Source organism: Enterobacter sp. MF024 (genome assembly GCF_005843915.1).
Lineage (GTDB): Bacteria > Pseudomonadota > Gammaproteobacteria > Enterobacterales > Enterobacteriaceae > Enterobacter > Enterobacter barmai.
On sequence record NZ_VCBB01000011.1, the window covers coordinates 55,427 to 278,219 of the forward strand.

General features: G+C 57.2%; 198 protein-coding genes, 12 tRNA genes and 1 pseudogene (1 of these 211 only partly in view). 114 read left to right on the plus strand and 97 right to left on the minus strand.

Annotated features, from left to right (window positions below; translation table 11 throughout):
- Window positions 1-428, minus strand: the 5' portion of a protein-coding gene (gene ygfZ, locus FFB58_RS17030) for a tRNA-modifying protein YgfZ (protein WP_039029833.1). The gene continues 553 nt to the left of window position 1, outside the view; only the first 428 of its 981 coding nucleotides appear in the window; the start codon lies at window positions 426-428; the stop codon falls past the left edge of the window.
- Between the two features lie 303 nt (window positions 429-731).
- On the opposite strand from ygfZ, the gene sdhE reads away from it, so the two are divergent.
- Together sdhE and FFB58_RS17040 are read left to right on the plus strand one after the other, a co-directional pair.
- Complete coding sequence (gene sdhE / locus FFB58_RS17035; RefSeq protein ID WP_039029834.1) at window positions 732-998, plus strand: FAD assembly factor SdhE; 267 nt, start codon at window positions 732-734, stop codon at window positions 996-998.
- Complete coding sequence (locus tag FFB58_RS17040) at window positions 979-1,392, plus strand: protein YgfX (protein ID WP_138370507.1); 414 nt, start codon at window positions 979-981, stop codon at window positions 1,390-1,392. The genes sdhE and FFB58_RS17040 overlap by 20 nt, the downstream gene beginning before the upstream one ends.
- Window positions 1,393-1,396: 4 nt before the next feature.
- On the opposite strand, the gene fldB is transcribed toward FFB58_RS17040, so the two are convergent.
- Window positions 1,397-1,918 (minus strand): flavodoxin FldB, encoded by a 522-nt coding sequence (gene fldB, locus FFB58_RS17045; protein ID WP_039029836.1) that lies wholly within the window; start codon window positions 1,916-1,918, stop codon window positions 1,397-1,399.
- 100 nt (window positions 1,919-2,018) lie between these two features.
- On the opposite strand from fldB, the gene xerD reads away from it, so the two are divergent.
- The 5 genes from xerD to lysS all read left to right on the plus strand — a co-directional run bounded on the left by xerD (window position 2,019) and on the right by lysS (window position 8,109).
- Entirely contained in the window at window positions 2,019-2,915 is an 897-nt protein-coding gene (gene xerD, locus FFB58_RS17050) for a site-specific tyrosine recombinase XerD (protein WP_138370508.1), read from the plus strand.
- A gap of 25 nt (window positions 2,916-2,940) precedes the next feature.
- On the plus strand, window positions 2,941-3,654 hold the full coding sequence (gene dsbC, locus FFB58_RS17055) for a bifunctional protein-disulfide isomerase/oxidoreductase DsbC (RefSeq protein ID WP_039029838.1): 714 nt from the start codon (window positions 2,941-2,943) through the stop codon (window positions 3,652-3,654).
- A 5-nt stretch (window positions 3,655-3,659) separates the two neighbouring features.
- Window positions 3,660-5,393 carry a single-stranded-DNA-specific exonuclease RecJ gene (recJ, locus tag FFB58_RS17060; protein ID WP_039029839.1) on the plus strand — a complete coding sequence of 578 codons (1,734 nt, stop codon included), beginning with the start codon at window positions 3,660-3,662 and terminating at the stop codon, window positions 5,391-5,393.
- Window positions 5,394-5,483: 90 nt separating this feature from the next.
- Window positions 5,484-6,582 (plus strand): peptide chain release factor 2 gene (prfB, locus tag FFB58_RS17065; RefSeq protein WP_138370509.1). Its coding sequence is split into 2 segments (ribosomal slippage): window positions 5,484-5,558 and window positions 5,560-6,582, totalling 1,098 coding nucleotides; the frame shifts between segments, so codons are not numbered across the junction.
- A gap of 9 nt (window positions 6,583-6,591) precedes the next feature.
- Window positions 6,592-8,109, plus strand: coding sequence for a lysine--tRNA ligase (gene lysS, locus FFB58_RS17070; RefSeq protein WP_039029841.1), 1,518 nt, complete (start codon window positions 6,592-6,594; stop codon window positions 8,107-8,109).
- Between the two features lie 46 nt (window positions 8,110-8,155).
- Here lysS and idi read toward each other — a convergent pair whose 3' ends face one another.
- On the minus strand, window positions 8,156-8,707 hold the full coding sequence (gene idi / locus FFB58_RS17075; RefSeq protein WP_039029842.1) for an isopentenyl-diphosphate Delta-isomerase: 552 nt from the start codon (window positions 8,705-8,707) through the stop codon (window positions 8,156-8,158).
- A gap of 181 nt (window positions 8,708-8,888) precedes the next feature.
- Between idi and actS the strand changes: the two genes are divergently transcribed.
- Entirely contained in the window at window positions 8,889-9,623 is a 735-nt protein-coding gene (gene actS, locus FFB58_RS17080; RefSeq protein ID WP_039029843.1) for an amidase activator ActS, read from the plus strand.
- An 80-nt stretch (window positions 9,624-9,703) separates the two neighbouring features.
- Window positions 9,704-9,777, plus strand: a tRNA-Gly gene (locus FFB58_RS17085).
- A 43-nt stretch (window positions 9,778-9,820) separates the two neighbouring features.
- Here the strand turns inward: FFB58_RS17085 and FFB58_RS17090 are convergent.
- The 5 genes from FFB58_RS17090 to FFB58_RS17110 form a co-directional block, all read right to left on the minus strand.
- The gene (locus FFB58_RS17090; RefSeq protein ID WP_138370510.1) at window positions 9,821-10,546 is read right to left on the minus strand and encodes a molecular chaperone; all 726 of its coding nucleotides are present in this window, start codon (window positions 10,544-10,546) and stop codon (window positions 9,821-9,823) included.
- Window positions 10,543-11,823 carry a fimbrial protein gene (locus FFB58_RS17095; RefSeq protein WP_231568131.1) on the minus strand — a complete coding sequence of 427 codons (1,281 nt, stop codon included), beginning with the start codon at window positions 11,821-11,823 and terminating at the stop codon, window positions 10,543-10,545. Before FFB58_RS17095 ends, FFB58_RS17090 begins: the two co-directional genes overlap by 4 nt.
- Before the next feature lie 79 nt (window positions 11,824-11,902).
- Window positions 11,903-14,416: a fimbria/pilus outer membrane usher protein gene (locus FFB58_RS17100; protein ID WP_039029859.1), complete on the minus strand. Its 2,514-nt coding sequence runs from the start codon at window positions 14,414-14,416 to the stop codon at window positions 11,903-11,905.
- Between the two features lie 43 nt (window positions 14,417-14,459).
- A complete protein-coding gene (locus FFB58_RS17105) occupies window positions 14,460-15,164 on the minus strand; it encodes a molecular chaperone (protein ID WP_138370511.1) in 705 nt (234 codons plus the stop codon).
- A gap of 77 nt (window positions 15,165-15,241) precedes the next feature.
- A complete protein-coding gene (locus tag FFB58_RS17110) occupies window positions 15,242-15,799 on the minus strand; it encodes a fimbrial protein (RefSeq protein ID WP_039029861.1) in 558 nt (185 codons plus the stop codon).
- 593 nt (window positions 15,800-16,392) lie between these two features.
- Between FFB58_RS17110 and FFB58_RS17115 the strand changes: the two genes are divergently transcribed.
- Together FFB58_RS17115 and FFB58_RS17120 are read left to right on the plus strand one after the other, a co-directional pair.
- Window positions 16,393-17,022 carry a helix-turn-helix domain-containing protein gene (locus FFB58_RS17115; protein ID WP_138370512.1) on the plus strand — a complete coding sequence of 210 codons (630 nt, stop codon included), beginning with the start codon at window positions 16,393-16,395 and terminating at the stop codon, window positions 17,020-17,022.
- Window positions 17,023-17,137: 115 nt separating this feature from the next.
- A complete protein-coding gene (locus tag FFB58_RS17120; protein WP_039029863.1) occupies window positions 17,138-17,755 on the plus strand; it encodes an outer membrane beta-barrel protein in 618 nt (205 codons plus the stop codon).
- A gap of 67 nt (window positions 17,756-17,822) precedes the next feature.
- Here FFB58_RS17120 and FFB58_RS17125 read toward each other — a convergent pair whose 3' ends face one another.
- On the minus strand, window positions 17,823-18,185 hold the full coding sequence (locus FFB58_RS17125) for a hypothetical protein (protein WP_286172798.1): 363 nt from the start codon (window positions 18,183-18,185) through the stop codon (window positions 17,823-17,825).
- Window positions 18,186-18,444: 259 nt separating this feature from the next.
- Here FFB58_RS17125 and yjdI point away from each other — a divergent pair, with 259 nt between their 5' ends.
- Window positions 18,445-18,675 (plus strand): 4Fe-4S mono-cluster protein YjdI, encoded by a 231-nt coding sequence (yjdI, locus tag FFB58_RS17130; protein ID WP_138370514.1) that lies wholly within the window; start codon window positions 18,445-18,447, stop codon window positions 18,673-18,675.
- Window positions 18,676-18,685: 10 nt separating this feature from the next.
- On the plus strand, window positions 18,686-18,958 hold the full coding sequence (locus FFB58_RS17135) for a GNAT family N-acetyltransferase (RefSeq protein WP_039029866.1): 273 nt from the start codon (window positions 18,686-18,688) through the stop codon (window positions 18,956-18,958).
- 32 nt (window positions 18,959-18,990) lie between these two features.
- On the opposite strand, the gene FFB58_RS17140 is transcribed toward FFB58_RS17135, so the two are convergent.
- A complete protein-coding gene (locus tag FFB58_RS17140) occupies window positions 18,991-20,220 on the minus strand; it encodes an amino acid permease (protein WP_138370515.1) in 1,230 nt (409 codons plus the stop codon).
- A gap of 118 nt (window positions 20,221-20,338) precedes the next feature.
- Entirely contained in the window at window positions 20,339-20,800 is a 462-nt protein-coding gene (locus FFB58_RS17145) for a multidrug/biocide efflux PACE transporter (protein WP_039029868.1), read from the minus strand.
- 104 nt (window positions 20,801-20,904) lie between these two features.
- Between FFB58_RS17145 and FFB58_RS17150 the strand changes: the two genes are divergently transcribed.
- Both FFB58_RS17150 and FFB58_RS17155 read left to right on the plus strand, forming a co-directional pair.
- Window positions 20,905-21,780 carry a LysR family transcriptional regulator gene (locus tag FFB58_RS17150; protein ID WP_039029869.1) on the plus strand — a complete coding sequence of 292 codons (876 nt, stop codon included), beginning with the start codon at window positions 20,905-20,907 and terminating at the stop codon, window positions 21,778-21,780.
- Window positions 21,781-21,852: 72 nt separating this feature from the next.
- Window positions 21,853-22,380 (plus strand): cupin domain-containing protein, encoded by a 528-nt coding sequence (locus FFB58_RS17155; protein ID WP_138370516.1) that lies wholly within the window; start codon window positions 21,853-21,855, stop codon window positions 22,378-22,380.
- A gap of 14 nt (window positions 22,381-22,394) precedes the next feature.
- Here FFB58_RS17155 and FFB58_RS17160 read toward each other — a convergent pair whose 3' ends face one another.
- Both FFB58_RS17160 and FFB58_RS17165 read right to left on the minus strand, forming a co-directional pair.
- Window positions 22,395-23,171, minus strand: a complete 777-nt coding sequence (locus tag FFB58_RS17160; protein ID WP_138370517.1) for a lysine/arginine/ornithine ABC transporter substrate-binding protein — start codon at window positions 23,169-23,171, stop codon at window positions 22,395-22,397.
- Window positions 23,172-23,186: 15 nt separating this feature from the next.
- Window positions 23,187-24,365: a M20 aminoacylase family protein gene (locus tag FFB58_RS17165; protein WP_138370518.1), complete on the minus strand. Its 1,179-nt coding sequence runs from the start codon at window positions 24,363-24,365 to the stop codon at window positions 23,187-23,189.
- A 235-nt stretch (window positions 24,366-24,600) separates the two neighbouring features.
- On the opposite strand from FFB58_RS17165, the gene FFB58_RS17170 reads away from it, so the two are divergent.
- Both FFB58_RS17170 and FFB58_RS17180 read left to right on the plus strand, forming a co-directional pair.
- Window positions 24,601-25,779: an acetyl-CoA C-acetyltransferase gene (locus FFB58_RS17170; RefSeq protein ID WP_138370519.1), complete on the plus strand. Its 1,179-nt coding sequence runs from the start codon at window positions 24,601-24,603 to the stop codon at window positions 25,777-25,779.
- 327 nt (window positions 25,780-26,106) lie between these two features.
- Window positions 26,107-26,790: an oligogalacturonate-specific porin KdgM family protein gene (locus tag FFB58_RS17180; RefSeq protein ID WP_039029874.1), complete on the plus strand. Its 684-nt coding sequence runs from the start codon at window positions 26,107-26,109 to the stop codon at window positions 26,788-26,790.
- Between the two features lie 146 nt (window positions 26,791-26,936).
- Here the strand turns inward: FFB58_RS17180 and FFB58_RS17185 are convergent, their stop codons facing one another.
- On the minus strand, window positions 26,937-28,112 hold the full coding sequence (locus FFB58_RS17185; protein ID WP_039029875.1) for an oligogalacturonate lyase family protein: 1,176 nt from the start codon (window positions 28,110-28,112) through the stop codon (window positions 26,937-26,939).
- Between the two features lie 455 nt (window positions 28,113-28,567).
- Between FFB58_RS17185 and kduI the strand changes: the two genes are divergently transcribed.
- Both kduI and kduD read left to right on the plus strand, forming a co-directional pair.
- A complete protein-coding gene (kduI, locus tag FFB58_RS17190; protein WP_039029876.1) occupies window positions 28,568-29,404 on the plus strand; it encodes a 5-dehydro-4-deoxy-D-glucuronate isomerase in 837 nt (278 codons plus the stop codon).
- Between the two features lie 61 nt (window positions 29,405-29,465).
- Window positions 29,466-30,227, plus strand: coding sequence for a 2-dehydro-3-deoxy-D-gluconate 5-dehydrogenase KduD (gene kduD, locus FFB58_RS17195; RefSeq protein ID WP_039029877.1), 762 nt, complete (start codon window positions 29,466-29,468; stop codon window positions 30,225-30,227).
- Between the two features lie 105 nt (window positions 30,228-30,332).
- On the opposite strand, the gene FFB58_RS17200 is transcribed toward kduD, so the two are convergent.
- The 6 genes from FFB58_RS17200 to FFB58_RS17225 all read right to left on the minus strand — a co-directional run bounded on the left by FFB58_RS17200 (window position 30,333) and on the right by FFB58_RS17225 (window position 36,531).
- Window positions 30,333-31,460 (minus strand): oligogalacturonate lyase family protein, encoded by a 1,128-nt coding sequence (locus FFB58_RS17200; RefSeq protein ID WP_138370520.1) that lies wholly within the window; start codon window positions 31,458-31,460, stop codon window positions 30,333-30,335.
- Window positions 31,461-31,527: 67 nt separating this feature from the next.
- A complete protein-coding gene (locus tag FFB58_RS17205) occupies window positions 31,528-32,817 on the minus strand; it encodes an ABC transporter substrate-binding protein (protein ID WP_039029879.1) in 1,290 nt (429 codons plus the stop codon).
- A gap of 13 nt (window positions 32,818-32,830) precedes the next feature.
- Entirely contained in the window at window positions 32,831-33,958 is a 1,128-nt protein-coding gene (locus tag FFB58_RS17210) for an ABC transporter ATP-binding protein (protein WP_039029880.1), read from the minus strand.
- A gap of 12 nt (window positions 33,959-33,970) precedes the next feature.
- A complete protein-coding gene (locus FFB58_RS17215; RefSeq protein ID WP_039029881.1) occupies window positions 33,971-34,873 on the minus strand; it encodes a carbohydrate ABC transporter permease in 903 nt (300 codons plus the stop codon).
- Window positions 34,866-35,756 (minus strand): sugar ABC transporter permease, encoded by an 891-nt coding sequence (locus FFB58_RS17220; protein ID WP_039029882.1) that lies wholly within the window; start codon window positions 35,754-35,756, stop codon window positions 34,866-34,868. The genes FFB58_RS17215 and FFB58_RS17220 overlap by 8 nt, the downstream gene beginning before the upstream one ends.
- A 451-nt stretch (window positions 35,757-36,207) precedes the next feature.
- Entirely contained in the window at window positions 36,208-36,531 is a 324-nt protein-coding gene (locus FFB58_RS17225; RefSeq protein WP_114385821.1) for a cupin domain-containing protein, read from the minus strand.
- A gap of 137 nt (window positions 36,532-36,668) precedes the next feature.
- Between FFB58_RS17225 and FFB58_RS17230 the strand changes: the two genes are divergently transcribed.
- Entirely contained in the window at window positions 36,669-37,361 is a 693-nt protein-coding gene (locus tag FFB58_RS17230; RefSeq protein WP_039029884.1) for an aspartate/glutamate racemase, read from the plus strand.
- On the opposite strand, the gene FFB58_RS17235 is transcribed toward FFB58_RS17230, so the two are convergent.
- Window positions 37,348-38,286: a LysR family transcriptional regulator gene (locus FFB58_RS17235; protein WP_138370521.1), complete on the minus strand. Its 939-nt coding sequence runs from the start codon at window positions 38,284-38,286 to the stop codon at window positions 37,348-37,350. The genes FFB58_RS17230 and FFB58_RS17235 overlap by 14 nt on opposite strands.
- A gap of 119 nt (window positions 38,287-38,405) precedes the next feature.
- Here FFB58_RS17235 and lysA point away from each other — a divergent pair, with 119 nt between their 5' ends.
- The gene (gene lysA, locus FFB58_RS17240) at window positions 38,406-39,668 is read left to right on the plus strand and encodes a diaminopimelate decarboxylase (protein WP_138370522.1); all 1,263 of its coding nucleotides are present in this window, start codon (window positions 38,406-38,408) and stop codon (window positions 39,666-39,668) included.
- Here lysA and FFB58_RS17245 read toward each other — a convergent pair.
- Window positions 39,638-40,675, minus strand: a complete 1,038-nt coding sequence (locus tag FFB58_RS17245; RefSeq protein ID WP_039029887.1) for a LacI family DNA-binding transcriptional regulator — start codon at window positions 40,673-40,675, stop codon at window positions 39,638-39,640. The genes lysA and FFB58_RS17245 overlap by 31 nt on opposite strands.
- 291 nt (window positions 40,676-40,966) lie before the next feature.
- On the opposite strand from FFB58_RS17245, the gene FFB58_RS17250 reads away from it, so the two are divergent.
- From FFB58_RS17250 to FFB58_RS17265, 4 genes are all read left to right on the plus strand, one after another.
- Window positions 40,967-42,304 carry a PTS transporter subunit EIIC gene (locus FFB58_RS17250; RefSeq protein WP_039029888.1) on the plus strand — a complete coding sequence of 446 codons (1,338 nt, stop codon included), beginning with the start codon at window positions 40,967-40,969 and terminating at the stop codon, window positions 42,302-42,304.
- The gene (locus tag FFB58_RS17255; RefSeq protein WP_138370523.1) at window positions 42,301-43,728 is read left to right on the plus strand and encodes a glycoside hydrolase family 1 protein; all 1,428 of its coding nucleotides are present in this window, start codon (window positions 42,301-42,303) and stop codon (window positions 43,726-43,728) included. Before FFB58_RS17250 ends, FFB58_RS17255 begins: the two co-directional genes overlap by 4 nt.
- A gap of 90 nt (window positions 43,729-43,818) precedes the next feature.
- Window positions 43,819-44,592, plus strand: a complete 774-nt coding sequence (locus tag FFB58_RS17260; RefSeq protein ID WP_039029890.1) for a GntR family transcriptional regulator — start codon at window positions 43,819-43,821, stop codon at window positions 44,590-44,592.
- Window positions 44,589-45,065 (plus strand): GNAT family N-acetyltransferase, encoded by a 477-nt coding sequence (locus tag FFB58_RS17265; protein WP_039029891.1) that lies wholly within the window; start codon window positions 44,589-44,591, stop codon window positions 45,063-45,065. Before FFB58_RS17260 ends, FFB58_RS17265 begins: the two co-directional genes overlap by 4 nt.
- On the opposite strand, the gene galR is transcribed toward FFB58_RS17265, so the two are convergent.
- Window positions 45,026-46,042, minus strand: a complete 1,017-nt coding sequence (gene galR / locus FFB58_RS17270; protein ID WP_138370524.1) for an HTH-type transcriptional regulator GalR — start codon at window positions 46,040-46,042, stop codon at window positions 45,026-45,028. The two genes, FFB58_RS17265 and galR, sit on opposite strands and share 40 nt — an antisense overlap.
- A 423-nt stretch (window positions 46,043-46,465) precedes the next feature.
- On the opposite strand from galR, the gene aas reads away from it, so the two are divergent.
- Window positions 46,466-48,625, plus strand: coding sequence for a bifunctional acyl-ACP--phospholipid O-acyltransferase/long-chain-fatty-acid--ACP ligase (gene aas, locus FFB58_RS17275; protein WP_138370525.1), 2,160 nt, complete (start codon window positions 46,466-46,468; stop codon window positions 48,623-48,625).
- Window positions 48,618-49,811 (plus strand): lysophospholipid transporter LplT, encoded by a 1,194-nt coding sequence (lplT, locus tag FFB58_RS17280; RefSeq protein WP_039029894.1) that lies wholly within the window; start codon window positions 48,618-48,620, stop codon window positions 49,809-49,811. The genes aas and lplT overlap by 8 nt, the downstream gene beginning before the upstream one ends.
- Window positions 49,812-49,965: 154 nt before the next feature.
- Here lplT and FFB58_RS17285 read toward each other — a convergent pair whose 3' ends face one another.
- The 4 genes and pseudogenes from FFB58_RS17285 to FFB58_RS23095 form a co-directional block, all read right to left on the minus strand.
- Window positions 49,966-51,006 carry an NADP(H)-dependent aldo-keto reductase gene (locus tag FFB58_RS17285; protein WP_039029895.1) on the minus strand — a complete coding sequence of 347 codons (1,041 nt, stop codon included), beginning with the start codon at window positions 51,004-51,006 and terminating at the stop codon, window positions 49,966-49,968.
- A 116-nt stretch (window positions 51,007-51,122) separates the two neighbouring features.
- The gene (locus FFB58_RS17290) at window positions 51,123-51,341 is read right to left on the minus strand and encodes a YgdI/YgdR family lipoprotein (RefSeq protein ID WP_039029896.1); all 219 of its coding nucleotides are present in this window, start codon (window positions 51,339-51,341) and stop codon (window positions 51,123-51,125) included.
- Between the two features lie 129 nt (window positions 51,342-51,470).
- Window positions 51,471-52,163, minus strand: a complete 693-nt coding sequence (gene mutH, locus FFB58_RS17295; RefSeq protein ID WP_138370526.1) for a DNA mismatch repair endonuclease MutH — start codon at window positions 52,161-52,163, stop codon at window positions 51,471-51,473.
- Window positions 52,164-52,300: 137 nt separating this feature from the next.
- Window positions 52,301-52,405 (minus strand): annotated as a pseudogene (locus FFB58_RS23095) (hypothetical protein); the annotation flags it as partial.
- 443 nt (window positions 52,406-52,848) lie between these two features.
- On the opposite strand from FFB58_RS23095, the gene rppH reads away from it, so the two are divergent.
- The 12 genes from rppH (at window position 52,849) to recD (ending at window position 71,178) form a co-directional block, all read left to right on the plus strand.
- On the plus strand, window positions 52,849-53,379 hold the full coding sequence (gene rppH, locus FFB58_RS17300) for an RNA pyrophosphohydrolase (RefSeq protein WP_032613763.1): 531 nt from the start codon (window positions 52,849-52,851) through the stop codon (window positions 53,377-53,379).
- 12 nt (window positions 53,380-53,391) lie between these two features.
- Window positions 53,392-55,638, plus strand: a complete 2,247-nt coding sequence (gene ptsP / locus FFB58_RS17305; RefSeq protein WP_039029898.1) for a phosphoenolpyruvate--protein phosphotransferase — start codon at window positions 53,392-53,394, stop codon at window positions 55,636-55,638.
- A gap of 185 nt (window positions 55,639-55,823) precedes the next feature.
- Window positions 55,824-56,696 carry a prolipoprotein diacylglyceryl transferase gene (gene lgt / locus FFB58_RS17310; protein WP_138370527.1) on the plus strand — a complete coding sequence of 291 codons (873 nt, stop codon included), beginning with the start codon at window positions 55,824-55,826 and terminating at the stop codon, window positions 56,694-56,696.
- A 6-nt stretch (window positions 56,697-56,702) separates the two neighbouring features.
- On the plus strand, window positions 56,703-57,497 hold the full coding sequence (gene thyA / locus FFB58_RS17315) for a thymidylate synthase (RefSeq protein WP_138370528.1): 795 nt from the start codon (window positions 56,703-56,705) through the stop codon (window positions 57,495-57,497).
- A gap of 183 nt (window positions 57,498-57,680) precedes the next feature.
- Window positions 57,681-58,145, plus strand: coding sequence for a prepilin peptidase-dependent protein (locus FFB58_RS17320; protein ID WP_138370529.1), 465 nt, complete (start codon window positions 57,681-57,683; stop codon window positions 58,143-58,145).
- The gene (locus tag FFB58_RS17325) at window positions 58,136-58,699 is read left to right on the plus strand and encodes a prepilin peptidase-dependent protein (protein ID WP_138370530.1); all 564 of its coding nucleotides are present in this window, start codon (window positions 58,136-58,138) and stop codon (window positions 58,697-58,699) included. Before FFB58_RS17320 ends, FFB58_RS17325 begins: the two co-directional genes overlap by 10 nt.
- The gene (locus tag FFB58_RS17330) at window positions 58,696-59,100 is read left to right on the plus strand and encodes a DUF2509 family protein (protein WP_039029903.1); all 405 of its coding nucleotides are present in this window, start codon (window positions 58,696-58,698) and stop codon (window positions 59,098-59,100) included. The genes FFB58_RS17325 and FFB58_RS17330 overlap by 4 nt, the downstream gene beginning before the upstream one ends.
- Entirely contained in the window at window positions 59,085-59,408 is a 324-nt protein-coding gene (locus FFB58_RS17335) for a prepilin-type N-terminal cleavage/methylation domain-containing protein (RefSeq protein ID WP_138370531.1), read from the plus strand. Before FFB58_RS17330 ends, FFB58_RS17335 begins: the two co-directional genes overlap by 16 nt.
- A 12-nt stretch (window positions 59,409-59,420) precedes the next feature.
- Window positions 59,421-62,795, plus strand: a complete 3,375-nt coding sequence (gene recC / locus FFB58_RS17340; protein WP_138370532.1) for an exodeoxyribonuclease V subunit gamma — start codon at window positions 59,421-59,423, stop codon at window positions 62,793-62,795.
- Window positions 62,796-62,936: 141 nt separating this feature from the next.
- A complete protein-coding gene (gene ptrA, locus FFB58_RS17345; protein WP_138370533.1) occupies window positions 62,937-65,819 on the plus strand; it encodes a pitrilysin in 2,883 nt (960 codons plus the stop codon).
- Window positions 65,816-69,361, plus strand: coding sequence for an exodeoxyribonuclease V subunit beta (recB, locus tag FFB58_RS17350; protein WP_138370534.1), 3,546 nt, complete (start codon window positions 65,816-65,818; stop codon window positions 69,359-69,361). The genes ptrA and recB overlap by 4 nt, the downstream gene beginning before the upstream one ends.
- Window positions 69,358-71,178 (plus strand): exodeoxyribonuclease V subunit alpha, encoded by a 1,821-nt coding sequence (recD, locus tag FFB58_RS17355; protein ID WP_138370535.1) that lies wholly within the window; start codon window positions 69,358-69,360, stop codon window positions 71,176-71,178. Before recB ends, recD begins: the two co-directional genes overlap by 4 nt.
- A 469-nt stretch (window positions 71,179-71,647) precedes the next feature.
- Here recD and argA read toward each other — a convergent pair whose 3' ends face one another.
- A complete protein-coding gene (gene argA / locus FFB58_RS17365) occupies window positions 71,648-72,979 on the minus strand; it encodes an amino-acid N-acetyltransferase (protein ID WP_039029909.1) in 1,332 nt (443 codons plus the stop codon).
- 229 nt (window positions 72,980-73,208) lie between these two features.
- Here argA and amiC point away from each other — a divergent pair, with 229 nt between their 5' ends.
- Entirely contained in the window at window positions 73,209-74,462 is a 1,254-nt protein-coding gene (gene amiC, locus FFB58_RS17370; protein WP_138370536.1) for an N-acetylmuramoyl-L-alanine amidase AmiC, read from the plus strand.
- Between the two features lie 103 nt (window positions 74,463-74,565).
- On the opposite strand, the gene FFB58_RS17375 is transcribed toward amiC, so the two are convergent.
- The 3 genes from FFB58_RS17375 to FFB58_RS17385 all read right to left on the minus strand — a co-directional run bounded on the left by FFB58_RS17375 (window position 74,566) and on the right by FFB58_RS17385 (window position 74,872).
- A tRNA-Met gene (locus FFB58_RS17375) sits at window positions 74,566-74,642 on the minus strand.
- 33 nt (window positions 74,643-74,675) lie between these two features.
- Window positions 74,676-74,752, minus strand: a tRNA-Met gene (locus tag FFB58_RS17380).
- Window positions 74,753-74,795: 43 nt separating this feature from the next.
- A tRNA-Met gene (locus tag FFB58_RS17385) sits at window positions 74,796-74,872 on the minus strand.
- Window positions 74,873-75,079: 207 nt separating this feature from the next.
- Between FFB58_RS17385 and mltA the strand changes: the two genes are divergently transcribed.
- A complete protein-coding gene (mltA, locus tag FFB58_RS17390; protein ID WP_138370537.1) occupies window positions 75,080-76,177 on the plus strand; it encodes a murein transglycosylase A in 1,098 nt (365 codons plus the stop codon).
- Between the two features lie 70 nt (window positions 76,178-76,247).
- Entirely contained in the window at window positions 76,248-77,054 is an 807-nt protein-coding gene (gene tcdA / locus FFB58_RS17395; RefSeq protein WP_138370538.1) for a tRNA cyclic N6-threonylcarbamoyladenosine(37) synthase TcdA, read from the plus strand.
- On the opposite strand, the gene csdE is transcribed toward tcdA, so the two are convergent.
- Both csdE and csdA read right to left on the minus strand, forming a co-directional pair.
- Window positions 77,045-77,485, minus strand: a complete 441-nt coding sequence (csdE, locus tag FFB58_RS17400; protein WP_138370539.1) for a cysteine desulfurase sulfur acceptor subunit CsdE — start codon at window positions 77,483-77,485, stop codon at window positions 77,045-77,047. The genes tcdA and csdE overlap by 10 nt on opposite strands.
- The gene (csdA, locus tag FFB58_RS17405) at window positions 77,485-78,690 is read right to left on the minus strand and encodes a cysteine desulfurase CsdA (protein WP_039029914.1); all 1,206 of its coding nucleotides are present in this window, start codon (window positions 78,688-78,690) and stop codon (window positions 77,485-77,487) included. The genes csdE and csdA overlap by 1 nt, the downstream gene beginning before the upstream one ends.
- A gap of 192 nt (window positions 78,691-78,882) precedes the next feature.
- On the opposite strand from csdA, the gene FFB58_RS17410 reads away from it, so the two are divergent.
- The 4 genes from FFB58_RS17410 (at window position 78,883) to rlmM (ending at window position 81,905) form a co-directional block, all read left to right on the plus strand.
- Window positions 78,883-79,110 carry a YgdI/YgdR family lipoprotein gene (locus FFB58_RS17410; RefSeq protein WP_039029916.1) on the plus strand — a complete coding sequence of 76 codons (228 nt, stop codon included), beginning with the start codon at window positions 78,883-78,885 and terminating at the stop codon, window positions 79,108-79,110.
- A 349-nt stretch (window positions 79,111-79,459) separates the two neighbouring features.
- On the plus strand, window positions 79,460-80,374 hold the full coding sequence (gene gcvA, locus FFB58_RS17415; protein ID WP_039029917.1) for a glycine cleavage system transcriptional regulator GcvA: 915 nt from the start codon (window positions 79,460-79,462) through the stop codon (window positions 80,372-80,374).
- 42 nt (window positions 80,375-80,416) lie between these two features.
- On the plus strand, window positions 80,417-80,812 hold the full coding sequence (locus FFB58_RS17420) for a DUF423 domain-containing protein (protein ID WP_039029918.1): 396 nt from the start codon (window positions 80,417-80,419) through the stop codon (window positions 80,810-80,812).
- The gene (gene rlmM, locus FFB58_RS17425; RefSeq protein ID WP_039029919.1) at window positions 80,805-81,905 is read left to right on the plus strand and encodes a 23S rRNA (cytidine(2498)-2'-O)-methyltransferase RlmM; all 1,101 of its coding nucleotides are present in this window, start codon (window positions 80,805-80,807) and stop codon (window positions 81,903-81,905) included. The genes FFB58_RS17420 and rlmM overlap by 8 nt, the downstream gene beginning before the upstream one ends.
- A 92-nt stretch (window positions 81,906-81,997) precedes the next feature.
- Here the strand turns inward: rlmM and xni are convergent, their stop codons facing one another.
- From xni to queF, 5 genes are all read right to left on the minus strand, one after another.
- Window positions 81,998-82,756, minus strand: coding sequence for a flap endonuclease Xni (gene xni, locus FFB58_RS17430; RefSeq protein WP_138370540.1), 759 nt, complete (start codon window positions 82,754-82,756; stop codon window positions 81,998-82,000).
- 113 nt (window positions 82,757-82,869) lie between these two features.
- Window positions 82,870-84,237 (minus strand): L-serine ammonia-lyase, encoded by a 1,368-nt coding sequence (locus FFB58_RS17435; protein ID WP_039029921.1) that lies wholly within the window; start codon window positions 84,235-84,237, stop codon window positions 82,870-82,872.
- Between the two features lie 63 nt (window positions 84,238-84,300).
- The gene (locus FFB58_RS17440; protein ID WP_039029922.1) at window positions 84,301-85,590 is read right to left on the minus strand and encodes an HAAAP family serine/threonine permease; all 1,290 of its coding nucleotides are present in this window, start codon (window positions 85,588-85,590) and stop codon (window positions 84,301-84,303) included.
- 550 nt (window positions 85,591-86,140) lie between these two features.
- Window positions 86,141-87,505 carry a nucleotide 5'-monophosphate nucleosidase PpnN gene (gene ppnN / locus FFB58_RS17445; RefSeq protein ID WP_039029923.1) on the minus strand — a complete coding sequence of 455 codons (1,365 nt, stop codon included), beginning with the start codon at window positions 87,503-87,505 and terminating at the stop codon, window positions 86,141-86,143.
- Between the two features lie 116 nt (window positions 87,506-87,621).
- Window positions 87,622-88,464: an NADPH-dependent 7-cyano-7-deazaguanine reductase QueF gene (gene queF, locus FFB58_RS17450; RefSeq protein WP_138370541.1), complete on the minus strand. Its 843-nt coding sequence runs from the start codon at window positions 88,462-88,464 to the stop codon at window positions 87,622-87,624.
- Between the two features lie 69 nt (window positions 88,465-88,533).
- Here queF and syd point away from each other — a divergent pair, with 69 nt between their 5' ends.
- The 8 genes from syd to FFB58_RS17495 all read left to right on the plus strand — a co-directional run bounded on the left by syd (window position 88,534) and on the right by FFB58_RS17495 (window position 96,923).
- Complete coding sequence (syd, locus tag FFB58_RS17455; RefSeq protein WP_138370542.1) at window positions 88,534-89,079, plus strand: SecY-interacting protein; 546 nt, start codon at window positions 88,534-88,536, stop codon at window positions 89,077-89,079.
- Window positions 89,080-89,711: 632 nt separating this feature from the next.
- Window positions 89,712-90,038 (plus strand): YqcC family protein, encoded by a 327-nt coding sequence (locus FFB58_RS17460; protein ID WP_039029926.1) that lies wholly within the window; start codon window positions 89,712-89,714, stop codon window positions 90,036-90,038.
- A complete protein-coding gene (truC, locus tag FFB58_RS17465; RefSeq protein ID WP_138370543.1) occupies window positions 90,035-90,808 on the plus strand; it encodes a tRNA pseudouridine(65) synthase TruC in 774 nt (257 codons plus the stop codon). Before FFB58_RS17460 ends, truC begins: the two co-directional genes overlap by 4 nt.
- Before the next feature lie 24 nt (window positions 90,809-90,832).
- Entirely contained in the window at window positions 90,833-91,282 is a 450-nt protein-coding gene (locus FFB58_RS17470) for a flavodoxin (protein WP_039029928.1), read from the plus strand.
- Between the two features lie 359 nt (window positions 91,283-91,641).
- Window positions 91,642-92,997: an MFS transporter gene (locus tag FFB58_RS17480; protein WP_138370544.1), complete on the plus strand. Its 1,356-nt coding sequence runs from the start codon at window positions 91,642-91,644 to the stop codon at window positions 92,995-92,997.
- Window positions 92,997-94,337, plus strand: coding sequence for an enolase C-terminal domain-like protein (locus FFB58_RS17485; RefSeq protein ID WP_039030113.1), 1,341 nt, complete (start codon window positions 92,997-92,999; stop codon window positions 94,335-94,337). The genes FFB58_RS17480 and FFB58_RS17485 overlap by 1 nt, the downstream gene beginning before the upstream one ends.
- A 12-nt stretch (window positions 94,338-94,349) precedes the next feature.
- The gene (gene gudD / locus FFB58_RS17490; RefSeq protein WP_171029973.1) at window positions 94,350-95,690 is read left to right on the plus strand and encodes a glucarate dehydratase; all 1,341 of its coding nucleotides are present in this window, start codon (window positions 94,350-94,352) and stop codon (window positions 95,688-95,690) included.
- Between the two features lie 87 nt (window positions 95,691-95,777).
- Window positions 95,778-96,923: a glycerate kinase gene (locus FFB58_RS17495; protein ID WP_138370546.1), complete on the plus strand. Its 1,146-nt coding sequence runs from the start codon at window positions 95,778-95,780 to the stop codon at window positions 96,921-96,923.
- Window positions 96,924-96,973: 50 nt separating this feature from the next.
- Here the strand turns inward: FFB58_RS17495 and barA are convergent, their stop codons facing one another.
- Entirely contained in the window at window positions 96,974-99,730 is a 2,757-nt protein-coding gene (gene barA, locus FFB58_RS17500) for a two-component sensor histidine kinase BarA (RefSeq protein ID WP_138370547.1), read from the minus strand.
- 57 nt (window positions 99,731-99,787) lie between these two features.
- Here barA and rlmD point away from each other — a divergent pair, with 57 nt between their 5' ends.
- The 5 genes from rlmD (at window position 99,788) to eno (ending at window position 107,511) form a co-directional block, all read left to right on the plus strand.
- Window positions 99,788-101,086 (plus strand): 23S rRNA (uracil(1939)-C(5))-methyltransferase RlmD, encoded by a 1,299-nt coding sequence (gene rlmD, locus FFB58_RS17505; protein ID WP_138370548.1) that lies wholly within the window; start codon window positions 99,788-99,790, stop codon window positions 101,084-101,086.
- A gap of 52 nt (window positions 101,087-101,138) precedes the next feature.
- Window positions 101,139-103,376, plus strand: coding sequence for a GTP diphosphokinase (gene relA, locus FFB58_RS17510; protein WP_039029934.1), 2,238 nt, complete (start codon window positions 101,139-101,141; stop codon window positions 103,374-103,376).
- 103 nt (window positions 103,377-103,479) lie between these two features.
- Window positions 103,480-104,271 (plus strand): nucleoside triphosphate pyrophosphohydrolase, encoded by a 792-nt coding sequence (mazG, locus tag FFB58_RS17515; RefSeq protein WP_138370549.1) that lies wholly within the window; start codon window positions 103,480-103,482, stop codon window positions 104,269-104,271.
- Between the two features lie 224 nt (window positions 104,272-104,495).
- Complete coding sequence (pyrG, locus tag FFB58_RS17520) at window positions 104,496-106,133, plus strand: glutamine hydrolyzing CTP synthase (RefSeq protein WP_039029936.1); 1,638 nt, start codon at window positions 104,496-104,498, stop codon at window positions 106,131-106,133.
- Between the two features lie 82 nt (window positions 106,134-106,215).
- Window positions 106,216-107,511: a phosphopyruvate hydratase gene (eno, locus tag FFB58_RS17525; protein ID WP_039029937.1), complete on the plus strand. Its 1,296-nt coding sequence runs from the start codon at window positions 106,216-106,218 to the stop codon at window positions 107,509-107,511.
- A gap of 57 nt (window positions 107,512-107,568) precedes the next feature.
- Here the strand turns inward: eno and FFB58_RS17530 are convergent, their stop codons facing one another.
- Window positions 107,569-108,783 carry a glycosyltransferase gene (locus FFB58_RS17530; RefSeq protein ID WP_138370550.1) on the minus strand — a complete coding sequence of 405 codons (1,215 nt, stop codon included), beginning with the start codon at window positions 108,781-108,783 and terminating at the stop codon, window positions 107,569-107,571.
- A gap of 254 nt (window positions 108,784-109,037) precedes the next feature.
- Here FFB58_RS17530 and queE point away from each other — a divergent pair, with 254 nt between their 5' ends.
- On the plus strand, window positions 109,038-109,709 hold the full coding sequence (gene queE, locus FFB58_RS17535; RefSeq protein WP_138370551.1) for a 7-carboxy-7-deazaguanine synthase QueE: 672 nt from the start codon (window positions 109,038-109,040) through the stop codon (window positions 109,707-109,709).
- 20 nt (window positions 109,710-109,729) lie between these two features.
- Here the strand turns inward: queE and FFB58_RS17540 are convergent, their stop codons facing one another.
- Together FFB58_RS17540 and FFB58_RS17545 are read right to left on the minus strand one after the other, a co-directional pair.
- Entirely contained in the window at window positions 109,730-111,124 is a 1,395-nt protein-coding gene (locus FFB58_RS17540) for an MFS transporter (RefSeq protein WP_138370552.1), read from the minus strand.
- Window positions 111,125-111,150: 26 nt separating this feature from the next.
- Window positions 111,151-112,320, minus strand: coding sequence for a M20 aminoacylase family protein (locus FFB58_RS17545; RefSeq protein WP_138370553.1), 1,170 nt, complete (start codon window positions 112,318-112,320; stop codon window positions 111,151-111,153).
- 171 nt (window positions 112,321-112,491) lie between these two features.
- Between FFB58_RS17545 and FFB58_RS17550 the strand changes: the two genes are divergently transcribed.
- Window positions 112,492-114,831 carry a helix-turn-helix domain-containing protein gene (locus FFB58_RS17550; protein ID WP_138370554.1) on the plus strand — a complete coding sequence of 780 codons (2,340 nt, stop codon included), beginning with the start codon at window positions 112,492-112,494 and terminating at the stop codon, window positions 114,829-114,831.
- On the opposite strand, the gene queD is transcribed toward FFB58_RS17550, so the two are convergent.
- Window positions 114,816-115,178 (minus strand): 6-carboxytetrahydropterin synthase QueD, encoded by a 363-nt coding sequence (queD, locus tag FFB58_RS17555; RefSeq protein ID WP_039029943.1) that lies wholly within the window; start codon window positions 115,176-115,178, stop codon window positions 114,816-114,818. The two genes, FFB58_RS17550 and queD, sit on opposite strands and share 16 nt — an antisense overlap.
- A gap of 307 nt (window positions 115,179-115,485) precedes the next feature.
- On the opposite strand from queD, the gene cysJ reads away from it, so the two are divergent.
- The 3 genes from cysJ (at window position 115,486) to cysH (ending at window position 119,805) form a co-directional block, all read left to right on the plus strand.
- Window positions 115,486-117,291 carry an NADPH-dependent assimilatory sulfite reductase flavoprotein subunit gene (cysJ, locus tag FFB58_RS17560; protein WP_138370555.1) on the plus strand — a complete coding sequence of 602 codons (1,806 nt, stop codon included), beginning with the start codon at window positions 115,486-115,488 and terminating at the stop codon, window positions 117,289-117,291.
- Complete coding sequence (gene cysI / locus FFB58_RS17565) at window positions 117,291-119,003, plus strand: assimilatory sulfite reductase (NADPH) hemoprotein subunit (RefSeq protein WP_138370556.1); 1,713 nt, start codon at window positions 117,291-117,293, stop codon at window positions 119,001-119,003. Before cysJ ends, cysI begins: the two co-directional genes overlap by 1 nt.
- 67 nt (window positions 119,004-119,070) lie before the next feature.
- A complete protein-coding gene (cysH, locus tag FFB58_RS17570) occupies window positions 119,071-119,805 on the plus strand; it encodes a phosphoadenosine phosphosulfate reductase (RefSeq protein WP_138370557.1) in 735 nt (244 codons plus the stop codon).
- 113 nt (window positions 119,806-119,918) lie between these two features.
- On the opposite strand, the gene FFB58_RS17575 is transcribed toward cysH, so the two are convergent.
- On the minus strand, window positions 119,919-120,962 hold the full coding sequence (locus tag FFB58_RS17575) for an aminopeptidase (protein WP_039029947.1): 1,044 nt from the start codon (window positions 120,960-120,962) through the stop codon (window positions 119,919-119,921).
- Between the two features lie 240 nt (window positions 120,963-121,202).
- On the opposite strand from FFB58_RS17575, the gene cysG reads away from it, so the two are divergent.
- The 11 genes from cysG (at window position 121,203) to FFB58_RS17630 (ending at window position 129,999) form a co-directional block, all read left to right on the plus strand.
- Window positions 121,203-122,561: a siroheme synthase CysG gene (gene cysG, locus FFB58_RS17580; protein ID WP_039029948.1), complete on the plus strand. Its 1,359-nt coding sequence runs from the start codon at window positions 121,203-121,205 to the stop codon at window positions 122,559-122,561.
- Between the two features lie 9 nt (window positions 122,562-122,570).
- Window positions 122,571-123,479: a sulfate adenylyltransferase subunit CysD gene (gene cysD, locus FFB58_RS17585; RefSeq protein WP_039029949.1), complete on the plus strand. Its 909-nt coding sequence runs from the start codon at window positions 122,571-122,573 to the stop codon at window positions 123,477-123,479.
- 9 nt (window positions 123,480-123,488) lie between these two features.
- Window positions 123,489-124,916 carry a sulfate adenylyltransferase subunit CysN gene (gene cysN / locus FFB58_RS17590; protein WP_039029950.1) on the plus strand — a complete coding sequence of 476 codons (1,428 nt, stop codon included), beginning with the start codon at window positions 123,489-123,491 and terminating at the stop codon, window positions 124,914-124,916.
- Window positions 124,916-125,521: an adenylyl-sulfate kinase gene (gene cysC / locus FFB58_RS17595; protein WP_138370558.1), complete on the plus strand. Its 606-nt coding sequence runs from the start codon at window positions 124,916-124,918 to the stop codon at window positions 125,519-125,521. Before cysN ends, cysC begins: the two co-directional genes overlap by 1 nt.
- A gap of 58 nt (window positions 125,522-125,579) precedes the next feature.
- Window positions 125,580-125,903: a DUF3561 family protein gene (locus tag FFB58_RS17600; protein WP_039029952.1), complete on the plus strand. Its 324-nt coding sequence runs from the start codon at window positions 125,580-125,582 to the stop codon at window positions 125,901-125,903.
- A gap of 167 nt (window positions 125,904-126,070) precedes the next feature.
- Window positions 126,071-126,382, plus strand: coding sequence for a cell division protein FtsB (gene ftsB / locus FFB58_RS17605; RefSeq protein WP_039029953.1), 312 nt, complete (start codon window positions 126,071-126,073; stop codon window positions 126,380-126,382).
- A gap of 19 nt (window positions 126,383-126,401) precedes the next feature.
- Window positions 126,402-127,112: a 2-C-methyl-D-erythritol 4-phosphate cytidylyltransferase gene (gene ispD / locus FFB58_RS17610; protein ID WP_138370559.1), complete on the plus strand. Its 711-nt coding sequence runs from the start codon at window positions 126,402-126,404 to the stop codon at window positions 127,110-127,112.
- Window positions 127,112-127,591, plus strand: a complete 480-nt coding sequence (ispF, locus tag FFB58_RS17615; RefSeq protein WP_006811766.1) for a 2-C-methyl-D-erythritol 2,4-cyclodiphosphate synthase — start codon at window positions 127,112-127,114, stop codon at window positions 127,589-127,591. Before ispD ends, ispF begins: the two co-directional genes overlap by 1 nt.
- Complete coding sequence (gene truD / locus FFB58_RS17620) at window positions 127,588-128,637, plus strand: tRNA pseudouridine(13) synthase TruD (RefSeq protein WP_138370560.1); 1,050 nt, start codon at window positions 127,588-127,590, stop codon at window positions 128,635-128,637. The genes ispF and truD overlap by 4 nt, the downstream gene beginning before the upstream one ends.
- Window positions 128,618-129,379, plus strand: a complete 762-nt coding sequence (gene surE / locus FFB58_RS17625) for a 5'/3'-nucleotidase SurE (protein WP_039029956.1) — start codon at window positions 128,618-128,620, stop codon at window positions 129,377-129,379. Before truD ends, surE begins: the two co-directional genes overlap by 20 nt.
- Window positions 129,373-129,999, plus strand: a complete 627-nt coding sequence (locus tag FFB58_RS17630) for a protein-L-isoaspartate(D-aspartate) O-methyltransferase (RefSeq protein WP_138370561.1) — start codon at window positions 129,373-129,375, stop codon at window positions 129,997-129,999. Before surE ends, FFB58_RS17630 begins: the two co-directional genes overlap by 7 nt.
- A gap of 66 nt (window positions 130,000-130,065) precedes the next feature.
- Here FFB58_RS17630 and FFB58_RS23100 read toward each other — a convergent pair whose 3' ends face one another.
- Window positions 130,066-130,272 carry a hypothetical protein gene (locus tag FFB58_RS23100; protein ID WP_231568129.1) on the minus strand — a complete coding sequence of 69 codons (207 nt, stop codon included), beginning with the start codon at window positions 130,270-130,272 and terminating at the stop codon, window positions 130,066-130,068.
- On the opposite strand from FFB58_RS23100, the gene nlpD reads away from it, so the two are divergent.
- Window positions 130,175-131,242, plus strand: coding sequence for a murein hydrolase activator NlpD (nlpD, locus tag FFB58_RS17635; RefSeq protein ID WP_231568132.1), 1,068 nt, complete (start codon window positions 130,175-130,177; stop codon window positions 131,240-131,242). The two genes, FFB58_RS23100 and nlpD, sit on opposite strands and share 98 nt — an antisense overlap.
- A 60-nt stretch (window positions 131,243-131,302) precedes the next feature.
- The gene (gene rpoS, locus FFB58_RS17640) at window positions 131,303-132,295 is read left to right on the plus strand and encodes an RNA polymerase sigma factor RpoS (RefSeq protein WP_039029959.1); all 993 of its coding nucleotides are present in this window, start codon (window positions 131,303-131,305) and stop codon (window positions 132,293-132,295) included.
- A gap of 52 nt (window positions 132,296-132,347) precedes the next feature.
- Here the strand turns inward: rpoS and FFB58_RS17645 are convergent, their stop codons facing one another.
- From FFB58_RS17645 to FFB58_RS17655, 3 genes are all read right to left on the minus strand, one after another.
- Window positions 132,348-132,725: a DUF4440 domain-containing protein gene (locus FFB58_RS17645; protein ID WP_138370562.1), complete on the minus strand. Its 378-nt coding sequence runs from the start codon at window positions 132,723-132,725 to the stop codon at window positions 132,348-132,350.
- 185 nt (window positions 132,726-132,910) lie between these two features.
- Window positions 132,911-135,472: a DNA mismatch repair protein MutS gene (gene mutS / locus FFB58_RS17650; protein WP_039029961.1), complete on the minus strand. Its 2,562-nt coding sequence runs from the start codon at window positions 135,470-135,472 to the stop codon at window positions 132,911-132,913.
- A gap of 113 nt (window positions 135,473-135,585) precedes the next feature.
- Entirely contained in the window at window positions 135,586-135,816 is a 231-nt protein-coding gene (locus tag FFB58_RS17655) for a SymE family type I addiction module toxin (RefSeq protein WP_138370563.1), read from the minus strand.
- Window positions 135,817-136,004: 188 nt separating this feature from the next.
- Between FFB58_RS17655 and FFB58_RS17660 the strand changes: the two genes are divergently transcribed.
- Window positions 136,005-136,349 carry a nitrous oxide-stimulated promoter family protein gene (locus tag FFB58_RS17660; RefSeq protein ID WP_039029963.1) on the plus strand — a complete coding sequence of 115 codons (345 nt, stop codon included), beginning with the start codon at window positions 136,005-136,007 and terminating at the stop codon, window positions 136,347-136,349.
- A gap of 4 nt (window positions 136,350-136,353) precedes the next feature.
- On the opposite strand, the gene FFB58_RS17665 is transcribed toward FFB58_RS17660, so the two are convergent.
- The 6 genes from FFB58_RS17665 to ascF all read right to left on the minus strand — a co-directional run bounded on the left by FFB58_RS17665 (window position 136,354) and on the right by ascF (window position 143,484).
- Entirely contained in the window at window positions 136,354-137,586 is a 1,233-nt protein-coding gene (locus tag FFB58_RS17665) for an MFS transporter (protein WP_138370564.1), read from the minus strand.
- Window positions 137,587-137,599: 13 nt separating this feature from the next.
- Window positions 137,600-138,361 carry an ABC transporter ATP-binding protein gene (locus tag FFB58_RS17670; RefSeq protein ID WP_138370565.1) on the minus strand — a complete coding sequence of 254 codons (762 nt, stop codon included), beginning with the start codon at window positions 138,359-138,361 and terminating at the stop codon, window positions 137,600-137,602.
- Window positions 138,361-139,398, minus strand: a complete 1,038-nt coding sequence (locus FFB58_RS17675; RefSeq protein WP_138370566.1) for an iron chelate uptake ABC transporter family permease subunit — start codon at window positions 139,396-139,398, stop codon at window positions 138,361-138,363. Before FFB58_RS17675 ends, FFB58_RS17670 begins: the two co-directional genes overlap by 1 nt.
- The gene (locus FFB58_RS17680) at window positions 139,398-140,396 is read right to left on the minus strand and encodes an ABC transporter substrate-binding protein (RefSeq protein WP_039029967.1); all 999 of its coding nucleotides are present in this window, start codon (window positions 140,394-140,396) and stop codon (window positions 139,398-139,400) included. The genes FFB58_RS17675 and FFB58_RS17680 overlap by 1 nt, the downstream gene beginning before the upstream one ends.
- A gap of 193 nt (window positions 140,397-140,589) precedes the next feature.
- Window positions 140,590-142,014 carry a 6-phospho-beta-glucosidase gene (locus FFB58_RS17685; RefSeq protein WP_138370567.1) on the minus strand — a complete coding sequence of 475 codons (1,425 nt, stop codon included), beginning with the start codon at window positions 142,012-142,014 and terminating at the stop codon, window positions 140,590-140,592.
- A gap of 18 nt (window positions 142,015-142,032) precedes the next feature.
- The gene (ascF, locus tag FFB58_RS17690) at window positions 142,033-143,484 is read right to left on the minus strand and encodes a PTS cellobiose/arbutin/salicin transporter subunit IIBC (protein ID WP_039029969.1); all 1,452 of its coding nucleotides are present in this window, start codon (window positions 143,482-143,484) and stop codon (window positions 142,033-142,035) included.
- Window positions 143,485-143,728: 244 nt separating this feature from the next.
- Here ascF and FFB58_RS17695 point away from each other — a divergent pair, with 244 nt between their 5' ends.
- On the plus strand, window positions 143,729-144,742 hold the full coding sequence (locus tag FFB58_RS17695; RefSeq protein ID WP_286172799.1) for a LacI family DNA-binding transcriptional regulator: 1,014 nt from the start codon (window positions 143,729-143,731) through the stop codon (window positions 144,740-144,742).
- Between the two features lies 1 nt (window position 144,743).
- Here the strand turns inward: FFB58_RS17695 and FFB58_RS17700 are convergent, their stop codons facing one another.
- From FFB58_RS17700 to norV, 4 genes are all read right to left on the minus strand, one after another.
- Window positions 144,744-146,393, minus strand: a complete 1,650-nt coding sequence (locus FFB58_RS17700) for an SgrR family transcriptional regulator (RefSeq protein ID WP_138370569.1) — start codon at window positions 146,391-146,393, stop codon at window positions 144,744-144,746.
- A gap of 131 nt (window positions 146,394-146,524) precedes the next feature.
- Window positions 146,525-146,677, minus strand: a complete 153-nt coding sequence (locus FFB58_RS22900) for a hypothetical protein (protein WP_171029969.1) — start codon at window positions 146,675-146,677, stop codon at window positions 146,525-146,527.
- A 166-nt stretch (window positions 146,678-146,843) separates the two neighbouring features.
- On the minus strand, window positions 146,844-147,977 hold the full coding sequence (norW, locus tag FFB58_RS17705) for an NADH:flavorubredoxin reductase NorW (protein WP_138370570.1): 1,134 nt from the start codon (window positions 147,975-147,977) through the stop codon (window positions 146,844-146,846).
- A complete protein-coding gene (norV, locus tag FFB58_RS17710) occupies window positions 147,974-149,416 on the minus strand; it encodes an anaerobic nitric oxide reductase flavorubredoxin (RefSeq protein ID WP_138370571.1) in 1,443 nt (480 codons plus the stop codon). Before norV ends, norW begins: the two co-directional genes overlap by 4 nt.
- Before the next feature lie 189 nt (window positions 149,417-149,605).
- Between norV and norR the strand changes: the two genes are divergently transcribed.
- A complete protein-coding gene (gene norR / locus FFB58_RS17715) occupies window positions 149,606-151,120 on the plus strand; it encodes a nitric oxide reductase transcriptional regulator NorR (RefSeq protein WP_138370572.1) in 1,515 nt (504 codons plus the stop codon).
- Here norR and gutQ read toward each other — a convergent pair.
- The 7 genes from gutQ to srlA form a co-directional block, all read right to left on the minus strand.
- Window positions 151,117-152,082, minus strand: a complete 966-nt coding sequence (gene gutQ, locus FFB58_RS17720; RefSeq protein WP_138370573.1) for an arabinose-5-phosphate isomerase GutQ — start codon at window positions 152,080-152,082, stop codon at window positions 151,117-151,119. The genes norR and gutQ overlap by 4 nt on opposite strands.
- The gene (locus FFB58_RS17725; RefSeq protein WP_039029976.1) at window positions 152,075-152,848 is read right to left on the minus strand and encodes a DNA-binding transcriptional repressor; all 774 of its coding nucleotides are present in this window, start codon (window positions 152,846-152,848) and stop codon (window positions 152,075-152,077) included. Before FFB58_RS17725 ends, gutQ begins: the two co-directional genes overlap by 8 nt.
- 63 nt (window positions 152,849-152,911) lie before the next feature.
- Complete coding sequence (gene gutM / locus FFB58_RS17730) at window positions 152,912-153,271, minus strand: transcriptional regulator GutM (RefSeq protein WP_138370574.1); 360 nt, start codon at window positions 153,269-153,271, stop codon at window positions 152,912-152,914.
- Window positions 153,272-153,375: 104 nt separating this feature from the next.
- Window positions 153,376-154,155, minus strand: coding sequence for a sorbitol-6-phosphate dehydrogenase (gene srlD, locus FFB58_RS17735; protein ID WP_039029978.1), 780 nt, complete (start codon window positions 154,153-154,155; stop codon window positions 153,376-153,378).
- A gap of 14 nt (window positions 154,156-154,169) precedes the next feature.
- Window positions 154,170-154,532, minus strand: coding sequence for a PTS glucitol/sorbitol transporter subunit IIA (gene srlB, locus FFB58_RS17740; protein ID WP_039029979.1), 363 nt, complete (start codon window positions 154,530-154,532; stop codon window positions 154,170-154,172).
- Window positions 154,533-154,544: 12 nt separating this feature from the next.
- Window positions 154,545-155,504: a PTS glucitol/sorbitol transporter subunit IIB gene (locus FFB58_RS17745; RefSeq protein ID WP_138370575.1), complete on the minus strand. Its 960-nt coding sequence runs from the start codon at window positions 155,502-155,504 to the stop codon at window positions 154,545-154,547.
- Entirely contained in the window at window positions 155,501-156,064 is a 564-nt protein-coding gene (srlA, locus tag FFB58_RS17750) for a PTS glucitol/sorbitol transporter subunit IIC (RefSeq protein WP_039029981.1), read from the minus strand. Before srlA ends, FFB58_RS17745 begins: the two co-directional genes overlap by 4 nt.
- A 267-nt stretch (window positions 156,065-156,331) precedes the next feature.
- Between srlA and mltB the strand changes: the two genes are divergently transcribed.
- From mltB to FFB58_RS17850, 20 genes are all read left to right on the plus strand, one after another.
- A complete protein-coding gene (gene mltB / locus FFB58_RS17755; RefSeq protein ID WP_171029970.1) occupies window positions 156,332-157,423 on the plus strand; it encodes a lytic murein transglycosylase B in 1,092 nt (363 codons plus the stop codon).
- Between the two features lie 159 nt (window positions 157,424-157,582).
- Entirely contained in the window at window positions 157,583-158,080 is a 498-nt protein-coding gene (gene pncC, locus FFB58_RS17760; RefSeq protein ID WP_138370577.1) for a nicotinamide-nucleotide amidase, read from the plus strand.
- An 87-nt stretch (window positions 158,081-158,167) separates the two neighbouring features.
- On the plus strand, window positions 158,168-159,226 hold the full coding sequence (gene recA, locus FFB58_RS17765; RefSeq protein WP_039029984.1) for a recombinase RecA: 1,059 nt from the start codon (window positions 158,168-158,170) through the stop codon (window positions 159,224-159,226).
- A gap of 67 nt (window positions 159,227-159,293) precedes the next feature.
- Window positions 159,294-159,794: a recombination regulator RecX gene (recX, locus tag FFB58_RS17770; protein ID WP_138370578.1), complete on the plus strand. Its 501-nt coding sequence runs from the start codon at window positions 159,294-159,296 to the stop codon at window positions 159,792-159,794.
- Window positions 159,795-159,925: 131 nt separating this feature from the next.
- Entirely contained in the window at window positions 159,926-162,553 is a 2,628-nt protein-coding gene (alaS, locus tag FFB58_RS17775; protein ID WP_138370579.1) for an alanine--tRNA ligase, read from the plus strand.
- Between the two features lie 241 nt (window positions 162,554-162,794).
- Window positions 162,795-162,980, plus strand: a complete 186-nt coding sequence (csrA, locus tag FFB58_RS17780; RefSeq protein WP_000906486.1) for a carbon storage regulator CsrA — start codon at window positions 162,795-162,797, stop codon at window positions 162,978-162,980.
- Between the two features lie 341 nt (window positions 162,981-163,321).
- Window positions 163,322-163,414, plus strand: a tRNA-Ser gene (locus FFB58_RS17785).
- A 4-nt stretch (window positions 163,415-163,418) separates the two neighbouring features.
- Window positions 163,419-163,495 (plus strand) — tRNA-Arg (locus tag FFB58_RS17790).
- Window positions 163,496-163,524: 29 nt separating this feature from the next.
- Window positions 163,525-163,601 (plus strand) — tRNA-Arg (locus FFB58_RS17795).
- A gap of 29 nt (window positions 163,602-163,630) precedes the next feature.
- Window positions 163,631-163,707: transfer RNA gene (locus FFB58_RS17800), tRNA-Arg, on the plus strand.
- Between the two features lie 64 nt (window positions 163,708-163,771).
- Window positions 163,772-163,848: transfer RNA gene (locus tag FFB58_RS17805), tRNA-Arg, on the plus strand.
- A 64-nt stretch (window positions 163,849-163,912) separates the two neighbouring features.
- A tRNA-Arg gene (locus tag FFB58_RS17810) sits at window positions 163,913-163,989 on the plus strand.
- Between the two features lie 64 nt (window positions 163,990-164,053).
- A tRNA-Arg gene (locus FFB58_RS17815) sits at window positions 164,054-164,130 on the plus strand.
- A 196-nt stretch (window positions 164,131-164,326) separates the two neighbouring features.
- Window positions 164,327-164,403, plus strand: a tRNA-Arg gene (locus tag FFB58_RS17820).
- A 256-nt stretch (window positions 164,404-164,659) separates the two neighbouring features.
- Window positions 164,660-165,226: a fructose-1-phosphate/6-phosphogluconate phosphatase gene (yqaB, locus tag FFB58_RS17825; protein WP_138370580.1), complete on the plus strand. Its 567-nt coding sequence runs from the start codon at window positions 164,660-164,662 to the stop codon at window positions 165,224-165,226.
- Window positions 165,223-165,651 (plus strand): YqaA family protein, encoded by a 429-nt coding sequence (locus FFB58_RS17830; protein WP_138370581.1) that lies wholly within the window; start codon window positions 165,223-165,225, stop codon window positions 165,649-165,651. The genes yqaB and FFB58_RS17830 overlap by 4 nt, the downstream gene beginning before the upstream one ends.
- Before the next feature lie 71 nt (window positions 165,652-165,722).
- Window positions 165,723-167,267: a glutamate--cysteine ligase gene (gshA, locus tag FFB58_RS17835; protein ID WP_039029989.1), complete on the plus strand. Its 1,545-nt coding sequence runs from the start codon at window positions 165,723-165,725 to the stop codon at window positions 167,265-167,267.
- A 151-nt stretch (window positions 167,268-167,418) separates the two neighbouring features.
- Window positions 167,419-167,934 carry an S-ribosylhomocysteine lyase gene (luxS, locus tag FFB58_RS17840; protein WP_039029990.1) on the plus strand — a complete coding sequence of 172 codons (516 nt, stop codon included), beginning with the start codon at window positions 167,419-167,421 and terminating at the stop codon, window positions 167,932-167,934.
- A 247-nt stretch (window positions 167,935-168,181) separates the two neighbouring features.
- A complete protein-coding gene (locus FFB58_RS17845; protein WP_138370582.1) occupies window positions 168,182-168,556 on the plus strand; it encodes a hypothetical protein in 375 nt (124 codons plus the stop codon).
- Window positions 168,557-168,762: 206 nt separating this feature from the next.
- A complete protein-coding gene (locus FFB58_RS17850; protein WP_138370583.1) occupies window positions 168,763-171,279 on the plus strand; it encodes an FKBP-type peptidyl-prolyl cis-trans isomerase N-terminal domain-containing protein in 2,517 nt (838 codons plus the stop codon).
- Between the two features lie 65 nt (window positions 171,280-171,344).
- On the opposite strand, the gene emrB is transcribed toward FFB58_RS17850, so the two are convergent.
- The 12 genes from emrB to FFB58_RS17910 form a co-directional block, all read right to left on the minus strand.
- Entirely contained in the window at window positions 171,345-172,892 is a 1,548-nt protein-coding gene (gene emrB, locus FFB58_RS17855; RefSeq protein WP_039029992.1) for a multidrug efflux MFS transporter permease subunit EmrB, read from the minus strand.
- A 16-nt stretch (window positions 172,893-172,908) separates the two neighbouring features.
- Window positions 172,909-174,081, minus strand: coding sequence for a multidrug efflux MFS transporter periplasmic adaptor subunit EmrA (emrA, locus tag FFB58_RS17860; RefSeq protein ID WP_138370584.1), 1,173 nt, complete (start codon window positions 174,079-174,081; stop codon window positions 172,909-172,911).
- 125 nt (window positions 174,082-174,206) lie between these two features.
- Window positions 174,207-174,737, minus strand: a complete 531-nt coding sequence (gene mprA / locus FFB58_RS17865; RefSeq protein WP_039029994.1) for a transcriptional repressor MprA — start codon at window positions 174,735-174,737, stop codon at window positions 174,207-174,209.
- 309 nt (window positions 174,738-175,046) lie between these two features.
- Complete coding sequence (locus FFB58_RS17875; protein ID WP_138370586.1) at window positions 175,047-176,231, minus strand: MFS transporter; 1,185 nt, start codon at window positions 176,229-176,231, stop codon at window positions 175,047-175,049.
- Between the two features lie 200 nt (window positions 176,232-176,431).
- Window positions 176,432-177,427, minus strand: coding sequence for a glycine betaine/L-proline ABC transporter substrate-binding protein ProX (proX, locus tag FFB58_RS22905; protein WP_039029996.1), 996 nt, complete (start codon window positions 177,425-177,427; stop codon window positions 176,432-176,434).
- A gap of 9 nt (window positions 177,428-177,436) precedes the next feature.
- Complete coding sequence (proW, locus tag FFB58_RS22910; RefSeq protein WP_039029997.1) at window positions 177,437-178,501, minus strand: glycine betaine/L-proline ABC transporter permease ProW; 1,065 nt, start codon at window positions 178,499-178,501, stop codon at window positions 177,437-177,439.
- Window positions 178,494-179,696 carry a glycine betaine/L-proline ABC transporter ATP-binding protein ProV gene (gene proV, locus FFB58_RS17885; protein ID WP_039029998.1) on the minus strand — a complete coding sequence of 401 codons (1,203 nt, stop codon included), beginning with the start codon at window positions 179,694-179,696 and terminating at the stop codon, window positions 178,494-178,496. Before proV ends, proW begins: the two co-directional genes overlap by 8 nt.
- Window positions 179,697-180,038: 342 nt before the next feature.
- Window positions 180,039-180,998 carry a class 1b ribonucleoside-diphosphate reductase subunit beta gene (gene nrdF, locus FFB58_RS17890; protein WP_138370587.1) on the minus strand — a complete coding sequence of 320 codons (960 nt, stop codon included), beginning with the start codon at window positions 180,996-180,998 and terminating at the stop codon, window positions 180,039-180,041.
- 9 nt (window positions 180,999-181,007) lie between these two features.
- Window positions 181,008-183,152 carry a class 1b ribonucleoside-diphosphate reductase subunit alpha gene (gene nrdE, locus FFB58_RS17895; protein ID WP_138370588.1) on the minus strand — a complete coding sequence of 715 codons (2,145 nt, stop codon included), beginning with the start codon at window positions 183,150-183,152 and terminating at the stop codon, window positions 181,008-181,010.
- On the minus strand, window positions 183,125-183,535 hold the full coding sequence (nrdI, locus tag FFB58_RS17900) for a class Ib ribonucleoside-diphosphate reductase assembly flavoprotein NrdI (RefSeq protein WP_039030001.1): 411 nt from the start codon (window positions 183,533-183,535) through the stop codon (window positions 183,125-183,127). Before nrdI ends, nrdE begins: the two co-directional genes overlap by 28 nt.
- The gene (gene nrdH / locus FFB58_RS17905; protein ID WP_138370589.1) at window positions 183,532-183,792 is read right to left on the minus strand and encodes a glutaredoxin-like protein NrdH; all 261 of its coding nucleotides are present in this window, start codon (window positions 183,790-183,792) and stop codon (window positions 183,532-183,534) included. The genes nrdI and nrdH overlap by 4 nt, the downstream gene beginning before the upstream one ends.
- Before the next feature lie 227 nt (window positions 183,793-184,019).
- Entirely contained in the window at window positions 184,020-184,346 is a 327-nt protein-coding gene (locus tag FFB58_RS17910) for a DUF883 family protein (protein WP_039030003.1), read from the minus strand.
- Window positions 184,347-184,507: 161 nt separating this feature from the next.
- Here FFB58_RS17910 and FFB58_RS17915 point away from each other — a divergent pair, with 161 nt between their 5' ends.
- Entirely contained in the window at window positions 184,508-184,852 is a 345-nt protein-coding gene (locus FFB58_RS17915) for a DUF2002 family protein (protein WP_039030004.1), read from the plus strand.
- Window positions 184,853-184,884: 32 nt separating this feature from the next.
- Here FFB58_RS17915 and alaE read toward each other — a convergent pair whose 3' ends face one another.
- Window positions 184,885-185,334, minus strand: a complete 450-nt coding sequence (alaE, locus tag FFB58_RS17920) for an L-alanine exporter AlaE (protein WP_039030005.1) — start codon at window positions 185,332-185,334, stop codon at window positions 184,885-184,887.
- Between the two features lie 629 nt (window positions 185,335-185,963).
- Between alaE and stpA the strand changes: the two genes are divergently transcribed.
- A complete protein-coding gene (gene stpA, locus FFB58_RS17925) occupies window positions 185,964-186,368 on the plus strand; it encodes a DNA-binding protein StpA (protein ID WP_039030006.1) in 405 nt (134 codons plus the stop codon).
- A gap of 45 nt (window positions 186,369-186,413) precedes the next feature.
- On the opposite strand, the gene FFB58_RS17930 is transcribed toward stpA, so the two are convergent.
- Window positions 186,414-186,593 carry a hypothetical protein gene (locus tag FFB58_RS17930; RefSeq protein ID WP_039030007.1) on the minus strand — a complete coding sequence of 60 codons (180 nt, stop codon included), beginning with the start codon at window positions 186,591-186,593 and terminating at the stop codon, window positions 186,414-186,416.
- Between the two features lie 221 nt (window positions 186,594-186,814).
- Here FFB58_RS17930 and FFB58_RS17935 point away from each other — a divergent pair, with 221 nt between their 5' ends.
- Window positions 186,815-186,973, plus strand: a complete 159-nt coding sequence (locus FFB58_RS17935) for a YqaE/Pmp3 family membrane protein (protein ID WP_039030008.1) — start codon at window positions 186,815-186,817, stop codon at window positions 186,971-186,973.
- Here FFB58_RS17935 and FFB58_RS17940 read toward each other — a convergent pair.
- Entirely contained in the window at window positions 186,970-187,899 is a 930-nt protein-coding gene (locus FFB58_RS17940) for a LysR substrate-binding domain-containing protein (RefSeq protein WP_138370590.1), read from the minus strand. The two genes, FFB58_RS17935 and FFB58_RS17940, sit on opposite strands and share 4 nt — an antisense overlap.
- Window positions 187,900-188,218: 319 nt before the next feature.
- Between FFB58_RS17940 and FFB58_RS17945 the strand changes: the two genes are divergently transcribed.
- From FFB58_RS17945 to FFB58_RS17970, 6 genes are all read left to right on the plus strand, one after another.
- A complete protein-coding gene (locus FFB58_RS17945; protein WP_138370591.1) occupies window positions 188,219-188,824 on the plus strand; it encodes an ankyrin repeat domain-containing protein in 606 nt (201 codons plus the stop codon).
- A gap of 106 nt (window positions 188,825-188,930) precedes the next feature.
- Window positions 188,931-190,472, plus strand: a complete 1,542-nt coding sequence (gene fdrA, locus FFB58_RS17950) for an acyl-CoA synthetase FdrA (RefSeq protein WP_138370592.1) — start codon at window positions 188,931-188,933, stop codon at window positions 190,470-190,472.
- On the plus strand, window positions 190,472-191,887 hold the full coding sequence (locus FFB58_RS17955) for a DUF1116 domain-containing protein (RefSeq protein ID WP_171029971.1): 1,416 nt from the start codon (window positions 190,472-190,474) through the stop codon (window positions 191,885-191,887). The genes fdrA and FFB58_RS17955 overlap by 1 nt, the downstream gene beginning before the upstream one ends.
- A gap of 11 nt (window positions 191,888-191,898) precedes the next feature.
- On the plus strand, window positions 191,899-193,443 hold the full coding sequence (locus tag FFB58_RS17960; RefSeq protein ID WP_138370594.1) for a xanthine permease: 1,545 nt from the start codon (window positions 191,899-191,901) through the stop codon (window positions 193,441-193,443).
- Between the two features lie 91 nt (window positions 193,444-193,534).
- Window positions 193,535-194,482 (plus strand): carbamate kinase family protein, encoded by a 948-nt coding sequence (locus tag FFB58_RS17965; RefSeq protein WP_039030014.1) that lies wholly within the window; start codon window positions 193,535-193,537, stop codon window positions 194,480-194,482.
- 55 nt (window positions 194,483-194,537) lie between these two features.
- Complete coding sequence (locus FFB58_RS17970; RefSeq protein WP_138370595.1) at window positions 194,538-195,926, plus strand: amidohydrolase family protein; 1,389 nt, start codon at window positions 194,538-194,540, stop codon at window positions 195,924-195,926.
- Between the two features lie 414 nt (window positions 195,927-196,340).
- Here the strand turns inward: FFB58_RS17970 and FFB58_RS17975 are convergent, their stop codons facing one another.
- Entirely contained in the window at window positions 196,341-196,943 is a 603-nt protein-coding gene (locus tag FFB58_RS17975) for a short chain dehydrogenase (protein WP_138370596.1), read from the minus strand.
- Window positions 196,944-197,041: 98 nt separating this feature from the next.
- On the opposite strand from FFB58_RS17975, the gene FFB58_RS17980 reads away from it, so the two are divergent.
- Window positions 197,042-197,953 carry a LysR family transcriptional regulator gene (locus FFB58_RS17980; protein WP_138370597.1) on the plus strand — a complete coding sequence of 304 codons (912 nt, stop codon included), beginning with the start codon at window positions 197,042-197,044 and terminating at the stop codon, window positions 197,951-197,953.
- 8 nt (window positions 197,954-197,961) lie between these two features.
- Here FFB58_RS17980 and FFB58_RS17985 read toward each other — a convergent pair whose 3' ends face one another.
- The 6 genes from FFB58_RS17985 to FFB58_RS18010 form a co-directional block, all read right to left on the minus strand.
- Complete coding sequence (locus FFB58_RS17985) at window positions 197,962-198,522, minus strand: Ail/Lom family outer membrane beta-barrel protein (RefSeq protein WP_138370598.1); 561 nt, start codon at window positions 198,520-198,522, stop codon at window positions 197,962-197,964.
- 189 nt (window positions 198,523-198,711) lie between these two features.
- Window positions 198,712-199,089 (minus strand): hypothetical protein, encoded by a 378-nt coding sequence (locus FFB58_RS17990; protein WP_286172800.1) that lies wholly within the window; start codon window positions 199,087-199,089, stop codon window positions 198,712-198,714.
- Window positions 199,090-199,455: 366 nt separating this feature from the next.
- The gene (locus FFB58_RS17995) at window positions 199,456-208,068 is read right to left on the minus strand and encodes a hemagglutinin repeat-containing protein (protein ID WP_138370599.1); all 8,613 of its coding nucleotides are present in this window, start codon (window positions 208,066-208,068) and stop codon (window positions 199,456-199,458) included.
- Window positions 208,061-208,609 carry a toxin-activating lysine-acyltransferase gene (locus FFB58_RS18000; protein WP_039030020.1) on the minus strand — a complete coding sequence of 183 codons (549 nt, stop codon included), beginning with the start codon at window positions 208,607-208,609 and terminating at the stop codon, window positions 208,061-208,063. The genes FFB58_RS17995 and FFB58_RS18000 overlap by 8 nt, the downstream gene beginning before the upstream one ends.
- The gene (locus FFB58_RS18005) at window positions 208,609-210,288 is read right to left on the minus strand and encodes a ShlB/FhaC/HecB family hemolysin secretion/activation protein (protein ID WP_138370600.1); all 1,680 of its coding nucleotides are present in this window, start codon (window positions 210,286-210,288) and stop codon (window positions 208,609-208,611) included. Before FFB58_RS18005 ends, FFB58_RS18000 begins: the two co-directional genes overlap by 1 nt.
- A 220-nt stretch (window positions 210,289-210,508) precedes the next feature.
- Entirely contained in the window at window positions 210,509-210,901 is a 393-nt protein-coding gene (locus tag FFB58_RS18010; RefSeq protein ID WP_039030022.1) for a YdeI family stress tolerance OB fold protein, read from the minus strand.
- Between the two features lie 142 nt (window positions 210,902-211,043).
- Here FFB58_RS18010 and FFB58_RS18015 point away from each other — a divergent pair, with 142 nt between their 5' ends.
- The 4 genes from FFB58_RS18015 to FFB58_RS18030 are packed head-to-tail and all read left to right on the plus strand — an operon-like array spanning window position 211,044 to window position 213,530.
- A complete protein-coding gene (locus tag FFB58_RS18015; RefSeq protein WP_138370601.1) occupies window positions 211,044-211,550 on the plus strand; it encodes a hypothetical protein in 507 nt (168 codons plus the stop codon).
- Window positions 211,551-211,559: 9 nt separating this feature from the next.
- Window positions 211,560-212,012, plus strand: coding sequence for a YetF domain-containing protein (locus FFB58_RS18020; RefSeq protein ID WP_138370602.1), 453 nt, complete (start codon window positions 211,560-211,562; stop codon window positions 212,010-212,012).
- Window positions 212,009-212,533, plus strand: coding sequence for a 2-oxo-tetronate isomerase (locus FFB58_RS18025; protein ID WP_039030025.1), 525 nt, complete (start codon window positions 212,009-212,011; stop codon window positions 212,531-212,533). The genes FFB58_RS18020 and FFB58_RS18025 overlap by 4 nt, the downstream gene beginning before the upstream one ends.
- Before the next feature lie 10 nt (window positions 212,534-212,543).
- Window positions 212,544-213,530 carry an SDR family oxidoreductase gene (locus tag FFB58_RS18030; protein ID WP_039030026.1) on the plus strand — a complete coding sequence of 329 codons (987 nt, stop codon included), beginning with the start codon at window positions 212,544-212,546 and terminating at the stop codon, window positions 213,528-213,530.
- A gap of 303 nt (window positions 213,531-213,833) precedes the next feature.
- Here the strand turns inward: FFB58_RS18030 and cydB are convergent, their stop codons facing one another.
- From cydB to FFB58_RS18080, 10 genes are all read right to left on the minus strand, one after another.
- Window positions 213,834-214,844, minus strand: a complete 1,011-nt coding sequence (cydB, locus tag FFB58_RS18035) for a cytochrome d ubiquinol oxidase subunit II (protein WP_039030027.1) — start codon at window positions 214,842-214,844, stop codon at window positions 213,834-213,836.
- Window positions 214,844-216,247, minus strand: coding sequence for a cytochrome ubiquinol oxidase subunit I (locus tag FFB58_RS18040; RefSeq protein WP_039030028.1), 1,404 nt, complete (start codon window positions 216,245-216,247; stop codon window positions 214,844-214,846). The genes cydB and FFB58_RS18040 overlap by 1 nt, the downstream gene beginning before the upstream one ends.
- Before the next feature lie 67 nt (window positions 216,248-216,314).
- A complete protein-coding gene (locus tag FFB58_RS18045; protein ID WP_138370603.1) occupies window positions 216,315-217,187 on the minus strand; it encodes a manganese catalase family protein in 873 nt (290 codons plus the stop codon).
- 15 nt (window positions 217,188-217,202) lie between these two features.
- Window positions 217,203-217,709 (minus strand): ferritin-like domain-containing protein, encoded by a 507-nt coding sequence (locus tag FFB58_RS18050; RefSeq protein ID WP_039030030.1) that lies wholly within the window; start codon window positions 217,707-217,709, stop codon window positions 217,203-217,205.
- Between the two features lie 31 nt (window positions 217,710-217,740).
- Complete coding sequence (locus FFB58_RS18055) at window positions 217,741-218,235, minus strand: ferritin-like domain-containing protein (protein ID WP_039030031.1); 495 nt, start codon at window positions 218,233-218,235, stop codon at window positions 217,741-217,743.
- A 91-nt stretch (window positions 218,236-218,326) separates the two neighbouring features.
- Complete coding sequence (locus FFB58_RS18060; protein ID WP_039030032.1) at window positions 218,327-218,509, minus strand: general stress protein; 183 nt, start codon at window positions 218,507-218,509, stop codon at window positions 218,327-218,329.
- A 663-nt stretch (window positions 218,510-219,172) separates the two neighbouring features.
- Window positions 219,173-220,054, minus strand: coding sequence for a PhzF family phenazine biosynthesis protein (locus FFB58_RS18065; protein ID WP_039030033.1), 882 nt, complete (start codon window positions 220,052-220,054; stop codon window positions 219,173-219,175).
- 9 nt (window positions 220,055-220,063) lie between these two features.
- Window positions 220,064-220,687: an NUDIX hydrolase gene (locus tag FFB58_RS18070; protein WP_052246184.1), complete on the minus strand. Its 624-nt coding sequence runs from the start codon at window positions 220,685-220,687 to the stop codon at window positions 220,064-220,066.
- A gap of 71 nt (window positions 220,688-220,758) precedes the next feature.
- Window positions 220,759-221,445, minus strand: coding sequence for an RluA family pseudouridine synthase (locus tag FFB58_RS18075; protein ID WP_138370604.1), 687 nt, complete (start codon window positions 221,443-221,445; stop codon window positions 220,759-220,761).
- Window positions 221,446-221,827: 382 nt separating this feature from the next.
- A partial coding sequence (locus FFB58_RS18080; RefSeq protein ID WP_205735745.1) for a YadA-like family protein occupies window positions 221,828-222,793 on the minus strand: 966 nt, incomplete at its 5' end.

Sequence of the window (222,793 nt, forward strand, 5' to 3'; positions counted from 1 at the left end):
ACCTGTTTTTCTGCATCAGGCAGTTCGCTGAACAGATTTTTCAGCGCAGCGCGCGCCTGGAAGCCCGCCACACCCAGCAGCACCAGTTCGTCATCGGCGGCAATGGTGACTTTGGAGAACACCGCATACTTTTTCAGTTCGGCGAGCTGTGCGTCGCGCAGGCTGCGGCGTTCGATAAGGGCGAAACCGTCCTGACGGCGGAACAGACGCAGGTTGCTCCACATCTTGCCTTTCGGATCGCAGTGCGCCGCCAGCAGGTGCTGGTGTTCGGTCAGCTGACTGACATCAGCGGTCACCTGGCCTTGCAGGTACTTTTCGCTGTCTGCGCCGACGAGGGTCGCCAGCGCCCAGTCATCAAGGGTCATAAGCGTCAGCGGCAGACGCGCAGAGGCGACAGGCTGGCGCGGAGAAAACGGTGTAAATGCCATATTGATGTCCTGAATTGCTTAACGCTTTGATAATGCCTAATGGTAAAAGAGACTGTCGCCATTGCAAGCGGTTTCAACAGGCTATTCGTGCCCTCAGGCTATTCTGCGTAACGCCACGCAAAACAGATGAACACGCTTATTTATTGTGGTTTTTTGTGGAAGCCTGCTCCAGGAACGTAATATTCCAGTAATGAAACAGCAAAAAACACGTTACACTAGAGGCCGTTTCATCCCGGTAGAGCGCCTTTCGCAGCCGGTACGAACGGAACACTGCCTGAACTCAACGTTATGCAGGAACCAGACATGGACATTAATAACAAAGCCCGCATTCACTGGGCATGCCGTCGCGGCATGCGCGAACTCGATATCTCCATCATGCCGTTCTTCGAATACGAATATGACAGCCTGAGCGATGAGGATAAGCAGCTCTTTATCCGCCTGCTGGAGAACGACGATCCTGACTTATTCAACTGGTTGATGAATCACGGCGAACCCGCCGACACCGAACTGCAACGGATGGTGCTTTTAATTCAGACACGGAATCGGGAACGTGGTCCTGTGGCAATCTGATCTACGCGTCTCGTGGCGCTCCCAGTGGATGTCTCTTCTGCTCCACGGCCTGGTCGCGGCCTTCATTCTGCTGATGCCGTGGCCGCTGAGCTACACCCCGTTATGGCTGATACTGCTGTCGCTGGTGGTGTTTGATAGCGTACGCAGCCAGCGGCGCATTAACGCCCGCCAGGGTGAAATCAAACTGTTCATGGATTCCCGGCTGCACTGGCTGGGCAACGAATGGGAGATTGTCGGCACGCCGTGGATGCTCAATTCCGGCATGATGCTGCGCTTGCGCAAAGGCGCAGGACAACGCTGCCATCATTTATGGCTGGCGGCAGACAGTATGGAAGAAGGGGAGTGGCGGGATCTGCGTCGGATGATTTCACAGCAGCCGACGCAGGGGCGATAGCGGTTTAACTGAACTGCTCCGCCATTTCACCGAGGATCTGCTCGCACCAGTTCTGCAGGCGCTCTTCACTGAGGTCGTACTGGTTGGTTTCATCGAGAGCCAGTCCGACAAACAGCTGGCCGTCGGCGATGATCGGTTTCTTACTGGTAAATTCATAGCCTTCTGTCGGCCAGTAACCGATGAACGTCACCCCTTTCGGTGCCAGCTTGTCATGCAGCATACCCAGCGCGTCGAGGAACCATTCGCCGTAGCCCAGCTGATCGCCCATGCCGTACAGCGCGATGATTTTGCCTTCAAGCTGCAGGGAATCGAGCCGATCCCAGATGGCTTCCCAGTCTTCCTGCAGTTCGCCGAAATCCCAGGTCGGGATGCCCAGAATGAGCACGTCATACTGCTCCATCATCGATGGGGCATCGTCTTTAAGGTTATGCAGGGTGACCAGTTCCGGGCCGATAATGTCGCGAATTTTCTCTGCGGCCATCTCGGTGTAGCAGGTGCTGGAACCATAAAACAGACCAATATTCATCGCTAAAATGTCTCAATACTTGCTATGACTTTGCGAGTAGTGTACCAGAAACAACACCCATTCAGGCATAATGCCCTATTGCAGAACGAAAGAGGCGGACGTGGAAAAGGATCTCTCACTCATCGAACAGTTTCTCGATGCGCTCTGGCTGGAGAAGAATCTTGCCGAGAATACCCTTAGCGCCTACCGACGCGATCTGGCTATGCTGGTGGCATGGTTACACCATCGCGGCCTCTCTCTTGCCACGGCGCAAAGCGACGATTTGCAGGCCCTGCTTGCCGAGCGAATGGAAGGGGGATATAAAGCCACCAGCTCCGCACGGCTGTTAAGCGCCATGCGGCGTCTGTTTCAGCACCTGTATCGCGAGAAATTACGCTCCGACGATCCCAGCGCGGCGCTGGCGTCGCCAAAATTGCCTCAGCGTCTGCCAAAAGATCTCAGCGAAGCACAAGTTGAGAGATTATTACAGTCGCCGGTGGTTGACCAACCGCTGGAGTTACGCGATAAAGCGATGCTTGAAGTGCTATACGCCACAGGATTGCGCGTGTCTGAACTGGTGGGGCTGACGATGAGCGATATCAGCCTGCGCCAGGGCGTGGTGCGGGTGATCGGTAAAGGCAATAAAGAACGTCTGGTGCCGCTGGGCGAAGAGGCGGTTTACTGGCTGGAGAACTATCTTCAGCATGGCCGTCCGTGGTTGCTGAACGGTGTCTCCATTGACGTGCTGTTTCCCAGCCAGCGTGCGCAGCAAATGACGCGTCAAACCTTCTGGCATCGCATCAAACATTACGCCACACTGGCAGGTATCGACAGTGAAAAACTTTCGCCGCACGTTCTGCGTCACGCTTTTGCGACCCATCTTCTGAACCATGGCGCCGATCTGCGCGTGGTCCAGATGCTGCTTGGTCACAGTGACCTCTCAACGACGCAAATCTACACGCATGTCGCGACGGAACGCCTGCGGCAGCTACACCAACAGCATCACCCACGCGCGTGAGTGATGACTTGTAACAGGAACCCATATGAAAAAGTCTTTAGTGCTGTTCTCTCTGCTGGCAGCATCTTTAACCGGTCTGGCGCATGCTGACGATGCGGCCATCAAACAGTCTCTGGCGAAGCTCGGCGTCACCAGTAGTGAAATTCAACCTGCGCCCGTAGCCGGTATGAAAACGGTGCTGACCAACAGCGGCGTGCTGTATGTAACCGAAGACGGTAAGCACTTTATCCAGGGGCCGCTGTACGACGTGAGCGGCGCGCAGCCGGTTAACGTGACTAACCAGATGCTGATGAAAAACCTGAACGCGCTGGAAAAAGAGATGATCGTCTACAAAGCGGCGCAGGAAAAACATGTCATTACCGTGTTTACCGACATCACCTGCGGCTACTGCCACAAGCTGCATGAAGAGATGAAAGATTACAACGCGCTGGGGATCACCGTGCGTTATCTCGCCTTCCCGCGTGCGGGCGTGCAGAGCCAGCCTGAGCAGGATATGAAGGCCATCTGGTGTGCGAAAGATCGCAACAAAGCCTTTGATGACGCCATGAGCGGCAAAGGCGTTCAGCCTGCCTCCTGTGATATCGACATTGCTAATCACTACGCGCTGGGCGTGCAGTTTGGCGTGACCGGTACGCCGGCAATCGTGCTGAGCAACGGCTACGTCGTGCCGGGCTACCAGGGGCCGAAAGAGATGAAAGAGTTCCTCGACGCGCACCAGAAACAGTTTGGCGGTAAATAATTCGCGTGAAATCTTCGACACAACTTCGTCGTCGTGAAGTGGACGAGAGCGCTGCGCTACCCGCAGAACTCTCGCCGCTGTTGCGTCGGCTATACGCCAGCCGTGGCGTGCGAAATGCAGACGACCTTGAGCGCAGCGTAAAGGGCATGCTCTCCTGGCAGCAGCTGAGCGGCGTCGAGCGCGCCACGGAGCTGCTGTACAACGCCTTGCGGGAAGGGACGCGCATTATCGTGGTAGGGGACTTTGACGCCGATGGCGCCACCAGTACCGCGCTGAGCGTGCTCAGCCTGCGGGCGATGGGGTGCGATAACGTCTCGTACCTGGTGCCGAACCGCTTCGAGGATGGCTACGGCCTGAGCCCGGAAGTGGTCGATCAGGCCCATGCCCGCGGCGCACAAATGATCCTCACCGTGGACAATGGGATCTCATCCCATGCTGGTGTCGATCGGGCGCATGCGCTCGGGATCCCGGTGCTGGTCACCGATCACCATCTGCCCGGCGATACATTGCCGGCGGCGGAAGCAATCATTAACCCTAACCTGCGCGACTGCGACTTTCCGTCGAAATCGCTGGCGGGGGTGGGGGTCGCGTTCTACCTGATGCTGGCCCTGCGTACACGGCTGCGTGATGAAGGCTGGTTTGAGGCGAAGGGCATTGCGGCGCCTAATCTGGCTGAATTCCTCGATCTGGTGGCGCTGGGCACCGTGGCGGACGTGGTACCGCTGGATGCCAACAACCGTATTCTGACCTGGCAGGGCTTAAACCGCATTCGTGCGGGGAAATGCCGTCCGGGCATTAAGGCGCTGCTGGAGATCTCCAACCGGGATCAGCAGCGGCTGGCGGCCAGCGACCTGGGTTTTGCCCTGGGACCGCGTCTGAACGCCGCAGGGCGGCTGGATGATATGTCGGTGGGCGTGGCGCTGCTGCTGTGCGACAACATCGGCGAAGCGCGCGTGCTGGCCAACGAGCTGGATGCCCTGAACCAGACCCGCAAAGAGATCGAGCAGGGGATGCAGGCCGAAGCCCTGACCCTGTGCGAAAAGCTGGAGCGCAGCGGCGATACGCTGCCCGGCGGGCTGGCGATGTATCATCCCGAGTGGCATCAGGGCGTGGTGGGGATTCTGGCCTCGCGCATCAAAGAGCGTTTCCACCGTCCAGTGATCGCCTTTGCTCCGGCCGGAGACGGCACGCTGAAAGGATCTGGTCGATCCATTCAGGGGCTGCACATGCGCGATGCGCTGGAGCGTCTTGATACGCTGCATCCAGGGCTGATGCTCAAATTTGGCGGCCATGCTATGGCGGCGGGACTGTCGCTGGAGGAGGCGAAATTCGACCAGTTCCAGCGTCTGTTCAGCGAACTGGTTACCGACTGGCTGGATCCTGCCCTGTTACAGGGTGAAGTGGTTACCGATGGCCCGTTAGCCCCGGCTGAAATGTCCATGGAGGTGGCGCAGATGCTGCGCGATGCCGGTCCGTGGGGACAGATGTTCCCTGAGCCGCTGTTTGACGGGCGTTTCCGCCTGCTGCAGCAGCGTCTGGTGGGGGAACGTCATCTGAAGGTGATGGTAGAACCGGTGGGCGGTGGCCCGCTGCTGGACGGCATCGCCTTTAACGTCGATACCGCTATCTGGCCGGACAACGGCGTACGTGAAGTCGAACTGGCCTATAAACTCGATATCAACGAGTTTCGCGGCAACCGCACCCTGCAAATCATCATCGACCATATCTGGCCACTTTAGCATCACTATTCCGCTATAAAACAGGGCGTGAATCCGGTACAATTCCGCCCTTACACCGCATTTTGACTCGTCCATAAAAGAAAACAGACCATGTTTGAAATTAATCCGGTAAAAAACCGCATTCAGGACCTCACAGAGCGCTCTGACGTTCTTAGGGGGTATCTTTGACTACGATGCCAAGAAAGAGCGTCTTGAAGAAGTAAACGCCGAGCTGGAACAGCCGGACGTCTGGAACGAACCTGAACGCGCACAGGCGCTGGGTAAAGAGCGTTCCTCTCTCGAAGCTATCGTAGATACGCTGGATCAAATGGCGCAGGGTCTGGATGACGTTTCCGGGCTGCTGGAGCTGGCCGTTGAGGCCGACGACGAAGAGACCTTCAACGAAGCCGTCGCAGAGCTCGACGTGCTGGAAGAGAAGCTGGCGCAGCTGGAATTCCGTCGTATGTTCTCCGGCGAGTACGACAGCGCCGACTGCTACCTGGATATCCAGGCCGGTTCCGGCGGTACAGAAGCACAGGACTGGGCCAGCATGCTGACCCGTATGTATCTGCGCTGGGCTGAAGCCCGCGGCTTCAAGACTGAGATCATCGAAGAGTCTGAAGGCGAAGTGGCAGGCCTGAAATCTGTCACCATCAAGATTATTGGCGATTACGCTTACGGCTGGCTGCGTACTGAAACCGGCGTTCACCGCCTGGTGCGTAAGAGCCCGTTTGACTCCGGCGGTCGCCGTCATACCTCGTTCAGTTCCGCGTTTGTCTATCCGGAAGTGGACGACGATATCGACATCGAAATCAACCCGGCAGATCTGCGTATCGACGTTTACCGCGCTTCCGGTGCGGGTGGTCAGCACGTTAACCGTACGGAATCTGCGGTGCGTATTACCCACATTCCTACCGGGCTGGTAACACAGTGCCAGAACGACCGTTCGCAGCATAAAAACAAAGACCAGGCCATGAAGCAGATGAAAGCGAAGCTTTATGAGCTGGAGATGCAAAAGAAAAATGCTGAGAAACAGGCGATGGAAGATAACAAATCTGACATCGGCTGGGGCAGCCAGATCCGTTCTTACGTCCTTGATGACTCCCGCATCAAAGACCTGCGTACCGGTGTCGAAACCCGTAACACGCAGGCGGTGCTGGACGGCAGCCTGGACCAATTTATCGAAGCAAGTTTGAAAGCAGGGTTATGAGGAACCAACATGTCTGAACAAAACGCACAGGGCGCTGACGCGGTAGCCGATCTTAACAATGAACTGAAAACCCGCCGCGAGAAGCTGGCTGCACTGCGCGAGCAGGGCGTGCCGTTCCCGAACGATTTTCGTCGCGATCGCACCTCAGACCAACTGCACGCTGACTTCGACGATAAAGAGAACGAAGAGCTGGAAGCGCTGAACGTTGAAGTCGCCGTTGCAGGCCGCATGATGACCCGCCGTATTATGGGTAAAGCGTCCTTCATTACGCTACAGGACGTTGGCGGCCGCATTCAGCTGTATGTTTCTCGCGACGATCTGCCAGAAGGCATCTACAACGAGCAGTTCAAAAAGTGGGACCTGGGCGATATCCTGGGCGCGAAAGGCAAGCTGTTCAAAACCAAAACCGGCGAGCTGTCCATTCACTGCACCGAGCTGCGTCTGCTGACCAAAGCCCTGCGCCCGCTGCCGGACAAATTCCACGGTCTGCAGGATCAGGAAGCGCGCTATCGTCAGCGTTACCTGGATCTCATCTCAAACGATGAATCCCGCAACACCTTTAAAATTCGCTCCCAGATCATGGCCGGTATCCGCCAGTTCATGGTTGGCCGCGACTTTATGGAAGTCGAAACTCCGATGATGCAGGTGATCCCGGGCGGTGCGTCCGCGCGTCCATTCATCACCCATCACAATGCCCTGGACCTTGACATGTACCTGCGTATCGCGCCGGAACTGTACCTGAAGCGTCTGGTGGTCGGTGGTTTCGATCGCGTATTCGAGATCAACCGTAACTTCCGTAACGAAGGTATCTCCGTACGCCATAACCCAGAGTTCACCATGATGGAACTCTATATGGCCTACGCGGATTACAAAGATCTGATCGAGCTGACCGAATCCCTGTTCCGTACCCTGGCGCAGAATATTCTGGGTAAAACCGAAGTGCCATACGGTGACGAGGTGTTCGACTTCGGTAAGCCGTTCGTTAAGCTGACCATGCGCGAAGCAATCAAGAAATACCGTCCGGAAACCGAGATGGCGGATCTGGATAACTTCGACTCCGCGAAAGCGATCGCTGAGAGCATCGGTATCAAGGTTGAGAAGAGCTGGGGTCTGGGCCGTATCGTGACCGAGATCTTCGAAGAAGTGGCCGAAGCGCACCTGATTCAGCCTACCTTCATCACCGAATACCCGGCTGAAGTTTCTCCGCTGGCGCGTCGTAACGACGAGAACCCGGAAATCACTGACCGCTTTGAATTCTTCATCGGTGGCCGCGAAATCGGCAACGGCTTTAGCGAGCTGAACGATGCAGAAGACCAGGCGCAGCGCTTCCAGGATCAGGTTGATGCGAAAGCGGCGGGCGACGACGAAGCGATGTTCTTCGACGAAGACTACGTGACCGCGCTGGAACACGGCCTGCCGCCAACTGCAGGTCTTGGTATTGGTATCGACCGTATGGTGATGCTGTTTACCAACAGCCACACCATCCGCGACGTGATCCTGTTCCCGGCGATGCGTCCGGTAAAATAAGCCACTGTTGCTAAAAAGCCCCGACGTGTTACGCGTCGGGGCTTTTTTATTGCTTCGCGTTGGCCGCGAAGTGAAGTAATGCTTCTCTCGCAGCCCGGGCTTCCATAACCATCCACGGGCTGAACGCCCAGGGTGTGGCTTCCAGCGCGCCGAGCAGTGCCTCCAGTTTTACCCACTGATGTTCCATCACCTCGTCGCGATTAATCACCAGATCGCTGACGGCACGCGCCGCAAAAACCGGGCAGATCTCATTTTCGACAATCCCGGAAGGATCGGTTTCGCGGTAGCGAAATGCCGGGGCGACCGGTGCGATCCCGGCGATTTCTGTGCCGACTTCATAGCGACAGCGGCGGATCATCGCCTGCTCCAGGGTTTCACCCTGCTGCGGATGACCGCAAACCGAGTTGGTCCAGACGCCGGCCCAGGCTTTCTTACTCATGGCGCGACGCGTGACCAGCGTTTCCCCTTTGTCGTTGAATAGCCAACAGGAGAAAGCCAGATGAAGAGGGGTGTGCGAGGTGTGTACGGCGTATTTTTCCGCTGTTCCGATAGCCGTTCCGTGGTCGTTAACCAAAATGACGTGTTCGTGTGTACCCATTATCACTCCCGTGCTGAAATCGCCGGGCGATACTGACTTGTTATCCGCTAAGTTCAGCACGGCCAGGCCGCGGCGATTATAGCGTAATCGTCACAAAACTGTTTGTCGCATAGGGTGCTCTTGGGCATCCGGGGTGAGGCTGCTATGATAGCGCGGCCATTCACGTTGACGAGGAACTGTTTTGTTTGCAGGAAGCCCGACGAAAAACCCTGTTTCTGCTCTGTTTTGCCTGATCCTGGCCCTGTTGCTGGCGGGATGTGCGGGCAGTAACTCATCGGATTCTGGTGTGTATACCGTTAAACGCGGCGATACGCTGTACCGCATCTCGCGTGCGACCGGCACCAGCGTGAAGGATCTGGCACGCCTGAACAATATTTCTCCGCCTTACACCATCGAAGTGGGGCAAAAGCTGAAGGTTAACGGCACCAGCACCACGGCCAAAAAATCCTCCTCAAAGAGCCGCGGGAAAACCGCCGCCGTCACGCCTTCTTACGTCGTGCCTAAATCCTCCTGGCCGCCTGTCGGCCAGCGCTGCTGGGTCTGGCCTGCCAGCGGTAAAGTGGTGCTTCCTTACTCCACCGCGGAAGGGGGAAACAAAGGCATTGATATCGCGGGCACCCGTGGCGCACCGGTTTATGCCTCCGATGCGGGGAAGGTGGTTTACGTCGGCAATCAGCTGCGCGGTTATGGCAACCTGATCATGATTAAGCATGGCGAGGATTACATCACCGCCTATGCCCATAACGACACCATGCTGGTGAATAACGGGCAAAACGTGAAGGCCGGACAGAAGATCGCCACTATGGGCAGTACCGGATCCAATACCGTGGCGCTGCATTTCCAGATCCGCTATCGGGCGACGGCTATCGATCCGGTACGCTATCTACCCGCGCCGGGCGGTAAACCGAAGTGCTAAGTGGTTATTTTATCGCCGGTTAGCGCGCGGGAGTCTTGTCAGAAGGGGCGTAAGGTCTATAATGCTTTACGCACCTCAAAGCGGGCGTAGTTCAATGGTAGAACGAGAGCTTCCCAAGCTCTATACGAGGGTTCGATTCCCTTCGCCCGCTCCAGAACCTCTTTCTATGCAAGAACTTATCCCGCAGCTAACCCACTCTATTGCTGCAGCGAAACCATTTTTTCTACCGATACCCCGCTGTCATTTAAATATCGAACACGCAGTCGCGATCCGTCCGGCATGCCCTTAACCGCATCCAGCGGATAACGCCGCGTGCTGAATGTTCTGATCATCATATCGGGTTGCTGGGTGACCTTCTGTTCATGCGTACCCTTTAACAGAGCAAGCGAGGTAAACGAGATATTCAGCGGTGTAGGGTTATTGCACTCAACCGCCCAGCCTTTGCCATCGGGTACCAGACGAAAAGCCAGCTTTTTCACCGCCTCTTCCAGCGTCATGGTGAGACCTTTTGGGCGCCAGAACAGCTTCATTTGCGTATTCATCGCCACCGTCAGGCGTGCAGATTCAGCCTTTTTTGCCGACAGGGGAGGGATCTCATAAAGATTGATCCAAAAAACGGACTCACGATCGTGGGGCAAAGGATCCTGATTGTAGATAAGCCGTAACCCCTGACGCTCTCCCGGTTTCAGACGAAACACCGCAGGCAGCGCGACAAAAGGCGCGGCGGCAGATTCCGGATCGCCTGTGCCGTCATCCACCCAGCTCTGCACGACCACCGGATACTTATTGGTATTCACCAGCATCAGCGATTGCTCCCGCTTGCCCGCCGGATAAATTACCCGCGTGCCGGCAGCCATAATCCCTGCATGCAGCGGGGATGAGAACAGCAGGCACAGAAGCCAGAGAACAGACCTTTTCATCATTGCATTTTCACCAGCACATACGCCGTCGCATGCACCTTACCTGGCGTTATCTCCTTGCCGCTCAGTTTTTTTAGCGTGGCGATAAAGGAGTAGGTGTAATAGGTATAGCCGCTCGTGACGCTGCCCATCGCTTTAGCGCCCTGCAACACCGGGTACCAGCCCGCGCTGTTTCCGCCCGGCTTAAGCGTTGCTATACCAGGCTGGCCGACAAAGTTAAGGGTTTGTCCCGGATTAGCACTGTTTGCCAGCGTAATACCTACCCCTTTCGCCATATCCGGGGCGTTATAGTTATCCGACACCAGTGCGCTCACGCCGCCGCTACTGTTGACCAGTCCCAGGGACTGCGCCGCGGCATAGGCGCCTTCAGAAACCTGGAAACCCATCGCCGTCTGCGTATCGGCCACCCCGGACTTAGCCGAATCACTGCACTCAACCTGCACCGAAAACGACGAGCTTGCCCCCATCCCGGCTTCCAGCTCGGCGGTAGAGATTGTCGGCAGAAGGACTATTGGATCCGCACTGCGGGCCACGCAGGTTGGGTTGCTGTAAATGGAGCTGCCGGTACGCATCCCATAGCCAAAGCCGTTATCTGCTCCCCAGAAACTAAAATCTGTAGAGCTATCTTCCCCGACCTCATCGTGGGCGAAAGCAAATGAAACAGAGGGATCGCCGGAAAGCTGAATGTAGGCGTTCGGTTGTATGCAGCTGTATACCTTGCCGGTAGGTTTGCCGTAGGCCAGACCAGAACCATCAGTATTATTGTTTCCACAATAGGCTGATTTAGCCGACGTTCCTGGTAAGGTGCTAATGCGGTACAGCTCGGCCTGCAGCGGCGGGATATCCTGGAGGCGAATCTGAATTTTCCCTGCTGAGGTGGTGGCCCACGAGGTAACGGGCATTTTCTGCCAGGTGCGTTTTAGCGTTATGCCCGCCATGGTCTGACGTAACCCAACGTAAGCGAACCAGGTTGCATAGACGTCCGTCAGCCCATCATTAGTACCAATGTCATAGTAGCCGCCCACCCGGTCATCACCGTTGGTCGCCACCAGGAAATAGATGTTTGCGAGATCCGCCTCGTCACACTCCCAGAGCACCGTCGAGCCCGTCGAGCCGCCATAGGTGTAATTTGTGGGCGGTACCACGACGCTTCCCAGTAAGGAGCCTACCGGAACGAAATACGTATCCGTCAGGTTGATTTTTCCGAACGGAATGATCGCCGTATAGCCGTCCTCCGTTTGCAGTTTAGTGGTCTTAGTGCAACGACTCCATCCGGGCATGGCACTCAGGAGCAGCGCAAGGCCGAGGCAGAGTTTCAGTAGCAATCCTCTGTTTTTTTTCATCATCACTTCCTGAACCTTAACCTGAACATACTGACGTTAATCTGACCATGGGCTGCCCGGCTTCGGCGTGGGCGATGGTAAAGGGCAGGTAGCAGCGATCGCTGGGCTGCTCACCCCAGCGCACGGTAAACCGCCCACTGGTTTGTTCACTGCGAACATAGATCTGCCCGCCCTGACCGGTCATGCCGACAATGTTGCCGTTGTCATCCAGGACATCGGCCCCAAGAGGCAAAACTTCCCCGTCCGGGAAGCGCGATTTGATCAACAGCGCCGTGCCGCGACGTGTGCGGAACACCACTTTGCTGGCCGCCCCTGCAACCGGTGCAATTCGTTTTTCGCTATCGACCAGCTCGGCATCGCCATCCATATTTTGCGGATCGAGCGTTATCCGGTTGTAGCGATACGGCGTGACGGCAGGGATAAGCGCATAGCCATTGCCGTCGACGGTTACCTGCTGAGAGTTGTATACCTGGGCGCCCTCGGCGCCTTTCGCTTCAACCAGGGCAAAGGTATCGCTCAGATAGGGGCCTAATGTGATCCCACCCGAATGGATAGCCATCGCGCCCTGGGCATTGCCGGACGCCTGCCAGTATCCCTGGCCCTGCGCGGCATTCAGCCCTACTGTTGTATCGGCCAGGCGCTTCTGCAGGTTCCCGCTGATTACGGTCTGCTTGTACTGCTGATCGCGACTCACGTTGATGCCGTAGTTGGTCGTCTGTTTCTCATCAAGCATGCCGGAGACCGAACTCTGATACTGATCCCCGCCGTTGGTGGAGTGGGTCCAGGAGTTACTCAGGGTCGGGGCGCGCGGATCGGTAGTGCCCAGCGGGATGGAGACAGACAGCGATGTCACCGTCTCCATGGTGCCACTGTCGTCATAATCCCCCATCTGCTGACGGGAGATGGACAGGTTCGCGCCGATCCCGTACATGAAGCTTTTGCTGTAACCAAACTGCAGCTGCGTATCCCGGCTGCGGCCATCGCGATAATCCTGGGTTGAGCCTGACAGGAACACGCTCCCGAGCTCCCCAAGGTTCTGATTCAGGGAGAGCTCAAAGCGGGACTGCTGGCTGTAGGTGGTGGACTCCCAGCTTTCGCCTGTTTTCGCGGCCTGGCGTACACCGAGGACATCAGTGAGATCCCGGTAGCCGCTGGTGGAATAGCGATAGCCAGCAAGTGACACCGTGGTGTCCGTTGCCGGAAACGTTTTGCTCCAGGAGAGATGCGCCATTCCCCCGCTGATATAGCCCGTATCCGGGAGTTCGGCATGCGACCAGGTCATGTCCATTCCCAGTGCGCCAAACCAGCTGCCGTAAACCCCGCCCAGCATCACGGCCTGATAAGCATCTGCGAGGCGCAGCCCGCTGTTCATGGTGACGCTGTTACTTAAACCACGTTGCCAGGTGAGATCGCTAAAAGCCGATTCATCGCCGCTATCGAGCGTTTTCCCCATCTCAACGCTGTAGCGAGAAACGCCCGCGCGCATGGACTCGGGAACCGCAGAAAACGGGACGCTGAACCGGTTGACGGAGCCGTCGGCCTCGGTCACTTCTACATCAAGGTCGCCGCTATAGCTGGTAGGGTAGAGGTCGGTAATTTCAAATGCGCCGGGAGCGACCGTGGTCTGGTAAATTTCCTGGCCATTCTGACGCACCGATACTTTAGCGTTGCTGGATGCGACGCCGCGGATCACCGGTGCATAGCCTCGCATGGAATCAGGCAGCATGCGATCGTCGCTCGCCAGGCTGACGCCTTTGTAATTCATACCGGAGAAAAAGCGCCCTGAAGTCACGAGCTGGCCCATCATCATCTGGCTGCCGATCTTCGGCAGCGGTCTTTGCAGATAGCGACGAATGTTTTGCCAGTCGCTGCCGCTATCCCGGCTCCAGTTCAGGTTGGATATTTGTCGGTACTGCCATTTGCCGAGATTAAGCCCGCCGTTCAGGGATAACCACGCGGAATCCTGATCGTTGGTGTTCTCCCCGGAATAGGAGACGTGGTAGTAGTTACTGATGTAATTGACAAACCCCATCGCACTGCCGACGTCTAAATCGTCAGGGTTAACATAGCCGCGCGCATCGTTGCTCATATCCGTTTGCGGCACGCTAAGATTCAGGCGCAGCTCGGCCATATTCATATCGACACTGCTGCCTTTCACCGCCTGGCTGAATAAAAAACAGCCCTTATCGGTTTTGGCGTGGGCGGATGCCTGCGGATCAAATTTAATTCCGGCGCTTTTGAAAAGTTCCGGTGACAGGCAGAGGGCGACGCTATTGTCTGCATCGTTAACAAATTCGACGCTCATGGTGTCGATAAATCGGGTGTTTACATAGACATCTACTTTGTAGATGCCTGCGGCAATACTGTCTTTCCGTGTAAACTGCTCCAGGGTAGCCTGACTGAATTTCCCCCCGCGAAACAGGGCGGGTTCAAAAGTATAATCGTCTGCTGATGAGTCATCAGGACCGCCAGCCGCCAGCGCCACAGGAACAGAAGCGATAACAGCACATAAAATAACAACGTATTTCATTTGCGTTATCCGCCTGTGCGAAATAATGCGTGCTGCTCTTTTTTTACAGCACCCTTTCACTGACGGTATCCATGCCGTAGTCGTTCACTAACGTCAGCCGTAAACGCGCGCCTTTAAGACTTTTTACGGGAGTGGAAAGCGACCATTCACTGGAGGATTTAGGGGCGACCATTACCGAATCCGCCAGGCGGACTTCGCGGCCCTGAATTATCAGGCTGGCCCGGCGAATAACGGCAAAATAGCCTCCAGGGTTTGTCACCTGAATGTTTTTCCCTTTCAGCGCGAAGGTAAGATTCTTCGCGGTATCGCCCTGGCGACCGGTTATTCCCTGAGGACGATAAAATATTTTTACGCGGTTTGTTATGGAGAGGACCAGTTGATTACTGCCTTGATTTGCTGTTTTAGTGGCGGGTAACTGGGTGAAATTCATATAAAAAATCGCCTCACGATCCTGAGGTAAATTTTTACCTGTGTACATCAAACGCACCGACTGTCCCGCTTTAGGCTCCATGCGAAATATTTGTGGCGTAATAACAAAATCGCCATCCTCTGAAGCACTATTTTTCTGACCCTTGTCCGTCTCAATCTGGACAATATAAGGTAGACTATCCTGGTTTCTTAACTGAACGCATTTTTCCCGGTTCTGGGCTGGATAGATTATTCGGGTGCCAGTCATTACCACGCTGGCAAAAGCGTTCTGGCTGAGAATTAAAAAAAGCGTAACCAGCAAAGTGGAATAAGTGCGCATGTTACGCTCTCCTGAATTATTAATAAATGTGCGGCGGAATTCTGGCTGGAAGTCTTCCTCCAGCCAGTTCAGAACAATCAGAAATAGCTCAGGGTATACTCTGCAACAGCAGTGATTTTACCTGGCTTGGCGGAAGCAGCATCGACCACATAATATTGCGCACCAAAATCATGGCTTGCTGACGTTTCAGTTGCTTTCAGAACCAGACCGCTAACAGAGGTTGGACCAGAAAGGATGACAGGGTTAGTTCCATCGCTGGAAGCGGTTAACTGAATACCGTAACCAACAGCAGCATTATCTGTCGCGCGGTTACCCAGCACCCCTGAAGAGACATCAACATCATATCCCAGGAATTTAGTCTTTATATTAAGATCGGCCTCAGGCGCAGTACATCCACTAACGGAAACAGTGAATGGCGTGAGACCCGCTTTCTGCCCATTTGCCAGCGTCGTTCCAAAATCAGCGGTGGCGACGGTTGGCAGCATCACGACAGAGTTTGTTTGTCCGTTAATATTGACAGAACAAGTCTGATCGGTGACCTCGCCCTGGAAAGTCACTGTAGGTGCTGCAAAAACAGCACAAGGTAAAATCCCTACAGCCACAAGCAGTGCTACTTTTTTCAACTGATTAATCATTTTATATCCTTATATAATAATTTAATTTACTCACAACCTCACTCCTGTGAGGGGCGCTGCTTTAAACTTAAACCTTTATATCTCTGCTATAGTGACCTTACCTTTTTTGCGATTTATAAGGGATGTTTGAAGTATAAAACAATGAGCGTTGCCAACAATATCCGCTCCAGGATAATAATGGTCAGGAAATAGTGGTTATCGCATCAATACATTTTGACAGTGGCCGTAAGTTAATGTAAGCGCGGGGGGGGGGAATAAAGCAGAAATTAATTATGCGCAACTGAAATGGTGGGTTTTATTGTCCAGATTATCGAATCTACTCCAGCGTTTTGCCACCTGATATATGCTTACCAACAGTTTACAATCTTCGAACAAGCTCCCCACCTCCCGACCTTGCTCATTGTAAAAAATTTAAAAATAAACAACATAAATTTTACCCGCCGTAGAGATATTGCTATATCTGAATATCGGAAAGTGTTTTAAATCTGCATCAAAGTCAGGGTGCTGCAGAGGCGAATCAGGCCGCACCGCGCAACTTACAGGTTTGCTCCAGAGGCTAATCTGGCTGTGATGCAAAGCTATCAGGTAATACTATGCATCTTATGTCACCCATACGTCCTGAAAATTCCATGCAGCGTTTGTTGACTGCGCTTGAGCCCATTGCTGATAAAATCCAGGTGATCCCGCGCAAAAGAATGACCTGGAACTACAAAGGCCGTCCCCAGCTCTACTTTTTTCTTGAGGGGGAGCTCTCCATACTGCGTGCCTCCGATGGGCTGCTGATTGTCACCGTGTATGAAGCGCATCTTTTTGGCATTGCAGAGATGATCCAGCCGACGAAAGGCCATATTTTGCGTACCGAATCTGAATCAACAATGTTACGGATTGATGCAAAACTGGCGGCTGAGATCATCTGCCAGCAGGGGCTGTGGGAGGACGTTGCCGCGGTGCTCTCGTACCATACCGCTTATCTGTTTTACCGTGATGCATTAGTCGTGCAACAACGAACCTATTCGGTAATACGTAACCATCTGCTGGAGATGATAACGCTGCCGGAACAGACGCGCATGCGAACATCAATTCTGGATTATATTCAGGACAGAACGCTACTTTCGCGCAGCAGTGTATTGAATGTGATCTCCGCGTTGAAAAAAGAGGGCTATATTGGCTTCAAACGTGGCGGTTATCTCCTGGAAATAAAGGCGTTACCCGAAAATTTTTGATTGAAAATTTAATTTTAAACAGAATGATAATTAACCTGACAGCGGTTTTTGTATATCGTTTGCCTACTGAAATAAATAACGAAATTTACCTCCAGTAAGTTTAAACGAGATTGTTATGAAAAAGACCGTTGTTGCTTTAATTATCGTAAGTGCTTTCACGACTACCGCAGCGTTTGCCGCGGGCGATGCCGGAACCTGGTACAGTGGTGGAAAGTTCGGTTGGTCACACTATTTCGATGCCAGTACAGGTAGCAAAGCGCTGGATAATAATAGTGGCTCAAACCATTTTGACGTAGACCATGACAACGTAGGTGGTGGAATTTACACCGGTTACCAGATTAACTCGTGGCTGGCTGTCGAAGGTGGCTACGACTATTTAGGTAACATGCAGATTAAAGGTCATCACAGCGGCGCCGGAGCCACACTGAAAAGTCAGGGGATCCAGATGTCCCTGAAAGCGAGCTATGCCATCACGCCAGAGTGGGACCTGTATGGCCGGGCCGGGGCAATGGGATACCGGGCGGAATCTGATGTAAGCGGTCATAATCGCTTTGAAACCGGTGTTCGTCCGCTGGCTGCTGTGGGCACCGAGTATGCCTTCAACAAAAACTGGGCAGGACGCCTTGAATATCAATGGGTAAGCAACGTAGGTAATGCCAATCAGATTGGGGTAAGCGCTGACGTTAGTACGGTTACGGCCGGGCTGAGTTATCGTTTTGGCCAGAACGATTGACGTACCTGTAGCCATGACTCTGCGTACAAGCCCGGCACTTAACTGCCGGGTTTTTTTATATTGGGGATTAGCCTGCCAGAACCGGTTTTAGCACGATCTGAATCTGCTCCAACCCTGTTTCATTATTTTCTTTAAGGTATTGCTGATTCATCATGGCTAATGCTTCTAATCTGGAAAGGGATGTGTAGACTGGCTGCACATCGCTATCCATTTCGAATATCTCTTTCTGTTTTACATCCTGTAAATATTGTTTTTTTATCGTATCGGTAAGCGTAGCAATATCCTGTTTATTGGTATTGTACAGCGAGGCGATATGTGATGTCGGGACAGGTAGCGTTTTTGCACCAGGAAGCACTAAAGGAATGTGCATTCGGTTAATCTGCTCTACTTTGTCTGGTGTCGGCGTGCTACAACCGCTGACTGAAATCATACTGAATAACAGTATGAAGGATGGTATGGTTCTCATTATCTGACCTGTATTGCTGAAAAACAGCGTTAATTATCCCGTCTGGATAGGCAGATTGCAGAGTAATGTTGTTTATTTTTAAATATTCCGTATGCTCGCCACTGGAATTCGTCTCGTGAGGTCCGGTCATAAGCTTTTAAAATTAGCACTGTCTCAGTAGGTTGAATGATAATATCGCGCTATGCTTGTTCCCGGACCCCATAATAACAACAGAGGCAATGTCATGGATAACGAACTGCTGGAAGCGGGATACCGGGCCTATACCGGTGAGAAAATTGACGTCTACTTTAACACCGGTATCTGTCAGCACTCGGGAAACTGCGTGCGCGGCAGCGCTAAGCTCTTCAACCTGAAACGTAAGCCGTGGATCATCCCCGATGAAGTGGATGTCGATACGGTTGTGCGTGTGATCGACTCCTGCCCAAGCGGCGCACTCAAATACCGCCACAAATAAGCGAGAAACCATGGAAATTCAGGAAGGCCATAACAAGTTTTACGTGAACGATGCCGAAGGCAATCAGGTCGCGGAGATCGTTTTTGTTCCTACCGGCGAGCATCTCAGCATTATCGAGCATACGGATGTCGATCCCAGCCTGAAAGGTCAGGGCGTGGGCAAACAGCTGGTGGCGAAGGTCGTGGAAAAGATGCGCGCTGAAAACCGCAAAATCATTCCCCTGTGCCCGTTCGCCAAACATGAATTTGATAACACCCGCGAATACGACGATATCCGCGCCTGATTCTGAACCTGCAGCCTGCTGCAGGTTCTCTCTTAAGCGATAAACATCACCGACACGCACAGCACCCCGACAATCAGCGTCAGCACATTGCCGACGGAGCGGTATGGCTTCAGGGCCGGAATGAGGAAGGTCGACAGGGTCGGCATGATAAACAAGATCATGGCGATAAGCGGCCCGCTGATGGCGTAGATCATCGAGATGGCGTTGGGATTAATGCAGCATACCGCAAAGGTGATCAAGGATACGCCCATCACCGACACGGCCCGGTTAAAGGCCCGGCTTTTCTTCACCCCAGCCTGATTTAACGCGGACTTCACCATCTCGGTGGCCCCCTCAATCACCCCGAAATAGGTCCCGAGAAACGACTTCGACATGGCGACAATGGCGACCACAATCCCGGAGATCCCAAGCCAGGAGGGGGAGGAGGGCATCATGGACAGTGCCGAGAGAATAGTCACACCTTGCTCTTTGGCGGCGACGATGTACGACGGGGGGATCGACAGCAGGCAGCTGAAGACGAAGAACAGTACGCTCAGGCAGATAATCAGGTAGGCCACTTTCATGATGCGGGTGCATTTGCCCATCGCGGCATCGCCATATTTCTCCTGCCGATCGACGGCAAAGGTCGAGATAATCGGAGTATGGCTGAAGGCAAACACCATCACCGGAATGGAGATCCACACCTGGTGGAGCGTATGTTGATCGAAGGCCATCTGGCTGGTAAGCAGCGACGGCTGCCAGCTCTGGGTGAGATAGAGTGACACCAGCAGAAAGTAAGCGATGAGCGGAAAGACCAGAAAACCCATCACCCGGATGGTGACGTGCCGCCCCATCAGAAAGATCAGGTTCAATGCCAGCACCACGCCGAGGCTCACCAGCACCCGCACGGTGGTGTCTACCGTCATATGCTTCGCCAGCTGTTCCGTCAGGGAGTTGGTGATGGCCACGGCATAGATCTGCACCACCACAAAAAAGGCGATGAAATAGAGCGTGGTGATCAGATTGCCGATCTTCTTCCCGTAGTAGTGCGTGACCGCGCCGGTGATCCCTTCGCTACCTTTGGTTTTTGCGCTCAGGATGAACTGGCATAACGCTTTGTGGGGCCAGTAGGTGAATGGATATGCCACAAGGGCGGTGATAAACAGGACGACAGCGCCCGCAGACCCTAGCTGGATGGGCAGAAACAGGGTTCCTGCGCCCACGGCCGTGCCATACAGGGCAAAGCTCCAGAGGGTCTCTTCTTTAGACCAGATTTTCGACATGAGAGAAACGTATCAACTATAAAACCAACAAAAAGGAGACTATTTTACCATAATGATGGGTTGGGGTCGCAGTTGACGCTACGGGAAGCTGGCCGGAAAGCATTTCCGGCCGGAGGGATTAGTACGTGGCAGCCTGGCGCTGCTGGCGTCGCTTCATAATGCGATCCCGCAGAGTGTCATACGCCCAGTTATAAACCATGGTGTATGGCAGGAAGAAGATAAAGAAGCCGATCTCCAGGGTGAAGGCCTGCAGCAGGCTCACGCCCAGTACCAGCGACACAATGCCGACGCCGATAAAGATGAACCCGACCTCAAAGCCAAGCGCGTGCAGGGCGCGGACTTTCGCGGTGCGGGGCACCTCATGTCGTGGCCACAGCCTGTCAAACACAGCGTTAAAGATGATGTTCCAGATCATCGCCGTGGTGGCGAGGATAATGGTTAACCCACCCATTTCGAGCACCGGGCGCTGCATCAGCCATGCGGTGGTCGGGGCGAGAATGGCCGTGGCGATACCTTCAAAACAGACGGCGTGGAAAATGCGTTCCGGCAGTTTTCTGCGCTGAACATCGTTGTGCTGCATAACGTCTTACCTCAAAACATGCCAGGATGGGCAAATAATGCGGCTATTTTTATCGTTTAAACTGATATATAAAAGTTAGATCCCATCGATAAAGTAGATACATCATGCGCTACTCACCTGAAGCCTTAACCGCGTTTGTCGAGACGGTGGCGGCGGGCTCGTTCTCCGCCGCAGCCCGCCGCCTGCGTAAAAGCCAGTCCACTATCAGTACCGCCATCGCCCATCTGGAAGACGATCTGGGCTTCGCCCTGTTCGATCGCAGCGCCCGCCAGCCGGTGCTTACCGCTCAGGGGAAGCAGGTGCTGGGCTATGTTCAGTCGATTCTGGCCGCCAGCGCCCGGCTGGATGAACTGGCGGTCTCCCTCAGCGAAGAGACCGAAGCGCGGCTGACCTTTGTCCTCTCCGATACCCTGCACCCGGACGTGCTGGAGGATATGCTGTTTCGTTTTGATGAGCGTTTCCCCCATACCGAATTCGAATGTCTGATTGGCGAAGAGGAGGACGTCATCGACCTGCTGCAAAAAGAGCGGGCGCAAATCGGCCTTACCGAGGCGCGGGAGAGCTATCCCACCGACATCGCCGCCGTTCGCCTGCCGATGCAAACCCATATGGCAATCTACACCTCGGCCAGCCATCCGCTGGCCGGGCAACAGCGCCTTGAAGCCGATGAGCTGCACGGCTGGCGGGAGCTGCGCCTGAACACCTATCTGGAGCGGGAACCGGTGCTGGCGCAGGGGCCGGTCTGGTCGGCGCCCAACTACCTGATGCTGCTCAGCATGGCGGTGCAGGGCTTCGGCTGGTGCGCGCTGCCCTGTGCGCTGGTGGAGGAATTCGCCCCCGCAAAAGCGCTGGTGCAGCTCAACGTGCCGGGCTGGCCGCGCTCGGTGGCGATCGATCTGCTGTGGAATAAACGCTCCCCACCGGGAACGGCAGGCAACTGGCTGCGCCATTATCTGCAGCAAACAGCGGATCCGCTGTGATGAAGGCTGTAGCGGTAGTGAAATAAAAACGCACTACACTTAACTGAGTTTCATCACTGACTGAGAAAACCCATGACCGCTAAAGATACCATTACGCCCCGGGTGCTGATGCTCTCAGCGAAAGACTGGGTGCCGAATAATCCCCATCTGCCGGTGCTTATCTATAAAGGGGTGATAACGGATGGCGATATTGCCACCCAGTTTGAACAACGCTTCGCCGACAACGGCTGGCCGCCCCAGTGGCGCGATGGGATCTTCGATTATCACCATTACCACTCCACCGCACATGAGGTGCTCGGCATTGCCCGGGGATCGGCGCGGCTGGTCATTGGCGGGCCTGGCGGGGAAGAGATGGAGGTGGAAGCGGGGGATGCACTGTTACTGCCTGCGGGAACCGGACATTGCCGCTTATCAGCCTCCCTCGATTTTCTGGTGGTAGGGGCGTATCCGCCGGGCATGGAGTTCGATCTGTGCAAGCAGGCGGCGACCCCAGCGATACTGGCGCGCATCGTTGCGCTGCCGTTTCCTGAGCGGGACCCGTTAAACGGCGACTCGCCTCCCTTAACGCAGTTCTGGAAATCACCGCCCTTCAGCCAGTGAAGGGCGGAACAACGCTATTTGCCGGTATAGATATCGAAGCTGAAGTATTTCGCGGCGAGCTTTTTATAGGTGCCGTCGGCGAGGATCGCAGCGATAGCGCCGTTCAGATCCTTACGCAGCTGCTCATCCTCTTTACGCAGACCGATGGCCGCCCCGGCGCCAAACAGGGCGTCGTCCTGCAACGCACCGCCGACAAAGGCAAACTCTTTGCCCTGCGGTTGGCTGAGGAAGCTATAATCCGCCATCACCCCTGAGAGCACCGCCCCATCGATACGCCCGGATTCCAGGTCGCGAATCACCTGGTCCGCACCCTGATAGGCCACCACGTTAACGCCCTTGCCGCGCCACTGCTCGTTGGCATAGGTCTCCTGAGCGGAACCCTGCTCCACGCCGATGGTTTTCCCTTTGAGCTGATCCACGCTGTTGCCGGGAAGCGTGTTTTTGCGTGCCACCAGGAAGGCCGGGCCGCTGTAGATCTTGTCGCTAAAGGCAATCTGCTCTTTGCGTTTGTCGGTGATGTACATCCCCGAAAGGATGGCATCAAACTTACGCGCCTTCAGGGACGGAATGATGCCGTCGAAATTGCTTTCAACCCAGACGCATTTCGCCTGCAGCTGCTGGCAGATGGCATTGCCCAGATCGATATCGAACCCGACCACCTCGCCCTGCGGGTTCTTGGACTCAAACGGGGCAAAGGTCGGATCCACGCCAAAACGCAGCTCTTTAGTCTCTGCCGCGAAGGCGGATGAGGCAGCCAGCAGTGCCACCAGCGGTAAAAGGTATTTTTTCATTAGTCTGTCCCTGTCTTAACGGCAATAGTTTTCAACCAGACGGGCAAAGAAGGAGGCCCCGGTGGTGATGATCTCGTCATTGAAGTCGTAGCCGGGGTTATGCACCATGCAGCCGCCTTTTTCCCCTTTCACGCCGTTACCGAGCAGGAAGTAGCTTCCCGGACGTTGCTGCAGCATAAAGGCAAAATCTTCGCTGCCGTTGGACGGGGAGACGCTGTCGAGTACCGCATCTTCACCAAAGAACTCCACGGCCAGCTGGCGGGCAAAGGCGGTCTGTTCCGCATCGTTCACCAGCACCGGGTAGGAGTCGTAGATCTCCACTTCGCTGGTGGCACCGTAGCTGCGGGCGGTGAAATCGGTGAGCTCCTGAATACGGCGGATCAGCAGGTCGCGGATCTCCGGCTTCATCGAACGTACCGTCAGCTCCATCACCGCGCTGTCCGGGATCACGTTGGAGGCAATGCCCGACTGGAAGGTGCCAACGGTGACGACCGCGGTTTCACCCGGCGGCACGTTACGCGCCACAATGCTCTGCAGGGACATGATCAGGGCCGCGCCGGTCACAATCGGATCCACGGTGCGTTCCGGATGCGCGCCATGCCCGCCGTACCCTTTCAGGGTGATTTTGACGGTATCGGCGGAGGCCATAAAGTTGCCCTCAAAGAAGCCAAATTTCCCGGTCGGCAGGTAAGGCATATTGTGCAGGGCAAAAATACGATCGCAGGGGAAGCGGTCGAACAACCCGTCTTTGATCATCAGATCCGCGCCGCCAATGGCCTCTTCGGCAGGCTGGAAGATAAGGTGCACGGTGCCGTTAAACTGGCAGGCGTCGGAGGCGATGTATTTCGCGGCGGCTAATAAAATGGCCGTGTGGCCGTCGTGACCGCAGGCGTGCATTTTGCCCGGCACGGTGCTGGCCCAGGGTAAATCGGTAGCTTCGAAGATCGGCAGGGCATCCATGTCGGCGCGCAGGCCGATGGATTTTGTCCCCTGGCCTTTGGCGATCGTGCCGACCACGCCGGTTTTGCCGATCTCCCGCGTCACCTTGTAGCCCCAGCCTTCGAGCTGGCGGGCCACCAGATTGCTGGTATTAAACTCCTCCAGGCTTAATTCGGGGTTGGCATGTAAATGACGACGGATGGCGATGATCTCTTCTTCTGATTCTTTTATTTCTGGAATGATACAGTCGGACATTTGTTACTCCAGTGTTAACGCGTGTTTGCATTCCTAACTTATCGTCACGTCGTCGGTAATGCCAACGAGTTATCTAATAATTACCGTGAAAATTATCAATTGCGTGAATACATCACGGGGCGTTAATCCGGGCTCACGGATTCTTTGTGATAAAACTCACTTTTTTTAAACAATTACATCATTAGTTGATAACAACCCTCTACTATGGGCGGTGTCATTTTGCACAGAGGTAGAGATGAAAGACGTCGTGATAGTGGGTGCATTGCGTACCGCAATCGGCTGTTTCCAGGGAGCGCTTTCACGCCATTCGGCAGTGGAATTAGGCAGCGTGGTGGTGCGCGCGCTGGTGGAGCGCAGCGGCATTGAGGCACACGAGATCGACGAAGTGATCCTCGGTCAGGTGCTGACCGCCGGTGCCGGGCAAAACCCTGCCCGCCAGGCCGCGCTAAAGGGAGGATTACCCAACACCGTCTCTGCCATTACCATCAACGACGTGTGTGGCTCCGGCTTAAAGGCGCTGCATCTGGCGACCCAGGCGATCCAGTGCGGCGAAGCCGATGTGGTGATCGCGGGCGGCCAGGAGAACATGAGCCGCGCGCCGCACGTGCTGACCGACAGCCGCACCGGGGCGCAGCTGGGCAACAGCCAGCTCATCGACAGCCTGGTGCATGACGGCCTGTGGGACGCGTTCAACGACTACCATATGGGCGTCACCGCAGAAAACCTGGCGCGTGAATATGGCATCACCCGCGAACTGCAGGATGCCTACGCGCTGAGCTCCCAGCATAAGGCCCGGGCCGCTATCGACGCAGGCCGCTTCCGGGACGAGATTGTGCCGGTTGTCGCCCAGAAGCCCGGCGGGGAGAATCTGCTGGTGGATACCGACGAGCAGCCGCGCACCGACGCCAGCGCAGAAGGGCTGGCGCTGCTCAATCCTGCCTTTGAGCTCACCGGCTCGGTCACCGCCGGGAACGCCTCCTCTATTAACGACGGGGCCGCAGCGGTAATGATGATGAGCGAGAGCAAAGCTGAATCGCTGAATCTGCCGGTGCTGGCGCGGATCAAAGCCTTTGCCAGCGTCGGCGTCGATCCTGCCTTAATGGGCATCGCCCCGGTACACGCCACGCGCCGCTGTCTGGAGCGGGCGGGCTGGCAGCTGGCGGACGTTGATCTGATCGAAGTGAATGAAGCCTTTGCGGCTCAGGCGCTGTCGGTGGGCAAAATGCTGGAGTGGGATGAACGCCGGGTCAACGTCAACGGCGGCGCCATCGCGCTGGGCCATCCTATCGGCGCATCGGGCTGCCGCATTCTGGTCTCGCTGGTGCACGAGATGGTGAAACGCGATGTTCGCAAAGGGCTGGCAACGCTGTGCATCGGCGGCGGACAGGGCGTGGCATTAGCCATAGAAAGATAATCGCGTTGATATATATCAACCAAAACAGGCCTCCGACCCCGGAGGCTTATTTGTTTGTGACCCCCGTCATATTTTTACCCTTGTAAGTCAATTCTCAAACACCCTCGAAATATTTAACGCATTCACTGAATCGCTAATAACGATTTAGTGTGATCGCGATCCGTTAAATTCCCCTTAAAACTCCTCTTTTGTTGATATTGCTCACGGCTGGCTTTGCCAAAAAAAATGAAACAAATAATTACGATCATGATCACTAAAATTACGTATTTAAAAAAATAAAATGCAATTCCATAAAAACGAAACATCATTTTAAACGAGGGTTTTTCCATGTTTAAGAAATCTCTGGTCCTTGCTTCACTTATTGGCGCTTCTTTCGCAGCTCAGGCTGTCACCGTGGATCTGCGTCACGAATACATCGATAGCGGCTCGAACGCAGACCGTGTTGCGGTTTCGCACCGTTTCGAAAATGGTTTTGGTTTTTCTGTAGAAGCAAAATGGAAATCAGGCGGCGATAAAGCTGACCAGCCATTTGCGGATGTGGTGGGTAACGGTCACGAAGATCAGATCAGCTGGCGCTGGAAAGCCAACCAGAACATTGCGTTAACACCAGGTTTTACGCTCGAAAGTAAAGACAGCTTCACCATTTATAAACCCTATCTGCACGCGCAATATAGCTTTGATAATGGCTTCTATGTCGCAGCCCGTTATCGCTATGACTACACCCGTTATCCATCAAGCTCGAATAAAGACGATGATAAAGTTAACCGTGGTGATGCGTGGGTAGGTTGGGTAATGGGCGACTGGCGTACCGAGCTTAACTACGTATACGCGAAAAGCTCCGAAGGGACGATTCGTAATAATAACAAAGATTACTCCCAGGAATATAACGTCAAGCTGGCGTACAAAATTGATAAAAACTGGGCACCGTACGGCGAAGTGGGCAACGTCGGTGTGAAAGAGACCGATGAACGTCAGACCCGTCTGCGTGTCGGCGTTGCATATTCATTCTGATAACAAGCAGTACCTCCGGGATAAACCGGCTCTTATGAGCCGGTTTTTTTATATCTGTTATCTGGCGGTGCTGATAAAAGCGGACAATAAAAAAAGCCCTCCATAAAGGAGGGCAAGGCCAGTTACAGGAACACAAACACTAACATTTATTCACGCAATAATTCAGGTTGCTCAGGAAGCTTCGCAATATAGAGAGCAGGTTTGCCGTCTTTATCAGAACTAAACAGAACCGCTTTATCATCCGGGGTAAAGGAAGGGTGCGGATGGGTCACCTGGCGGCTGTTGGCCACGGTTGCCCAGGAAGTATCGTGACGCGCGATGCGGAAGTAAGCCTCTTTCGCCACGTCAAACGCGTACAGGTAAGGATCGTTGTCGATGGTGTAGCCGCTGGTATCTTTCACATCCACCGGGGTACCGGAACCGTCACCTACCAGCAGCGTGCCGTCAAAGTTACTCATCAGATGCGAACAGGCTGGCATCTTCATTACCGCTTTGTTCTCGCCGGTATCCGGGTTGAAGCTGTACACGGTACGCCCTTGCTCACCTTTCAGATAAGAGACATACACCAGCGCCGAGCCGTTCGGGACCCAGAATTCATGGGTGCAGCTTTCGCCTTCGGCGTGTTCTTTCACCTTACGCACGTTGCTGCCGTCTTCATTGACCATCCACATGCGGGCATCCACCAGATCGTGCGGACCTTCATGGCAGAACGCGACGGTATTGTCGTCAAACGGACGGTAAATCGGGTGACCGAGCCAGTTTTTCTCTTCGTGGATCACGCTGCTTTCACCGGTCTGCAGATCGACCCGCAGCAGGCGGCAGTGCGGCCCTTTATGGAAGAAGTCGTGGAAGATTTTCCAGTCGTTCAGCGGCGTCCAGTCGCTTTTCGCGATTTCGATACCGACCAGTTTGGTGCAGTCGCTGTTCGCCACCCAGGTGCCATAGCCGACCCAGTCGTCGCTGACGCGATAGACTTCGCGCTCTTCAAAGGTGGTCAGATTGACTTCCCGCAGAGTGCGATCATTCTTAACGTAATAGAGGGATTTATCATCCGGCGACAGGAAGCCGCCGAAGGTGTTATCACCCGCGCCTTCGGTTAACTGCACCGCTTCGGCGTTTTTCAGATCCAGCAGATAGTAGTTCCAGTGGCCATCGAATTCACCGGCAAACAGCAGGTGGCTACCATCGTTGAAAAAGCACTTTTGGTAGAAGTAGTTACGATGACAGGTAACTTCAGGGGGGGTCAGGCGGGTCACTTCCACGCCTGTATCCGGATCGCGACTGACCTCGTAGTTCAGTTTGACCCGCATACCTTTTGCCATGATGCACTCCTTGAATTCGACGGCAGGATCGCGCCTGCGGTCCGATCGGTAAAATATGAGTTTAAAAACTGGGTGTTAAAATATCAAAACATCGTTTCAGTGTGTGTGACTGGTGGCGCACTTCTGAAGGAAAACCCCGCTGACTCATCAAATTCGTTAAATTCGTTGAGTTTTATCTCATCGGGTCATTAATTTTTAAACCTTTCATAACTGATTGTTTATTATAAAAATTAACGCTAAAGAATTAAAAAAATGTTTAAAGAAAGCGTTGTCAACTCCCTGACAATCGTGATCGCAACTGCAATTTTGAGATTAACTTGCAGAAAAAGTGAAACATCGTTTTGAATGTAATTGAAAACCCATTTCACAGCAGATAATATGTGCCCATCATGAAAACGGAACATCGTTTTGTTAATTATCCAGGCCTTCGGGGCCGATAAATTCTGGAGGTTAATGTGGAAGTCAGACAAAGCATCCACAGCGCGCATGCAAAAACGCTGGATACCCAGGGGCTGCGTGATGAGTTTTTAGTCGAGAAAGTGTTTGTCGCTGATGAATACACCATGGTGTACAGCCACATTGACCGCATCATCGTTGGCGGCATCATGCCGGTTGCCAAAACGGTCTCTGTCGGTGGCGAAGTGGGCAAACAGCTGGGCGTCAGCTTCTTCCTGGAGCGTCGCGAGCTGGGCGTGATTAACATTGGCGGCCCGGGCACCATCACCGTTGACGGTCAGTGCTATGAAATTGGCCATCGTGATGCCCTGTACGTCGGTAAAGGCGCGCAGGAAGTAGTATTCGCCAGCGTCGATAGCAGCAAACCGGCGAAGTTCTACTATAACTGCGCCCCGGCACACACCACGTATCCAACCAAAAAAGTGACCCCGGCAGAAGTTTCTCCGGTCACGCTCGGTGACAACCTCACCAGCAACCGCCGCACCATCAACAAATACTTCGTTCCTGATGTGCTGGAAACCTGCCAGCTCAGCATGGGTCTGACCGAGCTTGAGCCGGGCAACCTGTGGAACACCATGCCGTGCCATACCCACGAGCGCCGCATGGAAGTGTACTTCTACTTCAATATGGAAGAAGACGCCTGCGTATTCCATATGATGGGTCAGCCGCAGGAGACGCGCCATATCGTGATGCATAACGAGCAGGCAGTCATCTCTCCAAGCTGGTCTATTCACTCCGGCGTAGGCACGCGTGCCTATACCTTCATCTGGGGCATGGTAGGTGAAAACCAGGTCTTCGATGATATGGACCACGTTGCCGTTAAGGATCTGCGCTAGTCGCGGACAGTTAAGCATAAACTTGCCTGTTCGTTCAGGCGCTGAAAGATAAGGATTAAAAATGATTCTGGATGCATTTTCTCTGCAGGGTAAAGTTGCGGTTGTGACCGGTTGCGACACTGGCCTCGGCCAGGGCATGGCGGTGGGTCTGGCAGAAGCGGGCTGCGACATCGTGGGTATCAACATCGTTGAGCCGCAGGAGACCATCGAGCGTGTAACCGCGCTGGGCCGCCGTTTCCTGAGCCTGACCGCTGACCTGCGTAAAATCGACGCGATCCCTGAGCTGCTGGATCGTGCGGTGGCTGAATTCGGTAAAATCGACATTCTGGTGAACAACGCCGGTCTGATCCGTCGTGAAGACGCGATCAACTTCAGCGAGCAGGACTGGGACGACGTCATGAACCTGAACATCAAGAGCGTGTTCTTCATGTCTCAGGCGGCCGCGAAGCACTTTATCGCCCAGGGCAACGGCGGCAAGATCATCAACATCGCCTCTATGCTCTCCTTCCAGGGCGGCATCCGTGTCCCGTCTTACACCGCTTCCAAAAGCGGCGTAATGGGCGTAACTCGTCTGCTGGCGAACGAGTGGGCGCAGCACAACATCAACGTCAACGCTATCGCGCCGGGCTACATGGCGACCAACAACACCCAGCAGCTGCGTGCTGACGAAGAGCGTAGCGCGGCAATCCTCGAGCGTATCCCTGCGGGTCGCTGGGGTCTGCCAAGCGATCTGATGGGCCCGGTTGTGTTCCTGGCGTCCGGCGCATCTGACTACATCAACGGCTACACCGTAGCGGTTGACGGCGGCTGGCTGGCGCGTTAATCCAGCGCATTGATAAAAAACCGCTGCCCATGGGCAGCGGTTTTTTTTTGCCTGGCGGCGACGCTTTTGTAGGCCGGGTAAGGCGTAGCCGCCACCCGGCTTTTTTCACACCTGCGCCAGATACAGCGCCGGCATGCCTTCTTCATCTGACGTATACAGCACCCACTTATTGTCCGGCGAAAACGACGGATGCGGATGGGTCACCTGACGATCGCCATCCAGCACTTTCCAGCTGGTATTGTGCTGACAGATGGCGGTCTGCGTCCCTTTCTGAATATCGAACACCCAGATAAAGGGATCGTTCAGGCTGATATCGCCGGTGTTGTGCGGTGCGCCGTCGCCCACGATCAGCGACCCGTCGTGGTTGCTCATCAGGTGGGAGCAGGGCGGGATCGCCATCAGCTGGCGATTCTCGAGCGTGGCGGGATCGGCGCTGAACAGATAGCGCTGCGGATCGTTCTCCTTGTGCGCCACGTAATAGAGCGCTGAGCCGTCCGGCACCCAGAATTCGTGGGTAAAACTTTCGCCCTGGGCATGCTGGCGCACCTTGCGCAGGTTGCTCCCATCCTCGTGAATCAGCCACATGCGGGCATCGATCGCATCGCGCGGCCCTTCGTGACAAAACGCCACGGTGTTGTCGTCAAACGGGCGGTAGATCGGGTGCCCGAGCCAGCGTTTTTCCTGCAAAATCACCCGGCGCTCGCCGGTTTGCAGGTCGATATTAATCAGGCGGCATTCCGGGTTAGTGAAGTAAAACGCGCGGAACTTGCTCCAGTCGGTGAGCGGCTGCCAGTCGCTTTTTTTGATCTCGATGCCCACCAGCTTCGTGCAGTCTGAGTTCGCCACCCAGGTGCCGTACGCCACCCACTCGTCATCCACCTCATACACCACGTACTCTTCCAGACTCTCGAGATCGACGCGCCGCAGCTCGCGGCTGTTTTTCACGTACCACAGAGAGCGATCGTCTGCGGAGAGGAAGCCGCCAAAGGTGTTATCGCCGGCGCCGTCGGTGAGCTGGGTCGCCTGTTGGCGGGCAATATCCAGCAGGTAGTAGTTCCAGTGGCCTTCGAAGGCGCCGCCAAAGATCAGCTTGCTGCCGTCCTGGGTAAAACATTTCTGATAAAAGTAGTTACGGTGACAGATGATGTGCGGTGGCGTCAGGCGGATCACCTCGTGTCCGGTTTCACTGTCCTGACGGGTCCGAAAACTCAGGGGAATGATTTTTCCTTTCATAGTATGTTCCTTCAAATAAAAAAATACCCCACCGCCTGGGCGGTAGGGTATTGATAACGTAAGAGAATTAGCGCATTGCGCGTTTCAGAATACGTTCAGCCTGACGCTGGAAGTCAGCTGCAGTCTCTTCGACGGTTTTCTGGCCATAGTCGATGTACTGCAGAGAAGTACCGAACTGGGCCACGATCTGCGGGTCGTCAAAGTAGGGCGATACGGAGAGTTTGGCTGGCAGAGACTGCGCCAGACGCAGGCCCGCAACCGCCGGATCGTTCTCTTTGATGGTGCCGTCTTCGGTCAGGTATTTCACCGCCACTTTGCTCAGCGGTACGCCACGCTCCAGACCCAGAGTCTCAACGCCTTCTTTACTGTTCAGCAGGAAGTTGATGACTTTCGCTGCCGCTTCCGGGTTCTTGGTAGATTTACCGATAGAGAGCATCTGGGCTGGTTTGAAGAACAGACCGGCATCCGTTGCGCCCGGCAGCATTGGGTAGCTGCCCAGCTCCAGTTTTGCTGGTGGCTTCAGGTTATCGGAATATTTCTTGATGGTGGAGTTCCACATATAGGTGCCGCCCCATTCACCTTCGATCCACGGCTTCATCTCATACATGTTGCTCTTACCGAACGACGCGTAGTACTTGGTGTCCGGCATTACGTGGCTGTCGATCAGCTTTTTGTAGGTCTGGAAGAACTCAACCCACTGCTCTTTGGTATAGGAGAATTTCTTCGTCTTCTCGTCCACCGCCGGGATGTTGTACTTCTGGATCATGTAAGAGTTCAGCAGCGCCAGGGTATCCTGGTGCTCCAGCACCACCGGGTAGTACTGTTTGCCCAGTTTGCTTTCGAAGGCTTTGCCCGCCGCCATCAGCTCATCCCAGGTTTTCGGGTACTCTACGCCCGCTTTTTTCCAGGCTTCATCGTTGAAGTAGAAGACGCGCGCGGTCACGGAGATCGGAATACCGTTCAGCTTGCCGTTCACCGTGGTGGACTGCAGCTCTTTGGGATCGAACTGAGACAGGTCGATCACGTCCTTCATCTTGTTCAGATCGTAGAAGCCGTCGCCGGTTTTCGAGAAGATCGGCAGCCAGTTCCAGTTGGTCTGCATCACGTCCGGCTCGGTGCCGCCCGCAATCTGCGTGGTCAGACGCGACAGGTGACCGTCCCAGCCGGTGTATTCCGACTTAACGTTAATATCCGGGTTCTGTTTGTGGAACTCTTCCAGAGCTTTCAGGGTGACCTGGTGACGGCCATTGCCGCCCCACCAGGACATACGCAAATCGGTGCTGTCCGCAGCAAAAGTGGGTAGGGCACTCATTCCAAAGGTAGCGGAGATAACGGCGCTTAAAAGCACTTTTTTCATTTTTATAACTCCATTAAAGAGAGATGTTCTGTTCAGTTTTTGCGTCAAAAATATGACACTTATTCATATCGAACTTAAAGTAAACCTTACGGTGAAGACCCTTGTTGATCATAGGCTTAGCTTCATCGGAAGGGATTCGGGCTGTCAGTTCATACTCGCCAACTTTCAGGTACACGAAGAATTCATGGCCCATGTTCTCGGCGCGGACCATTTCGCCGGTGCAGCACCCTTCGGCAAACGGCTCGTCGGAGATAGAGACAAAGTCAGGGCGAATGCCGTAGAAAATGTCCTGGTTGGCGTAGCTGGCGACTTTCTCTTTCAGCTCAGCGCTTAACGGCAGGGTCTGGTTGCCGATGGTCAGCGCCAGCTGACCGTCTTCCTGCACCAGCCTGCTGGCGCGGATGTTCATCTCCGGTGAGCCGATAAAGCCGGCCACGAACATGTTTTTCGGTTTGTGGTACAGGTTGTCCGGGGTATCCACCTGCATGATGTGGCCGAGCTTCATCACGCAAATGCGGTCGCCCATGGTCATCGCTTCGGTCTGATCGTGCGTCACGTAGACGGTGGTCGCCGGTTTGCCGGAGGCCTTGAGCTGCTTGTGCAGGTCGGAGATACGGATGCGCATCGACGCACGCAGTTTGGCGTCGAGGTTGGACAGCGGTTCGTCAAAGAGGAACACGTCTGGCTTTTTCACAATCGCACGGCCCACGGCCACACGCTGGGCCTGACCACCGGAGAGCTGGCGCGGCAGACGGTCCAGCAGCTCTTCCAGCTCGAGGATTTTTGCCGCTTCGTTAACCTGGGATTCAATCTGCGCTTTCGGCAGCTTGCTCAGCTTCAGGCCAAAGGCCAGGTTTTCGCGCACGGTCATGTGCGGATAGAGCGCATAGTTCTGGAACACCATCGCAATCCCGCGCTCTTTTGGCGCGAGGTTGTTAACGATCTTTTCGCCGATGCGCACTTCGCCGCCGCTGATGGTCTCCAGACCGGCCAGCATACGCAGGGTGGTGGACTTGGCGCAGCCGGACGGGCCGACGATGACCATGAACTCCCCTTCAGCGATTTTCAGGTCGATAGCATGTACCGCTTTGAAGCCGTTGGAGTAAACCTTTTCCAGTTTGTTGAAGATAACTTCAGCCATGATATTTCCCTCTTAACCTTTAATTCCGCTGCTGGTTACGCCCTGTACGAAGTAGCGCTGTGCCAGGAAGAAGACAATGATGGATGGCAGAATGGAGATGCTCGCCATTGCCAGAATTTCGTTCCACGGCGCACCTTCGGTGACGTCGATGGACATTTTCAGAGCCAGTGCAATCGGGTATTTATCCACGCTGTAGACATAAATCAGCGGCCCGATAAAGTCGTTCATTGACCACATGAACTGGAACAGCGCCACGGAGATGATGGCTGGCTTCAGGATTGGCACGACCACGTACCACAGCACCTGAATGGAGTTACAGCCGTCAATCTGCGCCGCCTCTTCCATGTCACGCGGTACGCCGCGCAGGAACTGGATCAGCATGAAGACGAAGAACCCTTGCGTGGCGAAGGCCAGCGGCAGGTACAGCGGCATATAGCTGTTCAGCATGCCCATTTCACGGAACATCAGGTACTGAGGGATCAGCAGCACGGTGCTTGGCAGCAACATGGTGGTAATCAGCGTCGCGAACCAGAACTTCTTCCACGGGATCTCGAAGCGGGCAAAGCCGTACGCCACGATGGTGGAGGAGATAATGGTCAGGATCACTTTCGGGATCACATACTTAAAGGTGTTCAGCATGTAATGGCCGAAGTTGTACTCGGTACCGGTTTTCCAGCCGTTTACAAAGCCGTCCCAGGTGGCGTGTGCCGGCCACAGGCTCAGGGTGGTGAAGATCTCGTGGTTCGGTTTGAACGACGCCGAGAACATCCACACCAGCGGATAGAGCATCAGCAGGCCAACAAACAGCAGGATCACATAGCGAATGCCGGCGCTAATTTTTTCACGACGCTGGGTACGCGCCACTTCACGCTCTGCGATGCTTCTCGCCGTGGAGAGTTGTTGAATATCAGCCATTTTTGCCTCCCTTATCGGCGGAGTAGAAGACCCAGTATTTCGAAGACTTAAAGGCGATAGCGGCAAAGACAGCAACCACCAGGAACAGGATCCAGGCCAGCGCCGCGCCGTAACCCATGTCAAAGTACTTGAATGCGGTGTCGTAGATGTACAGTGAGAACAGGTAGGTGGAGTAGGTTGGTCCACCGCCGGTAATAACATACGGACCGGTAAATTCCTGGAACGCCTGGGTGGTCTGCATGATGAAGTTAAAGAAGATAACCGGGGTGATCAGCGGCACGGTCACTTTCATGAACATCTGCCATTTAGAGGCGCCGTCAATCATGGCGGCTTCGTACTGCGACTGCGGTACGTTTTGCAGGGCGGCGAGGAAAATTACCATCGCGGAGCCGAACTGCCACACGCGCAGCAGGGTGACGGACATCAGCGCCAGGGACGGCTCGCCAAGCCAGTTCACCGCGTCAAAACCAAACACGCCAATAAAGCTGTTAAGCAGGCCATCAATGGCGAACAGCGCACGCCACAGAACGGCGATGGCAACGGAGCTGCCGAGAATGGACGGAATATAGTAAGCGGTACGGAAGAAGCCGATGCCGCGCAATTTAAAGTTCAGAACAAAGGCAATACCCAGCGCGAAGGCCAGCTTCAGCGGGATAGTTAAAAATACGTAGGCAAAGGTCACGCCCATGGATTTCCAGAAGAGGGTATCTTCCGTAAACATGTAGCGATAGTTTTCGATGCCGTTAAATACCGGCGGGCTCATCAAATCATACTCAGTGAAACTGAGGAAGAACGATGAGACAAAGGGGAAGGCGGTGAAAAGTATCAACCCAATTATGTAGGGTGATATCCACGCCAGCCCCAGCATCTTGTTTTCATTCATACATACCTACCTGGTAATTAAGGGTTTAAAACGGAATCTTTACGCCTGGTGCAAGCCGGTGTTTCAATTTTTTAAAACTTATGAACCATCGTTTTCAAATTGTAAAACGTCGTTTTAATTTATTTTATTGCGATTAAAATCCACGTCATTCGATAAATAGTGGAAATGTGATCAAGGTCGAAACAGCGTTTCAATAAGGTGAGATGGGTGGCATTTTTATCGGTTTGCGCGGAATAGCAAGGTGGAGAGAACCGGCTAAACAGAGGACTTTGCTCAGGTATTCTGGAAATTATTGGCGGTAGATACAAACTACTAATATTTGTAGCAAATCTGTAACATGGCAATTAAGCTAGCGAGGATATAATTAACTTGTTGAATGATTAACGGCTGAAATAACGCGAAATTGCGCTTAAGCATAAAAAAGGCGATGCCGGAGCATCGCCTTTTTCATTTATTTGAGGAAGTCTTCACGCACCGGCGTAAAGGTATCCAGCAGGGTGCCCGGTTTCAGGCAAACGCAGCCGTGCATAATATGCGGCTCCTTATAAAGCGTATCCCCGGCGGTGACGACATGTTTCTCTTCACCGATGGTAAATTCGAACTCGCCGGACAAAACATAGGTCAGCTGCTCATGCGGATGGTTATGCATTGGGCCAACGGCGCCCTGTTCAAAATTAACCTCAACCGCCATCATTTTGCCGTCGTGCGCCAGAATGCGGCGCGTCACGCCGTTACCCAGATCTTCAAGCTGCGTCTCTTTGTGGAAAATAAACATGCTCATGTCCTGTTATATAGTGAAACATCGTTTCATTTAATTTATCCCAGAGAGGGCTAAAAGGAAATGTCGAACCAGAGAACTGGAAACTCGATCACAAGTTTGCTTCACTGGATGAAACCGGAAAGGAGAGCACGATGAAAACGATTGGCCTGTTGGGGGGAATGAGCTGGGAGTCCACCATTCCATATTATCGTCTGATCAACGAAGGGGTAAAACAGCGCCTCGGGGGATTACATTCGGCGAGCCTGCTGCTGCACAGCGTCGATTTCCATGAGATCGAAGCCTGCCAGTCCAGCGGCGACTGGGAAAAGGCCGGGGAGATCCTGGCGACTGCGGCGCTGGGCCTGCAGGGAGCAGGGGCGCAGGCCATTCTGCTCTGTACCAATACCATGCACAAAGTCGCGGAGCAGATTGAAACCCGCTGTTCGCTGCCGTTCCTGCATATCGCCGATGCCACGGGCCGGGCGATCACGGCGGCGGGCATGAACCGCGTGGCGCTGCTCGGCACGCGCTACACCATGGAGCAGGATTTCTACCGCGGACGACTGACGGCGCAGTACGGCATTGAGAGCCTGATCCCGGACGAAGCGGACCGGGCGCGTATCAATCAGATTATCTTCGACGAGCTCTGTCTCGGCACCTTCAGCGAGGCGTCACGCCGTTACTATCTTGAGGTGATCCAGAAACTGGCCGATCGAGGCGCGCAGGGGGTGATCTTCGGCTGCACCGAGATTGGCCTGCTGGTTCCGGCGGATGAGAGCCCGATCCCGGTGTTTGATACCGCCGCGATCCACGCCGCCGATGCGGTGGAATTTATGCTTTCGTAACGGGCGAGGCCAGCAGCTGCTCCAGCGGGCCGGTGAGGGCCGCCAGCCCCTGTTGCAGATGCGCGCTGAAGGCGTCCACCAGCGCCGAGGCCGGGCGGTGCAGGGGGCGGATCAGGCTCACCGTAAACGGCACCGAAATACTGAAGCGACGGATCACAATTCCGCTGTCGGCATAATCCAGCGCCGTCAGCGGGTTCACCACCGAAATCCCTACTCCCGCCCGCACCATGGCGCAGATTGATGCCGCGCTGTGGGTCTCCACCACCATCCGCCGTTTCACCTGATGCTCGGCAAAAAGCTGGTCCAGCAGCTGCCGGTAACTGTCGGTGCGCGACAGGCTGATGTAGTTCTCGCCCTGAAAATCCCCCGGCGTCAGCACCGCTTTTTCAGCCAGCGGATGTCCGGCAGGCAGGACGCACACCTCATCTAACGACAGCAGCTCGTGGCGGGCAGTGCCCGCCGGGGTGGCGAGGGTTTCAGTCAGGCCGAGATCGTGGCGCTGGGCCGAGAGCCACTCCTCCAGCAGGGGGGACTCCTGCGGCACGATGGTGAGATTCACATCCGGGTAGCGGGCGAGAAACGGCTGAAGCAGGGCAGGCAGGAATGACTGGGAGAAGACCGGCAGGCAGACGATGGAGAGCTCCCCCTGGCGAAACTCGCGCAGGCTGTCGGCGGCGCTGACGATGCGATCCAGCCCGTACCAGGAGCGCTGCACCTCCTCGAACAGACGCAGCCCCTGCACCGTCGGGTGCAAACGCCCGCGCGTGCGTTCAAACAGCGTCAGGCCGATCACCTTCTCGAAGCGCGCCAGCTCGCGGCTCACCGTCGGCTGGGAGGTGTGCAGCAGACGCGCGGCTTCGGTCAGATTCCCCGCCGTCATCACGGCGTGGAAAATCTCGATATGGCGTAAATTCACAGCGGGCATGGCGGCGACCTCGTTGAGCTAAGCCATATCATTTTTGCATAGACTGGCGATAAAACGATATTTTTTATTCTCTTCACGCTGTGGCGTAATCATAAAAAATTGAATTCCCGGAGAGCACCATGCCACGCCCGCTGAACAACACCGATACCTGCCTCAATGCCAACAATTTGCTGCGCCTGCCTGCGGAGTTTGGCTGCCCCGTCTGGGTTTACGACGCGCAGATTATTCGCGACAAAATTGCGGCCCTGCATCAGTTTGACGTGGTGCGGTTTGCCCAGAAAGCCTGCTCCAACATCCATATTCTGCGCCTGATGCGCGAGCAGGGGGTGAAGGTCGACTCCGTGTCGCTGGGTGAAATCGAGCGTGCGCTGGCGGCGGGCTACGATCCCAAGGCCGACAGCGATGCGATTGTTTTTACCGCTGACCTGATCGACAGCGCCACCCTGGCCCGGGTGCACGAGTTGCAGATCCCGGTCAACGCCGGTTCCGTGGACATGCTGGAACAGCTGGGTCAGGTTTCGCCGGGCCACCGCGTCTGGCTGCGCGTTAACCCGGGCTTTGGTCACGGCCACAGCCAGAAGACCAACACCGGCGGCGAGAACAGCAAACACGGCATCTGGTACAGCGATCTGCCTGCCGCGCTGGAAGTTCTGCAGCGCTACAACCTGAAGCTGGTGGGAATTCATATGCACATCGGCTCCGGCGTGGACTACGGTCACCTTGAGCAGGTATGCGGCGCGATGGTGCGCCAGGTGGTTGAGTTTGGTCAGGATCTGGAGGCGATCTCCGCCGGTGGCGGTTTATCGATCCCTTATCGCGAAGGGGAAGAGGCGATCGATACCGATCACTACTACGGCCTGTGGAACGGCGCGCGCGACAAAATTGCCGCCCATCTGGGCCATGCGGTGAAACTGGAGATCGAACCGGGCCGCTTCCTGGTGGCGGAATCCGGCGTGCTGGTATCCCAGGTGCGCAGCGTGAAGGCGATGGGCAGCCGTCACTTCGTGCTGATCGACGCGGGCTTTAACGATCTGATGCGCCCGGCGATGTACGGCAGCTATCACCACATTACGGCGCTGGCCGCCGACGGCCGCGATTTAACCCAGGCTGATTTAGTGGAAACGGTGGTGGCCGGTCCGCTGTGCGAATCCGGGGATGTGTTTACCCAGCAGGAGGGCGGGAAAGTGGAAACCCGCGCGCTGCCGCCGGTCGTACCGGGTGATTACCTGGTGCTGCACGATACCGGCGCGTACGGCGCGTCCATGTCATCCAACTACAACAGCCGTCCGCTGCTGCCGGAAGTGCTGTTTGATAACGGCGTGGCGCGTCTGATCCGCCGCCGCCAGACCATTCAGGAACTGCTTGCCCTCGAACTGTTCTGATCGAACCAGGGTCCCGTCGCCACCGAATCGCGTAACACCAGCGTGCCGGTAAAGGGCGGGATCGCTTCGATCGGCTCGCTTTTTACCAGCCGGATGGCCTGATCGATAGCGGTGGTGATCATGTTGTCGATAGGCAGGTAGACGGTTGAGAGCGCCGGTTCCAGCCACTTCGCGCACGGCGCGTCGTCGAAGCCGAACAGCGACACGTCTTCAGGAATGCGCAGCCCCGCCTGGTGCAGCGCTTTCGACGAGCCCAGCGCCATATCGTCGTTACAGGCAAACAGGGCGCTGAACGGCACCTTCTCGTTCAGCAGCTCCTGACACAGCTCGTACCCGCGCGTCATCCCCGAATCGCCATACTTCACCCGGTTTTCATCCCAGGGAATACCGTGCTTTTCCAGCGCCTGGCGATAGCCCATCAGTCGCGCCTTACCGGTAGGGGTGTGGATCGGCACGGTCATGCAGGCGATCTCCCGGTGGCCCTGGCTTATCAGATACTCCACCGCGTTGAAGGCTGCCTCCTGCTGCTCGAAGAACACGCAGCGCTCCCGCGCCTGGCTGACGTCACGGTTGATGACGATAAGCGGCATCTGCACGCTGTTGATGAGCTTCATGATCGCTTTTTCGCTCATATAGCGGGTGTAGAGCACGATGGCATCGCACTGGCGGTCGGCCAGCATCTGCACCGCTTCCTCTTCCCGCTCCGGGGTGTCGTGACCGTCGGTGACAATCAGCTGCTTCCCGTGCGTTTCAGTCTGTCGGGAGGCCTGCTGCAGCAGGCGACCAAAGTAAAAACCGTCAAAGGTCGAGACCACCAGACCAATGCTGTTGCTGGTCCGGTTCGCCAGGGATCGCGCCAGGAAGTTGGGACGATAGCCCAGCTCTTCCATCGCGTTAAACACCTGCTGACGGGTGCTCTCTTTTACCTGACCTGTGCCGTTCAGTACGCGCGACACCGTGGCTTTCGACACGCCCGCGCGCAGTGAGACATCCAGCATTGTTGCCATTCGTTATTCCTGCTTCCACGTTATGCACCGAAGTTTATCACAGACGTTCAGGGGCATAAGCCGGGCGGGAGAGGGAAAACCCCCATCAGGATCACGCTTTCTGGTTACGGGTAGCGTACCGGGTAAAAGTGGCATACCAAAGTAGCGATAATTCGCACTCCGGGATACCTCTTACCGCGTTGGGAGCTTAATCACAGAACAAATCTTCACCAGAAGCTATTTTTGGTATGCCAATAGAAGCCGGCTGAACACCTTATCCCAATAAAGGCCCTTTTACTGAGGTATTACCCCATGGCATTACAGGAAAAACTGATCAACTCTCTGGGCAGTTTCGCCACGAAGTTCAACAGTTATCGCTATATCATGGCGATAAAGTCCGCCTTCATCACCTTAATGCCGGTCATCATTGTTGGCGCATTTTCGGTGCTGATCTCCAACATGGTGCTGGATCCAAAGAACGGCTTAGCCAGTTTCCAGTCGCTCTCTTTTCTGGCCGCGCTGAAACCCATCACCAGCGCCCTGAACTACGCCACGCTTAACTTCCTCAATATCGGGGCCGTGTTCCTGATCGGTATTGAGCTCGGGCGTATTAACGGCATCAAATCGCTGTTCCCCGGCCTGCTGGCGGTGATCTGCTTTATCTGCGTAACCCCCACTACCGTTGAGATGATGGTTGATGGCGAAATGCACATGGTCAAAGATGTGCTCCTGCGCCAGTTCTCTGATACCCGCAGCCTGTTCCTCGGCATGTTTATCGCCATCCTGTCGGTGGAGATTTACTGCTGGCTGGAGGGGCGTCCGGGACTGAAAATCAAGATGCCGGACACCGTCCCTCCTAACGTGTCGGCCTCTTTCTCGGCGCTGATCCCGGCGATCATCACCACCACCACCATCGCCACCTTCGGCTTTGTGTTCCATCAGGTCACCGGCATGTACCTCTACGATGCGGTATACCAGGTGGTGCAGCAGCCGCTGGAGCGCGTAGTGCAAAGCCTGCCGGGCATTCTGCTGCTGATGTTCGTCGCCCAGCTGTTCTGGGTGATTGGGATCCACGGCAATCAGATGATCAAACCGATCCGCGAGCCGCTGCTGCTGGGGGCGATCACCGTCAACATGAGCGCCTTTGAGCAGGGCAAAGAGATCCCGAACATTATCACCATGCCGTTCTGGGATGTGTACATGAGCATCGGCGGTTCGGGCTTAACCATCGGCCTGCTGATCGCGGTGATGATCGGCACCAAACGCAAAGAGATGAAGGAGATCGCCAAGCTCTCTATTGGCCCGGGGATCTTTAACATCAACGAGCCGGTGATCTTCGGTATGCCAATCATGCTCAACCCGATTCTGGCGATCCCGTTCATCATCACCCCGCTGGTGACCGGCTCCATCGGCTACTTCGCCACCGTCACCGGTTTTGCCGGCAAAGCCGTGGTGATGGTGCCCTGGACCACGCCGCCGCTGATCAACGCCTGGCTCTCAACCGCTGGTTCGATGGGGGCGGTGATCACCCAGGGTATCTGCATCATCACCGCCGTGCTTATCTATCTGCCGTTCGTGAAGATCGCATCACGCCGTGCGGAACAGGCCGCGATTCAGGCCGCAAATCAGGAGGCGACGAATAACGCATGAGCATTAAAAAGATGACTATCCCCGGGGACTTTATCCTCGGGGCGGCGGCCTCCGCCTGGCAAACCGAGGGCTGGAGCGGCAAAAAAGCCGGGCAGGACTCCTGGATCGACCTCTGGTACAAAAACGATCGTCAGGTGTGGCATAACGGCTACGGCCCGGCGGTGGCGACCGATTTCATCAACCGTTTCCGTGAAGACGTGGCGCTGATGAAGCAGGCCGGGCTGACCCACTACCGCACCTCCATCAACTGGTCGCGTTTTCTCACCGACTATGAAAACGCGACGGTGGATGAGGAGTACGCCGCGTATTACGACGCCCTGTTCGCCGAGATGCACCGTCAGGGCATTGAGCCGATGATCTGCCTCGAACACTACGAGCTGCCGGGGACCCTGCTGGAAACCTACGGCGGCTGGGCATCGAAGCACGTGGTGGAGCTGTTCACCCGCTACGCCGAAAAGGTCTTTGCCCGCTATCACCATGTGGTGACGCGCTGGTTTACCTTTAACGAGCCGATTGTGGTCCAGACCCGGGTCTACCTTGACGCCCTGCGCTGGCCCTATGAGCAGAATACCCACACCTGGATGCAGTGGAACCACCACAAGGTGCTGGCGACGGCGAAGGTAGTGAAGTTGTTCCGCGAGAAGGGCTATCGCGGCACGGTGGGCTGCATTCTTAACCCGGAAGTGACCTATCCCCGTTCCCGCGCCGCCCACGACGTAAAGGCCGCGGAGATTTACGACCTGTTCTACAACCGGGTGTTCCTCGACCCGCTGGTGCACGGACGCTATCCGCAGGAGCTCTTCACCCTGCTGGAAAAACATCAGGTGCAGTGGGAGTACAGCGACGACGAGCTGGCCCTGATTGCCGCCAACACCGTCGATGAACTGGGGATCAACCTCTATTACCCGCACCGGGTGAAGGCCCCGTCCCGGGCCTGGCATCCCGACACGCCGTTCCATCCGGCGTACTACTACGAACCGTTTGAACTCCCGGGGCGGCGGATGAACACCTCCCGCGGGTGGGAGATCGCCCCGCGCATCATTTACGACATGGCGATGCGTATCAAAAATGACTATCGCAACATCGACTGGTTCGTTGCTGAAAGCGGAATGGGGGTCGAAAACGAAGGCCAGTACCGCAACAGCGACGGGGTGATCGAGGATAACTACCGCATTAATTTCATCAGCGAACATCTTTACTACACGCTGCTGGCGCGGGAGGAGGGGGCCAACTGTCACGGCTACATGCTATGGACCTTCACCGATAACGTCTCGCCGATGAACGCCTTTAAAAACCGCTACGGTCTGATTGAGATCGATCTGGCGAACAATCGTGCCCGACGCGCCAAAAAATCGGCCAGCTGGTTCCGGCAACTGCGCGATGAGCGCGTGCTGACCCTGACCATCGACGATGAATGGAAGTAGGCGAAGATCGCGACGATTCTGCTAACATAGTGCCCAAACTGGCCGGGAGGATGCCCGGCCCGCGCATTAACTCAGAGTACAGGTGATAACGTGGATAAGGCTGTCGTCCCGGCGGAAAAGAAGCAGTACCAGGAGATTGGCGAGGATTTACGCGCCCAGATCATCCAGGGGCACTATCCCGTGGGCTCACGTCTGCCGCCGGAGCGCAATATCGCGGAAACCTACGGCGTCAGCCGTACCATCGTGCGTGAGGCGCTGCTGATGCTGGAGCTGCAGGGCACCGTGGATATTCGCCAGGGTTCCGGGGTCTACGTGATGCGCATACCCGAAGAGCACGAGAACGAGGAAGAGCGCCTGTTAACAAGCGACGTCGGCCCGTTCGAGATCCTGCAGGCGCGCCAGCTGCTGGAAAGCAACATCGCCGCCTTTGCTGCGAAGATGGCGACCCGGGCGGACATCGACAACCTGCGCCGCATCATCGAGCAGGAGCAGCGGGCCATCGCCGCCAACGACAACAGCCAGGACAACAGCAAGATGTTCCATCTGGTGCTGGCGGGGGCCACGCAGAATCAGATGCTGCTGGCGACCGTCGAAAGCGTCTGGCACAACATGGACAGCAGCCCGCTCTGGCAGCAGTTTAATGCCCACATTGCCAGCCGGGCTTACCGCCTGAAGTGGCTGGGCGACCGTCAGACCATTCTCGCCGCCCTGCGCCGTCGCGACGTAATGGGGGCCTGGCAGGCGATGTTCCAGCATCTGGAAAATGTCAAAAAGAGCCTGCTGGAGCTCTCCGACGAGGACGCCCCGGACTTTGACGGTTATCTGTTTGATTCGGTACCTATTTTTCAGGGGAAGCCGGTGTGAATATCCAGCCGCTGTACGCCGCCCCGCAGCACGCGGAGCAGGTGATCGACTGGCAGTGGCAGGCCTTTGGCGACGGCGTGCCGCGCGCGTTTTTCGAAAGCATTGTGAACCACAGCCAGACCCCTGGCGCGCTGCCGCTCACCTTTATTGCCACCGAGGGCGAACGCCTGCTCGGCACGGTGGGGCTATGGCGCTGCGATCTAATCACTCGCCAGGATCTCTGTCCCTGGCTGGCGGCGCTGTACGTTGACGACGCCGCGCGCGGGCAGGGGCTGGCGGGGAAATTACAGCGGCACGTTCAAGCCCATGCCGCAGGGCTCGGGTATCGCGAGCTGCATCTCTGGTCCGCCTGCCGCGATTTTTATGAGCGCTACGGCTGGCACTACATCGGCGACGGTCTGGAATACCCGGACAAAACCGTGCATCTCTACCGCTATTCGCTGGCCGACTCGGCCGGCGGCACAACGGAGTGACGACGCACCAGCGTCGGGCTGAAGACGTGGGTGATTTCCGGCGGCTGGCGTTTATCCGCCAGGGATAGCGCGAGCTCCGCCGCCTGCGTCGCCATGGTGACGATAGGGTAGCGCACCGTGGTCAGGCGCGGTCGCACGTAGCGCGAGATCAGAATGTCATCGAAGCCGATCAGCGAAATATCCCCCGGCACGTCAATCCCGTTATCGTTCAGCACCCCCATCGCCCCGGCGGCCATCGAGTCGTTGTAACAGGCGATCGCCGTAAAGTTACGTCCGCGCCCCAGCAGCTCGGTCATCGCCTGCTCGCCGCCGCGCTCGTCGGGTTCCCCGTAGGTGACCAGGCGATCGTTGCAGGGAATGTCGTTTTCGCGCAGCGCATCGTAGTAACCCTGTAGCCGGTCTTCGGCGTCGGAAATGGGATGGTTAGAGCAGAGGTAGCCGATGCGGGTATGCCCCTGTTGGATCAAGTGTCGGGTGGCAAGCCAGGCGCCATAGCGATCGTCCAGCGCCACGCAGCGCTGCTCGTAGCCGGGAATAATGCGGTTCACAATCACCATGCCGGGGATCTGCTTCATCAGATGCACCAGCTCCTCATCCGACAGCTTTTTGGCATGCACCACCAGCGCCGCGCAACGATGGCGGATCAGCTGTTCAATCGCCTGCCGCTCTTTCTGCTCATTGTGGTAGCCATTGCCGATCAGCAGGAAGTTGCCGGTCTGGTAGGCGACCTGCTCGACGGCTTTCACCATCGCGCCGAAAAAGGGATCGGAGACATCGCCCACCACCAGCCCGACGGTATCGGTGGACTGCTGAGCCAGCGCGCGGGCGTTAGCGTTGGGGTGATAGTTCAGGGACTCCATGGCGGTCAGCACCGCCTGGCGGGAGGTTTCACTGGCTTTAGGGGAGTTATTGATAACGCGCGAAACCGTGGCGACGGAAACACCCGCCATTCGGGCCACATCCTTAATAGTCGCCATTCTCTACCTTCTTGTTGGGGTAAGCGTTTACACATCAAATAGTGTTGCGGAAAAGTGAGGTGTATTCAAGCGCAGGGCGGTGAGGCAATTCACAAAGGTGATAAACGTAATCTGAAAGTGTGTAATCGTTACACAGCGAAGCGTGACAGACGCGGGTGAATTTGAATCTTTGGTTACACTTTGCCTCAGGCTGTTGCGATTGTCTGCTGGCAGGGAATTAACCCCCGTTGCTACAGTTGAGATCCCAGAGGTATTGATTGGTGAGAATTCTTAGTACGTACTGCGTACTCATCTCTTGCACCAACCTGCGCAGATGCGCAGGTTTTTTTTTGTCTCTATCCGGCTGTCGCTCCCACCGCACTTCTCGTGTAATCTGCCACAATTTACCGTAACCCTACTCATTGAAAGGCAAAGGAAGTTGACATGCTATTTGGGTTTTTCCGCACCTTATTTCGAATTCTGTTTCGCGTCCGTCTGACTGGCGACACCCATGCACTGCACGCGGAACGTGTTCTTATTACTCCTAACCACGTCTCCTTTATAGACGGCATTCTGCTGGCGCTCTTTTTACCTGTGCGCCCGGTGTTTGCGGTCTACACCTCCGTGAGCCAGCAGTGGTACATGCGCTGGCTGACAAAACTCATTGATTTCGTTCCGCTCGACCCGACCAAACCGATGATGATCAAACATCTGGTGCGTCTGATTGGCCAGGGGCGTCCGGTGGTGATCTTCCCGGAAGGACGGATCTCGATCACCGGCTCGCTGATGAAAATCTATGATGGCGCAGGCTTCGTGGCGGCGAAATCCGGGGCGACGGTGGTGCCGCTGCGTATTGAAGGCGCGGAGCTTACCTTTTTCAGCCGCCTGAAAGGGCTGGTAAAACAGCGCATGTTCCCGCGCATCACCCTTCACCTGCTGCCACCAACCACCCTGCCGATGCCCGACGCGCCACGCGCCCGCGACCGGCGTAAAATCGCCGGTGAGATGCTCCACCAGATCATGATGGAAGCCCGGATGGCGGTGCGCCCGCGCGAAACGCTGTATGAATCGCTGCTGTCGGCGATGTACCGTTACGGGGCGAAGAAGAACTGCATCGACGACATTAATTTTGCCCCCGATACCTATCGCAAGCTATTGACCAAAACGCTGTTTGTTGGCCGCATCCTTGAGAAATACAGCCAGCAAGGGGAGAAGATCGGCCTGATGTTGCCAAACGCAGGGATTAGCGCGGCAGTTATTTTTGGTGCCGTCTCCCGCGGTCGTATTCCGGCGATGCTCAACTACACCGCAGGGGTGAAAGGGCTCAGTAGCGCCATCACCGCCGCGCAGATCAACACCGTGTTCACCTCCCGCACCTTCCTCGATAAAGGCAAACTCTGGCATCTGCCGGAGCAGCTCACCCAGGTGCGCTGGGTATTCCTCGAAGATCTTAAGGCGGAAGTGACCGCCGGTGACAAGCTGTGGATTTTTGCCCACCTGCTGGCGCCGCATCTGGCGCAGGTGAAGCAGCAGCCGGAAGATGCGGCCGTGATCCTGTTTACCTCCGGCTCGGAGGGGAATCCGAAAGGGGTGGTTCACAGCCATAAAAGCCTGCTGGCTAACGTCGAACAGATTAAAACCATCGCCGATTTTACCGCCCGGGATCGCTTTATGTCGGCGCTGCCGCTGTTCCACTCCTTTGGCCTGACGGTGGGGCTGTTCACGCCGCTGCTGACCGGTGCCGAGGTGTTCCTCTACCCGAGCCCGCTGCACTACCGCATCGTACCGGAGCTGACCTACGATCGTAACTGCACGGTGATCTTCGGCACCTCGACGTTCCTCGGCAACTACGCCCGCTTTGCCAATCCGTATGATTTCCATCGCGTGCGCTACGTGGTGGCCGGGGCGGAAAAACTGCAGGAGAGCACCCGCCAGCTGTGGCAGGACAAGTTTGGCCTGCGCATTCTGGAAGGCTACGGCGTGACCGAGTGCGCGCCGGTGGTCTCCATTAACGTGCCGATGGCGGCAAAACCCGGCACCGTCGGGCGCATTCTGCCGGGGATGGACGCGCGTCTGCTGGCCGTACCGGGTATTGAAGAGGGCGGACGCCTGCAGCTGAAAGGGCCGAACGTCATGAACGGCTACCTGCGGGTGGAAAACCCGGGGGTGCTGGAAGCGCCGACGGCGGAAAACATCAACGGCGAAGTGGAAACCGGCTGGTACGACACCGGCGATATCGTGCGCTTTGATGAGCAGGGCTACGTGCAGATCCAGGGCCGCGCCAGGCGCTTCGCCAAAATCGCCGGTGAAATGGTGTCGCTGGAGATGGTCGAACAGCTGGCGATGGCCGTATCGCCTGACAAAATGCACGCCACCGCGGTGAAAGCCGATGCCAGCAAAGGTGAAGCGCTGGTGCTCTTTACCACCGACAGCGAGCTGAAACGCGAGCAGCTTCTGCAGCATGCGCGTGAACATGGCATCCCTGAGCTGGCCGTGCCGCGCGATATTCGTTATCTCAAGCAACTTCCGGTATTGGGCAGCGGTAAACCGGACTTTGTCACCCTCAAAGGCATGGTTGATCAGGCGGAGTCGCATAATGAGTGAGTCAGTACCCACTAACACCTCCATCTGGTCGAGAGGGATGATGGCGGTAACCGCCGCCCAGTTCCTCTCTGCCTTTGGTGATAACGCGCTGCTGTTTGCCACTCTGGCGCTGCTGAAATCTCAGTTTTACCCGGACTGGAGCCAGCCGATCCTGCAGATGGTGTTTGTGGGCGCTTACATCCTTTTTGCCCCCTTTGTCGGCCAGGTGGCGGACAGTTTCGCCAAAGGGCGGGTGATGATGTTTGCCAACAGCCTGAAACTGCTGGGGGCGGCCAGCATCTGCTTTGGCGTGAATCCGTTCATTGGCTACACGCTGGTGGGGATCGGAGCGGCCTCCTACTCACCGGCCAAGTACGGCATCCTGGGGGAGCTCACCACCGGAGATAAGCTGGTTAAAGCTAACGGGCTGATGGAGGCCTCGACCATTGCGGCGATCCTGCTGGGTTCGATGGCGGGCGGCGTGCTTGCCGACTGGCACGTGCTGGCGGCGCTGGGCGTTTGCGCCCTGATGTATGCCGGGGCGGTGATCGCCAACCTGTTTATCCCGAAACTGCCGGCGGCGCGTCCGGGACAGTCCTGGCGCTTTACGCCGATGACCGCCAGCTTCTTTAACGCCTGCCGCGTGCTGTGGCATAACGGCGAAACCCGCTTCTCGCTGCTGGGTACCAGCATGTTCTGGGGTGCGGGCGTCACGCTGCGCTTCCTGCTGGTGCTGTGGGTGCCGACGGCGCTGGGGATCACCGATAACGCCACGCCAACCTATCTCAACGCCATGGTGGCGGTGGGGATCGTGTTGGGTGCCGGGGCGGCGGCGAAACTGGTGACGCTGCAAAACGTGGCCCGCTGCATGCCCGCCGGGATTTTGATTGGTGTGATGGTACTGATCTTTGCCCTGCAACATGCGCTGTTACCCGCCTATGCGCTGCTGTTCCTGATGGGGATCTGCGGCGGCTTCTTTGTGGTGCCGCTGAATGCGCTGCTGCAGGAGCGCGGGAAGCATACCGTCGGGGCAGGGAACGCCATTGCAGTGCAAAACCTCGGCGAAAACGCCGCCATGCTGCTGATGCTCGGGCTTTACTCGCTGGCGGTAAAAGTGGGTGTGCCGGTGGTGGGCATTGGCGTCGGGTTTGGCGGCCTGTTTGCGCTGGCGATTGCGGCACTGTGGGTGTGGCAGCGTCGGCGGTGATACATTGCCGGGTGGCGGCTACGCCTTACCCGGCCTACAACACCCCGCCTTTGTCCTTGTAGGCCCGGCAAGCAAAGCGCCGCCGGGCGATTATGCGGCATCGGAGCGACTTGTCGGGTGGCGGCTACGCCTTACCCGACCTACGTTGCTTTTTTTACGGGGCCGGGTAGGTATACACCTGATGCACCGCTTCAATCTCCGCTAACACCTCTTCGCTCAGCTCCAGATGGAAGCTTTCGACGTTGGTTTTCAGCTGCTCCATGGTGGTCGCGCCCAGCAGGGTGCTGGCAACAAACGGCTGACGGCGTACAAACGCCAGCGCCATCTGCGCCGGATCCAGCCCGTGACGTTTCGCGATATCCACATAGGCCGCCACTGCTTTTTGCGTCTGCTCACCGCTGTAACGGGTAAAGCGGCTGAACAGGGTATTACGCGCGCCCGCTGGTTTTGCACCGTTCAGATATTTACCGGTCAGGGTGCCAAAGCCGAGGCAGGAGTACGCCAGCAGCTCAACGCCTTCATACTGGCTCACTTCCGCCAGACCCACCTCATAGCTGCGGTTCAGCAGGCTGTACGGGTTCTGAATGGTGACAATGCGCGGCAGATCGTGTTTGTCCGCCAGGTGCAGATAACGCATCACGCCAAACGCCGTTTCGTTAGAGACGCCGATGTAGCGGATTTTGCCCGCACGCTGGCACTCAGTTAACGCTTCCAGCGTTTCCAGCAGCGTAACGACGGGGGCGCTGTCGCTCCAGCTGTAGCCCAGCTTGCCAAAGCAGTTTGTTGCGCGCTGCGGCCAGTGAACCTGATAGAGGTCAAGATAATCGGTCTGCAGACGCGTCAGGCTGGCGTCCAGCGCGGCGCGAATGTTTTTACGGTCGAGGATCTGATTCGGGCGAATGCCGCTGTCGTTATTGCGGGACGGTCCGCTGACCTTGGAGGCCACCACCAGCTTTTCGCGGTTACCGCGTTTTGCCAGCCAGTTGCCGACGTAAGTTTCGGTTAATCCCTGGGTTTCCGGACGCGGTGGGACCGGGTACATCTCTGCCACGTCAATCAGGTTAATGCCCTGGCTGACGGCGTAATCGAGTTGTGCATGGGCATCGGCTTCGCTATTTTGTTCACCAAATGTCATCGTGCCCAACCCCAGTTGGCTTATCTCAAGAGCGCTATGGGGGATACGGTGATAATGCATAGCCGGCTTCCTTATTAGACATGTTAACTGCGTCAGGAAACTCCCGACAAAGGAATATAAACATGACAGAGAGGAAGCGAAAAATCAAAAGGCCAGCAAACTGCTGACCTTTCTTACTATCTTTCGATAATCTGGGAAACTTCGTCGCGGTTAATCTGCATATTGTTACCCTGCTGATCGCGGTAGCTGACCAGCCCGGTATCATCGTCGACTTCGGGTTTGCCGTCGGTCAGGATCATGCGACCATCTTTTGTCGCCATGACGTAATCGCTGCTACAACCTGAAACGGCAAACGCTAAACCAACAGCCGAGATTATTACTGCCCATTTTTTCATCTTTATGACCTCCACCTGGCTCTTATCTCATCTTAGTGTAGTAATAACTCCGCAGAGGGTTTTCTGAAAGCGGTGAAATCTGAAAAAACAGGCAAATATGTGATAAACGGCAAGATTCCGTTTAAAAAGTTACGTATTCAGTAAAAAATGACGCGCCAGCAACGCCCCCGTGAAGTTCTTTTTCAAATAAAAACCCCGGGGTAACGTCAGGATCGGTTCGCCACGCGCGCCGATGGCTTCGGTGAGGGCTTTGCTGTTGGCGGCTTTTGGCCGTAGCTGAAGCACTTCGCCGTGGCGGGCGGTGATGCGTTCAACCTGGCCCAGCACGATCATGTCCATTAACTCTTCCCAGTCCAGACGCAGCTGACGATCTTCCTCTTCGTCCGGGCTCCAGATCAACGGCGCTCCGACGCGGCGATCGGCCAGTGGGATCGCGCGATCCCCCTCGACCGGGATCCACAGCACGCGCTTCAGCTTATGGCGTACGTGACTGCTCTCCCAGGTGATGCCCGTATTGCCGGTTAACGGTGCCACGCAGACAAACGTTGTCTCCAGCGGGCGGCCCGCGCTGTCGATGGGAATGGTCTTCAGCTCAACACCCAATGCGGCAAAATCCTGTTCAGGTTTACTGCCCGCGCTGGCCCCCAGCCATAGCTCCAGCAGCACGCCCGTCCATCCTTTATCACGCCTGAGATCGGGAGGAATGGGCAGGCCAGCCAGAGCGGCGAGTTCACCCAGCGAGTATCCCGCCAGGCGCTGCGCTTGTTGCAGTAACACCGCTTCGGATGCAGGGGGAGAAGTCAGGGGAGCCAGGGGGAGCATGGTTATTGCCTTTTGGTTAAAAAATGAACAGCAGTTTTCCACCGCACAGTGAGAGTTTATCTTTTTCTTTTTGCATGCGCCAGGTGAATGATTTATATGTATTTTTATTACTTTTGTTCGCTATGCTGCTAAGTGGATATCCCGGTTGTCCAAAACTGGTCACTGACAATAAACAGGATCTTACACCCACTTATCCACAGAAAAATGGGATAACTGGGAATAACCCCTACTACTGTTTCCATTTACAGCCTTGACGTGGGACGAAAATCGAAAAATCAGACAAAATGTGCCTAACTTATTGGCACAATCTGTGGATAAAATCAACGTTGTTCGATCTTTCATCAGCTCCAGGATCTTTCTGGTGACCTGCATCACACTATGCTGTGTATTTCACACAATTCATAATTTAACTACATGAAATATAGAGAGTTGTAAAAATCGCTAATCTCTGCAATATTCAGAGTGATCTGGGTTGTCCATCGGTAATTCCACACTTCTTCACAACTCTATCCACAGAAAAAGTGAATAAAATTGCCCTTTTGAGCGGTCATCTGTTTATAACTCAGCTGATAATTGTGAGTTATTCAAATGTTATTAGGCTCCAGGCCACAAAGAGAGTGGTTTACCGCCTCTCTGGAGTGTGAAACAATCGTTTATATATAAGGTTTAGTTTTGGGGTAGTCCGGTGATTGATGACGATGGCTACCGCCCGAATGTAGGTATCGTAATTTGTAATCGCCAGGGTCAGGTAATGTGGGCCCGGCGATATGGTCAGCACTCCTGGCAATTTCCCCAAGGGGGGATTAACCCGGGAGAGTCCGCAGAGCAAGCGATGTATCGGGAGCTGTTCGAAGAAGTTGGCTTAAGCCGCAAGGATGTCCGCATTCTGGCTTCGACCCGCAACTGGTTGCGTTACAAGTTACCGAAGCGTTTGGTGCGTTGGGACACAAAGCCGGTATGTATCGGCCAGAAACAGAAATGGTTTCTTCTGCAATTGGTGAGCAGCGATGCGGATATCAATATGCAAACCAGCAGCACGCCGGAATTCGATGGCTGGCGCTGGGTCAGCTACTGGTATCCCGTTCGTCAGGTCGTGTCATTTAAGCGCGACGTTTACCGCAGGGTAATGAAAGAGTTCGCAAGTGCCGTAATGATGCTTCAGGAGGCCCCTCCTAAGCCGCAGAGCGCACCTGCCTGGCGACGTAAAAGAGGTTAAGCTACGCACATTATGCTCACCCGCCTGCGCGAAATAGTCGAGAAGGTGGCCAGTGCCCCACGGCTCAACGAGGCGCTGGATATTCTGGTCACGGATATCTGCCTTGCGATGGAAACCGAGGTCTGTTCGGTCTATCTGGCCGATCACGACCGCAGGTGTTACTACCTTATGGCCACGCGCGGATTAAAAAAACCGCGTGGCCGTACCGTTGCGCTGGCGTTTGATGAAGGCGTTGTGGGTCTGGTCGGGCGTCTGGCTGAACCCATCAACCTTGCCGATGCGCAAAAGCACCCCAGCTTTAAATATATCCCCTCGGTAAAAGAGGAGCGCTTCCGCGCCTTCCTCGGCGTGCCGATTATCCAGCGTCGTCAATTGCTGGGCGTGCTTGTGGTTCAGCAGCGTGAACTGCGTCAGTACGACGAAAGCGAAGAGTCCTTCCTCGTTACGCTGGCCACGCAAATGGCGGCGATCCTCTCCCAGTCTCAGCTTGCTGCACTCTTTGGTCAGTACCGGCAGACGCGCATTCGCGCCTTACCGGCCTCACCCGGTGTGGCGATCGCAGAAGGCTGGATGGACGCCACGCTGCCGCTGATGGAGCAGGTTTACGAAGCCTCGACGCTAGACACAGCCCTTGAACGCGAACGCCTGACCGGCGCGCTGGAAGAGGCCGCTAACGAGTTTCGCCGCTACAGCAAGCGCTTTGCTGCCGGCGCGCAAAAAGAGACGGCGGCGATCTTCGATCTCTACTCGCACTTGCTGTCCGATGCCCGACTGCGCCGGGAACTGTTTGACGAAGTCGACCGTGGCTCCGTGGCGGAGTGGGCGGTCAAAAAGATCATCGAAAAATTCGCCGAACAGTTTGCCGCCCTGACCGATGGCTATCTGAAAGAGCGTGCCGGGGATCTGCGTACTTTAGGTCAGCGCCTGCTGTTCCATCTCGATGACACCATTCAGGGGGCCAATACCTGGCCACCGCGCTTTGTGCTGGTGGCGGATGAGCTCTCTGCGACCACGCTCGCGGAATTGCCGCAGGACAGGCTAGCCGGGATCGTGGTCCGCGACGGTGCTGCCAACTCCCATGCCGCCATTATGGTGCGCGCGCTTGGGATCCCGACCGTTATGGGCGCTGATATTCAGCCCTCTGCGCTGCACCGGCGAACGCTGGTGGTTGACGGCTATCGCGGCGAGCTGCTGGTCGATCCTGAACCGGTCCTGCTGCAGGAATATCAAAAGCTTATCAGCGAAGAGAACGAGCTGAGCCGCCTGGCGGAAGATGACGTTAACCAGCCCGCCGCGCTAAAAAGCGGTGAGCGGATCAAGGTGATGCTCAATGCCGGGTTAAGTCCGGAACACGAAGAGAAGCTCGGCAGCCGCATCGATGGCATCGGTCTCTATCGCACGGAAATCCCGTTTATGTTGCAAAGCGGCTTCCCCTCTGAGGAGGAGCAGGTCGCGCAGTATCAGGGCATGTTGCAGATGTTCAACGACAAACCGGTCACGTTACGTACCCTGGACGTTGGCGCGGATAAACAGTTGCCCTATATGCCCATCAGCGAAGAGAACCCGTGCCTGGGCTGGCGTGGGATCCGCATCACCCTCGATCAGCCGGAGATCTTCCTGATCCAGGTGCGCGCCATGCTGCGTGCCAATGCGGCGACCGGCAACCTCAGTATCTTGCTGCCGATGGTCACCAGCATTGATGAGATCGATGAGGCTCGTCGTCTGATTGAACGTGCCGGGCGTGAAGTCGAAGAGATGATCGGCTACGAAATACCGAAACCGCGTATCGGCGTGATGCTGGAAGTTCCGTCGATGGTCTTTATGCTTCCGCAGCTGGCTGCTCGCGTCGACTTTATTTCGGTGGGCACCAACGACCTTACCCAGTACATGCTGGCGGTGGATCGCAACAACACCCGGGTGGCGAGCATTTACGACAGTCTGCATCCGGCGATGCTGCGTGCGCTGGCGATGATTGCCCGCGAGGCGGAAGCGAACGGTATCGACCTGCGTTTATGCGGTGAGATGGCTGGCGACTCCATGTGTGTGGCGATCCTGATTGGCCTCGGCTTCCGCCACCTCTCCATGAACGGTCGATCTGTGGCCCGCGTGAAGTATCTGCTGCGCCATATTGACTATGAGGAGGCCCAGCAGCTGGCGCAGCGCAGCCTTGAAGCACAGCTGGCGACGGAAGTGCGTCATCAGGTGGCGGCCTTTATGGAACGTCGCGGCATGGGCGGGCTGATCCGCGGCGGGCGTTAAGCCCCGGGTATCCCTCGACCTTCGGGCAGAGGGATACAACCCCCTATACACATCTTTTACATCTCCGGCGCAACCTCCACGCTCGCTTGTGCTATGATTCGCAACTTTGGAGCGCAGGGTATTCCTCTGCGCGCTTCGCTACCGCTGTCCACTTTCAGCGGAATAACAACATCTTGTGGTGACAGATGAACAGTGGCTATCTGCATTTTCCGGAGTTTGATCCGGTCATTTTCTCAGTAGGACCCGTTGCGCTTCACTGGTACGGACTGATGTATCTTGTCGGCTTTGTTTTTGCCATGTGGCTGGCTGGCCGTCGCGCCAAACGTCCTGGCAGCGGCTGGACCAAAGACGAAGTGGAAAACCTGCTGTATGCCGGTTTCCTTGGCGTTTTCCTTGGCGGTCGTATCGGCTACGTGCTGTTTTACAACTTCCCGGTCTTCATGAACGATCCGCTTTACCTGTTCCGCGTCTGGGACGGCGGGATGTCCTTCCACGGTGGCCTGATTGGCGTCATCCTGGTGATGATCATCTTCGCGAAACGCACCAAACGCAGCTTCTTCCAGGTTGCTGACTTTATTGCGCCGCTGATCCCGTTTGGTCTGGGGGCAGGTCGTCTCGGTAACTTCATCAACGGTGAGCTGTGGGGCCGCGTCGATCCGAGCGTATCCTTTACCATGCTGTTCCCGCAGTCTCGTGCTGAAGATTTGGCGCTGCTGCCGTCGCACCCGGAATGGCAGTCGATTTTCGATACCTACGGCGTCCTGCCGCGCCATATGTCGCAGCTGTATGAAATGGCGCTGGAAGGTGTCGTGCTGTTTATCATTCTGAACCTGTTTATCCGTAAACCGCGTCCGACGGGCTCTGTGTCTGGCCTGTTCCTGATTGGGTATGGCGCGTTCCGCATCATCGTTGAATTCTTCCGCCAGCCGGATGCGCAGTTTACCGGTGCGTGGGTGCAGTACATCAGCATGGGGCAGATCCTCTCTGTACCGATGATCGTCGCGGGTATTGCAATGATGGTCTGGGCGTATCGTCGTCCACAGCAACAGGTCTCCTGAGGAATCATGAAACAGTATCTTGAACTGATGCAAAAAGTGCTCGATGAGGGCACACCAAAAAACGATCGTACCGGCACCGGTACCCTCTCCATTTTTGGGCACCAGATGCGCTTCAACCTGCAGGAAGGTTTTCCGCTGGTCACAACCAAGCGCTGCCACTTACGCTCAATTATTCATGAGCTGCTCTGGTTCCTGCAGGGCGATACCAATGTCGCTTATTTGCGTGAGAACAACGTCTCTATCTGGGACGAATGGGCGGACGAAAATGGCGACCTGGGCCCGGTATACGGCAAGCAATGGCGCGCCTGGCCAACGCCGGATGGCCGCCACATCGACCAGATCACCACCGTGATGAACCAGCTGAAAAACGATCCAGACTCGCGCCGTATTATTGTGTCGGCCTGGAACGTGGGCGAACTGGATAAAATGGCCCTGGCCCCGTGCCACGCGTTTTTCCAGTTCTATGTGGCGGATGGCAAGCTCTCCTGCCAGCTCTATCAACGCTCCTGCGATGTCTTCCTCGGCCTGCCGTTCAACATCGCCAGCTACGCGTTACTGGTGCATATGATGGCTCAGCAGTGTGACCTCGAAGTGGGGGATTTTGTCTGGACCGGCGGGGATACCCACCTGTACAGCAACCATATGGAGCAGACCCATCTGCAACTGACCCGCGAGCCGCGTGCGTTGCCGAAGCTGGTTATCAAACGTAAACCGGACTCCATTTTCGACTATCGCTTTGAAGATTTCGAAATCGAAGGTTACGACCCGCATCCGGGGATCAAAGCCCCTGTAGCCATCTGATGCTGCAATCCTGACACAACCGGCGCCCTCTGCGCCGGTTTTTTTATGCCTGCTTTCGCGTTCTGCGAGCCTGTTTCCGCAAGAAATGCAACGCGCTGCAACCCCTAAAAAAGCGCGGAAAGCGCCTCGTAAATCGCCTAACTGCCTCTCGAATTGCTGATCTCATCACGGCACACTGCCGCCATGAAAAAGGAAAAGGGGTTCACCCTCATGGAAATGCTGATCGCCCTCTCGCTCATCATGACGCTGAGCGCGGCAGGGCTGTACGGCTGGCGGAGCTGGCAGCGGCAACAGCAGCTATGGCAGACGGCGCGCCAGGTGCGGGATTATCTGGTGGTGCTACGCAATGATGCCTGGCGCAATAACCGTGACCATGTCGTCACCCTGAAACAGGATGGAAAACGGTGGTGCCTGTTAAAGACGGATATGGCTGAGTGTCGGGCAGACAGCGCCTTTGTGCTTATTCCGCAGTGGGGAAATATCAGCATCACCGAGTTAACGCCTGCGCTGGGGTTTTATGGTTTACGGGATACCGCCTGGGCCGGACGAGTAAGACTGCAAAGCCAGGCGGGCGAGTGGCTGATCGTCATCTCCTCGTGGGGGCGTATCCGCATGTGCAACGGCAAGGGAGAGTTCGCGTGTCGCTGAAGCAGCAGGGATTTTCTTTGACGGAAGTGCTGATAGCCATGGCGATAAGCAGCGTGCTGCTGTTGAGCGCCGCGCGGTTTTTGCCCGCCCTACAGCAGTCTGTCACTGCGCTGACGAAGCAGCAGGAGCTTGAAGAAGAGCTCTGGCTACGCGTAAGCAGCATCGGTAAGCATCTGCAGCGCGCCGGATATTGTGCAGGCGAGTGCGTTGGTGAGGCGCTGAAAATTGGGCAGGGTGGAGAATGTGTCATTGTGCAGTGGGACGAAAACAGCAACGGCCGCTGGGAAACAACTCCCGCGGCCGCGGCAGAACAGACCGGTTTTCGCCTGAGCGGCGGCGCGCTGGAAACATTGCGCGGCGCGACGCACTGCGAAGGGAAGGGGTGGGAGAGGATGACCGATCCCGACAGGATCAGAGTGCTGCGTTTTCAGGTGCAACGTATGACACGGGCGGGCTTTGCGCCGGAGCTGAGTCTGACGCTGGCGGCTTCCGTTAAGGGGAAGCGCGATGGCGGCGTTGAGGCGCACCACATCGTGACCGGATTTAATTTGTGAGCCGTGAGCGGGGAATGTCGTCGCTGGCGCTGGTGCTCCTGCTGTTAATTCTGGGCAGCCTGATGCTGGCCGGGCTTAATCAGCAGCTTGATTCACTGGCGCGTATCGTTAGTACAGAGCGCCAGGCGACAGAGCATCAGGCGATAGCTCAGTCCGCGCTGGAGTGGGGGAGAACGCTCGACTGGCAAACGCAGGGGGACTACGCATGCCAGCAGCATCCGCAACAGCCGTGGCGGGTCTGTTTGCGCCTGATAGAAACACGCGCGCTGCTTATCGCCAGCAGCGACAGCATCACGCTGTGGCGGCAGGGCGAGGTAACGGCAGACGGCGTACGTTTTTCGCCGCACGGCTGGAGCGATTTTTGTCCCATAAAGGAGAGGGCGTTATGTCAGCAACCGTAGCCAGACAGAAGGGGTTCAGCATGGTGGAAGTCCTGCTGGCGATGATGCTGATGGTCTTGGTCGTCACCGCGCTGGCGGGTTACCATCGTGTTTTAGCCAGTCGGTTTGTCACCCTTGAGCAGTATCGCCAGCTCTGGCGTTATGTTCACGCACAGTCACAGCTGAGCGCCGGGGATGTTCCCGCCGGCTGGCAGGTAAACAGGATGCAGACAACACAGGCTGGATGTGTCAGCATCTCGGTCAAACTTATTTCTCCTCTGGGTCGGCAGGGTCAAATGACGCGCCTGCACTGCCCGGTTAGCCAGTAGTTGGGAGCAGCGATGTTAAGGGTCTACCACTCAAACCGTCTTGATGTGCTGGAAGCACTGATGGAGTTTATTGTCGAACAGCAGCGGCTCGACGATCCCTTTGAACCGGAGATGATCCTGGTTCAGAGCACCGGTATGGCGCAGTGGTTACAGATGTCCCTTTCGCAAAAGTTTGGTATCGCCGCCAACATTGATTTCCCGCTGCCGGCCAGCTTTATCTGGGATATGTTTGTCCGCGTGCTGCCGGAGATCCCAAAACAGAGCGCATTCAACAAACAGAGCATGAGCTGGAAGCTGATGTCGCTGCTGCCTGAGATGCTGACCCATGACGAGTTCGTCATGCTGCGCCACTACCTGAATGACGATACCGATAAACGAAAACTGTTCCAGCTGGCGTCGAGGACGGCGGATCTGTACGACCAGTATCTGGTCTACCGGCCGGAGTGGTTAACGCGCTGGGAAGCGGGCGAGCTTGTCGACGGCCTCGACCAGGCGCAAATCTGGCAGGCACCGTTGTGGAAAGCGCTGGTTGAGCATACTGAACAGCTGGGCCAGCCGCAGTGGCACCGTGCGAATCTCTATGATCGCTTTATCGCGACCCTGGAATCCGCCTCTGAGACGCCCGCCGGGTTGCCGTCCCGGGTCTTTATCTGCGGCATATCAGCCCTGCCGCCGATCTACCTGAAAGCGCTGAATGCGCTGGGCAGGCACATCGACATCCATATTCTGTTTACCAATCCCTGTCGCCATTACTGGGGGGATATTCAGGATGCCCGCTGGCTGGCCCGTATGGTGACCCGCCAGCGTCGCCGCCTGTTTGACGAGGGCACGGTGCCGCTCTTTAAGGACAGCGAGACGGCGTCTGAGCTCTTTGACGAACAGGGTATACAGAACTTACCGAACCCGCTGCTGGCCTCCTGGGGCAAGCTGGGGCGCGACTATATCTACATGCTCTCGGAGATGACCGCCTCCGGCGAGGGGGATGTCGACGCCTTTGCGGATGTCAGTCCGGACAGCATTCTGCACAACGTCCAGCGGGACATCCTGGAGCTGGATAACCGCGCGGTTACAGGGATCACCGCCAAAGAGTTTTCCCGTAGCGACAGCAAGCGCCTGCTCGATCCTGACGATCGCAGCGTGACCGTTCACCTGTGCCATAGCCCGCAGCGTGAGGTGGAAGTACTGCACGATAAACTGCTGGCGATGCTGGAAGACGATCCTAACCTGACGCCGCGCGATATCGTGGTGATGGTGGCGGATATCGACAGCTACAGCCCCTATATTCAAGCCGTATTTGGTAGTGCCACGGGGGATCGCTATCTGCCGTTTGCGATCTCAGACCGTCGTGCTCGCCAGTCTCACCCGGCGCTGCAGGCGTTTGTCAGCCTGCTTTCCCTGCCGGACAGCCGCTTCGTTCCGGAAGATGTACTGGCTCTGCTGGATGTGCCGGTGCTGGCTGCCCGTTTTGATATTGATGAGGACGCGCTGCGCTACCTGCGCCAGTGGGTCAACGAATCGGGCGTGCGCTGGGGGATGGACGATGACAACGTGCAGGAGTTTGAGCTGCCTGTCACCGGTCAGCACACCTGGCAGTTTGGTCTTACGCGTATGCTGCTCGGCTACGCCATGGAGAGCAGTCAGGGAGAGTGGAATGCCGTTCTGCCTTATGACGAATCCAGCGGCTTAATCGCCGAACTGGTCGGGCACCTGGCTTCGCTCCTGATGCAGCTTAATCGCTGGCGTCGGGAGTTGATGAAGGCCCGTCCGCTTGACGAGTGGATGCCGGTGTGCCGGGAGATGCTCAATGATTTCTTCCTGCCGGACCAGGAAACCGAAGCGGCAATGGCGTTAATCGAGCAGCAGTGGCAGGCCATTATCGACGAGGGTATCTCCTCGCATTATGGCGAAGCGATACCCCTGTCGCTGTTGCGGGATGAACTCACCCAGCGTCTCGATCAGGAACGTATCAGCCAGCGTTTTCTCGCCGGGCCGGTGAATATCTGCACCCTGATGCCGATGCGTTCCATTCCGTTTAAGGTTGTCTGCCTGCTGGGCATGAACGACGGTATTTACCCGCGCGCGCTGGCGCCGCTGGGCTTTGATTTAATGAGTCAGAATGCGCAGCGCGGCGACCGCAGTCGTCGCGATGATGACCGCTATCTGTTCCTTGAGGCGCTGATCTCCGCGCAACAGCAGCTCTATATCAGCTATATCGGCCGCTCGATTCAGGATAATAGCGAGCGTTTCCCCTCCGTGCTGGTGCAGGAACTGGTGGACTACATCGGCCAAAGCCACTATCTGCCGGGCGATGAAGAGCTCAACTGTGACGAAAGCGAAAAGCGCGTAAAAGCGCATATCACCTGCTGCCACAGCCGTATGCCGTTTGATGCCGTTAACTACGAGGACAACGAGCAGCAGAGCTACGCCCGGGAATGGCTGCCTGCCGCGAAGAGAGAAGGGGTTGCCCATGGCGACTTTATCCAGACCCTGAAGCCGTTAGCGATCGATACCGTCCCCTTCGAGCAGCTTCAGCGCTTCTGGGCTCACCCGGTGCGGGCCTTTTTCCAGATGCGGTTGCAGGTGAACTTCCGCTCCGAGGAGAGCGAGATCCCGGATGCCGAGCCGTTTACGCTGGATGGCTTAAGCCGCTATCAGCTTAACCAGCAGCTGCTGAATGCGCTGGTGGAGCAGGAGGATGCCCAGAAGCTGTTCCGGCACTATCGCGCTGCGGGACAACTGCCGTATGGCGCCTTCGGTGAGATCGTCTGGGACGCCCAGTGTCAGGAGATGCAGGCGCTGGCAGGCCGGGTGATTGAGTGCCGTCAGCCTGGTACGAGCATGGAGATCGATCTCCACTGCAACGGTATCAATCTGACGGGTTGGCTGCAGCATGTGCAGCCTGACGGATTGCTGCGCTGGCGGCCGTCGATGCTCAGCGTTTCACAAGGTTTGCAACTTTGGCTGGAACACCTTGTCTACTGTGCGAGCGGTGGCGAAGGTGAGAGCCGGTTGTTTGTACGTAAAGACGGCGAATGGCGCTTCCCGGCGCTTCCCGCTGAACAGGCAATGAACTATCTGTCGCAGCTGGTTGAGGGTTATCTGCAGGGGATGAATAAGCCTCTGCTGCTGCTGCCAGAAAGTGGGGGGGCGTGGATTAAAACCTGTTACGACGCCACAAATGATGCCATGTTAACGGATGACGCAACCCTGCAAAAAGCGCGCAGTAAATTTTTGCAGGCCTACGAAGGCAACATGATGGTCAGTGGCGAGGGTGACGACGTCTGGTATCAACGCTTATGGCGAACCCTTGAACCTGAGTACTTTGAGGCGATTACCGACGAGGCCCGACGCTACCTGTTGCCGCTGTATAAATTTAATCAGTCCTGACATTTGTATAAAAATTGCACAGGGATGGGCATTCATTTATGATGCGCATCTTGTCATGGACTGATGTACCAAAACAAAGAGATGCTGGCTTGTCCGGCACGAAGCTTGTTAATGATGATGTCCGTGATGAAGAGGTAGTGAATGCCAGGCAGCACCTTGTTGAAATCGTTGGTTTTGTTCGTCGCTCTTTGGGCCCCCCTCAGTCAGGCAAATACCGGTTGGCAACCCGTTCAGGAAACGATCCGCAAAAGTGATAAAGACACCCGTGACTATCAGGCGATCCGCCTCGATAACGGGATGGTCGTGCTGCTGGTTTCCGACCCTCAGGCCGTAAAGTCACTGTCGGCGCTGGTGGTGCCGGTGGGCTCGCTGGAAGATCCGGAATCCCATCCGGGACTGGCGCACTATCTTGAGCACATGACCCTGATGGGCTCAAAGAAGTATCCGCAGCCTGACAGCCTGGCCGAATTTTTAAAAATGCACGGTGGCAGCCATAACGCCAGCACCGCGCCCTACCGGACGGCTTTTTATCTGGAAGTCGAAAACGATGCGCTGGAAGGTGCAGTCGATCGTCTTGCGGACGCCATTGCCGCGCCGCTGCTGGATAAAAAATATGCCGATCGTGAGCGCAACGCCGTTAACTCGGAGCTGACGCTGGCGCGTACCCGGGACGGTATGCGTATGGCGCAGGTCAGCGCCGAAACCATCAACCCTGCGCACCCCGGCTCTCGCTTCTCCGGCGGTAACCTTGAGACGCTGAGCGATAAACCGGGCAGCCCGGTGCTCGACGCACTGCACGCATTCCGCGACAAATACTACTCCGCTAACCTGATGAAGGCCGTGGTGTACAGCAATAAGCCGCTGCCGGAACTGGCGCAGCTGGCGGCCCAGACCTATGGTCGCGTGCCGAATAAAAATATTACCCGCCCGGAAACTACCGTTCCGGTGGTCACCGACGCCCAGAAAGGGTTAATCATTCACTATGTTCCTGCGATGCCGCGTAAGGTGCTGCGCGTTGAATTCCGTATTGATAACAATACTGCGCAGTTTCGCAGCAAAACCGACGAACTGGTTAACTATCTGATTGGCAACCGGAGCCCGGACACGCTCTCCGACTGGCTGCAAAAGCAGGGGCTGGTGGAAGGTATCCGCGCGGACTCCGATCCTGTCGTCAACGGCAACAGCGGTGTGCTGGCGATCTCCGCCACCTTAACCGATAAAGGGCTGGCCCATCGCGACGAGGTTGTCGCCGCGATTTTCAGCTACCTCTCGCTGCTGCGCGATAAAGGCGTGGATAAACGCTACTTCGACGAACTGGCGCACGTGCTGGACCTCGACTTCCGTTATCCTTCCATCACCCGCGATATGGACTACGTCGAGTGGCTGGCGGACACTATGATCCGCGTGCCGGTTGAGCATACGCTGGATGCGGTCAACATCGCCGATAAATACGATGCTGATGCCGTTAAAGCCCGCCTGGCGATGATGACGCCGCAGAACGCCCGTATCTGGTATATCAGCCCGAACGAGCCGCATAACAAAACGGCCTACTTTGTGAATGCCGAGTACCAGGTGGACAAAATCAGCGAGCAAACTTTCGCCGACTGGCAGAAGAGAGCCGCTGGCATCGCCCTCAAGCTGCCGGAGGTGAACCCCTATATCCCGGATGATTTCACCCTGATCAAGCCCACAAAAGAGTATCCAAAACCGCAGCTGATTGTGGATGAACCTGACCTGCGCGTGGTCTATACCCCCAGCCGCTATTTCGCCAGCGAGCCGAAAGCTAACGTCAGCATGGTGCTGCGTAACCCTGCGGCGATGGACACTGCTAAAAATCAGGTGATGTTCGCGCTGAATGACTATCTGGCGGGTATCGCGCTGGATCAGCTCAGCAACCAGGCCGCGGTAGGCGGGATCGGTTTCTCAACCAACGCCAACAATGGCCTGATGCTGAACGCCAACGGTTACACCCAGCGTCTGCCGCAGCTGTTCAAGGCGTTGCTGGAAGGCTATTTCAGCTACACCGCCACTGGGGAGCAGCTTGAGCAGGCGAAATCCTGGTATGCGCAGATGATGGACTCCGCCGAAAAAGGCAAAGCCTTCGACCAGGCCATCATGCCGGTGCAGATGCTCTCCCAGGTTCCCTATTTCCAGCGCGAAGAGCGCCGGGCGCTGCTGCCGTCCATCACCCTCGACGAGGTGATGGCCTATCGTGCCGCGCTGAAAACCAACGCCCGCCCGGAGTTCCTGGTCGTGGGCAACATGAGCGAAGATCAGGCGAAAACCCTGGCGCGGGACGTGCGTACACAGCTGGGTGCGAAGGGGACTGAATGGTGTCGTAACCAGGACGTGCTGGTCGAAAAACAGCAGAACGTGATATTCGACAAAGCAGGCAGCAGCACGGATTCCGCGCTGGCAGCGGTCTTTGTCCCGACCGGCTATGACGAATACGCCAGCTCGGCATACAGCGCCATGCTCGGACAAATCGTGCAGCCCTGGTTCTACACCCAGTTACGTACCGAAGAGCAACTGGGCTATGCCGTCTTTGCCTTCTCGATGAACGTTGGCCGCCAGTGGGGGATGGGCTTCCTGCTGCAGAGCAGTGATAAACAGCCGGATTATCTCTGGCAGCGTTTCCAGGCCTTCTTCCCGCAGGCGGAAGCGAAGCTGCGCGCTATGAAGCCAGAAGAGTTTGCCCAGATCCAGCAGGCGGTCATTACCCAGATGATGCAGCCGCCGCAGACGCTGGCTGAAGAAGCGTCAAAGATCAGCAAAGATTTTGATCGGGGTAATATGCGCTTCGATTCGCGTGATAAAGTAGTGGCCGAGATAAAACAGCTCACGCCACAGAAAGTGGCCGACTTCTTCCACCAGGCGGTGGTTGCCCCGCAGGGGATGGCTATCCTGTCACAGGTTTCCGGTAGCCAGAGTAAAAAAGCCGACGTCGCCCCGCCTGCAGGCTGGACGGTATGGAAGAGCGTGAGCGCATTGCAGCAATCTTTGCCCAGGAGTAAGAACGAATGACCGATACCGCTGAGTCCCTTAACCCCTTACGTTTACCGTTACAGGGGGAGCGACTGATAGAGGCCTCAGCGGGAACCGGAAAAACTTTCACCATCGCGGCACTCTATCTGCGACTGCTGCTCGGCCTGGGCGGCAGCGCAGCCTTCAGCCGCCCGCTCAGCGTGGAAGAGCTGCTGGTGGTGACCTTCACCGAAGCCGCGACGGAAGAGCTGCGCGGCCGTATCCGCTCCAATATTCATGAACTGCGCATCGCCTGCCTGAGACAGAGCACGGATAACCCGCTGTACGCCAGCCTGCTGGAAGAGATTAACGATAAACAGCAGGCGGCCCAGTGGCTGCTGCTGGCGGAACGGCAGATGGATGAGGCCGCGGTGTTCACTATCCACGGCTTCTGCCAGCGCATGCTCAGCCTGAACGCCTTTGAATCCGGCATGCTCTTTGAGCAACAGCTGATCGAAGATGAATCCCAGCTGCGCTACCAGGCATGCGCCGACTTCTGGCGTCGCCACTGTTATCCCTTGCCACGCGACATTGCCGAAGCGGTACACGGATTGTGGAAAGGCCCGGAGGAGCTGCTGCGGGCCATCGATCGCTATCTTCAGGGGGAAGCCCCGGTCATTAAATCTGCTCCGCCTGCGGACGAAACGCTGGCGTCCCGCCATGAGAAAATCGTCGGCCTAATTGCCACCATGAAACAGCAGTGGTCTGACAGCGTGGCAGAAATCGAGGCGGTGATTGAGCGCTCCGGCATCGACCGGCGCAAGTTTAACCGCGGCAATCAGGCAAAGTATATCGAGCGCATCACCGCCTGGGCTCAGGAAGAGAAGCACAGCTATCAGCTGCCTGACGCGCTGGAAAAATTCTCCCAGTCGTTCCTTGCTGAGCGCACGAAAGCGGGCGGCGAGGTGCCTGAACACCCGCTGTTTGTCGCCATCGACACCCTGCTGGCAGAGCCGCTGACCCTTAACGATCTAATGATTACCCGCGCGCTGGCAGAGATCCGCGAAACGGTGGCGCGCGAAAAACGCCGTCGCGGCGAACTCGGTTTTGACGATATGCTCAGCCGTCTTGATGAAGCCCTGAACAGCGACAATGGCGAGGCGCTGGCCGCCGCTATCCGGGGTCGTTTTCCGGTGGCGATGATCGACGAATTTCAGGATACCGATCCCCAGCAGTACCGCATTTTCCGCCGCATCTGGCGTCAGCAGCCTGATACTGCACTGCTGCTGATTGGCGACCCGAAACAGGCGATCTACGCGTTCCGTGGGGCGGATATCTTCACCTATATGAAAGCGCGTGGCGAAGTGGCCGCGCACTACACGCTGGACACCAACTGGCGCTCGGCGCCCGGCATGGTCGACAGTGTGAATACACTCTTCTCACAGATGAACGACGCCTTCATGTTCCGGGAAATCCCTTTTTTACCGGTCAAATCCGCCCCGAGGAACGCCACGCTGCATTTCGAGTATAAGGGCGACTTCCAGCCAGCGATGAGCATCTGGCTGATGGAGGGCGAGGGGTGCGGCGTCGGGGATTACCAGACCTTTATGGCCCAGCACTGCGCGGCACAAATCCGCGACTGGCTTAGCGCCGGGGTGCGCGGCGAAGCGATCCTGCACCGGGGCGATGACGCCCAGCCGGTGAAGGCGTCGGACATTACGGTGCTGGTGCGCAGCCGCCAGGAGGCGGCGCTGATCCGCGATGCGCTGACCCTGCTGAGCATTCCTTCGGTCTATCTCTCAAACCGCGACAGCGTGTTTGAAACGCTGGAAGCCCAGGAGATGCTCTGGCTGCTGCAGGCGGTGCTGGCACCGGAGCGTGAAAGCACTCTGCGCAGCGCGCTGGCAAGCGCCATGCTCGGTCTTAACGCCCAGGATATCGATACGCTGAATAACAGTGAGGTTCTCTGGGATGAGGCGGTAGAGGAGTTTACCCGCTACCGTGAACGCTGGCAGAAGCGGGGCGTCATGGCGATGCTGCGCGACATCATGACCCAGCGCAACATCGCTGAAAATATGCTGGCCACCGCCGGAGGCGAACGCCGCCTGACCGATATTCTGCACATCAGCGAACTGCTGCAGGAGGCGGGCGCGCAGCTTGAGAGCGAGTACGCCCTGGTGCGCTGGCTGGCGCAGCACATCGCCGAGCCAAACAGCAATGCTTCAAGCCAGCAAATGCGTCTCGAAAGTGACAAGCACCTGGTCAAAATCGTCACTATTCACAAATCGAAAGGGCTGGAATACCCCCTGGTCTGGCTGCCTTTTATTGCCAATTACCGGGTGCAGGATCAGGCCTTTTACCACGATCGTAAAACCTTTGAAGCGGTGCTCGACCTCAGCAAGGCCGACGACAGCGTGGAGCTGGCCGAGGCCGAGCGGCTGGCGGAAGATCTGCGTCTGCTGTATGTGGCGTTAACCCGTTCGGTGTGGCACTGCAGCTTAGGCGTGGCGCCGCTGTTCCGCCGTCGGGGTGAAAAATCTGGCGACAGCGATTTTCACCTGAGCGCGCTCGGGCGTCTGATCCAGCGCGGCGAGCCGAAAGACGCCGCCGGTCTGCGCCAGTGCCTGGAGGCGCTCTGCAACGACCACATCGCGCTGCAGCTTGCGGGTGTGGCAGACACCGCCCGCTGGCACATGCCGGAGCCGGTAATGCCGGATCTGCAGGCGCGGCAGGTGGCCCGCTCCCTGTTCGACGACTGGCGGGTTACCAGCTATTCCGGGTTACAGCAGAACGGGCACAGTATCGCCCAGGATCTGATGCCGCGCCTCGACGTTGATGCCTCGGGCACCGGCGATGTGCCGCAGCAGCCTGAGCTGACCCCGCACCAGTTCCCGCGCGGGGCCTCGCCGGGGACCTTTTTACACAGCCTGTTTGAAGCGCTCGATTTTACGCAGCCCGTCTCCCCGGAGTGGGTGCTGGAGATGCTGCAAAAAGGGGGCTATGACGCCCACTGGGAGCCGGTGTTGACCCGCTGGATCGCCCAGGTGCTGGAGACCCCGCTCAATGAGGAGGGCATCTCGCTGAGCAGGCTAAAGGCTGCTGATAAACAGGTTGAGATGGAGTTTTATCTGCCCGTGGCCGGACCGCTCACCGCCGATGCGCTGGATGCACTGATCCGCGAGTACGATCCCCTGTCGCAGGGCTGCCCACCGCTCGATTTTCGTCAGGTGCGCGGCATGCTGAAAGGCTTTATCGACCTGGTGTTCCGCCACAATGGCCGCTACTACCTGCTGGACTATAAATCCAACTGGCTGGGGGAAAACAGCGAAGCGTACACCCCGCAGGCCATGGCCAGGGCGATGCAGTCCCATCGCTACGATCTGCAGTACCAGCTCTACACCCTGGCGCTGCACCGTTATTTACGTCACCGTATTGCCGACTATGACTATCAACAGCATTTCGGTGGGGTGATCTACCTGTTTTTACGTGGGGTGGATGGCAGTTCGCCGGGTGCCGGTTGCTTTGCCACCCGCCCGGATGAAGCGTTAATTGATCAAATGGATAGCCTGTTTTCAGCCAGTAACGAGGAGCTAACACAATGACGATGCAGGAACACTTGCTGGAGGCCGTAGAGCAGCGCGTGCTGCGTCGTCTGGATGTGCAGTTTGCGATGATGGTGGCCGGTAACGACGAGCCGGCGGTGATGCTGGCGGCGGCAGTTTTAAGCCGTGATACGGGAGAAGGGCACGTTTGCCTGCCGCTGTCGCGACTGCGGGCCGAGGCGAAAAGCGCCGCGTTACAGCCCTGCTTTGCCCTGTTTGACGAAGAGCCGGACTGGGAAGCCACGCTCCTGCGCTCCCGCGCGGTGAGTACCGGGGATGAACCGACGCCGCTGGTGCTGACCGGCGAGCGGCTCTATCTCAACCGGATGTGGCGCTACGAGCGGGCGGTGGCCAGCTTCTTTAGCGAAGCCAACCAGCCTTTGCCTCATGACAGCGCCGACGTTCAGCGTACCCTGAACGCGCTGTTCACCTCTGATGAAGCCGTCAACTGGCAAAAGGTGGCCGCGGCGGTCGCGTTAACGCGGCGCATCTCGGTGATTTCCGGCGGGCCGGGTACGGGTAAAACCACCACCGTTGCCCGCCTGCTGGCAGCGTTAATCCAGATGGCGGGAGAGCAGAAATGCCGTATTCGCCTGGCGGCACCGACCGGTAAAGCCGCCGCGCGCCTGACCGAATCTCTGGGCGGTGCCCTGCAAAAACTCCCCCTGACCGACGCTCAGCGTACGCGATTCCCGACGGAAGCGAGCACGCTGCACCGTCTGCTCGGCGCGCAGCCGGGCAGCCAGCGCCTGCGCTACCATGCCGGAAATCCGCTGCATCTGGATGTGCTGGTGGTGGATGAAGCCTCGATGATCGACCTGACGATGATGTCCCGCCTGATCGACGCCCTGCCGCCTCATGCCCGGGTGATCTTCCTGGGCGATCGCGATCAGCTGGCCTCCGTCGAAGCGGGCGCGGTGCTGGGAGACATCTGTACCTGGGCCAGCGCCGGATTTACCGTCCAGCGCGCGCAGGAGCTCGCCAGCATGACGGGATGCGAGATGGAGGGCAACGTCAGCCCGGTGGCGGGTGCGCTGCGCGACAGCCTGTGCCTGCTGCAAAAAAGCTACCGTTTCGGCAGCGATTCAGGCATCGGACAGCTGGCGGCGGCGGTCAACCGCGGCGATCGTCACGCTATCCGCTCGGTATTTGACGGCAAATTCAGTGATATCGAGAAAAAACAGCTTCAGAGCGGGGAAGAGTATCTGGTGATGCTCGAAGATGCCCTGCAGGGGTATCAACACTTTCTGGACAGCGTGCAGCAGCAGGCCTCCGAAGCAGACATTCTGGCTGCATTTGGCGGCTTCCAGTTGCTGTGTGCCTTGCGGGATGGGCCATTTGGCGTTGCCGGACTTAACGAAAGGCTGGAGCAGGTGCTGGCGCAAAAACGGCGGATTGGTCGCCAGCCGCCTTCGCGCTGGTATGAGGGAAGGCCGGTGATGATCTCACGCAACGACAGCGCGCTGGGGCTGTTTAACGGCGATATTGGCATTGCGCTGGATCGCGGCCAGGGTTTGCGCGTCTGGTTCCAGATGCCCGATGGCAGCGTGAAATCGGTCCAGCCCAGCCGCCTGCCGGAACATGAAACCGCCTGGGCTATGACGGTGCATAAATCCCAGGGCTCTGAGTTCGATCATGCGGCGCTGATTTTACCTAACCAGATCTCCCCGGTCGTCACCCGCGAGCTGGTCTATACCGCCATTACCCGCGCCCGTCGGCGGCTGTCGCTGTATGCAGATGAAGGCGTGCTGACCCAGGCCGTCACCACCCGTACAGAGCGGCGCAGCGGCCTGAGTGCGATTTTTGAGACCCTGTGATTATTCCTTCTCCCAATGGGTTGAAGAATCCCCAGTAATTTTCGTATGTTTGATGCGATGAAATAATTTCAGGATAATAAATGACTTAAAGCGACTGCCTCGTTCGGCTGAAAATCGGCGAAGCGTTGACCGCAGGCCGGGGCGAGGCGCAGGGACGCGCCGAGAGGGTATAGCCTGCATGGATGCAGGCTGGTACCCGACCCAAAAGCCTGCGGGAATAAGCTGAGTGCACCGCGAAGCGGCGATTTTCTTTGCCGGGAGCCGGGATTGCTAAGGGGGCGGCGGCGAGCCCACTTAGCACGTTCACGGGTGACGGAGCTGACAGAGAAGCACAAAAGATACAGTGAACGGAACCACCACCACAGCCGCATGTTCCCCCTCACCCCAGCCCTCTCCCTGAATGGAGAGGGGGCAGACCGTGCCAATATTTATTGTGGTGATCCCTAAACCTGATGGGAGAGGGAAGAGCTTATCCCAGATCCGCCATCAGCACCTTAGAACGACGCTGATAGTTATACATCTCTTTCTTGGTTTCCGGCAGGGAATCAATGTCCACCGGGCTGAACCCCCGCTCCTGGAACCAGTGAATGCTGCGGGTGGTCAGCACGAACAGCTTGCTCAGCCCCATCTGGCGTGCCTGGAGAGCAATTCGCTCCAGCAACACTTCGCCGCGCGACGAGCTGCGGTAGTCAGGATGCACCGCCACGCAGGCCATCTCGCCGATCTTCTCTTCCGGGAAGGGATAGAGCGCCGCACAGGCGATGGTCAGGTTATCACGCTGAATAATCGTGAACTTGTCGATCTCCATCTCCAGCTGCTCGCGGGAGCGACGCACCAGGATCCCCTGCTGCTCCAGCGGGCGGATAAGCTCCAGAATGCCGCCGATGTCGTTGATGGTGGCGCGACGAATTTGCTCCGCGCTCTCCATCACAATCTGCGTTCCGATGCCGTCGCGAGAGAACAGCTCCTGCAGCAGGGCACCATCTTCCTGATAGCTGATCAGGTGGCTGCGGCGCACGCCGCTGCGGCAGGCTTTGATTGCGCCGCGCAGAAAACGCACGGTGCCGGAGTAATAATCACCCTGCGCCTCGAGCGCGTCGACGCGCGCCTGGGCTTCGTTCGGGAACAGCTCGGAGACGATATTCCCCAGCTCGTTGGTCACCCCCTGAGAGGAGCAGAAGCCGATCATTTTCTCAGCCTTAAGCTTGATCGCCAGCTGGGTGGCAATCTCTTCGGAGGTGAGGTTAAAGCTTTCGCCGGTGACGGAGACGGCGACCGGGCCGGTCAGCACAATCGCACCGCCGTCGAGCTGGCGATGGATGGCCTCTTCATCAATACGACGAATACGTCCGCTGTGGCAATAATCCACACCGTCATCCACGCCAAGCGGCTGGGCGATAATAAAATTACCGCTGACCACGTTAATGTGCGCCCCTTGCAGCGGGGTGTTGTTGAGGCTCATCGACAGGCGCGCGGTGATATCCAGCTGCAGCAGACCGGCTGCCTGCTTAACCAGCTCCAGCGTTTTGGCGTCGGTAACGCGGGTATGCTTGTGATAGATCGGCTCGTGATGGTGCGCGGCCAGATTCTGTTCGATCTGCGGGCGGGCGCCATAAACAACCACCAGGCGGATCCCCAGGCTGTGCAGCAGGCCTATATCATTGACTATGCTGGAGAAATTTTCATGCTCAATGGCTTCGCCACCCAGCATGACGACAAACGTCTTTCCCCGGTGGGCGTTGATATAGGGAACAGAATGACGGAATCCCTGGACCAGTTCGATTCTACGTTCCTTCACCACGGCATAACCCCTCAATGAATGTTTATTCGTAATTTTTGTATTTTTATTCGAATATGCCCTTGCGCGCAAGCCAAAATTTCCTGCGAAGCAAAGAAAAGATTCAGCGAAGTTATCGTTAACGCATGATTGTTTACCCTTTTATGGATGACAGGTTATGCATCATTCGCTAAAGTTTTCGGTCAATTTGGACGTTATGAAAAGTTATTCGATATCTTTGCTCGGGAGAAGCATGTCGGGATCCAGTAAAGCATTAAGTCGTCGCCGCCTGTTACAAGGGGCCGGAGCAATGTGGTTGCTTAGCGTCAGTCAGGTAGGACTTGCCGCCGTCAGTCAGGTCGTCGCGGTGCGTGTCTGGCCATCGTCGACCTATACACGCGTGACGGTCGAGTCGAACCGGGTGCTGAACTATAAGCAATTCGCTCTGAGCAACCCGGAACGGATAGTGGTGGATATCGAAGGCGTAAATCTTAACTCGGTACTGAAGGGAATGAGCGCCCAGATCCGCGGCGACGATCCTTTCATCAAGTCCGCGCGGGTCGGGCAGTTTGATCCGAAAACCGTGCGCATGGTGTTTGAACTTAAGCAGAACGTGAAACCGCAGCTGTTTGCCCTGGCACCGGTGGCGGGCTTTAAAGAGCGTCTGGTGATGGATCTCTATCCTGCCAACGCGACCGATATTCAGGATCCGTTGCTGGCCCTGCTGGAAGATTACAATAAAGGCGATCTCGAAAAACAGGTGCCGCCAGCGCAAAGCGGCCCGCAGCCGGGCAAAGCCGGGCGCGATCGCCCGATTGTGATCATGCTCGATCCTGGGCACGGCGGAGAGGACTCCGGCGCGGTAGGCAAATACCGGACGCGGGAAAAAGACGTGGTGCTGCAGATCGCCCGTCGCCTGAAGTCCCTGATCGACCGGGAAGGCAATATGCGCGCGTACATGACGCGTAACGAAGATGTCTTTATTCCGCTGAAGGTGCGGGTCGCGAAAGCGCAAAAGCAGCGCGCGGATCTGTTCGTCTCCATCCATGCTGACGCCTTTACCAGCCGTCAGCCGAGCGGTTCATCGGTGTTTGCCCTCTCCACAAAAGGGGCGACCAGTACCGCCGCACGCTATCTTGCTGATACCCAGAACGCCTCTGACCTTATCGGTGGGGTGGGAAAGAGCGGGGATCGCTACGTCGACCACACCATGTTCGATATGGTGCAGTCGCTGACCATCACCGACAGCCTGAAGTTTGGCAAAGCGGTGCTGGGTAAGCTCGGCAATGTGAACAAGCTGCATAAGAACAGCGTTGAGCAGGCCGGTTTTGCGGTGTTAAAAGCGCCGGATATCCCGTCGATTCTGGTGGAAACCGCGTTTATCAGTAACGTGGAAGAGGAGCGCAAACTCAAGACGGCGAAGTTCCAGCAGGAAGTGGCAGAGTCGATACTGTCAGGGATTAAGGCTTACTTCTCGGATGGGGCGACGCTGGCAAGACGCGGATAACCTCACCATAGCCCGGCGGCGCTGCGCTTGCGCGGGCCTACGGGTGGGCTGGCGACAAAAACAAAAAAACACCCGAAAGGGTGTTTATTGTTTTCAGAAGTGTTGGTTGCGGGGGCCGGATTTGAACCGACGACCTTCGGGTTATGAGCCCGACGAGCTACCAGGCTGCTCCACCCCGCGGCACCGTACTGCTTGTACTTCTTTAAATTTGATTGGTTGCGGGGGCCGGATTTGAACCGACGACCTTCGGGTTATGAGCCCGACGAGCTACCAGGCTGCTCCACCCCGCGTCCGTCTTTCTGCTTTGCAGAAGATACTTCATCAAATTTTAATTGGTTGCGGGGGCCGGATTTGAACCGACGACCTTCGGGTTATGAGCCCGACGAGCTACCAGGCTGCTCCACCCCGCGTCCGTGGAAGCGCACTATACTCTGCTGACTTTTTGTTGCAACCCTTTTTCGTAAAAATCACCAAATTAGGCGTTGTGTTGCCCGCAATAACGACAGTTAGACTGTTTTTTGCGCAAAATTTGCGTGAGGGAAGGTAATCGCATTTCAATACCCCTGCCGGTTTGTTATCTTCGGTGCGCAGAATCGGGCAACTTATAGATGGGATATATGAAAGGACATTGGGCGAAGTATCTGATGACGGGCGCGATAGTAGCTATTCTGGCTGCCTGTTCCTCCAAACCGACCGATCGCGGTCAGCAATATAAAGACGGGAAACTGACCCAGCCTTTCTCTTTAGTGAACCAGCCGGACGCCGTGGGCGCGCCTATTAATGGCGGAGACTTCGCGGAGCAGGTAAACCAGATCCGCACCGCGTCGCCGCGGCTGTATGGCTCGCAGAACGCCGTCTATAACGCCGTGCAGGACTGGTTACGTGCCGGGGGCGATACCCGCACCATGCGCCAGTACGGTATCGACGCCTGGCAGATGGAAGGCACCGACAACTACGGTAACGTCCAGTTTACCGGCTACTACACCCCGGTGGTGCAGGCGCGCCATACCGCACAGGGTGAGTTCAAATATCCTATTTACCGCATGCCGCCAAAACGCGGCCGCCTGCCGTCCCGCGCCGAAATCTACTCGGGTGCCCTGAGCGACAACTATGTCCTCGCCTACAGCAACTCGCTGATGGATAACTTCATCATGGACGTGCAGGGCAGCGGCTATATCGATTTTGGTGACGGCAGCCCGCTTAACTTCTTTAGCTACTCCGGCAAGAACGGCCATGCGTATCGTAGTATCGGTAAGGTGCTGATCGACCGTGGGGAAGTGAAACGCGAAGATATGTCGATGCAGGCGATCCGCGAGTGGGGCGAGAAGCACAGCGAATATGAGGTGCGCGAGCTGCTGGAGCAGAACCCGTCGTTTGTCTTCTTTAAACCGCAAAACTTTGCGCCGGTGAAAGGGGCAAGCGCGGTACCGCTGATTGGCCGTGCGTCGGTGGCTTCAGACAAGACGGTGATCCCGCCGGGCACCACGCTGCTGGCAGAAGTCCCGCTGCTGAATAATGAAGGCAAGTTCAGCGGCCAGTACGAGCTGCGTCTGATGGTGGCGCTGGACGTTGGCGGCGCGATTAAAGGCCAGCACTTCGATATTTATCAGGGCATTGGTGCCGATGCCGGCCACCGTGCAGGCTGGTATAACCATTACGGACGCGTATGGGTGCTGAAATCCGCAGCAGGCGCGGGCAACGTGTTTAGCGGCTGAGTGTGGTAATATTGACGCTATGTTTTCCGGGGTGAGGGGCAACTCTCACCCTTTTTACATCTGAGGTCTTATGTCTGTGGTAATGAGCGAAGCCTGGCGCCAGCGTTTTGGTGGCACCGCGCGTTTATATGGTGAAAAAGCCCTGCAGCTGTTTGCCGATGCACACATCTGCGTGGTCGGTATTGGCGGCGTGGGTTCATGGGCGGCGGAAGCGCTGGCACGAACCGGGATCGGCGCCATTACGCTAATCGACATGGATGATGTCTGCGTCACCAACACCAACCGGCAGATCCACGCCCTGCGCGACAGCGTCGGGCTGGCAAAGTCAGAGGTGATGGCGGAGCGCATTCGCCAGATCAACCCGGAATGTCGCGTCACCGTGATTGATGATTTCGTGACTGCCGATAACGTGGCGCAATACATGGGCGCCGGCTACAGCTACGTGATTGACGCCATCGACAGCGTACGCCCGAAAGCGGCCCTCATCGCCTGGTGTCGTCGCAATAAAGTGCCGCTGGTGACCACCGGCGGAGCGGGCGGGCAGATTGACCCGACGCAGATCCAGGTGGCTGACCTGGCGAAAACCATTCAGGATCCGCTGGCGGCTAAGCTGCGCGAGCGCCTGAAAAGCGATTTTGGCGTGGTGAAAAACAGTAAGGGCAAGCTGGGCATCGACTGCGTCTTTTCAACGGAAGCGCTGGTCTACCCGCAGGCGGACGGTTCGGTGTGTGCCATGAAGAGTACCGCAGAAGGGCCAAAACGGATGGACTGTGCCTCCGGGTTTGGCGCGGCCACCATGGTGACCGCGAGCTTTGGTTTTATCGCCGTGTCTCATGCCCTGAAAAAGATGATGGCGAAGGCGGAACGTCAGGCCTGACGCGCCGCCTCCAGCACCGCTTCACTGAGCGCAGTCAGCCCCTGGCTGCGCGAGGCGCTGAGCTGGCCGCGAAGCCCCAGTGCATCAAACAGGTCCAGCGGATTTTCGCCCAGGATCTGTGCGGCGCTTTTCCCCTCAATGGCCGTCAGCAGCACGGCCAGCAAGCCGCGAACAATACGTCCTTCGCTGTCGCCATAAAAATGCAGCTTATCCCCAATACGCGTGACCCCAAGCCAGACGCGGTTCTCACAGCCGGGGATCTCTTTCGCCTGGGCCTTAAGCTCATCGGACAGCGCAGGCAGCTGTTTGCCCAACAGGATCAGCTGGCGATATTTATCTTCCCACTGGTTTAGCGGGGCGAAGGTCTGTTTTAACGTCTCTTCAGTGATGACGGTGCCGAACGGGTGTCCGGCCAGAGTTGGGCTTGTCATTAATCCACCAGTAAAGCAAGGGCGCGATCGACGGCGGCAACCAGCGCGTCGACATCGCTTTGGGTGTTATAGGGGGCAAACGAGGCGCGCAGCGTGCCGTTAACGCCCAGCGCCGCCAGCAGCGGCTGGGCGCAGTGCTGACCGGCGCGCAGGGCGATGCCGTACTCCGCCAGCAGCGTCACCATGTCGCTGTGATGGACGCCGGCAAAATCGAACGCCAGCAGGCTCGAATCCTGCACGCGGAATGAGCGAAAACCGGGGCGTTGTTTCAGCGCCTCTTCTGCCAGCGTCGCCAGCCCGCGACTCCAGCTCTCCGCCTGCTGCAGGTCGATATCCGCCAGCCACTCCAGCGCCGCGCTCAGGCCAATGACCCCCGCGACGTTTGGCGTTCCGGCTTCCAGACGATAGGGCACTTCCTGAGTTTTGAAGCCGTCGAAGGTCACCTCGGTGATCATCTTGCCGCCGCCGAGCCACGGGGTCATCTCTTCCAGCAGCGCCGCTTTGCCATACAGCGCGCCGATTCCGGTCGGGCCGTACAGTTTGTGTCCGGAGAAAGCATAGAAGTCGATATCCAGCTGCTGAACATCCGCCGGGAAATGCACTACCCCCTGCGCGCCATCCACCACCACCACCATCCCGCTGGCATGGGCGAGGCTGATAGCGCGGGCGAGATCCGGGCAGCCGCCGGTTACGTTAGACATCTGCCCCAGCGCGAGGATGCGGCTGCGCGGGGTGATAAATTCAGGCAGGCGGGCGACATCTGCCAACAAATCAGCGCCCAGGGGGAGCTTCACCACCTTCGCGCCGGTCTGTTCGGCAACCATCAGCCAGGGCACGAGGTTAGCGTGATGCTCCGCCTCGCTGACGATAATCTCATCCCCCGGCTGCAGGCGCGGGCGGGCGTAGCATTGCGCCACCATGTTGATGGCTTCGGTTGTCCCGCGCGTCCAGACAATGTTTTTACCGCTTTCGGCATTGAGCAGACGGGCAACCTGATCCCGCGCCGCTTCGTAGCGCGCGGTTAAGCGTTGCGCCTCGGCAAACTGGCTGCGATGCACGTTGCCCGCGCTCAGGCTGTAAAACTGGTGGGTGGCCTCGATCACCGCCTGAGGCTTGAGGGCGGTTGCGGCGCTATCGAGATAGACGCCAGCATCGGCCAGCGCCGGAAACTGCGCGCGAAAATGGGCAGGGCTGAATGCGTTCATGGAATTCCTCTTCGTGATGATCAGATCGTCGCGCAATTTCCCCGGCAGGGCAAGGAGGTTGATCTCTATCGGAATTGTCTGTTTATCCTGGCGCAACAGACGAAGCAGGTTATGCTGAAAGTGTGTCTGGAGAATGTTTTAGCCTGTTATAAAACACGCTTTGAATAGCATTTATTGCTAAAGGAGAAGAAAATGAAAAAGACTATCGCAATTGCCTCTGCCTGTATGCTTACTTTTGCCCTGAGCGCCTGTTCTGGTAATAACTACGTGATGCACACCAATGACGGCCGCTCCATCGTGTCAGAAGGTAAGCCGCAGACAGATAATGATACCGGTATGATCTCGTATAAGGATGCGAACGGGAACAAACAGCAGATCAACCGCAGTGATGTGAAAGAGATGGTTGAGCTGAACAAGTAAGGATACAGCAGACAAAAAAAAGCACCGCAATTGGGCGGTGCTACATTAATCACTATGGACAGACAGGGTAAATGTACAGGAAGTGAAAAGGTGGTAGTTTTCCTACCGTGGTCTGAATCGCAGACCAATTGCAAACACAACAACACAACATCACAACCGTAAGCCAAAAGCCCATCAGAACACGCATTCCAAAAAAAGCTTTTCGTTCCGGCTCAGGAAGTGCCGCCACTATAGGTATTTGCTGGTAGTTCCTCAACGGACAATTTATAATGGCTCAGATAAAAAAAACTAATAGGTTAAACGTTGTTTCCTGTTTGTTAAAAGCCGTTAACATCTAAGCCAGATAACCATGTCCAAGCGATTACCACCACTTAATGCATTACGTGTATTTGATGCTGCCGCGCGCCATTTAAGCTTCACCCGCGCGGCCGATGAGCTTTTTGTGACTCAGGCCGCAGTAAGTCATCAAATCAAGTCCCTCGAGGATTTTCTGGGCCTCAAGCTGTTCCGCCGCCGCAACCGTTCCCTGCTTCTGACGGAAGAGGGGCAGAGCTATTTTCAGGATATTAAAGAGATATTTTCTCAGCTCACCGAGGCCACCCGTAAGCTACAGGCGCGGAGTGCGAAAGGGGCCCTGACGGTCAGTCTTTTACCCAGTTTTGCCATTCAGTGGCTGGTGCCGAGGCTCTCCAGCTTTAACTCAGCTTATCCGGGAATCGACGTTCGAATCCAGGCGGTCGACCGTCAGGAAGACAAGTTGGCAGACGATGTCGACGTCGCGATTTTTTATGGCCGCGGTAACTGGCCGGGCCTGCGCGTCGAAAAATTGTACGCAGAATATTTGCTGCCGGTCTGCTCGCCACTACTCTTAACAGGCGAAAAAGCGTTAAAAGCGCCGGAGAATCTGGCGCAGCACACGCTTTTACACGATGCTTCTCGCCGCGACTGGCAAACTTATACCCGCCAGCTCGGTCTTAACCATATAAATGTGCAGCAGGGCCCCATCTTCAGCCACAGCGCGATGGTGTTACAGGCTGCCATCCACGGACAGGGCGTGGCGTTGGCCAACAACGTGATGGCGCAGTCCGAGATTGAGGCAGGCCGCCTGGTTTGCCCCTTTAATGATGTTTTGGTCAGCAAGAACGCATTTTATCTGGTTTGTCATGACAGTCAGGCAGAACTGGGTAAAATAGCCGCGTTTCGCCAGTGGATCCTGGCAAAGGCGGCCAACGAGCAAGAAAAATTCCGCTTCAGGTACGAGTAAATACTTTTGCGCGCAGGACGCGCATAACTTCAGGACAAAAACATGACCAGCCGTTTTATGCTGATTTTTGCCGCGGTGAGTGGCTTTATTTTTGTTGCGCTGGGCGCCTTTGGCGCACATGTATTACGTAAATCATTGGGTGTGGTCGAGATGGGCTGGATCCACACCGGTCTGGAATATCAGGCGTTTCATACCCTGGCGATCTTCGGACTGGCGGTGGCGATGCAGCGTCGCATCAGCATCTGGTTTTACTGGAGCAGCGTATTTATGGCGCTGGGTACCGTGCTGTTCAGCGGTAGCCTCTACTGCCTTGCGCTGTCGCATTTACGCCTGTGGGCGTTTGTTACCCCGGTAGGTGGCGTCAGCTTCCTGGTCGGGTGGGTTTTAATGTTAATCGGTTCGTTCCGTCTGAAACGCAAGGGCGTTGTTCATGAATAAAGTTGTCTTATATTGTCGCCCGGGCTTTGAAAAAGAGTGTGCCGCGGAAATTACTGATAAAGCCGCGAAGCGCGAAGTCTTTGGTTTTGCTCGTGTTAAAGAGAATGCGGGCTATGTTGTTTTCGAATGCTATCAGCCAGAAGACGCGGATAAACTGGTTCGCGACCTGCCGTTCAGCTCGCTGATTTTTGCCCGCCAGATGTTTGTCGCCAGCGAGCTGCTGCAGGATCTGCCGCCAGAAGATCGCATTACCCCTATCGCCGGTATGCTGCAGGGCGTGGTGGAGAAGGGCGGTGAACTGCGCGTTGAGGTTGCAGACACCAACGAAAGCAAAGAGCTGATGAAGTTCTGCCGTAAATTCACCGTGCCGCTGCGCGCTGCGCTGCGTGACAGCGGCGTACTGACCAACTACGAGACGCCAAAGCGTCCGGTGGTGCATGTCTTCTTTATCGCCCCGGGCTGTTGCTACACCGGGTATTCTTATACGACTAACAACTCGCCGTTTTATATGGGGATCCCGCGCCTTAAGTTCCCTTCCGATGCGCCGAGCCGTTCCACCCTCAAGCTGGAAGAGGCGTTCCATATCTTCATTCCGGCCGACGAGTGGGATGAGCGTCTGGCAAACGGCATGTATGCGGTGGATCTGGGGGCCTGTCCGGGCGGCTGGACCTATCAGCTGGTGAAACGCAACATGTGGGTCTACTCCATTGATAACGGCCCGATTGCGCAAAGTCTGATGGATACCGGCCAGGTGACCTGGCTGCGTGAAGACGGTTTCCGCTATCGTCCGAACCGCAATAACATCACCTGGCTGGTGTGCGACATGGTGGAGAAACCGGCGAAAGTGGCGGCGCTGATGGCGACCTGGCTGGTCAACGGCTGGTGCCGCGAGGCGATCTTCAACCTCAAGCTGCCGATGAAAAAACGCTACGAAGAGGTTTCCCAGAACCTGGCGTACATTCAGACCCAACTTCAGGAGCATGGCATTAATGCCGAGATCCAGGCGCGTCAGCTGTACCATGACCGCGAAGAGGTGACGGTGCACGTGCGCCGCTGGTGGGCTGCCGTAGGTGGACGTCGCGACGAGCGATAACGTATATAACGCCCGGTGGCGCTGCGCTTACCGGGCCTACAACAACACTCGTCCCCCCAGGACCGGTAAGCGTAGCGCCACCGGGCAAACATTCATACTCGATCTAACCGTAGCTGCTGCAAATTCCCGTCTAGCTGTAAATCCGTTTGCAATCGCGCCACGTCCCGGCAGATAAAGGCCATCTCTTTGTGGGCCTCCAGTTTTTTACGCCATTTTTCCGGCGCCTCATCCAGACGCGCGTAAATCCCTTCCAGATCCTGAAAGTCTGTCAGCAACTGAGCCGCGCTTTTCGGGCCAATGCCCGCCACGCCCGGCACTTTTGAACTGCTGATCCCCGCGAGCCCCCAGTAATCCGGCAGCTGCTGGGGCGATACGCCAAACTCAGCGGCAATAAAGGGGGCATCAAGCCAGCGTTTCTGGAAATAGTCGCGGATGCGGATGGTGGGGGAAAGCAGCTGGCAGTAGCCTTTGTCCGTCGAGACAATCGTGGCCTGATGCCCGGCGCTGGCGACTTTAACCGCCAGAGTGGCAGCGAGATCGTCGGCTTCGTTGCCCTGAGCGCCCCAGCAGGGCACGCCGCGTTGCTCAAAGGCGGCGCGTATCATCGGCATTTCGGCGTGCAGATCGTCCGGCATCGGCGCACGTCCGGCTTTGTAATCCGGCAGACGCTGATGACGCCAGCCGCTGTTACGCGCCTCATCATCAAACACGGCGACCACATGGCTGGGCTGGCTGTGGCGAATAAGCTGCTCCAGCGCATTCAGGCAGGTATCCTTGCAGGGCGTACCCTGTACCGCGTGAATACGGCGGATAAGGTTCAGCGCGTCGACAATAAGTAAATGAACAGCCACAGATAATCCCTCTTATATCCAGTGGATTAAGGGTAACACCGTCGGCGGAATGAAACTACGAGAGGCGGGAAGAACGGGAAGGAGCCTCGCAAAACAAGGCTCCTTTTTCAGGCTTAGTCGCAGGTGACAATCTTCATCGCCAGGCCACCGCGAGAGGTTTCGCGGTATTTGGCGTTCATGTCTTTCCCGGTTTCATACATGGTTTCGATCACTTTATCGAGGCAGACGCGCGGCTCGCTGGTACGGCGCAGCGCCATACGTGCGGCGTTAACCGCCTTCACGGAGGCTATCGCGTTACGTTCGATACAGGGCACCTGCACCTGACCGGCAACCGGATCGCAGGTCAGACCCAGGTTATGCTCCATACCGATTTCTGCCGCGATGCAGACCTGCGCCGGGCTACCGCCCAACAGTTCTGCCAGACCCGCCGCCGCCATGGAGCAGGCCACGCCCACTTCACCCTGGCAGCCCACTTCCGCGCCCGAGATCGAAGCGTTCATCTTATACAGCGAGCCAATGGCGCTGGTGACCAGCAGATAGCGGGCCAGCGAGTTGGCGTTCACTTCACGGATGAATTTGTCGTAATAGGCCAGCACCGCAGGAACGATACCGCAGGCACCGTTGGTCGGGGCCGTGACCACGCGGCCACCCGCGGCGTTCTCTTCGTTCACCGCCAGCGCGAACATGTTGATCCAGTCAACGACCGCCATCGGATCGCTGGTGGTTTTGTCGCTGCTGACCAGCATCCGGCGCAGGGCCGCAGCACGGCGCGGGACGCGCAGTTTGCCCGGCAGAACGCCTTCGGTAGTGATACCGCGTTCGATACCGCCGCGCATCACTTCCCAGACGCTGGCAAAGTGCTGCTCCAGTTCTGCTTTGCTGTGCAATGCCAGCTCGTTTTGCATCATCAGGCCGGAGAGTGACAGACCACTCTCATGGCAATGGCGCTGGAGATCGGCTGCCGATTTATACGGATAAGGGACCGCGACAGGCGCGCTGTCCTGCTGCCCAAAATGGTCTTCGTCGACGATAAAACCGCCGCCGATGGAGTAATAGGTTTGGCTGTAAATGGCCTTGTCGCCTGCGAGGGCGGTGATCCGCATGCCGTTTTCGTGCAGCGACAGGTTGTCGGCATGGAAATTCATGCAGCGATCAACCGGGAACTCGACTTCATGTTCACCGTTGGCCAGCAGCAGGCGGCCGTGGGTGTTTACGTCCTGGATAAAGGTCGGGATGGCGTCAATATCAACGCTATCCGGCAGGTTGCCCGCCAGGCCCATAATGATGGCGATATCGGTATGGTGACCTTTGCCGGTCAGCGACAGGGAGCCATAGACATCAACAACCACGCGGGTAGTGTCGTGCAGCATTCCGCGCGCAATAAGATCGTCCGTGAACTGTTTACCCGCTTTCATTGGCCCGACGGTGTGCGAGCTGGAAGGACCAATACCAATTTTAAAAATATCGAAAACGCTAATCATGATGCGTCCGTTGCTTTACGTCAGAGGAGAAGAGTGCGCCGTCCGAAGACGGCGCGGGAGGAATTAAGCGAACAGCGAGAAGAAGATAGCGGAGATAGCAATCAGACCCATAATCACAACGAAGACGTTGCTGATATGGCCGCTGTATTTACGCATCGCTGGCACTTTCTGAATCGCGTACATCGGCATCAGGAACAGGATCATCGCGATAACCGGACCGCCCAGGGTTTCGATCATGCCGAGGATGCTCGGGTTCAGGGTCGCAACCGCCCAGGTGGTCAGCAGCATGAACAGAGCAGTGATCTTGTTCAGCTTGTTGATTTCAATGCTCTTGCCTTTGCCGCGCAGAGATTTAATCACCATGCCGTTAAAGCCTTCACGTGCGCCCAGGTAGTGGCCGAGGAAGGATTTGGTGATAGCGATAATCGCGATGATTGGCGCCATCCAGGCAATAACCGGTGCATTAAAGTGGTTTGCCAGGTAAGAGAGAATCGAGATGTTCTGCTCTTTTGCCGCCGCCAGATCCGCCGGGGAGAGGCTCAGTACGCAGCTGAAGACGAAGAACATAACGGTCAGCACCATCATCACGTGAGCGCGAGCCAGGATGCTGGAGCACTTCTTCTCGGCACCCTGACCGTACTCTTCACGCTTCGCTACCGCGAAGGAGGAGATGATCGGGGAGTGGTTGAAGGAGAAGACCATTACCGGGATTGCCAGCCACAGGGTCATCCACAGGCCGTTACCGGTAGCAGACGCGCTGCTCAGGGAGAGGGTTTCCAGCGCCGCGCCGTTCCACTGTGGGATCAGGTAGCAGGCCAGCACCATCAGGGCAATAACGAACGGGAACACCAGCACGCTCATCGCTTTAACAATCATCTGCTCACCGAAGCGCACGATAGTCATCATGCCGACAATCAGGATCAGCGACAGAATGGCGCGCGGTGGCGGCGTCATGCCCAGCTGGTGGGTCATGAAGCTGTCAACGGTGTTGGTGATCGCCACGCTATACACCAGCAGGATTGGGTAAATTGCGAAGAAGTAGAGCAGGGTAATCAGCTTACCTGCGCCAATGCCGAAATGCTCTTCAACCACTTCGGTGATGTCTTCACCCGGGTTTTTACCGGACAGCACAAAACGGGTCAGGCCGCGGTGTGCGAAGTAGGTCATCGGGAACGCAATGATTGCCATGATGATCAGCGGAATCAAGCCGCCAACACCCGCGTTAATAGGCAGGAAGAGAACACCAGCGCCGATTGCCGTGCCGTACAGGCCAAGCATCCACATGGTATCGGTTTTACGCCATCCGCTTCGGGTTTCAATCGAAGCAACGGTGCTGGTTTGAGTGGTTTCCATCTGTGTCTCCAGGAGTAGCTAATGTCAGGTTTCTGGTCAAATTCGATGCAAAAAGAGCTAAACGTAATATGAAATTCGCTCAGTGACGGTTTTTATATGATTTTTCTCCGTAACTATCAGCGGGCGGAAAGATACATTTTCGTAATGGATCTATCAGTGATCCCGATCTCAAATGCAATAATCTACTTTTGAGGTGGGTATCTTTAGACCATTTATCTGCTAATAAATCATCACGACGAATTTCTGGGCGCGAAGGCTACCATCAACGATATGTGGCGTACCAGACAGCCCTGTAAGATAGGAGGCATACGCTGTAAAAGCGCCTGTTTAGAGCATTTTTTAATGCTTTATGGTGTTTAGGGGTAATTTATCACGCTCTGTAAAACCACGTAATCGTTTGCGTTGTGTTATGAAATAACGGAAATATAAGTAACGATGATGTTACAACGCAGGCCATGTTACTGAAGGCAATAAAAAAGCCGGGCGGCTATAACCATTCCCGGCGACCAGGCGAGTGAGAAGGTGTCCGGCAGGCTGCCGGACACAGAGGTTATGCGCAAATCTCGTAGCAGGGGATATAGGCAGTGCCGGGGAGTTTCATACGGTGCTGGGCGACAAAGCCCTGCAGCAGATCGTCCATGCGGCGCATCATTTCGCGGTCGCCATGGATCTTATACGGACCAAACTCTTCAATGGCCTGGATACCCACCTCTTTCACGTTACCCGCCACAATGCCCGAGAAGGCGCGGCGCAGGTCGGCGGCCAGCGTCTCAACAGGCTGATCCGGATACAGTTTCAGGTTTGCCATATTTTCATGGGACGGCTCAAACGGGATCTGCAGATCCGGCGCAATGCGAATTGACCAGTTAAAGCTGTAGGCATCCCCGGTATCGCGACGGTTCTCTTTCACCAGCGGCATCGCCTTTTTCATCAGGCGAGCCACTTCTGCGGCATCGTCAATGATAATGCGGTAGTGACGACGCGCCGTCTCGCCGAGCGTATGCACGATGAACTCATCCAGCACGCGGAAGTAGTCAGCGCTCTCTTTCGGCCCGGTGAGGATCAGCGGCAGGACCTGATCCTGGTTAGCCGGATGCATCAGAATGCCCAGCAGATAGAGCAACTCTTCTGCCGTACCTACGCCGCCCGGGAAGATGATAATCCCGTGAGCGATGCGGACAAACGCCTCCAGACGCTTCTCGATGTCCGGCATGATGATCAGTTCGTTAACCAGCGGGTTAGGCGGCTCTGCGGCGATGATCGACGGCTCGGTCATGCCGATGAAGCGCCCCTCTTTGTAGCGCTGCTGCGCATGGCCCACAGCTGCACCTTTCATGGGCGCTTCCATCGCACCCGGGCCGCAGCCTGTGCAGATGTTCAGCTCGCGCAGACCCAGCTGGGTACCCACGCGACGGGCGTAGAGATATTCGGTTTCGTTGATGGAGTGACCACCCCAGCACACCACCATGCTCGGGGCTTCACCCACGTGCAGGGCGCGGGCGTTACGCAGAATAGAGAACACCAGGTTGGTGATATGGACCGAGCTCTCCAGGTTCAGATGCTGGAAACGACCGGCGTTACTGATCTGGCCATTCACGAACAGGATATCGCGCAGGACGGCAAACAGGTTGGCCTGCAGCGCACGAATAATGCGTCCGTCCACAAAGGCATCTTCAGGTGGATTAATCAGCTCCAGCTTCACGCCGCGTTCGCGACGCAGAACGTTAATGTCAAAGCTTTCAAAGCGGGACAGCAACTCTTTGCTGTTGTCGGTGAGGCTACCGGAGTTCAGAACGGCAAGCGAACAGTTGCGAAACAGTTGATATAAATCGCTGCTGGCCGTGCTCTTGAGCATGTCCACTTCCAGCTGCGACAACATATCCATTGAGCCAAGCGGGCTAATATGTGTAATCAAGTGAGCTCCTTACGGGACGTTTATCGTCTTTCCCTGTTGATTACAATAGCCCTGGCTTATGACGTTTCACAACCTAAAGCGCGGAACAGACCGCGCATATTGTGAATTTATTTATTTTACTGACGCACTAACCGGCCAATCGCCGGAACGAAATCGGTGTTGCTGCGCCACGGATTGATATCCAGCCCGCCGCGTCGGGTATAGCGGGCATAGACGCTCAGCGCCTCTGGCTGGCAGAAATGGAGAATGTCGTTGAAGATGCGCTCAACGCACTGCTCGTGAAACTCGTTATGGTTACGGAAAGAGACCAGATAGCGCAGCAGCTTTTCACGGTCGATTTTCGCGCCGCGATACTTAATCTGCACGGAGCCCCAGTCAGGCTGGTGGGTAATCAGGCAGTTGGATTTCAGCAGGTGGCTGACCAGCGTCTCTTCCACCACTTTGCCGCTGGCGGCATTTTCCAGCCAGGCGGCGTCAAACGCGTAGTTGTCGATCTCGATATCCTGATCGTCGATGCAGGTGCCGTGGAAGTGGGCGATGGGCTGACCTTCCAGCTCATCAATCCGGTAGAGCGCCACGGTGACCTTGCCCTGGGCGCAGGCGCTTAAGTCGCGTTCCAGCGTGCGTTGCACCGCTTCCCAACTGTCGAAACGCGTCTGGTTAAAGCTGTTGAGGTAGAGCTTAAAACTTTTGGACTCCACCAGATTCACGCTGGCGTGATCCAGCTCAACGTGACCGACCGCCACCTGCGGCAGCCCGCGGGCGTTCAGCCAGGAGAGTTCATACAGCGTCCAGATATCGCCGCCGTGGAAGGGCAGGGCATCGGCCTTCAGACCCAGCGGATCGCGGTTGAGACTGCGCGGCACGCCCTGTAACAGGCTGGCATCGTAGATGTCGCGGTAGGCTGTGCTTTTGCCCAGCGTCAGGCCCGATAAGGCGTCATGATTTTCGTAAGACATGTTTCGTTGTCACTTTAAAGGTAAACTATGGGGCTGAGTGTATCCTGGCTTATATGAAGAGAGAAACCGGTGGATAAAGAGACTGCTGCTGCGTTAACTGCATTTACCACGCGTTATTGTGACGCATGGCATGAACAGAAAGAGTCATGGCCGCAAAGCGAAGAGCTGTACGGCGTGCCTTCACCCTGCATTATTACCTCTTCCGCAGATAGGGTAACCTGGCAGCCGCAGCCGTTTACCGCTGAGCAGAATGTAAATGCCATTGAACGCGCCATGGACATTGTGGTACAACCAGCGGTCCACGCGTTCTATACCACTCAGTTCGCCGGGGATATGTCTGCTCGCTTTGCTAATGAAGCGCTGACGCTGCTGCAAACCTGGAGTGAAGAGGACCTGCTGCGCGTGCAGGAGAATCTGATCGGGCACCTGGTGACCCAGAAGCGTCTGAAGCTATCGCCAACGCTGTTTATCGCCACGCTCGACAGTGAAATGGACGTTATCTCCGTCTGTAATCTCACAGGCAACGTCATTAAAGAGACGCTGGGCACGCAAAAACGTCAGCTCCTCTCCGATTCCCTTGCGGATTTCCTCAATCATCTTCATCCCGTTGTGTAATCCTGAATACTAGTGCGCTTGTGAGAGATCTCTTACAGAGTTTGTGAGAGATCGGCGTCATGACCTGTATTCACACTCTGTTAGGCCGCTATTAAAGGTTAATTTAATCAATAAGTTGAACGATTAAATCCTGCCTTGCAGATAAGCCGACTCTTTAATCTGGCTTACGCACTGCCTTGTAAGACGAAGCGGAATAAGGGATTCTATGTCCGTCGACAGGAAGCCGACACAAGAGACGAACATCAGGATGATGACGTTTCTTATCAAGGACAGGTCAGGAAGGCGTTACAGGGAAGGCTTCAGGAAGAAGCAAGAGGATAACGCAGGACGCGTTGAAGGACACCTCCAGGACGGAGAATGAGAGCCGGTAAGGATGTCCGGTGGGTCAGGAAGGCCAGGACGTTTCAGGATGAAGCAGTCACATCAGGACGATGTGCGCAGGATGCAGCGGTCAAGGGAAGACCAGACCTTCGGGTCAGAGGAAAAGTTGTCACGGATGAGCAGGGAGCACCAAAAGTAGCTGGATTGCTGCGAAACGAACCGGGAGCACTGTGTAAACAGTGCTCCCTTTTTTTATTTCTGCGTGCTCTTTGCTATGCTGCGCGTCGTTCACATTTTCAGTTGAGGTTTTCATGACCCATCACGACAACGTGCGCGCGCAACTGCACGCTATCGAAGCTTTACTGCGCGAGCATCAGCTGTGGCAGGAGACGGCGCCGCAGCCTGACGCGTTTGAAAGTACGCAACCTTTCTGCATGGATACCCTGGAGCCGTTTGAGTGGCTGCAATGGGTGCTCATCCCCCGCATGCACGCCCTGCTGGATAGCGGTCATCCGCTGCCCCAGAGCTTTGCCGTGGCGCCCTATTATGAAATGGCGCTGGACGCCGCCCATCCTTCTCGTGACGCGGTGCTCACAGCACTGCTGGCGCTGGATACGCTCTTTGGCGACGACGCATGATCGAGATCCTCTATCAGGATGAGTGGCTGGTGGCCGTCAATAAACCTTCGGGCTGGCTGGTACACCGCAGCTGGCTGGATCGGGATGAGAAAGTCGTCGTCATGCAGACGGTGCGCGACCAGATCGGTCAGCATGTCTTTACGGCACATCGTCTCGACAGACCGACTTCCGGCGTTCTGCTGATGGGGCTCTCCAGTGAAGCCGGACGACGTCTGTCGCAGCAGTTCGAGCAGCATCAGATCCAGAAGCGCTACCACGCGATTGTCCGCGGCTGGCTCACAGAAGCCGCAACCCTCGATTATCCCCTGACGGAAGAGCTGGATAAAATCGCCGATAAGTATGCCCGCGACGACAAGGGCCCGCAGCCGGCGGTGACTGACTATCGCGGGATGGCGACCACTGAAATGCCGGTTGCCACCAGTAAGTTTCCCACCACGCGCTATAGTCTGATCGAACTCGAGCCGAAAACCGGGCGTAAGCACCAGCTGCGACGCCATCTGGCGCATCTGCGCCACCCGATCATCGGCGACAGCAAGCACGGCGATCTACGCCAGAACCGCAGCGCAGCGGAGCATTTTGGCTGCAACCGGCTGATGTTACACGCCAGCCAGCTGCAGCTTATCCATCCCTTTACCGGTGAGCCGCTGACGATCCGGGCCGGGCTGGACGAGGTGTGGATGCAGGCGCTGTCACAGTTTGGATGGCGCGGACAACTCCCCGAAAATGAAAGGGTTGAGTTTGACGTTGCCAGCGTTCAGGATGATCGTTAATTGCGTCTAATCAGGGAGTAAAACATGGCGGTAATCGGAATTTTTGTCGGCACGATGTACGGCAATTCGCTGCTGGTGGCTGAAGAGGCCGAAGCGATCCTCGCGGGAATGGGCCATAAAGCCACGGTCTATGAAGATCCCGATCTGGCCGACTGGGAAAAATATCAGGGTCAGTATGCGCTGGTGGTCACCTCGACAACCGGGCAGGGCGATCTGCCGGACAGCATCGTTCCGCTGTTTCAGGGGATCAAGGATAAGCTGGGTTACCAGCCGGAAATGCGCTACGGCATTATTGCGCTCGGTGACAGCACGTACGCGAACTTCTGCGGCGGCGGCAAGCAGTTCGATGCGCTCTTGCAGGAGCAAAGCGCGCAACGCGTCGGTGAGATGCTGATGATTGATGCCTCTGAACATCCCGAGCCGGAGAGCGAATCCAATCCCTGGGTTGAACACTGGGGCACGCTTCTCGGCTAAATCCTTTCCCTCCCGGCCGCGGGAGGGCATTCCACCGCGTCAAGCGACCTGATTCACACTCTTCTCTTTCTCTTCTGCTGTTTTCTCACTCAGCCACGTTTCCGTGAACTACCTTCCATTGAGTTAGGCTTTTGCCACAAACAACCGCACAGGATGGTCCCAATGTTGTGTCGTTGCACGGTGAGGGCTACCTGGATCCTTTCTTATACTTTTTTCGCCAGTTAATAAAAATGCAGTCAGTAAGGCGAAACGACCTCACGTTTGAACTGCAAAAAACACATACACGTCATTCTGATTACCCTACGGTTGAGCTGTTCAGAATGAACGTAGCGAAAACGCTATGATTCAGGAGTGCAAGAATGAGTTCATTAAGCCAAGCGGCGAGCAGCGCTGAAAAGCGTACCAATGCCCGCTACTGGATAGTGGTGATGCTGTTTATCGTCACATCCTTCAACTATGGCGACCGCGCCACGCTGTCGATTGCCGGTTCAGAGATGGCAAAAGATATCGGTCTGGATCCGGTCGGTATGGGGTATGTTTTCTCTGCATTTTCATGGGCCTATGTTATTGGCCAAATCCCCGGCGGTTGGCTGCTTGACCGCTTCGGCTCTAAACGTGTCTACTTCTGGTCCATCTTCATCTGGTCCCTGTTCACCCTGTTACAGGGCTTTGTCGATATCTTCAACGGCTTTGGCATTATCGTCGCGCTCTTTACTCTGCGCTTCCTGGTGGGTCTGGCAGAAGCGCCATCCTTCCCGGGCAACAGCCGCATAGTGGCGGCCTGGTTCCCGGCCCAGGAGAGGGGAACGGCGGTCTCCATTTTTAACTCCGCGCAATACTTCGCCACCGTCATCTTCGCCCCAATCATGGGCTGGCTGACTCACGAGGTGGGCTGGTCACACGTGTTCTTCTTCATGGGCGGTCTGGGTATTCTGATCAGCTTTGTCTGGCTGAAAGTGATCCACGAGCCGAACCAGCATCCGGGCGTAAACCAGAAAGAGCTGGACTACATCGCCGAAGGCGGCGCGCTGATCAACATGGATCAGGCGAAAAACAAAGAGAAAGTGCCGTTCAGCCAGAAATGGGGCCAGATCAAACAGCTGGTGGGCTCCCGCATGATGGTGGGGATTTACCTCGGCCAGTACTGCATCAACGCCTTAACCTACTTCTTTATCACCTGGTTCCCGGTCTATCTGGTGCAGGCGCGCGGCATGTCGATTCTGAAAGCCGGGTTTGTGGCCTCTGTTCCGGCGATCTGTGGCTTTGTCGGCGGCGTGCTGGGCGGGGTAATTTCCGACTGGCTGATGCGTCGCACGGGTTCCCTGAATATCGCCCGTAAAACGCCAATCGTGCTGGGGATGCTGCTCTCCATGTCGATGGTGGTGTGTAACTACGTTGACGCCGAGTGGATGATTATCGGCTTTATGGCGATGGCGTTCTTCGGTAAAGGTATCGGTGCGCTGGGCTGGGCGGTGATGGCAGATACTGCGCCGAAAGAGATCAGCGGCCTCAGCGGCGGTCTGTTCAATATGTTCGGCAACATCTCCGGGATCGTCACCCCGATTGCCATCGGCTACATCGTCGGCACTACCGGCTCGTTCAACGGGGCGCTGATTTACGTCGGGATCCATGCCCTGGTAGCGGTGCTGAGCTACCTGGTGCTGGTGGGTGATATTAAACGTATCGAGCTGAAACCTGTTGCGGAGCGTTCATGATGAGTATGCAATCCAGCCCTATCGTCACTGAAATGAAGGTTATTCCGGTCGCCGGCCAGGACAGCATGCTGCTGAACATCGGCGGCGCACATAACGCCTGGTTTACCCGCAACATCGTGGTGCTGACCGATAACGCCGGGAATACCGGCGTAGGGGAAGCCCCCGGCGGCGAGGTGATCTACCAGACGCTGGTGGATGCCATCCCGCAGGTGGTCGGTCAGGAGGTGGCGCGGCTGAACAAAGTGGTACAGCGCGTGCACAAGGGCAACCAGTCTGCCGACTTCGATACCTTCGGCAAAGGCGCCTGGACATTTGAACTGCGGGTCAATGCGGTGGCGGCGCTGGAAGCGGCGCTGCTGGATCTCCTCGGCAAGGCGCTGAACGTGCCGGTGTGTGAACTGCTGGGTCCCGGTAAACAGCGCGATGCGGTCACCGTGCTGGGCTACCTCTTCTACCTGGGGGATCGCAACAAAACCGATCTGCCTTATCTGGAGCGTTCACCGGGCAACCACGAGTGGTATCACCTGCGCCATCAGGAGGCGCTCACCAGCGAGGCGGTGGTCCGCCTGGCGGAAGCGGCGCAGGATCGCTACGGCTTTAAAGATTTCAAACTGAAAGGCGGCGTACTGCCGGGCGAGCAGGAGATCGACAGCGCCCGCGCCCTGAAAAAACGCTTCCCGGATGCCCGCATCACCGTGGACCCCAACGGCGCGTGGCTGCTGGATGAAGCCATCGCCCTGTGCAAAGGCCTGGGCGATGTGCTGACCTACGCCGAAGATCCCTGTGGCGCTGAGCAGGGCTTCTCCGGCCGTGAGGTGATGGCAGAGTTCCGCCGCGCCACGGGCCTGCCGGTGGCAACCAACATGATTGCCACCAACTGGCGCGAGATGGGCCATGCGGTGATGCTGAACTCGGTGGATATTCCGCTGGCGGATCCGCACTTCTGGACCCTTTCCGGCGCGGTACGCGTGGCGCAGCTGTGCGATGACTGGGGCTTAACCTGGGGTTGCCACTCCAACAACCACTTTGATATTTCGCTGGCGATGTTTACCCACGTCGGTGCCGCCGCTCCGGGCACGCCGACGGCTATCGACACCCACTGGATCTGGCAGGAAGGCGAAGCGCGCCTGACCAAAAATCCACTCGAAATTAAAAACGGCAAGATTGCCGTTCCTGACGCACCGGGGCTTGGCGTGGAGCTTGACTGGGATCAGATCCACAAAGCGCATGAGGCGTATAAGAAACTGCCTGGCGGCGCACGTAACGATGCAGGCCCGATGCAGTACCTTATCCCCGGCTGGACCTTTGACCGTAAACGCCCTGCGTTCGGTCGCCACTGATTAAAGGATTGAATTATGAGCACTTTTACTACGCCTGTTGTCACCTCCATGCAGATCGTTCCGGTTGCCGGTTATGACAGCATGCTGATGAACCTGAGCGGCGCCCATGCCCCGTTCTTCACCCGTAATATTGTGATTATCAAAGACAACTCCGGTCATACCGGCGTGGGTGAAATCCCGGGTGGCGAGAAGATCCGTAAAACGCTGGAAGATGCGATCCCGCTGGTCGTCGGCAAAACGCTGGGCGCGTACAAAAACGTCCTCAATGCGGTACGCAACGAATTTGCCGACCGTGACGCGGGCGGACGCGGGCTGCAGACGTTTGACCTGCGCACCACCATTCATGTGGTCACCGGTATTGAAGCGGCGATGCTCGACCTGCTGGGCCAGCACCTGGGCGTGAACGTCGCCTCGCTGCTGGGTGACGGGCAGCAGCGCTCTGAAGTCGAGATGCTGGGTTACCTCTTCTTCGTGGGCAACCGTAAGCTGACGCCGCTGCCGTACCAGAGCCAGCCGGATGAGCAGTGCGACTGGTATCGCCTGCGCCATGAAGAGGCGATGACCCCGGACGCGGTTGTCCGCCTGGCAGAAGCGGCTTACGAGAAGTACGGCTTTAACGATTTCAAACTGAAGGGCGGCGTGCTGGCCGGTGACGAGGAGGCCGAATCGATCATCGCCCTGGCGAAACGCTTCCCGCAGGCGCGCGTTACCCTCGATCCTAACGGGGCATGGTCGCTCGATGAAGCGATCCGTATCGGTAAACGCCTGAAGGGGGTGCTGGCCTACGCGGAAGATCCATGCGGCGCCGAGCAGGGCTTCTCCGGCCGTGAAGTGATGGCTGAGTTCCGTCGCGCCACCGGCCTGCCGACCGCAACCAATATGATCGCCACCGACTGGCGTCAGATGGGGCACACCCTGTCGCTGCAGTCGGTGGACATTCCGCTGGCGGATCCGCACTTCTGGACCATGCAGGGATCGGTGCGCGTGGCGCAGATGTGCCACGAGTTCGGCCTGACCTGGGGCTCGCACTCCAACAACCACTTTGATATCTCACTGGCGATGTTCACCCACGTGGCTGCCGCTGCGCCGGGCAACATCACCGCCATCGACACCCACTGGATCTGGCAGGAGGGCAACCAGCGCCTGACCAAAGAGCCGTTCGAAATCAAAGGCGGCATGGTGCAGGTGCCGACCACGCCGGGTCTGGGCGTTGAGCTGGATATGGATCGGGTGATGAAGGCGCACGAGCTCTATCTGCAGCACGGTCTGGGCGCGCGCGACGACGCGATGGCGATGCAGTACCTGATCCCGGAGTGGACCTTCAACAACAAACGCCCTTGCATGGTGCGTTAAGTCCGGTGCCGGTTCCTGCGGGAGTCGGCATTTTCTCTTGCGTGACGGGTGTATGCTTATGGTAGTCAACATGCGTAAGGACGGCTTATGAAAATAGTTATCGCACCGGACTCTTACAAAGAGAGCCTCAGTGCCCTGGCAGTGGCAACGGCGATAGAGCAAGGATTTTGCGAGATTTTCCCGACGGCGGAGTATGTGAAACTGCCGGTTGCCGATGGTGGCGAGGGCACCGTGGAAGCGATGGTTGCCGCCACTCAGGGTGACATTATTCAGGTGCGGGTAACGGGGCCGCTCGGCGAGCATGTTGACGGTTTTTATGGCCGCTCCGGCGATGGCAAAAGTGCGTTTATCGAGATGGCGGCGGCCAGCGGTCTGGAGCTGGTCCCCCCGGCCCAGCGTAATCCGCTGAAAACCACCTCCTGGGGAACCGGGGAGCTGATTCGTCATGCGCTGGATGCGGGCGTAAAACATATCATCATCGGCATTGGCGGCAGCGCTACCAACGATGGCGGCGCAGGGATGGTGCAGGCGCTTGGCGCGAAGCTGCTGGATGAACAGGGCCACGCCCTCGGCGCGGGCGGCGGCGAGCTGGAGAAGCTGGCACGTATCGACATCAGCGGCCTGGATAAACGGCTGGCGGAGTGCCGCATTGAGGTGGCCTGCGACGTCACCAATCCGCTGACCGGCGACAACGGCGCCACCGCGGTGTTTGGTCCGCAGAAGGGGGCAACCCCGGAGATGATCGTTCGTCTCGATCGTGCGCTGACGCAGTATGCCCGTATCATCGCCCGCGATCTGGACGTTGACGTGCTCAACCTGGCCGGCGGCGGTGCCGCAGGCGGTATGGGTGCTGCGTTATATGCCTTTTGCGGCGCGCAGCTGCGCCAGGGCATTGAAATTGTGACCGATGCGCTCAACCTCGACAGCCTGGTGGCCGATGCCGATCTGGTGATCACCGGCGAAGGGCGGATCGACAGCCAGACCATCCATGGCAAAGTGCCGGTGGGCGTGGCGAAGATCGCCAAACGCCACAATAAACCGGTGATTGGTCTCGCGGGCAGCCTGACGGCGGACGTCGGCGTGGTGCATGAACACGGCATCGACGCGGTGTTCAGCGTGATTTACACCGTCTGCACGCTGGAGGAGGCGCTGGAAAACGCCGAGGAGAATGTGCGGATGGCGGCGAGGAATATTGCAGCGGTGTTGAAGGTGGGGATGGGGGCTGGTCTCTAGGGTTTATTCCCTCTCCCCTGTGGGGAGAGGGTCAGGGTGAGGGGGAATGGCTACCCCAGCACCTTCATCGCTTCCCGCGTGACGTTATCCATCTCATCCAGCAGCTCCAGGAACTCCGGTTCCAGCTCGCTCTCCGGCGTGCCGGAACGTAACTGCTGTTCCAGCAGCTGACACAGATTCTTCAGGCGCGGCACCCCGCTATACCCACAGCTGCCGTGCAGCTTATGGATCGCTCCAAGCAGGTCTTCCGGATCTTCACCTACCAGCTGCTCTTCCACCTTATTGCGGATCTCCGGCAGGAAGGCCACCAGCATCTGCAGCATCTCCCGCGCCAGATCGTTTTTACCCGCCGCCTGACGCAGCGCCAGCTGCCAGTCGAGGGTTGCACTGCTGTTAACCACGATCGCCGGGGGCTCCGGCGGGGCTATCCGGTTGCCCGTGGCGGGGCCGGGTTTGTAGCGCAACAGCAGGCTGCGCAGCTTCTCTTCTTCGATCGGCTTCGCCAGATAGTCGTTCATCCCGGCGCTCAGCAGCTTCTCTTTTTGACCCGCCATCGCATGCGCCGTTACGGCGATAACCGGCGTTTGCAGGTGATGAGGAAGCTGGCGAATCAGTTCACAGGCGCGGATGCCGTCCATGCCGGGCATCTGAATATCCATCATGATCAGGTCAAACGGCATCTCCTTCGCCCGCTCCACGGACTGCAGGCCGCTCTCGCACAGTTCGACATGCTGTACCTGATCCTCCAGCAGCGCGCCAATCAGCTTCAGGTTGGCGGGGTTATCATCCACCGCCATCACGGTCATCGGCAGTTTACTCTCATCGCTGATCGCAGGCGCGGCGTGATGGTTCAGGCGGCAGTACTCGGTCAGGGTCGGCAGCAGGCGGGTGGCGGTCAGCGGTTTCAGCAGACAGGCGGCCGCTCCGTCATGCTTAAGCTCCTCGGCGTTAATCTGCGCATGGCACGGCAGGGCCAGCAGCAGGTAATCGGTCATCGAGGCCGCTTTCGCCAGCCGCTCCTGCTGCATGCTCAGCTCGCCGGTAAAGGTCACCGGGATCCCCATCAGCAGAATGTCGTAATGGTCAACCGGCAGCGCGGAGAACCCCGGACTGTAAACCACCTCCAGCGGAGTGGTGCTCAGCACATCGAGGGTGCTTTGCGCGGCGGCGGTATTGGGCTCCACGTACGCCAGCCGTTTACCCTGCAGGCAATCCATGGCCAGGCGATCGGTCAGGACATTCGGGTTCAGGTCAAGATTGATATGGAACCAGAAGGTCGAGCCCCGGTTAGGCTGGCTGTGGAAGGAGATATCTCCCCCCATCTCGTTAACCAGCTTCTGGGTGATCACCAGCCCCAGCCCGGTGCCGCCGTGGCGACGGGAGATGCTGGCATCGGCCTGACGGAAGGCCTGGAACAGCCGGGACTGATCCCGCTCAGGAATACCGATCCCGGTGTCGCGGATCTGCACCTCAATCTGCACCTTGGTATTACTGATGGCGCGCTTTTCAACCAGCACGTCGATGTTACCGCTCTCGGTGAATTTAATGGCGTTACCCACCAGGTTGGTGATCACCTGCTGCAGGCGCAGCGGATCGCCAATCACGTTGTCCGGCACGTCGTTTTTAATGTTCAGCGTCAGCTCCAGCCCTTTATCGTGAGAGGAGTGCGCCAGCAGGGTGACCACTTCATCCAGGGTGTTGCGCAGCGGGAACGGAATGCTCTCGAGGATCAGTTTGCCCGCCTCGAGCTTGGAGAAGTCCAGCACGTCGTTGATGATCGCCAGCAGGTTATTAGCCGAACGCTCGATGGTATGCAGGTGGTCGCGCTGGGTCGGGTTGAGCTCGGTTTTCAGGGTCAGGCGGGTAAAGCCGATCACCCCGTTAAGCGGGGTGCGCAGCTCGTGGGACATGTTCGCCAGGAACTCTGACTTGATGCGGGCCGCCTCCTGGGCGCGTTTTTTCGCCAGATCCAGCTCGACGTTCTGGATCTCCATCTGCTCCAGGGTTTCCCGCAGGTCGGAGGTGGCCTGATCGACGTTATGCTGCATCTCCTCGTGGTACGCCGCCAGCGACATGGCCATCGAGTTGATGCCGTTTTTCAGCATATCCAGCTCGCCGAGCATAAAGCCTTCGACGCGGCTGTCGAGCTGGCCCCGGCGGATGCGGTCGACGGTATTCACCATGTTGCGGATAGGGCTCGTTACATCGCGCATCAGACGCCAGCCGAAGATCAGCGCGATGCCGATACAAAACAGCATCATCACCGTGGAGATAAAGATCTCCCGGTACTGCTGCAGCCGCACGGACTTGAGATCCAGCTCCAGGGCCACATATCCCAGCAGGTTGTTATTGGGCTTGGCGTCCGACGCGGGTGATTCATCCGGTGAATAGCTTTCCGAGATAATCGGCGTGCGCAGGATCATTTTTTCGCCCTGGCGGATCACGCTCAGCCGCTTGGGAAACGCGGAACCGTCCGGCAGCTTCAGGGTATCCGGGTCAAGCTGGATGTTGGAGGTGACGAACAGGTGATTATTTTGGTCATACACCGAGATAGCCCGCACAATCTCTGAATGACGGCGATGCAGAATGCTGATGAGCTGGCCGATGGGCTCGCGATTTTGCAGGTTCATGCCGTATTCGCTGGAGACCGCCAGCGGCTCAATAATGCTGGCCCCGGCGTCCTCGAGCTGGCGCTGTAGGTCGTTATAACGGTGCACCACGAAGAAGGTACTCAGCAGTAAACCAATGAGTACGGTAGGGGCGAGGATCAAAATCATCATGCGCGCACGCAGGCTGTAGTTGGTCATGGAGTTCCGTTATGGGACAATTAGAGTCAATATGTTCATTTGAGAAAATTCCCGGCGATGGCGCAATTCTACTCTGCAAAGCGACGCGTGACGACGCGTCAGATCATAACTGTTGAAGTGACAGACCTCGATCCGTTCGGACAGGGGGTGGCGCGCCATGAGGGTAAGACCGTGTTTATCCCCGGACTGCTGCCCCAGGAGCGTGCGGAAATCACCCTGACGGAAGAGAAACGTCAGTACGCACGCGGGCAGGTAAAGCGTCGTCTTAATGATAGCCCGGAACGCGAAACGCCACGCTGTCCGCACTTCGGCGTGTGCGGCGGCTGCCAACAGCAGCACGCCAGCGTTGCGCTCCAGGAGCGCAGCAAAAGCAATGCCCTGGCGCGCTTGCTAAAGCACGACGTCGATGAAGTCATCGCCGATAAGCCCTGGGGCTACCGCCGCCGGGCGCGTCTGAGCCTGAACTGGCAGCCGAAAACCGCGCGTCTGGAGATGGGCTTTCGCAAGGCCAACTCCAGCGACATCGTGGACGTAAAACAGTGCCCCATTCTGGTGCCCCGTCTTGAGGCATTGCTGCCAGAAGTGCGCAAATGCCTCTCTGAACTGCAGGGTGCTCGCTATCTCGGGCACGTTGAGCTGGTGCTGGCCAACAGCGGTCCGCTGATGGTGCTGCGCCATACGGCGCCGCTGTCGGCCCAGGATCGTGAAAAACTGGAACGCTTTTCGCATTCCCTTGACCTTGCGCTTTATCTCGCTCCGCAAAGCGAGATACTTGAGCAACTGAGCGGTGAAACGCCCTGGTATGATTCAGACGGGCTACGCTTAACGTTCAGTCCGCGCGATTTTATTCAGGTCAATGACGGTGTAAATCAGCAGATGGTGGCGACCGCGCTGGCGTGGCTGGATATTCAGCCAGAAGACCGGGTGCTCGACCTGTTCTGCGGGATGGGCAACTTTACCCTGCCGCTGGCAAAACGGGCGCACAGCGTCGTTGGCGTAGAGGGCGTGGCGGCGCTGGTGGAAAAGGGGCGCGACAACGCTGTTCACAATGCGCTGCAAAACGTGACATTTTTTCATGAGAATCTGGAAGAGGATGTCACCAGGCAGCCCTGGGCGGCGCACGGTTTCGATAAAATCCTGCTGGACCCGGCACGCGCGGGCGCGCCAGGCGTGATGCAGCATATTATTAAACTCGCCCCTAAACGCGTGGTCTATGTTTCCTGTAATCCGGCGACGCTTGCCCGGGATAGCGAGGCGTTACTCGCGGCGGGTTACCAGATTCAGCGTCTGGCAATGCTTGATATGTTCCCGCACACTGGACATCTGGAATCAATGGCGTTGTTTGAACACAACTGATGAGTTTCGGCTTGTCGAATTCGACAGGCAAGGGTCCCTAAAGGAGAGGACAATGGTTGCGGTAAGAAGTGCACATCTCAATAAAGCTGGTGAGTTTGACCCACAAAAATGGATCGCAAGTCTGGGGATTGCCAGCCAGCAGTCGTGTGAACGCTTAACCGAAACATGGGCCTATTGTCTGCGCACCACTCAGGGGCACCCCGACGCCGAGCTGATGCTGTGGCGCGGCATTGAAATGGTCGAAATCCTCTCGATGCTGAGCATGGATATCGAAACGCTGCAGGCTGCGCTGCTGTTCCCGCTGGCGGACGCGGAGGTGGTCACAGAAGATGTCCTTCGCGAAAGCGTTGGCAAATCCGTTGTCGCCCTGATCCACGGCGTGCGCGACATGGCGGCCATCCGCCAGCTTAAAGCCACCCATACCGATTCGGTCTCCTCTGAACAGGTCGATAACGTCCGCCGTATGCTGCTGGCGATGGTGGATGACTTCCGCTGCGTGGTGATCAAGCTTGCGGAACGCGTCGCCCATCTGCGGGAAGTGAAAGACGCGCCGGAAGATGAACGCGTGCTGGCGGCGAAAGAGTGCACCAATATCTATGCCCCGCTGGCGAACCGTCTGGGGATCGGGCAGCTGAAATGGGAGCTGGAAGATTACTGCTTCCGCTACCTGCACCCGGCGGAATACAAGCGCATTGCTAAGCTGCTGCACGAGCGCCGTATCGACCGTGAACACTACATCGACGAGTTTGTCGGCGGCTTGCGTAAGTCGATGAAAGAAGAGGGCGTGAAGGCCGAAGTGTATGGCCGTCCGAAGCATATCTACAGCATCTGGCGCAAAATGCAGAAGAAGCATCTCGCCTTTGACGAGCTGTTTGACGTGCGCGCCGTGCGTATCGTGGCCGAGCGGTTACAGGACTGCTACGCCGCGCTGGGTATTGTTCACACCCATTACCGCCACATGCCGGATGAGTTTGACGACTACGTCGCTAACCCGAAACCGAACGGCTACCAGTCGATCCATACCGTGGTGCTGGGGCCGGGCGGCAAACCGGTCGAGATCCAGATCCGTACCAAACAGATGCACGAAGAGTCCGAGCTGGGCGTCGCCGCGCACTGGAAGTACAAAGAGGGCACCTCAGGGGGGGCGCGCTCCGGGCACGAAGATCGCATCGCCTGGCTGCGTAAGCTGATTGCGTGGCAGGAGGAGATGGCCGACTCCGGCGAAATGCTCGACGAAGTGCGCAGCCAGGTCTTTGATGACCGGGTCTACGTCTTTACGCCAAAAGGCGACGTGGTTGACCTGCCTGCGGGCTCAACGCCGCTCGACTTTGCCTACCACATCCACAGTGACGTGGGGCATCGCTGCATCGGCGCCAAAATCGGCGGGCGTATCGTGCCGTTCACCTATCAGCTGCAGATGGGCGATCAGGTGGACATCATCACCCAGAAACAGCCGAACCCGAGCCGAGACTGGCTGAACCCGAACCTCGGCTATATCACTACCAGCCGCGGGCGCTCAAAAATTCACGCCTGGTTCCGCAAGCAGGATCGTGACAAGAACATCCTTGCCGGGCGCCAGATCCTCGATGACGAGCTGGAACATTTAGGCATCCACCTGAAAGAGGCGGAAAAATTCCTGCTGCCGCGCTACAACTTTAACGAGCTGGATGAGCTGTTGGCCGCCATCGGCGGCGGGGATATTCGTCTTAACCAGATGGTGAATTTCCTGCAGGCGCAGTTCAACAAACCGAGCGCGGAAGAGCAGGATGCCGCGGCGCTGAAGCAGTTGCAGCAGAAGAGCTACAACCCGCAGCACCGTAGCAAAGAGAAAGACAACGGCAGGGTGGTGGTGGAAGGCGTCGGTAACCTGATGCACCACATCGCCCGCTGCTGCCAGCCGATCCCCGGGGATGAGATCGTCGGCTTTATTACCCAGGGGCGCGGGATCTCCATACACCGTGCGGACTGCGATCAGCTGGACGACTTACAGTCCCACGCCCCGGAACGCATCGTGGATGCGGTGTGGGGCGAGAGTTATTCTGCCGGTTATTCGCTGGTGGTGCGGGTTTCGGCCAACGACCGCAGCGGCCTGCTGCGCGACATCACCACCATTCTGGCGAACGAAAAGGTGAACGTGCTGGGGGTTGCCAGCCGCAGCGACACCCGTCAGCAGCTCGCCACCATCGATATGACCATCGAAATCTATAACCTGCAGGTGCTGGGCCGGGTGCTCGGCAAGCTGAACCAGGTGCCGGATGTGATTGACGCCCGTCGTCTGCACGGCGGTTAATCTATCTCCCCGGCGGCGCGTTGCTTGCCGGGGCTACGCTTTTACGTAGGCCGGGAAAGGCGTCAGCCGCTATCCGGCAACCTCGATTCAAACAGGATAAGACATGACCCAAATCGACCGCCTGCTCGGCATTATGCAACGCCTGCGCGACCCGGAAAACGGCTGCCCGTGGGACAAAGAGCAGACTTTCGCCACCATCGCCCCCTACACCCTGGAAGAGACCTATGAGGTGCTGGACGCCATCTCCCGGGAAGATTTTGACGATCTGCGCGGCGAACTGGGGGACCTGCTGTTCCAGGTGGTGTTCTACGCGCAAATGGCCCAGGAAGAGGGGCGCTTTGATTTCAACGATATCTGCGCCGCCATCAGCGACAAGCTGGAGCGCCGTCACCCGCACATCTTTGGCGATGCCACCGCTGAGAACAGCCACGAAGTGCTGGCCCGCTGGGAGCAGATCAAAAGCGCGGAGCGGGCGGAAAAGTCGCAGCATTCCGCGCTGGATGACATCCCGCTGAGCCTGCCGGCGCTGATGCGCGCGCACAAGATCCAGAAACGCTGCTCGACGGTGGGGTTTGACTGGACGACTCTCGGCCCGGTGCTCGACAAAGTGCATGAAGAGATCGACGAGGTGATGCACGAAGCGCAACAGGCGGTTGTGGATCAGGAGAAGCTGGAAGAGGAGATGGGCGATCTGCTGTTTGCCACCGTCAATCTTTCGCGTCATTTAGGGGTAAAAGCCGAAGTGGCGTTGCAAAAAGCGAACCTCAAATTCGAGCGTCGCTTCCGGGAAGTGGAGCGCATTATCGCTGCCCGCGGCCTGGAAATGACCGGCGTGGACCTCGAGGCGATGGAAGAAGTGTGGCAGGAAGTAAAACGCCAGGAATCTGATCTCTAACGGGTTTTTGCGATCAAGCGCAATTTGTGTGATTTTTTAAATGACAAGCGCTTGATTTGCGTCAAAAACATTTACCCAAAAGGGGCTATTTTCTCACTCCCAATGTGAGTCAAAGCCTGAGACAGGAGACGGAGAATGAAAGTTTGTGGCGCTCGCCGTGTTCGGGTATACTACTTTCCCGTCCTGGTTATTCCATCGTTTCACCCTAACTTCTCAGGTTCAGCATGACAACGAACTATATTTTTGTGACCGGCGGGGTTGTATCCTCTCTGGGTAAAGGCATTGCCGCAGCCTCCCTCGCAGCCATTCTTGAAGCCCGTGGCCTCAATGTGACCATGATGAAGCTGGATCCGTACATCAACGTCGATCCAGGTACCATGAGCCCAATCCAACACGGGGAAGTGTTCGTTACTGAAGACGGCGCTGAAACCGACCTGGACCTGGGTCACTATGAGCGCTTCATTCGCACCAAAATGACCCGTCGTAACAACTTTACGACTGGCCGCATCTACTCTGACGTTCTGCGTAAAGAGCGTCGCGGTGACTACCTGGGCGCAACCGTTCAGGTTATCCCGCACATCACCAACGCCATTAAAGAGCGCATCATTGCCGGTGGCGAAGGCCACGACGTAGTGCTGGTTGAAATCGGTGGTACCGTAGGTGATATCGAATCCCTGCCGTTCCTTGAAGCGATTCGCCAGCTGGCGGTGGATATCGGTCGTGAACACGCGCTGTTCATGCACCTGACCCTGGTGCCTTACATGGCTGCCGCAGGTGAAGTGAAAACCAAACCGACCCAGCACTCCGTTAAAGAGCTGCTCTCTATCGGTATTCAGCCTGATATCCTGGTTTGCCGCTCCGATCGTGCGGTTCCGGCCAACGAACGTGCAAAAATTGCATTGTTCTGTAACGTGCCAGAAAAAGCCGTTATTTCAATGAAAGATGTCGATTCCATTTATAAAATCCCGGGCCTGTTGAAATCACAGGGTCTGGACGATTATATTTGTAAACGATTCAGCTTGAACTGTCCGGAAGCTAACCTGTCTGAATGGGAACAGGTTATTTACGAAGAAGCGAACCCGGCAGGCGAAGTGACTATCGGTATGGTCGGCAAGTACATTGAACTGCCGGACGCCTATAAGTCAGTTATCGAAGCGCTGAAACACGGTGGCCTGAAGAACCGCGTTACCGTCAACATCAAGCTGATCGATTCGCAGGATGTTGAAACCCGCGGTGTAGAAATTCTGAAAGATCTGGATGCTATTCTCATCCCTGGCGGCTTCGGCTACCGTGGTGTTGAGGGCAAGATCGCTACCGCACGCTATGCGCGTGAAAACAATATTCCTTACCTCGGCATTTGCCTGGGTATGCAGGTTGCGCTGATTGAATTTGCACGCAACGTGGTGGGGATGGAAAACGCGAACTCTACGGAATTTGTGCCAGACTGTAAGTACCCTGTTGTGGCGCTGATTACCGAATGGCGCGACGAAGAAGGTAACGTCGAAGTCCGTACCGAGAAAAGCGATCTGGGTGGCACGATGCGTCTGGGTTCTCAGGCTTGCCAGCTCTCTGACGACAGCCTGGTACGCCAGATGTACGGTGCGCCGGTCATCACTGAGCGCCATCGTCACCGTTACGAAGTGAACAACCTGCTGTTGAAACAAATTGAAGCCGCGGGTCTGCGTATTGCGGGCCGCTCCGGGGACGATCAGTTGGTCGAGATCATCGAAGTGCCGAACCACCCATGGTTCGTTGCCTGTCAGTTCCACCCGGAATTTACTTCTACGCCGCGTGATGGACATCCGCTGTTTGCTGGCTTTGTGAAAGCCGCCAATGAGTTCCAGAAGCGTCAGGCGAAGTAAGAAAAGTTAGAACGGCAACGCGTACCAAAGGTACGCGTTGTTTGTCTGGAGTTTTAGTTTAACTTGTACTGAGGAAAATCTAATGTCCAAAATCGTTAAAGTCATCGGTCGTGAAATCATCGACTCCCGTGGTAACCCGACTGTTGAAGCCGAAGTACACCTGGAAGGTGGTTTCGTAGGTATGGCTGCTGCGCCGTCAGGTGCTTCTACTGGTTCCCGCGAAGCGCTGGAACTGCGCGATGGCGACAAATCCCGCTTCCTGGGCAAAGGCGTAACCAAAGCGGTTGGCGCAGTAAACGGTCCTATTGCTCAGGCAATCCTTGGCAAAGATGCCAAAGATCAGGCTGGCATTGACAAGATCATGATCGATCTGGACGGTACTGAAAACAAATCTAACTTCGGTGCTAACGCAATCCTGGCTGTTTCCCTGGCGAACGCCAAAGCAGCAGCTGCTTCTAAAGGTCAGCCACTGTTCGAACACATTGCTGAACTGAACGGCACTCCAGGCAAATACTCTATGCCAGTTCCGATGATGAACATCATCAACGGCGGTGAGCACGCAGACAACAACGTTGATATTCAGGAATTTATGATTCAGCCAGTTGGCGCGAAATCCCTGAAAGAAGCAGTACGTATGGGTTCTGAAGTGTTCCACAACCTGGCTAAAGTTCTGAAAGCTAAAGGCATGAACACTGCAGTAGGTGACGAAGGTGGTTATGCACCTAACCTGGGCTCCAACGCCGAAGCACTGGCTGTAATCGCTGAAGCGGTTAAAGCAGCTGGCTACGAGCTGGGCACCGACATCACCCTGGCGATGGACTGTGCAGCATCTGAATTCTACAAAGACGGTAAATACGTTCTGGCTGGCGAAGGCAACAAAGCATTCACCTCCGAAGAGTTCACTCACTTCCTGGAAGACCTGACCAAACAGTACCCAATCGTCTCTATCGAAGACGGTCTGGACGAGTCTGACTGGACTGGTTTCGCATACCAGACCAAAGTACTGGGCGACAAAATCCAGCTGGTTGGTGACGATCTGTTCGTAACCAACACCAAGATCCTGAAAGAAGGTATCGAGAAAGGCATCGTTAACTCCATCCTGATCAAATTCAACCAGATCGGTTCTCTGACCGAAACTCTGGCTGCGATCAAAATGGCGAAAGACGCTGGCTACACTGCCGTTATCTCTCACCGTTCAGGCGAAACTGAAGACGCTACCATCGCTGACCTGGCTGTTGGTACCGCTGCAGGCCAGATCAAAACCGGTTCTATGAGCCGTTCTGACCGTGTTGCTAAATACAACCAGCTGATTCGTATCGAAGAAGCGCTGGGCGAAAAAGCACCATACAACGGTCGTAAAGAGATCAAAGGTCAGTAATTCATACTGAACCTTAATCTTTAGAAAAAACCCGCTTCGGCGGGTTTTTTTATGTCATCACGCCGTCGGGACGCTATGACGTGTGCGTACCGCCTGTTCAATAATTTCGGCAGCCCGTGCTGCCCCTCCGGCATTTATCAGCTGAGTCTGGAGGGCGGTGATGCGCTGCGTGTACTGCTTGTTTTCCAGCAGCTCGAGAAGATGCTGGCTGAGCGTATGGCTCGGCGAAAAACGGCAGGCCTTAAGGCCAATGCCGCTGAAAACCACGCGGGCGGCGACGCCCGGCTGATCAAACGCCAGCGGCACGGCGAGGATCGGCGTGGCGGTGGCGATGGCATCCATCACCGTATTCAGCCCTGCATGGGTAATGACGGCGCTGGCATCGCGTAATACCGCCAGCTGATCGGTAAATCCTACGGTTTGCGCCCCCGCACGCGCCAGCCGGGCGGTTTGACTGGCATTTAGCCCGTCACAGTGGGCAATAAGCAAGGGTACGCCAGCCTCCCGGCAGGCGCGGGTAATCTTGCGGAACAGTCCATAGCGGTAGCCCTGCAGCGTGCCTAATGATGCAAAAACAAACCGCTTTTTATTGCCGGAAGAGACCCCTGGCGGATCGTGGCGTAGCGGACCTACCGCATGGAAGCAGGCGGGCAAGGTGCGTGGAAAATCAAAGCCTGGGATGGTCTGGCTGATTTGCGCCAATGGCGACAGGCATTGATCCAGCCTGTTACGCGCGGGCAGACCAAACGCCCGGGCATGACGGGCAATGACCCGCCCCTGTCCCGACATTAGCCAGTCATAAACATCCGCGCTGGAGGCGTATAATTTCCGGCTGCGATCGCTGGTGCCATAGCGAAAAGGCATCACCGGCAAGGGGATGGTGTTATCCCGGTTTACCGGCAGGGCGCAGCAGATGGAGATAAAGGGCAGGTTGAGCGCTTGTGCGACCAGCCCTCCTGCCGGCTCCATCTGATCGACAATCACGGCGTCAATATTGTGCTGTCTGAAGGCGATTGGCAGTTCACGGCACAGCATATCGGTAACGCTTGCCATACCTGATATCAGGCGAAAAAATCCCGGCTCATGCATCCCAGACGGCGTGGGGTGACCCACCGGGATGAAGTGCGCCTGCGGTTCCCTGAGCAGCGAGCGAGCCTCTTCCTGCTGAAAAAAAGTGACCCGATGGCCGCGCACGATAAGGTGTTTCGCCAGTGCTTCCATAGCCTGCATATGGCTGTATAACGGTAGCGTTATTACCGCAAAATGGCTCATTCTGCTTGTCCAGTATTCTGATGGCGACTCAGTCAAGGGGGTTAACGTCGACGCGAGCCGGGTGGGGGATATCTTAAAAGCGTAGCGTAAGTTTTTATGTTTTTAACATTGCCTTCTGACAACGGCTTTCCACCATAAGGCCGTTAGCCTGGCTATCCTTAAACTGACAGGAATTAAATCGTGGCCGGGGTTGTTTTGCCTGATTATGTGCGATCTGCAATAATGCCCCCCCGTAAATCTGACCAGAGATAACTATGCAGTACCCGATTAACGAGATGTTCCAGACCCTGCAAGGCGAGGGTTACTTCACCGGCGTTCCCGCTATCTTCATTCGTCTGCAGGGATGCCCGGTTGGCTGTGCCTGGTGTGATACCAAACATACCTGGGAAACGCTCAGCGATCGGGAAGTTTCACTGTTCAGCATTCTGGCGAAAACTAAAGAGAGCGACAAATGGGGCTCGGCAAACCCGGACGATCTGCTGGCGATCATTGGTCGTCAGGGCTGGACGGCGCGCCATGTGGTGATCACCGGCGGTGAACCCTGCATTCACGACCTGATGCCGCTGACCATGCTGCTGGAAAGCAACGGCTTTAGCTGCCAGATTGAAACCAGCGGCACCCACGAAGTACGCTGCTCCCACACCACCTGGGTGACGGTATCGCCAAAAGTGAATATGCGCGGCGGGTATGACGTGCTGTCCCAGGCGCTGGAACGCGCGGACGAGATTAAACACCCGGTCGGCCGCGTACGCGATATCGAAGCGCTGGATGAACTGCTGGAAACCTTAACGGACGATAAGCAGCGGGTGATTGCCCTGCAGCCGATCTCTCAGAAAGAAGATGCCACGCGCCTGTGTATCGAGACCTGTATCGCGCGGAACTGGCGTCTGTCGATGCAGACGCACAAATATCTGAATATCGCCTGACAGCCCTGCGGCCCCTGTGATTAAGGGGCCCGCAGTCTGGGTAACAACGCCCAGGTCACTACCGCCGAGCCGAGACAAATCGCACTGTTAAACAGCAGCGCGTATTGGGCGGCGCTGGCCATGCCCAGCGGCAGCAGCAGGGCATACAGCGAAGCCGTCACGGCGATTCCCATTGCTCCACCCAGCGAACTCCCCATCTTGTAGATCCCGGACGCCACGCCGACTTTACTCTCCGGCGCGTTCATCACCGCCGTGTCAGTCGATGGCGTGGCGTAACAACCCAACCCCAGGCCAAACAGGACGTTGCTCAAAAAGACGGTGACGATATAGATCTCTTTGCTTAAGAAGGTGCAGGAGATAAAGGTAATCCCGATCGCGGTCAGCACGGGCCCGGTCATCATCGGCAGGCGGGCACCATAGCGTTGCAGCAGTTTCTCCCCCACGCGGATCATGGCGAGCACGGTCACCAGATACCCCAGGGTCATCATCCCGGTTTGCAAAGGCGTCAGATGATGGCCCTGCTGCAGCCAGATGCTGGTGATCATCATGGTGCCAATACAGCCGTTGAGCATGAAGTTGGAGAGCACCGCCGCGCTGTAGGCCCGGTTTTTAAACAGCGCAAAATCAATCAGCGCCGCATCGCCTTTACGCAGGCCGGTTATGATAAAGCCCAGCGCCGCCAGGATCGCCGCCCCCAGCACCGCCAGCGACAGGCCGCTACTCCAGCCCCAGCTGTGCCCTTTGCTGATAAACAGGTTGAGCAGCACCAGCATAAAGACAAAACTCACCAGCCCGCCAATATCCAGCTTATGCTGACCAGCGCTGGCGCTCCGGCTTTCGGGCGTACCGCGGATGAGTAGCAGAGCCGCCAGAGCCATCACGATGGAGAAAATAAATATCCAGCGCCAGCCCAGGCTGGTGGCGATCGCGCCGCCCACAAACGAGCTCAGGCCGCTACCACCCCAGGAGCCAATTACCCAGAAACTGATCGCCCGCTGGCGCGCTTTGCCTTCGTACCAGGTTTTAATCAGCGCCAGGGTGGCGGGCATAATGCAGGCCGCCGACAGCCCCTGGATCGCCCGTCCCAGAAGAAAGAGCACCGGCTCCCGGGCCAGAAACAGCAGGCCGCTGCCGACAATACTCAGCACCAGGCCGATGACCGTCAGGCGCACGCGACCAAACTTATCGGCAAAGCCGCCGCTGGCAACGACAAAGCAGCCGCTGAATAACGCGCTGAGGCTGACCGCCAGCGTGAGCGTCTCCAGGGAAATGTCGAGGCTATTTTTCATGGCCGGCACCACGTTGATCACCGACTGGGCAAATAACCAGAATGTCAGAACGCTCAGAACAATACCCGCCAGCAGTCGATCGTTACCTGCAAAAGCCGGGGTGCCTGTCAGGGGAACGGTACTCATTGTGCAGCCCTCCTGGGGATACGCGATTAACGCAGATAGTGTTCGGTCAGGGCGCTCCAGAGCGCGGCACCGGTGAGCAGGATCTTGTCGTTAAAGTCATAGCCCGGGTTATGCACCATGCAGCGATCCGCTTCGTCGCCGGCACCAATGGTGAAGTAACAGCCGTCGGGGTTCTTCTCAAGCATGAAGGCGAAATCTTCGCTGCCCATAAATGCACCCACGGTCGCGACCGCATCCTGTCCGAACAGATCCTGGGCGACGGTACGCACCATCTCATTGGCGGCGGGGTTATTGGTGAGTACCGGGCTGCCGTTGATATGCCGGATTGTGGCCGTGGCGTTGAAGCTTTCTGCCTGCGCAACCGCGATGTCGTGGATACGCTGCAGAACGGTCTGGCGCACCTTCTCGTTCAGCGTGCGCACGGTCAGCTTCATCAGCACTTTTTCGTTGATGATATTGGGCGCATGTCCGGCCTGAATACTGCCGACGGTGACCACCGCAGGCTCAAACGGGGTGATATTGCGCGACACAATCGACTGCAGGGCGAGGGTGATGTGGCAGGCCACCAGCGTGGCATCGACGGTATGTTCCGGCAGGGCACCGTGCCCGCCGACGCCGTTAACTTCAATGTGCAGGGTGTCAGAGGAGGCCATCATGGCGCCGTCGCGCAGGCCAATTTTGCCGAGCTTTTGCCCGGGCATATTATGCAGACCGAAAATATGGTCGCAGGGGAAGGTATCAAACAGGCCATCTTCGACCATTACCCGCCCGCCGTACAGCAGCTCTTCAGCCGGCTGGAAAATCAGGTGCAGCGTACCGTTAAAATTGCGGGTGCGCGCCAGGTATTCGGCGGCATAGAGCAGGGTGGTGGTATGGCCGTCATGGCCGCAGCCGTGGAATTTGCCCGCAACGGTGCTGCTCCAGGCTTTGCCGCTGTCCTCCTGCATCGGTAACGCATCCATATCGGCGCGCAGACCCAGGCGTTTGCTGCCGTTGCCCACTTTCAGGGTGCCTACCACTCCGGTTTTCGCCATTCCGCGATGCACGTCGTAACCCCACTGCTGGAGCAACTCTGCGACGCGCTGGCTGGTTTGTTGCTCCTCGAAACCGATCTCAGGGTGCTGATGAAAATGGCGGCGCAGCTCAATAAACTGCGCCTCGTTGCGCTGCAGTGCTTCAACAATCGGATGTGTCATTTTTGTTATCCTTTTTTTATCAAACAATGCTAATTTCGAGTTTATGCCGATCGCAGCGACGGAAAATGCACTTTTTTGTTGTGAAGCGACGCTTTATTTCTGATTGTTTTTCATACAATTCTGTTATGACAAAAAACAGCGCGTCATTATTTGTCTTCCCGGGAGGGGCAAATGGAGCAACGGGGTAGCGAATTTTCGGTGAAGGTGCAGGACATTCGTCAGTTTCATCAGGAGGAGGACGATGCACTGACCCTGCTGTGGCTGCTGGAAGGCAGCGCGGAACTGAAAACCGACCAGCGGCAGGTGACTCTGGAGGCGGATAGCCTGACCATCGTCAACCGTAATCAACGCTGGCAGCTCACCAGCGAGAGCGGGAATACGACGATGTGCGTTGTGCTTTCCGGACGCTGGATCCAGCAGCTTTGCCGCGACTTTTTCGCCCACGATTACGCCATTCCGTCCGACGCCGGGGGCGGCTGGCCCCAGTGTGATGAGCTACGCCATCTCCTGCGCCAGCTGCTGGCAAGCACCCTCATCAACGAGCAGCATCGCTACCGGCTGGAAGCAATCCGCTGGCTGAGCGAGATCCTGCTGCTGCTGACCAGCCGGTTCCAGCAGCCCGCCCGCCTGATCCTGCGGGAAAACCATCCGGGCTTAAGCAAACGTATCGCCCGGGTGGTGGAACGCATCAACGCCAGCTACACCCGACGCATTACCCTGGCAGAAATCGCCGAAAGTGAATTTGTCTCGGAAGCCTGGCTCTCCCGTCTTTTTCGTAAAGAGATGGGCGTCAGTTTTATGCAGTACATTACGACCCTGCGGCTGGAAAAGGCCGCCGATGCGCTTCGCCTGACCAGTCGACCGCTGCACCAGATTGCGCTGGAGCAGGGATTCGCCAGTACGCGCATGATGAGCGATCTGTTCCGGCGTCATTACCAGATGGCCCCGGGAGAGTTTCGTAAACAACGACGTTCTCACCCCGGTACGCCCCGTTTACGCCAGAGCAACGGGGAGCAGCTCTACCCGGTGGCGGTGGACAGGCTTTTCAGCCTGCTGAATCAACCCGAAACGCGCGGCCGGGAGCCGTCGTCATTAACCCCGCATCCGGTGCAGGAGAGAGTACTCGATCTGCCCCTTCTCAAACCTTCCGCGCCGCTGCGCCATACCCGAATGGTGGTGACGGTGCGTGAGCTGGACGATCTGTTGCGTGAGGACGTGCGTCGGGAGCTGGAAAAGCTCGGGGAGGCGATGCCCGTTTACGGGATCGATATCGCGGAGCCCTTTCTCAGCAGCCGCCTGTTTGCCAGCGGCTGGGACGATCCGCAGATGGCGGGGTATGCCTGCTGGTACAACCTTCATCAGGTCTTCACCTGGCTTGGGCAAAAACAGTGGGCGGTGCTGCTGCATACCGGCCTGACCACCCGCACTGATTTGCTTGCACGCTTTTTACAGCAGTCAGTTAATCACTTTTCACCCGATATCACCGGCAGCTGGCAGTTTGTGATGCACTGGTCGACTCAGGCGAGCGAGGAGACGCGGTCACAGGTCTGGCAGGCCCAGCGGGCGACGCTTCGCGAGTATCTGCCGCAGGCGACGTTCGGCATCTGGCACCGCTTTTCCCCCGGCCATGGTGCGCAAAATGACGAGGCGCTGCTGAACTCCACTCTTCTTACGCAGGCCGATTTTTTGGCCTGTCCGGCCGATGCCAACGAGCTTCTCGATCTGGCGCAGCTGGATCCGGCCCATCTCTCCTCCTCAGAAAATTATCCGGTACAGAAGATCCGGCAGATCCTGACCTCGCTTCGCCAGCGCAAGATCTCGCTTCCGCTATGGCTGCTGTCGTGGAACACCCTCACCGGGAATACCCGGACGACCAACGGCGGGTTTTTCCGCGGGGCACTGCTGATGCAAAACCTGCTCGGGCTTTCGGAGCAGGTCTGGCTGGCGGGGTTCTGGCTTAATTCAGGCTTACAGGGCGAAGCGCGGGCCAACAACACCATCGATACGTCGAGCCTTGCCCTGCAGTACAACCACGGCCTGCCTCGCCCCATCTACTGGGTGCTCTGGCTGTGGCGACGCCTGCGCGGTGAAATGCTGGTAAACGAAAAGAACCTTCTGCTGTTGCGCCACCACAACGGATATCAGCTGTTACTGTGCAATACGGTGGTATTTAACCCGCTGCTCTCCAGCGAAGAGGCTTTTATTCAGCGTTTTCGCCAGCAGTACCATGTCCAGTTGAAGGGATTAAGCGGCAGATGGCGGATTAAGTGCCACCTGTTTGATCAGCACAACGGCGCGCTGTACCCCTTAATTGAAGGCGTGCGCAGTGAAAGGGGGCCGGACGAAGAGATGTGGCGCTGGGTTGAGCATAAAGCGCGTCCAATGCTGTCAATGCATGATGAACGGCTTCATGAAGGCTGGCAGATAGCGGAATCGCTGGAAAGCAACGCACTTATGCTCTTTGAGCTCGCGCCGTTGCTTCCTCATGAGGGGGATCACTCGCCGCGATAGATGCAGCCGGCGGTGCAGGTCTCTTTGATCATCACCGCGCTCAGCAGCGGCACCAGCGGTTTCATCTCATTCCAGATCCACTTCGCCAGCACTTCGCTGGTCGGATTTTCCAGCCCTGGAATATCATTCAGATAGTAGTGATCGAGGCGGTCATAGGTCGGTTTGAACGCCGCTTTCAGTTCGGAGAAATCCATAATCCAGCCGGTATGCGGATCGACTTCACCCGTGATCTCCAGACGCACCATAAAGGAGTGCCCATGCAGGCGACCACATTTATGCCCTTCCGGGACGTGAGGCAGATGGTGGGCGGCTTCGAACATAAAATCTTTAAACAGCGTGGTGGACATCGTGGACTCTCAAAAATGCGGAAAAAACCGGCGTAGAGTACCGGAAAGTACATTTTTTATCATTAACTAAAACGGTCATTATAGGGAGGGCACCGGGTAGCCAGTATAACCACTCTTTTTCTCTATATTTTTCAATCGGATAATTAATCAGTTTTATCGTTAAGAACAATAGCTAAAAGAGGTTAGTCCATTTGGTTATTTATTATTTCCATCCCTTCTTTAATTGTTATGATCCGCGCCGTTAACCTTACACTCTGTTCTGTCTTTCAGATAAAAATTCAGCTTTGCTACTGGAACATAACGACGCATGACAACACAGGCCCCACCTTCAAATTTGCTTCCCCTGAACCCGGAGCAACTGGCACGCCTGCAGGCGGCCACCACTGATTTCTCGCCCACCCAGCTTGCCTGGGTATCCGGTTATTTCTGGGGAATGCTCAATCAACAGCCGGGGGCTGTGGCGAGTGCACCGGCTGCGGCCGTTGAGATCCCGGCGATTACGCTTATCTCCGCCTCGCAAACCGGCAATGCCCGCCGCGTGGCTGAAGCCCTGCGCGACGATCTGCTCGCAGCCAAACTGAACGTGAACCTGGTGAACGCCGGGGATTATAAATTTAAGCAAATCGCGTCAGAAAAACTGGTTGTCGTTGTGACCTCTACCCAGGGCGAAGGTGAGCCGCCTGAAGAAGCGGTTGCGCTGCATAAGTTCCTGTTCTCGAAAAAGGCGCCAAAACTGGCGGGCACCGCGTTTGCGGTATTCGGCCTGGGCGACTCCTCCTACGAATTCTTCTGCCAGTCGGGCAAAGATTTTGACAACAAGCTGGCCGAACTGGGTGCTGAACGCCTGCTGGATCGCGTTGATACCGACGTTGAATACCAGACCGCGGCGGCCGAATGGCGCGCACGTATTGTCGATGTGCTGAAAGCCCGCGTCCCGACCGAGACGCCAGCCCAGGCGGCAGCCACTGCCACTGGCGTGGTCAACGACATTCACACCAGCCCGTACACCAAAGAAGCCCCGCTGACGGCGAGCCTGTCGGTGAACCAGAAAATCACCGGTCGTGATTCTGAAAAAGACGTGCGCCACATCGAAATCGATCTGGGCGACTCCGGCCTGCGCTACCAGCCGGGCGATGCCCTGGGTGTCTGGTACCAGAACGATCCGGCCCTGGTGAAAGAGCTGGTTGAGCTGCTGTGGCTGAAAGGCGACGAGCAGGTCACCCTGGACGGCAAAACGCTGCCGCTCTCTGAAGCGCTGCAGTGGCATTTCGAGCTGACCGTGAATACCGCGAACATCGTGGAGAATTACGCCACCCTGACCCGCAGCGAATCCCTGCTGCCGCTGGTGGGCGACAAAGCCAAACTGCAACACTACGCAGCCACGACGCCCATCGTCGATATGGTCCGTTTCTCGCCAGCCCAGCTGGATGCTGAGGCGTTAACCAGCCTGCTGCGTCCGCTGACGCCGCGTCTGTACTCTATCGCCTCCGCGCAGGCCGAGGTGGAAAGCGAAGTTCACGTCACCGTAGGCGTGGTGCGTTACGACATCGAAGGTCGTGCCCGTGCCGGTGGCGCATCGAGCTTCCTGGCGGATCGCGTGGAAGAAGAGGGCGAGGTGCGGGTCTTTATCGAGCACAACGACAACTTCCGTCTGCCTGCCAACCCGGAAACCCCGGTCATTATGATTGGTCCGGGCACCGGCATCGCGCCGTTCCGCGCCTTTATGCAGCAGCGTGCCGCTGACGAAGCGCCAGGCAAAAACTGGCTGTTCTTCGGTAACCCGCACTTCACCGAAGATTTCCTCTATCAGGTGGAGTGGCAGCGCTACGTTAAAGAGGGCGTGCTGAGCCGTATCGATCTGGCCTGGTCCCGCGATCAAAAAGAAAAAATCTACGTACAAGACAAACTGCGCGAACAGGGCGCAGAGCTGTGGCGCTGGATCAATGACGGTGCCCACATTTATGTCTGCGGCGACGCCAATCGCATGGCGAAAGACGTTGAGCAGGCTTTGCTGGAAGTGATTGCTGAATTCGGTGGCATGGATACTGAATCGGCGGATGAATATTTAAGTGAGCTGCGCGTCGAGCGCCGTTATCAGCGAGATGTCTACTAATGAGCGAAAAACATCCTGGCCCTCTGGTGGTCGAAGGCAAACTGTCTGATGCCGAGCGCATGAAGGTTGAGAGTAACTACCTGCGCGGCACCATTGCCGAAGATTTAAATGACGGTCTGACCGGCGGTTTTAAAGGCGACAACTTCCTGCTGATCCGTTTCCACGGTATGTACCAGCAGGACGATCGCGATATTCGCGCCGAGCGTGCTGAACAGAAGCTGGAGCCGCGTCATGCGATGCTGCTGCGCTGCCGTCTGCCGGGTGGGATCATCACCACCAAACAGTGGCAGGCGATCGACAAGTTCGCCCATGACAACACTATCTACGGCAGCATCCGTCTGACCAACCGTCAGACCTTCCAGTTCCACGGCATTCTGAAGAAGAACGTGAAGCCGGTACACCAGATGCTGCACTCCGTCGGGCTGGACGCGCTGGCAACCGCCAACGACATGAACCGTAACGTGCTCTGCACCTCTAACCCGTACGAGTCCGAGCTGCACGCTGAAGCGTACGAGTGGGCGAAGAAGATCTCCGAGCATCTGCTGCCGCGTACCCGCGCCTATGCTGAGATCTGGCTCGACCAGGAGAAGGTCGCGACCACGGACGAAGAGCCGATCCTCGGCCAGACCTACCTGCCGCGTAAGTTCAAAACGACGGTAGTCATCCCGCCGCAGAACGATATCGATCTGCACGCCAACGACATGAACTTTGTGGCGATTGCCGAGAACGGCAAGCTGGTGGGCTTTAACCTGCTGGTGGGCGGCGGTCTCTCTATTGAGCACGGTAACAAGAACACCTACGCCCGTACCGCGAGCGAGTTTGGCTATCTGCCGCTGGAGCACACCCTGGCGGTGGCGGAAGCGGTCGTCACCACCCAGCGCGACTGGGGTAACCGTACCGATCGTAAAAACGCCAAGACCAAATACACCCTCGAGCGCGTGGGCGTTGAGACCTTCAAAGCCGAAGTGGAGCGTCGCGCGGGCATTAAGTTTGAGCCGATCCGTCCGTACGAATTCACCGGTCGCGGGGATCGCATCGGCTGGGTTAAAGGTATCGACAATAAATGGCACCTGACGCTGTTTATTGAAAACGGCCGTATCCTGGATTATCCGGGCCGTCCGCTGAAAACCGGTCTGCTGGAGATCGCGAAGATCCACAAAGGCGAATTCCGTATCACTGCCAACCAGAACCTGATTATTGCCGGCGTGCCGGAAAGCCAGAAGGCGAAGATCGAGAAGCTGGCGCGGGATCATGCCCTGATGGACGCAGTGAAGCCGCAGCGTGAAAACTCCATGGCCTGCGTGTCGTTCCCGACCTGTCCGCTGGCGATGGCCGAAGCGGAACGTTTCCTGCCGTCATTTACTGACAAAGTGGAAGCGATTCTGGAAAAACACGGCATTCCGGATGAGCATATCGTGATGCGCGTCACCGGCTGCCCGAACGGCTGTGGCCGCGCGATGCTGGCCGAGCTGGGCCTGGTGGGTAAAGCGCCGGGTCGTTACAACCTGCACCTGGGGGGTAACCGCAGCGGAACGCGTATTCCACGTATGTATCGCGAGAACATCACGGAACCTGAAATTCTCAACTCGATTGATGAGTTAGTCGGGCGCTGGGCGAAAGAGCGCGAAGCGGGTGAAGGCTTCGGCGACTTTACGGTGCGTGCGGGCATCATTCGCCCGGTGCTCGATCCCGCCCGGGATTTCTGGGAGTAATACCGCACGGGTTTTGTAGGCCGGGCAAACGCAGTGCCGCCCGGCAAAACAGGCAAATGAGGTTCCTATGTCCGTACTCGATCTAAACGCCCTTAACGATCTGCCAAAAGTCGAACGCATTCTGGCGCTGGCCGAAACCAACGCGCAGCTGGAGAAGCTGGACGCCGAAGGGCGCGTCGCCTGGGCTCTGGAAAACCTGCCGGGTGAACACGTGCTCTCGTCGAGCTTTGGTATTCAGGCCGCGGTCAGCCTGCATCTGGTGAATAAGATCCGCCCGGACATTCCGGTGATCCTCACCGACACCGGTTACCTGTTCCCGGAAACCTACCAGTTTATTGATGAGCTGACGGACAAGCTCAGGCTGAATCTGAAGGTCTATCGCGCAGAGCAGAGCGCGGCCTGGCAGGAGGCACGCTACGGCAAGCTGTGGGAGCAGGGCGTTGAGGGCATTGAGAAATATAATGCCATCAACAAAGTCGAGCCGATGAACCGGGCGCTTTCTGAACTCAACGCCAAAACCTGGTTTGCCGGTTTGCGCCGGGATCAGTCCGGTAGCCGGGCGTCACTGCCGGTGCTGGCGATCCAGCGTGGCGTGTTCAAAGTGCTGCCGATTATCGACTGGGACAACCGTACCGTTTACCAGTACCTTCAGCAGCATGGCCTGAAGTATCACCCGCTGTGGGATCAAGGCTATCTGTCGGTGGGCGATACCCATACCACCCGTAAATGGGAGCCGGGTATGGCAGAAGAAGAGACCCGCTTCTTTGGCCTCAAGCGCGAGTGCGGATTGCACGAAGGGTGATTTGTTGCCCCTCACCCTAACCCTCTCCCCAAAGGGGAGAGGGGATCGTTCGGTGCCGTCTTTTCTCCCTCGCCCCTTTGGGGAGAGGGCCGGGGTGAGGGGAACTCACGGCGCTACACTTTCCCCGCCTTCGCCAGCTCCTTCACCAGCGGCAGCATCACCCGCACCACATCCCGGCTGCGGTGTTCAATCCGCTTCGGCAGTGCCTCGTCAATGTGTTGCAGATTATCCAGCCTGACGTCATGCCAGCTGGTTCCTTCCGGAAACGCCTTCGATTTTGCCCGCTGCTGATAACCATCCTTTTTGCCCAGAGACCAGTTGGTCGCTTCGACATACAGCACCGGGATCCCGGCTTTATCGAATACCTCGCCATCATTGCAGCAGCCGGTTCCTTTCGGATACGCGGCGTTGCCGCCCGGGTTGGTGGCAGCATAGATGCCGTGGGCGCGGGCAATGGCCAGTGCCCGGTCGCGGGTTAACTTACGCACCGGCCCGGGCGTGGTTTTGCCGCTGTTGAAATAGAGCTTATCCCCCACGATTAAGTTATCGAGGTTGATCACCAGCAGGGTGTTTTTCTTCTCTGCCGCGCTCATGCGTTTGAGGACATTCTCGGCGCCCAGGCGTCCCTCTTCTTCGCCGCTGGTGGCGATAAAGCGGATGCTGTACTGGGTGGGAATATCTTTCAGCTGGTCGGCCAGCTCCAGCATCACCCCGACGCCAGCGGCGTTGTCATCAATACCCTGTAAGGTCAGGCCGCCGAGGTTGTTGTCGGCATCGCTGTCGCTCATCGGGGCGTAAGTATCGAGATGCGCCAGAATAATAATCTGCTGGGCGGCTTTACCTTCGTGGGCAGCAATCACGGTGCTGCCGGTCACGTTGTGCCAGTTCTTGCTCAGATTACGGGAGGTATAGATGTAGCGGCTCTGAAAGGTGCGGATATCGCTCTGGTAGCCCATACCGGCGAACTGCTGGCGCACATAGTCAGCGGAGAGCATTTCAGCGGGGGTGCCGGTCATCCGACCCGGGAAAAAGGTGGCAATATGACGCGCCTGCGTCGCGGCAACTTCGCCCAGAGGCGGGGTCTTAGCCTGAACCGTTCCGATTAAGCAAACGCCGAGCGCCAGGGCAACGTATCGGTGGCGCATTGCGGAAAACATAGTGAGTCCTTAAAAAAATAACGCAAAATTTTAACGCGCTTAGTATGAAACTGTGACTGCGCTTACACAATTTGATTTGCTCTTAAATGCCCGGAATCACGCGCGTTAAGCACTTTTTGATATGAGCTTTTCCAGGGCGTTATTCCATTGAGTAACTACTCATTCCAATTCGTAATTTCATTCGCTCGTAGCCGCCCCCTATAGTCCCACTATTCCTGGTTGTTAGCGAGTTGTAGCATTGTGGATTACCTTCCTTTATTCGCTGCCGTAAAAGACCGCCCGGTGCTGGTTGTCGGCACCGGCGAAATCGCTGAGCGCAAAATTGCCTTTTTACACCGGGCTGGCGCGCGCGTGCAGGTTGTCGCCGAAGCGGATTTTGCTGAGTCGCAAATCGACAATGTGGTGCTGGTCATTGCCGCCACTGATAACCGGGCTCTCAACCAGCGCGTCTCGGATGCTGCCCATGCCCGTCACCGTCTGGTGAACGTGGTGGACGACCAGCCGCTTTGCTCCTTTATCTTTCCGTCTATTGTGGACCGCTCGCCGCTGCTGGTGGCCATCTCCTCTGGCGGCACTGCTCCGGTGCTGGCCCGCGTACTGCGGGAAAAAATCGAAGCGCTGCTGCCGACAAGCCTGGGCCGGATGGCCGAGAAGGCCAGCTACTGGCGCAACCACCTGAAAACCCGCCTGACCAGCGTGACGGAACGCCGTCGCTTCTGGGAGCGCGTGTTTCGCGGGCGCTTTGCCAGCCTGATGCAGGCCGGTAATGAGACGGCGGCGCAGCAAATTCTCGAAGACGAGCTGGATAACCCGGGCAGCACCAGCGGGGAGATCATCCTCGTCGGTGCGGGGCCGGGTGATGCTGGCCTCCTGACCCTGCGCGGTTTGCAGGTGTTGCAGGATGCGGACGTGGTGTTCTATGACCATCTGGTGAGCGACGGCGTGCGCGAGCTGATTCGTCGCGACGCTGAGCAGATCTGCGTAGGCAAACGCGCGGGCGGACATGCTGTTCCCCAGCACGACACCAACCAGATGCTGATCGCGGCGGCCAGAGAGGGCAAAACCGTGGTGCGCCTGAAAGGGGGCGATCCCTTTATCTTTGGTCGCGGCGGCGAAGAGCTGCAGGCGGCAGCCGAAGCGGGTGTACCTTTCCAGGTGGTACCGGGGATCACCGCAGCCTCGGCGGTCACGGCCTATGCCGGTATTCCGCTCACGCACCGCGATTACGCCCAGAGCGTCACTTTTGTCACCGGCCACTACAAGGCCGACAGCACCCCGTTTGACTGGACGCATCTGGCGCAAAGCCGTCAGACCCTCGCCATCTACATGGGCACCATGAAAGCGGCGGAAATTAGCGAACAACTGATTCGCCACGGGCGCGATGCGACTACGCCTGTGGCGGTGATATCCCGCGGCACGCGCGTCGATCAGAACGTGACCACCGGAACACTACAACACCTTGCAAGCCTCGCGAAAGACGCCCCGATGCCCGCCCTGATTGTGGTGGGGGAAGTGGTGCAGCTGCACAGCACGCTCGCCTGGTTTCAAAACACTACCGACACCGAAGGGTTTGGCTCTTCGGTCGTAAATTTGGCTTAAGGAACGGTTATGGATCAAAAACGACTGACGCACCTGCGGCAACTGGAAGCGGAAAGTATTCATATTATCCGCGAAGTGGCCGCTGAGTTTGCTAATCCGGTAATGATGTACTCCATCGGGAAAGACTCCAGCGTGATGCTGCACCTGGCGCGTAAAGCGTTTTACCCGGGCACGCTGCCGTTCCCGCTGCTGCATGTGGATACCGGCTGGAAATTCCGCGAGATGTATGAGTTCCGTGACCGCACCGCCAAAGCGTACGGCTGCGAACTGCTGGTGCATAAAAACCCGGAAGGGGTGGCGATGGGCATTAACCCGTTCGTGCACGGCAGCGGTAAACACACCGATATCATGAAAACCGAAGGGCTGAAGCAGGCGCTGAACAAATACGGCTTTGATGCCGCGTTCGGCGGCGCCCGCCGCGATGAAGAGAAATCCCGCGCCAAGGAGCGTATCTACTCCTTCCGCGATCGCTTCCATCGCTGGGATCCAAAAAACCAGCGTCCTGAGCTGTGGCACAATTACAACGGCCAGATTAACAAAGGCGAAAGCATTCGCGTGTTCCCGCTCTCCAACTGGACCGAGCTGGATATCTGGCAGTACATCTATCTGGAAAATATCGAGATCGTTCCTCTGTATCTGGCGGCTGAACGCCCGGTGCTGGAGCGCGACGGCATGCTGATGATGGTGGATGACGATCGTATCGATCTGCAGCCTGGCGAAGTGATCAAAAAGCGGATGGTGCGTTTCCGTACCCTCGGCTGCTGGCCGCTGACCGGCGCGGTGGAGTCTGACGCGCAGACGCTGCCTTCGATCATTGAAGAGATGCTGGTCTCAACCACCAGCGAGCGACAGGGGCGCGTGATTGACCGCGACCAGGCAGGCTCGATGGAGCTGAAGAAACGTCAGGGTTATTTCTAAGGAGCCGCCATGAATACCACTATTGCTCAACAGATTGCCAATGAAGGCGGCGTCGAAGCCTACCTGCACGCCCAGCAGCACAAAAGTTTGCTGCGTTTCCTGACCTGCGGCAGCGTGGACGACGGGAAAAGCACCCTGATTGGCCGTCTGCTGCACGATACCCGTCAGATCTATGAAGATCAGCTCTCATCACTGCACAACGACAGCAAGCGTCACGGCACCCAGGGCGAGAAACTCGATCTGGCCCTGCTGGTGGATGGCCTGCAGGCGGAGCGCGAGCAGGGCATCACCATCGACGTGGCCTATCGCTATTTCTCCACCGAGAAGCGTAAATTTATTATCGCCGACACCCCAGGGCATGAGCAGTACACCCGCAATATGGCGACCGGCGCCTCCACCTGCGACCTGGCGATCCTGCTGATCGACGCCCGTAAAGGTGTGCTGGATCAGACCCGTCGCCACAGCTTTATCTCCACGCTGCTGGGGATCAAACACCTGGTGGTGGCGGTCAACAAGATGGACCTGGTCAACTTCAGCGAAGAGAAGTTTAACGAGATCCGCGAAAGCTACCTCACCTTTGCCGAGCAGCTGCCGGGCAACCTCGACATCCGCTTTGTGCCGCTGTCGGCGCTGGAAGGGGATAACGTGGCTTCCCAGAGCGTCAGCATGCCGTGGTACAGCGGCCCGACGCTGCTGGAAGTGCTGGAGACCGTTGAGATCCAGCGCAGCGTGGAAACGCAGCCGATGCGCTTCCCGGTGCAGTACGTGAACCGCCCGAACCTCGATTTCCGTGGCTTCTCCGGCACTATTGCCTCCGGCAACGTGCAGGTCGGCCAGCGCGTGAAAGTCCTGCCATCCGGCGTGGAATCAGCGATTACCCGTATCGTTACCTTTGACGGCGATCTGCAGGAAGCCGGGGCAGGGGAAGCGGTAACGCTGGTGCTGAAAGACGAAATTGATATCAGTCGCGGCGACTTGCTGGTAGATGCGCAGGAGACGCTGCCTGCGGTACAAAGCGCCTCTGTGGATGTGGTGTGGATGGCTGAACAGCCGCTGAGCCCGGGCCAGAGCTACGACATCAAGATTGCCGGCAAGAAAACCCGCGCCCGCGTGGACGGCGTTCAGTACCAGGTCGACATCAACAACCTGGCGCAGCACAGCGTCACTGAACTGCCGCTGAACGGCATCGGGCTGGTGGATTTCACCTTCGACGAACCGCTGGTGCTGGATCGGTATCAGCAGAACCCGGTGACCGGGGGCTTAATCATTATCGACCGTCTGACCAACGTCACCGTTGGCGCAGGGATGGTGCGCGAGCCTAAATCGCAGGCGAGCGCGGTGCCGTCGGAATTCAGCGCCTTTGAGCTGGAGCTGAACGCGCTGGTACGCAAACACTTCCCGCACTGGGGCGCGCGCGATCTGCTGGGAGGCAAGTAATGGCGCAGCATGATGAGAACGTCGTCTGGCATCCTCATCCGGTCACGGTGGCCGAACGCGAACAACTCCACGGTCATCGTGGGGTTGTGCTGTGGTTTACCGGGCTCTCGGGTTCCGGTAAGTCCACCGTCGCGGGCGCGCTGGAAGAGGCGCTGCACAAACTTGGCGTCAGCACCTATCTGTTGGATGGCGACAACGTGCGCCACGGGCTGTGCAGCGATCTCGGCTTTAGCGATACGGATCGCAAAGAGAACATCCGTCGGGTGGGCGAAGTGGCCAGCCTGATGGCCGATGCCGGGCTGGTGGTGTTAACCGCCTTTATCTCACCGCATCGCGCCGAGCGGCAGATGGTGCGTGAGCGGGTGGGTAACAGCCGCTTCATTGAAGTGTTTGTTGATACCCCGCTGGAAATCTGCGAACAGCGCGATCCGAAAGGGCTCTACAAAAAGGCCCGCGCCGGCGAGCTGAAGAATTTCACCGGCATCGATGCGGTCTACGAAGCGCCGGAAACCCCGGATATCCACCTCGAAGGTCAACAATTGGTAACAAATTTAGTAGGCCAATTATTAGACCTGCTCCGGCAGGGCGATATTATCAGATCCTGAGATGGTATTGAGGGGAGCGAATAACTCCCGTCAATATGTCACGGTCACAGGATCAGCTATGCGGAACAGCGAAAACTACATCATCACCGGGTCGGACACAGTATCGGCAAATGACGAGACGACCTGGTCTTTTCCTGGGGCGTTTGTCGGCTTTGCGTCATGGCTGATGGCACTGGGGATCCCTTTCCTGTTTTACGGCAGCAACACGCTGTTTTTCTTCCTTTATACCTGGCCTTTCTTCCTTGCACTGATGCCCGTTGCCGTTGTGGTGGGGATCGCGCTGCACTCTCTGCTTAACGGCAAGCTACTCTACAGTTCGCTTTGCACCGTGATGACGGTGGTGGCAATGGTCGGACTGTTATTTTTGTGGCTCATGGGATAAGTTCATCCATAATTCAAACCGTAACCAACTATGTGACATTGTTGGCTTGCGCGAATCTGCAAAAAAAATGTGGTACATTTGCCCGCAATGTTGCGGCATCTCTGTAGCCCCGATGTAGAGTCGTGGGGAAAGTTATGGGATGATGATGCCGTTTTTCAGGGGGCAGGATGGGTAAACTTACGCTGCTGTTGCTGGCTCTGCTGGTCTGGCTTCAGTATTCGCTGTGGTTCGGTAAGAACGGCCTTCACGATTACAGTCGCGTCAGCGATGACGTGACGGCGCAGCAGGCTACAAACGGCAAACTTAAAGCGCGAAACGATCAACTGTTTGCGGAAATTGACGATCTCAATGGCGGCCAGGAAGCCATTGAAGAGCGCGCGCGCAACGAACTCAGCATGACTAAGCCGGGCGAAACCTTCTATCGTCTGGTGCCGGATGCGTCTAAACGCAACCAGGGCTCAGTACAAAACACTCGATAATCAGGCCCAGGATTACGCCATGGCAGTAACTTTTTCGAACGTATGCGCCGTTGTGCCAGCCGCCGGGTTTGGCCGGCGCATGCAGACTGAATGTCCTAAACAATACCTTTCAATTGGTGATAAAACGATCCTTGAGCACACCGTGGCGGCGCTGCTGGCGAACCCACGCGTGACGCGAGTCGTTATCGCTATCAGCCCGGGCGACGCCCGCTTTGCCGCGCTACCGCTTGCAGTTCATCCGCAGGTGACCGTGGTTGACGGCGGAGCAGAGCGTGCCGATTCGGTGCTGGCGGGATTACAGGCCGCCGGTGACGCGCAGTGGGTGCTGGTGCATGATGCGGCGCGTCCGTGTCTGCATCAGGACGATCTGGCGCGGCTGCTGGCGATCAGCGAAACCAGCCGCGTGGGCGGCATTCTGGCGACGCCGGTCCGCGATACCATGAAACGCGGCGAGCCGGGGCTGCAGGCCATCGCTCACACCGTGGAGCGCGTTGACCTCTGGCATGCGCTCACGCCGCAATTTTTCCCTCGCGAGCTGCTGCACGCCTGCTTAACCCGTGCGCTGAACGAAGGCGCAACCATCACCGACGAAGCTTCGGCGCTGGAGTACTGCGGTTTTCACCCGGAACTGATTGAAGGGCGCGCAGATAATATAAAAGTGACGCGCCCCGAAGATTTACAGCTGGCAGAATTTTATCTTACCCGTTCGACCCATCAGGAGAAGGCATAATGCGAATTGGACATGGTTTTGATGTACACGCCTTTGGCGGCGAGGGCCCAATTATCATTGGCGGCGTACGCATCCCTTATGAAAAAGGACTGCTGGCGCATTCTGATGGCGATGTTGCCCTGCACGCGTTAACCGACGCGCTGCTGGGTGCGGCGGCGCTGGGCGATATCGGCAAGCTGTTCCCGGACACCGATCCGGCCTTTAAGGGCGCCGACAGCCGTGAGCTGCTGCGCGAAGCCTGGCGCCGTATTCAGGCCAAAGGCTACACCCTCGGCAACGTGGACGTGACCATTATTGCCCAGGCCCCGAAAATGCTGCCGCACATCCCCCAGATGCGCGTGTTTATTGCCGAAGATCTCGGCTGCCATATGGACGATGTCAACGTCAAAGCGACCACTACCGAGAAGCTCGGCTTTACCGGTCGCGGTGAAGGCATTGCCTGTGAAGCCGTGGCGCTGCTGGTGAAGGCGGCCAAATGATCGACTTCGACAACCTGACGTACCTGCACGGTAAGCCGCAGGGCACGGGCCTGCTGAAGGCCAATCCGGAAGATTTCGTGGTGGTAGAAGATCTGGGCTTTGAGCCGGACGGCGAGGGCGAGCACATTCTGGTGCGGATCCTGAAAAACGGCTGCAACACCCGTTTTGTCGCCGAGGCGCTGGCAAAGTTCCTGAAAATTCACGCCCGTGAAGTGAGCTTTGCCGGGCAGAAAGACAAACACGCCGTCACGGAACAGTGGCTCTGCGCCCGGGTACCGGGTAATGGGATGCCCGATTTAAGCCAGTTCCAGCTTGAAGGCTGTCAGGTGCTGGAATACGCCCGTCACAAGCGCAAATTGCGTCTCGGGGCGCTTAAGGGCAACGCCTTTACCCTGGTGCTGCGCGAGGTGAGCAACCGCGATGAGGTTGAACAGCGTCTGACGGCAATCAACGAGCAGGGCGTGCCGAACTATTTCGGCGCACAGCGTTTTGGCATTGGCGGCAGTAACCTGCAGGGCGCCCTGCGCTGGGCGCAAAGCAATGCCCCGGTGCGGGATCGCAATAAACGCAGTTTTTGGTTGTCGGCAGCCCGCAGCGCGTTGTTTAATCAAATCGTCAGCGAGCGGCTGAAAAAAACAGACGCGAATCAAGTTGTTGTCGGCGATGCGCTACAATTAGCGGGACGCGGCAGCTGGTTTGTCGCCACTGATGAAGAAATGAGCGATGTGCAGGCGCGCGTCAATGCGAAAACTCTGCTGATCACTGCGGCCCTGCCGGGTACCGGCGACTGGGGTCCGCAGGGTGATGCGCTGCGTTTTGAGCAGGCTGCCATCGCCGATGAAACAGAGTTATGCTCACTGCTGGAGCGGGAAAAAGTCGAAGCGGCACGCCGGGCGATGCTGCTCTATCCGCAACAGTTGAGCTGGAACTGGTGGGATGACGTAACCGTCGAGCTACGTTTCTGGCTGCCGGCTGGCAGCTTTGCCACCAGTGTTGTCAGGGAACTTATCAACACTTCGGGTGACTATGCGAATATTGCTGAGTAACGATGACGGGATCCATGCGCCAGGCATTCAGACGCTGGCTAAAGCGCTACGTGAGTTCGCCGAGGTGCAGGTGGTGGCTCCCGATCGTAACCGCAGCGGTGCCTCTAACTCGTTAACCCTCGAGTCGTCTCTTCGCACCTTTACCTTCGACAATGGCGATATCGCCGTTCAGATGGGCACTCCAACCGACTGTGTCTTTCTGGGCGTCAATGCGCTAATGCGTCCCCGCCCGGACGTGGTGGTCTCCGGCATCAATGCCGGACCCAACCTGGGCGATGACGTGATCTACTCCGGAACGGTAGCCGCCGCAATGGAAGGACGCCACCTTGGCTTTCCTGCCCTGGCGGTCTCCCTCAACGGCCATCAGCACTATGACACCGCCGCCGCAGTCACCTGCGCCATTCTGCGGGCCCTGAGCCGCGAGCCGCTGCGCACCGGACGCATCCTCAATATCAACGTGCCGGATCTGCCGCTGGATGAAATCAAAGGCATCCGCGTGACGCGCTGTGGCAGCCGCCACCCGGCGGATAAAGTGATCCCGCAGGAAGATCCGCGCGGCAACACGCTGTACTGGATTGGCCCGCCGGGCGAAAAACACGATGCCGGGCCGGATACTGATTTTGCCGCCGTGGATGAAGGCTACGTTTCCGTCACCCCGCTGCACGTAGATTTGACCGCGCATAACGCGCAGGATGTGGTTTCAGGCTGGCTGGATCGTGCCGGGGTGAGCTCGCAATGGTAAGCAATCGTGTACAAACTCTTCTGAATCAATTACGCAGTCAGGGTATTGCTGACGAGCGGGTGCTGGACGCCATCTCGCGGGTGCCGCGGGAAAAGTTCGTGGATGAGGCGTTTGAGCACAAAGCATGGGAAAACGTCGCGTTACCGATAGGGCAGGGGCAAACTATCTCCCAGCCGTATATGGTGGCGCGCATGACAGAGCTGCTGGAGCTGACCCCGGACTCGCGGGTGCTGGAGATTGGCACCGGTTCGGGATACCAGACCGCCATTCTGGCGCACCTGGTGCATCATGTCTGCTCGGTTGAACGCATCAAAGGGCTGCAGTGGCAGGCGCGCCGTCGCCTGAAGCAGCTCGATTTACACAATGTTTCTACCCGTCACGGGGATGGCTGGCAGGGCTGGAAGGCACGCGGCCCGTTTGATGCCATTATCGTGACGGCTGCACCGCCTGAGATCCCGGATGCGCTGATGGCGCAGCTGGATGACGGCGGGCTCCTCGTTTTACCGGTGGGCGATGAACATCAGCTGTTGAAGCGTGTTCGTCGACGGGGCAACGAGTTCATCATCGATACCGTAGAAGCCGTACGTTTCGTGCCTCTGGTGAAAGGAGAGCTGGCCTGAGACTCGGATTATTCCAGGGTTTTTCAGGCAAATTCAGCGTATGGTGTGGCGCAAAACGTTGTGACACTACGGTAATTTTAAGTCACTGGTAACTAAAAATAATCCTGGGGGATAAATGAGCGCGGGAAGCCCAAAATTCACCATCAGCCGTGTTGCGGCATTGTCACTGGTTTCCATCTGGCTGGCCGGTTGTACATCGAATAATGCCCCTGCGCCTGTCAGTTCGGTTGGCGGCAGCAATGGTACCAGTACGGGCAATCCATCCGGCGGCATGCTGATCACCCCTCCACCGAAGATGGGTACCCCGGCGGCACAGCAAACTCCGCAAATCCAGCCTGTTCAGACACCGGTTACCCAGCCAACTCAGATTCAGCCAGTGGATCAGCCTGTTCAGACCGAAAATGGCCGCATTGTGTATAACCGTAAGTATGGGAACATTCCGAAAGGAAGCTATACCGGCGGTAGCACGTACACCGTAAAACGCGGCGATACCCTCTTCTATATTGCCTGGATCACCGGGAACGATTTCCGTGACCTTGCTCAACGAAATAACGTCCAGGCCCCGTATGGCCTGGAAGTTGGCCAGACGCTGCAGGTGGGTAACGCAACGGGTAAACCGCTCACGCCTGGCAACACCGTTTCTGCGGCTGACGTAACGGCGCAAAATAACAGTGTGATGCCTGTGCAAAAATCAAGCACAGTGGTTGCGTCGCAACCGACAATTACGTATTCTGAGGATTCAGGTGAACAGAGTGCTAACAAGATGTTGCCGAATAATAAGGGGACTGCGACCGTTGTCACAGCGCCCGTTACGGCACCTGTGGTTAGCTCTACCGCACCCGTTGCCAGCAGTGTGACGTCCAGCTCAACGATTTCGTCGTGGCGCTGGCCGACTGAAGGCAAGGTTATCGAGAACTTTTCTTCCTCCGAGGGGGGAAATAAAGGGGTCGATATCGCAGGGAGTAAGGGACAGGCTATTATCGCGACCGCAGATGGTCGTGTTGTATACGCCGGTAACGCTCTGCGCGGTTACGGTAATCTTATTATCATCAAACACAACGATGATTACCTGAGTGCCTACGCCCATAACGATACGATGCTGGTCCGGGAACAACAAGAAGTTAAGGCGGGGCAAAAAATAGCTACTATGGGTAGCACCGGAACCAGTTCTACACGCTTGCATTTTGAAATTCGTTACAAGGGGAAATCCGTAAACCCGCTGCAGTATTTGCCGCAGCGATAATTTGGCGGGACATATCTTTTGATATGTTGCGCCCAGGGATCACGGGTAGGAGCCACCTTTATGAGTCAGAATACGCTGAAAGTTCATGATTTAAATGAAGACGCGGAGTTTGATGAGAACGGAGCAGAGGCTTTTGACGAAAAAGCCTTAGTAGAAGAGGAACCCAGTGATAACGATTTAGCTGAAGAAGAGCTGTTATCGCAGGGCGCCACACAACGTGTGCTGGATGCGACTCAGCTTTACCTTGGGGAGATTGGTTATTCCCCACTGTTAACAGCCGAAGAAGAAGTTTACTTCGCGCGCCGGGCATTACGTGGTGATGTGGCTTCACGTCGTCGCATGATTGAAAGTAACCTGCGTCTGGTGGTTAAGATTGCCCGTCGTTACAGCAATCGTGGTCTGGCTCTGCTGGATCTGATTGAAGAGGGCAACCTTGGGCTGATCCGCGCAGTAGAGAAATTTGACCCAGAGCGTGGGTTCCGTTTCTCAACTTATGCGACCTGGTGGATCCGACAGACCATCGAACGGGCAATCATGAACCAGACCCGTACGATCCGACTGCCTATTCACATTGTTAAAGAGTTGAACGTCTATCTGCGTACCGCACGCGAGTTGTCCCATAAGCTGGACCACGAGCCAAGCGCGGAAGAGATTGCCGAACAGCTTGATAAACCTGTTGATGATGTCAGCCGTATGCTGCGTCTCAACGAGCGTATTACCTCCGTCGACACCCCGCTGGGTGGCGATTCCGAGAAAGCGCTGCTGGACATCCTGGCCGATGAAAAAGACAACGGTCCGGAAGACACCACGCAGGACGATGATATGAAACAGAGCATCGTCAAATGGCTGTTCGAACTGAACGCCAAACAGCGTGAAGTGCTGGCACGTCGTTTCGGTCTGCTGGGGTATGAAGCTGCGACACTGGAAGATGTCGGTCGTGAAATCGGCCTGACCCGTGAACGTGTTCGTCAGATTCAGGTTGAAGGTCTGCGTCGCCTGCGTGAAATCTTGCAGGGACAAGGTCTGAATATCGAAGCGCTGTTCCGCGAGTAAGCACCTTTTCGTCAAAAAAGGCCCGTCGAGAGACGGGCCTTTTTCTTTTGTGTCACGGTTGCGCGGTTTCGTGCAGCAGACGCCACGTAATGGCATCGCCTTCCTGATTCAGAACGGCGCTGGACCAGCGCACGTTTACCGGCTGATCCGGGCGGGTCTGCGTTTCACGGTAGTGAAGCAGCGCGCCGTTGTCCCAGGTCTGTAATGTCGTTAAATCATCAATCGCAATTTTCAGCCCCGGACGGCTGCCGCGCTGGTCTTCAAGGAAACGCGCCAGCGCGGGATAATCCAGGTGCGCGCCGCTTGGGGCGATCATCAGGAAGTCCTCGCGAAAACGGGCGAGCAGGGCATCGAGATCGCCTTCTCCCTGGCCTAACCAGTTTTCTAACGCGATGTGAGCATCGATAATTTCGTTTTCGTAGCAGGTCACTCTTTCTCCTTAAACATCATTTGTGGACTAAATGCCTGATAAAAAAGCCGGGTGGCGGCTACGCCTTACCCGGCCTACAAAAGTTTCGTAGGCCCGGCAAGCGTAGCGCCGCCGGGCGATACAGCCCGCACGTTTCCGTAGGCTCGGCAAGCGTAGCGCCGCCGGGCAATACAAACCGCGGAGATCTACACTAAATTCTTCAACCGGTAGATCCATTCCAGAGCCTGACGCGGCGACAGGGAATCCGGATCAAGGTTCTCCAGCGCTTCCAGGGCCGGGGAGGTCTCTTCCGCAGGCACCAGCAACGACATCTGCGTGCCGTCCACCTGGGTGGCCGCCGCGTTTGGCGCCAGGCTCTCCAGCTCGCGCAGTTTCTGGCGCGCACGCTTGATCACCTCTTTCGGCACCCCTGCCAGCGCCGCCACGGCCAGGCCGTAACTTTTGCTCGCCGCGCCATCCTGCACGGTGTGCATAAAGGCGATGGTATCGCCGTGCTCCAGCGCATCCAGATGAACGTTCGCCACGCCCTCCATTTTCTCCGGCAGCTGCGTCAGCTCGAAGTAGTGGGTGGCAAACAGGGTCAGCGCCTTAATCTTATTGGCCAGGCTTTCGGCACAGGCCCATGCCAGCGAGAGCCCGTCATAGGTAGAGGTTCCGCGGCCGATCTCATCCATCAGCACCAGGCTGTATTCCGTAGCGTTGTGCAGAATGTTGGCGGTTTCGGTCATCTCCACCATAAAGGTGGAACGACCGCTCGCCAGATCGTCCGCTGCGCCTACGCGGGTAAAGATGCGATCCACCGGGCCAATCTCCACCTTTTGCGCCGGAACGTAGCTGCCGATGTAGGCCAGCAGGGCTATCAGCGCGGTCTGGCGCATATAGGTACTTTTACCGCCCATGTTCGGCCCGGTAATGATCAGCATCCGGCGCTGCGGCGACAGGTTCAGCGGGTTGGCGATAAACGGTTCGTTCAGCACCTGCTCCACCACCGGATGTCGCCCCTCGGTAATGCGTACGCCCGGCTTATCGGTAAAGGTCGGGCAGCAGTAGTTCAGCGTCTCGGCACGCTCTGCCAGGTTGACCAGCACGTCCAGCTCTGCCAGCGCAGCGGCGCTCTGCTGTAAATCCGCAAGGTGCGGCATCAGCATGTCGAACAGGGCGTCATACAGCTGCTTTTCCAGCGCCAGGGCTTTACCCTTGGAGGTGAGCACCTTGTCTTCGTACTCTTTCAGCTCAGGAATAATGTAGCGCTCGGCGTTTTTCAGCGTCTGGCGGCGCACGTAGTGAATAGGCGCCAGATGGCTCTGCCCGCGGCTGATCTGAATGAAGTAGCCGTGGACCGCGTTGTAACCCACTTTCAGGGTGTCCAGCCCGAGCCGCTCGCGCTCGCGGATCTCCAGTTTATCCAGATAATCCGTCGCGCCATCGGCCAGCGCGCGCCACTCGTCCAGCTCTTCGTTGTAACCGGGGGCGATAACGCCGCCGTCGCGCACCAGTACCGGCGGGGCATCGATGATGGCCTTTTCCAGCAGCTCGCGCAGTTCGCTAAATTCACCCATGGTGTCGCGCAGTTTCTGCACCGGGGCGCAGTCGATCTCCGCCAGCTGGCTGCGCAGTTCAGGCAACTGCTGGAAGGCATGACGCATGCGGGCTAAATCGCGCGGGCGAGCGGTACGCAGCGCCAGTCGCGCCAGAATACGCTCCAGATCGCCGACCTGACGCAGCACCGGCTGCAGCTCGCTGTAGCGATCCTGCAATGCGCCAATGGTCTGCTGACGCCCGGTCAGCGTGGCGGTATCGCGCACCGGCATGTGCAGCCAGCGTTTGAGCATGCGGCTGCCCATCGGGGTGACGGTGCTGTCGAGCACCGAGGCCAGCGTGTTTTCCACGCCGCCGGAGAGGTTCTGGGTGATCTCCAGATTGCGGCGGGTGGCGGCATCCATAATGATGCTGTCCTGCTGGCGCTCAATGGTGATGGAGCGGATATGCGGCAGGGCGGTGCGCTGGGTATCTTTGACGTACTGCAGCAGACAGCCTGCGGCGCACAGGCCGCGCGGCGCGTTTTCAACGCCAAAGCCGGTCAGATCGCGAGTGCCAAACTGCAGGTTGAGCTGCTGGCGCGCGGTATCGATTTCGAACTCCCACAGCGGACGGCGGCGCAGGCCGCGACGGCCTTCCAGCAGCGCCATCTCGGCGAAATCTTCGGCATACAGCAGTTCCGCAGGATTGGTGCGCTGCAGCTCGGCGGCCATGGTTTCGCGGTCGGCCGGTTCACTCAGGCGAAAGCGCCCGGAGCTGATATCCAGCGTGGCATAGCCGAAGCCTTTGCTGTCCTGCCAGATGGCGGCGAGCAGATTATCCTGGCGCTCCTGCAACAGCGCTTCATCGCTGATGGTGCCAGGGGTGACGATGCGCACCACCTTGCGCTCGACCGGGCCTTTCGAGGTGGCCGGATCGCCAATCTGTTCACAGATGGCGACCGACTCCCCCTGATTCACCAGCTTCGCCAGGTAGTTCTCTACCGCATGGTGCGGAATACCGGCCATCGGGATAGGTTCACCTGCCGAGGCTCCGCGTTTGGTCAGGGAGATGTCGAGCAGCTGCGAGGCGCGTTTCGCATCGTCATAAAACAGCTCGTAAAAGTCGCCCATCCGGTAAAAAAGCAGGATCTCCGGATGCTGAGCTTTCAGCTTCAGGTATTGCTGCATCATCGGGGTATGGGCGTCAAAATTATCAGTAGTGGTCATGGAATGATGATGTCCATTTCTTTGAAAATAGTGCGTTTCAGGCGACGTCAGGGTCGTGTAATGGCGCTATTGTCGCATGAAAAAAAGACCCGGCGCAGCAAAATGTCGCGACTTTACGAGGCCTCTTCCGCAACCAGTTCAATCACTAATTTCCCCTGTTCCACCTGCACCCGTACCCGGGAGTGGGTTTTAAAACCAGCCTCCTCCAGCCAGTCGCCCTTTAAGCTCAGCGCGGCGTGTACGCTGTAGCGCGTCGGGATCTTGGTCTTGCGATCTTCGTGACGCTTTCTGAAATAGCCCACGGTGAGCTGACGGTGCGGTCTGGAAATAGAGATATCTGACATAAAAACTCCTTTTTCTCAGGCAAGGATCCGGTGATAAAACACCTGTATAAAATGCCAGTAAAATGCGCTGACGACAAATGCATAACTGCGAGGCGTCTTCAGGAAATGGAATGTAAAAGATGAAATCGGGCTGAACATCGGATTTGAAAGGCGTATTATTGATGCAACTTATAATCAGGTATCAGGCTATGTCAGGAAAACGCATCGCACGCGAGAAAGAGACCATCCGTAAGATGATCGCGCTGTATGAAAAGCAGTGCCCGCAGGCGTCGAAAGAGGCGGGGCACTACGCGGCGCTGAACGAGTACGCCGACAAGCGGCTGGATAAATGCGTCTTTGGCGAAGAAAAACCGGCCTGTAAGCAGTGCCCGGTCCACTGCTATCAGCCGGCTAAACGTGAAGAGATGAAACAGGTGATGCGCTGGGCGGGGCCGCGCATGCTGTGGCGTCATCCGATATTAACCGTGCGCCATCTGATCGACGATCGCCGCCCGGTACCCGAGCTGCCGGAAAAGTACCGCCCGAAAAAGTAATTTCTCAGGCTCCTGGTCTGCGCATCGGACGGCAAATAATCACCATGGCGATGGCGCTGCACAGCGGGAACACCGCCAGCACCAGCCACGGTGTTATTGCCCCGACGGACGGGGTCAGCGCCTGGTCGAGCAGATCGCCGAGCAGTAAATTCCCTGCCAGTACTGCGCAGCCGCCTGCGGTGGCCAGTGCGCCATAGTGCGCGCCTAAGGTCGACTCGCTGGCAAACCATGGCACCACGTCTTTCCCAGCAGGCACCAGCAGCATCTGCCCGGTGGTCAGCAGCGTGACAAAGCAGGCGGCAGGCAGCAGACGCAGCAACCCGGTTGCTGGTTCTGAGGACGCAAACAGCGCGACGCTCAGAAACGCGCTTGCTATAAGCAAAAATCCCACCGGCAGGATCCGCACCGCGCCCACCCGCCGGGCAAAGCGTGCCAGCGGCAGCTGAAAGAGGATCACCAGCCCGGATGCCAGCATAAACAGCGGGCCGAGATCTTTCTCGCTGCCGCCCGCGCGCTGGATCTCCACCGGCAGCGCCAGATAGAGCTGGTTATAGCTTAACAGCCAGCTGCTCCAGGCGATGATAAAGGCCACGAACCGCGGCTGGCGAAAGGTGGTCCACCACGGCGTGATGTGCAGCGCCTGGTTTTTGTGTGTCCCCGCAGGCAGACAGAAGAACAGCACAATCAGCGCCACCACAAAGACCGCGGCACCCGCCAGCGCCACCTGGCGAAAACCGAGACCGGTGAGCAAAGCACCCGCGACCGGGCCGAGCACCGCCCCCAGCTCGCCGCACACCGCAAACAGGGCGAACCACTCGGCGCGGCTGCGTTTGCCCTGCTCCTCGCTGCGGGTTCCGGCTTTTGCCAGTAACGCTTCTATGGAGGGGGAGAAGAGCGCGCCGCCGATCCCGGTGAGGCACGCCCCGGCGATAATCACCGGCAGACTGTAGCCAAAGGCCAGCAGCAGATAGCCCACCACCCGCACGACGCAGCCGCACAGAATAATGACGCGCGCGCCGTAGCGGTCGGAGAGGGCACCGCCGACGATAAACATCCCCTGCTGCGAGAAGGTGCGCAGCCCGAGTACCAGGCCGATAAGCCCCCCGGAGAGCAGCATATCGTCGCGCAAAAAGATCGCCAGGAAGGGGACGACGGCATAAAAACCAATGTTGAAAACAAACTGGCTGCCCAGCAGAACGGGCGGCCAGAGTTGCGTGGCGGGGCGAATCACTGTCACCTGTTACCTCGCCTCAGACGAGGAAGTGGATATGTTTTTTGCCATGGTCGGGGGAGAGTTCAATACGGGTTTTCACCCGGAATATCTCCCACAACAGCTCTTCGGTCAGGATCGCCTGCGGCGTACCGCTGGCCACCACGCGCCCTTTCTGCATCACGATGAGCGCATCGCAGAACATGGAGGCGTGGTTAAGATCGTGAATGGCGACGATGCTGGTGACCGGAAGCTGGCTGATCAACTGCATCAGTTGCATCTGATGGTGAATGTCGAGGTGGTTGGTGGGTTCATCCAGCAGGATTTCGGTCGGCATCTGCGCCAGCGCCCGGGCAATGTGCACCCGCTGGCGCTCACCGCCGGAGAGGCTCAGCCAGCCCTGCTCGCTGTGATGCAGCATATCCACCGTCTTCAGCGCCTGGGTGACCGTTTCGTCATCCTGCGCCGTCCAGCCGGAGAAAGGGGAGTGGTGCGGAATACGCCCCAGCTTGACTACGTCCCGCACGCGCATGTTGGCGTCGGTCATCCCGTGCTGTTCCACAAAAGCGACACGACGGGCGAGCTGCTTTTTAGGGATGCCGGTGATGCTTTTGCCATCCACCGCGACGGTGCCGCTGTGCGGGCGGCGCAAACCGGCCAGGATCCGCAGCAGCGACGATTTGCCGGAGCCGTTTGGCCCCAGCAGGCCGACGGTCTGCCCCTGGGATACCGCCAGCGAGACATTATCGACAATGACCTTTTTACCCACCTTCCAGGTGATATTTTCAGCAGTGATGCTCATCACTTATTCCTTGAACGATAGATAATCACGGCAAAGAACGGCACGCCCACCAGCGCGGTGACGACGCCGACCGGCAGGCTTTGCGGGGCGATCAGCAGGCGGGAGGCGATATCTGCCAGCACCATCAGAATGGCACCTGCCAGCGCGCTGGCGATAAGCAGCGTGCGGTGCAACGGCCCAAAGAAGAAGCGCATCATGTGCGGCACCACCAGGCCGACAAAGCCGATGGAGCCCGCCATGCTGACGATGGTTGCCGTCATTAAGGCGGTGACGATAAACAGGATCAGGCGTACCCAGGGCACGGCGATCCCGAGCGAGGCGGCGGCATCGTCGCCAAAGGTGAAGGCGTCCAGCGCCCGGGCGTAATAAAGACAGATCGCCAGACCCACCAGCACAGCAACCAGTGCCAGCTGGAATTCCGGCCATCTCACGCCGCTAAAACTGCCCAGCAGCCAGAACATCACGTCACGTGCCTGCTGCGCGCTGGCCGAGGTGCTGACGGTCCAGGCGGTAATGGCGTTAAACAGCTGCGAGGCGGCGACCCCGGCAAGAATAGTGCGCTCGCTGCCGCCACGGGCGCCGTTGGTCAGCAGGGCCACAAACGCGAAGGCGGTAAACGCCCCGGCAAAGGCCCCGGCGGAAAGGGTAACGGCACCGCTGCCAATGCCCAGCACCACCACGGAGACCGCACCGGTTGACGCCCCGGCTGAAACGCCCAGCACGTAAGGTTCGGCGAGGGCGTTTTTCAGCAGGCTTTGCAGCACCGCGCCGCAGATAGCCAGACCGGCACCGCAGCAGGCCGCTACCAATGCCCGGCTCAGGCGAAAATCCCAGATCACGCTCTCGTAGATGCGATTGAGCGGCTCCGCGGTTAAGCCCATTTTATTGGTAATGGCGTAGAACACGCTCTGCAGGGGGATTGCCAGTTCCCCCACGCTGACGCCAAAGGCGATAACCAGCAGCAGCGCCACCACTGCCAGGAGACCCGACGCCGGCCTCAGCCAGTTCAGCCGGGTCTGTTGAACCACGGCGGTCATTAATTCAGTCCCATCTTTCTGAGCTGTTCAGCAATCTGTTCCGCGCCGTAGATGGTGCGGATGGTCGGGTTCATGGCCTGGCCGTCCATCACCACGATGTGACCTTTCTTCACCGCATCCAGCTGGCTGACGGCCGGATCGCTCTTCAGGAATTTGATTTTTTCCTCGGCGTTATCCAGCGCCCAGCGGTTGCGGTCGAGGCTGGAGACCACGATCACGTCCGGGTTAGCGGCGATAATGCTCTCCCAGCCGACGGTCGGCCATTCGGTTTCGGAGGTGATGGCGTTGTGGCCGCCCAGCACGTTGGCGATAAAGCCGGAGGCGCTGTTTTTCCCGCCGACGTAGGCGTCAGAGGAAGGAGAGGAGCTGGAGAACCAGAAGACAAACGACAGGTCTTTTTTGCTTTTGCTGAATTCAGCGCGCAGGTCGGCTTCGCGCTTTTTGAAATCGGCGATCAGGGCTTGACCGCGATCTTCGACGTTGAAGATTCTGGCGAAATCTTCGATCTCTTTATACAGGAAGCTCATGTCCCACAGCTTCTGGCGGCTGCCGTACATATCGCCAATCTCTTTTTTGGTGGCGCACATGCCCGGCGACATATAGCTGTTCACGCCGACGGTGGCGAGATCTTCGCGTTTGGCGACTTTACTCTCTGGCCCCAGCAGCAGCGGCAGCTGCGCCGGAACGAAGTCCGGGTTTTGCGCCAGGATGGATTCCAGAGTCGGGATCTCGACAGTCAGCGTTTTGACTTTCTTGTTCTTTTCAGCGAGCTCAGGCAGCACTTTGGTCGGCCAGAAGGCGCTGGCGGCGACCTTATCTTCCAGGCCCAGCAGCAGGAGAATCTCTACGGTGTTCTGGCCCAGCGCGACCACGCGTTCCGGTGCTTTAGTGAAGGTTTCTTTATATCCGCAATTCTCAATCGTCAGAGGGTATGTGGTCGCAAAGGCAGAACCGGCTGTCGCGATCAGCAATCCTAATGCGCTGATGACCTTTTTCATGAAACGCTATCCTTCATTAATTTATCTATGACAGCCGGAAGCCTGGCTGAGAATGAATATCATTTATTACGGCGGAGTTTTATACAATGATATATTCATGGTGTCAATGAATGATAGTAACGCACTGAAATTATAAATTTTGGATGGGTTTTGTAGGCCGGGCAGCAGAGCGCCGTCCGGCAAAAAGGGCGGGTTAATCCAGATCGGCACCGTTGCTGGCGATCACTTTTTTATACCACCAGAATGATTTTTTGCGTTTGCGATCGAGGGTACCGTTGCCGGCATCATCGCGATCGACATAGATAAAGCCGTAGCGCTTGCTCATCTCGCCCGTGGACGCGGCCACCAGATCGATACAGCCCCAGCTGGTGTAGCCCATCAGCGGAATGCCGTCTTCTATCGCCTCGCCCATCGCGCGGATATGCTCCCGCAGGTAGCTGATGCGGTAGTCGTCATTGATCTCGCCGTTGGCGTCAATCTCATCCTTCGCCCCCAGACCGTTCTCTACCAGGAACAGCGGCTTCTGGTAGCGGTCGTACATCATGTTCATGGTGATACGCAGGCCCAGCGGGTCGATGCCCCAGCCCCACTCGCTCACTTCGATGTGCGGGTTACGCAGGGATTTAACGATGTTGGCCGCGCTGGTGTTGTTGGCATTCATGTCCGCCGAGGCGCAGCGCGAGGCGTAATAGCTGAACGAGACAAAATCGACGGTGTTTTTCAGCAGCTCGTCATCGCCAGGATCTTTGACAATCACCACCCCTTTTTCGCGGAACACACGGGCTGAGTAGGCCGGGTAACTGCCGCGGGCCTGGACGTCGATAAAGAACAGGTTTTCACGATCTTTTTCCAGCGCCATCCACACGTCTTCCGGTTTGCAGGAGTACGGGTAGAAGTTGCCGCCCGCCAGCATGCAGCCGACCTGGTGCTCCGGGTTGACCTCGTGGGCGATTTTGGTTGCCAGCGCGCTGGCAACCAGCTCGTGGTGCGCCGCCTGGTACTTCACCTGATCTTCGTTTTCACCTTCCTCAAACACCAGCCCGGCACCGGAGAACGGGCTGTGCAGCATAATGTTGATCTCGTTGAAGGTGAGCCAGTACTTCACCAGCCCGTTAAACTCCTCGAAACAGGTGCGCGCATAGCGGGCGAAGAAGTCGACCATCTTGCGGTTGCGCCAGGAGCCGTATTCGGTGACCAGATGCATCGGCACGTCGAAGTGGCACAGGGTCACCAGCGGCTCGATGTTGTACTTTTTGCACTCCTCGAACACCGCCCGGTAAAAGGCAATCCCTTCTTTATTAGGCAGCGGTTCGTCGCCGTTCGGGTAGAGACGGCTCCAGGCAATCGAGGTGCGGAAAACCGTAAAGCCCATCTCGGCCATTAAGGCGATATCTTCCTTATAGCGATGGTAAAAATCGATCGCGTCGTGGCTGGGATAAAACTCGTCGTCACGCAGCGAAAAGCGTTTTTCCTTGCCGACCTTCACCGCCAGACGGTTGGCGCCGTGGGGGATCATGTCGACGGTGGTCAGGCCCTTGCCGCCTTCGCGGTACGCGCCTTCGCTCTGGTTAGCGGCCAGTGCGCCGCCCCATAAAAATCCTTGTGGAAAAACTGACATTCTTACCTCGCTATAAATTTATGCTTGTGCTGCTTTGGCCTGAACCGGTGCGGATTGCAGCGCGCGGGCTTTTTCTGCTTCGTCTTCAACCGGGATATCTTCAAAGCCCAGGATCAGGGTCAGCACGAAAGAGAGCACCACGGCCAGGGCCATCACCCCGAATACCCAGACGATGGACATCGGGTTAGCCGGGTCAAAGAACTGGACGCTGGTAAACAGGCCAGGTGCCGCCATCGAATGGCTGGCAAGCCCGGCGATCCCGGCGACGGCACCGCAGATAAAGCCGCTGATCAGGCTCGCAATGAGCGGACGTTTCAGGCGAACCGCCACGCCGTACAGCGCCGGTTCAGAGATCCCCGCCATAATGGCGGAAGCCGCTGCCGCCAGCGCCGTCTGGCGCAGTTCCGGGTTTTTCGTTTTCCATGCGACCGCCAGCGATGAACCGCCGAGGGACAGGTTGGCGCCGATTTCAGACGGCATCACCATTCCCTCTTTGCCGGTTTCGGCAATGGTCTGAATGATGGTTGGGGTAAAGACGCGGTGCATCCCGGTCATCACCAGCAGCGGCCACAGCGCGCCCATGATGGCGACAGAGAGCCAGCCCAGATAGCCATGAATGGTGTAAACCAGCGCGGAGATGGCGCTACCGATCCAGATCCCCAGCGGTCCAATCAGGACGATGGCGAGCGGGGCGGCGATCAGGACGATCAGCATCGGCTTCAGGAAGTTTTTGGTGACGGCCGGGGTGATTCTGTCCACCCAGCGCTCGATATACGACAGGCACCAGGTCATGACCAGCGCCGGGATCACCGTGTAGGTGTATTTCACCGCCGTTACCGGCACAAACGCGAACTCAACGTGCTCGCCCTGCGCCGCTTTGGCCATCAGCTCGATAAAGCTTGGGTGAACCAGCACGCCCGCAATGGCGATCGCCAGCGACATGTTGGTTTTAAATTTCACGGCAGCAGAGGCGGCCACCATCAGCGGCAGGAAGAAGAACGCGCCGTCGCCGATCACCGTCAGAATGGTCAGCGTTGGTTCGCCTTTGGTCAGCACGCCGGTCATCTCAAGGATCATCGCCAGCAGTTTGACCATCGACCCGCCGATGATCGCCGGGATCAGCGGAGACATGGTGCCGATCAGCGCATCAAGAATGCCCGCGCCAACGCGTCTGAAGGTCAGCTTTTGCGGCCCCTGCGGCGCGGCAGGCTGCAGCCCGGCGGGCAGCAGGCTCACCACCTCGCGGTACGCCTGAGAAACGGTATTGCCGATGATCACCTGGCACTGGTTGTCGTTGCGCACTACCCCCAGCACGCCGCTGATGCTCTTAAGCGTGGCGCTGTCGATCAGGCTCTCGTCTTTCGCCACGAAGCGCAGCCGGGTCATGCAGTGGGTGACGGCGACGATGTTGTCTTTGCCGCCGAGCGCGCTGACAACGGCATTCGCCAGCGCAGCATAGTTTTTGGCCATCGGGTTGTATCCTGTTTTATCAGTAAGGTACGTCTTCATCGGGGTGAGCGATGAAACTTATATAGGAAACCGGTTCCACAAAATCATGAAGAGTTTCATGTGATCAAACAAGATCACGTTTTAGCCATTTTTTAGATTCGTGACGGCGATCACCTGTGACATGAAAAAGCCTGCGATCGACGCTGCGACAATTTTCACGCGGTGCAGTACACTGCCGCTCATCAGATTCAGACGGAAGAGATGCATGACCACGATGCTGGAAGTGGCGAAGCGGGCAGGGGTCTCGAAGGCGACGGTTTCCCGGGTGCTTTCGGGCAATGGCTACGTGAGCCAGGAGACAAAAGACAGGGTTTTTCAGGCGATTGAAGAGAGCGGCTACCGGCCCAACTTGCTGGCGCGCAACCTGGCGACCAAAAGCACGCAGACCCTCGGGCTGGTTGTGACCAACACCCTCTACCACGGGGTCTATTTCAGCGAGCTGCTGTTCCACGCGGCGCGGATGACCGAGGAAAAAGGGCGTCAGCTGATCCTCGCCGACGGCAAGCACAGCGCCGATGAAGAGCGCGCGGCGATCCAGTATCTGCTGGATATGCGCTGCGATGCGATCATCATCTATCCGCGTTTTCTCAGCGTCGATGAGATGGACGAGATCATCCAGAAGCACGAGCAGCCGGTGATCGTGCTCAACCGTCGTCTGCGCAAAAACAGCAGCCACTGCGTCTGGTCAGATCATAAAGCCTCCAGCCAGGCGGCGGTATCAACCCTTATCGAACAGGGCCATCGCGATATCGCGTTTATTACCGGATCGCTGGATTCCCCCACCGGGATTGAACGTCTTTCCGGCTACAAAGATGCCCTTGCTGCCCACCGTATTCCCCTGCGCGAATCGCTGATTGTCGAAGGCAAATGGAACCCTGCCAGCGGCGCGGCTGGCGTGGCGACGCTGCTGGCGCGCGGCGAGCGCTTTACCGCGCTGGTGGCGAGTAATGACGATATGGCGATTGGCGCCATCAAACAGCTTCACGACAGCGGGGTTGCCGTACCGGAAGCGGTATCGGTAATAGGTTTCGATGACATTGCGATGGCGCCGTACATTGTGCCGTCGCTCTCCAGCGTGCGCGTGCCGGTGACCGAGATGGTGAAAGAGACCATCAGCCGTCTGATCTTTATGCTCGATGGCGGGGACTTCATCTTCCGCCAGACCTTCTCCGGAGAGCTGATCCTGCGGGATTCCGCCATCCCCGGTCCGCACCGCTGATCTACAGGGCAGCCGGGGGCAGCCAGGCGCGGGTAAAGTCGAGCCAGCCCCCCGCGGTCAGCACCATATCCTGCACGTTTTCCAGGGCGTTGATCCGGTAGCGATAGTGGAACAGCGGCGTGCAGCGGCCTTCCGCCAGCAGGCGCTGGAAAAAGGGCGTCAGGTGCGCGTTAAACTGCGCTTCGCTGTGGCTGTTTTGCATCAGGCGCGCTTTCTCCTGCTGCCAGCGATCCTCCCCAAGCGCCGTAGCCCAGGCCGGCTCATAGATAAACCACTCCGCCAGCGCAAACCCGGCCATCCCGGTCGCCAGATGATCCCCCAGCAGCAGATCGGCATCCGCCAGCGTATCGGGGGCATACCAGCCGTCACGATCTTTCCAGTCGGTGTGCAGCTCGCAGCCGCGCTGATGCAGCTGAACCCGCCACTTCTCTGCCAGTTCGCGCAGTTCCGGCGTGTTATAGCACACCAGCCTCAAATGGGGCGGCAGCGCGATATCGGGCCCGGCGGGCAGGTCGGGAACCTGCAAGCCGGGAAGAATCTCGGTCTGCGTCTCAAGATCTTCTCGCCAGTCGAAGCACTGCTGGTTGAGGGTCAGCAGGCTCTGGCGCAGCCAGGCGGCAAGCGCGGCGGGCACCTTTGCATTGACCATCAACCACGCAAATCCACCGCTGGTGGAGGTGACCGCTTCCTGCGGGGCGTTGCCTTTACCCACCGTTATCCATGCTGGTTTATCGGTCGCCATGCCGGTACGCCAGAACTCAATGGCGTGCAGTAGCGGGTGGCCGGCAAAGTACCAGGGCTGGCGCTCGAGGCGCAGAAAATGCGAGTGGTGGCGGGCAATGGCAAACGGCCCGGCGCCCACCTCAGGCTGCCGGGGATGCGGCAGGCGGCAGACAGGATGCGCCAGGCGATGGGCCAGCAGGGCGTCCGGCGCATGCAGGTACACCGCCAGACACCAGGGGGCGGCAAGAGTGACCGCGTCGATATGCAGTAACCCGCTGTTGCGGGCCGGATCGCCCAAAAGCTGCTGGACCGCGCTCAGGATGTCGTCATCGCTGACCGGCTGGCCGTTATGCCAGTGCGCGCCGCTGCGCAGATAAAAATGCCAGCGCAGGCCGTCGTCAGAGCAGGCCCAGTGGTGCGCCAGGTCGGCTATCGGCTGCGCCTGTCCTGGTTCATAGCGGGTTAATCCGGCGTGGACCGCGCAGATGATATGTTGCTCGGCGCGCCGTCGGTGGAGCGCCGGATGCAGCGAGGTGAGCGGGCGGTACCAGGGGATGCGCAGCGTCGGCTGGTGCTTGAGCCATTTGCCGCCGAGAAACGGGGTGATGATGTGGTGCAGGCTGGCCGGGTCGCCGTCCGCCAGCTGTAGCGCGCTTTGATAATCGCCTTTCTCCAGGCAGGCATGCATCAGCGGGGCGCTGAGTTCGCTGGTGGTGACCAGACAGTGCAGGGTGGCGCGATGCCCGCGCCCCGCCTGGGCGCGCCAGCTTAGCCAGCCGCTTTCGGCCAGCTGGCGCAGCAGCGTGCGGGCGTGGCGTTCGCTGCACAGCGCCACCTCGGCCACTTCGGCGAGGGTAGTGAGCTCAGGCTCTGCGCCGTAGTGCTGATACAGCCGTTGATACTGACGGATCTTCTGGAGCTGGCGCATGGCGGCATCCCTGACAATGGCGTTGCGAAGAGTGTAGGGTTTTTTGCGGGATAATAAACAGTGCGGTTTGTTTTGCCGGGTGGCGGCTACGCCTTACCCGGCCTACAAAACCTTTGGTTCATGCAAGGCAATCAACGCTTGCTGACCGGCATCATAAGCTCGCGCAGGCGCTCAACGCGCGCTTCCGGGCTGAGATACAGCCAGCGAAATAAAATAGGTTCATGTTGCTTTACCTGCCTGAACCAGGCAGCGAGATAATTTATTTCTTTGGTGAAGTTGGCCATGTGTGTGGTCTCCGGCTAAGGAATACCGCTACAGCGTAGGCCCGAAAACAGGATTAAAACAGGACGCGGTTTTACAGCTGTTCCGCATTAAAAAAGCCCCGGGCACCGGGGCTGCAAATTGCAAAGACTGACAAGCATACAACGAGAAAGAGCAAGAGTTTGAGGGTTAAACCGGTAATGCTTTCAGCAGGGTGAAGGCCTCCTTCATGCGATCTTCACTGACCACGAAGGCGCGTAAATTGCCCTCGCTGTCGGCGCCTTTCGCCACCATTCCCTGCGCTTCGATGGCTAGCTGCCAGTTCAAATCCTGACGCTGGGTTTCGCCCGCCAGATGCAGCGGGAGTTCCGGCGTTTTGACCTTCACCAGCATGGCGGGCAGTTTCAGCGGGGTGTTGGCCCCGAGCAGGTTCTTCGCCAGATACATGGCGCTTAACTGGATCGGCTGCAGGAATGGCAGCACCTGACCGTTAATTTCGGCGCAGTCGCCCAGGGCATAGATGTCCGGCTGGGTGGTTTGCAGATAGCTGTCGACCTTCACGCCACGATTTGTTTCGGCCCCCGCGCGCTGGGCCAGCGCTGTTTCCGGACGCAGGCCGGTGGCGGCAATCACCACATCCACCTCAATGCAGCGGTCGCGGTCCAGCAGGGCGCAGATCCCGTTATCGGTTTGGCTCAGGCTTTGCAGCTGCGATTTTAACTGCAGATGCACGCCCATATCGGTCAGCCGGTGTTGTAAGCGACTGCTCACTTCGGCTGGCATCAGCGCCGACAGAATGCTGGCGGAGTGGTCAACCAGGGTGACCGCTTTCCCGGCCCGGCAAAAATCCATCGCCAGTTCGCTGCCGATAAGCCCCGCGCCGACAATCATCACGCGTTGCGCGTCGCGCAGCGTGGTTTCACAGGCCCGGTACTCCGTCTGGCTGTTCAGGGTCAGCATCAGCTCGAGACCGGGAACGGGCGGCACAAAGGCCGAAGCCCCGGTGGCCAGAACCAGTTTGTCATACGACCACTGGTTATCTTTGCCTTTCACCACGTGCGCTGCGGCATCGATGTCGGTGACCCAGGTATACGGGAACAGGCGCAGATTGAACTGTTCGGCAAACTCCCCCGCCGTCTGGCGGGTGAGGTCGTCGGCATGCTGGCGCTGGCTGATAACGTGGCTTAAGTCTGGCTTGTTGTACTCATCCATACTGTCCGCGGCGATCAGCGTCAGCGGAACGTTCGCATCCTGTTTCCGGATATTTTTCACCAGCTGGCGGGCGGCGAAGCCCGAGCCGATAATCACGATCCCGTGGCTCATTTTGCCTCCGTTGCCAGTTCGTCAAAGACATCTTTACCGAGGGAGCATTCCGGGCACAGGAAGTTATCCGGTACCTCGCTCCACGGCGTGCCTGGCTGGACATCCTGCATGGGCTCGCCGGTTGCCGGATCGTAGATCCACTGGCAGACGCTGCACTGCATGCGCGGGCCAAGGTCCGCAGCGGCCGCGGCGGCACAGGCGCTCTGAGCTGGTGTAGCCTGGCGGGTCGCTTCAGGCAGCGGAGCGAGCGCCCACTGACGTGCAATGTCGCGGCCATGCTGGCGGCAGACTTCCAGCGCATCCAGATCCGGACGCCACTTCGCCTTCAGGCTCATGGACATCTCAAAACCGGCGTCCTGCAGACGGGTGGAGAGACGGTCTACCGCGCCGCCGCTCCAGCCGTGTGAGCCGAACGCGCTGGCGCGTTTGTTACGAAAGCGCAGGCCGGTCATCTCCTCCACCAGGCCGGCAATTTTCGGCATCATCACGTTGTTCATAGTGGACGTCCCCACCAGCACGCCTTTGGAGCGGAAGACGTTGGTCAGAATGTCGTTCTTGTCGCTGCGGGCCACGTTGAAAATCTTCACCGCCACGTTCGGGTCAACTTCGTTGATGCCCTGGGCAATGGCGTCGGCCATCATGCGGGTGTTGTTCGACATGGTGTCGTAGAAGACAGTGATGCGATCTTCCTGATAGTCCGCCGCCCATTTCAGGTACAGCTCGACGATCTGGGTTGGGTTGTCGCGCCATACCACGCCGTGGGAGGTGGCAATCATATCCACCGGCAGGTTAAAGCCGAGGATTTCGGTAATTTTTGGTGTGACCAGACGGCTGAACGGGGTCAGGATATTGGCGTAGTAGCGCTGGCACTGCTCGAACAGTTCGGCCTGATCCACCTCGTCATTGAACAGACGCTCGTCGCAGTAGTGCTGGCCGAAGGCGTCGTTACTGAACAGCACCGCATCGCCGGTCATGTAGGTCATCATGCTGTCCGGCCAGTGCAGCATCGGGGTTTCAACGAAGATCAGCTGTTTGCCGTTGCCGATATCCAGTGAGTCGCCGGTTTTTACCACGTTGAAATTCCACTCCGGGTGATGATGATGACCGGTGATGGAGTCGATGGCGTTAGCGGTGCAGTAGATTGGGGTGTCCGGGATGCAGGACATCAGTTCGGTCAGCGCCCCGGCGTGGTCTTCTTCCGCATGGTTAATGATGATGTAGTCGATATCGGCCAGGTCGATTTCGCTGCGCAGGTTCTGTACGAACTCACGGCTGAATTTATGATCGACGGTATCGATCAGGACGTTTTTGTCTTCCCGGATGAGATAGCTGTTGTAGCTGCTGCCGCGCAGCGTTTTGTATTCCGTCCCGTGAAAATCACGAACTTCCCAGTCACGTTGACCCACCCAATGAATATTATTTTTAACCAGAATAGACATAGCAACCTCAACTTAATACAGCGAAATTAAACGAAAGATGTAAGGGTAATTGCAGGTTGCGTGCCAGTTTTTTAACTCATTAATTCATAACGCTTTTAAAAATAATACCGCTTTAAGGGTAGTCAATTTGACTCTCTCTGATACAGTCAATATGACATTATGCATTGTCAAAATGACAGTGAGGCGAGAATGAGTTTTTCTGTAGAGGTGCTGGCGAAAATCGCCATTGAATTACAGAGCGGAATCGGTCATCAGGATCGCTTTCAGCGGCTGATCTCCACCCTGCGCCACGTACTGGATTGCGATGCCTCGGCGCTGCTGCGCTATGAAGGGCGGCAGTTTATCCCGCTGGCCATCGACGGGCTGGCGCAGGACGTGCTGGGGCGGCGCTTTACCCTTGAGGGCCATCCCCGGCTGGAGACCATCGCCCGCGCCGGGGACGTGGTGCGTTTCCCGGCCGACAGCGACCTGCCCGATCCTTACGATGGCCTGATCCCCGGCCAGGAGAGCCTGAAAGTGCACGCCTGTATCGGCCTGCCGCTGTTTGCCGGGCAGAACCTGATCGGTGCCCTGACCCTCGACGGCATGTCGCCGGACCAGTTCGACACCTTCAGCGATGAAGAGCTCAGGCTGATTGCCGCCCTGGCCGCCGGGGCGCTGAATAATGCCCTGCTGATTGAACAGCTGGAGAGCCAGAACAGCCTCTCCACCCGCCCGGCGGGATTTGAACCGGTGAAAAGCACCGAGATGATCGGCCTGTCGCCTGGCATGATGAGCCTGAAAAAAGAGATTGAGATCGTTGCCGCCTCTGACCTCAACGTGCTGATCGAGGGCGAAACCGGCACCGGTAAAGAGCTGGTGGCAAAAGCCATTCACGAGGCCTCTCCCCGGGCGGTAAATCCGCTGGTCTATCTCAACTGCGCCGCGCTGCCGGAGAGCGTGGCGGAGAGCGAGCTGTTCGGCCACGTCAAAGGGGCCTTTACCGGCGCCATCAGCAACCGCAGCGGCAAGTTTGAAATGGCCGATAACGGCACGCTGTTCCTTGATGAGATTGGCGAGCTGTCCCTGGCATTGCAGGCCAAGCTGCTGCGCGTGCTGCAGTATGGCGATATCCAGCGGGTGGGGGATGACCGAAGCCTGCGGGTTGACGTGCGGGTGCTGGCAGCCACCAACCGCGATCTGCGCGAAGAGGTGCTGGCCGGGAACTTCCGCGCCGACCTGTACCACCGTCTGAGCGTGTTTCCGCTTTCGGTGCCGCCGCTGCGCGAGCGTGGTGAAGATGTGGTCCTGCTGGCGGGCTATTTCTGCGAGCAGTGCCGGCTGCGGATGGGATTATCCCGGGTGGTGCTGAGCCCGGGTGCCCGCGCGCATCTGCTGAGCTACGGCTGGCCGGGAAACGTGCGCGAGCTGGAACATGCCATTCACCGGGCGGTAGTGCTGGCCCGGGCGGCGCGGGCAGGGGATGAAGTGATGATCCACGCCCGGCATTTTGCCCTGCATGATGAGAGCACGCCCGTGACGATGACTGAAACGCCGGTGATTGCGAATCAGAACCTGCGCGAAGCGACGGAAGAGTTTCAGCGTCAGATGATCGCCCGGACGCTGGATCAGAACAGCCGCAGCTGGGCGGCGAGCGCGCGGGCGCTGGAGACAGACGTCGCCAACCTGCACCGGCTGGCGAAACGTCTGGGTCTGAAGGGCTAGAGAATGCCTGCCTGGTAGAAATCCTGCAGGTTAATGGCGCCGCACAGGCGGCCATTGCCGTCCACCACCGGCGCGGCGGTGATCTTGCGCTTCATCAGCTGCTCTTTGGCTTCAATGGCGCGGCTTTCGGCATTCAGCGTCAGGCCGCCGGTGGTCATGGCGCTGCTGACCGCAATCTCCAGCTTGCCGCCGCCCACCAGCCAGCGGCGCAGGTCGCCGTCGGTGAAGACCCCTTTAACCTGCTGGTCGTCATCGCAGACCGCCACCAGCCCCAGCCCGGTACGGCTCAGCTCCAGCATCGCATCCATTACGCTGGTGTTGAGTTTCACCTGCGGGATGGCCTCGTCGGTACGCATCAGGTGATGCACCTTATTCAGCAGACGCGCCCCAAGCGCCCCCGCCGGGTGAGAGCGGGCAAAGTCCTCTTCATTAAAGCCGCGCGCCTGCATGACCGCCATCGCCAGCGCATCGCCCATCATCAGTGTGTTGACGGTGCTGGAGGTCGGGGCCAGGTGCATCGGGCAGGCTTCGCGCTCTACCGAAATATCCAGCGTGGCCCTGGCGGCCAGCGCCAGCGGCGAGCGGGACTTGCCGGTCATCGCCAGCAGCGCCACCGATTTTTCCTGCAGACGGGGGAGGATCAGATCCAGCTCTTTTGCCGAGCCGGAGTAGGAGATAAACAGCAGCACGTCGCGGCTTTCGATCATCCCCAGATCGCCGTGCAGCGCTTCAGCGGGATGAACAAAAAAGGATGGCGTGCCGGTGCTCGCCAGCGTGGCGGCAATCTTCTTGCCGATATGTCCGGATTTACCGATGCCCGAGACAATCACTTTCCCTTCGCACTGAATAATGGTGTTGGCCGCGCGCACAAACTCCTCGCCCAGACGGTCCGGCAGGCGGCTGGCTTCCTGCAGTTCCAGCAGTAAGGTCTGGCGACCCGCGTTTAACAGAAAATCACTCATCTCTCTCTCCGGTTACAATCACGTCGATTCCTTTCTCTTCCAGCGCTTTTTTGAACGCCGGATCGATACCCGCGTCGGTGATCAGCTTATCGACGCTCTCCAGGCTACAGACAATATTCGGGCTTTTACGGCCAAACTTCGACGAGTCCGCCATCAGGATCACCTCCCGGGCGGCGTTGCACATCGCTTTACTGACGCTGAACACTTCGTTGAAGGTCGTCACGCCCGCGTTCAGATCGATGCCGTCGGTGCCCATAAACAGCCGGTCGAAGCTGAAATGATCGAAGGCGTTTTCAGCCAGCTGGCCGTGAAACGAGGCGGATTTTTTACGGAAGGTGCCGCCGGGCATCAGGATGGTCTGTTCGTTATCGAATTCGGACAGGGCGTTGACGATATGCAGGCTGTTGGTCATTACCGTGATGTTATTAAAGCGGCTCAGCATCGGCACCATCTGCAGGACCGTACTGCCTGCATCGAGGATAATCGAGTCGCCGTCGTGGATAAATTTTACCGCGGCGTCGGCGATCAACGCTTTCTGATGGGTGTTGATCAGCGTCTTGTGATCGATAGGCGGGTCGGCCTCGTCTTTATTCAGCACCACGCCGCCATAGGTACGGATCACCGCCCCGGAATTTTCCAGAATCACCAGGTCCTTGCGGATCGTGGTGCCGGTGGTGTCAAAGTAGTGGGCCAGATCCTCAACCGAGCACTTTCCCTGTTTTTGCAGATGGTCGAGTATGGCCGCCTGCCGCTGGCGGGGTTTCATAGGCGTTGAATTCCTCAGGTTGCGAAATGATAATTTCGCAAGCTTATAACGTTCACAACGAAATTATCCATGTTTCAATTTAAGCGCTAATGATAGTGCATCCTGGCAGAGTGAATCATTGGGAAAGATCACATCGGGCTCTAATTCCTGCCACGGCTTGCCGTTGATTGCCTGGATTTTAGTCGGACGGGCAAAGATCGTCATCCCGCGCATGATCAGGGAGTCACAGACGTTGTTGTTTTCATCCAGCGCGATGGCGACGATCACCCGGGGTTTGAAGCGCCCGCCGGAACGCCCGACGCCCACGCGACCGCGCTGGCACAGCGCGTCAAACGCGCGGTTAAAGCGGTGGATTTGCCAGCCGCCGAGTGCCAGCTGGCCGAGCCAGGCGATAACGGCGACGGTAATCAGAGTAGTGACCATGTGTAGCTCCTGTGGAAATGCCGGGTGGCGGCTGCGCCTTACCCGGCCTACGGTTGGCTTCTCCAGGCCCGGTAAGCGAAGCGCCACCGGGCGTTTATGCACAATCAGAACATCACCTGCCCGCCGGTGACATTTATCGACTGCCCGGTGCAATAAGATGCTTTCGGGCTGGCGTAAAACAGCAGCATATTCAACACGTCCTGGTAATCGCACCCGCGCTTCAGCGGCACTTTATCGATGTAATACTGCTCCACCTGATCCTCATGAATGCCCAGTTTGGTCGCGTACTGCGGCAGCAGAGACTGGAACATCGGCGATTTCAGCAGGTTGCCGAGCATCAGCGAATGCACGGTGATGCCGTACTCCGCCAGATCCAGCGCCAGGGACTGCGTCAGCCCCACGCCGCCGAACTTAGCCGCGCTGTAGCCGGAGTTGTGCTTGCTGCCCACTTTGCCGGATTTGGAGTTGATCTGAATGATGCGCCCGGCAATGCCGTCGCGGATCATCAGGCGCGAGAACTCCCGGGCGCAGAGGAAATAGCCCACCAGGTTCACCTGCAACGAGCGGTCGAAATCCCCCAGCTCCACGTCGCTGATAAATGCCGCTTTGGCAATCCCGGCGCTGTAGACCAGCAGGTCGGTGCGACCAAAAATCTCGTCCACGCCGCGGGCGAGGGCCAGCACGCTCTGCTCGCTGGTGGCGTCTGCGCCAAAGCCCCAGGCCATCCCCTGACCGAACTCGGTGTTGATGGCGTCCGCCACGCGGGCGGCTTTTTCACTCTGAATATCGACAACCGCCACGCGGTAACCTTCTGCGGCAAGCCCACGGCAGAGGAACTCGCCTAAGGTTTGTCCTCCACCAATGACAACGGCAACCTGACTCATATTTCTCTCCTTAATTACGCAACAAACTTTAATGTGCAGCCTGGGGTAACAGCCTGCGGAACCGGGCCATCCACGTGAACCGTGCCGGGATATTCCGCCTGCGGCTGGCCGTCAAAACGCAGGGTGATGTGGCCCAGTTCGCGCAGGTTTTGTCCGGCCACGTCGCCGACGGCGGTCACGGCATAGCGCGTCTCACCCAGCTCCAGATGGCTACCGGCCTTCAGCTCGCCGTTCATCTCGCCGTGGCAATGGATAAAGCAAAACTCTTCGATATCTGCCGGGGCCCCTTCACGGAAGGTAATCAGCATCTGGTCGCAGAGCGCATCCGGGGCGCTCTGGCCGATACGGGTAATGGTGGTCTGGTAAATCACGCTCATCACATAAACCTCTTATTGATAAATAAAGCCGGAGACGAACCAGGCAATCAGCACCGTTGGCGCGCCGGTCAGGAAGCGGCTCACCAGCACCGAAGGCACGCCGACGCGCACGGTGTCCTGGCGCGCTTCGGCCAGCGACAGTCCCACCGGGATAAAATCGCAGGCGGCCTGGGCGTTAATGGCAAACAGCGCGGGCAGGGCGAGATGCGGGGGAATATTGCCGAGCCCGATCTGCACGCCAATCAGCACGCCAATCACCTGGGCGATGACCGCGCCGGGGCCAAGGAACGGCGACAGCAGCGGGAAGGAGCAGATCAGCGCCAGGGTCACCAGCCCGAGTGGATGGCTGGCCAGCGGGGCCAGGCCGTGGGCGATCCAGTCCCCAAGGCCGGAAGCCATGATGATGCCGATCAGCGCCGAAACGAAGGCCATGAACGGCAGGATGGTTTTCAGCACCGTATCGATGGTGTCGCGCCCGGACTGGAACAGCACGGCAACCGCGGAGCCCATCCCCACGCCTACTTTTGCCAGCAGGCCGTCGCTCTGCTCGGTGATCTTCTTGCTGGTGTCGTATTCGCGCGGCGCGCTCTTTTTCGCCGGAGTGGCACCGTCTATCAGCGTGATGTTCTCTTCCTTTACGCCAGAGACGTAAATGTCCTCCAGGATATGCTGCGCCAGCGGGCCGGATTTGCCCGTCGAATGAATATTAACGGTGGGAATGCGCCGCTTCGGGTAGATGCCGCAGCGCAGGGTGCCACCGCAGTCGATCACCGCCACGCCGATCTCCGCTTCCGGCGGCTCGCCCTCCTTAAAGCCGTCCACCGCTTCCCAGCCGGTGAGTTCGCGCAGCTTGTCGACAATGGCCGGGCGGGTGCCCGCAGTGATATAGACGATCTTTTTCTCGCCGCTGGCGTCGAGCTCCAGCGGGCCGCCCCAGCCGCCAACGCCTTTTTCAATCCGGATACGGGTCATGCTGTGGCTCCCTTAAGCTGGACGTTCTGTTCAAGCTGGATGCCCATTTTCTTTTCGAAAATGGCGGTCGTGAGATCGGTCACCCAGCCGCGGAAGAAGTTGGTCACCAGGCCGACCAGCAGGTAGCTTACCGCCAGCGGGCCGAGCGGCAGGCCGAGGGTGGTCAGGCCGCTGGCGATCCCCAGATAGACGAACAGTTCGCCGGGGTTGATGTGCGGAAACAGCCCGTTCATCGAGTGGCAGCTGTAGGATGCCGCTGCGTAGTAGCTCGGTTTATAGCGCTCGGGCATAAAGCGTCCGAGGCTCAGGGTCATGGGGTTGCAGAACACAAAGGTGCCGATGCAGGGCAGCAGCAGGTAGCGGGACACGGGATTACCGGCGCAGCGCTGGGCCAGCTTTTCGATCCGGTGCTGGCCGATAAAGTTGATTAGCGCATTCATGATCACCAGCAGGCTGATCAGCAGCGGCAGAATGCCGGTGACCATGCTGGTAAAGACCTCGCCACCTTTCTGAAACAGCCCGATAAACCACTCGGCGCCGTGGGTGATGGTTTCTATCATTGTTTTCTCCTGTAGGGTGAGTTCTCTCTGGCGGAGTAATAATAATCACTTTGAAAGTTTTTAAAGTGTTAAACAGATCTCACAATGAAAGAAAAATGGATTATTTTGAAAGATAATGGGCGAGGCGAGGGTTGCATGGTTCAGAAGAGAACGAATTTGCCTTTAAGCGCGTAAAGATTTTGCCGGGTACGCGTGCGCCCCTTCCTTGAGGCATCCCGGATGCTTTACCATACTTGCCACTTATCGAATTCGTTGAATGGATGTGTCATGTTTAAGCGTCGTTACGCAGCGCTACTCCCTGCGCTTATCCTGCTCTCTGCCTGCAGTAGTAAACCGAAGTCCGAAGAGGTTCAGCAAACGGCGGGAGCGCCTTCCGGCGGCTTCCTGCTGGAACCCCAGCATAACGTGATGCAGATGGGGGGCGACTTTGCCAACAACCCTGCAGCGGAGCAGTTCATCGACAAAATGGTGAGCAAGCACGGGTTTAATAAAGCCCAGCTACAGGAGATCCTCTCCCAGGCGAAACGCCTGGACTATGTGCTGCGACTGATGGATCGTCAGGCGCCGACCACCCAGCCTCCAGCCGGGCCGAACGGCGCGTGGCTGCGCTATCGTAACCAGTTTATTACTCCGGACAACGTGCAAAACGGCGTGGCGTTCTGGAACCAATATCAGGATGCGCTGACCCGCGCCCAACAGGTTTACGGCGTGCCGCCGGAGATCATCGTCGGGATTATCGGCGTGGAGACCCGCTGGGGCCGGGTGATGGGCAAAACCCGCATTCTCGATGCGCTGGCGACCCTCTCCTTTAACTACCCGCGTCGCGCGGAGTACTTCTCCTCCGAGCTGGAGACCTTCCTGCTGATGGCGCGCGACGAGCAGGACGATCCGCTGGATCTGAAAGGCTCCTTTGCCGGTGCGATGGGCTACGGCCAGTTTATGCCGTCCTCTTATAAGCAGTACGCGGTTGATTTCAACGGGGACGGTCACATCAACCTGTGGGATCCTGAAGATGCGATTGGCAGCGTTGCCAACTACTTCAAAGGCCACGGCTGGACGCAGGGCGAGCCGGTAGCCATCCTCGCAAACGGCCAGGCGCCGGGTCTGGAGAACGGCTTCAAAACCAGCTACAGCGCGGCACAGCTTACCGCCGCCGGGTTAACGCCACAGCAGCCGCTGAATGGCAATCAAAAGGTCAGCCTGCTGCGTCTGGATATTGGTACCGGGTATCAGTACTGGTACGGTCTGCCAAACTTCTACACCATCACCCGCTACAACCACAGTACGCACTATGCGATGGCGGTCTGGCAGCTGGGGCTCGCGGTATCCCAGGCGCGGGCGTCATCCCCGTTCAGTTAACGGATAAAAAAGTGAGTGGCTCATGCCACTCACTTTTAAACTTCAGCACATTGGCAGGTTATTTTTTCTGAAGCCCCCTCGTAAAACCTCCACCTCATCCTCATATCTACAGACTAAAGTGCTATCTTGTGCTGCATGTTTTTCAGGAGCCAAAACGACATGACTGACCATGAATTGATGCAGCTCAGTGAGCGGGTAGGGCAGGCGCTGAAACAGCGCGGCGCAACGGTAACGACGGCTGAGTCCTGTACCGGCGGCTGGGTGGCGAAAGTCATCACCGATATTGCGGGCAGCTCCGCCTGGTTTGAACGCGGATTTGTCACCTACAGTAATGAAGCAAAAGCGCAAATGATTGGGGTTCGCGAGCCCACGCTTATCGAACATGGCGCGGTCAGTGAACCGGTGGTCATCGAGATGGCGATTGGCGCGTTACGTGCTGCTCGTGCGGATTATGCTATTTCTGTTAGTGGTATCGCCGGGCCGGACGGTGGCAGTGCGGAAAAGCCTGTCGGGACGGTCTGGTTTGGCTTTGCGACCGCGCAGGGCGAGGGGATTACCCGCCGGGAGTGCTTCAGCGGCGACCGGGAAAGCGTGCGCCGTCAGGCAACAGAATATGTGTTAAAAACGCTCTGGCAACAATTTCTACAAAACACTTGATACTGTATGAGCATACAGTATAATTGCCCCAACAGAACAGAAATCCACGGTGAAGCGCAGTTGTTTCACCCGGCATGAGAGGAAAAAATGGCTATCGACGAAAACAAACAGAAAGCGTTGGCGGCAGCACTGGGCCAGATCGAAAAGCAATTCGGTAAAGGTTCCATCATGCGCCTGGGTGAAGATCGTTCCATGGATGTAGAAACTATCTCCACCGGTTCGCTTTCTCTGGATATTGCACTGGGTGCTGGCGGCCTGCCTATGGGTCGTATCGTAGAGATCTACGGGCCAGAATCCTCCGGTAAAACCACTCTGACTTTACAGGTTGTGGCCGCTGCACAGCGTGAAGGTAAAACCTGTGCCTTTATCGATGCCGAGCACGCGCTGGACCCGGTCTACGCACGTAAGCTGGGCGTGGATATCGACAACCTGCTGTGTTCCCAGCCGGATACGGGTGAGCAGGCGCTGGAAATCTGTGACGCACTGGCACGCTCTGGCGCCGTTGACGTAATCATCGTCGACTCCGTTGCAGCGCTGACCCCGAAAGCAGAAATCGAAGGCGAAATCGGCGACTCTCACATGGGCCTCGCGGCACGTATGATGAGCCAGGCTATGCGTAAGCTGGCCGGTAACCTGAAGCAGTCCAACACGCTGCTGATCTTCATCAACCAGATCCGTATGAAGATTGGCGTGATGTTCGGTAACCCGGAAACCACCACCGGCGGTAACGCGCTGAAATTCTACGCCTCTGTGCGTCTGGATATCCGCCGTATCGGTGCCGTGAAAGACGGTGAGAACGTGGTGGGTAGCGAAACCCGCGTGAAGGTTGTGAAGAACAAAATCGCTGCGCCGTTTAAACAGGCTGAATTCCAGATCCTCTACGGTGAAGGTATCAACTTCTACGGTGAGCTGGTTGACCTCGGCGTGAAAGAGAAGCTGATTGAGAAAGCGGGCGCCTGGTACAGCTACAACGGCGACAAAATTGGTCAGGGTAAAGCGAATGCTATCTCCTGGCTGAAAGAGAACCCGGCAGCAGCCAAAGAGATCGAGAAGAAAGTACGCGATCTGCTGCTGGGCAATCAGGACTCTAAACCGCAGTTCGCGGTTGATGGTCAGGACGTTGAAGAAACCAACGAAGATTTCTGATAATCGAGTGTAATAAAAAGGTCGCTTAATGCGGCCTTTTTGCTTTTTGACTGCAGCAGGTTTATCTATGAATGAATCCCCGGCACGTCGTCCTGCCTATAACCGCCTGCTGGATCGGGCGGTACGCATTCTTGCCGTTCGTGACCACAGCGAACAGGAGCTTCGTCGCAAACTCTCCGCGCCCGTTATGAGCAAAAACGGACCCGAAGCCATCGATGCGACGGAAGAAGATTACGACAAGGTGATCGCCTGGTGCTATGAACATGGCTATCTGGACGATATCCGCTTCGTCTCACGCTTTATTGCCAGCCGTAGCCGCAAGGGCTATGGCCCGGCACGTATCCGCCAGGAGCTAAATCAAAAAGGTATCGCGCGCGAAACCAGCGAAAAGGCGATGCGTGAATGCGAAATTGACTGGTGTGAACTGGCGCGGGAACAGGCGGTGCGGAAGTACGGCGAACCGCTGCCGCGTGAGTTTTCAGAAAAAGTTAAAATCCAGCGCTTTTTGCTCTACCGCGGGTATCTTATGGAAGATATTCAGGAGATCTGGCGTAATTTTACTGATTGAACGCATGCGGGATTTTACTTCCCTCTAAAGAAAACTTATCTTATTCCCACTTTTTCCAGTAGCTGGTCCGTCCAACAAAGGTTGTGTAGTGGCCCGCTGTGACATTTCGTTAGCTTGATTTCAGGATAATTATGAGCAAGAGCACCGCTGAGATCCGACAGGCGTTTCTCGATTTTTTCCATAGTAAGGGACATCAGGTTGTTGCCAGCAGCTCCCTGGTACCGAACAACGATCCAACTTTACTGTTTACCAACGCCGGGATGAACCAGTTCAAGGATGTTTTCCTTGGTCTCGATAAGCGTAATTATTCCCGCGCGACCACCTCCCAGCGTTGCGTACGTGCGGGTGGTAAACACAACGATCTGGAAAACGTCGGTTATACCGCGCGTCACCACACCTTCTTCGAGATGCTGGGTAACTTCAGCTTCGGCGACTATTTCAAAAATGACGCAATCCAGTACGCATGGGAACTGCTGACCGGTGAAAACTGGTTCAACCTGCCGAAAGAGCGTCTGTGGGTTACCGTCTACGAAACCGACGATGAAGCCTATGAAATCTGGGAAAAAGAGGTCGGTATTCCGCGCGAACGTATTATTCGTATCGGCGATAACAAAGGCGCACCTTACGCCTCTGACAACTTCTGGCAGATGGGCGACACCGGTCCATGCGGTCCATGTACCGAAATCTTCTACGATCATGGCGATCACATTTGGGGCGGCCCTCCGGGTAGCGCAGAAGAAGATGGCGACCGCTATATCGAGATCTGGAACATCGTCTTCATGCAGTTCAACCGTCAGATCGACGGCACCATGGAGCCGCTGCCGAAGCCATCCGTCGATACCGGTATGGGTCTGGAGCGTATTGCCGCAGTACTGCAGCACGTTAACTCCAACTACGACATCGATCTGTTCAGCACCCTGATTAAGTCCGTTGCCGAAGTGACTGGCGCGACCGATCTGAGCAACAAATCCCTGCGCGTTATTGCCGACCATATCCGCTCCTGTGCCTTCCTGATCGCTGACGGCGTGATCCCATCGAATGAAAACCGTGGCTACGTGCTGCGCCGCATCATTCGTCGCGCGATCCGTCACGGCAACATGCTGGGCGCGAAAGACACCTTCTTCTATAAGCTGGTGGGTCCGCTGGTTGACGTCATGGGCGCTGCCGGTGAAGAGCTGAAACGCCAGCAGGCGCAGGTTGAGCAGGTTCTGAAAACCGAAGAAGAGCAGTTTGCCCGTACGCTGGAGCGTGGTCTGACTCTGCTGGACGACGAACTGTCTAAGCTGAAAGGCGACACCCTGGATGGCGAAACCGCCTTCCGTCTGTACGACACCTATGGCTTCCCAGTTGACCTGACGGCAGACGTTTGCCGCGAGCGCAACATCAAAGTTGACGAAGCGGGCTTCGAAGCCGCAATGGAAGAACAGCGCCGCCGCGCGCGTGAGTCCAGCGGTTTTGGTGCCGACTACAACGCGATGATCCGCGTTGATGGCAGCAGCGAATTCGAAGGCTATGAGCATCTGGAAACCAACGGCACAGTGACTGCCCTGTTTGTTGACGGCAAAGCCGTGGACAGCATCAGCGCGGGCCAGACTGCCGTTGTGGTTCTGGATAAGACCCCGTTCTACGCTGAATCTGGCGGTCAGGTTGGCGATAAAGGCGAGCTGAAAGGCAATGGCTTCAGCTTTGCGGTCAGCGACACGCAAAAATACGGTCAGGCGATTGGTCACCAGGGTACCCTGGCATCCGGCGAACTGAAAGTGGGCGAGGGCGTTCAGGCTATCGTTGACGAAGCGCGCCGCGCACGTATTCGTCTTAACCACTCCGCGACGCACCTGATGCACGCCGCGCTGCGCCAGGTTCTGGGCACGCACGTTGCGCAGAAAGGCTCGCTGGTGAATGACAAAGTGTTGCGTTTCGACTTCTCGCATTTTGAAGCGATGAAACCGTCTGAAATCCGTGCGGTGGAAGATCTGGTCAATGCCCAGATCCGCCGTAACCTGCCTATCGAAACCAACATCATGGATCTCGACGCGGCAAAAGATAAAGGCGCAATGGCGCTGTTCGGCGAGAAGTATGACGAACGTGTACGCGTGCTGAGTATGGGGGATTTCTCCACCGAACTTTGTGGTGGTACCCACGCCAGCCGTACGGGCGACATCGGTCTGTTCCGTATTCTGTCCGAATCCGGTACAGCGGCAGGCGTTCGTCGTATCGAAGCGGTCACCGGTGAAGGCGCGATTGCCAGCCTGCATGCCGAGAGCGATCAGCTGCACGACATCGCACAGCTGCTAAAGGGTGACAGCCAGAACCTGGGCGAGAAAGTGCGCAGCGTAATGGAACGCACCCGTCTGCTGGAAAAAGAGCTGCAGCAGCTGAAAGAGCAGGCTGCGGTTGCCGAGAGCGCAAACCTCTCCAGCAAAGCGGTTGAAATTAAAGGCGTTAAGCTGCTGGTCAGCGAACTGGCGGGCGTTGAGCCGAAAATGCTTCGTACCATGGTCGACGATCTGAAGAACCAGCTCGGTTCAACGGTTATCGTTCTGGCAACGGTAGCGGAAGGTAAGGTTTCTCTGATTGCGGGCGTATCTAAGGACGTGAGCGACCGTGTGAAAGCAGGGGAACTGATTGGTATGGTCGCCCAGCAAGTGGGTGGCAAAGGTGGTGGTCGTCCAGACATGGCGCAAGCCGGCGGTACGGACGCAGCAGCCCTCCCGGCAGCACTAGCCAGTGTAGAAAGCTGGGTAAGTTCGAAACTGTAATAACTACAAAGCGTACTCAGACGCCATAACGACGACGTTATGGCGTACTGCGCTCTACGCTATCGATAATGATAAAGTCAGGTTGAGTTTGTGTATATCGGCTAAACTTACGTTTAACAGATTGTGATGCCGTGACTACCTACACATTACGTGTTTGTCATCGCTTACTTTTTGGCGTTATATGATGGATAATGCCGGGATACAAGAGACCCGACTCTTTTAATCTTTCAAGGAGCAAAGAATGCTGATTCTGACTCGTCGAGTTGGTGAGACCCTCATGATTGGGGATGAGGTCACCGTGACAGTTTTAGGGGTGAAGGGCAACCAGGTACGTATTGGTGTGAACGCCCCTAAGGAAGTCTCTGTTCATCGTGAAGAGATCTACCAGCGTATCCAGGCTGAAAAATCCCAGCAGTCCAGTTACTGATATTATCGCGTCTCGCTGTCTGGCGAGACGCAACCCTCCTGTCATTCTCCCTTCTTAAAGTTACCGTTTTGTTTCGTTCGCTCTGTTTTAACCACTCCCAACGCCTTTACTTCGGCAAAATCCATCTTTCTTCATGTAGAAGAGTGCAGAAAGAAGCGCAAAATCCGTTTATAAAACACCCTCTTTGCGGGTTTTACATGCGAATTGCCTGTGATTTGTGCAAACGATAAAAGCTTGTGGAAAATTGTTTGACTTATAAGTCCCAGAAAGTAATATATGCGCCACGCAGCGACGAGAAGCTCTTAACGAGTTACTCGAAGCACTCGAAAGAGGCGTTGTGTGGTGAGGTGGCCGAGAGGCTGAAGGCGCTCCCCTGCTAAGGGAGTATGCGGTCAAAAGCTGCATCCGGGGTTCGAATCCCCGCCTCACCGCCATTTTGCATCCGTAGCTCAGCTGGATAGAGTACTCGGCTACGAACCGAGCGGTCGGAGGTTCGAATCCTCCCGGATGCACCATTTACTATTCCTGAAAGCAGTATCCTGATGCATCCGTAGCTCAGCTGGATAGAGTACTCGGCTACGAACCGAGCGGTCGGAGGTTCGAATCCTCCCGGATGCACCATTTACTATTCCTGAAAGCAGTATCCTGATGCATCCGTAGCTCAGCTGGATAGAGTACTCGGCTACGAACCGAGCGGTCGGAGGTTCGAATCCTCCCGGATGCACCATCTTCTACTTCATATTGCTTTAGAAGTGATATGAATATCGAGCAGTACAGTAGTAAATCCCGATGCATCCGTAGCTCAGCTGGATAGAGTACTCGGCTACGAACCGAGCGGTCGGAGGTTCGAATCCTCCCGGATGCACCATCTACTACTTCATATTGCTTTAGAAGTGATATGAATATCGAGCAGTACAGTAGTAAATCCCGATGCATCCGTAGCTCAGCTGGATAGAGTACTCGGCTACGAACCGAGCGGTCGGAGGTTCGAATCCTCCCGGATGCACCATCTACTACTTCATATTGCTTTAGAAGTGATATGAATATCGAGCAGTACAGTAGTAAATCCCGATGCATCCGTAGCTCAGCTGGATAGAGTACTCGGCTACGAACCGAGCGGTCGGAGGTTCGAATCCTCCCGGATGCACCATCTTCTCCGAGATAACAGCTATATTGTTGTTTCAAGGTCTGCGAGATAATCGCAAGCACCAGGGAGGATAACGTTGCTTTAGCAACGGCCCGAAGGGCGAGGCGCAGCCGAGTAATCCTCCCGGATGCACCATCTATTACTTCATATTGCTTTAGAAGTGATATGAATATCGAGCAGTACAGTAGTAAATCCCGATGCATCCGTAGCTCAGCTGGATAGAGTACTCGGCTACGAACCGAGCGGTCGGAGGTTCGAATCCTCCCGGATGCACCATATTCTCCGAGATAACAGCCATACTGTTGTTTCATGGTCTGCAAGCTAATCGCAAGCACCAGGGAGGATAACGTTGCTTTAGCAACGGCCCGCAGGGCAAGGCACAGCCGAGTAATCCTCCCGGATGCACCATCCTTTCGATATTCCCTTTGTAGTTTATTTCTTCAGCACTCCCAATCTAAAGCCCGCCAGAAGCAGCGACAAAACGCCTTGTTTACGTTAAAGTAACGCTTTGTAATCCTTTCGCGAGAGCACGATGTACGCACAGTATGACGGTTTGATTTTCGATATGGATGGCACCATCCTGGACACCGAGCCAACGCATCGCAAAGCCTGGGCAGAAGTCCTGGGCCGATACGGTATGCGTTTCGACTTACAGGCGATGATTGCCCTCAACGGATCTCCAACCTGGCGTATTGCGCAGGCCGTGATTGAACTGAATCAGGCCGATCTCGACCCACACCTGCTCGCGCGTGAAAAAACCGATGCGGTTAAAGCCATGCTGCTGGACACCGTACGTCCTTTGCCTTTAATTGAAGTGGTGAAGGAGTGGCACGGACGTCGTCCTATGTCCGTCGGCACGGGCAGCGAAAGCGCTATCGCTGAGGCTCTGCTCAATCACCTTAGTCTGCGCCACTATTTTTCTGCCGTGGTCGCGGCCGATCATGTTAAAAACCACAAGCCTGCCCCTGACACCTTCCTGCTTTGCGCAGAGCTGATGGGTGTGCCACCGGCGAAGTGCGTCGTGTTTGAAGATGCCGATTTCGGTATTCAGGCGGCACGGGATGCCGGTATGGCCGCGGTGGATGTTCGCTTACTGTGAGTGACGCGCTGTCACTTACTTCCTTATTCGCCAGCAGTTTTTTAAGTGCCACGATCCTGCCCGGAAACTCGGAAGTGGTGCTGGTGGCGATGCTCTTGTCCGGCGTCAGTCAGCCCTGGTTGCTCGTGTTAATAGCAACAATGGGTAATAGCCTTGGAGGCCTGACTAACGTTATTCTTGGGCGATTCTTTCCGCTACGCAAAACGTCGCGCTGGCAGGAAAAGGCAGTCGGCTGGCTAAAACGCTATGGCGCTGCCACGCTTTTACTAAGCTGGATGCCGGTAATCGGTGATTTACTGTGCCTGCTGGCGGGATGGATGCGCATCTCCTGGGGGCCCGTGCTCTTTTTTTTATGCCTCGGCAAGGCGTTGCGCTACATTCTTGTAGCGGTTACAACTTTGCAGGGTATGACGTGGTGGCACTAATTGGACTGTTTGTGACCAGAAACCATTACAATTATGCTAAATAAAATGATTTTGACAGGCGGGAGGTCGAATTGATCCCGGACGTATCACAGGCACTGGCCTGGCTGGAAAACCACCCTCAGGCTCTGAAGGGTATTCAGCGCGGTCTTGAGCGCGAAACGCTGCGCGTTAATGCAGATGGCAGTCTTGCAACGACGGGCCATCCGCAGGCGTTAGGTTCGGCGCTGACCCATAAGTGGATCACTACTGATTTCGCCGAAGCGCTGCTTGAGTTCATTACGCCGGTAGACGGCGATATTGACCACATGCTGAAAATCATGCGTGACATTCACCGCTACAGCGCCCGCAATTTGGGTGATGAGCGGATGTGGCCGCTGAGCATGCCTTGCTATATCGAGCAGGGGCAGGATATTGAACTGGCGCAGTATGGCACGTCTAATATTGGCCGTCTGAAAACGCTCTATCGCGAAGGGTTAAAAAACCGCTACGGCGCGCTGATGCAGACAATTTCTGGCGTGCACTACAACTTCTCCTTGCCGATGGCATTCTGGCAGGCGAAGTGCGGTGAAACGGATAAAGAAGCAATTTCCGCAGGCTATTTCCGCCTGATTCGTAACTACTATCGCTTCGGCTGGGTCATCCCGTATCTGTTCGGTGCATCCCCGGCGATTTGCTCCTCTTTCCTGCAGGGCAAACCGACTACGCTGCCGTTTGAGAAAACCGAATGCGGCATGTACTACCTGCCGTACGCTACCTCATTGCGCCTCAGCGACCTGGGTTATACCAATAAGTCGCAAAGCAATCTCGGAATTACGTTTAACGATCTGCACGAGTATGTGGCAGGATTGAAGCGGGCGATCAAAACGCCGTCGGAAGCCTACGAAGAGATCGGTCTTGAGAAAGACGGTAAGCGTCTGCAAATCAACAGTAACGTTCTACAGATTGAGAACGAACTGTACGCGCCTATCCGTCCGAAACGCGTCACGCGCAGCGGTGAAACGCCGTCGGATGCGTTACAGCGCGGCGGGATTGAGTACATCGAAGTACGCTCCCTGGATATCAACCCGTTCTCGCCGATTGGCGTGGATGAGCAGCAGGTGCGCTTCCTCGATCTGTTTATGGTCTGGTGCGTGCTGGCGGATGCGCCTGAAATGAGTTCTGACGAACTGCTTTGCACCCGCACTAACTGGAACCGGGTGATCCTCGAAGGGCGCAAGCCTGGCCTGACGCTGGGCATGGGTTGCCAGACGGCACAGTTCCCGCTACAGCAGGTAGGTAAAGATCTGTTCCGCGATCTCAAACGCGTCGCCCACACGCTCGACAGCGTTTACGGTGGCGATGAGTATCAAAAAGTTTGCGAGCAGCTGGTGGAAAGTTTCGATAATCCTGACCTGACATTCTCGGCACGCATTCTGCGTTCTATGATTGATCAGGGCATCGGTGGCACCGGTCGCGCGCTGGCGGCGGAGTATCGCGATATGCTGCGCCAGGAGCCGCTGGAAGTGTTAAGCGAAGCGGATTTTGCTGCGGAACGCGAAGCGTCACTGGTGCGTCAGAGTGAGATTGAGGCGGCGGATACCGAGTCGTTTGCTGAGTACCTGGCTAAACAGGCCTGACAGAAAAGAAAAAGGCCACATCGCTGTGGCCAAAATAACATCTCTGAAGAACAGGGATGATGATAACAAATGCGCGTCTTTCATATACTCAGACTCGCGTTGAACAGAAGAGTTCATTTTTTTTATAAAAAATCACTATCGGAGGTGACGTATGCCGTTATTAGATAGCTTTACTGTCGACCATACCCGTATGGAAGCACCTGCTGTACGCGTTGCGAAGACCATGCATACCCCGCACGGCGACACGATCACTGTATTCGACCTGCGTTTCTGCGTACCGAATAAAGAAGTGATGCCGGAAAAAGGTATTCATACCCTGGAGCACCTGTTCGCTGGTTTCATGCGCGATCACCTGAACGGCAACGGCGTTGAGATCATCGATATCTCACCAATGGGCTGTCGTACCGGCTTCTATATGAGCCTGATTGGAGTACCAGAAGAGAAACGCGTCGCAGATGCGTGGAAAGCAGCGATGGAAGACGTGCTGAAGGTGAAAGAGCAGAATCAAATCCCTGAGCTGAACGTTTACCAGTGCGGCACTTACCAGATGCACTCCCTGGAAGAAGCGCAGGATATTGCCCGTCACATTCTTGAGCGTGACGTTCGCGTGAACAGCAACGACGAGCTGGCGCTGCCTAAAGAAAAGCTGCAGGAACTGCACATCTAGTCATTTACCCGGCCTGTCATCTTGGCGTGCCGGGTGTTTTATAATTACCATTGTAATTAGTTTCTTTATAAATTCCCAAAAAACCAACTCTCGTTGTTAATCCTTTTCTATATGTCTATTATTGCGAGCATAACAGGGTAGTTATTTGTATATATCATGCCTGTGAATAATTGCCTGGCAATTATTAAGTTCTAATAATTTTAGCTGTGCTTATATTCATGGAATGGATAATGATTCAGAGGGATTTATGAAATTTTACTTTGCCGGTTCCGCAGTTCTTTTGTCTGTCTTTTTGCTTTGCGGATGCAGTTCCGCCCCTAACTCTAAAACGCCTACCATCGCAAAAGCCCCGGAAGAGCGTAAGCAGGAGGTACAGTGCTATCAGGAGTTCTCCGCGCTGCAAAAACTGGACCCTAATGCCTACGAATGTTACCGCCAGCAGTTCGACAGCATTAACAAAAACTATAAAATTTATGAGGCTAACAAATCTCTTGTCGATAATAATGCCTCTGAAGTCATGCTGACCGAAATTAACAAAAAACTCTCTCTGGTTTGCGTCAGGATCCGCAATACCGTCTATTCCAATATGATGAAACGCGCAAATGAAATGAATCAGTTATGAATAAATACTTTAGTGCAGCGCTTTGCTGCGGATTATTGTTTGCGGCTGGAAAATCATATTCTTCAGGAACAGAATTACTGGAACAGCTGAGCCGGGAGAAAATTATCGGTACTGATTCCGTTAATCCTTTTAGTGCACCTGAAGCGACACCATCCCGGCCAGACGCCCCTTCGAAAGCGACACCGGCATTGCCAAAAGCAAAGCCTGTGTGCGTTGCTGATACCACACCTCGTCAGCTGGCGGCAAAGGATGCACTAAATGCTGCTGTGGCGCGGGAAAAAATCGCGCGCCTGAACGCCGAGTTACAAAAAGCGAATGATCATCTCGCCAGCCTCAATCAGCAGCTGGCTGCTGTTGAACAGCAAAAAGCCGCCCTCGAAAAGGCGGCAACCGCGCAACGCGAAAGACCGGCACCGGCAGCGCCACTGTCAAATGGCAGTGCGCAGACGCTGGCGCTGGAAAGCGTTATCGCAACGCTCAACCTGGCCGCTGAGGGTGAGAAAGCCCGTTCAGCGCAGCGTGAAGCGTTGCTAAAAAAAACGATCGACCATCGCGATGAGCTAAGTAAACAGCTTACTGACCTGCAGGGTCAGAAAAAGAGTCTTGAGGATCAGCTGGCATCCCTGATGACCAGCAGCAGCGACGGCCAGAAGAAAAGCGCTGAGCTGAACGGGCAACTGAGCAAAGCCACCGCCCGCAGCGATGAGTTGAGCAAACAGCTTGCAGAACTGCAGGGGCAGAAAAAGAGCCTCGAGGATCGGCTGGCCGCACTTAAGAAAAGCGCCACTGGCGATCAATCGAAAAGCGTGCAGATGGCTGAGCAACTCAATAAAGCGAACGAACAGACCAGCGCGCTGCTGAAAGAGCTTGCCGACCTCAAACTGCAGAAGAAAGAGCAGGAGCAGCAGCTGGCATCCCTGATGACCAGCAGCAGCGACGGCCAGAAGAAAAGCGCTGAGCTGAACGGGCAACTGAGCAAAGCCACCGCCCGCAGCGATGAGTTGAGCAAACAGCTTGCTGAGCTGCAGGGGCAGAAAAAGAGCCTTGAGGATCGGCTGGCCGCACTCAAGACCAGCGCCACCGGCGATCAATCGAAAAGCACGCAGATGGCTGAGCAGCTGAATAAAGCAAACGCACAGATCACCACGCTGCTGAAAGAACTTACCGACCTCAAACTGCAGAAGAAAGAGCAGGAGCAGCAGCTGGCATCCCTGATGACCAGCAGCAGCGACGGCCAGAAGAAAAGCGCTGAGCTGAACGGGCAACTGAGCAAAGCCACCGCCCGCAGCGATGAGTTGAGCAAACAGCTTGCAGAACTGCAGGGGCAGAAAAAGAGCCTTGAGGATCGGCTGGCCGCACTCAAGACCAGCGCCACCGGCGATCAATCGAAAAGCACGCAGATGGCTGAGCAGCTGAATAAAGCAAACGCACAGATCACCACGCTGCTGAAAGAACTTACCGACCTCAAACTGCAGAAGAAAGAGCAGGAGCAGCAGCTGGCATCCCTGATGACCAGCAGCAGCGACGGCCAGAAGAAAAGCGCTGAGCTGAACGGGCAACTGAGCAAAGCCACCGCCCGCAGCGATGAGTTGAGCAAACAGCTTGCAGAACTGCAGGGGCAGAAAAAGAGCCTTGAAGATCGGCTGACTGCGCTGAAGAGCAACAGCACGGGCGATAAGCAAAAAAACATTGAGTTGACGGAAAAGCTGAATGAAATCACAGCGCAGTCTACCGCGCTTACCCAACAGTTAGCGGAGATGAAAAAGGCGTCGAGCGCGCTGGATAGCCAGGTAGCAACGCTGACGAAGCAGAAGCTGGACGCGGAAACGGCGCTCAAAAACGAGCGGCAAAAGCACGAAATCTTTACCAGCCAGCTAGAAGATGCGAAAACCGTTATCGCCACGCAGCAGGCGCAGCTGGCAAGTCTGAAAACAGAATCGGGTGCAGATAAAGAGAACAGCAGCCAGACGGCAAGTAAGCTTAAGAGCGCTGACGAAGCCCTGGCCAGCCTAAAAAAACAGCTTGAGGCGTCGCAGGCAGAAGTGGCCGCGCTTAAGGCTAAACCCGCCGAAACTCCACCCGTCGCCACGGCTAACGTCATTAAAATAGATGCGAAGACAGCAAAAGATACGCGTACCAGCTACGCCGTCGGGACATGGTATGGCGACAGCGCCACGCGCGAAAAAGAGAAGATGACAAGCCTCGGTAAGACGCTGGATCTTCCCGCCTTTATGCAGGGTTTTAACGACTCGGTTAATAAAAAGCCTCAGATGACGCCGGATAAGCTCTCCAGCGAACTGATCGGGCTTGATAAGCTGCACAAAAAGCAGTTTGCCGCGACGCAAAGTGAAAATGAAAAGCAGAGCAAAGCGCTCATGTTAAAGGCGGCAAAAGAGCCTGGCGCGGTCAAGGTAGCGGATGGTTCCGTTTACAGGATAGTGCAGAAGGGTGAAGCGCCGTTGATCCTTGCCGATAACGAGCTCATCACCGAACTGGATGAAGTGCTCGGTACCGGGAAGGTTATCTCCAGTAAAGAGCTGCGCGCCAGCCGGGTGAAAGATCTTCCTCCTCTGTTCCAGACGGTTGTCAAAAAGATGGGGCTGGGCGGGGTGGCAAAAATCCACATCCCGGCAAAGCAGGCCTACGGTGAAGCCGGTGTGCCTGGGTTTGTGCCGCCTGGCACTATATCCATCATTACCATTAAAATTGTCGGCGTGAAGTAGCATTAACGACAGGCATAAAAAAACGGATCTGCATGCAGATCCGTTTTTATTTTCAGACAGGCCACTCAGTGGGCGCCCCCGCCCCCGCCTCCCGCCCCGAATGGCGGTTTGGCGAACCAGATCAGCCCCAGCAGCACAATGAACACCCCAGCCGATAACCAGAAGATCTCGTTGGCCGAGATAATCAAGCCCTGCGCGGTGATCTGCTGTGCTATCCACCCGGACGCCTGCTGCTCGGTCATGCCCATTCCCTGCAGCTGGCTGTAAACCTCCTGCGCCTGGGGATTAAACACATTCACCGACTCGGTCAGCTGCGCATGGTGTAACGACTCCCGGTTGGTCCACATGGTGGTGGTCATCGAGGTCCCAATGGAGCCCGCCAGCGTACGCATAAAGTTTGACAGACTCGACGCCGCCGCCATCCTTTCCGGCGGCAGGCCGGAGAGGGTGATGGTGGTCAGTGGCATAAAGAAGCAGGCCACCGCAAAGCCCTGAATGAACTGCGGCCACGCCGATGCGCCAAAGTCCATACCCGGCTCAAAGGTATAGGCGCGCCAGTAGAAGCACACCGCATACATGATGAAGCTGAAGGTCACCAGCCGACGCATATCGAGCTTATGGGCAAAGCGGCCGATAATCGGCGACAGCAGAACCGGGATCACCCCGACCGGTGCCGACGCCAGCCCCGCCCAGGTGGCGGTATAGCCATACACCTCCTGCAACAGCTGCGGCAGCAGAACAATCGCGCCGAAGTAGAGCATGTAGGCAAGGCTGATACACAAACACCCTATGGTGAAGTTGCGCGACTTAAACAGCGACAGATCGACTATCGGGTTATCGTCCGTCAGCTCCCACACAATCAGGAAGCTCAGCGCCACCACCGCCACGACCGTCAGAACGATGATCTCCTGCGAGGCGAACCAGTCCAGCTCTTTCCCGCGATCGAGCATGATCTGCAGGCTGCCGATGCCCAGCACCAGCAGCGCGAGCCCGACGCCGTCAATACGCCGTTGCTCGGTACGAGTTTCGCGACCGCGCAGCGACTGCAGGGTCAACAGCACCACCACCGCGCCAATCGGCACGTTGATAAAGAAGATCCAGCCCCAGTGATAGTTATCGCTGATGTAGCCACCCAGAATCGGGCCGCAGATCGGGGCGACAATCACCGTCATCGACCACAGCGCCAGCGCGATAGAGCGCTTGGCGGGCGGGTAGTTGTTGAGGAGCAGACTCTGCGACAGCGGGATCAGCGGCCCGGCAACAATCCCCTGGATCACGCGGAAGAAAATCAGCATGGTCAGACTGCTGGACATCCCACATGCCCAGGAGGCCAGCACGAAGGCGATGGTTGACCAGAGGAACAGTTTCACTTCCCCGACGCGCTTTGCCAGCCAGCCGGTGATCGGAATGGAGATGGCGTTCGCCACCCCGAACGAGGTGATCACCCAGGTCCCCTGGCTCAGGGATGAGCCAAGGTTTCCCGCGATAGTCGGGATCGCCACGTTCGCGATGGTGGAGTCCAGCACCTGCATGAATGTCGCCAGCGAAAGCGCAATGGTCATGATGACCAGCTGCGCCCCTTCCAACGGTTTTTGCGGTTTTTGCTGTTGCATAACGCTCACCTTCGGATTAACCGGCGTTCGCCTTCACGATCTCATCGATCAGCTTATTCACCGGCTCAAGGCTGATCTCGCGGGCATTACTTTCGTAGGCCGGGTTCGAACGTGCCTGGTTTGCCAGCATCTGGCCGTCGCGGTTCGAGGTGTCGACCGTGACCAGCGTGGAGAGGCCAATACGCAGCGGATGGTCCGCCAGCTGCTTCTCATCCAGCTCGATACGTACCGGCAGACGCTGAACCACTTTGATCCAGTTCCCGGTGGCGTTCTGCGCAGGCAGCAGGGAGAAGGCGCTGCCGGTCCCCATGTCCAGCCCGACAACTTTGCCGGTGTACTTCACGTCGTCGCCGTAGATATCACTGACGACCGTCGCGGTCTGGCCGATACGCATATGCGCCAGCTGCGTCTCTTTGAAGTTAGCATCCACCCACAGGTTGGTTGCCGGCACCACCGCCATCAGCGGGGTAGAGGAGGTGATCTGTGCACCAGGCTGTACGGAACGACGGGAAACGTAGCCGGTCATCGGGCTGACGATTTTGGTTCGCTCCAGCGCCAGCCAGGCGTTGCGCACTTCGGTCGCCGCCTGTTTCACCGCCGGTTGTTGATCGAGGGTGGTATTCAGCACCATCGCCTGGTTGGCGTTGAATTGCTGAATAGCGACATCCAGCTGGGCCTGGGCGCTGGCAACCGCGTCTCGGGCGTGTTGCAGCTCTTCGCGGCCAATCAGGTTAGCACTGCCCAGGGGAACACGACGATTAAGATCGCTCTGAGCCTGCGCCAGGGCGGTTTTCTGCACGTCGATACTGGCCTGCAGCTGTTTGCTGTTGATCATTTGCTGACGGGTCTGACGCACGCTTGATGCCAGCTCAGTCTGCGCTTTTTCAAACGCCTGCTGGGCATCGGTCGGATCCAGCGTCACCAGCACGTCGCCTTTTTGCACAAAGTCGGTATTGTCAGCCCAGACTTTCGTCACGCTGCCCGACACCTGCGCCATAATCTGAACCTGGTTCCCTGCCACATACGCGTCATCCGTCTCTTCACTATGACGCAGTACTAAAAACCAATAGATCCCATATGCCACGGCAATGATAATAAAGAGCAAAGTCAGCAGCAGAAGGGCGCGCTTGCGTTTGCCTTTCTTGTTGACCGGTTGCTGCGGGGTAGTGTTCTCCGCATTTGCGCTCATGTTTTTCTCCACGATCTTATTATTTCACATCGGCTGAGCCGACCTGTTATCAGAAAGGCCAGCAGTATGACGTGCTGGCCTGTCGGTTTTCTTATTAATCTGGATTTTTGGAGCGTGTCGTCGCGTTAGCGCAGCGCCTCAAGAACAGCGCCATCTTCATCCATCTGATCCAGACGGGTGAGCAGCTTGCGGGTGATATGCTCGAGCTGATCTTTCTCGGCGTTACTTAAAGACGACCAGAGTTGATGCAGGCAGTTGTGCTGAGGTGGAAGCACCTCACGCAGGAATTCGTGACCTTTCTCGGTCAGTTGCAGATGCAGGCAACGGCGGTCGTTGTCGCTTTCGCGGCGTTCAATCCAGCCACGTTTTTCCAGCTCATCGGCAATACGGGTGGCATTAGTACGGGACGAACCCAGCGCGCAGCTCAGTTCTGAAGGCTGAATGCTGTGATTTTCCTGAGACTCCAGCGTAATCAACGCCATAAACAACGTCTCGTTAATCCCTTGAGCTTTCAGCATTTTATTGCGATTTTCCAGCAGCTTACCCTGCATGTGCATGCAGAGGCGCGTTAACAGGATCTCCTGATAAGGGAAATCTGCATAGCGACTGGCGCGAAACTTAAGCATTTGTTCAATGGGCGTAAACGAACTATCCATTTGGGCATAACCTCATTAATTACAGCCGATATAGTAACGACAGTGACAAATAATGTAAATGAATTATTTGTGCGGCTAAAATCCACAAGACAAATTTCACCGTCATCAAGAGCCGGGTTGATCCGTGACCCGGTAAGCACAGAAAAGAGGGGATGGCACTGGCAAAACGGGGATGGGTCTTCGGGCGTACGCTATTCATGCGGTATTCTAATATGTTACCCACACAAAAATTTCCGGTATAAATGATTCCGTACCTTAACAGACTGAGGGGCTCCTTAACACCCTGAGAAGCCCCAACTTATGTAAACGTTACTGAATGGCTTCCTGACGGTGATAGCCACGCCACCACACCAGCAGGTTAAGCACCGCCATCACTGCTCCTACGGCACACACGCCCGCCCAGCCGCCATGCTGCCACGCCGAGGCCGAGATGAGCGACCCGGCGGCACCACCGATAAAGTAGCTGGTCATGTACCCGGCCGTCAGGCGGTTACGGGCGTCCGGCTTGACGCGGTAAATCACGGTCTGGTTGGTGATATGCACCCCCTGGACGGTGAGGTCGAGCACCAGAATGCCGACAATCAGCGCCAGCACTGAGACATGCCCGTACCAGATCGCCGCCCAGGAGAGCAGCAGCATCACCAGCCCGACGGTAGTGGTCAGGTGAGATTTGCCTTTATCCGCCAGGCCACCTGCAGGACGTGCGCCCAGCGCGCCCGCAGCGCCCGCCAGACCAAACAGGCCAATCATTCCTTCGGAATAGTTAAACGGCGGCGAGGCCAGCAGGAAGGCCATTGAGGTCCAGAGAATGCTGAAGTTCGCGAAGGTGAAGCAGCCCAGCAGCGCCCGGGTGCGCAGCAGTTTGTCCTTAATGAACAGGCTGAACACGGAGCCCAGCAGCTGCGGATAGTTGAGATGGGTTTCTGACTTCACCTTCGGCAGGCCGCGCCACAGCGCCAGCGCCATCACCACCATCAGCACCGAGGCCACCCAGTAAACGGTGCGCCAGCCGCCGATGCCCGCCAGCAATCCGGCAACCGTACGCGCCAGTAAAATCCCCAGCAGCAGGCCGCTCATGATGGTGCCAACCACTTTGCCGCGCTTTTCCGGCGAGGCGAGGGTGGCGGCGAGCGGGACCAGGATCTGCGCTACAACCGAGAACAGCCCGGTCAGTGCCGTACCGAGGATCATCATGCTCAGCGACTGGCTGGAGGCGGTGATCAGCATCCCGCCTGCGGCCAGCAGCGTCATAGAGACAATCATCGCCCGACGTTCGAACATATCTCCCAGCGGCACAAGGAACAGCAGGCCAACCGCATACCCCAGCTGAGCGGCGGTGACGATAAAGCCGGCCGAGCTTGCGGTGAGCGAGAAGTTGCGGGCGATGGTTTCCAGAAGCGGTTGAGCGTAATAGTTGCTGGCCACAGTCAGACCGGTTGCCACTGACATCAGCAGGATAAGTGCGGGGCTAAGCCCTTGAGTTGTTTTTGTCATTTGGTTTCGAAATCATTAGTTAAGTGATTATTTTTTCGTAAACCATAATAACGGATGAATGAAGGAGGCGGGGAGTTGTTGAGTGATGGATTGTGCGGTTTGAGCCCCTCACCCCGGCCCTCTCCCCATAGGGGAGAGGGTGTAATTGTCCCCTCTCCCCTATGGGGAGAGGGTTAGGGTGAGGGGTAGGTGTTGCAAACTTACTTCTGCGCAGCCAGCGCCTCATTTACCCACGCATCAAACTGCTGCTGGTGGGCTTTGATCCAGCCGTCGACGTGACCCTGAACATCGGCTTCAGAGGATTTGCCTGCATGCATCATCGCGTTCTGCGCGTTGATATCCGCCAGCGGCAATTTCATTACCGAGAACAGCTTCGCCGCCGCCGGGTTTTTCTCAGCCCAGGCTTTGTTGGCCACGATGTGCATGGTGTTCACCGGGAAGCCGTAGTTCATGCCGTTCGGCAGTTTGGTGTCGATATCCTTCTGCTCGCCCGGCAGGGAGGAGAACGGCACCTGCAGCCAGACCACATCTTTACCCGGCTTCAGCACGTCGCTCACCCAGTACGGCGTCCAGGTGTAATAGATGACCGGTTTGCCCTCTTTGAAGCGGGCGATGGTGTCGGCCATCATCGCGGAGTAGTTGCCGTGGCTCACATCCACCGTTTTCGCCAGGTCGAAGGCTTTATTCTGGTGATTAATCACCGCTTCGCAGCCCCAGCCCGGCGAGCAGCCCATCATGTCGGCTTTGCCATCGCCGTTGGTATCGAACAGTTTGGCAATCTTCGGATCTTTCAGCTGTTCAATATTGGTGATGTGGTACTGGTCGGCGGTTTTCTTGTCGATCAGGTAGCCCTGGGCCGCACCGGTGACAAAGGTCCCTTCGCGGTAGAACTTTTTGTCGCCGCCCGCAGCGCTGTACATATCGTCATGCAGCGGCTGCCAGTTGACGGCGGTAAAGGTGGCATCACCAGAGGCAATCGAGGTATAGCCCACGTTGTAATCCACTTCGCTTGGCTTATTGACCGTATAGCCCAGCTTCTCCAGCGCCCGGCTGACCAGCCCGGTCTGGAACGACTCTTCGGAGATGGTGCTCTGTACCGGTTGCACGGTAATGCCTTTGCCCGGCAGATCGGCAGCAAACACGCTGGTGGAGGCAAGGGTGGCAAACGCTGTGGCAAAAATTACGCTATGTCGCATCGTTGTTCCTTATTTTATGAATGGGCGGGTGATTAACCCGACTGGGCCGGTGGTGTACCAGCGACGGTTGCCGCGACTGCGTGAATCACGACCGACAGCCTGAGTCAGGCGGTCAAGGATAATGGCGAGGATCACGATCCCGACGCCGCCGACGGTTGCCAGCCCCATATCGAGACGGCCAATGCCGCGCAGCACCATCTGACCGAGACCGCCCACGGCGATCATCGAGGCGATCACCACCATCGACAGGGCCAGCATCAGGGTCTGGTTCACACCCGCCATAATGGTGGGCATCGCCAGCGGGAGCTGAACTTTAAACAGCATCTGGCGCGGGCTGGCGCCAAACGAGCGTGAGGCCTCGATAAGGTCCGCCGGCACCTGGTTGATGCCAAGAATGGTCAGACGCACAATCGGCGGCAGGGCGAAGATGATGGTCACCACCACGCCCGGCACGTTACCGATGCCGAACAGCATCACGATAGGCACCAGGTAGACAAACGCCGGGGTGGTCTGCATCGCATCCAGCAGCGGGCGAATAATTTTCGCCGCCCGCGGACTGCGCGCCAGCCAGATCCCCATCGGCAGGCCGATCACCACGCAGAAGAGCAGGGCGGTCAGCACCAGCGCCAGGGTGATCATCGCCTGGGACCACGCCCCGATCGCGCCGATCAGGATCAACGAGATTAATGTCGCCACGCCCATCCCCGCGCTGCCAAACTGCCAGGCAATCAGCGAGAAGAGGACGATAGCCACTGGAGCAGGCATCCCCAGCATCAGCTGCTGGAAGCCGTTGAGGATGTAATCCACCGGGACGCGAATGCCCTGGAACACCGGACGGAAATGGGTCACCACCCAGTCGATCCCCTCGGTCACCCAGCTGTCGAGCGGGATCAGGGTCTTATGGAACGGATCCATAATATTGAAATGTTCCGGCGCGGGGGCTGGGGCGCTGGTCAGCCAGTCGGCCCCGCCGCCGTCAGTGGGTGCGGGTGTAGAAGAACCCCACGCGTCTGCGGATTGCGCCGCGCTGTCCGCCGCTTCTGTGGTACCCCACGGGTTAGATTGATCAGCCATTGTTTGCCCCCTCGCGATCTAAAGCCTGCAGCAACATGCGTTTTGAGATGATGCCGACGTACTGTTGTTCCTCTCCGACCACCGGTACCGCGCACGGTGCCTGGCCTACGTGGGAGAGCAACTCGCTGAGCGGCGTTTCGGCGTCCACGGCAAGCGGTGCGTCGATTAACGCCGCATCGATTCCCAGATTTTCGCCGAGGGCGGTTTTCAGGGAGTCGATGGAGACAACGCCGACAAATTTATTGCCGCGTTCAACCAGATAGCCGTATTCACGGTCTTCGTCCTGCAGCAGCTTCAGCGCCGAGCGTGGGCCGAAACCTGGCGTTTTACGGATAATGCCGTTAGGCGTTCTGCGGGCAATATCTTTGGCGCTGAACACCTGGCTAATATCCACGCCGCGGAAGAAGGTGCGCACATAATCATTCGCCGGATTATTGAGAATTTCATCCGGGGTGCCCACCTGAACCACTTCGCCGTTTTGCATAATGGCAATACGATCGCCAATTCGCATGGCTTCATCGAGGTCATGGGAAATAAAGACAATGGTACGCTGATGCCGGGACTGCAGTTTTACCAGCTCATCCTGCATCTCGGTACGAATTAATGGATCGAGCGCCGAGAAGGCTTCATCCATTAATAATATATCGGGATTGATCGCTAATGCGCGGGCTAATCCCACACGCTGACGCATGCCGCCGGAGAGTTCATCCGGATAAGCATGAGCGTAATTTTCCAGCCCTACCTGACGCAGCGCATCCAGGGCTTTTTCCTGGCGCTCACTGGCAGGAGTACCCGCTAATTCCATACCGAAGGCGGTGTTATTTAGCACCGTCATATGCGGCATCAGAGCGAATGACTGAAACACCATCGCGATCTTTTTTCTGCGCACCTCGCGGAGCTCGGCGTCCGATATTCTGGCGATATCCACGCCGTCAATCAGCACCTGTCCGCGGGTGGGTTCAATCAGGCGATTGAGAAGGCGAACCATAGTGGATTTACCCGAACCGGATAACCCCATGATGACGAAAATCTCGCCTTCTTCAATGGCCAGACTGGCGTCTTTAACGCCAAGCGACAGCCCGGTTTTTTCCAGAATTTGTTCTTTTGACAGACCTTTTTCAATATATTTGAAAGCCCTCTGCGGGTGCTCGCCAAATACTTTATAGAGATTTTTCACTTCTAATTTAATTGCCATGCAATAGAGAATGTCCCGTTATTTATTTAAGTCGATAGAATTACCAGTGAAATAATAAGCAGGCCATACCCTAACATACTCAGAATCTGAGACAACCCTTGCGCCGCGTGTGGCACGAATTTTGCCGCGGTTTGCATGCGGATAATATCGCTGAATTTCCCATGAGATAAGGGCTGAGCGGGAAATGAATTTTTTTGAGATTTTTATGACGCAGCCGGGGAATTTCGCCTGGATCACAAGGATTCAGGCGAATATGACCGCAGAATTACAGCGTAGAACACAGAGAAATATTTGTCAGGCAATAACGTAATATATCGTAAATTAACGATCGTTATATTTCGCTTAAAAATCCCAGTCTTCGTCTTCAGTTTCTACCGCTTTGCCCATCACATACGACGAACCCGACCCCGAGAAAAAGTCGTGGTTTTCGTCGGCATTCGGCGAGAGCGCGGCAAGGATCGCCGGGTTCACCTGGGCCATTTCCGGCGGGAACAGCGCCTCGTAACCGAGGTTCATCAGCGCCTTGTTGGCGTTGTAGCAGAGGAACGCCTTCACGTCCTCCTCCCAGCCGGTTCCGGCGTACAGTTCGTCGGTATAGCTCAGCTCGTTGTCGTACAGATCCATCAGCAGATCCAGCGCAAAACCCTTTAACCCCTCGCGCTCAGTATCGCTGACTTTCTCCAGTCCTTTCTGATACTTATAGCCAATATAGTAGCCATGTACCGCTTCATCACGGATGATCAGCCGAATCAGATCCGCGGTGTTGGTTAGCTTGCCCCGGCTGGACCAGTACATCGGCAGCCAGAAGCCGGAATAGAAGAGGAACGACTCCAGAAACACGCTGGCAATTTTCTTCTTCAGCGGCTCATCGGCGCGATAATGTTCCAGCACCCGCTGGGCTTTACGTTGCAGAGAGTCGCTCTCTTCGCTCCAGCGGTACGCGGCGTCCACGTCTTTGGTCTGACAGAGGGTCGAGAAAATAGAGCTGTAGGAGCGGGCATGCACCGCCTCCATAAAGCTGATGTTCGACATGACCGCCTCTTCGTGGGGCGTCAGCGCGTCGGCGATAAGCGCAGGCGCGCCCACCGTATTCTGCACCGTGTCGAGCAGCGTCAGGCCGGTAAAAACGCGGATGGTGAGCTGCTGCTCGGCGTGGCTTAGCGTCTCCCACGCCGGAACGTCGTTCGACAGCGGCACCTTTTCCGGCAGCCAGAAGTTGCTGGTCAGGCGGTTCCACACCTCCAGATCTTTATCATCTTCAATTTTGTTCCAGTTAACGGCGTGCACCCGTGACAGTTTCATGCTCTCTCCTTACAGCGCGCAGGACACGCAGCCTTCTGTTTCGGTGCCTTCCAGCGCAAGCTGGCGCAGGCGAATGTAATACAAAGTCTTGATCCCTTTCTTCCAGGCGTAGATCTGCGCTTTGTTGATGTCGCGGGTGGTGGCGGTATCCGGGAAGAACAGCGTCAGCGACAGCCCCTGATCGACATGTTTTGTCGCCTCGGCGTAGGTATCGATAATCTTCTCCGGGCCGATGTCATAGGCGTCCTGATACAGGGCCAGATTCTCGTTGGTCATAAAGGGGGCAGGGTAGTAGACGCGCCCGGTTTTGCCCTCTTTGCGGATCTCAATCTTCGACACAATAGGGTGAATGCTCGAGGTGGCATGATTGATGTAGGAGATCGACCCGGTCGGCGGCACCGCCTGCAGATTCTGGTTATAGATGCCGTAGCGCATCACGTCGTCGCGCAGCTGCTGCCACATCCCCCGCGTCGGCAGGTTGACCCCGGCGCGGGCAAACAGCGCGCGCACTTTTTCCGTTTTCGGCTGCCAGTCGTCGCGAAGGTACTGGGTAAAGTACTCTCCGCTGGCATAGCGGGACTGCTCAAAGCCCGCAAAGCGCTGCCCCTTTTCCCGCGCCAGCATCATCGAGGTATTCAGGGCGTGCCAGGTGATGGTGTAGAAGTAGAGGTTGGTGAAGTCCAGCCCCTCCGGGCTGCCGTAGGCAATGCCCTCCCGGGCCAGATAGCCGTGCAGGTTCATCTGCCCGAGGCCGATGGCGTGGGAGGCGGCATTCCCCGCCTCCACCGACGGCACGCTGCGAATGTGGCTCATGTCCGATACCGCCGACAGGCCGCGCACCGCGGTTTCAACGGTGCGGCCAAAGTCCGGCGAGTCCATGGTGTGGGCGATATTCAGCGAGCCCAGATTGCAGGAGATATCATGCCCGGTGCGGGCGTAGTCCAGGTTCTCGTCATAGGTCGAGGGGCTGTTGACCTGCAAAATCTCCGAGCACAGGTTGCTCATGTTGATGCGCCCGGCTATGGGGTTGGCGCGATTCACCGTGTCCTCATACATGATGTAAGGATAGCCGGACTCAAACTGGATCTCGGCCAGCCGCTGGAAGAAGTCGCGGGCATTCAGGTATTTTTTACGGATCCGCGTATCCGCCACCATCTCGTCGTACAGTTCGCTCACCGCCACATCACCAAACGGCTTGCCGTAGATGCGCTCCACGTCATAAGGCGAGAACAGCGCCATCTCGGCGTTCTCTTTTGCCAGCCGGAAGGTGATATCCGGGATCACTACCCCCAGAGAAAGGGTTTTGATGCGGATTTTTTCGTCGGCGTTTTCGCGTTTGGTATCGAGGAAGCGCAGGATATCCGGGTGATGGGCATGGAGATAAACCGCTCCCGCCCCCTGACGCGCCCCGAGCTGGTTGGCATAGGAGAAGGCATCTTCCAGCATCTTCATCACCGGGATCACCCCTGAGGACTGGTTCTCGATGCGCTTGATGGGCGCGCCCGCTTCCCGCAGGTTCGAGAGTAAAAAGGCCACCCCGCCGCCGCGCTTGGAGAGTTGCAGGGCGGAGTTCACCGCCCGGCCAATCGACTCCATGTTGTCTTCAATGCGCAGCAGGAAGCAGGAGACCAGCTCCCCGCGCTGCGCCTTGCCGCAGTTGAGGAAGGTGGGCGTGGCGGGCTGAAAACGCCCGGCGAGGATCTCGTCCGTCAGCTGGCGGGCCAGGGTTTCATCCCCCTGAGCCAGGGTCAGGGCGACCATCACCACCCGATCCTCGAAGCTCTCGAGATAGCGCTTCCCGTCGAAGGTTTTCAGCGTATAGCTGGTGTAAAACTTCCACGCGCCGAGGAAGGTCTGGAAACGAAAACCGCTGGCGTGGGCGTGGTCAAAAAGACCCAGCACAAAGCTGCTGTCGAAGCGCGCCAGCACGCGAGGGTCGTAGTAGCCCTCGCTGACCAGGTAGTCGAGACGCGCCTGCGGGCTGGCGAAGGTCACGCTGTTGGGGCGCACGTGGGCGTTAAAAAAGGCGTCCACCGCCTCACCGTCTTTGCTGAACTGGATCTTCCCGTCAGCATCATACAGGTTCAGCATGGCGTTCAGGGCATGGAAATCCTGCGAGCCCTGCATCACGCGTTCTGCGGTTGTCGTTGCCAAAATTCGTTCACTCCTTTACGCACGTTGTCGACGTCCTGCTCCGTCCCCATCAGCTCAAAGCGATAGAGGTACGGCACGCCGCACTTTTGTGAGATGACATCCCCGGCGCGGCAGAAGGCATCGCCGAAATTACGGTTGCCGGCGGCGATCACCCCGCGGATAAGCGCCCGGTTATGCGGGTCGTTGAGAAAGCGGATCGCCTGGCGCGGTACCGCCCCGGCCGTACCGCCGCCGCCATAGCTCGGCACCACCAGAATAAAAGGCTCGTCCACCTGGATCCGCTCCCGCTCGTTCAGCGGAATACGCACGGCGGGCAGCCCGAGGCGCCCGATAAAGCGGTGCGTGTTTTCCGAGCTGCTGGAGAAGTAGACGAGCAGGCTCATGCCCGGACGGCCTGCGCAGGCTGTTGCAGACGATTAATCAGGTCCGGACGAAACCCCGACCAGCTGGTCTCCCCGGCGATCACCACGGGAAGCTGGCGGAACCCCAGGTTACGCAGCGTCTCTGCCGCGTCCGGCTCCAGGTCTACATTCACCATTTCGAAGCTCACACCGCGGCTCTCCATGGCGCGTTTGGTGGCATGGCACTGCACACAGTCGTTACGAGTGTAAATAATAATGCGCATGATTCGTATTTCCATTTAGAATAGGTGTCCGACGCGATTCAACGCGTCACCAGGAGTCTGTCTTGCTAAAAGGAATACTAGATGTAGTTATCTAAAGTTTCAACCACACAAGATATGGGAAAATCAGATGGGTTTGCTGCCGGTGATGAGCTCAACGGGAGAGGGATTGCTATGGGCTTAAAAAAGAAAAACCCCAACACCGCAGGGCATTGGGGTCACAGGGGACAGGTCAGAGACGGGCGTTACTTACGCAGAGCGAGCAGCGCGCCGATGAAGATGCTGACCGCCGCAACGGTACCTACTGCACACATCGGGCGTTCACGGATAAAGGTGTTAGCGCAGCCGATGGCATCGCAGGCGGCCTGCTTGCCGGTAGAGCGGCCCTGGAGGCGCGCACGGGTTTCTCGCAGCAGCGATTTGGCCTTACGTCTGGCGTCGTCCGCTTCGCCCTTCGCATCCGATCCCCAGGATTTCAAAACGCTTTCCAGCGAATCCGCTAATTTCCTCACATCGTCTTGGATATCCTGAACATTGTCATCAACGTCATTTCGGTTTGATCGGCTAAACATAAAGTTCTCCCTTGAATTTGCGGTAATTAACAGTTTAGACCACCTTTTTAATATCTGAAGCCGGTCACGGCTTATCAGGCCGTTTATGGATTTTTCTGAAAGCACTGCTAATGCTGAATACGGTAAGGTTGCCCGGCAGGAAATGATAACGAGGAAAGAATATGTATTTACGACCCGATGAGGTTGCGCGCGAACTGGAAAAAGCGGGATTTACCGTGGATGTGGTAACACAAAAAGCATACGGTTATCGTCGCGGCGATAATTATGTTTATGTGAACCGTGAAGCCCGCATGGGGCGCACTGCGCTGATCATTCATCCGACGTTGAAAGAGAGAAGTCTTTCCTTCGCGGAGCCTGCTTCAGAGATGAAAACCAGCGACCATTACCAGCAGTTCCCGCTCTATTTAGGGGGCAATAATCAGGAACATTATGGTATTCCGCATGGATTCAGTTCCCGCATGGCGCTGGAACGCTTTCTTAAAGGCCTGTTTGGCGACTCGCAATAACGACGCGACTGGCTTTCGCCAGTCGCCGTGCCTTACGCCTTGACCTGATGGTACTGGCTCACTTTAAACAGACGTCGGCAGTAATCGAGGAAATAGCCGTACACCGCGCCCATCATCATCGACACCACAATATTTGAGCTTACCGCAGCGGCGATCTGGTGCCAGTCAGCCCCCACCGTTAATAAAATCGCGACATATACCGGTGACTGAAAAGTGACGTACGCCACCACGTCGGCCAGATTTTTCATCCAGCCGGTGGATGAGTAGCGGCGGGCAAAACGCATCACCGCATCACGGTAGAAACCGTACGGCCATGCAATAAGAATGTTCACCGGGACGGCCACCAGGCGCGAGGAAAGTGATTGCTCGAAGGTCATTCCGGAGAGGAATATTTCAATCAGCATGTTCACCACCGAACAGTAGACCACCATTGCAAATGTGTCCGCTACAGCGTGGCGCAGGCGAGACTGCCGTGAGAACATGTTCTGACTCCTGAAGATGATACGATGAAGAGGCTAAAGCGCTTCTGAATAGTGCTTTAGTTTGCTTTATTTTTCGTGTATAGCGTATCGCTCTGCATTAAAACTCTCAATTAGCGATAAATTTTTATTTACTGGCGTTTTGTCCGTAAAATTCTCTAAACGAACCGGTTTGACCAGCATTGCGTTATTTTCTTTTTGTTTGTCATTTTTTATGTTAATAAACAAGTAGTTAAGTTTTATTTTTATCGCGCACCGCATGACCTGCCTTCCGGTGAGCAGAATGCGGCGATTTTGTTGCGGGTTATGTTGCTAAATGGATGTTATCCAGCGTAATGCTCTGGATTGGGTTGTTGTGTTCTATGCAGGTTATATGAATGGGTATTCATTGTGGGGTGAGAGGGGAACTGCCTCAGGCGGCGGTTATATCACAGTAAAAATAAATAATGCTTAAACGCTTATTATGAATAAATCATACAAAGTGAAAATAATCGTCATTATATATTGTTAATTCCCCCACCTTTGACCTGTATTATATTTTCGTGCGGTTTCGTCTGGATGTTCATAAACAAATGAATTACCATGGCCGGGAATTGATTATTTAAACGACTTTGAAAAGGTTTTCATATTATATGACTTCGACATTACAGAATCTTAATAATATTCGTACACTCCGTGCGATGGCGCGTGAATTCTCACTGGACGTACTGGAAGATATGCTGGAAAAGCTGCGCATCGTCACAGAAGAAAAACGTAATGAACAGTCTGAACTGGAGCAGGAGCGTGCCGAACAGCAGCAGAAAATTAGCGCCCTGCTGGAAATGATGAAAGCCGACGGTATTTCTGCTGAAGACCTGTTGGGCTCTGAGCTGCTGAACACCAGCGCGCAGCCTAAAAAACGTAAACCGCGTGCCGCAAAATATCGCTATACCGATGCCGACGGCAGCGAAAAAACCTGGACCGGCCAGGGTCGTACGCCGAAGCCAATCGCCACTGCACTGGCAGAGGGAAAATCGCTGGATGATTTCCTGATTTAATCCGTGCAGACCGGGCGGCGTTATTCCGCCCGGTAGCGGCTGCTCTCAGCAGACGCCAAAATCGCCATCTTCTTTATACAGCGTCACATCCGCTGCCTTCAGGGTGTATTTATCCCCGTCTTCGTTGCTTGCCTGCACCGCCACAATCTGATCTTCATGCACTTCGATCACTTTAAGTTTTGGTCCGCCCATGCGCGGCTGAACCAGATCGCCAACAGAAAACATAGTTACCTCCTTATGATGGATAAGCTCCGAGCTTAGCCCAGGCGCAGGCCGCGGTACAGGGTTGCAGGGGGAATACCCCTTAATCGTCTGCCTAAACCTGTGTCAAGAGGGTAAAAGAGGGTAAAACTTCGCGCCAGCGCTGGCAGCCGTGCGTAGACTCGCTACGCTTAAAGAGAAAATCTCTTTTTTTACAATGACCTGATTGCTTGTATGGAGAATTTATGGGTTTCTGGCGTATCGTAATTACTATCCTGCTTCCCCCGCTTGGCGTCCTGCTGGGCAAAGGGTTTGGCTGGGCGTTTATCCTCAACGTCATCCTGACGCTGCTGGGCTACATCCCCGGTCTTATCCACGCGTTCTGGGTGCAGAGCCGCGGCTAATCCCGCCACAGCAAATCGCTGTAGATCCCGGTCAGCACCCCCTGGGGCGCAAACTGCTGTTTGATCCAGCGGGTGACCAGGCCGGTTGCCGCATGCTGCGTGGCGAGCAGCATGCGCGAGTCCTGGCGCGGGTTATTGATGCGCCGCGTCACCAGCAACCCCGCCTCTACGGCCTCTCTGGCCATATGCTCCGGTAAAAAACCGATCCCTTCCCCCAGGATCTGGCACTGGCACTTGGTATTAAAATCCGGGACCAGGATCGCCTCCTGGCCGTGCAGCAGCCAGCCCACTTTCTTATTAATGGTGTGCGCCGTGTCTTCGACCATGATGTTGGGATACAGACGCAGCTGGCTTTCGGCCAGCGGCTCCGGGGCCAGCGCCAGGGGATGATCCGGGGCGATGGCGAACACCCAGCGAATAGCGCCAATCTCGGTGTAATCGATCCCGCCGCCATCCAGCAGGGTATCAGGCGCGCCAATGGCGATATTCGCCTGGTTATTGATGATCGAATCCCAGACCCCGTTATACACCTCGGTGGTCACCGTAATCTGGCAGGTGGGAAACTGTTTCTTCAGCACCTGCAGCAGGCGGGCGGTGTGGCGCGGGGTGTAGAGCAACTGGTTGATGCAGATCCGCACCCGCGTTTCGATCCCCTGAGAGATGGTATCTATCCCACGCTTAATGGCGTGGAAATCGTTCAGCAGATCGATCGCTTTACGGTAGAAGTAGAAGCCCGACTCGGTGAGCTCGATGCTGCGGGTGTTGCGCACAAACAGCACCACGTCGAGGCCGGTCTCCATGCGCTTGATGGTGTAGCTGATGGCCGAGGTGGTCACCCCCAGCTCGGTGGCGGCCTTGCTGAAGCTGCCAAAGCGTGCCGCAGTGGTGAACGCCAGCAGGTTCTCTTCGGTAAAGATGGAATTCATATTATCGCTCCCGGCACCCATCAGTTTTGAACATATTTTAACAAAGTGGTTACAACGCATTTGAAGCCGATCACAGTTCTGCCAAATAGCTGGGAGCCGCGTCGGACAAGGTCTGCGTAAACATAAGCAGAATGCAGCCTGCGAGGCTAAATAGCGGCAAAACATAAGGAAAAGATTGCACAGACGCACATTTTGACCGGACTGTTAAATTTATCTCAACAATGAATTGCCTGTCGATGAATCATTTTTAAGCGGATTCTTTTCTGACCAGGCCGTTGCTATGCTCAGTCCATCAGAAAGGAAAACCAGGAGTGTGGAAATGTCCAACAATGAACTCGTTACCGAATTTCTGTTAGCTGCCGAACAGGGTAATGCCGACGCGTTAAAAGCCTGTCTGGAGAAAGGGGTGGATATTAACGCCACCAACCGGCAGAAAAGAACCGCCGTTATTATCGCCAGCCTGAATAAACACTATTCCTGCGTGGAGCTGCTGATTGCCGCCGGCGCCAATATCGACCAGCAGGATGAGACCTGTTTCAACCCGTTCCTGATTAGCTGCCTCACCAACGATATCACCCTGCTGCGCCTGGTGCTGCCAGCCAAACCGGACCTCGACAGGCTGACCCGTTTTGGCGGCGTGGGGATCACCCCGGCCAGCGAGAAAGGCCATCTGGAGGTGGTGCAGGAGCTGCTGGCCCACACCGACATCAACGTCAACCACACCAACTTTGTTGGCTGGACGCCGCTGCTGGAAGCCATTGTGTTAAACGACGGCGGCCCTCGCCAGCAGGCGATTATTAAGCTGCTGCTCGACCACGGCGCCAACCCGCACATGACCGACAAATACGGCAAATCCCCCCTCGAACTGGCGCGGGAAAAAGGCTTCAGCGACATTGCCGACCTGCTGATCGCCGCCGGCGCGTAAACCCTGTGGCCAGCCGTTTCGCGCTGGCCTGAAATAAAAATAGCCTTTCCCCATCATGCCTTCGGGCGTGATATGGCCCCCTTTTGCCCGCATTCAGGAGGACGTAATGCCCACTAAAATCGTCATAAAAAAGAACACGTATTTTGATTCTGTTTCGCTGATGTCGGTTTCCACCAAAGCCAATAAGCTGCCCGGCGTCGAGCAGGCTTTCGTGGCGATGGCCACCGAAATGAATAAAGGCGTCTTAAAAAATCTCGGCCTGCTGACGCCGGAATTAGAGGACGCTAAAAACGGCGACCTGATGATCGTCATTAAAGGCGAGGCCGCGAACGACGAAACCCTGGCCGCCATCGAGGCGCTGTTCACCCGCAAAGAGAGCGCAGGCTCACACGAATCGCGCTACGCCACCCTCGCCAGCGCTAAAACCCATCGCCCGGAGAGTAATATGGCGGTGATCTCGGTCAACGGCACCTTCGCCGCCCGCGAGGCGCGTCAGGCGCTGGAGAACGATCTTAACGTGATGCTGTTCTCGGATAACGTCTCCCTCGACGACGAACTGGCGCTGAAACAACTGGCTCACGAGAAAGGGCTGCTGATGATGGGGCCGGACTGCGGCACCGCCATTATTAACGGCGCCGGGCTGTGCTTCGCCAACGCGGTGCGCCGCGGCCCGATTGGGATTGTGGGTGCCTCCGGCACCGGTAGCCAGGAGCTGAGCGCACGCATCCACGAGTTCGGCGGCGGCATCTCCCAGCTGATCGGCACCGGCGGTCGCGATCTCAGCGAAAAGATCGGCGGCCTGATGATGCTCGATGCCATCGCGATGCTGGAGGCGGACGACGCCACCCAGGTCATCGCGCTCATCTCAAAACCCCCTGCGCCTGCGGTGGCCGAGAAAGTGCTGGCCCGCGCCCGCGCCTGCCGCAAACCGGTCATTGTTTGTTTCCTCGGCCGCAACCAACCCCCGGCCGATGAAGAGGGGCTGCAGTTTGCCCGCGGCACCAAAGAGGCGGCGCTGAAAGCGGTTCTGCTTACCGGGATCAAAAAAGAGTCGCTGGATCTGCATCCCCTCAACTGGCCGCTGATCGAAGAGGTGCGCGCCCGCCTGACCCCGCAGCAGAAGTACATTCGCGGCCTGTTCTGCGGCGGCACCCTGTGCGACGAAGCGATGTTCGCCGCGCTGGAAAAATACGATGACGTCTACAGCAACATCCAGCCGGATCCGGCCAGGCGCCTTGCGGATATCAACGTCAGCCAGGCCCACACCTTCCTCGACTTTGGCGATGACGACTTCACCAACGGCAAGCCGCACCCGATGATCGACCCGACCAACCGCATCAGCCGCCTGCTGCAGGAGGCGCGCGATCCAGAAGTGGGCGTGATCGTGATGGATTTCGTCCTCGGCTTCGGATCCCACGAGGATCCGGTAGGGGTGATGATCGAGGCGATCAAGGAGGCGCAGGCGATCGCCAAAGCCGATAACCGCCCGCTGGAGATCCTCGGCTACGTGCTCGGCACCGACCAGGATACCCCATCCCTGAGCCAGCAGTGCCAGCTCCTGACCGACGCGGGCGTGATCTGGGCCAGCAGCAGCACCAACACCGGATTACTGGCACGTGAATTTGTCTTCAAAGGAGAGAAAGCCTGATGACCACCTTATTTAACCAGCCGCTGAACGTCATTAACGTGGGTATCGCGATGTTCAGCGACGATCTGAAGAAGCAGCACGTCCCGGTTACCCATCTCGACTGGACCCCGCCGGGGCAGGGCAATATGCAGGTGGTGGAGGCGCTGGATCAGCTGGCGGATAAACCGCTGGCAGAGAAAATTGCCGCCGCCAACAAACTCGCCCTGGAGCGCATTATTCAGTCCCACCCGGTGCTGGTGGGCTTCGATCAGGCGATCAACGTCGTACCGGGCATGACCCGCACCACCATCCTGCACGCCGGTCCGCCGGTGGCCTGGGAGAACATGTGCGGGGCGATGAAAGGGGCGGTGACCGGGGCGCTGGTGTTTGAAGGGCTGGCAACCGATCTGGAAGACGCGGCGCGGCTGGCGGCCTCCGGGGAAATCACCTTCTCGCCGTGCCACGAGCATGACTGCGTGGGCTCGATGGCGGGGGTCACTTCGGCGTCGATGTTTATGCATATCGTCGAGAACAAAACCTACGGCAACCGCGCCTTCACCAACCTCAGCGAGCAGATGGCGAAGATTCTGCGCATGGGGGCCAACGACCAGAGCGTCATCGACCGTCTGAACTGGATGCGCGACGTGCTCGGCCCGATGCTGCGCGATGCGATGAAAATCATCGGCGAAATCGACCTGCGCCTGATGCTGGCTCAGGCCCTACACATGGGCGACGAGTGTCACAACCGCAACAACGCGGGCACCACGCTGCTGATTCAGGCCCTGACGCCGGGGCTGATCCAGGCTGGCTACCCGGTGGAGCAGCAGCGCCAGGTGTTTGAGTTTGTCGCCAGCAGCGACTACTTCTCCGGCCCGACGTGGATGGCAATGTGTAAAGCCGCGCTGGATGCCGCCCACGGCATCGAGTACAGCACCGTGGTCACCACCATGGCGCGTAACGGCTACGAGTTTGGCCTGCGCGTCTCCGGCATGCCGGGGCAGTGGTTCACCGGCCCGGCGCAGCAGGTGATTGGCCCGATGTTCGCGGGCTACAAGCCGGAGGACTCCGGCCTGGATATCGGCGACAGCGCCATCACCGAAACCTACGGCATCGGCGGCTTTGCCATGGCGACGGCCCCGGCGATTGTGGCCCTGGTGGGCGGCACGGTGGAAGAAGCCATCGACTTCTCCCGCCAGATGCGCGAGATAACCCTGGGCGAAAACCCGAACGTCACCATTCCGCTGCTCTCGTTTATGGGGATCCCGACCGCCATCGACATCACCAGAGTCGCGGGCAGCGGCATCCTGCCGGTGATCAACACCGCCATCGCCCACAAAGATGCGGGCATCGGCATGATTGGGGCGGGCATCGTTCACCCGCCGTTTAGCTGTTTTGAAAAGGCGCTGTTGACCTTCCGCGATCGCTACTTCTTATAAGGTAAGCATCCATGAAAAGCATGAAACTGGAGTGGAAAAGAGGTGACTGGGCGGCGTACTTCGGGTTGATGACCAACAACCTGACGAACCTGCTGACCATGATGGGGCTGCTCATTTTTGTCGTCGGCATCCCGAAAGAGATTGTTTATGGACGTATTGCGCCAGCCTTCGGGCTGGCGGTACTGGTGGCGAGCATCTGCTACGCGTGGTTCGGTTTACAAATGGCGCGCCAGACCGGGCGTAGCGACGTCACCGCGCTACCGTCGGGGCCCAGCGCGCCGTCGATTTTCACCGTTACCTTTCTGGTGCTGATGCCGGTTTATCAGCAGACCGGCGACGCCGACTTTGCCATCCAGATTGGCCTGGTGTGGTGCTTCGTGGAGGCGATGATCCTCGCGGGCGGTTCGTTTTTAGGGGAAACCATCCGCAAGATGATCCCGCGTACCGTGCTGCTGTCGTGCCTGTCCGGTCTGGGCCTGCTGCTGCTGGCGATGAACCCGATGCTGCAGGCGTTCGAAGCGCCGACGGTCTCCTTCATCGTGCTGCTGCTGATCTTCATCAACTGGTTTGGCAAAAAGCCGATCTTCGCCCGCATCCCTACCGGCCTGCTGCTGCTGATCGCCGGTACCGCCCTGGCGTGGATCTCCGGCCTGCAAAGCCCGGAAGCGATCAAGGCCTCGATGTCCTCCTTCGGCTTTAACCCGCCGGAAGTGCATATCGACAGCTTTATGCAGGGTCTGCCGCACGCGCTGCCGTACCTGGCCTCTGCCGTCCCGCTGGGACTGGCGAACTACATCTTTGACCTCGAGAACATCGAAAGCGCCCACGCGGCGGGGGACGAGTACCCAACCCGCAAGGTGATGCTGGCTAACGGTCTCTCCTCGATGCTCGGCTGCCTGATGGGCAACCCGTTCCCGGTGACGGTCTACGTCGGCCACGCGGGCTGGAAAGCGATGGGGGCAAGCATCGGTTACACCCTGGCGTCCGGCGTCACCATGTTTATCGTGCCGCTGTTCGGGCTGGGGGCCTTTATGCTCGCCATCATCCCGATGACCGCCATCGTGCCGATTCTGGTCTTTATCGGCGTGGTCACCGCCAACCAGGTGGTGAGGGAAACGCCCAAGGTGGAGGTGCCCGTCATCTTTATCTGTCTGTTCCCGTGGATCGCCAACTGGGCGCTGACCATGATGAACAGCGTGATGGGGGCGGCGGGAACCAGCGCGGCGAAGATCGGCACCGACGTCCTGCACAGCAAAGGGATTTACTACGAAGGGCTGATGCATCTGGGGAACGGCGCGCCGCTCGCCAGCATGCTGTGGGGCTGTATCGCCATCTTCGCCATCGTCAACAAACCGCTGCGCGGAGCCGTTGCCGCCGCCGTCGGCGCGCTGCTGGCGCTGTTCGGGGTGATCCACGCCCCGGTAGTGGGCTTCGCGGAAGGCAGCTCGCTGACCTTTGTGCTGGCCTACCTGATGATGAGCGGCATGTTTGTGGTGAAGCATGTCCTGGACAGCCGGGAAGAGGCGCGAGCCGCTACGCCGATCTCTGAAGCCTGATTTGTCCCCTCACCACCTCCCTCTCCCTCTCCCCTATGGGGAGAGGGCCGGGGTGAGGGGCCCAGACCGCACTTTTCCCAAAGGAAAACACATGAAAGAACTCATGGTCGTTGCCATCGGCGGCAACAGCATTATCAAAGATAACGCCAGCCAGTCGATTGAACATCAGGCCCAGGCGGTAAAAGCGGTCGCGGAGTCGGTGCTGGAGATGCTGGCCTCGGACTATGACATCGTCCTCACCCACGGCAACGGCCCCCAGGTGGGGCTGGATCTGCGCCGGGCCGAGATTGCGCACGAGCGGGAAGGGCTGCCGCTCACCCCGCTGGCAAACTGCGTGGCCGATACCCAGGGCGGCATCGGCTATCTGATCCAGCAGGCGCTGAATAACCGTCTTGCCGCCCGCGGCGAGCAAAAGGCGGTGACGGTGGTCACGCAGGTGGAGGTGGATAAAAACGACCCCGGCTTTACCCATCCCACCAAACCCATTGGGGCGTTCTTCAGCGAGGCCCAGCGGGACGAGCTGCAACTGGCGCATCCCGACTGGCACTTCGTCGAGGATTCCGGGCGCGGCTACCGCCGGGTGGTGGCCTCGCCGCAGCCGGTACGCATTGTCGAAGCCGATGCCATCAAGGCCCTGACGCAAAAAGGCTTTGTGGTGATCGGTGCGGGCGGTGGCGGCATTCCGGTGGTGCGCACTGCCGGGGGCGACTACCAGAGCGTGGACGCGGTGATCGACAAAGATCTCTCCACCGCACTGCTGGCCCGGGAGATCCGCGCCGACGTGCTGGTGATCACCACCGGGGTGGAGAAAGTGTGCATTAACTTCGGCAAGCCGAACCAGCAGGCGCTGGAGACGGTCAACGTGGCGCAGATGACGCGCTACAGGGAAGAGGGCCACTTCCCGGCGGGCAGCATGCTGCCGAAAATTGATGCCAGCCTGGAATTCCTGCGCCACGGCGGCAAGCGGGTGATCATCACCTCGCCGGACTGCCTGCCCGCCGCGCTGCGCGGGGAAACCGGGACACACATCGTGGCCTAACCCCGGCGGGCTTCCAGCCCGTCGGGTACGAATACTTGAGTAAAAGGAAGAGACAATGACAGAGAATAAAAGCCGCCGGGAGTTTCTCAGCCAGAGCGGCAAAATCGCCACCGCTGCCACCGCCTGCGCGTTGTTTGGCGCGACCGGCTCCGTCGCGTATGCTGCTGACACAGCAAAACCGACCTGCGAGACCGGCAAACCGATGAACATCACCGCGACTCACTACTATCTGGACAACGTGCTGCTGGAGGCCGGGTTTAACTTTGACGGCAACGTGGCCGTCAGCACCCGTACCGAGCTGAAAACGCTGGAGATCAAGGACGGCAAGATCGCCGCGCTGCTCGACAATAAAAGCCACGCCGACGCCACCCTGCCGCACTACGATGCCGGCGGCAAACTGCTGCTTCCGGCGATGCGCGACATGCACATCCATCTGGATAAAACCTTCTACGGCGGCCCGTGGCGTTCGCTCAATCGTCCGGCGGGGACCACCATTCAGGACATGATCCGCCTGGAGCAAAAGCTGCTCCCGGAGTTACAGCCCTACACCCAGGAGCGGGCGGAAAAGCTGATTGATCTTATCCAGTCGAAGGGCTCCACCATCGCCCGCAGCCACTGCAATATCGAACCGGTCTCCGGGCTGAAAAATCTGGAAAATTTACAGGCGGTGCTGGCGCGGCGACGCGCAGGTTTCGACTGCGAGATCGTGGCCTTCCCGCAGCACGGTTTACTGCTCTCCAGTTCTGAAAAGCTGATGCGCGAGGCAATGCAGGCCGGGGCGCACTACGTCGGCGGCCTGGATCCGACCAGCGTCGATGGCGCTATGGAGAAATCTCTCGACACCATGTTCCAGATTGCGCTGGATTACGACAAAGGGGTGGACATTCACCTGCACGAAACCAGCCCGGCGGGCGTGGCGGCGGTGAACTACATGGTGCAGACCGTGGAGAAAACCCCGGCGTTGAAGGGCAAGCTGACCATCAGCCACGCCTTTGCCCTGGCGACGATGAACGAGCAGCAGGTGGACGAGATCGCCATCCGCATGGCGGCGCAGCAGGTGACTATCGCCTCCACGGTGCCGATTGGCACCCTGCATATGCCGCTCAAACAGCTGCGCGATAAGGGCGTATTTGTCATGACCGGCACCGACAGCGTGATCGACCACTGGTCGCCGTATGGCCTCGGCGACATGCTGGAAAAAGCCAACCTTTACGCCCAGCTCTACATCCGCCCGAACGAGCAGACGCTGTCGCGCGCGCTGGGTATCGCCACCGGTGACGTGCTGCCGCTGAACGACAACGGCGAGCGCGTTTGGCCGAAAGCGCAGGATGCCGCCAGCTTTGTGCTGGTGGATGCCTCCTGCTCCGCCGAAGCGGTGGCGCGCATCTCCCCGCGCACCGCAACTTTCCATAACGGGAATCTGGTGTGGGGTACGGTGGGTTGAGGACTCGGACGATCCCCTCTCCCTTGAGGGTTAGGGTGAGGGGGAACATACTGGCACCTGTGGTGGTTCCGTTCACTTTACCTTCCTTGCTACTCTGAAATGACCGAACCGGTGAACGTGCCATGGCGGCTCAATCGCCGCCGCCCTGGCAACCCGGGCTCCCGGCAAGAAAATCGTCGCTACGCGATACCTTCGGCTTATTCCTTCCGGCTTCGGATCGGGCGCGATCCTGCATCCATGCAGGTCACGCCCTCTCGGCGCATCCATGCGCCTCGTCCCGGCCTTCAGGAAACGCCTCAGCGATTTACAGCCGGACCAGGGCGTGGCTGTAACATATTAATTTCCATTAATTACGTCATCGCGGCAGCCTTTGTAGGCCGGGCAAGCGAAGCGCCCCCGGCAACCACAAGCGACTCAATACCCCACCTTATACACCCGCCCGCTCTGCACCCCTTCGACGCTGCGGCGATAGGCGAGCGCCACGCTAGCAGCGGGCACGCTTTCGAAGCCCGGGAAGAAACCATCATAGGCTTCAGCGGATTCGGTCAGTACCGTCGGGCTAATCAGGTTGATGCGGATCCCGCGCGGCAGCTCGCAGGCGGCGGCGCGGACAAACCCTTCCAGCGCGGCGTTCACCGTGGTGGCGTTCACCCCCTGGGCAATAGGCTCGTGGGCAACGATGCCGCTGATTAAGGTGATCGACCCGCCTTCGTTCAGGTAGTGCTGGCCGGTGAGCGCCAGCCGCACCTGGCCCAGCAGCTTGTCCTGTAGCCCCTGGTTAAACTCGCCATCGGTCATGGTAGAGAGTGGGCCAAAATGCAGCCCGCCGCTGGCGGAGACAATGGCATCCACCGGACCGATCTTTTCGAACAGCGCCTGGACGCTGGCCTGGGAGGTGATATCCACCTGCTCGTCGCCTTTAGTGCGACCCACGCGAATGACTTCATGACGACGACTCAACTCCTCTGTGACTGCGCGACCCACCGTACCGCTGGCACCAATAATGACGATTTTCATAGCCGACTCCTTCATGTTGTGAGTCCTCATTGTTTAACAAACCTGCAGCCGGATAAACTGGGCTAAAGTTAGAACATCACTAACCAGAGGTTTGTAATATGGATAAGTTTCGCGGCATGGAGACCTTTATCGCGGTAGTGGAGAGCGGCAGCTTTACCGGTGCCGCTGCGCGGCTGTCGGTTTCGGCGGTGATGGTGGGCAAGTCCATCGCCCAGCTGGAGAGCCAGCTCGGCACCCGTTTGCTGGAGCGCAACACCCGCCGCCAGAGCCTCACCGATGCCGGGCGGGTCTACTTTGACGAGGCGAAGCGGGCGCTGGAGCAGGTCGCCATCGCCGAAAGCGCGGTGGAGCGATTACGTACGGCGCCTGCGGGCACGCTGCGGGTGACCGCGCCCACGTCGTTCGGCGGATGCGTGATCGCCCCGCTGACCGCCACTTTTTTGCAGCGCTTCCCGGAGGTGCGCGTCGAGCTGGATCTGACCAACCGGATGGTGGATCTGGTGGAGGAGGGGGTAGACCTGGCGATCCGCATTGGCGACATCCATAACGACGATCTGGTGGCGAAATACCTCTGCCCGTACCGGATGGTGATCTGCGCCGCGCCGGACTATTTAGCCCGCCACGGCACGCCGCAAACGCCGAGTGATCTGGTGGATCACCTCTGTCTGTCCCACACCGTCTGGACCGCGCGCAATGAGTGGCGACTGCCGGGCATGGAAGGGGAGGTGCGCTGGAAGCGCGACGCGATTTTGCGCTGTAACGACGGATACGGGCTGCGAATGGCGGCGATTGCCGGGGCTGGGTTATTGTTACAACCGGAGGTGCTGGTGGCGGACGAACTGGCGAGTGGTCGGTTGATACGGGTTTTAGAAAATTACACACCACAGCCCCGACCGGTGCATCTTTTGTGGCGTCAGGATTTACGCCCGTTGCCGAAGTTGACCCAATTTATCGCCCACATCATGAAGCATGCACAGACTGTCCCCTCTCCCTTCCAGGGAGAGGGTTAGGGTGAGGGTTAAAAACGGTAACCCACGCCCAGGTTCCAGCCGTTGATCCCGTAATCATCGCCCAGGTCGGCCGTGGTGCCTTCGTAACCAACGTGGATTGCCAGCTCAGGCGTTGGGTTAAACTGCACGCCCGCGCCGTAGGCGAAGGAGGTGGATTTCTCATCGATGCCGTCGCGCTGGGTGTAGTTGTCACCGCCGTTCACCCAGGTGGTGTGGCCGTCGGCTTTCACGCGAGCCACACCGCCCAGCGCGTACAGGGAAACGAAATCATTAATGCGATACGCCGGGCCTGCCAGCAGGGAGTAATATTTCACATCGACGTGGTTTTTAACGGAGTCAGAGAACAGATAATAATGCTCGTCCTGATCCCCGCTCATATAGGTAAATGAACCCATCAGGCTGAGCGGGGAATCCCACTCGTAGCGATACTGCACGTTCACGCCGCGGATATTTTTAAAGTCTTCGACTTTACTCTGCGCATAACCTACCGAGACCGTGTGATTATCTGCCAGCGCAGCGCCACTTGCCAGACTTGCCGCAACCAGTACCGCCAGAGTTATTTTTTTCACTTTCCGTAATCCTTGTCGCCATTTTTTGTGTGTTTTATTGGATATATTCTTTCGTGAGACCGAAGATATTCCACTGCGAATAAAGCGATAAAATTGTTGGGTTTTTTAGCGGACGATGAAATAGGGATTAATCTTAAAGGCCGGAATAGTCCTGGAATTTGCCTCACCTATATTGGTAGGGAAACTCAATTACTCCTCATATTTAAGGTTGATGATGATTTTCTCTGCGGGTATTTCAACGATCATTTCGCAACCTGTCCATGGTGCATTGCCATTGGTCATATTATTTTGCATATAATAATTCCGCATCGTAACTAACAAGAGTCTCAGTTGGTAACTGACTAACTTATCCGGAATGAACCAATTTTCATTATCCTGTTGATCAACATAATCATATTCATACTCACATGACTGCCCATCCAGCGCTAATTTTGCGCGTGCAATGATTTTCTTCGCGTCAGCAGGACCGGCATCAACTAATGTTTTCGCTATTTGATTATGCAGGTGGTCTAATTCTTCCATTTGTTTTTCCATTAATTTAGTGCGAAGGTATCCTTTATTTTCCATGCAGGCTTCTGAAACGTTCAGAAGTAGGGAAAAGCGGTGTGATTGGTAGAGTCCATATCGGCAACCACGCAGCCATTCAGTAAAAAGACAAGGCCAGCAATGAGCGGTTTCATTTGTTAATCCGTATCATCAGCTGGCTCTTCATGGTCTTAACGGATCCCAAAAATCCAGAACACTATCCCCGTAGGTATTCCTAAGATACTAATTTTTAATATGGTAATGATTTCTTCTTTTCCGAAAGGAAAAGGCTTGTCAAAGTCCCAGATCAACCAGCCTTTCAGAAGATAAGAAAACGTTCCGATCATCATTAAGGCAATGCACATTAAAAAGCAGATGCCCAAAAGTACCCAGATGGATTTTTTAGAATTATTTAGCCGCATTTTCTTTTCCTGATTCTTTTTTCTTCAACGCATCTCCGGTGACGCCTGAAATATACGAATCCCCCAAATTGCCCATGATTGATGGAACAGAACTTTGCGGCACAGGTTTGGTTATGGTCCATACACCCGTCGGTACCCATTCATATTGCTTCGATACAGGGTTAAGAATTTTATCCATAGGTATCTTAATAAGGTTGCCCGTTGCATAACCCGCACTGGCACCCGCCTTACTTAGTAATGCGGAAATAAACGGATCATCTCCATTGATTTCAGCCTGATAGTAGGCCCCTGCGGCATTCCATGTCACGGTCGGATTATAGCCTTTTCCGGCAGTAATCCCACCTATGAGGCCGCTTGAAATGAGATCGGAGAGTTTCACTTCTCCCGTGGTTCCGTACTGAATACCCGCCCCTAATCCCACACCCACGCCCACAGCGATGAGCTGTTCTTTCGTATTGTTGAGTGCATTCGTGAGGATGGCCTTGCCTCCCATGACTACAACAGGCCATGAGGTGGGATCCATCACAACGGACAGCACGCGATCGCCCTGCGTAATATTATCTTTCAGGAACTTAAGATCTGAACGATTGAGATAATTCACGATTGCCGCCGCATCCGGATCCTTCAGTTTTTCATCCAGTCTGAACTGACCAGGTTGGGGATCGTTGGCAACATTGGTGCTGGCCTGAAGCAACTCTTCCCAGGTGACGCAGGTTACGCCCCCACCGGTACATGCCTCAACGAGCTCCTTGCTATTTTTATTGCTGATATCCAGATACTTTTGCACAACGGATTTACAATCTCCGCCAGAAGCCTTGCATTCTGCGAGTTCCGCATCCAACTGGCGAGCTTCCGCCGTACTCAAATAGTTATTCTCAACCGTCGTTTTACCCGCCTGCGCTCCCGACACAGCGGAGGCAGAGCTGTCGCCCACCAGTCCACCGGACAAGCCCGCCGCCAGCGTTGCCAGCGCAGAGACCGTCTGCTTCTGGGTTTCGTCCAGCTCGTCGGCAGATTTGCCGTACATCTCGGTGGCGATCATCCCCACCAGCTCGCCCGTGGCGGCTCCGGCGGCTCCCGCCAGCGCGTCCTGACCCTGGGCGGCGGCCAGCGCGGCGTTGACCACCGCGTGGGCCGCGACTTTGCCCGCGTCGTTCAGACCACTATAGTGACCAATCACCTCCGCCACGTACGGCGCGGCACCGCCCGCGAGGGCGGCACTGAGATCGCTCCCGGCCAGCCCCTGAACCGCTGCCGTCGCCGCCTGGATCGCCTGCTGATACTGCCCGCCGGTGCCAAAGCCGGAGGCGCTGAGCGCGTCGTTATAAGTCGTCTGATAGATCTGGCCGTTAATGTCTTCCAGGGTCGCGGTTTTGCCCGGATTGGCTTTTTCCCACGCCGCTTTTGCCTCCAGCAGATCCTGCGCGTTGACGTTTTTCAGCTTCTCTTTCGCCGCGTTGGTGGCACGGATGCTGCCCTCGGTGCGGGCAATATCCGCCACCTGATTGCCAATCTCACCGATGAGCTGCGCCTGCTGCAGCCGCTCCTGCTCTTTCTCTTTATCGAAGATAGGGGAGAGCGTCTGGTTGGCGTGCTCCACGTCGCGGCTGAGCTGATTCACATCCTGAACCTGACGATCCTGATTGCGGATAATCAGGGTGCCGTCAGATACCGCCGCGTGGGTGGTGCTGCTGTCGTGCCCGTCGCGGTTCGCGCCCACCAGCAGGCCGTTAGCCATATTCCCGGCAAACTGGCTGCCGATGCTGCCCCCGGTGCTCATGCCCACGCTCTGGTGTTCCACCTCGAAATCGGCGCGGTTTTCGATATCGCTAAAGCCAATGGTGCCGGTATCGAGACGGTTTTTATCGGCGGTCGCCGTAGAGCCAATCACCGCCCCGTTGAGCTGGGTATGCTCGCCCACGGTCACGTCGTAGCCGCCTTTCCCGGCGAAGATCCCGGTCTGCTCCACGACAGAGTCGTAGTTGCTGTGCATCTTGTCGCGGCTGAGGTTGACGCTGGCCGAGCCGGTCATAGAGCCGATGCTGAAGCTGCCCCCCGCGCTGGCGTTCTGCTGTTTTGAATCGTAGCGATCGCTGTCCTGCTCGGAGGTGAGCGTCAGGTTGCGGCCGATGTCCGCTTTCACCGTCTCGCCGCTCACCTGCGCGCCGGTCAGGGTGGCGTCGCGTCCGGTGAGGATATTCACCTGGCGGCCCGCGTCCACGGTGGTTTCGCTGTGGGTGGTGCCGTTGCCGCTCTCATTGCCTTTGCCACGGTTGACGCTGGCGGAGATGTTCAGGCCAAAGCCGCCGGAGCCCACGCCGATGCCGACCCCCACGCTGCCGCCCTTGCTCTCGTTTTTGCCGTCCAGCAGCTGGGTGTTTTGCGCCGAGCGCAGATAGAGATCGCGGTTGGCGGCGAGAGTCAGGTCGTTGCCCGCTTTCAGCTGGCTGCCTTCCACGGTCAGATCCCCGTCCACGCCGCGCTCGCCGCTGCCTGTGGCGATCACGCTGAGATCGCGCCCGGCGTTCAGGGTGCTGCCCTGCGCGGTGTTCTGCTCGCTTGTCTGGGTCGATTTCGACGACTGGCTGCCGTAAGAGAGACTGATACCCACGGTGTTGGTGTTGCCAGCGTCCGCGCCCTGGGCCTGATCCATCCGCGCGGCCTGCGCGGCCTGCACGCCGGAGAGCGCCGCCTTCACGCCCTGCAACGCCTGCAGACGGCCGCTGCCGGAGGATTTCGCCTGCTGGGAGGCTTCGACGGCGCTGTTCAGCGCGCTGCCGACGGTGCCGGAGAGCGCCAGGGTCAGGCCGGAGGTTTTCTGTTCCACCTCGTGAGTTTGCTGGCTGCGGTTGTTCACCGCCGTAATATCGACATTTTTGCCGCTGAGGGTCATATCCTGACCGGCCACCAGATCCGAGCCGCTCACCGTCAGGCGATCCCCCGCCCGCAGGGTCAGGTCGCCGTTGACGCTGCCCAGGGTGCTGTCCGCCTGCGTGGCGTCCGCCCCGGTGTCGGTGGTTTTGATGCTCTGGGTGCCGACGCTAAAGCCGATCCCGCCCGAGCTCAGCAGCCCCGATTTTTTCTCCTGCTTCTGATGCAGTTCGTTATTGCGTTCGGCCTGGGTCTCTACGCTCAGGTTGTTGCCTGCCAGCAGGGCGACATCGCCGGTACCGGCCACGTTGCTGCCGCGCACGGTGAGATCGTTTCCGGCGGTGAGGTTTACCGTGTTGCCGTTCAGCTCGCTGCTCTGCACCGTCTGACGCGCGATCTGGTCACGGGTGGTGGTGGTGGTTTTCGACAGGAAGCCGTTACCGCCCACCACTTTGTGCCGTTCGTCCAGATCCTGGGTGTTTTCACCCGCCGTCAGGGTCAGGTTATTCCCGGCGCTGACGTTCAGCGCCTGCCCGGCGGAGAGGGCAGCGGCGCGGGCGTTGAGGTCGTTGCCCGCCGCCAGGGTCACGTCGCCTTTGCCGGTCACTTCGCTGCCGACGGTTTGGGTCTGCCCCTGCTTCAGGCTGTTGTCGGCATCCCACACCAGGTTATCGCGGCTGGCGGTCTGCACCGTGCTGAGGTTCATGTCGCGCCCGGCCACCAGCTGGGCGTTACCGTTCTCGCCGCTGGCGATCACCTGCGCGCCGGTCAGGTTAATATCCCGCCCGGACTGCAGCGCCAGTTTGCCGTCGTCACCCTGGACATAAATGCCCGACACGCTGTCGATGGTGGTGCGGGCGAAGCTGTTCTCACCGTTGACGCTGGACGCGCTGGTGGTGGTGCTGGTGAGGTTGATGTCGCGCCCGGCGCTGGCCAGCAGGCTGCTGTCGCCCACCATCGCGCCGCCGAGGTTGTTGATATCGGTGCGGGCGTTGAGGTTAACGTCCGCCCCCTGAATGGTGCCGGTCTGGTTGGTGATGTTGTCGGCGTCGATCTGCAGCACTTTGCGCCCGGCAATCGTCCCACGGTTAAAGAGGTCGCCGTTGAGCTTGATCGAGACGTTGTTCCCGGCAATCAGCGCCCCGGAGCCGTCAATATCGCCCGCTTTCACTTTGGCGTAGACCTGCGGCACCAGCACGTTCTCCATCGAACCGTCCGGCATTTTCACCCGGGTGTTCACCAGCCAGACGATATCCCCGGTCAGCAGCGCCATCTGCGCTGGCGTCAGCGCCACGCCGATCTTCAGGTCGTACTGCTTGCCGAAGGTGATGCCGCGATCCATCAGGGCCTTGTACTGCTCTTCGTCATTGTTGTAGCCGTCCAGATAGCGCTGGCCGGTAATGCCGATCACCTGCTCGCGGATCAGGCGCTGCTCGTAGTAGCCATCCCCCAGCCGTTTCTGGGTCATGTCGCCATCGGTGGTAAAGGCGTCCTGCATATAGTCGCTGCCGAGCCACTGGCGCTCGTTGGTGAAGCGCGGATCGGTCTCCACCAGATACGGCACCTCCGCCGACGGGTTCACCTTAAACAGGCTGTTGTCCGGCAGGGTGGTATTCGGGCCGATAATGCGGATCGCGCCGTCGGCCGGGGTCACTTCAAACTGCTGACCGGCAGGCGGCGTCACCGGCTCGCCCGGCGAGACGGTCTGCTGCGGCGCAGGGGTAACGCCCGCGGCCTGACCAATCGCCACGTCCGTACCCGGCAGTACCAGCGGGGTGATGCTGAGGTTGCTGCCCTCGACGCTGCCGTTGCTGACCAGCTGGCCCGGCTTCAGGGAGATGCTCTGAATGGTGGTCGGCGGAGTATAGGCGGTGCGATCGCGCCCCTGCTCATCGTCGCCTTTGTGACGAATGCGGTAGTAGTGGGTGACGGTGCCGTCATCGGTGGTAAAGCGCTGGCCAGTCACGTCGTCGTTCTGCACGCTGCCCAACTGGTCAATCGCCAGGGTGCCGCCGGCAATCACCTGGCTCTTGTCGTTAAACAGCTTGTCGCCGGTCAGGAGCAGGTTGCCCCCGGCGAGGATCTTCGCCGGGTCGCTCTCTTTGATGCGCGTTTCGTCAATCGTCCGGGTGTAGTCGTACTGGTTGAAATTGTCGTTGCCGTGGCCGGAGCGCTCCGGGGTGTTGAGGTTTTTCAGGCCGTCAGACGAGTTGTCATCCACCCAGACGCCGTTCTCCGTCGAGCTCCAGCGGTTGGTTGACCCGGAGTGCTGATAATCCGTCAGCTCCTCCTCGGAGACCCGCACCACCTCGGTGGAGAAGCGATCGTTGATGTTGTTGATCTGCCCGGCGGCAATCGCCATATCCCCGGCAGACTCGATGGTCGAGCTGTGGTTATTGATCGTGCCCGCGCGGCCGGTGACGGCGGCGTTGTCGTCCAGCGCGCCGCCGATGCTCATGCTGCCCGCGCTGTAGATCAGGGCGTGGTCGGCGTTGTTCAGGGTCTGCACGCCCAGGCTCACGTGCTCGCGTCCGGCCAGCGTTGCCGCGGTGCCGTTTTCGGCGAGGTTGTTAAAGGTATCCACATTGATCCCCACCGCATCGCCGTAGATCCGCCCGGTGCCGGTGTTGGTCAGGGTGTTGGCGTTGATGCGGGTGGCGATCCCGTCGATCAGGCCCCGGTTAACCAGGGTGCCTGCGGTGTTCAGGGTGGTGCTTCCGGCGTTAATTTCGCCGCTGGCGAGGTTATTCAGGTTCGCGCTCTGCACGTTAAGGGCGCTGCCCGCCATCAGCTGGCCGCTGTTGGTGAGATCGCCGTCGGTAGAGAAGCTCAGGTTGCCGTTGGCAAGGGTGGTGCCGCTGTTGTTCACCCCGCTGATGCTGTGAAGGGTCATATCCCCCAGCGACAGCAGCTGGCCGCTGGCGTCCAGCGACGCCGCCTCCACGCTCAGGTTCTCACCCGCCTTGAGGGTACCCCCGGCGTTGATCAGCTTCAGCCCGTCACCGCTCAGGCTCAGGGTTTCGCCCGATGCCAGCGCTCCGGCGCTGTTGTTCAGCACGCCGCGGGTATCAATGTTCAGCGCGTGATTAGCCAGGATGCTGCCGCTCTGGTTATCCAGCGTGTCGGTGTTGAGGGTCAGGCTCTGCCCCTCCAGCCCCTGATTGCTACCGAGGGTGGTGTGGTTAACAAAGTTCAGGGCATTCAGGGTCACGCTTTTGCCGCTGCGGATAAGCCCGGAGACGTTATCCACGGTTCCCCGGGCGCTGTCGAGGAGCAGATCGCCCACCGACTGGATCTGCCCGCCGCCGTTTTGCAGGTCGGTGGTGTGCAGGGCGGTATCGGCCTCGCCAATGATGCGCCCGCCGTTGCGGTTATCGAGTTCCGTGGCCGCGATGTCCGCCGCGCCGCTCGCCGCCAGGGTGCCCGCCTGGTTATCGAGCCTGTCCGCCGAGAGGTTCAGCGCCCCCAGGCTGTTAAGGGTGCCCGAGGCATTATCCAGCGAGCCGGTGGTGACGTTGATCCCATCGCCCTGCAGCACGCCGCGCGCGTTGATAAGCTGCGAGGTGCCCAGGGAGACGCTGTCTGTCGCCGCCAGCTGCCCGGCGGCGTTATTCAGCGTGCCGCCGTTGAAACTGAGGCTGTCGCCGGAGAAGGTGGTGCCGTGGCGGTTGTCCAGCAGGCCGCCGGACAGGGTCATGGCCCCGACCGATTTCAGCGCGCCGCCATCGTTGCTCAGGGCGTCGAAGCTGGCGCTTAAGCTCTGGTTAGCGCCAATCTGACCGTCGGTATTGTCGACAGCCCCGGCGCGCAGGCTAAAGTCGCCGTCGCTCGCCAGGAAGCCGCTCTGGTTATTCAGGGCACCGCTCTCCACGCTCAGCCCGCCCTGAGAGAGCAGGGAGCCGGAACGGTTATCAAACTCGCCGCCGTTGAGGGCCAGGGTTGCGCCGTCGGCGACAATCACCCCCTGCTGGTTGTTCAGGCTCCCGGCGCTGATGCGCTGGGTTTTCGCCGCCTCGATGCGGCCTTTGGCGTTGTTGACGGCCTGCTGGCTGGTAATCTCACCGTCACCCGCCGCGGCGGAGATCAGCCCCTGCTGGTTGTTGAGCGTGTCGGCGTTGAGACGGGTAGTGCCCGCCACCGCCACGATCTGCCCGGCGGTGTTGTCGAGCGTCGCCGCCTTCAGCTGCACGCCGTTTGCCGCGCCAATCTGCCCCTGCTGGTTATCGAGATTGCCCGGCAGATCCACCCGCAGGGCGTCGCTGCCGCGCTGGACGATTTTGCCCTTCTGGTTGTTGAGGTCGTGAGCGCTGACGTTAATCGTCTCCGCGCTCAGGCTGCCGCCGCTGTTGTTGAGCAACTTCCCGCTGCGGATAGTCAGTTCGCTGGCGTTCACCTTCGCGCTGGCGGTGTTCACATCCCCCGCGCCGCCGTCCAGCAGCAGGCGTTTGCCCTGGGCCTGGCCGCCGCTGACGTCCACTCCCTGACCGCTGGCGCTGAGATTGCCTCCCGCCAGGGTTTGCCCGTGCGCGCTTAGCTGGCCGCTGGTGCTCAGCTCCAGATCGCCCGCGTCGGCGAAGGTGCCGTCGCTCTTCACCCCGGCGGCGAGCACGCTCTGCTGGCTGCCGGTGAGGCTGGCCGCGTTCGCCCGGACGTTACTGGCGGCGGTGATTACGCCGCTGTTGTTGAGTTCGCCCGCAGTTTGCAGGCTGGCGCTCTCTGCCGCCCGCACGGTGCCGCTGTTCTCGATGCGTCCGTCGGCGGAGATGGTCACGCTGCCCGCCTGGGCGCCGATGGCCCCGGCGTTACGCACCCCGACGCCGCGCTCGGTGCCCACCATGCGGATCTTGCCCGCATACATGCCGCCGAGGCTGGCCACGTCCACCGCCAGCTGCGGGCGGGTGGCCGGATCGTCGCTGCCTTTTTCGATGACCTCGTGGGCGGCATCTACCTTGTTGCGCCCGGTAGTCACCTTCAGGTCGTTGGCCCACAGTCCGGCATTCACCTTCACCGAGCGGGCGATGATGTCGGTGTAGTCCGCGCCGGAGGTATCCATCCCCGCGCCGTCGACCACCACTTCGCCGCGCTCGACGTTAAACCCGGTCAGCGCGCCGTCTTTCATCTGCGGCTGGCCGGTGGTGAGGGTGGCGCGGTTGGCGTTAATAAAGCCGCAGCCGCTACAGGTGATGCCCGACGGGTTGGCGATCACCACCTGGGCTTTTTTACCCGCCACTTCGATCATGCCGTTCAGCTTGCTCGGGTCGCGGGAGCTCACCTCGTTGAGGATCACTTTGGCTTCGCCTTTCGCCAGCCACGGGTTGCCCGCCACCATGCCGCCGAGGTTGGTCTGCACGTTTTTATGCGAGTTGTTGAGGATCGCCCCTTTCTGATCCACGTCGAACTGGGTGTAGTTGTTGCGCGATACCCCGGCGCTGGACGGGGTCTGGATATTGACCTGCGGCGTGCCGTTGGCGCTGTTAATCACCGTCGGCTGCTGGTTTTTGGGCGCACCGGCGTCGGCCACGATATTGGCCTGCGCCGTCTGCACCGCCCCCATCGCCAGCCACAGGCTGAAGCTCAGGGCGCTCACCTTGCCGATAAGCTGGCTGTGGGTATGACCGATGCCGGAAGAACGGGACGAACCGGCGCGGCCGGAGCGGGCAATATCTGCCACCACCATCAGCATGCCGCGCGCTTTGTTAAAGACAATTCGGTACAGGTTCTTATTCATGGTTCGTTCCTTTAAACGCTTCCGGCAGGCGCACAGCTAGCGGGTGATTCTGTTGCCACTCTCTGGCATGTTGAGGGCTGACGTGACTGCCGTGGAACAGCATCACGCGCTTGCCACGCTCCGCGCCCCGGTGATACAGGGCACGACAGACATGGTCGGGGAAGATGTCGCGGCGCATCAGGTTATACATCGCGGCGGTGTGGCCGAAGGGGGCGATCCAGTCGCAGAACCAGATCCGATCCCCGCTGTCCCAGTCCGCTTCCTTCATTTCGATAGCGGGGCGGGTGAGGTAGCGGGCTTCCGCCTCCTCGTTCAGCCAGGCCCAGCTGAGGAAAAAGATCGGCCGCCCGTTTTCGCTCACCAGCACGTACTGGCGGCGCTTGATGATCGGCAGCAGCAGGGTGGGCAGGGCGTGCAGGGGTGCATCCCGGTGCATCGGGGAGTGCATCCACAGCCAGACGGTAGCGCCGAGCACCTCGGCCTCGCTCTCTTCTCCGCCGAGGATCAGCGGCGCTTTGATATCCAGATTGCCGACGCGCATCACCAGCTCCAGTTGAGGTTAAAGCCGAGCGTCAGATCGCTGGTTTCAAAGCCGTCCGGCTTCGAGAACGGCGTGCCGGCGAACAGGTCGTAGCCGGTGTTAAAGGCATTGCCGCGCAGGCCCGCCACGCCGCCCGCCAGGTGTTTGCCCACCTGCAGATCGGAGCTGTAACCGCCCACTTCGCCGTAATCGGCACCCAGGTAGAACTCCTGGTTCGCCAGCGGCGTGCGCCAGGCGATATCGTTACGCACGTACCAGCCGTGGCTGGCGCTCAGGGTGCGCTCGCCGTCAAAGCCGCGCACCGTCCAGCGGTTGCCGATGGCGAACTGATCCTGCGGCGTCAGCGGCGTGTTGCTGATCTGGCGCAGGTACTGCACGTTATAGCGGAAGTTTTGCGTGCCGATGGCAAACGGCAGGTCGAGCTGGGCGCTCAACAGGGTAATTTTGCTGAGCGCCGTGGCATCGCCCCAGTACTCTTCCGGTGCAGGCTGCGCGCCAAACCAGCGGGTGCCGCGCTGATAGCTGATGCCCGCGTCCAGGGTCGCCTGGCCGATGTAGTGGCGATGATCCAGCCCGATGCGCCAGGCCGCGGTCTGACGGCGCTGGACGCCCACTTCGGTATCGTCGATATAGTTGCGGGTTTCCCGCGCCAGCACGTCGTAGGTAAAGGTGGTCTTTTGCGAGCCGCTGCGGTGCAGCACCCGGCTGAGCTGAACGTCGAGGTTTTTACTTTTACCGCTGTAGCGATAGTCCTCGTTCAGGCCGGCAACGGTCTGGTGGTAGTCGTAGTCGCTGCCGGTGACGCCCAGCAGCCAGTAGCCAAAGGGTACCGAGTAGTGGGCGGTGACGTTTTTGCTACCTTTGCCGCCCTTGTCATTCAGATCGTGGCTGGCGGAGACATAGAGCAGATCGCTCAGGGAGAAGGGGTTATCCAGCGACAGGGTCACGCCGCCCTGATAACGCCCGGTGGTTTCGGTTCCGGCATCGTCCAGCGACAGGCCGATGCGCCACATTTTGCTCTGCTTACGGCTGATCACCACGTCGGTCTCGCCCGGGTTTTCGCCAGGCACCAGCTCCATGTTGGCCTCGACCGTCGGCAGGCGCTGCAGGTTTTCCAGCCCCTGTTCAATATCGCGCAGATCCAGCAGCTCGCCTTCATGCGCCGGGAAGGCGCTGTACAGCTGGATATAGTCGTCGCTCTCTGGCGTCAGTTTTACCTGGCGGACGGTGCCCGGCACGATGGCAAGCTTCAGGGTGCCGCTTTTCAGATCCTGAGACGGGGCCAGCACGCGGGTGGTGATCCAGCCGTGATCGACGATGCGGTTCTGCATCGTGCTCATCAGCAGGTTAATCCCTTTGCCGCCCAGACAGCGCCCCCGGGCCTGATCCGCGATACGCTGCAGCGGCACCCAGTGGGGCAGGGCCTCCTGACCGCTCAGCTCGACGCGGTTGATCGGGAAGCAGGGGGTTTCGGTCGGAAAGGCAATTCTGCCAAAGCCGGAGGCGGGCTCAGAAAGACGCACGTCCGGCACCGGCGGGGTTAATTGCTGCTCCAGGGCTCTCTGGCGCTGCTGCTGAATAATAAATTGATTATCCGGCGGCGCGGCATGGGCAGAGAGAATTAAAGGCAGGCCAGTGGCTGTCGCTATTATTATGGCGATATTGTGTCGGGCGATCATCGGCGAATCCGTGCTGTGTAAGCAAAGTGAATACAATGTGAATTTGTGTAAAATTGTTTAAGTATTAGGGCGGGAATGAAAGGGGGATTAATCCTAAAGCCCGGAATTATCCGAGTTTGAGGCTCCTTAAATCTGGTAGGTTCAGGCGTGGAGAATATATAACGCAGGTTTCTCGTGGATATCAGGAAATATCCACGAGAAACTTAAGTGAAATTTATGGCTATTTCTGAATGCGGTCGACGCGAACCACCGGAGGCGAGGATTTTTTGTCCAGGCTGCCGTTAATGCTGATCATATTATCGGGCTGGACCTTGCGGCCATCAAATACCGCCTGGGGAATAATGGTATCAATGGTGCCGGTTTTATCGCGGAATTTAAATTTGTCGCCGCCGGAGCCGTCAATAAGATTACCGCGCAGGGAAATGGTTGCCCCGTCGTGCATCTCTTTGGCCTGCTCTACGGTCATGGTTCGGGCATCCTCGGTGCCGCGATAACCGTCATCCAGCGCGTGCGGTGGAGGAGGGGCAGTATCTTTCTTCAGTCCACCGTTATCATCGGCATAAGCTGCCGGAATTATTAGACAACACAATAAGGGTGCGACGGATAATTTCATACGACCTCCTTGGTTTAGCCTGCTTGACAGATTAAGCCTGGTTGCTATTTTTTATTTTGCAAACAGGAACTGTCTTAATCAAATTTATCGATAAAAATCATCTGGCTGCATAATATTAATTAACGAGACGGTGAGGTGATATATGGCAAAAGCAAAAGAAAATCCCCTCGCTTTGCCCGGCGTGAAACAAAGCCATGCCGCCCTGCAGTTTGAATACGATGCCCACCGCTTCGGTTTTGTTCTGTTATTACTTATTATTGCCGCTGCGCTGCTGGGGCTTTTTTCCGGCGGCTATTTTAGCGAGGCGACAAAAAGCAGCGCTGAAAATAGCCTGCAGGTGGAATACCAGCGTTTTGGCCGATTGCAAACCCCCGTCGAGTTAAAAATTACCGTTCCGGGCGCGGATCCTGCCCCGCTGACGCTGCGCATTGGCGGCGACTATATGGCGCGTATTCAGACCGATAATATCTGGCCGCAGCCCGACGCAATGTACAGCGAGGGCGGGGAGATGGTGCTGGTTTATCAGAAGCCGCGCCGGGATTTTACCGTCTGGCTTTACACCACGCCGCATCGCCCGGGTAAAACCAATACCTCTGTGACGGTGAATAATCAACCGGCTCTCTCTTTCTGGCAATTTATCTATCCCTAAGGCAACAGTATGGAAATGATACTCAGGGCGGTGGCGATTTATCTGATTTTGCTGGTGGTATTTAAAATTGCCGGGAGACGGGCGCTGCTGCAAATGACCAGCTTCGATCTTATTCTGTTGTTAATTATCAGCGAAGCCACCCAGCAGGCGCTGCTGGGGGACGATTTTTCCGTCACCGGCGCCATGCTCACCATTATTACGCTGGTGGTGGTGGATATGCTGTTCGGCATGGTGAAAAAATATATTTCCGGTGCGGAATCGGTGCTCGATGGCTCCCCGGTTATTCTGGTGGTTCACGGTGAATTGCAAAACGAAAAATTAAAAAAGGTCGATGTTTCCTGCGACGATATTCTGGTCTCTGCCCGTCAGAATCATGGCATAACGGAACTGAAAAAAATTAAATACGCCATACTTGAACGTAATGGTCATATTTCGATTGTTCCTGAAGAGAGTGCATCATGAAAGACAATATCTGGAACCAGGCTAAAACCACCAAGGAGCTCACAAGCCAGGTTGCCACCGTTCTGATCGACCTGGGCTGGCTGCTTACCACGGCGGAGTCCTGCACCGGTGGCAATCTGGCTTCGGCGCTGTGCGCAGAAGAGGATACCGCCTCGTTCTTTGGTACCGGCGTGGTCACCTTTAACAATGAAGCCAAGCACAAGGTGCTGGGCGTCAGTAACGCCACCCTTGAAAAATACACCGCCGTCAGCAGCCAGACGGTGGGCGAGATGGCCGAAGGGGCGCTGAAGCTTGCCGACGCCGATATCAGCATTGCCATCAGCGGTTATGCCGGGCCGGACGGCGGTGAGGATGGCACTCCGGCAGGCACCGTCTGGTTTGGCTGGTGTTTTCACGGCGAAGTCACCACCGCCGTACAGCACTTCACCGGCGAGTGTGAAGACGTGATTGAGAAAGCGGTTCGCTATGCGCTTTCCGAACTGTTGCGGCAGATCCCGCACTGGAAAAAGCAACTGCATTAAGGAGAGCATGATGAGCGTTGTGGTGATCACCGGAGCGACGGCTGGCGTAGGCAAGGCTACGGCGCTGCGATTTGCAGAGGCGGGTTATGACGTGGGGATTATCGCCCGCGATGACCACAGCCTGGAGGTGGCGCGGGGCGAAATCGAACATTACGGCGTAAAGTGCCACGCGGTAAACGCCGATGTGGCGGACGCGTCGGCTATTATGGCGGCGGCGAACGAATTCGAGCAGCAGCTCGGGGCGATCGACGTGTGGGTCAATAACGCCATGTGCGGGGTACTGGCGCCGTTTCGCACCATGAACGACGACGAGTTTCGTCGGGTCACGGACGTTACCTATCTCGGCTACGTTAATGGCACCCGGGCGGCGCTGGCGGTCATGACCCCGCGCGATACCGGGCAGATTATCCAGGTCGGCTCCGCGCTGGCCTACCGCTCGATCCCGCTCCAGTCGGCCTACTGCGGGGCGAAAGCGGCGATTCGCGGCTTTACCGATGCCGTGCGCACCGAACTTATCCACGAGAGGATCAACATTCAGCTATCGATGGTGCAGATGCCGGGGCTCAACACGCCGCAGTTTAACTGGGCGCGGAATAAGTTTGCCTTCGCCATGCGCCCGGTCGCGCCGGTCTACGAACCGGAGGTGGCCGCCGAGGCGATTTTCAACGTCACGCGGCGTCCGGTGCGGGAGTTATGGGTTGGGTCCAGCACCGTGCAGGCGATTATCGGCCAGTTCCTGTTCCCCGGTTTTCTCGACCGCATGATGGTGAAAAAGGCGTGGGAAGGGCAGATGACCAGCGAGCTCAATCCTCCCGGGCGGCAGGATGACCTTTCCGCCCCGGTTAGCGGTATGCATCAGGTGCACGGACGGTTCTCCAGCGAGGCCAGAACCCGCGCCACGGCCATCACCTCCGGCGTGCCGGGGAAGGTGCTGCTGGGTAGCGCCGCGCTGGCGGGGCTGCTGCTGGTCGGCAGGCTTATCACCCGGCGGAAATAAATTTGTTCTCTCCTGGTGGGTAAATATTGGCGCGGTCGGCTCCCTCTCCTCTTTGGGGAGAGGGCTGGGGTGAGGGGAACATGCGGATGAGGTGGTGGTTCCGTTCACCTTAGGTTCCTGCCGGTGTCAAATGCCGGGGGCGCTTCGCTTGCCCGGCCTACAAGGTCTAAAGTTTTGTAGGCCGGGTGCGGCCTGATGCCCTCACCCCGGCCCTCTCCCACTGGGAGAGGGTGCAAACACTAAAAACGGCAACTTGAGTTGCCGTTTTGCATTTACCTCCGCCACCCGGCAGTGCCGCTATGCTTAATGATACCCCTCGGTGTCCGTCACCTTGCCGCGAAACACGTAATAGCTCCAGGCGGTGTAGACCAGAATCAGCGGGATAATCAGCAGCGTTCCCACCAGCATAAACAGCTGGCTGGACGGCGGTGCGGCGGCGTCCCAGATAGTGATGCGCGGCGGAATAATATTCGGCCACAGGCTGATGCCCAGCCCGCTAAAGCCGAGGAAGATCAGCCCGAGCGTCAGAATAAACGGCCGGGTGTGGCTGTGCGGGTTGCGGGTGAGTCGCCAGATCCACAGCCCGAAGAGCCCCACCAGCAGCGGCACCGGCAGGAAGTAAAAGAAGTTCGGCAACGTGAACCAGCGGTCGGCCACGAACTGCCAGCCGAGCGGCGTCCAGATGCTCACCACCGCCACCACGCCCAGCAGCGCCAGCAGCACGCGGCGGGTCAGATCGCGCATATGGTTCTGCAGCGCCCCTTCGCTTTTCATGATGAGCCAGGTCGTGCCCAGCAGGGTGTAGGCCACCATCAGCCCCAGGCCGCAGAAGAGATTAAACGGCGTCAGCCAGTCCAGCGCCGAACCGGCAAAGCGGCGGCCTTCGACGTCAAAGCCGTTAATCATCGCCCCCACCACAATCCCCTGGCTGAAGGTCGCCAGCAGCGAACCGCCAGCGAAAGAGTAATCCCAGAAGGCGCGGTGCGACGGCGTGGCCTTAAAACGAAACTCGAACGCCACCCCGCGGAAGATCAGGCCGATCAGCATGGCGGTGAGGGGGATCGTCAGGGCGTCGATGATCACCGCATAGGCCAGCGGGAAGGCGCCAAACAGCCCTGCGCCCCCCAGCACCAGCCAGGTTTCGTTTCCGTCCCATACCGGGGCGACGCTATTGACCATCACGTCGCGGGCCTCCGGGTCGCGCTCAAAGTAGAAGAGCATGCCGATACCCAAATCGAAACCATCCATAATGATGTACATCAGGGTGGCGAAAACGATGATCGCAAACCAGATGACTGAGATATCGACGCCCATTACAGTTTCTCCTCTTCCGGTACCGGTTCTGCCGCCGAGAGCGGACGTGCCGGTCTGCCGTCGGTCTTCACTGAGAGGTTGTCGACAGGCTGCGGTCCCTTTTTAATCAACCGCACCAGATAGACGAGCCCCACGCCGAACACCGAGCAGTAGACAACGATAAACGCCAGCAGGCTGATGCTCATTTGTAACGTGCTGTGCAGCGACACCGCGTCAATGGTGCGCAGATAGCCATACACCACCCACGGCTGGCGGCCCACTTCGGTAGTGATCCAGCCCGCCAGGATCGCCAGCACGCCAGCAGGCCCCATGCTGAGGGCAAACCAGTGGAACGGTCGGGAGTGGTACAGTCGGCGACGGCGGCGCAGCCACAGACTGGTGACCCCCATCAGGATCATCAGCAGCCCCAGGCCCACCATCACGCGGAACGACCAGAAGACGATGAGCGAGTTGGGCCGCTCATCTTTCGGGAAATCCTTCAGGGCTGGAACCTGCTTGTCCAGGCTGTGGGTGAGGATCAGGCTGCCAAGCGCCGGGATCTCCAGCCCGTACTTCGTGCGCTCCTCCTCCATATCCGGCACGCCAAACAGCAGCAGCGGCGTAGCCTCGCCGGGCGGATTTTCCCAGTGGCCTTCGATGGCGGCAATTTTAGCCGGCTGGTGTTCGAGGGTGTTCAGGCCATGCATATCCCCGACAAAGGCCTGGATCGGCGCGACCAGCAGGGCCATCCACAGCGCCATTGAGAACATCTTGCGCACCGCCGGGGTGTCATTGCCGCGCAGCAGGTGCCAGGCCCCGGAGGCACCGACAAACAGGGCGCTGCTGAGGAAAGCGGCGATAGACATGTGGATCAGGCGATACGGGAAGGAGGGGTTAAAGATGATGGCGAACCAGTCTTCCGGGATCACCTGGCCGTTCTCAATGCTGAAGCCCTGCGGGGTGTGCATCCAGCTGTTGGAGGCGAGGATCCAGAAGGTGGACATCAAGGTGCCCAGCGCCACCATGCAGGTGGCAAAAAAGTGCAGGCCGGGCCCGACCTTGTTCCAGCCGAACAGCATCACGCCGAGGAAACCCGCTTCGAGGAAGAAGGCGGTGAGCACTTCATAGGTGAGCAGCGGGCCGGTGATGCTCCCGGCAAACTGGGAGAAGCCGCTCCAGTTGGTACCAAACTGGTAGGCCATCACCAGGCCGGAGACCACGCCCATCCCGAAGTTAACGGCAAAGATTTTTAACCAGAAGTGGTACAGCGAGCGCCAGACGTCGTTTTTGGTCCTCAGCCACATCCCCTCCAGCACCACCAGATAACTGGCAAGGCCGATGGTCAACGCCGGAAAGATAATGTGAAATGAGACCGTGAAGGCGAACTGAAGCCTGGCGAGATGAAACGCATCGAGTTCCAGCATCGTTATCCCCTGTCAGCGAAATGCCCCGTAAGAAACGGGGCATCGTGGTACTGCTTATCGGGCAGGGTTACGGTTTTTTCTTTCCGGCACCCAGCTCAGCGCCAGTGAGTGGATCGGCTTTCGGATCCGACTCGGTGCGTTTCGCCATCGCTTTGAGCAGAGCAGTCTGCTCCTTCGAGAGCTTGACCTGAGCACTGCCGTCTCCACCGTCAACGGCGGGTTGCGGATCGGCAACGTACTCAAAGTTTTCATCGCTATTCCAGCTGCCGCGAAGATCGTCACCTGCAGACATATTGTAGTAGGTGGTCGCATATTGTTCGATTGGCGGCAGTTTCCCCGGTGGGAAATTGTTGCGAATCGACTGCAATGCTTTCTCAAACGAGAGCTGGTGCGCGGCTTCACGGGTCATCAGGAACGCGAGGGCATCTTTTACCCCGACATCGTCGGTGACGTTGATCAGGCGTTCGTAGATGATCTTAGCGCGCGCTTCCGCCGCGATATTCGAGCGTAAATCGGCGGTGGCTTCCCCAATGGTGTCGACGTAAGCTGCGGTCCAGGGAACGCCAGCGGAGTTGGTCAGCGATGGCCCGCCCCCGTACAGCAGGGAGGTAATGTGGCTGTCGTTGCCGTTGGCCGTCAGCGAGCGGTACAGTTCCGCTTCGCTTTCCGTCCCCTCGGCCAGCTCGCCTTTGGCGCCTTTATTCAGCATGCCGACCAGCGTGCCGATGATCTCAAGGTGGCTGAGCTCTTCGGTGGCGATATCCATCAGCATCTCTCTGCGGCCCGGATCGTCATCGCCCAGCCCCTGCGTGAAGTAGCGGCAGGCGGCAGCCAGCTCGCCCTGAGGGCCGCCAAACTGCTCAAGCAGCAGGTTTGCCAGGCCTGGATTAGGCTCGGCAACGCGGACGGTGTACTGCAACTGCTTTACGTGTCGAAACATAGGCTCACTCCTGAGTTATTTTTTTGCTTCCACGCCGTCTGCATCTGAACGCAGCAGGAACTGTTCAGTGGTGTCAGGGATATGCTGGATCAGCCAGTCGGCCATGCGCTGCTCTTCCGCGAGGATGGATTCGATGGCAGGGATCGACGCCACGTCCCCGGCTTTTCTCGCCGCGGCCAGCAGGGAGGTGTAGCAGGCAATTTCGAACTGCTCAAAAACGTAGCCGCTAATAGAGCCTTTCACAATTTCATCGGACGTCATCATGCCGCCCATCGACTGACCGAACGCCATCATTTTGCTCATGGAGTCTTTAATAACCGAGCGGGAAATATCGTTACGGTCGAGGATCTCTTCCAGCAGGGTAATCTGATGTTTGGTTTCAGAAATATGCTGCTCAATTCGGGCGCGTACATCAGGGTAATTATCGATGCGGCTCGCCATTGATTCGAGCATAGATTCGGCTTGCTTTTCCATGGCGTGAGCATCGCGTAGCCAGTCATGGTAGTGTTCTACGTGATTCATATTTTCTTCCTCGGGTTCGGTTAATTCAGACTTACTTTTCTGCTTTCTGGTTAATATTACCGACGGCCAGATCGGTGAGTTTAAGATCGGTGGATTTCTCTTCTTCCAGCGTCTCGGCTAATAATTTCACTGCCTGGGTATAGCCTAATTGCTCTGCCAGGGTGGCGAGCGTGCCGTAACTGGCAATTTCGTAGTGTTCGACTTTTTGCGCCGCTGCGATCAAGGCCGCATCGCGCACTTCGTTTTTCTCTGTGCTTTCAATGACTTCATTGGCTTCTTCGATTAAGCCTTCCATCGCCACACACTTCATTCTTTTCAGTTTAAGGTTTGGCGTTTTTTCCACTACCTGATCGATACGTTCAATCTGGCCGTGGGTCTCTTCCAGGTGCGCTTTAAACGCAGCGCTTAATTCAGGGCTGGACGCTTCGCGGGACAATTTAGCCAGCGCGCGGGTAAGCTGTTTTTCTGCACTGTAGGTATCGGATAGTAAATGAATAAAAACATCCTCTATACTTTTCATATTCATAAATTTTCTCCAGTGACGTAAAAATTCTGCGAGCCCGCGGACTCGCAGATTTCCGATTAAAGTGAAGAACAGGCTTTAATAATGAGATGAATTAAGAATTGTCAGACTTACGTCCGCCGCCATGGCTGTGCTGACCACCCTTTTTACCTGCTTCGGAAGCACGCTGCGGATCGTTTTTGAAATTACCGCCGCTCTGCGGTCCGCTTTTCTTACCCGTATCTGAGGCTCTTTCACGATCCTGCGAAGAATTACCTGAACCACGTTGCTCTGCCATATTATGTTTCCTCGTTTACATCATTTATGTCAGTTAAGATACGTTGGTATTCGTATCCGTTGTCGTTCAGGATTAAATTTAGCCCCTATTTTAGAAGAGTCAAACTGGCTTTTTTAAATAATATCCTTTTCATTTTAAGATTTAACTGAAAATAACGCTTCGTTTGTTTTATAAATATTTACCGCCAAGGTGATGTAAACAAACGACCTTCCGACACTTCTGCTTTTTCGCTTTTTTTATGTTTCGCTGAAACGGGCGAGTCCAGGCGTGACGGGGCTCTTTACGCAAATTTACAAATGGGTCGTCGAGCGTATAGTGCATATTATTTAGATGTGCTTGGGAATAATCTTAATTGGTTTTTATATATTATTAGTCGCCCTGTTGGTTGGCTGAAAAATAATCATGCGAAGCGGCGATGTATATTATGTATGGATTACAGTCACTCATGAAAATGCTACTTCTAAGAGAGTAAACGAAGGGGGAGGAAATAATGGGCCCGCTCACGGATGTGCCACAACGCTACGCCACAGACTGCGCCTTTTTCTTCGCCAGCATCTCTGCACCGGTACCGCCTGATTGCCCCATGGCGCTGCGCCTGGAGGGTCAAAAGCCCTTATAGGCCGGGTAAGGCGCAGCCGCCACCCGGCAATGGCTGGCACAAGGTTACAACCTGAACGTCCCTTCCATGGTGATAACGCAGCTGCCGCCCACGCGTACAACGGCCTTTCCGGATGAGGCATCAAACCCTGAACGGAGCACGCTGGCCCGGCCCATATCCACCCCCTGGTTGACCGCAAGAGAGAGCGTGGTTTTATCCTGATGCAGTGCCAGCAGAGCGGTTACCGCTGCGGTGGCGCTGCCGGTCGCCGGATCTTCCGTCATCCGGGGCGTGAACATCCGCGCCTGAATATCGCCCTGTTCACCGGCATCCTTATCCAGGGTATAGGCATAAATCGAGACTGCGCCATCAAGCGGCAGTATCGCGCGAAATCCCTGTAAATTCGGCACGCAGCGGCGAAGCGCATCCCGTGTCGCAAGCTCGGCCACCAGAAACGGCAGGCCAACCGACGCGACAACAGGATTATGAACTTCGGTGCGGATATCCTCTGCCGTTAACGACAGGCAGGCGGCGACCTGTTCCGGGCGGACTTCTGAGCGACAGGATAAGGCTTCCGGCACAAGTAACTCCGCGCCCGTCACCGTGCCGTTCTCTTTTAACAGCCTGACGGGAACCAGACCCGCAATCTCCTCGAACAGCAGCGTGTCAGGCAGCGACGAATCACAGGTTGCCAGCACATACGCCGTACCGACGTTAGGATGGCCCGCGAAAGGAATTTCACGCGAGGGGGTAAAAATCCGCACTCGCGCCGTGTGGGCAGCATCCTCCGGCGGCAGCACAAAGGTCGTTTCGCTGTAGCCAAACTCCACGGCGATCCGCTGCATTTGCTCTGTGCTCAGATCTTCTGCATCTAAAACAACCGCGACGGGATTGCCCAGGAAGGGTTGATCGGTAAATACATCAGCAACGGCATAGCGTCTTTTCATTAGTCAGCCTCAGTCAAACCAGGTCGGGCGATCGCTGGTGGCGATCGCCATACTCACTTCCAGCTCTTCCGCCACAATTCTCGTCAGCGATAAATCGGGCAGTTCATTAATGTCAAAGAACCCGATGCCGGTGGTTTCGTGATTTACCGCCAGACTGCCGCCGGTCTCTTCACACAGAAAGATGAGCTTGTAGACATGCCATGGCAGGGGCGGATGGCCATGCAGATTGCGGTCCCAGACGCCCAGTAGTTTGGTGGCCTTAACCTCAAGCCCCGTCTCTTCGGCAACTTCCCGGCAGACGGCGGTGGAAGGGGTGTCGCCCACATCCGCCCAGCCGCCGGGCAGGCTCCACAGGCCGTCTTCCGCTTCCCGGACCATCAGCAGCTTGCCGTCACGCAGAATAAAGGCGCGGACATCCGTTTTCGGGGTGGCGTAACCGGACTCGGTGACGTGATGCAGCGTCTCGCCGTCGATCTTAAAGCGCGTCCCGACAAGCTCGGTAGCGATCTGGCGCAGCGCCTCATAGCGCTCCTGGTCAAACACATCTCTGGAATAGGTTAATCCGGTCTGGGCAATGGCGTTCAGTTTCTGAAACAGGGTATTGATATCGTTATCTTTCAGCGCTTCTGGCATTGTTTTTTACCTGGGTTATGCAGAGGACATCTCACCATATCAGCTAACCCCGTGTTTCAAAAACGCAGATATCAGAACGGACTGGCATTATGAACGTGAACAGCCTTCCCGTTCACCGGATGCGCAAACCGAAGCTCGCTGGCGTGCAGCATCAGGCGCGGCGTGTTTTCTGTACCGGGCATCAGCAAACCGCCGTACAGATCGCAGCCTAAAATCGGGTGGCCCAGCTCCCGGCAGTGAATGCGCAGCTGGTGGGTGCGCCCGGTCTCAGGCGTCAGCTCAACCCGCGTCACCGGCACGCCTCCCTGATGATAAAAACGCTCAGTGACCCGATAGCGGGAGCGGGCGGGCTTGCCGTAAAGGGCGCAAATCGACATCAATGGGAACAGCGCCGGATCTTTGGCAATCGGCGCATCTATCACCCCTTCGTCGTCAGGCAGATGCCCGCAGAGCAGGGCAGTGTAAATTTTCGTCACGCTGCTCTGGCTGAACTGCTGGCAGAGGACGGCGTTGATCGCCTTGTTGCGGGCAATCACCATCACCCCGGAAGTGCCAAAATCGAGGCGATGCACCAGAGTGCAGCCGGGGAAGATCTGTACCAGCCGGTGATGCACCGAATCGAGGTTTTGCGGGTTTTTGCCCGACAGGCTGAGCAGCCCGCTGGGCTTATTGATCAGCACCAGATGCTCGTCCTGCCAGAGTGTTTCTATCGCCTCATGACAGGGCGGAGCAATAAAATTATCGATAATCACAGACATCAGGCTAACCGCAGGCAAAAAAGAGGGGGATCATAACTAATTCGAAGGGGGCTGGCGAATCGGGCTGGGGAACGGGTGTCCGGCGGCATTCAGATCCTGACAGGGGGCCTGATTTGCGCTGCACCAGGGAATGCGATATTCTTCTGGCCGTCCGATGCGCATCGGACAAAGTTAGTTTCTTGTCGGTTACTAATTTGGAAAGAAGGCCAGCTTGTCTGGCCTTTTTTTCGTCTGTAGAAAAAAAGCCCCGTCCGAAGACGGGGAAATCTTGCATGTTGATGACTTATTACTGCGGTGGATTGAGGGTTAGCAGTACGTAATCACAAGGCACTTTTGATCGCTCGTGAGAGCTAATAGCCCCGCCGACGCGGGGCGTTAAGACTTACCAGCCGTAGCTCACGCCTGCGCCAACGACGAAGTTGTGTTGGGTGTCGTTAGAGACAGACGTTTTAACAACGACATTTTCGCCAGCACGTGCAGACATACCCACAGCCAGTGCGCTTTCGCCGTCAGTGTTACCCACGCCTGCGCCAACAGAGAAGGTTTGACCCTGAATAACCTGCGGGATGTTCGCCATTGCTGCGACGCCAGCAATACCTGCGGATGCACGTTTGCGGTTCTCTTCAACCTGATTTTTCAGGCTGGAGAATTTGCTGGTGGTTTCGCTTTCCAGAGATTCAATACGGCTTTCATGGTCAGCGATGGCCGCGCTGTTAGCTGATACGCGTTCATTGGTCTTAGCCTGTTCAGCTTTCGTTTCCGCGATACGGGCATCGGTATCAGCGGCGCGAGTCGCCAGGCTGGAGATCGCACGACGGTTACCAGCGATATCGTAAGTCACAGAGTCAATTTTTGCGTTGGTCTGCTCAACACCCGCTTTGTTGGCCGCTACACCCGCAGCGGTGTCAGCAATAGCGACCGCGTTGGTATCAGCCTGCATGGTTGAGGTACGGTTAGCGTTATCCGCCTGGCGTGCCGCACCCTGAGCCGCTTCATAAGCCTGGGTATCCTGCGCCGCGACGACTTCGGCGTTCGGATCAACCTTCATGCTGTCCAGGCGAGAGTCAGCAGCAGCCTGGCCAACAACCGGCTTCATGCTCTCCAGACGAGAGTCAGCAGCAGTCTGGTCAACAGCTGGCTTCATGCTGTTCAGACGAGAGTCAGCAGCAGCCTGGCCAACAACCGGCTTCATGCTCTCCAGACGAGAATCAGCAGCAGTCTGATCAACAACTGGTTTCATGCTGTTCAGGCGGTCAGTGCGGGCCTGATTCTGAGTCGTGACGCGGTAAACTTCGGCATCATGCGCAGCAACGATCTTCGCATTTGGATCGACGCTCATGCTGTTCAG

Excerpts from the sequence above, each read along its gene's own strand:
- FFB58_RS17955 (WP_171029971.1), top strand. The coding sequence starts at position 190,472 with ATGACCACCTTATTTAACCAGCCGCTGAACGTCATTAACGTGGGTATC.
- rlmD (WP_138370548.1), top strand. The coding sequence starts at position 99,788 with ATGGCGCAATTCTACTCTGCAAAGCGACGCGTGACGACGCGTCAGATC.
- FFB58_RS17975 (WP_138370596.1), bottom strand. The coding sequence starts at position 196,943 with ATGAAAATCGTCATTATTGGTGCCAGCGGTACGGTGGGTCGCGCAGTC.
- FFB58_RS17145 (WP_039029868.1), bottom strand. The coding sequence starts at position 20,800 with ATGCAGCACAACGATGTTCAGCGCAGAAAACTGCCGGAACGCATTTTC.
- FFB58_RS17420 (WP_039029918.1), top strand. The coding sequence starts at position 80,417 with ATGACCAGCCGTTTTATGCTGATTTTTGCCGCGGTGAGTGGCTTTATT.
- fldB (WP_039029836.1), bottom strand. The coding sequence starts at position 1,918 with ATGAATATTGGTCTGTTTTATGGTTCCAGCACCTGCTACACCGAGATG.
- FFB58_RS17990 (WP_286172800.1), bottom strand. The coding sequence starts at position 199,089 with ATGGAAAATAAAGGATACCTTCGCACTAAATTAATGGAAAAACAAATG.
- norW (WP_138370570.1), bottom strand. The coding sequence starts at position 147,977 with ATGAGCCACGGGATCGTGATTATCGGCTCGGGCTTCGCCGCCCGCCAG.
- nrdF (WP_138370587.1), bottom strand. The coding sequence starts at position 180,998 with ATGAAACTGTCACGGGTGCACGCCGTTAACTGGAACAAAATTGAAGAT.
- proV (WP_039029998.1), bottom strand. The coding sequence starts at position 179,696 with ATGGCAATTAAATTAGAAGTGAAAAATCTCTATAAAGTATTTGGCGAG.
- FFB58_RS17960 (WP_138370594.1), top strand. The coding sequence starts at position 191,899 with ATGAAAAGCATGAAACTGGAGTGGAAAAGAGGTGACTGGGCGGCGTAC.
- queF (WP_138370541.1), bottom strand. The coding sequence starts at position 88,464 with ATGTCTTACGAAAATCATGACGCCTTATCGGGCCTGACGCTGGGCAAA.
- emrA (WP_138370584.1), bottom strand. The coding sequence starts at position 174,081 with ATGAGCGCAAATGCGGAGAACACTACCCCGCAGCAACCGGTCAACAAG.
- csrA (WP_000906486.1), top strand. The coding sequence starts at position 162,795 with ATGCTGATTCTGACTCGTCGAGTTGGTGAGACCCTCATGATTGGGGAT.
- FFB58_RS17670 (WP_138370565.1), bottom strand. The coding sequence starts at position 138,361 with ATGAGCATCACTGCTGAAAATATCACCTGGAAGGTGGGTAAAAAGGTC.
- FFB58_RS17230 (WP_039029884.1), top strand. The coding sequence starts at position 36,669 with ATGAAAACGATTGGCCTGTTGGGGGGAATGAGCTGGGAGTCCACCATT.
- FFB58_RS17940 (WP_138370590.1), bottom strand. The coding sequence starts at position 187,899 with ATGAATTCCATCTTTACCGAAGAGAACCTGCTGGCGTTCACCACTGCG.
- FFB58_RS17700 (WP_138370569.1), bottom strand. The coding sequence starts at position 146,393 with ATGCGCCAGCTCCAGAAGATCCGTCAGTATCAACGGCTGTATCAGCAC.
- FFB58_RS17910 (WP_039030003.1), bottom strand. The coding sequence starts at position 184,346 with ATGTTTAGCCGATCAAACCGAAATGACGTTGATGACAATGTTCAGGAT.
- FFB58_RS18005 (WP_138370600.1), bottom strand. The coding sequence starts at position 210,288 with ATGATCGCCCGACACAATATCGCCATAATAATAGCGACAGCCACTGGC.
- mazG (WP_138370549.1), top strand. The coding sequence starts at position 103,480 with ATGACCCAAATCGACCGCCTGCTCGGCATTATGCAACGCCTGCGCGAC.
- amiC (WP_138370536.1), top strand. The coding sequence starts at position 73,209 with ATGTCGGGATCCAGTAAAGCATTAAGTCGTCGCCGCCTGTTACAAGGG.
- FFB58_RS17485 (WP_039030113.1), top strand. The coding sequence starts at position 92,997 with ATGAGTATGCAATCCAGCCCTATCGTCACTGAAATGAAGGTTATTCCG.
- FFB58_RS17685 (WP_138370567.1), bottom strand. The coding sequence starts at position 142,014 with ATGTCAGTTTTTCCACAAGGATTTTTATGGGGCGGCGCACTGGCCGCT.
- nrdH (WP_138370589.1), bottom strand. The coding sequence starts at position 183,792 with ATGGAAATACGAATCATGCGCATTATTATTTACACTCGTAACGACTGT.
- FFB58_RS17180 (WP_039029874.1), top strand. The coding sequence starts at position 26,107 with ATGTTTAAGAAATCTCTGGTCCTTGCTTCACTTATTGGCGCTTCTTTC.
- ptsP (WP_039029898.1), top strand. The coding sequence starts at position 53,392 with ATGCTCACCCGCCTGCGCGAAATAGTCGAGAAGGTGGCCAGTGCCCCA.
- srlB (WP_039029979.1), bottom strand. The coding sequence starts at position 154,532 with ATGAGCGTGATTTACCAGACCACCATTACCCGTATCGGCCAGAGCGCC.
- lysA (WP_138370522.1), top strand. The coding sequence starts at position 38,406 with ATGCCACGCCCGCTGAACAACACCGATACCTGCCTCAATGCCAACAAT.
- queD (WP_039029943.1), bottom strand. The coding sequence starts at position 115,178 with ATGTCCACCACGCTGTTTAAAGATTTTATGTTCGAAGCCGCCCACCAT.
- FFB58_RS17090 (WP_138370510.1), bottom strand. The coding sequence starts at position 10,546 with ATGATGAAAAGGTCTGTTCTCTGGCTTCTGTGCCTGCTGTTCTCATCC.
- pyrG (WP_039029936.1), top strand. The coding sequence starts at position 104,496 with ATGACAACGAACTATATTTTTGTGACCGGCGGGGTTGTATCCTCTCTG.
- FFB58_RS23100 (WP_231568129.1), bottom strand. The coding sequence starts at position 130,272 with ATGCCGCCGGATGGATTGCCCGTACTGGTACCATTGCTGCCGCCAACC.
- yjdI (WP_138370514.1), top strand. The coding sequence starts at position 18,445 with ATGGATAACGAACTGCTGGAAGCGGGATACCGGGCCTATACCGGTGAG.
- FFB58_RS18075 (WP_138370604.1), bottom strand. The coding sequence starts at position 221,445 with ATGTCTGTGATTATCGATAATTTTATTGCTCCGCCCTGTCATGAGGCG.
- truD (WP_138370560.1), top strand. The coding sequence starts at position 127,588 with ATGATCGACTTCGACAACCTGACGTACCTGCACGGTAAGCCGCAGGGC.
- csdE (WP_138370539.1), bottom strand. The coding sequence starts at position 77,485 with ATGACAAGCCCAACTCTGGCCGGACACCCGTTCGGCACCGTCATCACT.
- FFB58_RS17460 (WP_039029926.1), top strand. The coding sequence starts at position 89,712 with ATGACCCATCACGACAACGTGCGCGCGCAACTGCACGCTATCGAAGCT.
- FFB58_RS17660 (WP_039029963.1), top strand. The coding sequence starts at position 136,005 with ATGTCAGGAAAACGCATCGCACGCGAGAAAGAGACCATCCGTAAGATG.
- FFB58_RS18000 (WP_039030020.1), bottom strand. The coding sequence starts at position 208,609 with ATGCGCGTCGGCAATCTGGATATCAAAGCGCCGCTGATCCTCGGCGGA.
- truC (WP_138370543.1), top strand. The coding sequence starts at position 90,035 with ATGATCGAGATCCTCTATCAGGATGAGTGGCTGGTGGCCGTCAATAAA.
- mltA (WP_138370537.1), top strand. The coding sequence starts at position 75,080 with ATGAAAGGACATTGGGCGAAGTATCTGATGACGGGCGCGATAGTAGCT.
- kduD (WP_039029877.1), top strand. The coding sequence starts at position 29,466 with ATGATTCTGGATGCATTTTCTCTGCAGGGTAAAGTTGCGGTTGTGACC.
- FFB58_RS17725 (WP_039029976.1), bottom strand. The coding sequence starts at position 152,848 with ATGAAACCCCGCCAGCGGCAGGCGGCCATACTCGACCATCTGCAAAAA.
- FFB58_RS17155 (WP_138370516.1), top strand. The coding sequence starts at position 21,853 with ATGACCGCTAAAGATACCATTACGCCCCGGGTGCTGATGCTCTCAGCG.
- srlD (WP_039029978.1), bottom strand. The coding sequence starts at position 154,155 with ATGAGTCAGGTTGCCGTTGTCATTGGTGGAGGACAAACCTTAGGCGAG.
- FFB58_RS17845 (WP_138370582.1), top strand. The coding sequence starts at position 168,182 with ATGAAATTTTACTTTGCCGGTTCCGCAGTTCTTTTGTCTGTCTTTTTG.
- FFB58_RS17200 (WP_138370520.1), bottom strand. The coding sequence starts at position 31,460 with ATGAAAGGAAAAATCATTCCCCTGAGTTTTCGGACCCGTCAGGACAGT.
- FFB58_RS22900 (WP_171029969.1), bottom strand. The coding sequence starts at position 146,677 with ATGGCCAACTTCACCAAAGAAATAAATTATCTCGCTGCCTGGTTCAGG.
- srlA (WP_039029981.1), bottom strand. The coding sequence starts at position 156,064 with ATGATAGAAACCATCACCCACGGCGCCGAGTGGTTTATCGGGCTGTTT.
- proX (WP_039029996.1), bottom strand. The coding sequence starts at position 177,427 with ATGCGACATAGCGTAATTTTTGCCACAGCGTTTGCCACCCTTGCCTCC.
- FFB58_RS17410 (WP_039029916.1), top strand. The coding sequence starts at position 78,883 with ATGAAAAAGACTATCGCAATTGCCTCTGCCTGTATGCTTACTTTTGCC.
- FFB58_RS17170 (WP_138370519.1), top strand. The coding sequence starts at position 24,601 with ATGAAAGACGTCGTGATAGTGGGTGCATTGCGTACCGCAATCGGCTGT.
- relA (WP_039029934.1), top strand. The coding sequence starts at position 101,139 with ATGGTTGCGGTAAGAAGTGCACATCTCAATAAAGCTGGTGAGTTTGAC.
- FFB58_RS18045 (WP_138370603.1), bottom strand. The coding sequence starts at position 217,187 with ATGTTTCGACACGTAAAGCAGTTGCAGTACACCGTCCGCGTTGCCGAG.
- FFB58_RS17630 (WP_138370561.1), top strand. The coding sequence starts at position 129,373 with ATGGTAAGCAATCGTGTACAAACTCTTCTGAATCAATTACGCAGTCAG.
- FFB58_RS18015 (WP_138370601.1), top strand. The coding sequence starts at position 211,044 with ATGGCAAAAGCAAAAGAAAATCCCCTCGCTTTGCCCGGCGTGAAACAA.
- FFB58_RS17140 (WP_138370515.1), bottom strand. The coding sequence starts at position 20,220 with ATGTCGAAAATCTGGTCTAAAGAAGAGACCCTCTGGAGCTTTGCCCTG.
- pncC (WP_138370577.1), top strand. The coding sequence starts at position 157,583 with ATGACTGACCATGAATTGATGCAGCTCAGTGAGCGGGTAGGGCAGGCG.
- FFB58_RS17440 (WP_039029922.1), bottom strand. The coding sequence starts at position 85,590 with ATGGAAACCACTCAAACCAGCACCGTTGCTTCGATTGAAACCCGAAGC.
- FFB58_RS17915 (WP_039030004.1), top strand. The coding sequence starts at position 184,508 with ATGTATTTACGACCCGATGAGGTTGCGCGCGAACTGGAAAAAGCGGGA.
- FFB58_RS17245 (WP_039029887.1), bottom strand. The coding sequence starts at position 40,675 with ATGGCAACAATGCTGGATGTCTCACTGCGCGCGGGCGTGTCGAAAGCC.
- FFB58_RS17435 (WP_039029921.1), bottom strand. The coding sequence starts at position 84,237 with ATGATTAGCGTTTTCGATATTTTTAAAATTGGTATTGGTCCTTCCAGC.
- FFB58_RS17320 (WP_138370529.1), top strand. The coding sequence starts at position 57,681 with ATGAAAAAGGAAAAGGGGTTCACCCTCATGGAAATGCTGATCGCCCTC.
- FFB58_RS18030 (WP_039030026.1), top strand. The coding sequence starts at position 212,544 with ATGAGCGTTGTGGTGATCACCGGAGCGACGGCTGGCGTAGGCAAGGCT.
- FFB58_RS17215 (WP_039029881.1), bottom strand. The coding sequence starts at position 34,873 with ATGGCTGATATTCAACAACTCTCCACGGCGAGAAGCATCGCAGAGCGT.
- idi (WP_039029842.1), bottom strand. The coding sequence starts at position 8,707 with ATGGGTACACACGAACACGTCATTTTGGTTAACGACCACGGAACGGCT.
- FFB58_RS17115 (WP_138370512.1), top strand. The coding sequence starts at position 16,393 with ATGCATCTTATGTCACCCATACGTCCTGAAAATTCCATGCAGCGTTTG.
- rpoS (WP_039029959.1), top strand. The coding sequence starts at position 131,303 with ATGAGTCAGAATACGCTGAAAGTTCATGATTTAAATGAAGACGCGGAG.
- cysJ (WP_138370555.1), top strand. The coding sequence starts at position 115,486 with ATGACAACACAGGCCCCACCTTCAAATTTGCTTCCCCTGAACCCGGAG.
- cydB (WP_039030027.1), bottom strand. The coding sequence starts at position 214,844 with ATGGGCGTCGATATCTCAGTCATCTGGTTTGCGATCATCGTTTTCGCC.
- cysI (WP_138370556.1), top strand. The coding sequence starts at position 117,291 with ATGAGCGAAAAACATCCTGGCCCTCTGGTGGTCGAAGGCAAACTGTCT.
- fdrA (WP_138370592.1), top strand. The coding sequence starts at position 188,931 with ATGCCCACTAAAATCGTCATAAAAAAGAACACGTATTTTGATTCTGTT.
- FFB58_RS17695 (WP_286172799.1), top strand. The coding sequence starts at position 143,729 with ATGACCACGATGCTGGAAGTGGCGAAGCGGGCAGGGGTCTCGAAGGCG.
- FFB58_RS17235 (WP_138370521.1), bottom strand. The coding sequence starts at position 38,286 with ATGCCCGCTGTGAATTTACGCCATATCGAGATTTTCCACGCCGTGATG.
- alaE (WP_039030005.1), bottom strand. The coding sequence starts at position 185,334 with ATGTTCTCACGGCAGTCTCGCCTGCGCCACGCTGTAGCGGACACATTT.
- FFB58_RS17250 (WP_039029888.1), top strand. The coding sequence starts at position 40,967 with ATGGCATTACAGGAAAAACTGATCAACTCTCTGGGCAGTTTCGCCACG.
- FFB58_RS17470 (WP_039029928.1), top strand. The coding sequence starts at position 90,833 with ATGGCGGTAATCGGAATTTTTGTCGGCACGATGTACGGCAATTCGCTG.
- dsbC (WP_039029838.1), top strand. The coding sequence starts at position 2,941 with ATGAAAAAGTCTTTAGTGCTGTTCTCTCTGCTGGCAGCATCTTTAACC.
- lgt (WP_138370527.1), top strand. The coding sequence starts at position 55,824 with ATGAACAGTGGCTATCTGCATTTTCCGGAGTTTGATCCGGTCATTTTC.
- cysN (WP_039029950.1), top strand. The coding sequence starts at position 123,489 with ATGAATACCACTATTGCTCAACAGATTGCCAATGAAGGCGGCGTCGAA.
- ascF (WP_039029969.1), bottom strand. The coding sequence starts at position 143,484 with ATGGCCAAAAACTATGCTGCGCTGGCGAATGCCGTTGTCAGCGCGCTC.
- ispF (WP_006811766.1), top strand. The coding sequence starts at position 127,112 with ATGCGAATTGGACATGGTTTTGATGTACACGCCTTTGGCGGCGAGGGC.
- gcvA (WP_039029917.1), top strand. The coding sequence starts at position 79,460 with ATGTCCAAGCGATTACCACCACTTAATGCATTACGTGTATTTGATGCT.
- FFB58_RS17945 (WP_138370591.1), top strand. The coding sequence starts at position 188,219 with ATGTCCAACAATGAACTCGTTACCGAATTTCTGTTAGCTGCCGAACAG.
- recX (WP_138370578.1), top strand. The coding sequence starts at position 159,294 with ATGAATGAATCCCCGGCACGTCGTCCTGCCTATAACCGCCTGCTGGAT.
- aas (WP_138370525.1), top strand. The coding sequence starts at position 46,466 with ATGCTATTTGGGTTTTTCCGCACCTTATTTCGAATTCTGTTTCGCGTC.
- FFB58_RS17995 (WP_138370599.1), bottom strand. The coding sequence starts at position 208,068 with ATGAATAAGAACCTGTACCGAATTGTCTTTAACAAAGCGCGCGGCATG.
- FFB58_RS17185 (WP_039029875.1), bottom strand. The coding sequence starts at position 28,112 with ATGGCAAAAGGTATGCGGGTCAAACTGAACTACGAGGTCAGTCGCGAT.
- nrdI (WP_039030001.1), bottom strand. The coding sequence starts at position 183,535 with ATGAGCCTGCTCGTCTACTTCTCCAGCAGCTCGGAAAACACGCACCGC.
- ftsB (WP_039029953.1), top strand. The coding sequence starts at position 126,071 with ATGGGTAAACTTACGCTGCTGTTGCTGGCTCTGCTGGTCTGGCTTCAG.
- emrB (WP_039029992.1), bottom strand. The coding sequence starts at position 172,892 with ATGCAACAGCAAAAACCGCAAAAACCGTTGGAAGGGGCGCAGCTGGTC.
- mutH (WP_138370526.1), bottom strand. The coding sequence starts at position 52,163 with ATGCTCCCCCTGGCTCCCCTGACTTCTCCCCCTGCATCCGAAGCGGTG.
- FFB58_RS17290 (WP_039029896.1), bottom strand. The coding sequence starts at position 51,341 with ATGAAAAAATGGGCAGTAATAATCTCGGCTGTTGGTTTAGCGTTTGCC.
- FFB58_RS17135 (WP_039029866.1), top strand. The coding sequence starts at position 18,686 with ATGGAAATTCAGGAAGGCCATAACAAGTTTTACGTGAACGATGCCGAA.
- FFB58_RS17105 (WP_138370511.1), bottom strand. The coding sequence starts at position 15,164 with ATGCGCACTTATTCCACTTTGCTGGTTACGCTTTTTTTAATTCTCAGC.
- mprA (WP_039029994.1), bottom strand. The coding sequence starts at position 174,737 with ATGGATAGTTCGTTTACGCCCATTGAACAAATGCTTAAGTTTCGCGCC.
- FFB58_RS17120 (WP_039029863.1), top strand. The coding sequence starts at position 17,138 with ATGAAAAAGACCGTTGTTGCTTTAATTATCGTAAGTGCTTTCACGACT.
- FFB58_RS17540 (WP_138370552.1), bottom strand. The coding sequence starts at position 111,124 with ATGAGTACCGTTCCCCTGACAGGCACCCCGGCTTTTGCAGGTAACGAT.
- luxS (WP_039029990.1), top strand. The coding sequence starts at position 167,419 with ATGCCGTTATTAGATAGCTTTACTGTCGACCATACCCGTATGGAAGCA.
- FFB58_RS17255 (WP_138370523.1), top strand. The coding sequence starts at position 42,301 with ATGAGCATTAAAAAGATGACTATCCCCGGGGACTTTATCCTCGGGGCG.
- galR (WP_138370524.1), bottom strand. The coding sequence starts at position 46,042 with ATGGCGACTATTAAGGATGTGGCCCGAATGGCGGGTGTTTCCGTCGCC.
- FFB58_RS18040 (WP_039030028.1), bottom strand. The coding sequence starts at position 216,247 with ATGCTGGAACTCGATGCGTTTCATCTCGCCAGGCTTCAGTTCGCCTTC.
- FFB58_RS17980 (WP_138370597.1), top strand. The coding sequence starts at position 197,042 with ATGGATAAGTTTCGCGGCATGGAGACCTTTATCGCGGTAGTGGAGAGC.
- gutM (WP_138370574.1), bottom strand. The coding sequence starts at position 153,271 with ATGGTCACTACTCTGATTACCGTCGCCGTTATCGCCTGGCTCGGCCAG.
- FFB58_RS18065 (WP_039030033.1), bottom strand. The coding sequence starts at position 220,054 with ATGAAAAGACGCTATGCCGTTGCTGATGTATTTACCGATCAACCCTTC.
- FFB58_RS17205 (WP_039029879.1), bottom strand. The coding sequence starts at position 32,817 with ATGAAAAAAGTGCTTTTAAGCGCCGTTATCTCCGCTACCTTTGGAATG.
- FFB58_RS17680 (WP_039029967.1), bottom strand. The coding sequence starts at position 140,396 with ATGAAAAAGGTCATCAGCGCATTAGGATTGCTGATCGCGACAGCCGGT.
- FFB58_RS17110 (WP_039029861.1), bottom strand. The coding sequence starts at position 15,799 with ATGATTAATCAGTTGAAAAAAGTAGCACTGCTTGTGGCTGTAGGGATT.
- gutQ (WP_138370573.1), bottom strand. The coding sequence starts at position 152,082 with ATGAGTGATTTTCTGTTAAACGCGGGTCGCCAGACCTTACTGCTGGAA.
- FFB58_RS17095 (WP_231568131.1), bottom strand. The coding sequence starts at position 11,823 with ATGCCCGGATGGAGTCGTTGCACTAAGACCACTAAACTGCAAACGGAG.
- FFB58_RS17530 (WP_138370550.1), bottom strand. The coding sequence starts at position 108,783 with ATGAGCCATTTTGCGGTAATAACGCTACCGTTATACAGCCATATGCAG.
- csdA (WP_039029914.1), bottom strand. The coding sequence starts at position 78,690 with ATGAACGCATTCAGCCCTGCCCATTTTCGCGCGCAGTTTCCGGCGCTG.
- FFB58_RS17550 (WP_138370554.1), top strand. The coding sequence starts at position 112,492 with ATGGAGCAACGGGGTAGCGAATTTTCGGTGAAGGTGCAGGACATTCGT.
- FFB58_RS17930 (WP_039030007.1), bottom strand. The coding sequence starts at position 186,593 with ATGTTTTCTGTTGGCGATCTGGTTCAGCCGCGCATGGGCGGACCAAAA.
- FFB58_RS17220 (WP_039029882.1), bottom strand. The coding sequence starts at position 35,756 with ATGAATGAAAACAAGATGCTGGGGCTGGCGTGGATATCACCCTACATA.
- rlmM (WP_039029919.1), top strand. The coding sequence starts at position 80,805 with ATGAATAAAGTTGTCTTATATTGTCGCCCGGGCTTTGAAAAAGAGTGT.
- FFB58_RS18010 (WP_039030022.1), bottom strand. The coding sequence starts at position 210,901 with ATGAAATTATCCGTCGCACCCTTATTGTGTTGTCTAATAATTCCGGCA.
- tcdA (WP_138370538.1), top strand. The coding sequence starts at position 76,248 with ATGTCTGTGGTAATGAGCGAAGCCTGGCGCCAGCGTTTTGGTGGCACC.
- recA (WP_039029984.1), top strand. The coding sequence starts at position 158,168 with ATGGCTATCGACGAAAACAAACAGAAAGCGTTGGCGGCAGCACTGGGC.
- FFB58_RS17160 (WP_138370517.1), bottom strand. The coding sequence starts at position 23,171 with ATGAAAAAATACCTTTTACCGCTGGTGGCACTGCTGGCTGCCTCATCC.
- proW (WP_039029997.1), bottom strand. The coding sequence starts at position 178,501 with ATGGCTGATCAATCTAACCCGTGGGGTACCACAGAAGCGGCGGACAGC.
- barA (WP_138370547.1), bottom strand. The coding sequence starts at position 99,730 with ATGACCAACTACAGCCTGCGTGCGCGCATGATGATTTTGATCCTCGCC.
- ptrA (WP_138370533.1), top strand. The coding sequence starts at position 62,937 with ATGCCAGGCAGCACCTTGTTGAAATCGTTGGTTTTGTTCGTCGCTCTT.
- cysD (WP_039029949.1), top strand. The coding sequence starts at position 122,571 with ATGGATCAAAAACGACTGACGCACCTGCGGCAACTGGAAGCGGAAAGT.
- FFB58_RS17495 (WP_138370546.1), top strand. The coding sequence starts at position 95,778 with ATGAAAATAGTTATCGCACCGGACTCTTACAAAGAGAGCCTCAGTGCC.
- norV (WP_138370571.1), bottom strand. The coding sequence starts at position 149,416 with ATGTCTATTCTGGTTAAAAATAATATTCATTGGGTGGGTCAACGTGAC.
- FFB58_RS17480 (WP_138370544.1), top strand. The coding sequence starts at position 91,642 with ATGAGTTCATTAAGCCAAGCGGCGAGCAGCGCTGAAAAGCGTACCAAT.
- mltB (WP_171029970.1), top strand. The coding sequence starts at position 156,332 with ATGTTTAAGCGTCGTTACGCAGCGCTACTCCCTGCGCTTATCCTGCTC.
- FFB58_RS17225 (WP_114385821.1), bottom strand. The coding sequence starts at position 36,531 with ATGTTTATTTTCCACAAAGAGACGCAGCTTGAAGATCTGGGTAACGGC.
- cysH (WP_138370557.1), top strand. The coding sequence starts at position 119,071 with ATGTCCGTACTCGATCTAAACGCCCTTAACGATCTGCCAAAAGTCGAA.
- FFB58_RS17285 (WP_039029895.1), bottom strand. The coding sequence starts at position 51,006 with ATGCATTATCACCGTATCCCCCATAGCGCTCTTGAGATAAGCCAACTG.
- FFB58_RS17335 (WP_138370531.1), top strand. The coding sequence starts at position 59,085 with ATGTCAGCAACCGTAGCCAGACAGAAGGGGTTCAGCATGGTGGAAGTC.
- FFB58_RS17935 (WP_039030008.1), top strand. The coding sequence starts at position 186,815 with ATGGGTTTCTGGCGTATCGTAATTACTATCCTGCTTCCCCCGCTTGGC.
- FFB58_RS18050 (WP_039030030.1), bottom strand. The coding sequence starts at position 217,709 with ATGAATCACGTAGAACACTACCATGACTGGCTACGCGATGCTCACGCC.
- FFB58_RS18060 (WP_039030032.1), bottom strand. The coding sequence starts at position 218,509 with ATGGCAGAGCAACGTGGTTCAGGTAATTCTTCGCAGGATCGTGAAAGA.
- alaS (WP_138370579.1), top strand. The coding sequence starts at position 159,926 with ATGAGCAAGAGCACCGCTGAGATCCGACAGGCGTTTCTCGATTTTTTC.
- queE (WP_138370551.1), top strand. The coding sequence starts at position 109,038 with ATGCAGTACCCGATTAACGAGATGTTCCAGACCCTGCAAGGCGAGGGT.
- FFB58_RS17970 (WP_138370595.1), top strand. The coding sequence starts at position 194,538 with ATGACAGAGAATAAAAGCCGCCGGGAGTTTCTCAGCCAGAGCGGCAAA.
- FFB58_RS18055 (WP_039030031.1), bottom strand. The coding sequence starts at position 218,235 with ATGAATATGAAAAGTATAGAGGATGTTTTTATTCATTTACTATCCGAT.
- FFB58_RS17575 (WP_039029947.1), bottom strand. The coding sequence starts at position 120,962 with ATGTTTTCCGCAATGCGCCACCGATACGTTGCCCTGGCGCTCGGCGTT.
- eno (WP_039029937.1), top strand. The coding sequence starts at position 106,216 with ATGTCCAAAATCGTTAAAGTCATCGGTCGTGAAATCATCGACTCCCGT.
- recC (WP_138370532.1), top strand. The coding sequence starts at position 59,421 with ATGTTAAGGGTCTACCACTCAAACCGTCTTGATGTGCTGGAAGCACTG.
- FFB58_RS18070 (WP_052246184.1), bottom strand. The coding sequence starts at position 220,687 with ATGCCAGAAGCGCTGAAAGATAACGATATCAATACCCTGTTTCAGAAA.
- FFB58_RS17210 (WP_039029880.1), bottom strand. The coding sequence starts at position 33,958 with ATGGCTGAAGTTATCTTCAACAAACTGGAAAAGGTTTACTCCAACGGC.
- FFB58_RS17655 (WP_138370563.1), bottom strand. The coding sequence starts at position 135,816 with ATGTCAGATATCTCTATTTCCAGACCGCACCGTCAGCTCACCGTGGGC.
- ispD (WP_138370559.1), top strand. The coding sequence starts at position 126,402 with ATGGCAGTAACTTTTTCGAACGTATGCGCCGTTGTGCCAGCCGCCGGG.
- FFB58_RS17165 (WP_138370518.1), bottom strand. The coding sequence starts at position 24,365 with ATGTCCGACTGTATCATTCCAGAAATAAAAGAATCAGAAGAAGAGATC.
- sdhE (WP_039029834.1), top strand. The coding sequence starts at position 732 with ATGGACATTAATAACAAAGCCCGCATTCACTGGGCATGCCGTCGCGGC.
- FFB58_RS17600 (WP_039029952.1), top strand. The coding sequence starts at position 125,580 with ATGCGGAACAGCGAAAACTACATCATCACCGGGTCGGACACAGTATCG.
- lplT (WP_039029894.1), top strand. The coding sequence starts at position 48,618 with ATGAGTGAGTCAGTACCCACTAACACCTCCATCTGGTCGAGAGGGATG.
- stpA (WP_039030006.1), top strand. The coding sequence starts at position 185,964 with ATGACTTCGACATTACAGAATCTTAATAATATTCGTACACTCCGTGCG.
- norR (WP_138370572.1), top strand. The coding sequence starts at position 149,606 with ATGAGTTTTTCTGTAGAGGTGCTGGCGAAAATCGCCATTGAATTACAG.
- FFB58_RS17100 (WP_039029859.1), bottom strand. The coding sequence starts at position 14,416 with ATGAAATACGTTGTTATTTTATGTGCTGTTATCGCTTCTGTTCCTGTG.
- recD (WP_138370535.1), top strand. The coding sequence starts at position 69,358 with ATGACGATGCAGGAACACTTGCTGGAGGCCGTAGAGCAGCGCGTGCTG.
- cysC (WP_138370558.1), top strand. The coding sequence starts at position 124,916 with ATGGCGCAGCATGATGAGAACGTCGTCTGGCATCCTCATCCGGTCACG.
- FFB58_RS17745 (WP_138370575.1), bottom strand. The coding sequence starts at position 155,504 with ATGACCCGTATCCGGATTGAAAAAGGCGTTGGCGGCTGGGGCGGCCCG.
- mutS (WP_039029961.1), bottom strand. The coding sequence starts at position 135,472 with ATGACCACTACTGATAATTTTGACGCCCATACCCCGATGATGCAGCAA.
- yqaB (WP_138370580.1), top strand. The coding sequence starts at position 164,660 with ATGTACGCACAGTATGACGGTTTGATTTTCGATATGGATGGCACCATC.
- FFB58_RS17545 (WP_138370553.1), bottom strand. The coding sequence starts at position 112,320 with ATGACACATCCGATTGTTGAAGCACTGCAGCGCAACGAGGCGCAGTTT.
- thyA (WP_138370528.1), top strand. The coding sequence starts at position 56,703 with ATGAAACAGTATCTTGAACTGATGCAAAAAGTGCTCGATGAGGGCACA.
- lysS (WP_039029841.1), top strand. The coding sequence starts at position 6,592 with ATGTCTGAACAAAACGCACAGGGCGCTGACGCGGTAGCCGATCTTAAC.
- FFB58_RS17125 (WP_286172798.1), bottom strand. The coding sequence starts at position 18,185 with ATGATTTCAGTCAGCGGTTGTAGCACGCCGACACCAGACAAAGTAGAG.
- FFB58_RS18020 (WP_138370602.1), top strand. The coding sequence starts at position 211,560 with ATGGAAATGATACTCAGGGCGGTGGCGATTTATCTGATTTTGCTGGTG.
- FFB58_RS18025 (WP_039030025.1), top strand. The coding sequence starts at position 212,009 with ATGAAAGACAATATCTGGAACCAGGCTAAAACCACCAAGGAGCTCACA.
- FFB58_RS17150 (WP_039029869.1), top strand. The coding sequence starts at position 20,905 with ATGCGCTACTCACCTGAAGCCTTAACCGCGTTTGTCGAGACGGTGGCG.
- FFB58_RS17965 (WP_039030014.1), top strand. The coding sequence starts at position 193,535 with ATGAAAGAACTCATGGTCGTTGCCATCGGCGGCAACAGCATTATCAAA.
- recB (WP_138370534.1), top strand. The coding sequence starts at position 65,816 with ATGACCGATACCGCTGAGTCCCTTAACCCCTTACGTTTACCGTTACAG.
- FFB58_RS17875 (WP_138370586.1), bottom strand. The coding sequence starts at position 176,231 with ATGACAAAAACAACTCAAGGGCTTAGCCCCGCACTTATCCTGCTGATG.
- surE (WP_039029956.1), top strand. The coding sequence starts at position 128,618 with ATGCGAATATTGCTGAGTAACGATGACGGGATCCATGCGCCAGGCATT.
- FFB58_RS17675 (WP_138370566.1), bottom strand. The coding sequence starts at position 139,398 with ATGACCGCCGTGGTTCAACAGACCCGGCTGAACTGGCTGAGGCCGGCG.